This window comes from Ruegeria sp. AB11, from assembly GCF_056536325.1.
The window spans coordinates 1,278,262-1,475,000 of the sequence record NZ_JBQFJO010000001.1; the positions used below are offsets into that span (position 1 = coordinate 1,278,262).

Consider the following 196,739-nt stretch of genomic DNA (forward strand, 5'->3'; position numbering starts at 1 on the left):
CTCGGCTGAGCCAACTTGTTTTCCACTGGCTAAAGGCTTTCCATGCCCTTTCCGGGTGGCCGAGGTGGAAAGTAGAGGCCAGCAGCCCACCGATGGCCAGCGCAAAGGCGATGGCGAAGAACACGAAAGCGGTGATGCCCGAGACGTCAGGGGTGCCAAAGCCCAGAAAGTACAGCAGGCCAAAGCCGAGGCCGGACAGTGTGGTAAAGATGATAACGGAAGGGGCCGGGTGCATCAGAGCTTCTCCAGGGTCTTGTCGAGCCAGCCAAGGAAACCCTTGGGCTCTTCGGCGACCGGGGCCAGCAGAGGGGCCAGAATGTCGATCTGCTCCTCAATCTTGTCCTTGGGTCGGGGTGGCAGATATTTGTTGACGGGTTTGGTGCCCATTTCGGGCATCAGGTCCATACCATCACGTTCGGCGACCAGCTTGCTGACATCGCTGTCAGGATCCCCGAGGTCTCCAAAATGACGCGCGCCCGCCGGGCAGGTGCGCACGCAAGAGGGTACACGATCCACTTCGGGCAGGTTTTCGTTGTAGATTCGATCGACGCAAAGGGTGCATTTCTTCATCACACCTTCGGCCTGATCCAATTCGCGTGCACCATAGGGGCATGACCAGGCGCAAAGGCCACAGCCGATACAGTCGCTTTCGTTAACGAGAACGATACCGTCCTCAGCCCGCTTATAGCTGGCGCCGGTTGGGCAGACCGTGACGCAGGGCGCGTCTTCGCAATGCAGGCATGATTTGGGGAAGTGGATCAGTTGGGCGTGCCCTTCCGCTGGCTGCACCTCGTAGGAATGCACGCGGTTGAGGAAAGTACCCGAGGGGTTTGCGCCATAGGCATCCTGATCTGAAAGAGGTGCACCATAGTTTTCGGTGTTCCAGCCTTTGCAAGAGATCACACAGGCATGGCATCCGACGCAGGTGTCCAAATCGATGACCAGACCCATTTTGCGGTCGGTAGATGTGGGGAGTTGGGTCATTTTCCTACCTTCCACGCCAGATTTTTGGGACCGGTGCCAACCGGGGATTTAATCGGATCGAACTCGGGTTGGCTTTCGGCGTCGCTTGGTGCGGCGGCTTTTTCGATCTTTACCTTCAGATCGAACCAGGCGGCCTGACCGGTGATCGGATCAGAGTTTGCCCAGCGCAGACCGTCACCTTTGGGGGGCAGCAGCTCGTGGATCAGGTGGTTGAGCAGGAAACCCTTGGTGGCCTCGGGGGCGTCTTCCTGCAAGGCCCAAGCTCCTTTGCGCTTTCCGATGGCGTTCCAAGTCCACACTGTATTGTCGTTCAGCGCGGCCATCTCCATGACGGGAACCGTGATCTCGCCATGTGGAGAGCTGACTTTGGCCCAGTCGCCGTCTTGCAGCCCGTGTTCACGCATCAGCTTGGTCGGGACGTAAAGCGGGTTGCGCCCATGTAGTTGCCGCAGCCAGGCGTTTTGAGTGCCCCAGCTGTGGTACATCGCCATGGGGCGCTGGGTCAGAGCGTTGACGGTGAAGCCTTCGTTGCCGGTTTGATCGGTTTCGTACCAGATGGGCAGAGGGTCCATAGTCTCTTGGATCCGCGCGCGCAGGTGATCTGGGGGTTGGCGTTCCCCGTGGCCTTCGGCGGCTAGTTGGAATTTGCGCATCGGCTCGGAATAGAGCTGGAAGAGGTAGGGCTGCGGGCTGTCATAGATACCCATGCCAACAGCCCAATCCTGATAGGCGTTGTTCCAGGGCTTATAATAGTCGGCCCCTTCGGGGATATGGGCCACGTAGAAACCGCCGTTTTCGATATAGCGGTCCAACTGGTCCGGGTTGACCTCGCCACGGCCTTCCTTGTCGCCGTTTTCGCCCCGGAAACCAGCCAATGGCCCGATGCCGGGTTTGCGTTCGTGATTCACAATGTAATCGGCGTAATCCACCCACTTGGCGCTGCCGTCTTCGTTGGTAAAGCCAGGTAGGCCCATGCGGTTGGCGAGATCAATCAAAACCGACTGGAAGCCGCGTACGTCGCGGTCGGGTTCGATCACCGGCCAGCGGATCGCGTCTGCGGCGGCCTCGGCCTCGCAGATCGGGCGGTCCAGCAGCGAGATACAGTCGTGGCGTTCCAGATAGGTGGTGTCGGGCAGGATCAGGTCAGCGTAAGCCACCATTTCCGAGCTGTAGGCGTCGGAATAGATGATATGCGGGATCACATATTCGCCGTTCTCATCCTTGTCCGTCAGCATCTCCATGACACCTTTGGTGTTCATGGTCGAATTCCAAGACATGTTGGCCATGTACATGAACAACGTATCGATCTTGTAGGGATCGCCTGCATGGGCGTTCGAGATCACCATATGCATCAGCCCGTGGCTGGACATCGGGTTTTCCCATGTAAACGCTTTGTCGATCCGCGCCGGGCTGCCGTCTTCTTTAAGCGCGAGATGCTCGGGGCCGCGGACAAATCCCAGATGCGGCCCGTCCAGGGGTGTATTCGGCGTCACCTTACAATGCGGGGTCGGATGCGCTTCGACCGGCTTGGGGTAGGGTGGCTTGAAGCGGAAACCGCCGGGGACTTCGACGGTCCCAAGCAGGATCTGCAACACATGCAGGGCGCGGCAGGTCTGGAAGCCGTTCGCGTGGGCCGAGACGCCGCGCATCGAGTGCATCGCGACGGGGCGACCGATCATCTTCGAGTGTTTCTCGCCCCGGAAATCGATCCATTCATGGTCCAGTTCGAAGGCTTCATCAAAGGCCACACGGGCCAGTTCGGCTGCGATCGCTCGAATACGGGTCGCAGGTACGCCGCATTTACCGGCGATTGCCTCGGGTGCGTATTCGTCGGCCAGATAGCGTTCGGCCATCTGGTGGAAAACCGGACGGTGCGTGACCCCATCTTTCTCGTAGGTTGCCGAGAGATCAGGCCGCACGCCCGGTTTGTCGAACGCAGTTAACTCGCCGGTTTTGCGATCAATGACCAGCGGTTTGCCGTCGTCGTCTTTCAGGAACAGACCTTTTTCCGGGCCTTCGGATGCGTTGATCAAGACCGGTGCGTTGGTGTAGCGGCTGAGGTAATCCAGGTCAATTTTACCGGCCTTCATGAGCACATGGATCAGCGACATGATGAACAGGCCGTCGGTTCCGGGGGTGATGCCGACCCAATCATCAGCCACCGCGTTGTATCCCGAGCGGATCGGGTTGACCCCGATCACACGCGCGCCGCGGGCCTTGATTTTGCCGATGCCCATCTTAATGGGGTTTGAATCGTGGTCCTCTGCCACACCAAACAGCATGAACAGCTTGGTGTGATCCCAGTCGGGCTGACCGAACTCCCAGAATGCGCCGCCCATCGTGTAGATGCCACCGGCTGCCATGTTCACCGAGCAGAACCCGCCATGCGCCGCGTAATTGCATGTTCCGAAATTCTGCGCCCAGAAGCTGGTGAAACTCTGACTTTGGTCACGGCCTGTAAAAAAGGCCAGTTTCTCGGGATTGTCTTCGCGGACCGGTTTCAGCCAACCGACTGCTATGTCTAAGGCCTCATCCCAGCTGATTTCCTCGAACTCACCCGAACCGCGCGGTCCAACCCGTTTGAGCGGTGCGCGCAGCCGCGACGGTGCGTTCACCTGCATGATCCCCGCGCTGCCTTTGGCGCAAAGCACCCCTTTGTTCACCGGATGATCCCGGTTGCCTTCAATATAGGCGACCTTTCCATCCTTCATGTGCACGTTGATACCGCAGCGGCAGGCGCACATGTAGCAGGTGGTGCGGCGAATCTCATCTGACACAGGCGGGGATAGGTTGAGGTTTGGTTGTTGGTTCACGTTATCTCTCTCCCTGTGGCGAATCGCCTTGGTGCCTGCGCGTGTTGAACGCTCTGGAGCGTAGGAACGCGGGGCTTAACCACTCAGAGGAAGAGAGCGCGAAAGCCTCTTCCTCTGCTTTTGTTTGACGGACCGGTTGAACCCGGTCCGGACTTTGATTTTACAGCGATCAAACCTGCTGTGGTCGCATGTCAGCCGCGTCGATACCGGCAACTTCAACTGGCTTCTTCATCGCGTCACGGCGGAAGGGTTCACCCAGTTCCTGGTTGATCATTGCTTCGATCAGTGTGGTGATGCCGTTCTTCTGGTCTTCGATCGCCTGGCTCAGCGCAGCGGTTAACTCGTCCTGAGTGCGTGCGATGACGCCTTTCAGGCCGCACGCATTGGCGATGCCAGCATAAGACACTTTGGTGTCCAGCTCTGTGCCGACGAAGTTGTCATCGAACCACAGGGTTGAGTTACGTTTTTCCGCACCCCACTGATAGTTGCGGAACACAACCTGCGTGATGGCAGGCCATTCTTCGCGACCGATGGCGGTCAGTTCGGTGACTGCGATGCCGAAGGCACCATCACCCGAGAAACCGACAACAGGTACATCCGGGCAGCCGATCTTGGCGCCGATGACCGAAGGCAGACCATAGCCACAGGGGCCGAACAGGCCGGGGGCCAGATATTTGCGGCCTTCTTCGAACGAAGGGTAGGCGTTGCCGATGGCGCAGTTGTTGCCGATGTCGGACGAGATGATCGCCTCTTTTGGCAGAGCGGACTGGATCGCGCGCCATGCTTTACGGGGGCTCAGCCAATCCGGCTTGGCAGCGCGTGCGCGTTCGTTCCAGGTGGTACCCGGATCGTCCTGCTCGTGATCCATCGAGGTCAGTTCTTGCGCCCAGCGCGACTTGGTTTCAGCGATCTTCGATTTGCGCGCATCACGACCTTCGTCACCGGCTGTATCAGACAGCTGGTTCAGAATGTTGGTGGCAACAGTTGCCGCATCGCCCACGATACCAACCGAAACCTTCTTGGTCAGGCCGATACGGTCAGGATTGATGTCGACCTGAATGATCTTTGCATCCGCAGGCCAGTACTCCATGCCGTAGCCCGGCAAGGTCGAGAACGGGTTCAAACGGGTGCCGAGACACAGAACAACGTCTGCTTCCTTGATCAGCTGCATCCCTGCTTTCGAACCGTTATAGCCCAGCGGGCCAGCGAACAGCGGGTGCGAGCCGGGGAAGGCGTCGTTGTGCTGGTAACCAACGCAAACCGGAGCGTCCAGACGCTCGGCCAGTGCTTTCGACGCTTCGATGCCACCATTGGACAGAACCGTGCCTGCACCGTTCAGGATGACAGGGTTCTTTGCGTTCGACAGCAGCGCGGCAGCTTCGGACACAGCCGTTGCGCCACCCGAAGGCAGCTCGAATTCAACAACAGCAGGCAGATCGATGTCGATGACCTGAGTGAAGAAGTCGCGCGGGACGTTTATCTGCGCAGGGGCCGACGCGCGTTTGGCGTTCATGATGACGCGGCTCAGCACTTCGGCCATACGGCTGGGGTCACGCACTTCTTCCTGGTAGCAAACGCAGTCTGCGAACATGCGCATCTGCTCCATCTCTTGGAAACCGCCCTGACCCATGGTCTTGTTGGCAGCTTGCGGGGTGACCAGCAGCAGCGGGGTGTGGTTCCAGTAAGCAGTCTTAACAGCGGTGACAAAGTTGGTGATGCCGGGGCCGTTCTGGGCGATCATCATCGACATCTTGCCGGTCGCGCGGGTGTAGCCATCAGCCATCATTCCGCCCGAACCTTCGTGCGCGCAATCCCAAAAAGTGATACCAGCTTTCTCAAAAATGTCAGAAATTGGCATCATCGCAGAGCCGATGATTCCGAACGCATGTTCGATGCCATGCATCTGCAGGGTTTTTACAAAGGCTTCTTCGGTGGTCATCTTCATCTGCGTAATCTCCGATCATAGATGGCGGGACCAGGGTTAGGGACCCGGTTTTCTGGTCGGTTTTGGCGTACGGGTGTCTGTGGCGTTAGGGCCAGAACTGGTGGTGACTTAGGTCCAGTACGCCTCAAGACTGACGAATAGTCTCAGCGATTTGCTGGATGCCGGGTCCGATGCGCGCTGACGAAATTGCGGAATACCCCAATCGATAGTAGTTCTGCGGTCGGTTCGGGCCGGAAAAGAAGGGCTCGCCAGGTTCAATGTGGACGCTTTGACGCTGCAGATCGCTTGCCAGTTTTGTCGTGTCGATACGTTCTGGTGCCTGCATCCAGATCGAAGAGCCGCCAAGCATGCCGCGACCTGCCACCGTCAGGCCATACTGCTTGATCGCTTCTTCAATTGCTTCTCGTCGGCGTTGCAGTGTTTTGGACATACGCCTGATCTGAGCGTCGTAGTGACCGAGCGACAGAAAATAGGCTGCTGTGCGCTGCATGTGGCCAGGAGGGTGGCGCAGTACGAGTGACCGGAGTGCTCGGGCTTCGCGGATAAAGGGCTCGGAACCGACCATGTAACCCAGACGAAGCCCCGGAAACAGAGATTTTGAGAAGCTGCCTACATAGATTACCCGCCCGTCCCGATCCATCGATCGCAGCGCTGGCGACGGGGCACCCAGAAATGACATCTCGAACTCATAGTCATCCTCGACAATCATCGCGTCCAATTCCCGGGCGCGGCTCAACAGGGCATTGCGGCGATCAACCGGCATCGTTGCGGTGGTAGGGCACTGGTGGCTGGGAGTGGTGAAAATTACGTCAGTATCGTCCGGTATCGTATCTGGGAGCAAACCCTCACGATCAACCTTCAGATAGGATAGCTGGCAGTCTGAGTGGATCAGAAGATCACGCAAGGCGTAATAGCAGGGATCCTCAATCGCGGCTCTTCGATTACGGTTAAGCAAAATGCGCGAGGCCAGCCAAAGTGCGTTCTGAGCACCCAGAGTGATCAGGATTTCCTCGGGCCGAGCCACGATGCCTCTGCGTGGCAGAGTGTGCCTTGCAATGAATTCAAGCAGCAGAGGATCATCCTGGTCGACATAGTCCCCGGTCAATGAATGGAAATCTTTGTGTCCAAGCGCCCTTACTGCACAGAGGCGCCAGTTTGCGTGGTCGAACAGTTTTCTGTCGACCTGACCATAGATGAATGGATAGCGGTAATCGCGCCAGTTGCTAGGCTTGGTCAATACATCGCCATCCGAAAAACGGCGGGCAAAGGCACGGTCCCAGTCTACATTCTCGTTATCACGCCGAACCGGGGCATAGGTTGGCGGCACCGGAGCGTTTTCCGACACATAGTATCCCGACCGGCCTTTGGCGGTCAGATAATCGTTTGCCAGAAGCTCAGTGTAGGCAAGGGTAACGGTAATCCGGCTGACACCCAGATGAGCCGCAAGTTTGCGGGACGAGGGCAGTTTCTCGCCAACATGAAAACGCCCTGAAAGAATGCCTTCGGCGATCAGCTGCTGAAGCTGCGCCTGCAACGTGCCTTGCCCGTTGCGCTCAAGAAAGAACGTGTCGACCGAAATGCCCATGGCGTCGTTATAGGCTGGACTTAAGTTGGAAGCAATCTGGACTTATAGCCGTTCTCATCTGTTTGGTTGACGTTGGTTGGTTATTAAGCTAAATAACTATAAAACTAGTTATATGGAGAATGCTTGTGTGGGAAGAAGCCGCTGCCGGTTTTTCGGCCATGGGGTCCGAAGCCCGGCTGAAAGTTCTGAAAACGTTGGTGCGCGCCGGCGAGACCGGGCTGACTGTCGGAGAAATCCAGTCTCGTACGGGCATCGCGCCGTCGACATTGGCGCATCACCTGCGGTTTCTCGCTGCTGGTGGTGTTGTTGAACAAGAAAAGATCGGGCGCACTACAATCAATCGGGCGTGCTTTGATGAGTTGAGAAATCTTGCGCAGTTCATCCTCAGCGAATGCTGTGCAGATGAGGTAGAAAAGGCCGCGAACGATGGCTGAGTTGACCCAAAACCCCAAACCCTCGGCGAGAAATCTGGTCAGTCTGATCAAAACGCCGTGGGCGCTGATCGTGGTCATCCTGGTGCTGGTGGCCGTTCTTGACCCAAGTAACTGGGCCGAAATCGTGACATTTGCCGGTAAGGCACTTGCGCATACAGGGCAATACATCCTGTTTGCCGTTTTGCTGCTGTCCTACCTTAAGGCAACCGGAGCTGAAGTGATGGTAGCCCGCGCGTTTGAAGGGCGTGAGACGCGGATGATCTTTCTTGCTGCCTTGTTTGGCGGACTGGCGCCCTTTTGTTCCTGCGAAGTCATCCCGTTCATCGCGGGATTGTTGGCCCTGGGTGCGCCCTTATCGGCAGTCATGGCATTCTGGCTCAGTTCCCCGCTTATCGACCCGCCGACATTGCTTATCACAGCTGGTGCGTTGGGCTGGCCATTTGCGATCGGCAAAGCCGTGGCCGCCGTTGCCTTGGGGCTGTTCGGCGGATTCGCAGTACGCGCCCTGATGAAGGGCGGCGCGTTCGCACAGCCGTTGCGCGAATACAAACCAGCGGGATGCTGTGGATGCGGACCAAAGAAGGATGACAAGCCCGTATGGCAGTTCTGGAAGGAGCCTGAACGCCGTACACGTTTTCGGGCTGAGTTTGTCCACAACGGTCTGTTCCTGCTGAAATGGCTGGCATTTGCATACGTGCTCGAAGCACTGTTGGTCAGCTATGTTCCAGCGGACCTGATTGCCAGAGTCGTCGGCGGTCAAGGCGTTGTTCCCATCGTTGTCGCAGCATTGGTCGGAATGCCGGCCTATTTGAACTCTTACGTAGCGCCACCGCTGCTGGCAGGCCTTATGGAACAGGGTATGAGCGCAGGTGCAGCGATGTCATTCATGGTGGCCGGAGCCGTCAGCTCAATCCCCGCAATGGCGGCGGTGTGGTCGCTGGTCAAACCTCGCGTATTCGCAACCTATCTGGGGCTGGGCATCAGCGGGGCCATCATCGCAGGCATCGCATTCCAGATGATCTGAATGAAAAACCGCCCGGTGCAGACACCGGGCGGTTTTGCTTTACTAACCTGCTTCGCAGTACCGCGGCAGCTTGAACCTGTATCTCGGCTCACCGCTCGCCACGTACACACGTTTTTCGATGCAGGCCTCAGTGCCCACTGAACGCGCAATAGGGCCTTCTGTAGACGTAATCGAAGTTGCCGAACCATCAGGCAGGCGCACCGATGCAATAACCCCGTTTTTGAGGTCTCCATTGATCGGCGTCGCTGACAAAACGGCAACGGTTAGAAACGCTTCGTGCTCGTGCTTGCCGTCGTCATTCAGCAACAATAAGCCTGCAACGATGGCAATCATCGCGATGGCGCCGGTGATCGGCAACCACCAGGATTTCAGGAACACATAGATCGATACGGCGCGGTGCGGTCCAAAAACTGCTGACAGAATGCTAAGCATCAGTTTCCCTTGGGAATGTGACCCCGATTATTGGGTACCGGGGCCGTGAGCGTCTTAGGGGCGCAGATCGTCTTCGTCTTCTTCGTCGCCGCCACCTTTGGGCAGGTTGAAGAAGCTATCGGCATCAACGATTGGCTCATCGTCTTCTTTGTCTTCAGGCTCGTCGGACAGCGAGAACGTCTCTAGGCCTTCAATCGCGGTCGGGATCTTTGGTGCAGAATCCATTTCCAGCGATTGCTCGGTCGACACCAGCTTGCGACGCTCATCATCGCTCATAACGCCGCCTTCAGCAGCTTTCTTGGCCGCCGCCTTCTGCACGATGGCATCCAGTTCGGACTGTTTGCATAAGCCCAGAGCAACCGGATCGATCGGCTGCATGTTCGAGATGTTCCAGTGCGTCCGCTCGCGGATCGACTGGATGGTCGGCTTGGTGGTGCCAACCAGCTTGGCGATCTGACCATCGCTGAGTTCCGGGTGGAACTTGACCAGCCACAGGATCGAGTTCGGACGGTCCTGCCGCTTGGAGAGCGGCGTGTAGCGCGGGCCGCGGCGTTTTTCTTCGCCTGAAGCCGCCGGGTTGAATTTGAGTTTCAGTTTGTGCAGCGGATTGTTCTGCGCGGTATCAATCTCTTCCTGAGTCAGCTGGTTGTTGGCAATCGGGTCAAATCCTTTGACACCAGCAGCCACATCACCATCCGCGATGCCCTGCACCTCCAGCTCGTGCATTCCTACGAAATCCGCGATCTGCTTGAAGCTGATCGTAGTGTTGTCCACCAGCCATACGGCGGTTGCCTTGGCCATAAGCGGTTTTGCCATCAGCCCGTCTCCTATAAATACATCTGTCCCGTCGCCGGAATGCGGCGGCCCCGAGGCTTTGGGGCAGGTTTCCGTTGTCGGGGAACTTGGGGCTTATATAGTCTCGACAGCTAAAGAAGGGAAGAGGCGAATGCGCCAAGGTATTCTGGGGCTGGTATTGTGGTTCTTCAGCGCGATGGCAGCGCTGGCCGATGGCGAGCAAGCGGGAGAATTCGACTACTATGTCCTGTCGCTCAGCTGGTCACCCAACTGGTGCGCCCGCGAGGGGGATGCGCGCGGATCGGATCAATGCGATGCCCGGCACGATCACGGATGGATCCTGCACGGGCTATGGCCGCAATATCACCAGGGCTGGCCCTCTTACTGCCGCACGGTCGAGACTCCGCCATCACGCCGTATGACGCGGGAAATGGAGGACATTCAGGGCTCAACCGGGCTGGCATGGCATCAATGGAAAAAGCACGGAACCTGCTCGGGTCTGAGTGCGCCAGACTATTTTGCGCTGTCACGAAAGGCCTATGGAGGCGTCACGCGACCCGACGTGTTTCGTAAACTCGATGCGTCGGTCAAATTGCCTGCTTCGGTGGTGGAAGAAGCATTTCTCAAGGCCAACGCCAATCTGGAACCAGACATGATCACGATCACCTGCAAGCAGGGATATATCGAAGAGGTCCGCCTGTGCCTGTCCCGCGATCTCAAACCCATTCCATGTGGCCGGGATGTTATCCGCGACTGCACCGCCAAAGACGCCGTGTTTGATCCGATTCGTTAAAGCTTTTTGTTCTGGCAATCGCGCGCATATTCCAGCGCTTTGGCCGTGCCTTTCAGATCAATTGCCATGACAGTCTGACCCTCTGGGTTGTAAACGGTCATGGTCTTGTTCTGCGCAATCGAGGTGACGAAGCTCCGGTCGGTAAAGAACACTGTCGCGCCGGGCACGCGATCCTGTTTGAACCCGATGGCGGTGGCGTCAAAGCTCTTGCCGTCCAGATCAAACCGGATCGGATAGCTCTGCCCTGGTTTGATGTCGCCCCAAGCCTTGTTGTAAACGGTGAAATACCCACGATTGTCCAGCGCGTCATAGCCCAGCCGCACCACCGAGAGATCCTGATAGATCGTCTGGATCAGGCACCCATTTCCGAGGTTGGGGTCCATCATGATGTTCCAGCCTTCGACAAAGCCCTTGTCGATGAGTTCCTGCGACAGGGCGGCGGTGGCGCTGAAGGCGGCCAGGGTCAAGGCAAAAAGTCGGGACATCAGATCATTCCAAATCGTAAGTGATACTGACCCTTAGTAACCGCAAACCATTCTCTTCCAAAGAGAATTCGAGAGATTCAAACTGCAGAGTGATTCATCCTTTTATTTTACCAGTTGATTAATTAACCATATGGTTTATTAATGGAATTATGACTGACGACAAAAAATTGGATTTTGCATTTGCCGCTCTTGCGCACCCTGCGCGTCGTGCCATGCTGGCGCGATTGGCACAAGGAGAAGCAACTGTAAAAGAACTGGCCGAGCCGTTCGATGTAAGCATGCCGGCAATCTCTAAACATCTTCGTGTTTTGGAAGAGGCCGGGCTGATTGAGCGTTCAAGAAACGCTCAATTCCGACCCTGCAGACTAAACCCGGAGCCTTTGGAATCGATTGCAAACTGGACTGACCAATATCGTCATATTTGGGAGGTTCGGTTTGAAACGATGGAAAAACTACTTAGCGAAATAAAGGATTTGAATGATGAGTGACTCAGAAAACTGGGTGCGAATTGTGCAGGAATTTCAGGCTCCGGCGAACCGGGTCTGGCGTATGTGGACCGATCCGGCGCTTTTTCAGAAATGGTATGGGCCCAAAGGGTTCTCAGTTCCAACTGCAGAGATCGATTTGCGTGTCGGAGGTATACGAAAGGTATGTATGGAAATGAAAACGCCGGATACCACCATGAGGATGTGGTTTACTGGCGTTTATAAAGAAATCTCAGAACCGTCCCGGTTGGTCTATACCGAGAGCATGTGTGACGAGGATGGGAATATTCTTTCGCCAAAAGATATGGGGATGCCCGAGGGAAGCCCAGACATAACCGAGGTGATTATTGATCTTCTCGAACAGGATGGTAGGACACGCATGACCATGGTCCATCGGGGTGTGCCTGCCGGAAGTGCAGGCGAAGGCGGATGGAAGCAAGCATTCGAGAAGCTGGGTGCTGTTCTCAATGAAAGATGATGCTTCGGCTTTGGTCTGACGGTCTAAAGTTCCTTCCTTGCCCTAAGCGCTGCTGTGATCGTCCCATCGTCCAGATAATCCAACTCACCTCCAATCGGGACGCCCTGCGCTAGGGAAGTCAGACGAACCTGTCCCTCCAACTGATCGGCGATGTAGTGTGCGGTGGTTTGGCCATCAACGGTGGCGTTTAGGGCGAGGATGATCTCGTTGATACCCTCGGCCAGAACCCGATCCTTTAGCCGAGGAATACGTAATTCATCCGGGCCAACGCCATCCAGTGCTGACAATGTGCCGCCCAAAACATGGTAGCGACCCTTGAAAACCCCGGCGCGCTCCATCGCCCAGAGGTCGGCGACGTCTTCTACGACGCACAGTCCCCCGGTTGCACGGTCTTCGCTATTGCAGATGTCGCAGATATCGGTTGTGCCCACATTGCCGCAGTTTAGGCATTCACGGGCAGTGACAGCCACCTGCTGCATGGCATCTGAAAGCGGCGTTAGAAGCAGGGCGCGTTTGCGGATCAGGTGCAGGACGGCGCGTCGGGCCGAGCGAGGGCCGAGGCCGGGCAGCTTGGCCATAAGGTCGATCAGATTGTCGATGTCGCTGTTCGAACTCACCGCGAAGCTCCTGCAAAGAGGCCGGGTAAGTAAGCCCCGGCCATTGATCCGTCAGGAGGGTGTATCAGAACGGCAGCTTGATGTCTGCGGGCAGACCCATGCTTTCGGTCAGCTTGGCCATTTCAGCCTGCGAGCGCTCCTGCGCCTTGGTCTGGGCGTCCTTGATCGCAGCGAGGATGAGATCCTCGACCACTTCCTTGTCATCGCCGTTGAAGATCGACGGGTCGATATCCAGACCTTTTAACTCACCCTTGGCAGTCGCGGTGGCTTTGACCAGCCCGGCGCCAGATTCACCGACAACCATCAGGTTGTTCAGCTCTTCCTGCATCTCGGTCATCTTGCTCTGCAAGTCCTGTGCAGATTTCATCATTTTGGCCATGTCACCCAGGCCGCCGAGTCCTTTAAGCATCGGTAATCTCCTGTCACTCGATTTGAGGCCTAGATACGAAGCGTAACCGCGCGACACAAGAGGTCAGGACACTCCCGCCCGTCGTCAAGACCTTTGACAAGACCTTTCCTCGGTTTGGCCCGGGCAGGATCGTCGGCGTCAGCCGAGGAGCCGTGGCGGCACGGGAGCACCTGGCTGAATTGAGGAGATCGCTTACAGGATCAGTCTTCCTCGAACGGATCCCATTCGTCATCTACTTCGGGCAGGGCTTCAGTTTCGACCTGAGCAGCGCGTTGATCGGCTGTTTCGATGCTTCTGATCCGCGCTTTCGGGAAATGACTCAGAACCGCTTGCACCAGTGGATGCTTTTCCGCTTCGGCTTTGAGAGCCAGATCAGCAGCATCCCGAACTTCCGCAATTGTCGGAGCGTCGCCTTCTGAGACAATCGATACTGCCCAACGGTTACCCGTCCAGCGCTGCAGCGATGCACCCAACCGTTGAGATAGATCGGTCGGGGCATTGTCGGTCGGGGTAAATTCGATCCGTCCCGGTTGGTACGACACGAGGCGTACCCCGTTTTCGACCTCGACCAGCAGTTTCACATCCCGGTTGGTACGGATTAATTCAACCACATGTTCAAAAGTGGGATACCGCGCTAGTGCTGCCTGTACGTCCTGAGCTAGAGCTGCATTCAGTCCGCCTGCATTCCCACCGATGGCCGAAGAGGTATAGGCCGGTCGGGCAGAGGCCTGTGGCGCAGCGCTCGCCTGGCCTGGCACTCCGATACCCGAACCCGACGCGGGATTGGGGGATGGAGGTGCATCCTTTAAGCGCTTGATCAGTTCTTCCGGACTTGGCAGGTCGGCCACATGGGTCAGGCGGATCACAGCCATTTCTGCAGCCATCATGGCGTTGGGTGCAGCCGAGACCTCTTCCAGAGCTTTGAGCAGCATTTGCCACATGCGGGTCAGAACACGCATTGGCAGCGCTTCGGCCATCTGTTGGCCTCGGGCACGTTCGTCGGGTGAAACGGTTGGATCTTCGGCGGCATCGGGGGTGATTTTGACCACCGAAACCCAATGGGTGATCTCAGCCAGATCGCGGAGCACAGCCAGAGGATCAGCACCTTCTGCATATTGTCCGCTAAGTTCGGTCAAAGCACTGGCCGCATCACCGCGCAGGATCATGTCCATCAGATCCAGCACTCGACCCCGATCCGCCAACCCGAGCATGGCGCGCACCTGATCTGCGCTGGTTTCACCCGCACCGTGCGAAATCGCCTGATCCAACAGCGAGGTTGCGTCACGGGCGGATCCTTCGGCGGCTCGGGTGATTAGCGCCAATGCGTCATCGGCGATCTGCGCATTCTCGGATTCAGCGATCTTGCGCAACAGGCCGATCATATCTTCGGGTTCGATCCGCCTCAGATCGAAACGTTGGCAGCGCGACAAAACCGTGACCGGGACCTTGCGGATCTCGGTCGTGGCGAAGATGAATTTCACATGCTCGGGTGGTTCCTCAAGCGTCTTGAGCAGCGCGTTGAAAGCGCTGGTCGATAGCATGTGGACCTCGTCGATAATGTAAATCTTGTAGCGTGCGCTGGCGGCACGGTAGCGGACACTGTCGATGATTTCACGGATGTCGTTCACACCAGTCCGGCTGGCGGCGTCCATCTCCATCACATCGACGTGGCGGCCTTCCATGATGGCCACGCAATGCTCGCACTGACCGCAGGGTTCGGTGGTGGGTTTACCTTCGCCATCAGGCCCGATGCAATTCATCCCCTTCGCGATGATCCGGGCTGTGGTTGTTTTACCGGTGCCACGGATGCCGGTCATGATAAAGGCCTGAGCGATCCGGTCCGCCTCGAACGCGTTTTTCAGCGTGCGTACCATCGCGTCCTGACCGACCAGATCGGCAAATGTTTCAGGACGGTATTTGCGGGCAAGAACCTGGTAGGCGGGGCTTGGCGTATCGGTCATGTCTGCTCTGTCGGATTCGAGTTATGCCGCAGCGTAGAGGGCCCCGCTGTCCGCGTCCACAGCAAGCCGCGAGGATTTTCATTTTGGATTGCCGGCCGACGCGGTTAATATCGTACAGTCTAAGACCAGCCAGAAAGATTTTCTGATCAGCGTTTCGGGGGGGAGCGTAGAATGTCTCAGATTGTTATCCATGCACTTCAAGTGGGCGGGGGCACGCTTGCGTTAACTTCAATGCCAGGGCGAGGAGGAGACTATTCCGGTGATCTTGATGCGGTTACCGGATGGAAGCCCGGCCTTATACTGTCGATGACTACCGAGGTCGAGATGATCCTTGATGGCGCCAGGAATTTTGGGGCCGATGTTCGCAGCCGTGCTTGTCGCTGGGTTCATCTGCCAGTCGAGGATTACGGTATACCTTCCGACGACATTGATATGCGCTGGGTGGATGCCAGCGAGTCCGCTCGCCACGCATTATCGGGTGGAGGCCGAGTACTAATCCACTGCAAAGGCGGATGTGGCCGCTCTGGTATGGCTGTATTGCGCTTGATGGTCGAGTGTGGAGAGCACCCGGACGAGGCATTGAAAAGATTGCGAGCGTTGCGCCCATGTGCAGTTGAAACTGACGCGCAGCTGCGCTGGGCGACTGCGCCTGCCAGTGTTTTGGTAGCCGAATAGCGATCAGGCCGACGGACGGTATTCAGCCCGCGCCCGAGTGTTTCCGCTCAGGGTTAACACTTCCAGCATTGCGCACGGCGGTCGGGACAAGGTGCCTGCAGGGATGGGGCGCGAGTCCGTGCCAAACATCAGATCTGCATAGCTGTCCAGATGGTCGATCGCGACGTCTGAATCGGCATCACAGAACACTCGGGTTTCTTCGGGACCGGAGCGAAATCGGGCGGTGCACCCACTGGCACAATGAGTCAAATCGCAGCTTCCTTCGATTCCGAATCCTGCGGTGGTCGTGGGGCCAGCTTTTCCAACCGAAGTGGCCAGTGCCCGTGCCAGTCGTGCCAAAGCGGGGCAGTTTTTCCCGGTCCGTTGGCAAATTGTTGCCGAGAATTTATGCGTGTTGGTCTTCCAGATCATTCATGCGCCCTCCGCGCAGGGCAGGGGCATCAATCAGGAGGGACAGCATGCATGCGGTCTTGCCCTGCCCGGACACCCCGCCCGAGTTTCAGTTTCGATTTGATGGCAGGTCTCCTGACTTGCGGGTCATTGCTTTGCCGACCTTCCCGACCTTCAAGGCCAGTGGCATTTCGACATCACTCTCCGCTTACAGTTGCGGGGGCAGTCTCGGACTGGGTTCGTTTCGGTTTTATCCGCGCAGAACCGCACCGTGTTCCCTTTTCATCCCGGCCCGGTTGGGCGCGAGAACCATCACGTCATCGCTAGCGGTACAATCGTTCGGGAGTCAAGAAGATTGATGATGGCATGTGACGCGCGGTCCAGCCACGTCAACCTTGACTCGGCGCGCCTTGGGTGAACTGATCGGTTCAGTTGATTTCAGAGGGCACCATGTTGGACACACAGCAAGCGGTTGTCACCGAGGACATTCAGTTTCAGTCCGGCCCGGCAATACTGTCGGCACGGCTCTATCACCCAGTCGAAGAACCGGACAAAGTTGTTGTGATCAACGGCGCAACCGGTGTGCCCAGAGATTACTACCAGCATTTCGCAAGATGGCTCGCAGAAGCGCACGGCATGGCCTGCCTTACCTATGATTACAGGGATTTTGGTCACTCTCTGACAGGCTCACAAAAGCAATCGCGTGTCACCATGGCGGATTGGGCGCTGATCGACATTCCGGCTGCACGGACCGAAATGCGGCGGAGGTTTCCACAGGCCAAGCTTTGGAGTATTGGGCATTCTTTGGGCGGGATGTTTGGTCCGGTCCAACCCGATATCGATCAGATCGACAGGATGATCTGTGTCTGTTCCGGCCTGGTAACGCTGAAGGATCATCCTTGGCCTTACCGCGCTTTGGCGACGTTGTTCTGGTACGGTCATGCGCCCCTGGCGGTGCATGCGCTCGGGTATTTGCCCGGAAAGGCTTTGGGTTTTGGAACAAATCTGCCATCCCGAGTTTACTGGCAATGGCGCAAATGGTGCACAGCGCCCCAAAGCTATGTACCCGAAATCGGAGACACGTTGCCGGCAAACCGCTGGGCCGACATGGGCAAGCAAGTTGACATATTCGCCTTTGAGGATGATCAGGTTGTGCCCCCTGAGGCGGTTTGGCGGCTTGCCGATCTCTATGGTTCAGGTGTGCGGTGCCATCTGCTTTCGGCAAGTGAATTCGGGTTATCCGAAGTCGGCCATATCGGCGCGTTTGCCCGGCGAAACGCTGCCGTCTGGCCCAGGTTGATCGCCCGAAATGCTGGGCACCGGTAACCGGTGCCCAGAAAGGTCACAGTCCCTTGCGGGATTTTTTCTCGTGCATCACGCTGCGCACCATTTTTCCAAACGCTTTATCGCGTGCGCGTGCCTGCGCCACCGAAGCCGAATTGTGCTGATCTTCGCGACGCAGCTTGCGCCATCGGTCCAGCCGTGCGGGATCAAGTGCCCCGGTTTCGATTGCAGCCTGTATCGCACAGCCGGGCTCGGTGTTGTGCTGACAATCTGAGAATCGACAGTTCATGCTCAGGTCCGAGATATCAGAGAACACCTCGTCCACACCCTCTTGCGCGTCCAACAGGCGTAACGCACGCATGCCGGGTGTATCGATCAACCAACCTCCGTTGCTCATTCGATGTAGCGCACGCGCTGTTGTTGTGTGCCTGCCACGCGCATCATCTTCGCGAATGCCTGCGGTGGCTTGATCCTGTCCAGTCATCCCGTTGGCGAGTGTCGTCTTGCCAACGCCAGAAGATCCGACCAGGGTGCTGGTCTGTCCTTTCGGGCACCACGACAGGACCTGTTCGATATCGGACTGATCCAAGGCATTTACGGCCAAAACTGTCAGAAACGGGGCCAGTGACTGGGCCTGTTCGACATAAGCAATTGCGTTGTCGCAGGTGTCCGACTTGGTCAGAACGATCACCGGATAGCTGCCTGCCTGATGGGCCAGCGCAAGATAGCGCTCTAGTCGGGGCAGATTGAAGTCGGCATTGCAGGAACTGACGATGAACAGCACATCCACATTGGCCGCGATTAACTGTGCTGCGACGCCTGTGCCCGCAGCCCGGCGCTGCAGCAGGCTGCGCCGTTCCAGAACACTGCGTATGCGTTTGTTTTCATCGGTCAGCACCCAATCTCCGACGGCAAAAGCACCAGTTGGTTGGTCTGGACAGAGTAGGGGAGTCTCGCCTTCTGGACTCAACCCGATCAACCGATCCCGGTGAACGGCTGCGATGCGAAAGGGGAGAAGAGACGGCTTAGCCGCATGCTGAGCTGCAAAGTGAGAGGACCATCCGAGGTCCGATAAGGAAAGTGACATGTGTCTGCCTGTGATAAGAAACAACAATCCTGTCGAATGGCGAACGCGCATTCGCAGGTGAGGTATTCAGGCAGTCAGCTGGAAAAAAGAATCAGAACCGGTCTGCCCGAAGGGTCATTGCTACAATCATAAACGCCCTCCTACGGCTAATGGGTTCAAAGTGAGAGGTTGGACATCGACCCAAGCGGGGCTCGTTGTGGCTGCTTCCTTCCGGACCTGACCAGGTTGGCGAGGCGCTCGCCCGCGCCAACCTCTCGAACATCGATATAGGCCTCCGGCTGTAAAATGGCAACCCGTCAGAAGGTCAGATGAATACGCATAAACCCATCGGTATCACGGGGCAGTATCTGGGGATCATAATCCGCCAATTCTTCCAGGTATTTGTCCGCGCCGGGACCGGTTGTCAGAATTGCTCCACGGCTTCGGCTCGGCACAAAAGAAAACGGTTGAGGAGCTTGTTCCAATGGGTCTACGGGCGATCTTCCCGCGATGTAATCGCACAGGATTTCGTGAATGCGCAGCGACGGCAGCTTGATCTGATCTGCTTGAAAGTCGACAGGAAAATGACCGCCCCCGCTGGCGCGATAATTGTTGAGTGCAACAACAAACTTTTGATTGGCGGCGACAGGCAGCCCTTCGAATGTAAGATCGCGAACGCGGCTATGGCCAGGATCTGTGATCCGTCCGGTTGCATCGAAACGAGCGGGTCGAGACAGGTCGAACCGGCAGGTCACGCCATGCAGTACATCAAAGTAATACCCCGCCCGCAGAGGATCGATGAGGTTGGCGGGATCATTCAGCGAAAGCTGATTGAACAGTCCGGCGGACATCTCAAGCCAGTCACGAACCTGTTCCCCGGTGATCAAAGTGGCGCGCAACTCGTTTGGAAACACGCACAGATCAGCCACATTGCGTACCGAGATACTTCCCGCCGGGACATCGGTATAAAATCGAGTGCCTGCGCGGCCTCCGAATTTGGTCGGGGCGGCGGCTGACAGGACGGGATGGTCTGCCCATTCGGTATTCAATAGGTACGGCCGAAGCGCTGCAGCTTGAGCGGTTGCGATAAGCGCCAACCCACGATCAGGGGCGCAGAACGAAAAATAGCTGTGTAAAGGGTGTGGGACATTGCCGACGGACTTGGCTGCGCGGGCGCGTGTTGCTGTGTGGCCTTGGGCAAACAACTGTGCCAACTCGGGACAATCGGTCACCGGCGATTTTGCGGGATTGACTGCGCGTAATTCGGCTTCGCTCTTAACGATGTGCCAGCCGTCAATGTCTCGACCCAGTGTCAAATCAATGAGGCCGAGGTGTGAGCCTGCCCAACCCGGCATCACCACCGGTTTGCCATTTACAAGTCCGCGATTGCTGTCGACATGTTTCAAACCGATATGCGCCGCGCCCGGCAGAGTCAGGTGTGTATGGCCAGCAACGATTGCATCAATGCCTGTCAGGGCCGCAAGCGGAATAACGGCATTTTCCAGTTCTGGCTGTGCCTCTGCCGAACCGAGGCCTGAATGAGCCAGCGCGACGACCAAATCGCATCCATCTTTGCGCAGTTCTGCTGCTGTACGTTGTGCTGCGGTTAGGATGTCGGCAATTTGTACGTCATCCCGCAGCATATGCGCCTCCCACCGGGCGGTCTGAGGTGGCAGGACAGAAAGGACACCTATGCTAATAGGAACATCTTCTCCTCCGATACTGATTGTGCGCTGCAGAATTGCTTGGGACACCCAGCCCTGTTCGGGGGTATTGCTTTTCATGTTGCTGCAAACAACCGGACACTCGAACTGACCTGCGATGCGATTGATGAACTTTAGTCCAAATCCAAAATCGTGGTTGCCCAATCCGACTGCATCATACCCCAGGATATTGAACGCCTTGGGCAAAGGGTGTTGGGCTGGCATGGCTTCGGCCGCCCAGTCGCCAAACGGGGTACCTTGCAGGCTATCGCCATTGTCGAATAGCAAAACCAGCGCCCCGTTGCGTTCCGCCTGTTCTTGGGCGACCCGGATCATGCTTGCGGTGCGGGCGAGGCCGACATCAGGATCGGGGTGATCGGCATAATAGTCGTATGACGTCATGTGCATATGAAGATCAGAGGTCGCCAGGATCCGAAGGTGCGCGCGACCTTTGAAATCTCGATTTTGAGGCGGGAAAACTTCGGCTTTCAATATTTTTACTTCTGGATGATTGTGTAACGCAAACTTCACTATGAGTTGTATTTAGTGCAAATTCCGAGGCATTGCTGCGGTCTTTCGACGGCGCAAGAAATATTGATCTGTGAATACCCCGTTGCACCGGTGGTCAAGACATGGCAGCCCTTTGCGCAAATACAGGAATGACAGGCATGAAACGCGCAGAACAGGTAACTTTTGGCGGCTCTGGGCTGGACCGGGCAGGATTGCTGCGAGGCGATGCGGACAAATTGGCGCAGGCCCATGCTGACCCGTCAGCAGCATGTGTTCTGCTGTGGCGCGGCAAAATTTTGGCTAAGGGTGACGCTGTGGATCAGTTGGCGCTGCTCCCCATGTCCCACGATATTCTCAAAAATGGTCCAGGTGGTGTGATCGAGGTGCCCGTCCTGCTCGGGTGTATGGACGACGGATCGCCTATGTTTGCCTTGGATATATCTGATTGGGCTGCCGAGGGGCTAGACCTCTCTGCTGTCGGGAAGTTTGTGGATGGTAGCGAACAACAACACCCCGACTTGCCCAAAGGGCATGTGTTTGTCGAGCTACGCCGGATCATGGCACGGCTGAATCCACGTGATGCAGAGTTGGCAGCAACCGCCAAGGCGGTGATCGGCTGGCATGAAACGCATCAGTTTTGCGCCCAGTGCGGTGCACATAGTGAGATGGTTCAAGCTGGATGGCAACGCAGCTGCCCAGCCTGTGGCGGGCAGCATTTCCCGCGCACAGATCCGGTTGTTATCATGCTGATAACGAACGGAAATTCAGTTCTGATGGGCCGTTCTCCTGGCTGGCCCGAGGGGATGTATTCACTTTTGGCGGGCTTCGTTGAACCCGGCGAAACGCTCGAAGCCGCAGTACGGCGCGAGGTGATGGAAGAAGCCGGAGTACCCGTGGGCGAAGTGCGCTATCTTTCCAGCCAGCCTTGGCCCTTTCCTGCATCCCTGATGTTTGGCTGTGCAGGCCAAGCCCTTTCGCGCGATATTCAGATCGACCCAGTTGAAATCGAAGATGCGATGTGGGTCACCCGGACCGAGATGATGCAGGCCTTTGCCGGGGACCACCCCAAGCTCCTGCCAGCCCGAAAGGGCGCGATTGCACATTTTTTGTTGCAACACTGGCTTGCAGACACACTGGACTGACGAGAAACTGGACTCAATCAAGGGCAGAGTAAAACGAACATGCAGTTTTCAGCGCAGGAAGATATCGAAGTTCCGATTGATACGGTCTTCACCATGATTTCTGATTTCGAGCGCTTTGAACGCATGGCCTTGCGGCGCGGGATTGAAGTGAGGAGAATCGCAGATTCTGCGGTGCCACAGACCGGAACCGCATGGGAGACCGAGTTCAAGATACGCGGTAAACCACGTCAGATTGCCATAGAGATGACGGAATATGACAGCCCGTCTCTGATGCGCTTTATATCCAGTAGCAAGGGAATGAACGGTGATACGGTTGTCGAGCTTTTGGCACTGTCTCAACGTCGGACACGTTTGCGGATTGAGACATCGCTGGGCGCAAAAACCCTTCCCGCACGGCTATTGCTACAGTCTTTGAAGCTCGGGCAATCCAGGTTCCGCCGACAGTTTCATACGCGGCTCAGCGAATTTGCACGGGACATGGAAGAACGGCACCTGCATGGTGCCTGAATATGAGGGAGTAGATGAGTAGATTGGATCAACCGATCATCCGCGAAGCTGTTGAGGCTGATGCTGATGGAATTGCCAAGGTGCTGACCGAGCTCGTGGCTGCCGGTAAGCGAAGCAAAGACAGCAACGCTGCTTTTGCTTTGGGGCATTACATCAGCGATCCCGAACGTATTCGGTGTAGTGTTGCTGTCACGCCAAACGGAGAAATTTTGGGTTTCCAATCGCTGAAACTTGCCACCGAAAACAACCCCTATGAGGTTGCGGTCGGCTTGGGTATCATCGGCACACATATTCGGCCGTCTGCTGCGCGACGCGGTGTGGGGCGGGCACTATTTGAATCGACGCTTGAGGCCGCTCGACATAAGGGTTTACCTGCTATCGACGCGACGATTGGGGCCGCCAATCCCGAGGGGCTTGGGTACTATGAAGCCATGGGATTTCGAGAATATCGCCGGATGGAAGGTGCAGTATGCAAGATCTTTCATGTTCCCAAAGTCTGAGCCTGGCAACACCCAAATGATAAGCCCGCCCTAAAACATGTCGCAGATCATCTTTCTTCACGGTGCATCCAGCAGTGGGAAAACGACACTGGCACGGGCATTGCAAAGGGCGGCAGAGGTGCCATTCTGGTACATCTCGATTGATCATCTTCGGGACTCTGGCGTTCTGCCCATGCGGCGCTTTCAAAGCAGAGAATTCGATTGGTCGATCGAGCGTGGCAAGTTCTTTGATGGTTTCCATGCGTCTTTGGCGGCCTATGCAAATGCAGGAAACAATCTGATCATCGAACATATTCTGGATACGCCTGAATGGGCAGAAATGCTAAAGCGGCATCTGGCAGGTCATGATGTATTGTTTGTGGCTGTGCATTGCCCCACCGACCTCCTAATCGAAAGAGAAATGGCGCGCGGTGACCGCGAACAAGGCAGCGCGGTGAGTGACCAACAGGTCATTCACATAGGCAGGGTCTATGATCTGGAAGTCAATTCGATGGATGACATCGATGGGAATGTCGATCTCATCCTCGATGCTTGGCGCAATGGGACGCGGAGCTCTGAGTTTGCCCCGCAGGAGGGGTAGCGACAGCGAAATGTTACCCGCGGGGCTGCGCCGCCGGGTAGACGCCAAGCACCTCAACATTGGTGGTGAAATGCTCTAGTTCATCCATCGCCAATTTTACATTGCGATCATCCGGGTGGCCTACGATATCCGCATAGAACTGCGTCGCAGTGAATGAGCCGTCGACCATGTAGCTTTCCAGCTTGGTCATGTTGATGCCATTGGTGGCAAATCCACCCATTGCCTTGTATAGCGCGGCCGGGATGTTTCGGACCTGAAAGACGAAACTGGTGATCATCCCATGTTCGCCACGACGCGAATCGTCGACCTCTCGTGACATCACTAGAAACCGGGTCGTATTATCTCCCTGATCTTCAATATGTCGCGCCAATACGTTGAGGCCGTAGATTTCGCCTGCAAGTTCACTGGCCAAAGCTGCGGAATGCTTGTTACCAGCCTCAGCAACTTCTCGCGCGGCGCGGGCATTATCTGGGCTGACCCGTCCGCGAATTCCGTGCTCTCGCAGAAATCCTGCGCATTGTGGCAGCAAAACAAGGTGTGAATGCGCTTCGGTGATGTCTTCCAACTTGGCGCCGGGTACGGAAAGCAAATTGATATGCACCCTCACAAATGCCTCATCGATAATATGCAGCCCGCTATGGGGAAGCAGGCGGTGGATATCCGCGACGCGGCCATAGGTGGTGTTTTCAACCGGCAACATTGCCAGATCAGCTTCGCCCGAACGCACCGATTCGATCACATCTTCGAATGTACGGCAGGGCAGTGCGTCCATATCCGGGCGCGCGTTGCGGCAAGCCTCGTGGCTATAGGCGCCGGGTTCTCCCTGAAATGCGATGCGATTGGTCATTTGGTCGTTTCCGTGCAACAAGTTCTTGAATTGGGCGTTTAGTCGCGGTGTCTATACCTTGCCTCTTGTCAGGGGAAGCCTTAGACACCCGGAAGACAGCTAAAGTGGACTCGCGATCAATGTTCGACACGATGACAGTTACCAAGGCCGCAGCAGGCCTGTTTGGCACCTTCCTGGTGCTGCTTCTGGCAAAATGGGGGGCGGATGTCCTCTATAGCAGTGATAGCCATCATGCCGAGGCTGCCTACGTTATCGAATCCGAAAGCTCGGGCGAAAGTGCCGACGGTGAAGAGGTGGTCTTCGAAGAGATTCTGGCAGCAGCCGATCCTGAAAAAGGAGCAAGAGTGTTCCGTAAATGCACCGCTTGCCACAAATTGGAAGACGGCGCGAACGGCACTGGCCCGTACCTTTATGCCATCGTAGATCGCCCTGTAGCTTCGGCAAAAGGGTTTACCGGCTATTCTGCAGCTATGCAGGCACATGGCGGCAACTGGACGCCTGAAGCGCTTGATGCCTTCCTGACCCGACCCAGCAGCTATATCTCGGGCACCTCGATGAGCTTTGCGGGCCTGAAAAAACCACAGGATCGCGCCGACTTGATTGCTTACCTGCAGACCATCGGCAACTGATCTTTTGATCATTACGCAAGAATTCAAAGCCGCTGCGCCAAGCAGCGGCTTTTATTTTTTACGTGAGAAAAACTTCACAAAGCGCTCACGCATTCTAAACTTGCAACTGACAGTGCTGGACCTTTAGCTGGCTGGCACAACAATGAAGATGACAGATATTCAGAGGACGAGCCCAATGAAACCCCTTCTGCCTGCGATGCGCTTTACTGGAATTCATTCTTGGACTGCGGCGTTAGGAATTTCGGCAGCGGTTGTTTTCGGGGGTATTCAAGCCAGCGCGAGCGAGGATGGTATCACTCGAACCCACGGCTATTCTTACTTTGGAAACCTGGATTACCCGGCGGATTATCCGCACCTGAATTATGTCAATCCCGATGCGCCAAAAGGTGGAGAGCTGTCGCTGGCGGGATCAGGTACGTTTGATTCCCTGAACCCCTACTCGCGAAAAGGTCGCGCGGGCGCGTTGACGACGATTCAATATGACCCGCTGATCGAAAGCACATCAGACAGTGTTGGCCAATACTACGGTGTTGTCGCCGAAAGCATGGAGTATGACGAAGGCCGCAACTACGTGATATTCCATTTGCGCCCCGAGGCGATGTTCTGGGATGGAACCCCAGTGACGGCCGAGGATGTAGTCTATAGCCACCGCCTGTTTATCGAGCAGGGCTTGCCATCTTATGCACAGGCAGTCGGCCGGATGGTCACGGGTGCCGAAGCGCTGGATGATCACACCGTCAAATTTACCTTCAGCCCGGATGTAACACGTCGTGGGCTAATCGAAACAGTTGGTTCAACTCCGGTCTTCTCGAAGGCTTGGTTTGAAGCTGATGAAAACCGCCGCCTTGATGAACCTCGCCTTGAGGTCGCCGTAGGGTCCGGCCCGTACAAGCTGGACAGCTACGACATCAATCGCCGCATCGTTTACAAGCGTCGTGATGACTATTGGGGCAAGGACTTGCCGATCAATGTGGGTCGCAACAATTACGACATCATTCGGATCGAGTATTTCGCTGATCAAACTGCCGCATTTGAGGGTTTCAAGGCTGGTGAGTACACCATGCGTGTTGAAAGTGATCCGAAGCAGTGGGCCTCGAGTTACGATTTCCCGAAGCTCGACGAAGGGTATGTTGTGCAGGATGAGATCGTTGATGGAAGTCCTCCGACACCATCTGGGTTTGTATTCAATCTGGGAAAACCGCAGTTTGCCGACAAGAATGTGCGCAAAGCACTAGCGCTGGCGTTTAATTTCGAATGGGCAAATGAGTCGCTGATGTTCGGACTGAACACGCCGCGGAATTCGTTTGTGCAAGGCACTCATCTTGAGGCGACAGGTGCGCCAGAAGGCGCGGAACTGGCGTTCTTGGAAACACTGGGCGATATCGTCCCGGCCGAAGTCTTGAGCGAGCCCGCGCTTGTTGTTCATGAATCCAACCCGGCCCGGCTGAACGACCGTCGCAATCTGCGGAAAGCGTCGAAACTGTTGGATGAAGCCGGATGGCCGGTCGGTGAAGGCAATCTGCGCCGCAATTCCGAAGGGCAGACGCTGAAAGTGAATATTCCTTACGCGTCCAGTATTCCCACCTCGACTTCGACGATGATCGAGACCTACGTCCAGAACCTGCAGTCAATTGGTGTGGATGCTTCTGCAGAGAAAGTTGACCCCTCTCAGTTCACGCTGAGGCGTCGTGAGCGGGATTACGACATGGTGTATTCGAACCGATATGGCTCATTCCTATCCACCGGTGGCGGCCTGAGCCAGATGTATGGATCGGAAGAGGCTGCATTCAGCCTGTTCAACCCGGCGGGTCTTGCCAGCCCTCTTGTGGACGCGGTGATCGAAGCGTCCTTTGATACAACAAATCAGGCAGAGCAGGATGCCGCATTGATGGCGTTGGACCGTGTGCTGCGCTATGAGTTCTTTGTCATACCCGATGGGTATGTGGCGGACTACTGGACGGCTTACTACGACATGTATGAATACCCTGAAAATCTACCTCCATTCTCGCTGGGGTATCTCGATTTTTGGTGGATTAACCCTGAGAAAGAGGCTGACCTGAAAGCCAAAGGCGCACTGCGGTAACATGGGCGCTTATATTATAAGACGCCTATTGCTGGTCATACCGACCCTTCTGGGCATCATGATCGTCAATTTCACGCTGGTGCAATTTGTGCCTGGCGGACCTATCGAACAGATCATCGCGCAGATCGAAGGTCAGGGCGATGTCTTTGCAGGATTCGCCGGTGGTGGCGATGCCGGGGCAGGCGCCGAACCTGCTGGAGGTGCCTTTGACGACAAATACGTCGGTGCGCGTGGGTTACCGCCTGAGTTCATCGCTGAACTGGAAAAAGAGTTTGGATTCGACAAACCGCCACTCGAACGTTTTCTAGGCATGATGGGCAATTACCTGACGTTGGATTTTGGTGAGAGTTACTTCCGCTCGATCAGCGTGATCGATCTGGTGCTGGAAAAAATGCCCGTGTCGATATCACTGGGTCTTTGGTCGACCCTGATCGCCTATCTGGTTTCGATCCCACTGGGTATCCGCAAGGCGATCAAGGACGGTTCAAGTTTCGACACTTGGACCAGTGGTGCGATCATTGTGGCATATGCGATCCCCGGGTTCCTGTTTGCCATTCTGCTGTTGGTGTTGTTTGCCGGTGGGTCGTATTGGCAGATATTCCCGCTGCGTGGGCTGACCTCGGACAACTGGGAAAGCCTCAGCCTGTTTGGCAAGATCGCCGACTATTTCTGGCACATCGCGCTTCCGATCATCGCACTGACGATCTCGGCCTTTGCGACGCTGACACTGCTGACCAAGAACTCGTTCCTGGATGAGATCAAAAAGCAATACGTCATGACCGCCCGCGCCAAAGGGCTGAGTGAGCGCAAAGTGCTGTACGGCCATGTCTTCCGCAACGCGATGCTGATCGTGATTGCAGGGTTTCCGGCAGTGTTCATCGGCGTGTTCTTTGGTGGCTCGATCATCATCGAGACCATTTTCTCGCTCGATGGTCTTGGGCGACTGGGCTTTGAGGCCGCAGTGGCGCGCGACTATCCGGTGATTTTCGGCACGCTCTTCATATTTGGCCTGATGGGCCTGGTTGTCGGCATCATCAGCGACCTGATGTACGTGCTGGTCGACCCGCGCATCGACTTTGAGAAACGGGAGGGATAATTGGCACTTTCCCCTCTTAACCAGCGCCGCTGGCGCAATTTCCGGCGTAACGGCCGTGCCTTCTGGTCGCTGATCATCTTCTCGATCCTGTTTGGCCTGTCGCTGTTTGCCGAGTTCATCGCCAACGACAAGCCGATCCTGGTGAAGTACCGGGGCGAATTCTACACGCCGGTCTTCAACTTCTACGCCGAGACCGAATTCGGCGGCGATTTCCAGACCGAGGCGATTTATCGCGACCCCGAGGTCATGTGCCTGATCGACAGCGGAGGGCTAGATCAGTGTTTCGATGATCCTGAAGGGATTATCGAAGAGATTCAGGCTGGTACATTCGAGGCCGACGGCTTCGAGCGCGGCTGGGCTATCTGGCCACTGATCCCTTATTCCTTCAACACCAGCGTGGACCGACCGGGTGCTGCACCGCTGCCGCCCAATAGTCAAAACCTTCTGGGCACGGATGACACCAAGCGAGATGTGCTGGCCCGCGTAATATATGGCTTTCGCCTGTCGATCCTGTTCACGCTAATTGTGACCGGGGCTGCCAGTTTGATCGGCATCTTCGCAGGGGCCATTCAGGGCTTTTTTGGTGGCTGGCTCGATCTGATCTTTCAACGGATTATCGAAATCTGGTCATCAACTCCCTCGCTCTATGTGATTATCATCATGTTTGCGATTCTCGGCCGAAGTTTTTGGTTGTTGGTGGCTCTGATGATTCTGTTCGGTTGGACCGGGTTGGTTGGCGTTGTACGGGCTGAGTTCCTGCGGGCTCGAAATCTGGAATATGTTCGTGCCGCGCGCGCGCTAGGTGTGGGTAACATGACGATCATGTTCCGCCACATGCTGCCCAATGCGATGGTTGCCACGCTGACCTTCATGCCGTTCATCGTGACCGGCACGATTGGCGGACTGGCGTCGCTAGACTTCCTTGGTTTCGGCCTTCCGTCCTCGGCCCCATCGCTCGGAGAGCTAACATTACAGGCAAAACAAAACCTGCAGGCTCCGTGGCTGGCCTTCACTGCCTTTTTCACCTTTGCCATCATGCTGTCGCTGCTGGTCTTCATTTTCGAAGGCGTGCGTGATGCGTTTGATCCCAGAAAGACCTTTTCATGAGCCTGCTGGATGTGAACAACCTCAAAGTCTCCTTCCGGCAGGACGGGCAGGTTTCTGCGGCGGTGAAAGGTGTGTCCTTTACCGTGGACCGGGGTGAAACGGTTGCTCTGGTAGGGGAATCGGGCTCAGGCAAGTCCGTGACCGCTCTCAGCACCGTATCGCTGCTGGGCGATAGTGCGATCGTTGAAGGCTCGGTCACCTATGACGGCCAAGAGATGATTGGCGCGTCCGAGAACAAGCTGATGGAAGTGCGCGGCAACGACATCAGCTTTATTTTCCAAGAGCCGATGACCTCGTTAAACCCGCTTCATACGATCCAGAAGCAGATGGCCGAGTCTCTAGCATTGCACCAGGGGCTGGCTGGTGATGCGGCGCGAAATCGGATTATTGAACTGCTGAACAAAGTTGGCATCCGCGACCCGGAAGAGCGTTTGGACAGTTATCCGCATCAGCTGTCGGGTGGGCAGCGTCAGCGCGTGATGATCGCCATGGCATTGGCCAACAAGCCGGATATTTTGATCGCAGATGAACCAACGACCGCGCTGGATGTGACCATTCAGGCGCAAATTCTGGAACTGCTGGCTGAACTGCAAAAGTCTGAAAACATGGGAATGCTGTTCATCACCCATGACCTTGGCATCGTTCGGCGTATCGCAGACCGGGTCTGCGTAATGAAGGATGGTGAGATCGTTGAAACCGGCGTGACCTCCGAGATTTTCGATAACCCGCAGCATCCTTATACGCGCAAGCTGCTGGCGGCTGAGCCGTCAGGACACCCCGATCCGGTGGCAGCTGATGCCGAAGAGGTCGCGCGCACCGATCACCTGAAGGTCTGGTTTCCGATCCAACGGGGGTTTCTGAAACGTACAGTCGGGCATGTGAAAGCCGTCAATGACGCGACGCTCAGCGTCCGCGCCGGGGAAACGCTAGGGATCGTAGGCGAGAGCGGGTCGGGCAAGACAACGCTGGCCCTGGCCATGATGCGTTTGATCGCCTCCGAGGGCGGGATCACTTTCCGCGATCAGGACGTTCGCCGCTGGTCAACGCGTGAACTCAGACGGCTGCGCAAAGATATGCAGATCGTGTTTCAGGACCCGTTTGGCAGCCTCAGCCCCCGTATGACCTGTATGCAGATCATCGCCGAAGGGTTGGCTATCCACAATGTCGACCCCCATCGTGCCCCGCGTGAATTGGTGGCCGAAGTGATGACCGAGGTCGGGCTGGACCCCGCCGCGATGGACCGTTATCCACATGAGTTTTCAGGTGGGCAACGCCAGCGGATCGCCATCGCGCGCGCCATGGTTTTGCGGCCCAAGCTGCTGGTTCTGGATGAACCGACCAGTGCGCTAGACATGACCGTGCAGGTGCAGATTGTTGATCTGTTGCGGGACCTGCAAAGGAAGTACGGGCTGGCTTATCTGTTCATCAGCCACGACCTGAAGGTCGTGCGCGCGATGTCCCATAACGTCATCGTCATGCGCAACGGGGATGTGGTCGAGATGGGCGCAGCTGAGGATTTGTTCGAACACGCCCAAACCGACTACACGCGTGAATTGATCGCGGCAGCGGGCTGACGAGCAGCCCGCCCCCCTAGTCTCAGGCCATTTCCTTGTTCTTTGCAGAGGCAGGAACAGGGCCGCGCAGTTCTTCATAATGATCGAACTGCAGTTTGACCCAACCGGTGCCACGGGTGGCGCTGGCAAGGGTTCGGTGCAGTTCATCCTCGGCAACGGCCGGAAGCTGCGCGTTGAATATCTCCCAACCCGAAGCGTTCGGATTACCCTCGAAACCTAGCACCTGACCCTGCAAAGAACTGATCGTGGGGACTAGATCACCGACGAAGGTTGATGGCAGATGGATCTCGGCATTCAGGATCGGTTGCAGGACGACGGGTTTGGCCTCGGGTAGCGCTTCACGCACGGCGTTCTTGCCAGCGGTGCGGAAGGCATAGTCCGAACTGTCCACGTTATGGTGCTTGCCGTCGCTGAGCGTCACCTTGACGTCCACGACAGGGAAACCTTCAGGGCCTTCGACCAGTGCGTCCTTGGCCCCGTGTTCAACCGAAGGAATGTAGTTCCGGGGTACGGCCCCGCCTTTGACTACTTCTTCGAACTGGAACCCCGATCCGCGCGGTAGTGGCGCGATTGAGATCACCACATCAGCAAATTGACCTGCGCCACCGGATTGCTTGCGGTGGCGGTGACGATGATCGACTTTGGTGCGGATGGTTTCGCGATAGGCTGTTCCGGCGGCCTCGGCTTCAATCTCGATCCCAAAATCTTCGTCTAGTTTAGCTGTCACGCGGCGCATGTGTTGTGGGCCTTGCGAACTTAGAATGGAATGACCGCTTAATTCGTCCTGTTCCAGATGCAGTCCGGGATCGATTTCAACCAAACGGGTCAGCGCGTTCGACAGACGCACATCGTCGCGTTCATGCGCGGGTGAGACAACCTGACGATGCGCAGCGGGATGCGAGGAGGCCCATTCCGGCAGCGGCGTAGCAGCAGCGCTATCATATATGAAACCAGGGTTGAGATGATCGGATTTAACGGCCAGACCAATCTGTCCAGCCTCAAGCGCTCCGATCTGGGTTTTGGCGTCGAGTGTGGTCAGGTTCCCAACAGTTTCACCGCCCAGAGGCTCGTGCGCTTTGACGCCATCGCCCAGTCCGCGCAATACGGTGATCTTACCAATATGCTTCTTCACATCCGCAAAGCCTGCGATGGCGCGCGCTGAATCTTCGGCCTCGTCCCTGTCTGCTGCGATGTTGAATTCCGGCGCCTCATGGCGCAGTGCTTTCATCAGGCGCGTCAGGCCATTGCCATGGCTGGCAGCACCCAGGCAGGCGGGGATCAGCTGATGGTTCTGCAAAACCTGCGCGGCCAACTCGTAGACTTCCTTGCTGGGTGGCTGCTTGTCTTCGATCAGTTGCTCCAGCAAATGGTCATCAAAATCTGACAGGGTCTCGAGCAACTCGGTGCGCGCTTCCTGTTCGCGATCCTCCACCGATTGCGGCAGTTCGATCAAGGCTGAGGGCTGGCCTTCTTGATACTTCCACGCGCGTTCCGAGATCAGGTCGACGGCCCCGATGATGTCTTCTCCTTCGCGAATCGGAACTTGACGCAAAGCGATGTGGTGACTGCAATAGGTCTGAAGCGCTGCTACGATGTCGCGTATGCGGCCATTGGGGCTGTCCATGCGATTGATGAAGAGGAAACTGGGAATACCTGCTTCCTCAACCAGTCTCAGATAAGGGGCACAAAGGACTGCGGCGTCCGGATCGGGGGGGACCACAACCACTGCTGCGTCTGAAATGGCCATCGCCGGGCCGACATAGGCCAGCGCATCGCCGCCTCCGTCCACGTCCACCGCGCACCACGGTTCGTCTAAATAAGAAAAACCGTGCAAATGCACGGTTCCGGAAACATCGAATGTTGTAGGCCGCCCGTCGAGGCGGCTGATCGCTTCGACCAAGGTGGATTTGCCCGATTGACTGGGGCCGAGGACGGTGAAAACGCGCATGAGTGCTGTCCCTGTTTCAGTTGCAACTTGGCTGCACGAAAAGGGCTGTCGAACGCATGCGCGTCGGCAAGAACTGTCTGCGTTTGCCTGCCTCAGGCTGTGAAGAGGCGGTCCTCTCCACCCCTTGAGTGTGGAGAAAACCAACGGCATGCGTCAAGCCCCCGTGCCGGTTTGGTAGGGTGGGTCGTGAAAAACGACCTACCAAAGAGTTTTCAGATCGCCGAACTGTGCCCAGCTTTGCTCAGGTCGTAGGCATCAAAGCTGCGCGCGATCATGCGGGTAAGTGCGCGCGCTTCGAGCGGGATGAACAAGCCGTTTTCATCAACGCGCAGCAGTCCGTCAAAGGCTGCATTCGCCTTGGCGTACATCTGCTGCAGCTCAGCGGCCGAGATGTCGTAGTCGCGTAGAATCTCGTTCGAATTGATTTGGAAATCACACATCAGCGCCTCGATCAGGCGCGACCGCAGGATATCTTGACCTTTGAACAAGTGCCCACGCGACGTCGAGAACCGCCCTTCGCGAATGGCCTTCGTGTGGGCTGATGTTGCCGGAGCATTCTGCGCGTAGCCTTGCGGGAAACGTGAAATTGAGCTTGCGCCTAGGCCAATCAGGATCGGGGCCTGATCGTCCGTGTAACCCTGAAAATTCCGTTTCAGTCGGCCAGCGCGCAGCGCATGGGTTAGACCATCATCCTGTGTCGCAAAGTGGTCGATCCCAATTTCAGCGTAATTGTCCCACAGAAACAGTCGCCGGGCAGTTTCGAACAATTCCAGTCGCTGCTCTGGCGTGGGGAGCGCATCTGATGGAATCAGTTGCTGGCGCTTGGCCATCCAGGGCACGTGCGCATAGCCATAAAGTGCGACTCGATCCGGGTTCAGGGAAAGTAGCTTTTGCACGCTTTCGGTCATGCGCGCTTTGGTCTGGTGGGGCAGACCATATAGGATATCCGCGTTCAGGCTGGCAATTCCACGTGCGCGGATCATCTCGGCCGCTTTGCGAGTGGTATCGTAGCTTTGAATGCGGCCGATGGTTTTCTGGATTTCATCATCGAAATCCTGCACGCCGATCGAGGCGCGGTTCATCCCGGCCTCGGCCAGCGCATCCAATCTGGCTTCGTCGATCTCATTCGGATCTATTTCAACCGAGAATTCCGCATCTGGACCCAGCGGGACGACCTCAAGAATCCGTCCTGCCAACTCGCGCATCAGGTCCGCATTCAACAGAGTCGGCGTGCCGCCACCCCAATGTAGCCGAGACAGCGTAACACCCTCGGGCAAACGCGCGGCCAGCAGGTCCAATTCGGCTTTCAGAACGTCCACATAGGCAATAACAGGGTTATCCGTCTGGGTGCCCTGGGTCCGGCAGGCGCAAAACCAGCACAGCCTGCGGCAGAAGGGTACGTGGATATAAAGCGAGATCGAACTGCCGGGGGCAATCCCGGAAATCCAGTCGGCAAACAAGTCAGCCCCTACGTCATTGCTAAAGTGGGGGGCGGTGGGATAGCTTGTGTAACGCGGTACTTTCGCGTCAAAAAGTCCAAGCCGTGCCAATTGAGGTTTCAGTGTCATGGCGATATGACTATAGCGGGAGGGCCCAGGGTACTTTGACCGAAATCAAATGGAAACGCGAATGACACTCAAGGCCCAATTCGACCACACAAATTGCGCAGAATGCCCGATACGGCATCGCGCGGTGTGCGCGCATTGCGAAAAGGATGAGCTGGAGGAACTTGAGAGCATCAAGTACTACCGCAGCTTCGAGGCCGGGCAGACAGTCATCTGGTCCGGAGATCCGATGAACTTTGTCGGTTCTGTCGTATCCGGAATTGCGTCTCTGACACAGACGATGGAAGACGGGCGTACACAGATGGTGGGCTTGCTCTTGCCTAGTGATTTCGTTGGGCGACCCGGGCGTGAAAACGCGCCGTATGACGTGGTTGCGACGACCGATTTGGTGATGTGCTGTTTTCGGAAAAAACCTTTTGAAGAACTGATGGTGACGACACCGCATATCGCGCAGCGTCTGTTGCAGATGACTCTCGACGAGTTGGATGCCGCGCGTGAATGGATGCTGGTGCTTGGGCGCAAAACGGCGCGGGAAAAGATTGCCAGCCTTCTCTCGATCATTGCGCGTAGGGACGCGTCACTTCATTCGTCCGGCACTGTCGGCCCGATTGTATTCGACCTTCCTCTGACACGAGAGGCGATGGCAGACTACCTAGGCCTGACGCTTGAGACTGTCAGCAGACAAATCTCGGCCCTGAAGAACGATAAGGTCATCTTGCTGGAAAGCAAACGCCATGTCACGATCCCAGATATGGGGCGTTTGATGGAAGAGGCGGGTGACGATTCGGATGGCGGATTTCTGGTCTGATATCCAATGATCTGACTAAGGTCCCAAAACAAACAGGAGCCAACAATGGAATTCAGCGGTGTATTGGCCATGTTGTTCATCGGCGCGATTGCCGGGTGGCTGTCCGGAAAGATCATGGAAGGCCGCGGGTTCGGCCTGATTGGCAACATCATCGTCGGAGTCGTCGGCGCATTTTTGGCCGGCACGATTTTTCCCGCTTTGGGCTTTGGCGTCGGTGGTGGGCTGCTCTCTTCGATTTTCTTTGCGACGGCCGGCGCAGTGATTCTTCTGTTCCTAATCGGCCTGATCCGCAAGGCTTGAGAAAAAACCGCCCCGATAGGGCGGTTTTTGCAATTTGATCAATGCGCCAGAAAGACCGGCACTTCGGATTGTTCAAGCATGTTCCGAGTCGCACCGCCCAGAATGGCCTCGCGAAAGCGCGAGTGCCCGTAGGCGCCCATTACGATCATGTCGGCCTCGGTATCGGCGGCGTGACGATTAAGAATATCCGAAACGCGTGTCATGGTTTTGCTCAGCACATCAATCTCGCATTTCACGCCGTGCCGCGCCAACATTTGAGACAACAGCCCACCCGGGTCCGAGCGATCGGGCCCATGACGTGGCGGGTCAATGACGACGATCCGTGTAAGCTCGGCCTGCTTCAGGAAGGGAAGGGCGCAGCGGATGGCGCGCATCGCTTCGATGCTTTCATTCCAGCCTACCATTATGGTTTTGGGTGAGGAGATCGGCTCAATTTCGTCCGGTACCAGTAATACCGGAGCGTGGCCCTCGAACATGGCGGCCTCAACAATCGGTTCGGCCTCGGCGTCGCGATCCTTTCCGTATGGGCGCGGCAATATCACTAGATCTGAAAAACGCGCGCGGCGGGCGACGTGTCGGCCAATATCGGCAATCTGTGCTACCCCATTTTCAGCCGACCAACGCACCCCCGATTTGCCAAGATAGTCCTGAGCAAATTTGAGGATTTCATCCGCCTCGGCGTTTGCGCGACTCAGGGTTTCCTGCAGGATCAGTGCATTGGCCCCGGCGTAGTAATATCCGGTCTGACTGCGGTCGACCCCAAGGCACAGCGCTTCGGCATGGGCATCTTGCCCGTCGGCCAAGGCGATCATCTGTGCCAGAGCCGTTTGGGAAATCTTGGTTTCTGTCATGACCGTAAGCAGGGATTTATATGCCATGTCGACCTCATTATTCCGACGCTCCTTAAAGCGGAACGTGTGTTTGTCTCTGGAAAATACCTCTCACAGAAAACAGGGGGTTGTCTTGACACAGATCAAAGCAGCACAATTGGCATCACTGCATTACGACACGCAGTCAAAAGGGTTCCGTGTGGCATGAAGAATCGCGCGGGGCATGGCAAAGGGACGCAATATGTCAAATTACATCAAGCTGATCGTGCTTGGGCTGGTTGTGCTGTTCGCAGCCATTGGGTCCAATTATGCACGGGATTTGGCGTATCAGGTGCACGCAATTCTGGTGATGATCATCGCTGCCGGATTGTTCATTTGGACGCTTAGAAACACCGATGAGCCAGATATTCTTGTAGATCGCTCGGCGGAATATATGGATGGCGTGATCCGCTATGGCGTGATCGCAACCGCCTTTTGGGGTGTGGTCGGGTTCCTTGCGGGGACATTCATTGCGTTCCAGCTGGCCTTTCCGTCGCTGAACTTCGAATGGGCGCAAGGGTATATGAACTTTGGACGTTTGCGGCCATTACACACGTCGGCGGTTATCTTCGCCTTTGGTGGTAACGCGCTGATCGCAACCTCGTTCTATGTCGTACAGCGCACAAGTGCCGCTCGTCTGTGGGGCGGAAACCTGGCCTGGTTCGTGTTCTGGGGCTATCAGCTGTTTATCGTTCTGGCGGCGACCGGTTACCTGCTGGGTGGAACCCAGTCGAAAGAATATGCGGAACCTGAATGGTATGTCGACCTATGGCTGACCGTTGTCTGGGTTGCTTATCTGGCTGTCTATCTGGGCACGATCATCAAACGGAAGGAACCCCACATCTACGTGGCCAACTGGTTCTATCTGGCATTCATCGTGACCGTCGCCATGCTGCATCTGGTCAATAACATGACCATTCCAGTCAGCATCTGGGGTTCGAAATCGGTCATCGTCTGGTCAGGTGTCCAAGACGCCATGATCCAATGGTGGTATGGCCACAACGCCGTGGGCTTCTTCCTGACCGCAGGCTTCCTGGGCATGATGTACTACTTCATCCCGAAACAAGCCGAGCGTCCGGTGTTCAGCTACAAACTGTCGATCATCCACTTCTGGGCGCTGATCTTCCTGTATATCTGGGCCGGTCCGCACCACCTGCACTATACCGCGCTACCGGATTGGGCCTCGACGCTGGGCATGGTTTTCTCGGTGATCCTGTGGATGCCTTCGTGGGGTGGTATGATCAACGGTCTGATGACCCTGTCCGGCGCATGGGACAAGCTGCGTACAGACCCTGTGATCCGGATGATGGTCATCTCAGTCGGCTTCTACGGCATGTCCACTTTCGAAGGTCCGATGATGTCGATCCGTGCGGTGAACAGCCTGTCTCACTACACCGACTGGACTATTGGTCACGTGCACTCGGGTGCGCTGGGCTGGAACGGAATGATCACCTTCGGTGCGCTGTACTATCTGGTGCCCGTCCTGTGGAAACGGGACCGCCTGTATTCGCTGCAGATGGTCAGCTGGCATTTCTGGCTCGCCACAATCGGTATCGTGCTCTACGCCGCGTCGATGTGGGTCACTGGTATCATGGAAGGCCTGATGTGGCGTGAAGTGGATGCCAACGGCTTCCTGGTGAATTCGTTTGCTGACACCGTGGCTGCCAAGTTCCCAATGTACGTCGTCCGTGGTTTGGGTGGGGTGATGTTCCTCGCTGGCTCGCTGATCATGTGCTACAACCTGTGGATGACTGTGCGGAAGGCACCGGCCAAAGAGGCCAGCCTGACCGTCGTGGTCCCGGCTGAATAAGGAGGGCCGGAGCAATGGCAATTCTCGACAAACACAAGATCCTCGAGACCAACGCGACCCTCCTGCTGATCTTCAGCTTCTTGGTCGTAACCATCGGTGGCATCGTTCAAATCGCGCCTCTGTTCTATCTTGAGAACACCATCGAGAAGGTGGAGGGCATGCGCCCTTACACCCCTCTGGAATTGGCTGGGCGTGACATCTACATCCGCGAAGGGTGCTATGTCTGCCACAGCCAAATGATCCGCCCGATGCGGGACGAGGTCGAACGCTATGGCCACTATTCTCTGGCAGCCGAGTCGATGTATGACCATCCGTTCCAGTGGGGATCGAAGCGTACCGGACCTGATCTGGCACGTGTCGGCGGCCGATACTCGGATCAATGGCAAGTCGATCACCTGCGTGATCCGCAGTCGGTGGTCCCGGAATCGGTGATGCCCAAGTATGGTTATCTCGAGCGTCGCAAGATCGACGGTAAGTACATCGGTGATGTCATGGCCGCGAACGCAATGGTCGGCACGCCTTACACTGATGAGATGCTGGAGAACGCGCTGGCAGACTTCCGTGCTCAGGCGGATCCGGACAGCGACTACGACGGTCTTTTGGAGCGCTATGGTGACAAGGTGAACGTGCGCAACTTTGATGGTCAGCCCGAACTGACGGAAACTGACGCGTTGGTCGCCTATCTGCAGATGCTGGGTACATTGGTCGACTTCTCGACGTTTACGCCAGATGCAAGCCGCTAAGGAGGGATAAGATGGAAGAATACACTCTCCTAAGACAGTTTGCGGATAGCTGGATGCTGTTGCTGCTGTTTACGTTCTTTCTGGGCATCGTAATCTGGGTTTTCCGCCCCGGTGCCAGCAAGGAATACAAGGACACGGCCAATATCCCGTTCCGACATGTGGATGCCCCTGCACCTCAGCAAGACAAACCCGCCACATCCAAGGAGGCGCGGCAATGAGCAAGACACCTGAAAAACAGCCGGGCGATCCAAACACCACGGGTCACAGCTGGGACGGTATCGAAGAGTTCGACAACCCGATGCCGCGTTGGTGGCTGTGGACTTTCTATGCGACCATTCTCTGGGGCGTGATCTATACGATCATGTATCCAGCGTGGCCTCTGGTCCAATCGGCAACCGCCGGTGTATTGGGCTGGTCTTCGCGCGAGCTGGTGCAGCAGGAAATGGTCGCTTTTGAAGAAGCGAACGCGCCGTGGAATGCCAAGCTGGTGGAGACACCGCTGGAAGAGATTTCGGCGGATGCAGAGCTTCAGCAATACGCTGTTAACTCTGGCGGTGCCGTGTTCCGGACCTGGTGCGCGCAGTGCCATGGCTCAGGTGCGCAAGGCGCGCCGGGCTTCCCGAACCTGCTGGATGACGCCTGGCTGTGGGGCGGTACGCTCGAAGATATCGAGTATACCATTGCCCATGGTATCCGGAACGAGGAAAGCGACGATGCGCGCTATTCTGAGATGCCAGCCTTTGGTGAGATCCTCGAGCGAGACGATATCACTCAGGTAGTCCAATACGTCATGTCTCTGACAAATGCGCAGACCGATGATGCGGCGGCGCAGGCGGGCAAGGTTGTGTTCGAGGATAACTGTGCATCGTGCCACGGTGAGGATGGTAAAGGAGACGTCACGCAAGGTGCACCAAACCTGACGGATGCGATCTGGCTTTATGGTGGCAATGAAGAGGCTCTGACTGAAACGGTCACCTACAGCCGCTTTGGTGTGATGCCCCCATGGGAAAATCGTTTGACTGACGCGCAAATCCGCGCCGTTACGTCCTATGTCCACCAGTTGGGTGGTGGTCAGTAGAGGCTAAAAGAACACCTCCGGGCGGTTTTCCGCCCGAAGGCTGAGGCACCGGCTGTTCAATCTGTTCGCGCGTTTCCAGAACAGCCGGTGCCGATTTTCCAAACAATAGGGCCGCGTCAGGCTGCGGTCTAGTGTGGGGATCTAAGACGCCATCAGAGGTTGTTCAGATCCACCCCGCGCGGGCTTTCTCTCCACCAATGACTCTCGGGCAGCCACCGGCGCTTACGGAGACCCGGCTTAGGAGCCTCTCGAATGTGCGGAGCGTCGATGCGGGTCGCGTTCATGAAAGATCGGGCAAATACAGTCAACATGGCTTGCCTCCTATGGGGCGTTGTTTCTGCCAAATAGATTGACCTTTGATGCCGAAAATGCGACTCAATAACCATTCCAACATGTAAGCATGGATTACATATGGATTGGCTCAAACTTCCTCCACTTGCCGCGTTGCGCGCCTTTGCTGCCTTTGCTGAGAAGCGCAATGTTGTCGAAGCCGGGGCCGCGCTGAACGTCAGTCATGCCGCCATTAGCCAGCAGTTGCGCGTGCTGGAAAAGTATCTTGGCGCAGCCCTGTTGGATCGCAGCGGCAAAGCATTGACGCTGACAGCGGACGGAGAGCATCTGGCCCGCGCCTTGCAACTTGGCTTTGGTGCAATCGAGGCTGCAGTCGGCGATCTGGCCAGATCCGGCCTGGATCGCCCAGTTCATGTATCACTGACTTCCTCTTTCGCGGCCTCATGGCTGATGCCACGCCTTCCGGCGTTTCGCGAATCCCACCCCGAGGTGAATCTGATCCTCGACCCGTCCGCCGAAGTGGTTGATTTGCGCCCAGGCGGAGTGGACATTGCGATCCGCTACGGCCCCGGAGGTTGGTCGGGGGTTCATTCAGAAATGCTGTTGCAATCGCCGGTGGTGATTGTCGCCGCGCCGAAACTTCTGGGGGGCAAGACGTCATTGACCCCGTCGGAGCTGGCCCAGTTGCCGTGGTTGGAAGAGGTTGGCACCACCGAGGCAACGTCTTGGCTTGCCGAGCACGGCGTCGGTCCAGAACGCGGTGCAGGTCGGACTCAGCTGCCTGGCAATCTGGTTCTGGAAGGATTGCGCGCCGGGCAGGGGGTCACGGTGACCGTGCGACATTTCGTCGAGCAAGACATCAAAGCTGGGCGCATTGTGGAACTCTACGCTGAGCCCGATGCGCGCGGATACCATATTGTGACGGCAAATTCGGCACTTAGGCCTGCTGTCAGAACTTTTGCTGGCTGGCTTAGACGTCAGGCACGTGAAACGTGATAAAAGGTATCTGTACGATGCGCGTTTTGACCCATGTCAAAGTCCCTATGCTTGTGATCTGGAAGAACGCACACTCAGAAGAGCCAGTCCCGGAGCCAGCCTGTGAGCGATTCCAATCCGACCCCTAGCCTTTACGCCGCCAGAGAACCAATTTTCCCAAGACGGGTATCCGGTCCATTCCGGAACCTTAAGTGGATCATTATGGCGGTGACACTGGGCATCTACTATGTAACGCCGTGGATCAGATGGGATCGAGGGCCAAGCCTTCCTGATCAGGCTGTTTTACTGGATCTGGCGAACCGACGTTTTTATTTCTTCTGGATCGAAATCTGGCCGCACGAATTCTATTTCGTTGCGGGGCTTTTGATCATGGCAGGATTGGGGTTGTTTCTTTTTACCTCAGCGCTGGGCCGGGTTTGGTGCGGATATGCTTGCCCTCAGACTGTGTGGACCGACCTCTATATTCTTGTTGAACGTTGGATCGAAGGCGACCGCAATGCGCGTCTGCGCCTGCATCGCCAAAAGAAGCTGGATTTCCGCAAAGCGCGCCTGCGACTGACCAAATGGGTAGTTTGGTTCTTTATCGGGCTGGCAACCGGTGGCGCGTGGGTGTTCTATTTTGCGGATGCGCCAACGCTGGCGCGTGATCTGGTCACCGGCAATGCGCATCCCGTCGCTTACACGACAATGCTGATCCTGACAGGTACAACCTTCTTCTTTGGAGGCTTCGCGCGCGAACAAATCTGTATCTATGCCTGCCCATGGCCACGCATTCAGGCCGCGATGATGGACGAGGATACCCTGGTCGTCGGCTACCGTGAATGGCGGGGTGAACCGCGTGGCAAGGGCAAACGCACTGCTGACAGCGAGCTGGGCGATTGCATCGATTGTATGGCTTGCGTCAATGTCTGTCCGGTAGGGATCGATATCCGCGACGGTCAGCAGCTGGAATGCATCACCTGCGCGCTTTGCATCGATGCCTGCGACGATATGATGGCCAAGATCGGCAAGCCTCGTGGCCTGATCGATTACATGGCGCTGAGTGACGAAACGCGTGAACGCGAAGGTCATCCGCCCAAGAATGTTTGGAAACACATCCTGCGTCCGCGCACGATCCTTTATACTTCTTTGTGGTCGCTGGTCGGTTTCGCCTTGCTCTTTGCCCTGTTCATCCGGTCGGACATCGACTTGACTGTGGCTCCGGTACGGAACCCGACTTTCGTAACCCTTTCCGATGGTACGATCCGCAATACCTATGACGTACGCCTGCGTAACAAGCATGGCGAGGAACGGGCTTTTAAATTGTCGCTTGCCGGTGATCCGTCGCTGCAGATCGAAATTGAGGGCGTCGAAGGTGACACTGTAAATGTCACGGCAGATACGGCACAATTAACGCGCGTTTATATTACAGCAGCGAAAGACACCGGGCCCGCAGCGGTTGACAGCACATCGGTTCGCATCTGGGTCGAAGATCTGGAAAGTGGTGAGCGCGCATACAAAGACACCACGTTCAATGGGCGAGGAAACTGACAATGGCAGAGCGTCAATTCACTGGCAAACACGCACTGGCGGTATTTGTCGCGGCCTTTGGCGTGATCATCGCGGTAAACCTCGTCCTCGCCTATAGCGCGGTAAAGACGTTCCCGGGTTTGGAAGTCAAGAACTCCTACGTTGCCAGCCAGGAGTTCAACGAACGCTTGCAGGAACAGCAGGCGCTGGGCTGGGATATCAAGGCTGAGTTGACCGGTGGTTTGCTGGTATTGCGCATCACCGATCAGACTGGTTCACCAGTTGAGGTGGCAGAATTGCAAGCCGTCGTCGGGCGCGCCACCCACGTCAAAGATGACTTCTCACCTGACTTCACCTTTGACGGCATCACCTATGCCGCCCCAGCTGCGCTGGGTAAAGGTAACTGGAACATTCGCCTTGTGGCCAAAGCGAAAGATGGTGCCGAGTTTGCGCAACGCGTGCCGCTTTATGTGAAGGGTTAGAGGGATGACAGCGCAAGTCACCCCAGCTCGGGCAGCTTGTCCCGGTTGTGTCGCGACCGCGGCGGAACCGGCCCGGCCAGTCCCCGAGGACGTGCAAATCGCGCTGTCGCTGCCGGGTATCCATTGCTCGGCCTGTATCTCCACTGTCGAGCGCGAGTTGAATGCTCATCCCGGTGTGGAGGGTGCGAGGGTCAATCTGACGCTGAAACGCGCGATGATTAAAGCGACACCCGATACACGTGCGGTTGATCTGATACCAGTGCTGGAACGTGCCGGTTTTGAAGCACACGAACTGGATCCGGGTGCCCTGTCGGCTACGCAATCGGATAAAGCCGGGCGCGATCTTCTGATGCGGCTCGCGGTTGCGGGTTTTGCCTCGATGAATGTGATGCTGTTGTCGGTTTCGGTCTGGTCTGGTGCCACCGATGCGACGCGCGACATGTTCCACTGGATATCGGCAGCGATTGCCTTGCCTGCGATTGCATTTTCGGCCCAACCATTCTTTGCCAACGCCTGGAGCGCGCTGCGCGTGCGCCGGTTGAATATGGATGTGCCGATTGTTTTGGCGATCCTGCTGGCGCTGGTCACCTCACTTTGGGAAACCGCGCTCAGCGGTGAACATGCCTATTTTGATGCGGCCTTGACGCTGACATTCTTCCTGCTGGCGGGCCGGTATCTTGATTATCGCACTCGTGCCGCTGCGCGATCGGCTGCCGAAGAGCTTACAGCGCTGGAAGTCCCCCGCGCCATTCGTCTGGTGGATGGTTCAGAACAGGAGGTCGCCGTCGCTAACCTGCGCGTGGGTGATCTGATCTTGGTTCGTCCCGGCGGGCGTATGCCGGTGGATGGCGAAATTACCTCGGGCCGGTCCGAGCTGGACCGTTCGCTGCTGACCGGGGAAACCCTTCCTGTCTTTGCCGAAGCTGGGCTGCGTGTCAGCGCAGGCGAGGTCAACCTGACCGGCCCCTTGACCATCCGTGCGACCGCGGTCGGCGAGGATACTTCGCTGCACCGTATGGCTGATCTGGTTGCCATCGCAGAGTCGGGCCGGTCACGCTATACCTCGCTGGCAGACAAGGCGGCCAAGCTTTATGCGCCAGGGGTGCACATCCTTTCGGCGCTCAGCTTTTTAGGATGGTATATCTATTCCGGCGATATTCGCACCGCGCTGAACATCGCAGCGGCGGTTTTGATCATCACTTGCCCCTGCGCATTGGGGCTGGCGGTGCCAGCAGTAACCACAGCGGCCTCGGGCCGGTTATTTCGGAACGGGATGCTGATCAAACACGCCACCGCCCTTGAACGCCTTGCCGAGGTGGACACGGTGGTGTTCGACAAGACCGGTACGCTCACTTCAGGGGCGCCCGAGCTGACCAATCTCGGCGATCATTCCCGCGCTGATCTGGAAGTCGCGCTGGCATTGGCTGAGGCCTCTTCCCATCCGCTGTCGATTGCTCTTGCAAAGGCGGCGCGTGGGGCCGGGATAAAGCCTGCGACATTGCGTGATGTGGTTGAGGTGCCGGGCTATGGCACCGAAGGCATGTATCATGAACAGCGCGTCCGGCTGGGTCGTGCAACCTGGGTCGGAGGCAAAGATTGTGAGCAGACCGCAGCTTGGCTGGCGATAGGGTCGCAAACCCCCTCACGCTTTACATTTACGGACAGCCTGCGCGCGGGTGCCGCCGAAGCCATCGCCGCGTTTCGGAAGGCGGGAAAAGACGTCATCCTGATATCCGGCGACACGCACCCCGCAGTTCAGGCCTTGGCTGACAAGCTTGGCATCCAGAACTGGATTGCCCAAGCCTTGCCTCAGGACAAAGCCACCAAGGTGCAGGAACTGAGTGATCAGGGTCGACATGTTCTGATGGTCGGCGACGGTTTGAACGATACGGGCGCACTGGCGGCAGCGCATGTATCGATCTCTCCGGCCAGCGCCTTGGATGCCGCGCGGGTGGCGTCGGATATCGTGCTTCTGGGCAACGATCTGTCCCCGATTGCCGAGGCCTGCGAAACTGCCGTCAAGTCGACGCGCCGGATTCGCGAGAACTTCCGCATTGCCACCGTCTATAACGTGATCGCTGTTCCGCTGGCCGTCGCCGGATTGGCAACCCCTCTGATCGCAGCCTTGGCGATGTCGACCTCGTCGATTACGGTGTCACTGAACGCCTTGCGGCTGAGGTAACCCCGATGGAAGTGCTTGCTTATCTGATCCCGATTTCGCTGCTTTTGGGCGCAGTTGGTCTTATCGCCTTTATCTACACCGTGCGCTCGAACCAGTATGAAGATCCCGAAGGTGATGCGCGTCGCATCCTCAGCGACGAATGGGATGACAAGCCCAAGCCCTGACGCGGTGCCAACAGCCCTTGAAATTGCCGCAATGCCCGGCTATGTCCGGCCCATCCGCAAGCAGAGAGATTGTAGCCTCATGGCAACCACAAACCCGATCCAGTTCATTCAGCAGGTCCGAGCCGAAGTTGCAAAGGTTGTCTGGCCGACCCGTCGCGAGGTGCTGTTGACCACGGTCATGGTGTTCATCATGGCAGCGCTGACTGCCGTGTTTTTTGCACTGGTCGATCTGGGCATTCGCGGTGGTCTGCAGCTGGTCCTGGGCGCGTTCAGCTAAGCCCGTTCGGGGCGGGTTGAAACGCCATTGCCCCTTGCACAGCGCGCCGTGTCAGAGTAGGTGACACGGAACTATTCGGAATGGGCGTGCGGCGATTCGAGCTGCGCGCCGCTTTTTATTCCGGGTGACGTGATAGAATTTCAATGACGGTGCTTCGCCTGGTTCGAACGCGCCAAAGGCAAACAAGGACGACAGGTTCATGGCGAAACGGTGGTACTCGGTCAGCGTTCTTTCGAATTTCGAAAAGAAGATCGCAGAGCAGATCCGCACGTCGGTGGCTGAACAGGGCCTTGAGGACGATATCGACGAAGTTCTGGTGCCCACCGAAGAGGTGATCGAAGTGCGCCGGGGCAAGAAGGTCACCACCGAACGCCGGTTCATGCCCGGCTACGTGTTGGTGCATATGGAAATGTCGGATCAGGGCTATCATCTGGTCAACTCGATCAACCGTGTCACCGGATTCCTGGGCCCGCAGGGCCGCCCAATGCCGATGCGCGATGCCGAGGTGAACCAGATCCTCAACCGCGTTCAGGAAGGCGAAGAAGCGCCCAAGCTGATGATCACCTTCGAGGTTGGCGAGAAGGTTAAGGTCAACGACGGCCCGTTCGAGGATTTCGACGGTATGGTCGAAGGTGTGGACGACGAGGCGCAGAAGCTGAAAGTCTCGGTCTCGATCTTTGGCCGCGAAACCCCGGTCGAGCTGGACTTTACACAGGTTACCAAGCAGAGCTGATTGGTTTCTTTGAACCACTGGATGGGGTGCCTTATCGGCACCCTTTTTTGCGTTTACGGGCCACTCACCTGCCAAACGGTTTGATCTTCGCCAAACCCCTTAAGTGACACGGTCCCGACCGGTTCGCAGAGTTTTGGCAAAAACGCTGCGGCGGTTTCGGATAGGACGTGATCACAATTCAGTTCTGTCGCCGCCGACACAAGTCTGGCTGTTAAATTGACATCGGGGCCGATGGCCGTGAAGTCCAGCCGATCACCGCCACCTATATTGCCATAGTGGAAACGACCGTGATGGATTGCAGTCCGTACGCCAAGCTTGTGCTGGAAGTCGGCATTGGTCAGCGACGCCAAACCCTCGCGGACTGCTGTAATGGCAGCTGTGATCTGTGTGCTCGGGGTAAGGTCCGAGTTGGTTGGGAATATGGCAAAAAAGCCGTCGCCCATGAATTTCAGAATCTCTCCTCCGTGATCCATTACCGAAGGAACAAGGCAGTCAAAGCTGTCATTCAGCAGCCTAACCAGTGCATCGCCGGATACAGAATTTGAAAGATGTGTGAATCCCTTGAGGTCTGCAAACAGAATAACGGCATCGATTGTGCCGCCATCACCGCGATGCACCTTGCCATCGAGTATCTGCGCGCCGCTGTTACGGCCAACATAGGTCGACAGCAGGTAAGTCGCGTCGAGCCGCAGCATATAGGTCTCGGTCAGGCGCGCGAGCGGACCGCGAACCCGGTTCAGGACTGCCAGATCTCGCTCTGAAAACCCTCCGGGTGTAGCACTTGACCAAGTGCAGACATGGGTATCGCCATTGAGGTAGATCAGCGGCTGCGCCAGGTAGTCCGTGAATCCCTGCTCGCGCAGTTCGCTGACGATAATGTAGTCCTGAGGGCAGTTTGGATCTTCCAGATGGCGACGGATGGATTGCTGGCGCTCGATCACGTGCGGCAAGGGGTTGTCGGTATAAATAGCCGTAGTAAACAGTTGTGACGGCGCATCGACCCTGTCGACGCCAGCGCCCGCTTTCCACAGGAAACGCCGGCCCATCAGATTGGGGTGCAGCGTCCAAATGAACAAACCGAACCGATCAATGGCCACATCAGCTTCCAGCAGACGCGTGCAGATTCCCTCAATAATCTCGACCGCATTTCCAGCTGGTCGGGCTCCGTCAACCATCCACTCGATCAGAGCATCAACCTTGTTCTGTTGCTGGTTCGCTTCGGATGCTGGGTGCAACATGAGCCTCTCGCGATAGAATGCTGGGTCAGGTTCGTTCCGCGTTAGATAAAATTGTGGCGGTCTTAGTCCGAGACCGCAAGTAGCACGCGAAGATAGTGCTGTGACTAATGGAGTAGACTATCAGGGACTGGTACGTGATCGAACGGGTCTCAAAATCGATCTTTGACCAAATATCCCAAACATATTTGGGTCTCCGTAGGCTGCCGCGCCTGTTCGGGCTCTGCCTGAAAAAATCAAAAGCGGTGCCCGAGGGCGCCGCCTGTTTCTGCTATCGGTTCAGCCATTCGTTCAGACTGGCAAAAAAGGCATCCTGCTGTTCTATGAATGGGTAATGGGCAGATTCTTCGAAAACCACGACAGTGGCGTTGGGCATCAATGCGCCAATTCTTTCGGCTCCAGGACCGGGAGGCGTAACGCCATCATGCTGACCAGCCATGGCAAGAGTAGGCACAGTCACATCAGGCAGTTTATCCAGCATGTTGAATGTGCCCAGAAGAGGGCCAGCGGTATTCCAGGCCTGATATTCATAGACAGTTCGATCATCCAGATCCGCGCCAGTATCTTCTTGGTATTGCTTGAAGTAGAGCTTCACGACTTCGCCCCAAGTTGACCGCCAATCGTCGTTGTCGGCCATGGGCTGGCTGAACAACTTCCCAAAAGCCGCCATTTGCTCGTCTGGCCCGGAAATCGTGGGCGCATAGTCAAACGCGGGGACCGTATTGATCAATACAAGCCCCTCCAGCCGATCCGGATGTCGAGTGACAAAATCCTGAGCGACAAATCCACCATAGGAATGACCAATCAGCGTGAAATTATCGTGCCCCAGATGATCCATCAGCCCGGCGGCATCTGATACCAGGCGGTCAAAGGTCATTTCAGAATAATCGTCGGGTCTGCCCGAGCGACCATTGCCAAAATGGTCATAGTAAATAACCGTATGCGTATCAGACAAGGCATCGAAATAGGGTCTCAGGTAATCATGGCTCAGGCCAAGGCCGCCGTGCATCATCAGAATTGGCGGCCCGTCTCCGACGGTTTCATAATAGATATCAGACCCATTGATCTCGGCGGTTTCTCCGTGCGCGGTGCCGACCGAGGCTGCCAGCACGGCAATTGCCATTGCTCTGCCTGTCGTATTCATCATTGATTTCCCCTTTTCGGGCTGTTGTCGGCTCAGCACTTTGGATGGACAATCGATAGCACAATATTCCACAAAAGACGCTTGGCTATTTGAAAAGCGGGTGAATGTATCAAAACTCCGCCCCAAGGTACTCCGCGTTAAGCGTGGTTGCGGTCACAATAATTGTGGAGAGGCTCTCATCCCAGATTGAAAGGCGCGCGATCACGAGTTGGGCCATGCTACGCGACCGGAATAAACGCCGCAACGCAGCTAGCGACGCGGCGCTTTTTGAACCCTTCAGGGCCAGATATCGTATTGCATATCGTCTTATTGCGACTGGATCATAGCCGCGCGCAAAAGTTGTGGACGGTCGGTCTGGGACGGCAGGAAGACAGCCTGCGAACCGGCATCCAGTGCCGAAAGGCTCGCATCATACCACTGCATCGCAAGATCGCGACGCTCCTGCACGCCAAAGCCCTCGCGCAAGTGATGGCCCACCAACTCTCCATAGGCGGGTTCACCCATCGCAACCAGCATGAGCGCAGAGCCAACGGCAGTATCCATGTTGTCCTGACGGTAGCCCATCGCCAGACAGACCTTGCTCGTCGCAGCGAGATCTGCGGGGCTCAATCCAGAATCCAGCGCCATTTTGCGAACTTGCGTTTCAGCTTCTGTTTTTGAGCTGATAGACAGAGCGTCAACTTGAGGTGCCAGCATCTCACCATACGAGGCACATTGGGCAGATACCTGATCGGGTGTCAGGCCCTGGATATCCTGCATCAGATCCTCACCGCGCGCCATCGCATAGCTGCGGGCAAGGCAAAACTGCTCGCTGAGTGCAAAGTCGGCATCCGTCATGTTCGAAAGCGTTGTGTAGCCTCCGTTGGTCGAGGTTTGCAGCATGACCCCGCTGCAACGATTTGCCAGCGATGGACCTCCGGTGCCGCCGGAAAACAGAGTCGGCAAGCTCGCAGATGCTGTTTCAGTGGTGTTCGCTGCGGGTTCGGTATCTTGGGGCTTGATAACCGGAATAGCCTGAGCTGGAGCCTGAGGTGCCGCAGCCAGAGAAGATCCTGATTGAACCTGTCGGCGGTACTCCATCAACAGCGGTTGACCCGAGAGCTGCGTGGCTGCCTGTCCACCGCTTGTCGCCCAGTAATAAGCCTGCTGCAGGAAGTCATATTGATAAGGCTGAAAGTCATGCCCATTTACGGGATAACCCATTGAGGCCTGATAACGTTCGATGGCGGAGCGCGTGCCACGCCCGACCTGACCGTCAACACGACCGGCATTGTAGCCAAAGTAATTCAGTGCCGTTTGGGTTTGCGCCCCTTGAGTGGTGGATGGGATACCTTGCCGGTAGGTTCGGGTCGCTGTCGATGACTGTGTCTTCTTTTTTTGCTGATCTTTGCCAATAAGATATCCAGCGACCCCTCCGACGACAGCACCGCCGATGAAATCCCCAGCGTCAGCGCGCGCATTCTGAGGGGCTATTGCTGCAATAGATATAGCGATACCCAACGATAGAATAAAACGAACGATCATAATTAACCTCCACTCAAAAATCACTAATTTCGCTGAGTATATCACAGCTAAGCACGCGCGGGTGAAACCGGCGACAATTGGCTGATTGTGCGCGGAGTATCTGGAATTTCTGTCGAGCTATGGGATAGTTAGCTGTTCACGCGACGTTGGTGGCGAGGCCGCTCATCCATGGAACTCACTCTCGATGCTGCGAAGCGCGATTCGATATGGCCCAATTGGTCGTCTGCCACTTGCCAACGTCTTCGTTCCACTGTAAACGCCGCCACTATCGTCTTCGGGCGAGATTCTCTCGTGGGAGGTTACTGAGATCGCGATCTTGGACCGGACCACGCAACATAATCTGGGTGGGACGCGTCCTGCCTAAGTTGAAAGGAAAACCAAATGGCCAAAAAGCTTGCTGGTACAATGAAACTGCAGGTTCCTGCAGGTCAGGCGAACCCGTCGCCGCCAGTTGGTCCGGCGTTGGGTCAGCGCGGCATCAACATCATGGAATTCTGCAAGGCGTTCAACGCCAAGACCGCAGACATGGAGCCCGGCGCTCCGTGCCCGACCGTGATCACCTACTATCAGGACAAGTCCTTCACCATGGACATCAAGACGCCGCCTGCGTCTTATTACCTGAAAAAAGCGGCTGGTCTGAAGCCGGTTGGCAAGCGTAACCGCCCCCGCGGTGCGGAAAACCCAGGTCGCGAGACCGTGGCAACCGTGACCTCGAAGCAGGTTCGCGAAATCGCCGAAGCCAAAATGAAAGATCTGAACGCCAACGACGTGGAAGGCGCAATGCAGATCATCCTGGGCTCGGCCCGCTCTATGGGCATCGAGGTGAAGTAAGATGGCAAAACTCGGTAAACGTACCCGCGCTGCGCGCGAAGCTGTCGCTGGCAAGGAAAACCTGTCGGTTGAAGAAGCTGTTTCCCTGGTCAAAGGCAACGCAACTTCGAAATTCGATGAGACCATCGAAATCGCTCTGAACCTGGGCGTTGACACCCGTCACGCAGACCAGATGGTTCGCGGCGTTGTCGGCCTGCCGAACGGCACAGGCAAAGCGATGCGCGTTGCTGTATTTGCACGTGGCCCCAAGGCTGACGAAGCAAAAGAAGCAGGCGCAGATATCGTCGGCGCAGAGGACCTGATGGAAACCATTCAAGGCGGCACCATCGAATTCGATCGCTGCATCGCGACCCCCGACATGATGCCGATCGTTGGCCGTCTGGGTAAAGTACTGGGCCCCCGCAACCTGATGCCGAACCCCAAAGTTGGCACCGTGACCATGGACGTGAAAGCGGCCGTGGAAGCAGCCAAAGGTGGTGAAGTTCAGTTCAAGGCGGAAAAAGGCGGCGTTGTGCATGCTGGTGTTGGCAAAGCGTCGTTCGACGAAGCCAAGCTGGTCGAAAACGTTCGTGCCTTCATCTCGGCTGTGGCCAAAGCCAAGCCGTCGGGCGCTAAAGGTACATACATGAAGAAAATCGCACTGAGCTCGACGATGGGCCCGGGTGTAACTTTGGACGTGGCTGCTGCTGCGGGCGAATAAGTTCTTCGAAATACTCTCAGAAAACCCGGCCAACAGGTGTTGGTCGGGTTTTTTTGTTCCGCGTTGCCGCTGCATTGATGTCACAAATAATGCCGGCAAGTCGGGAGATGGTTTCGCTATTAGACATTTGCGCTAGAAAAGGTCCAAATTTCGGTTCTATCAAGAGCGTTCCATGCGTCCGAGCAAATCTCCAAAAGAATTGCGGCAGTTAAAGCGTCAGATCGTCCAGTATCGGAGGGACATAGGTAACCAACTATTTAAGGAACGTGGTGGATACGTCATGGGCGGTTGCCTTCGCGATTTCCGGTTGCTTGAAGAAAGCAGTTGGGGGCAAGCAGATTTGTTCACGAAATTGCTGGGGATCTACGAACAACAAAATCAACCTATTTTCGTGGAAGGCACAAAGCCGATACTCGTCGATCTTGGGGCGGCAGATGGCTATTGGGGCGTTGGTTTGGTGCAAGCGGGCCATTTCGAGCGAAGCCTATGTTTCGAACAAAGACGCAAAGCTCGACAGATCATCCGAAAGACCCTGCACGCGAATGGTGTTCGCGACAGGGTCGAGATTGCTGCCACCGCTACGGACACTTCAATTCGCGAACTGGTGTCTAGTAGGTATCAGCCTCAGGATTTGTTTTTCTTGATTGATATCGAAGGCGGTGAGTTCGAACTTTTAACCTTCGAGTTTCTTAGTGAATTCAAGTCTTCAGAGTTTCTGATCGAGTTGCACTCCACACGCAGATATTTTCAGATATCATTTGATCAATAAGACCGGCATGATCTGACTTGATACTGATATGTACATGGTCGCTTCGGCCGAGAGGCTCATGGCTTCGGCTGAAACTCGTGCTGGTTTTTGTGTTGGATGTGTTTTGCCGGATCTTCCACGGCATCAAACGTATCATTCACTCGTGAACAATGCGGTTTTTGGGCTTCCGGCGCATAGTAAATCGCTCGCCCTATTGGGAGAGGTGTTTGAGGAGGACCAATTGGCCTCTGAGGCCTGGAAGGATTCACTTGCACTTTTGGGATTGAACGCGGCGGTTGAGGCGCAACGCGAGAAACCTTTTGGGCGCTTGCGTTGGGGGTCAACTGGCCCAAGAGCTTTGACGACTGCATTGAATATGTCTGGCGAACGCAAATACGCTCATGACAGCGCAGCATTTTACCATATTACCAGTCGAGAAATACCAGCGTTGTTTCAAGCAGGAACCCGGCTTTCAGATTTTGTGACACCCACCACATTTGGGTTCCATTTGTGGGGTCGAGATTTCCGCGCTGCTTTGGCCGAGCTTGATCCAAATGCTCAACAGTGCGCTGCCCGCGACATACTGGAGTCAGCTGTTTGACGGAACGATTAGCGACCATCCACGCTATTCTACAAAATGGCGATCTGTCTTTGGCGCTAATTGCGGGATGTTTGTTATGTTTAGATCTTTCGATATGGAGGCGGGTACAACCTGATAATGGTTTTGATTTTGCACCACGATCACAAAAACCATGACAGACACCGGGCAATTGCCTAGAAATGCTAATTAAGTTTACGATTGAAGCCCGGTGACCCCTGTGGAGCAATTGGCATTTACCTATGAGATGGCCGTGGTGTCGGGGCTTTTGGCGTTCACGGTTTTCCTGTTTGTGTCTGAAATCGTCCGGATCGATCTTTCCGCTATTCTCGTTTTGGTCATTGTTGGTCTGCTGAGTTATGCGCCCGGCCTTGAGAATCTGGCAGATGTACCTCATCTGTTTGACGGATTTGCGTCGAATGCGGTCATTTCGATCATTGCAGTAATGATCGTTGGTGCGGGGCTGGACAAGACAGGGCTGATGAACAAAGTCGCCTCTGTTATCCTGAAATATGGTGGCAAGTCGGAAGGACGGGTTCTACCCATCATTTCAGGCACCGTCGGTGTCATCTCGTCATTCATGCAGAATGTCGGTGCCGCGGCTTTGTTCCTTCCTGTGGTTAGCCGGATCTCATCTCGATCAGGGATCCCGCTGTCGCGATTGCTAATGCCGATGGGGTTTTGCGCCATATTGGGTGGCACAATGACTATGGTGGGCTCTTCTCCGCTGATCCTTCTGAATGATCTGATTCAAACTGCGAATGAAGGTTTGCCTGAAGCACAGCGTATGGAGCCTTTTGGGTTGTTCTCGGTCACGCCCATAGGTGCGGTGCTGATTTTGACGGGTATCGCGTATTTCCTGTTGCTTGGGCGATGGGTTTTGCCGGGTGATTCAGGTTCTGAAAGCACCGGTACCGGGCGCGGGACGCAGGAATATCTTCAGCGGGTTTATGGGCTGAAAGCCGACGTGTTTGAGGTTGTTGTACCGGCCGACAGCCCGCTGGTCGGGCAGATACTGGCCGACATCAACTTTGAAAATCACCTCTATATCATCTCGACCTTTTATCGCGGCAAGACTTCGATGGTTCAAGTGCTGACAGCCGAGATCGCCGCGCCATGCCGATTGGCGATTGTGGGGCGGCGTTGGGTTGTCGAAGAATTTGCTGAAAAGTACGGGCTGACCGTTCTGCCGGATCTGGATGTGTTTGTCGAAGAGTTTGCACCCACAAATGCCGGGGTCGCAGAGGTGGTCGTGACGCCCGAGAGCAAGCTGATCGGCAAATGCCCGAGGGAGTTGCTGTTTCGAAAAACTTACGGAATGTCTCTGCTCGCCATCCATCGGGGGGAGGAAACGCTAAGCCATGTCGAAACAGAGACACACGAATCCACGCAAATCGGTCTTGAGAAGTTCAAGGCCGGTGACATGTTGGTTGCCCATACCCGTTGGGACAACCTGATGCGGATCAAGCGTGACCCGGATTTTGTTGTGGTCACGTCTGATTTCCCGCAAGACGAATTACGCCCGCAAAAGGTTGGCTGGGCGCTTTTGTTTTTCGTGATTTCTTTGTCGCTAATTCTATTCACAGATGTCCGGTTGTCACTTTGCCTGCTGACGGGTGCTGCGGGTATGATGCTGACCCGCGTGTTGAGCGTGGACGAGGCCTACCGCGCGGTCGGGTGGAACACGGTCTTTCTCTTGGCCTGCCTGATCCCATTGGGGCAAGCGGTGCAGAATACGGGAACTGCAGCATGGATTGCGCAACAGATCATGATCATTCTGGACGGATGGCCGATCTGGGCGCTCCAGGCCGGTGTAGCCATTCTGGCGACAGCGTTTTCGCTGGTGATGTCGAATGTCGGGGCCACAGTTCTGCTGGTGCCCCTTGCGGTTTCAATCGCGGTTGCCGCCGGTGGCAACCCCGCTGTCTTTGCGCTGACCGTCGCGATTTCGACCTCGAACAGTTTCATTATCCCGACCCATCAGGTCAACGCGCTGATCATGGGGCCCGCAGGGTACAAGGTTATGGATTTCGTGCGTTCCGGCGGCGTCATGACGATCATATTTCTGATCGTCTCGCTGTTGATGCTGAACGTGATCTTCTAACCCTGATGACTATCCAGACAGGTTGATTGTTTGGCCCTGTTCGGATGCTTGCTGCGCCGCAAGACCGATGCGTACGGCCCAAATCCCATCACCCAGAGAGACCTCGGGTTTGGCGCGCTCACCCCGGATCAACTCCAGAAAACCTTTGTGCTGATAATAAGTGGAGCCATTGTGGTCGCCAGCCGCCAATAACTCGGGATCAACCGGGATCTCTCTCTGGATTGGACCTTTAGGTGCGCGGGGGCTGATGATCAGCTGTGGTACCGGCGCGTCGCCCAGATGTTCGGGCCAGAACCGGGCCGGGCCGGGCACAAGCGCTTCGATCTTGGCTTTGGGTCCAATGGCCGAGATTTCTTCCTGATACCGCGACCCCTCGGCGAACATGCAAAGCTCGAGCATCGCGCGCGCGCCTGAGGCGAAATCGACAATGACGTAACCGTGGTCCAGAATATCCGGCGTATTGCCGTTGTAGTCCTCATCCAAATGATTGACAGCTTGGCCGCCGCTCGCCGAAACCCGAACTGGGTCGGATTGCAGGATCAGGCGCATGAGGTCGAAGAAGTGGCAACACTTCTCAACGAACGTACCGCCGGTGTTGCGGTTGAACCGGTTCCAGTTGTCGACCTTTTCAAGAAACGGGAAACGGTGTTCGCGGATCGAGAGCATTTTGATCCCACCACTGGCGGTTGCTGCTTCATCGATCAGCGCCGCAATAGGGGGCATATAGCGATATTCCATCGCAACCCAGATCGGGTGAGGGTAAATGCGTTCCAGTTCCTCAAGCCGGGCAAGATCGGCGGGGTCGGTGAATAACGGTTTCTCGATCAACAGGGGCAGGGGGCGGGTTTCCGCAATCTCGGCCAGTTGATCGACATGCAGGTGGTTGGGGCTGGCGATGACCAGACAGTCTAGGTCACTGACCGCCAGAAGGTCCTGAATGGAAGACAACATCTTCGCATCGGGCGCAATCGCCTGCGCCTTTTGCGCCATCTCCGGGTCAGGTTCGAAGATTGCGGCGACGCGTGTGCCCTCAAGCAGAGCAATGTTGTGCAGGTGTTCCTGCCCCATCATGCCGCATCCGATCAGCCCGTAGTTGGTGGTCCGGGTCATGCGCAGTTCCTTTTACTTCAGGCGTTGAACGTATTTGGCCCGATCCGGATCGAACCATGTTTTTGAAAACTCGACAGGTTCGGCTTTCTCAGACCAGCTGAACCGTTCGATGTAACCGACCGTGTGTCCGGCAGATTTGGTGAAGCCTTCAGGCGTCCAGTCGGGCAATGAACCGATGGAAACGCGATCCTCAGCCCGTGTAATCCAGAAGCCAAGCTGTTGCTGGTAATAGCGATAAAGTGAGTCGGACAGCAGGTTCTGGTCGATGGTCCCAGCCGATTCGTCCAGCCAGATTTCCTCGACCGCGATGATTGTGTCATTCAAATAGCGCATCCGGCGCACCCGCGAACCGTGATCAGACAGGCCGAATTCCGGCAGGTCTGCGGGCTTTTGCAGATGATCAACCGATAGGATATCAGCGCGCGGCAACCCGCCGCCTTCGGGTAATTCCAGCCGGAACATCGCATAGACGCTGTTCTGCGTTCCAGTCTCGCGGATGTAGTTGCCCGAACCCTGAATACGCTCCAACATGCCTTTTTTCTCAAGCTCGGCGAGGGATTTTCGCAAGGTCCCGACCGAGACATTCAGGTTCGAAGCCATGTCTCGTTCGGGCGGAAGACGTTCACCATCAATCAGGCGACCCGCCGCGATATCGCGGATCAGCAGCTCTGAGATCTGGACATAGATCGGCAGGGCATTTGGGTTGCGGCTGTTGGAGGACATTGAGGGCGCTTCACTCGGTCGCAGGAAAAATTGATACACTATTGATCTACATCAATGCGCTTGCTACGCAAGAGGAAAGTCAAAGATGTACGGAGCGTGAATCAAATGACCATCGTCCCCATCACATCCCCCGACCTGGATGCGGCCGAGGTTTCGTGGTTTGCAGCGCTCTGCTCGGATGACTACCAGTTTCTGGGTGTGCCCGATGGTGATCTGCGATCCAGTTGGGAGCATTGCTCGGGCATCGTGAAAGAGGCCGAGGCGCAAGGGTTTCGCAACATCCTTTGCCCATCGTCATATCAGGTCGGACAGGACACCCTGAGCTTTGTCGCAGGGTGCGCGCCGATCACCGAAAAAATCAACCTACTGGCCGCCGTGCGCTGTGGTGAGATGCAGCCCATCATGCTGGCCCGCACCATCGCGACGCTGGACCACATGCTTAAGGGGCGGTTGACGGTCAATATCATCTCGTCCGATTTTCCCGGTGAAAAAGCCGATAGCGCTTTCCGATATCAACGCTCGCGCGAAGTGGTGGAAATCCTGAAACAGGCCTGGACGCAGGATGAGATTAACCATGCGGGCGAGGTCTACAATTTTTCGAGCCTGACTACGGACCCGGCCCGGCCTTACCAGGCTGGTGGCCCGCTTCTGTATTTTGGCGGCTACTCCCCGTCTGCTTTGGACCTGTGCGGCGAGCATTGCGATGTCTATCTGATGTGGCCGGAAACCAAAGATCAGTTGGCAGAGCGAATGAAAGCCGTTCATGCCGTTGCCGAGAATTACAATCGTACTCTGGATTACGGTCTGCGCGTCCACATGATTGTTCGCGATACCGAGGTTGAGGCACAGGAATACGCTGACTACATCGTTTCGAAACTGGATGACGAATACGGTCGCGCGATCCGCGAGAGGGCGTTGGACGCGACATCGTTGGGTGTGGCGCATCAATCCAAGAACCGTGATCTGGCGGATGAATATGGCTATGTCGAACCCGGCCTGTGGACCGGCGTCGGTCGCGCGCGTTCGGGCTGTGGTGCTGCGCTGGTCGGTTCGACCGATCAAGTTATGTCTAAGATTGAAGAGTATCAGAAGATGGGCATCCGCGCCTTCATCTTCTCGGGCTATCCGCACATGGACGAGGCCAAGCATTTTGGCGCCCGCGTGATGCCCAACCTGAAAACCTGCTCGCTTCCCGAAGCCTACGGACGCGTGCCAGCAACCACCCCGGCTACCCCGCTGGGCAACGGAGTTCGTCGCTAATGCAACGCGTGAAACTATCTGACACGCTGGAAATGAGCCGCCTTGTCTATGGCATGTGGCGCTTGGGTGATGACAGTGACACCTCGACAGCGCATGTCGAGGCCAAGATACAGGCTTGTCTGGATCAAGGGATCACCACCTTCGACCAGGCAGATATCTACGGTGGGTACGCGGCCGAAGCTGTTCTGGGCAACGCTTTGCGCGCCAATCCCAACCTGCGTCAGAAGATGGAGATCGTCACCAAATGTGACATCGTCGCGCCAATGGGTCGCTATGCGGAGGCCAAGGTCAAATACTACGACACGTCGCGCGCGCATATTCTGAAATCGGTGGATACGTCTCTGTCGGAGATGGCGATTGACCACATCGACCTGCTATTGATCCACCGCCCTGATCCAATGATGGACCACACTGAAACCGGTGCAGCGCTGGACGAGGTGGTTGCGAGTGGCAAGGTCGGGGCTGTAGGCGTGTCAAACTTCCGCCCTTGGGATTGGTCTCTGCTGCAGTCGGCAATGAAAACCCAGTTGGTCACCAATCAGATTGAAATCTCGCTTGGAGAGATCGGCCCGTTCACTAACGGCGATCTGGCGTTCCATCAACAGCATGGACATCCGCTGATGGCGTGGTCCCCGCTTGGCGGCGGCCTTTTGATGGCCGGAAACCCTCCGGTCGGTGTTGTTGCAGATGAGATCGCCGCAGAATTTGGTGTGGACCGAGCCGCAGTGGCCGTTGCCTTCCTGCTCGCGCATCCAGCAAACATCCTGCCGGTTCTGGGCACAAATAATCTGGGCCGCATCAAGCGCGTCTCGGATGCTTTGAAGGTCAAGCTGGATCGTGAAAGCTGGTACCGCCTGTATGAGGCGGCGCTGGGACATGAGGTGCCATGATGAATGCAATCTCACGCGATATGAACCATACATTCGTCCCGCATAAAGACGACACGCGAACCCTGCGTGATGCCTTCGGCCGCTTTGCCACCGGTGTAACCGTCGTGACCTGCGACAGTGAGGATGGGCCGATCTGTATTACTGCCAACAGCTTTTCGTCCCTGTCGCTGGACCCACCACTGGTGATGTGGGCGGGCGATCGTAATTCGCGCCGGTTCCGTTATTTTCACGCGGCACGCCATTTCAGCGTGCATGTCCTGTCTGCCGAACAGGCCGAGCTATGCTTTGGGTGTTCGAAAGACGCCCATGCGCTGCGTGATATCGAACATGACCGGTGTGAAAACGGCACCCCGTTGTTGCCGGGCAGTCTTGCCCGGTTCGAATGCGAGCAGCACGCTTATCACGATGCGGGCGATCATGTGATCGTGGTGGGCAAAGTTCTGAAGGTCAGCATGGCGGATGGAGACGCGCTGACCTTCTTTGCCGGAAAACTCGGCCAATTTGCGCAGAACTAAGCGTGATATGACGATTGCGGGGCAAACCCGCGGCTGACCAAGGGAGGATCCGCATGGGCGGACTGGCATCGGCGTTAGCGCCGATTGCATTCGTGAACGAAACCGTGCTGCGATTGGGCCGCGCGGTTGGCGTCGTTGCGATTGCAGTTATGGTGATCGCAATCCTGATTCAGGTGTTCTTTCGATACGTTCTGGGCAACGCCCTGCCGTGGCCGGATGAGGCTGCGCGGTTCTGCATGCTCTGGATGACGGGGCTGATGGCCCCCACCGCTTTCCGCCGCGGAGGGTTCGTTGCCATCGACATGCTTGCGCGTCTCCTGCCGCGTGCGCTTGGCCTTTCGCTCAATCTGTTCCTGCTGCTGATATCGCTGGTCGTGCTGTTGGTTGCTGTCAATATTGGCTGGTCCGAGGTCACAGGTTTTGGCGGCAAGTTTGCCACCGCGGCCCTGTATCTGCCCACGTCTTTTGGATTCGATGAATGGTACCGCATCCCGCGCAGTTGGATGATGGCTTCGCTGCTGGTGGGGATCATCCTGCTGATCTCGGTGAATATCGAACTGATCTTGCGATCCATAGTGACCATGCTGGGTGGAGCGCATCTTCTGCCCGAAATTCCCGAAGCTGCGGTGGGGGCTGAATAGATGCTGATTTGGTTCCTGCCTACATTCCTTGTCTTCCTGCTGATCGGCCTGCCGGTCTTTTTCGCGCTACTGGCTGCACCCGGTATCTTGCTGTGGCTGAGTGGCCAAACCAACGACATCACCCTGCTCTATCGCAATGTCTATAACGGCATGGACAGCTTCCCGCTGATGGCCATTCCGTTTTTCATGCTTGCCGGAGAGCTGATGAATCGCGGCGGTATCACCATCCGCCTCGTCGAGTTCAGCCAGGCCCTGATGGGCCACCTGCGGGGCGGCCTTGCGCATGTGAATGTGCTTAGCTCGATCCTGTTCGCGGGTCTGTCCGGCTCTGCCGTCGCCGACACATCGGCGCTTGGATCTATGCTGATCCCGGCGATGGAGAAGCAGGGCTATACTCGCAAGTTTGCTGCCGCGATCACAGCGGCCAGTTCGGTGATCGGACCGATCATTCCGCCCTCAGGCATCATGATCATCTATGCCTATGTCATGGGCGAAAGCGTAGCGGCCCTGTTCCTAGCAGGTATCGTGCCCGGTGTGATGGTTGGCGTTGGACTGATGCTGATGATCAAAGTCATGGCTGATCGTTATGACTTCCCCGTCGCGAGCCGCAAATACACTTGGCCCGAACGCCGTCAGGCCAGCCTTAAGGCCTTCTTTCCGCTGATGACACCGGTGATCATTTTGGGTGGTATTCTTGGCGGTATCTTCACCCCTACCGAGGCCGCCGCCGTTGCCGTGGGATACGCTTTCATTATCGGTTTCTTTGTTCTGCGCACTCTTACCTTGAAGGAAGTTCCCGAAATACTTAGCAACGCGGGTATGACCTCGGCGGTCGTCTTGCTGTTGGTGGGCGCGGCAATGGCGTTTAAGACGGTGGTCAGCCTCAGCCATGCGCCGGAGCAGTTGGCCTCGCTAATCCTCAGCCTATCGGAAAACCCGCTGATCCTGCTGTTCCTGATCAACCTGCTTTTGTTCATCGTGGGTATGTTTCTGGACGCAGGTCCGGCGATCATCATCCTTGGCCCGATCCTTGGTCCGATCTTCACCAGTCTTGGTGTCGACCCGATCCATTTTGCCATCATCATGAGCGTCAACCTGACCGTTGGTCTGGCCACACCGCCAATGGGCCTGGTTCTGTTCGTAGCCGCCGCAGTGTCGCGGGAGCGGGTAGAAACCATCGCCAAAGCCATCCTGCCGTTTCTGGCAGTCGAAATCATTGTGATCTTCCTGATCACATACATCCCCGCACTATCCATGACGATCCCGAGGATAACGGGATTTGCAAACTGAGTTTCACAGGGAGGAAACGTATGCTCAGAAGAATTATCAAAACCGCAGCGGTGGCCACATCGTTGGTGGCTGCATCCGCGATTGCCGCGACAGCCGCCGATTACACGCTACGCGCCACAGCAAACTCGAATGAAAACGATGAAGACTATGACGGTCTGGTCGTTTTCAAAAACTATGTCGAGGCGGCCTCGAACGGAGCCATTGAGGTTGAGCTGTTCATCGGAACGCAGCTTTGCTCGAACGGTGCCGAGTGTCTGCAGGGCGTGGCGGATGGCACCATCGACATCTACATCTCCACCTCTGGCGGCGCGTCGGGCATCTTTCCTTACGTGCAGGTTCTGGACCTGCCATATCTGATGGCCGATGACCGCATTGCCGAACACGTGTTGTCAGGCGATTTCACCCGCAAAATGCGCGACATGGCGCTAGAAGATTCCGGTGGCGCGATCCGCTTGATGACCATTGGCAACACCGGTGGCTGGCGCAACTTCGCCAATACGCAGCGTCGTGTTGCCGAGCCTGGCGATATGGAAGGTCTGAAAATCCGCACAGTCGTGGCCGACCTGCCACAAGAACTGGTTAAGGCTCTTGGTGCCTCGCCGACCCCAATCCCGTGGCCGGAACTGTTCACCAGCTTCCAGACCGGTGTGGTTGAAGGATCCAAAAACGGCATCACCGACATCATGGGCATGAAATTCCCAGATGCGGGTCTGCAATACGTCACGCTTGATGGTCACGCTTATATGGGTGCGCTGTGGTGGATGAACAACGCCAAATTCCAGGAAATGCCCGAGGACATGCGTCGCGTTGTCGTGGATGGTTTCTATGCGTTGCAGCAGGCCACCTTTGCCTCGCCCAAGCGCAAATCGATCCAAGCATACGAAGATTTTGTTGCTGGCGGAGGTGATCTCTACGTACCTACACCCGAGCAGAAAGCCGCGTTCAAAGAGGCTGCAACGCCGGTCTATGCCTGGTTCCAGTCCAACGTGGCACGCGGAGATGAAGTGTTTAACGCTTTGACCGAGGCCGTTGCCGCGGCTGAGGCGGATGTAAACGCCTCGCGTGATGCGGACCTGAACTAAATTGTTGGGTCGGGCCTTTGAGCCCGGCCCTCACCGAAACGGGTACATCCACCCTTTGTAGTCGTTGATCAGAACATGCGCCCTTTCGATCTGCTCCGGCGACATCTTCTTGACCACTTCCTCAAGGCTGATCGCCGCATCGGGGTCGCCGCCAATCGCGCTGAGCGTGTACCACATGTAGGCTCGCACCAGATCAGGCGCAGGCATGCCCAAACCCAGCTCATAATACCAGCCGATGCCGGATTGTGCCCCCGGATGCCCCTTCATCGAGGCGCGCAGATACCATTCGAACGCGCGCTCATAGTCTTGCTCGACCCCAAGACCCAGCCCGTACATCACACCGATCAACTCTTCGGCTTCGGCATTGCCGGATCGCGCCGCTGGCAACAGTTCTTCGCGCGCGGCCTTAAACTCCCCGGCTTCCATCAAATCACGCGCCTGTTCCAACTCGGCCAGCGCCGGAGTCGCAAGCAGATAAAGGGCAAATACAAACTGACGCATGGGGTTGCTTTCCTCTTGGCCGGGGCCGCGGCGGCTCAGGATTTGCCGCGCCCGCTGACGGATTCTGATTTCATTCCCTTTGATATGGAACAGGCCGCTATCGGTCATCAACTGTTTTACGATCCTATCCTGTCGGGTAACCAAAACATTGCTTGCGCTCATTGCCATCACCCGGATTTTGGCACCTCGGACGGGCTGTCTCTGGGCATCGGCGAAGGCGGGCAAGGGCTAGGCCCGGACCGCACGCCCGGCATCGGGGCGGATAAGATCCGCAAGCGAATTCCGCGGAACTCGCCGGGCTTGTGGAATCTGGGGGCCAAGGAGATCCATACGGTCTTTCACGACGGCCGCCTGAGTATCTCGGACGTTTACGGCAACGGCTTCAATTCACCTGCACAGGAGTGGCTGCCGGAAGGATTGAACTCCCTATTGGCCGCACAAGCATTGTTCCCGCTGACCTCGCAGTTCGAGATGGCTGGCAATGTCGCCGAAAATCAGGTGACGGGCGCGGTGCATGACCGCATCGACAAAGGTTGGCCGATCCTCGCGAAGCGCGTCCGCACCGACCCTCTCTATGGCCCAGCCATGGTCAGTGCGTTTGATGAAATCGACACGACCGAAGACATCACGATTACCCAGATCGCCAACGCGCTGGCCGCGTTTATGGCGCTGGAGTGGCGCAGCACAGACAGTCCGTTTGATCAATTCCTGGCCGGCGATCGGTTGGCCCTGACGCCACAACAAAAAGAAGGGATGTCTCTGTTCTTTGGCGACGCGGGCTGTTCTTCCTGCCACTCTGGCCCATTACTTTCGGATCAAAGTTTCCATGCATTGGGGTTGCCTCCCTTTGGTCCGGGGAAAACCCGTCTGTGGGATCCTTATGCGCGCGACGTGGGCCGTGTGGGTGAAAGCAATCGCCTGGAAGACGCCTATCGGTTCCGCACGCCAATGCTGCGGAACGTCGCCAAAACGGCGCCCTATGGTCACAACGGTGCGTTTCCCGATCTTGAAGGTATTGTGCGCCATCACCTGAACCCGCAGGAAAGCCTTGCGACATGGACCTCAGATATGGCTGCCCTTCCCGAAGTGCCGTGGCTGGAACGTGTCGACTTCATCGTCTGGGAAGACAGTTTGGAGATGGCTCGCCAGCGCCGCAAAATCGATATTACCCCGCAAAATCTGACGGATGATCAGATCGCCGACCTAGTTGCCTTTCTTCATGCTCTGACGGGAACGACGCTTGATACGCCGCTCTTTGGTGTGCCCGAGGGCTTTGAACCCTAGAAGAGCTTGGCCATGTCATTGGACATTTGCTTGAAATCTCATAATGCTCCGGTCAAATCCACCGCCGAGAGATTCAATGCATTGCCACTACAATCCAAATGATCAGTTACAGAATTGCGATACTGCAGATCTGACGCGGCGCTTCACAATACAGGATGCAGCTGCCTTGGATGCGACTCTGCAACGGGAACGTATATTGGGTAGATTCTGATGGACCATATCATTACTCTGAATTCGGGTTCGTCTTCGCTCAAGTTTGGGTTGTTCACAACCACCGGAGAAGATCCGGTGCTGATCTGCTCGGGTGAAGTTGAGAGTATTGGCAGTGCGGCGGCACAGATCAGCGCAAAGACCACGGATCGCCGGGTACTTGTCGATACCACTTCCGAGGCTCTTCACGATCAGGCCAGCGCACTGGATTACATTCTGGATTTTCTAGAGCGAGAATTCCCGGCTGCACGTGTGGCAGCCGTTGGGCACCGCATTGTGCACGGCGGGCCGGACAATGATCGACCGATATTGCTGACCCCCGATAGTTTGCAGGTGCTTGAAAAGCTAGAGCCTTTTGCGCCGTTGCACCAGCCTTACAATCTGCATGGTGCACGCGCGGCGATGGAAAGGTTCCCAGATGCCAAGCAGGTTGCCTGTTTCGATACGGCCTTTCACCGCCATCACCCCTGGGTCAATGACACATTCGCATTGCCGACTGAGTATTACGACATGGGCGTTCGGCGTTATGGTTTTCACGGGTTGAGCTATGATTACATCTCGGACCATTTGGCCAACACCGCCCCACTAATTCACGGCGGGCGTGTGGTTGTAGCCCATCTTGGGAACGGTGCTTCGATGTGCGCCATGATCGCAGGCCGCTCGGTCGGGTCGAGCATGGGATTTTCGGCCATGGATGGTTTGCCTATGGGCACGCGCTGCGGTCAGTTGGATCCTGGGGTTGTGCTGTATCTCATGGATCAACAGGGCATGAATGCGGACGAGATATCGGATCTTCTTTATCGCAAATCCGGTTTGCTGGGACTTTCGGGTATGACCAATGACATGCGCACACTCGAGGCGTCGAATACGCCGGGTGCGCGTAATGCAATCAACTATTACACCTTCCGGATACGCCGCGAACTAGGTGCATTGGCCGCCGTGCTGGGTGGGCTGGACGCGGTCGTGTTTACCGGTGGGATCGGAGAGAACTCGACCTACATCCGTGATCGCATCTGCACTGATATGGGATGGTTGGGCATCGAGCTGGACCATGATGCAAACGCTGATAACAGGCGGGTTATTTCCACCGATTTGTCGCGCGTGAAATTGATGGTCATTCCGACAAATGAGGAATTGGTAATAGCGCGTGCGGCGGCTGCGCAGATCGGCTGAATCTTTCCTTTCGAAGCGCGCTGGTTTGAAGTTTTTTTCTGGGATCAGACAAAAATGTTTCGACACTACGGGAATCCCCCAATTTCGCGATTCCCATGGATGCGTTAACTTTTGATTAACTACCGGGCCAGTGTGCCCAACCACTTTCACTAATTTCCCCCGATGAGGGGCTGGCTTCCTACCCCCTTGGCCGGCCCCTCTACTTTTTTGGGACTAGGCTCACACCGTATCGTTTTGAAGGATTTGGCGAACGAGTGCAGGCAGCTTGGCGCTGTCTTGATAGCTGAGCGTGTGCGGCAGGTCCGAAATAGGTGATTTGCGATAGCCTTGTTCAAATAGCAAAAACGGTACCCCTGCACGCTGGGCTGTTTCGGCATCAACCTCGCTGTCACCGACAAAGATGGGCGGGCCAGCAGCCTGCAGTGCCTCAAAGCTGGCGTTCAGATGCGCTGGGTCGGGCTTGCGGATATCCAAGGTGTCGCCGCCAAATACGGTGTCGAAATAAGGCTGCAGCTTCAATTCGCTCAATACATGCCTGGCCGGCGCTTCGGGTTTGTTGGTACAGACCCCAAGAGCACAACCCATTTCACGCAGTTCTTCCAATGCCTCAAAGACTCCGGGGTAAACGACGGTCTGGTCGCACGCGCCCGCATTGTAGTGCTTTAAGGTAAGCTGCGTCAGTTCCGCGTGCCGATCCGGCTCTATCCCGCAATGGGTCATTACACGCTCGACCAATTTAGGCAGACCGTTTCCGACGAATCTACGGATTGTGTCATTAGGCAATGCCGGATGCCCTTGATCATCAAGCATTCGATTTGCTGCAGTAGCGATGTCGGCAAGGCTGTCCACCAAGGTGCCGTCCAGGTCAAATACAACGACTGCCGTCATCTGCGAATCCACCTTTAACTATTGATGATTAGTGCCTAGGTCGCAATTCGTGACGACGCAATGGAGAGCCGAATAATTGGCTTTAAAACTGTGGCTTGACAAACCTTACTATTTTTATCAGATTAATCTTACGAACAGATAGCCAACCCTATTCAGGGTCAGCCAGATCAAGCGAAACAAACCGACAGGCCACGTGCCAAAGACGCTCTGGAGATGCCCCGATGAACATGCAAACCCCCTCCTCGACGCAAAGTTATGCTGTTTCAATGCTGCCGGCTCATAAAGCAGAAGACCTGACAAACGGTGGCAATCTGGCCCATATCGAGCTGGGCGATCAGCTTTATACACTGCGCATCACCCGCGCGGGCAAACTGATCCTGACCAAATGAGCGCACCTTCTTCGCGCGGCGGGGCGGCCGTCGGTCGTCTGACCGACCTGAGCCCCATTGAGGCCGGTGCCGTCATGTACCTGCGCCTCTGGGGTGATGGTGACAAAGGCCGCGCCAACGCTGCTAGTGATTTCGACATCGCGCTGGGCGCAGATCAGGGCCATGCCACGATGCTGACTTTGGATCGGCTGTGTTCACTGTGTACGCATCATGGTCGCCGCCCGCTGGTGCGCCATGGCTTGGGTTGCGCCTGTCTGGGGGCTGATGAGAACTGCTTTGCCCAGATGATCGGCGCCGCGTCCGAGGGCGCGCGCGAGGACGCGATGATGATGGCCTCGCTGATTGTGCGACCTGATTTTGCCCCAGCATTGGCCTCATTGTCCGAGGAACTGGGGCTGGCTCTACGCCGGATGATTTTAGCGGCACCTTGGCCGACGACAGGGCACCAACCCCCAAATGCGGTGCTCCACTGATCGGTGGTAGCAAAACCCCGGCCATTTTGCCGGGGTTTTGTTTTACTCAGCAACAGCTACAGCCTGCATGGTGATGGTCGTGATCGCATTCGAGGGCGGGGCTATAGTCCCCAACCTCCGCAAGTACTTCCCGCAACGCCCAAAGGATCATGTCCACATCTTCCGCTTCGATGGTTAGCGGCGGCCGTATTTTCAGGATATTGTCCTTCGGCCCCTCGCTGCCAATCAGGATGCGGTGATCGCGCATCCGGTTTTTAACGTAGCTACAGATCTCGCCACTTTCCGAGCCATCTGGGTTGATCAGTTCTACGCCCAGAAAAAGGCCCATACCACGCACATCGCCAACGCAGGCAAAGTCTGCTTCAATTTGCCTGAGGCCGTCCATCAGGCGAGCCCCCATGAATTGGGCATTTTCTTGCAATCCTTCGTCGTCGACAATGTCCAGCACCTCTTTCCCGATCCTGCAGGACAGGGTTGAGCCGCCAAAAGTAGAAAAGAACTCGATCCCGTTGTCGAAGCTTTGGGCAATTTCTTTGGTGGTGACCAGCACGCCCAGGGGGTGGCCGTTGCCGATGGGTTTTCCCATGACCACGATGTCAGGCAGCGCGCCCTGATGTTCAAAGCCGAAGTAATGTTCACCCAATCGCCCAAGACCAGTCTGAACCTCATCCGCGATACAGACCCCGCCGGCAGCGCGGATTTTCTCGTAGACGGCAGGCAGATAGCCCTTTGGCGGGATGATCTGCCCGCCGACCGAAGGGAAGGTTTCTGCGATAAAGCCCGCAAGGCCTTGGCCTTTCGCCTTTAATGCCTCAATCGCCGGATCAACCAGATTCGCGAACCTCCGGGCACGGTCGGGATCGTCACGGCGGAACGAACCGCGATAGTCATCTGCGACCTCAACCAGTTCCACCCAATCGGCTTGCCCAACCCCTCGGGGTTTGTTGAACTTGTAGGCCGAGATCGCCACCGCTGCGTTTGTGTTTCCGTGATAGCCGTGATCCGGCGTCACGATACCCTTCGCCCCGGTATGCGCGCGCGCCAGCCGCAAGGCCAGTTCGTTGGCTTCGGTCCCCGAGTTGACAAAGAAACAGACCTCAAGGTGATCTGGCAGTTTCGACAAAATCTTGTCAGCAAATGCGGTCTGCGCAGGATGCAGATAGCGAGTGTTAGAGTTCATCCTCTTCAGCTGATCCGCCGCGACCGCTTGAATGTGCGGATGTGCATGGCCCACATGTGGTACGTTATTGTACGCGTCCAGATAAGGCCGCCCCCATTCGTCGAACAGGTGATGCTTCCAACCGCGCACCAGCATGATCGGATCGTCATATGTTAGGCTGAGGTTGCCGCCAAAGTGATCGCGTCGATCTTGTAGGATAGCTTGCTTGTCGGTTGGGCGATAGAAAACCTTCTCATCCGGTAGGTTCAACAAAGCCGCCGGGTTGGGACACACCGCGTTCCACAGTTCCATCTCATCCGGGTCGGCAACTCCGGGCCAGTCGGCCTGCATCCCGTCGGTCGTCAGTGCTAGTTGGAAATGCACATGCGGGGCCCAGCCACCATTCTGGCTGGCATTGCCCAGCCGGGCAAAGGCCGCACCCTGAGCCACCGGATCACCGGGTTTCAAACGCTCGCTTACTTCGGGGTCCAGATGGCCGTAGAGCGTATAGAACGTGTCCCCCTCGGGTGTTTCGTGATGCAGGATCACCACCCCACCGTAATCGAGATGAGCGTCCCGGTTCTCAACCACCTCGACCCGACCACTCAGCGGCGCATGAAGCACCGTTCCGGCGGGTGCAAACACATCCACCGCCAGATGCACGGTGCGCCGATCCGAGGCCTTCCACGGACCCTTGCGGAACCCTGGCTCTGCATAGATCAGGCGGGGTTCATTGTAATAGCCAAGCCAGAGGCCCTCTCCGAATTCCTCTCCGACTCGTGCCGCCTCAGCAAGCGGCATGTGGAACGGATTTTGTGGCCATGTCGAATTTTCCACCGACAACGAGCCCATCGGTGCATCGCTTAAATCCTGCCCGAACATCTGTGCAAAATGCCCGCGATGGCTGGATAGGTAGGTGTGGACACGCTCGGCTCCGTCAACTACCGGAAGGCCACAAGCGGCCCGCAGGCGGGCTGGCATGAGCGCGCCATTGATCTTCGCGTCTTCCAGGAATCGCCACGCCGGAGCCTGGCTGATTGTCACATAAGGGTCGTCAGGGTTCTCGGCCGCCATCAGAGTCGAGTTCACCACCGACACTGCCAGCCGCATCTGCAGAAGGGGCCAGATCAGATCGATTTCATCAGGTCGCAAACGGTTGGCGGCGTGATAGCCACGCACCAAAGCGGCCAATGCGCGTTCGGGTTTTGGGTGGTCCAGAACGACATAGGCCCCGGCAATGGCCAGTTCGCATACACGCGGTGCTGCGCACATATCACCAAGGTCGATCAGGCCCGAGACGCTTCGACGTTCGCTCAACTCACCTTCAACAAGGATATTGTAGTCATTGGCATCATTGTGGATCGCCTGTTTAGGTAAGCCGTTCAGATGATCACCGATGGCATCAAATTCTAAGGCTATCTGTCGCAGTCGCGCGCGCCGTGCCGGATCAGAAATTGCCCCCAGTTGATCAACAATCCAACTAGCTTGGGTCAGGTCCCATTTGAAATCTGCACGACTTAAGCCCTTGTGCTTGAACGCCTCCAGCGCCCGGTCCGTTGCGCCTAGAACACGCCCCAGCTTGAGGATCAGGTCCTCGTTTTTTGGCACACTGCGGGCAAAGCACTGCCCCGGCATTCGTTCAAGCAGCCAGACCAGCCGCGGCTGCCCGTCCGCGTCAGCAATTTCAGGCAACATGGTTCCGTTCAAATCAGAAACAACGTCAGGAAACGGCAAGCCCGGAGCCTCGGTATCGAGATGCTTTAGTGTTTTGATTTGCAAATCCACCAGATCGGCGTCGCAGCCGGCCCGCATTACTTTGAGCACATAGTCCTGCCCATTCGTGGCCTCGACTAGAAAGTTGAGGTCATATTCCCCATCCAACCGCGTTAGACGGGCTTCCAGCCCCCAGTTCTGACGCAGCTTTCCAGCCCAATATGCATTCAGATCGCCCATGCATTACCCCATGACATTCCCAACTTGATCCCCTTCATCTGGCCAAAAATACTCTCGGGGGGATCGCGCCCCGGTGCGATGGGGGGCAGATAGCCCCCCTACCGTCAGCTCAATGCACGCAGGCGTTTGAACAGCGAGGACGTATCCCACCGGCCGCCACCCAGTTTCTGCACATCCTTGTAGAACTGATCGACTAGCGCGGTAACGGGCAGCGATGCGCCGGTCTCATTTGCTGTATTCAAGCAGATCTCCAAATCCTTGCGCATCCAATCCACGGCGAAGCCATGTTCGAAGTGGTCATCCAACATGGTCTCGTACCGGTTTGCCATTTGCCAACTGCCCGCAGCGCCCTGGCTGATTACCTCGACGACAGCACGGCCATCTAGACCGGCCTTCTCAGCAAAATGCAGCGCTTCGCTGAGACCTTGCACCAGCCCGGCAATGGCGATCTGATTGCACATCTTCGTCATCTGGCCTGCACCGTTGTCGCCAATGCGGCGGCAGATCTTGGAATAGACCTGCATCACCGGTTCAGCTGCGTCATAGGCCTCCTGATCGCCACCACACATGATCGACAATACACCATTCTCGGCCCCGGCCTGACCGCCCGAGATCGGGGCATCCACAAAAGCGATCCCATCAGCTTTGCCAGCCTCGTACAACTCGCGCGTCACTTTGGCGGATACCGTAGTGTGGTCCACAAAGATTGAACCTTTGGCCATTCCGTGAAAGGCCCCATCCTCACCTGTGCACACCATGCGCAGATCGTCGTCGTTGCCGACACAGGCCATCACGAATTCTGCCCCTGCCGCGGCTTCACGCGGAGTAAGCGCCATGGTTCCGCCATGCTGGGCAACCCAGGCCTCTGCTTTGGATGCGGTGCGGTTATAGACTGTGACGTCGTGACCGGCGGCCTGAAGGTGCCCGGCCATCGGGTAGCCCATGACGCCCAGACCAAGGAAAGCGATTTTTGCCATGTGATGATCCTCTTTGTAATCCGTCCCAGGCCTCGACGGCACAACAGGGCGAGATGTTCAGCAGAGACAAATCAAAGGTTGGGCTAAAGGGCAACCCTGCGTCACAGTTTGCCGCCCAAGTCTTTCAGAATCGGGCAATCAGGACGGTCGTCCCCGGCACACGCATCGACGAGATGGCTAAGCGTTTCGCGCATACCTTTGAGATCAGCAATTTTGGCGTCAATCTGCGCCAGATGATCCCGCGCAACGCGTTTTACGTCAGAGCTGGCCCGGGTCTCATCCTCGTAAAGGGCCAGCAATGTGCGGCAGTCTTCGATGGTGAACCCGAGCGTTCGGGCGCGACCCAGGAAATTCAGTTTGTGAATGTCCTTATCGCGGAACCGACGATACCCATTGTTGTCGCGCAGCGGTTTGATCAGGTTGATATCTTCATAATAGCGGATGGTTTTGACGGGCAGGCCCGTATGGGTCGAGACCTCTCCGATGTTCATGCTACAGCCTCCCGCCGAAGTGAATTGTCGCTGGCCCCCGGTATGCTGGTCCGGATGCGCCGCAGCCGCAGAGCATTGGATACGACAAAGACGCTGGACAAGGCCATGGCCCCGGCGGCTAGAGCGGGTGACAGTAGATAACCGCCAAACGGATATAGCGCTCCGGCTGCGACCGGGATCAGCAGCGTGTTGTATCCGAAAGCCCAACCGAGATTCTGGCGAATATTGCGCATCGTGCGTTGACTGATTTCGACCGCGTTTGCGACACCGCGCAGATCGCCCGACATCAGCACGACATCCGCGGTTTCGATTGCCACGTCAGTGCCGGTTCCGATTGCCACACCTATATCAGCCCTTGCCAGAGCAGGCGCGTCGTTGATGCCATCACCAACAAAGGCGAGTGTTCCAAACCTGGTTTGCAACTTTTCGATTGCGTCAACCTTCCCCTCCGGCAGAACCTCGGCGGTGACGTGGTCAATGCCCAGCTTATCGGCCAGCGCCTGTGCGGTTTGCGCGTTATCGCCGGTGACCATGGCGAGGGTCACACCCATCTCATGCAGTCGGGTCAGTGCCTCGGGCGTGCCCGGTTTGATTGGGTCTGAAACTGTCAGCGCAGCAGCGGCTTGTCCGTCAATTGCAACATAGATCGGTGTAGCCCCTTGGGCTGCACGTATCTGCGCATCAGGCCGCAGGCTACCAAGGTCGATGCCGGTCTGTACCATAAGGCGGTCAGACCCAATCAATACAGAATGCCCCTCGACCTGCGCGCGCAAGCCCAACCCTGTCAGGGAGCTGAATTCCTTCACGTCAGGCAAAATGTCAGGACCTGCGCGAGTGATTGCGGTAGCTATAGGGTGTTCCGATCGCGCTTCAGCCGCCGCGGCCAGGCGCAGGACTTCGGCGCAGTCAAAGCCGTTTGTTGTCGCAACCTCTTCCAGTTCGGGCCGACCCAGAGTCAGCGTGCCTGTTTTATCCAGGGCGATGACTTTGGCTTGTTGTAACTGCTGCAATGCATCGCCCTTGCGGAACAACACGCCCAATTCAGCTGCACGCCCGGTACCCACCATGATCGAGGTCGGCGTAGCCAGACCCATCGCACAAGGGCAGGCGATGATCAGCACCGAGACCCCGGCTACCAGTGCCAGCGGTAAAGCCGGGGCGGGTCCAAAAATCAGCCACGCAACAACCGTCAATAAGGCCACGCCTATCACCGCAGGTACAAAATAGTAGGTGATTCGATCCACCAACGTTTGAATGGGCAGCTTTGCCCCCTGTGCCTGTTCGACGAGTCTGACAACCTGCGCCAGCACGGTATCCGAACCTACATGCGTGGCCCGAATGCGAAGGGCACCAGTTCCATTCACCGTTCCTCCGACCACCGGATCGTTCTTGGCTTTGCCGATGGGTATGGGCTCACCGGTAATCATGCTCTCATCTACATACGAGGTTCCGTCCAAAACGTTGCCGTCCACAGGAACGCGCTCACCCGGGCGGATCTGAATGATGTCACCCACAATGATCTCGGCAATAGGCTGGTCTTGGGTTGTTCCATCCCTCTCGACCCGAGCTGTTTTAGGTTGGAGTCCGGCCAGTTTGCGAATTGCTGCACCTGTTCGCCCTTTTGCGCGGGCCTCCATCAGACGGCCTAGCAGAATCAGTACAACGATGACTGCCGCAGCCTCGAAATAAACGTTGGCTGTGCCTTGCGGCAGAACCTGCGGCGCAAATGTCGCGAGGACCGAGTACAGATATGCCGCGCCTGTCCCCAAAGCGACCAGCGCGTTCATATCGGGGGCGCCCCTCAGCAGTGATGGGATACCTTTGGCGTAGAACACCCGGCCAGGACCGACAAGCAGCGCTGAAGCTAGCGCAAACTGGATCAGATAGCTTGCTTGAAGGCCGATAGTAGAATGAACCCAATGGTGAAATGCAGGGATCATATGCCCGCCCATTTCCAAAACAAATACCGGCAAGGCCAACATGGCGGCAAACACTGTTGCGCGCCGCATTTCCGCAAACTCATCTATTTTGCAATTATGATCGGCTCCGTCCTCGGCCTCCGGGCGCGCCGGATACCCCGCTTCGGTCAAAGTCTTCGCAAGCATTGCCGCTTCGGTTACACCCTCGGCATAGGTCACTGTGGCGCTTTTCGTGGCAAGATTGACTGCCACATCTGACACACCCGGGCTTGCCTGCAAAATACGCTCTATCCGGTTCACGCACGTGGCGCAGGTAATGCCATCGATGTCCAGACGTATCTGTCTTGTCGCCGCGGGAAAGCCCGCTGTGTTGAGCGCGTCTAGAATCTCGTCGAATGAGGCCTCATAGGTGATATCGGCCGTCTTGGTCGCGAAGTTGACTTCGGCGGAGCACACCCCGGGTGTCGCACGCAATGCGCCCTCGACCCGGCCAACGCACGAGGCGCATCCCATGCCCGTAATCCTGATCTGTGTATGCAGTAGCTCGGCCATTCGTGGCGTCCTGGTAATGTACTTTGGCCTCGATATAGAGGCTCCAGTCACTGGAAGGTCAAGACACTGTTCTCAACTGCGCGCCACCGTCGCACCTGGATTGAAGTTGATCTACGCGCCGGAAGCCTTGAGCTCGGCCAACTCGCGTTGCAGCCGCTGATTTTCTGTATGTAGATCAGCCAGTTGCTTACCCAGTGTGTTTAGGTGGGGCCGTAGCTCGGCCTCGGTGAAGCGAGGCGTGATATGGCGCGGGCAGTTCCAATCGAGCGCCTCAACTTTGATGATGGCAGCACGCTCTGCCTCGGTCTCCGAGCCGTCGACATAGAGATTGGTTGCGGCCTCAACACCCTCGGAAAATGTCATCCGCCCCAGGATCTTGAGGCGACGCTGGTTCGCGTAATCCATCAGAATCAACGCCACGCGGTCATTTCCATCAAGATTTCCGCGCGAGATGTACTGCTTGTTTCCCGACAGGTCAGCGTAACCGATAGTTTGCGGGTCCAGCACTTTCAGGAACCCGACCGGTCCACCCCGAAACTGAACATAGGGCCACCCTGATTCTGATACAGTGGCTTGATAAAATCCGTCGCGTGCGTGAATGAATGCCTCTTCTGCCGGTCCGATTTGATGGCCTTGCCGCGGCCCGGATTCGAGGAATTTTGAGTAGGTTTTGGCTGATCCCATCCGCTCTTGATGGGCGCGCACTGCGGGCGTGAAGGTCAGTTCAGAAAAGGCGCGGGGCATTTTTGCTGTCTCCTGAGTCTTTCGCGGATCGTCTTCAATATGGATGACAATTGCGTGGGCTGTCAGATGTGGGAACGCAGAAGTGAACAGGGCCGGAAACTGGACCAAAGACGTTGCGTAGCAACGCTTTTCGACGCCACGTCACATGGATTGGAAGGAATCGCACACGCAGGTAGCCTTGGGTCAAACACCTGATCTGGAGAGCTTATTGATGTCGCTTTTTACCAGCACCGCCGCCTGGGTTACTGACGAACACCGGATGTTTGCCGAGATGGCCGGTCGTTTCATGGACGATGCTTTGGTTCCTAACACAGAGAAATGGGCCGAAAACGGCGTGGTTGATCGGGACTTTTGGCTGCAGGCGGGTCAGACGGGTCTGATGGCTGGTTCGATTGCCGAGGAGTATGGCGGTGTTGGCGGTGGAATGGGCTTCGATTCTGTCACCCTGTACGAACAGACCGCACGCGGTGATGCTGGATGGGGATACGGCATTCAGTCCATCGTGACCCATTACATCACCACCTATGGCAGTGAGGATCAGAAACACAAATGGCTGCCAAAGCTTGCCTCTGGCGAGATGATCGGAGCGCTTGCGATGACCGAGCCGGGTACTGGATCGGATGTGCAGGCAGTGAAGACTACGGCTGAGAAGGATGGCAATTCGTATCGGCTTAATGGCTCCAAGATATTTATCACCAACGGGCAATCGGCTGATCTGGTCATCGTGGCGGCGAAGACCGACAAGTCCCTTGGGGCAAAGGGTGTCTCGCTGATCGCCGTCGAAACCGAAGGAACCGAGGGATTCCGCCGGGGACGGAACCTTGAAAAGCTTGGAATGAAGGGCAACGACACGGCAGAATTGTTCTTTGAGGATGTCAAAGTTCCAATGACTAACCTGCTGGGCCCAGAGGAGGGGCAAGGGTTCTATCAGCTGATGAAACAGCTGCCGTGGGAAAGGCTGACCATCGGGATCATGGCGCTGGGCGCGATCGACTTTGCAATATCTGAAACTGTGAAATATGTGCAGGAACGCAAAGCCTTTGGCCAGCGGGTGATGGATTTCCAGAATACCCGTTTCAAGTTGGCCGAGTGTAAGACCAAGGCCGAGGTCCTGCGCAGTTTTGTCAATGACTGCATCGGCAAGCTGGAGGCCGGCGAGCTGGACGCAGCGACAGCGTCAATGGTGAAATACTGGGGTTCAGAGGTGCAGAACGAAATCATGCATGAATGCCTGCAACTGTTCGGCGGCTATGGCTTCATGATGGAGTATCCGATTGCGCGGCTCTACGCGGATGCGCGGGTGCAAATGATCTACGGTGGCACCAATGAGGTGATGAAAGAGCTTATCGCCCGTTCGCTGGACGTCTAACGCGAGGCACTCCCGCCCGTCGTCGGCATTCCTTGCAGAACGTCTCCTCCAATTGGGCCAGGCAGGCGCGGGCGCAGTCCGCACCTGCCCGGCCCCTGCTGTCCGCAGGACGCAAGGCCTGAGGCCGCGTAGGTTTGCGGCACTCGTTGCCATTGAAGCACTGCATTCCGCCTGCCATTGTGATTGAGGGATATTCTATCCGAGAGGAACCTCGACATGGTTGCGTCTAACAAAGATCGCATATGCGCCCTGCTCAAGAGTATTGAGACGGGCGATCCGGGCCTGATTTCAGTGGTGAACGAAGCGCGGTATATCCAGCACAATCCACAAACTCATGAAGGCAGTGAGGGCTTGGCGGCGTTGTTCAAGCGGCTGTCTGATACCTCTCCACGCGTGAACATTGTGCGCGCGTTTGAAGATGGAGACTTTGTCTTTGCGCATACCGAATATGATTTCTCGCGCCGAAACATTGGTTTTGAAGTGTTCCGCTTTGAAGACGGGCGAGCGGTCGAGCATTGGGACAATATTCAGAAACGATTGGGTCCAAATGGTTCGGGGCGCAGTATGGTGGATGGCCCCACAGAAAGCCGGGACATCGAGAATACAGAAAAGAACCGGACGCTTGTCCGTTCTTTCGTTGAAAATGCCCTGATCGCAGGAGATCCAGATCAGATAGAAGCTTTTGTTAACACCACTGCCTTTGCGGAACACAGCCCGGGTTTCTCAGACGAGTTAACAGCGTTGCGCGCCGCATTGTCCGACATAGAGGCCATAAACTATCAGCATCTTCACCGGGTTCTGGCGGAAGGCGATTTTGTTTTGACCGTTTGTGAGGGCGAGCGAGCAGGCAAGCATAGCTCTTTCTATGATCTGTTCCGCGTATCTGATGGCAAGATCACTGAACATTGGGATACGGTTGAGACCATTGCACCGCGCAGCGAATGGAAGAATGACAACGGCAAATTCTAAGGGAGTTCTAAAGGCTGGTATCAGGCTCCAATTGTTCACTGATCCAGCCTTGGAAAGATCGCAGCGGCTCGGGGGTAGACCGGTCATTCGGCCATACGAGATAATAGCTGCCAAGACTCACATACGGACCGTCCCACGCCTTAACAAGTCTCCCTGAGCGCAGATCATCCTGAACCAGATATGAAGGCACCAAAGCTACGCCCAATCCATGGATCGTGGCTTGGATCATGGTCGAGAACTGATCGAACATCATACCCCGCAGGCCGGTGACTGATTGGCCCTGCATCTCGAACCAGCGCTCCCAGGCATCTGGTCGGGAATCCAGGTGCAACAGCGGCGCGGCGCAGAGGGTATCCAAGGTGTCGAAATTGGCGTTGGTAAGTGCAGGGGCACAAACGGGCAGGACCTCTTCCCTCATGATCGGCAGATACTGAACACCCGCCCAATCCTGCTGACCAAAATGGATCGCTGCATCAAATGGTTCAGAGGCAAAATCAAATGGCTTGAGGCGGGTCCCCAGATTGACTGTGACCTCAGGATGGCGGCGGGCAAAATCCTGCAGGCGCGGTGCAAGCCAGTGCATCCCGAACGCGGGAAGGATCGACAGGTCAAGCGACCCGCCAGCCGGGTTGGCTTTGAGCTTCAATGCCGCACGCGCCAGTTCCTGCACTGCAGACCTTGCGGTCTGGACATAATCTTTGGCGGCGGGCGTGAGGTGCAGCCGCATTTGGCTGCGCTCGATCAGTTGCACGCCCAACTGGTCCTCCATTGTCTTCAGTTGGCGACTGATTGCGCTTTGGGTCAGGGACAGTTCAGCTGCCGCAGCCGAAGCGCTGCCCAACCTGTCAACAGCCTCGAGCGCGAGCAGAGATGAGATGGAGGGAAGAAACCGCCTGGGCGTAATCATATGACTTATCCTCATACCTTCTGAACGCAATAACACTGGTTTTTTCCAACCACCAGAGCGATGAAAGCTGGAACGCATCGCCAATTGTGATCTTGAAACGCGTGCCCGGGCGCGGGAAAATCGAGAGGCTGGGCGAACCCGCGCCGAGATCGGTCAAAGCCGATGATACAGACCAAACAAAAGCGAGAACCATGGACCGCGCCCAGATCGTACATGAGAATTTTCTGACCCGCGTTGCAGATCGCGATTTTCCCGACGGTGTGCCGCCGTGCTCCGGGTTGAGCGATGCAGATGCGGTTTCGCTGTTCCGGTCACAGGTTCTGAGCCGTGCATTGGACAGGACCAGCCGAGCGATGCAAAAGGCTGGGCAGGGGTTCTATACGATTGGCTCGTCCGGGCATGAGGGGATGGCAGCCGTTGCGCATGCCCTGCGCCCGACCGATATTGCGTTCCTCCATTATCGGGACGCGGCCTTCCAGATCGCGCGGGCGGAACAGGTACCGGGTCAACAGATCACATGGGACATGCTGCTCAGCTTTGCGTGCTCAAGTGATGACCCGATCTCGGGCGGACGGCATAAGGTTCTGGGGTCGAAAGCACTGATGATCCCGCCACAAACCTCGACCATCGCCAGCCATTTACCCAAAGCTGTCGGTGCGGCTTATGCGCTGGGGGCTGCGCGCCGAAACACGCCTGAACATCGCGTGCTGCCGAAAGACGGAATTGCAATGTGTTCTTTTGGGGATGCTTCAGCCAATCACTCGACGGCTCAGGGGGCGATCAACACTGCAGGGTGGACAAGCGTGCAGTCGACACCGCTGCCCTTGCTGTTCGTGTGTGAAGACAACGGAATCGGGATTTCCGTCAAAACGCCCAAAGGCTGGATTCAGGCGTCGATGGAGCACCGTCCGGGGATCAGGTATTTTCAGGCAAACGGGTTGGATATCTATGAAACTCACGCCGTCGCAAAAGAGGCCGCTGACTATGTCCGCAGGCGTCGGAAACCAGCTTTCCTGCATTTGAAAACAGTGCGCCTGTATGGCCACGCTGGTGCGGATGTGCCGACAACTTATCTGCCAAAGTCTGAAGTTGAAGCAGATGAGGCAAACGACCCGCTATTGCACACCGTACGGCTGCTGGATCAGGCAGGTGCGTTGTCGACGGAACAGGCGCTGAGTATTTACCGCGACACTTGCGCAAGAACCGACCGCGTGTCGACCGAGGCTGCCAGTCGTCCTCATCTGGCAAATGCGGCCGAGGTTATGGCAAGCCTGATCCCGCCCAAACGTCCCTGCAAGCCGACAAATGGCCCGAGTGCCAAAGCGCGGACTGAAACTTTTGGCGGCGATACGCGTGCGATGGATGAGCCCCAGCCGATGAGTCGGCTGATCAGCTGGGCGCTGACCGATCTGATGCTGGCGCATGATGAGATCGTGTGTATGGGCGAAGATGTAGGACGCAAAGGTGGCGTTTATGGCGTGACACAGAAGCTACAGCAGCGTTTTGGCCCGGACCGGGTGATTGATACACTTCTGGACGAGCAATCTATTTTGGGGCTCGCTATCGGCATGGGTCATAACGGCTTCGTGCCGATCCCCGAAATCCAGTTTCTGGCTTATCTGCACAATGCCGAGGATCAGATCAGGGGGGAGGCAGCAACTTTGCCGTTCTTCTCGAGTGGACAATTCACTAATCCGATGGTCCTGCGGATCGCTGGTCTGGGGTATCAGAAGGGATTCGGCGGGCATTTTCACAACGACAATTCTCTGGCCGTTTTGCGGGACATACCGGGCGTGATCATCGCCTGCCCCTCTACTGGTACGGATGCGGCACAAATGCTGCGCGAATGTGTGCGCTTGGCTCGAGAGGAGCAACGAGTTGTGGTGTTTCTTGAACCGATCGCGCTCTATCCCATGCGCGATCTGCACGGGGCGCAGGATGGAGGGTGGATGACCACCTATCCGTCACCGGATCAAAAGATTGCGCTGGGTGAGGTTGGCGTACATGGTGGCGGCACAGATTTGGCGATCGTGACCTACGGCAATGGGCACTATCTTTCGAAACAGGCTTTGCCCGAGCTTGAGGCGGCAGGGCTGAAAACCCGGATCATTGATATGCGCTGGCTGGCTCCGCTACCGACTGACGCCTTGCGCGAGGCCACCAACACATGCGCACATGTATTGATCGTTGACGAATGCCGCCGCACCGGCAGCCAGTCTGAAGCGCTGATGACTTTCTTCGCGGAAGACAGCCCCGCGATACCAACCGCCCGTGTTGTGGCCGAGGATTGCTTTATCGCGACCGGTCCGGCCTACGCTGCGCCTCTCCCCTCGAAAGACGGAATTGTTGACGCTGCTTTGGCGCTGACCGGAGGAAAATCATGACCCGCACTGCTGTTGTGATCTGTCCTGGTCGGGGTACTTATAACAAGCCTGAATTGGGCTACCTGCATCAACATCACGCGGGTCGGATGAGCCAATTTCACAGTTTCGATGAGATCCGTGCTGAAGCGGGGCAGGAGACGGTAACGGCGCTGGATGGTGCTGGCCGTTTCAGCGTTGGTAAATATTCGCGTGGCGATGTGGCCTCACCCTTGATCTATGCGGCGTCATTGGCGGATGCGCAGGCACTTGCCAAGGATATTGATGTGGTCGCCGTCACCGGCAATTCGATGGGATGGTATATCGCGCTGGCCGTCGCTGGTGCATTGACCCCAGAGAACGGCTTTCGTGTGGTCAATACGATGGGTGCGCTAATGCAAAAGCAACTGATCGGTGGCCAATTGGTGTACCCGTTCGTTGACGAAGAATGGTCGAATGATGTTGAACGCAAATCAGCGTTGTTAGACACGGTTGCGCGGATCAACACATTGAAAGACCATACTCTGGCGCTTTCGATTGATCTGGGCGGGATGCTGGTACTTGCAGGGAATGAGGCAGGGCTAACTGCGTTTGAAACCGCCAATCCCGTTGTGCAGGATAGGTTTCCTTTGCGACTGGCGAACCATGCTGCCTTCCACACTGCGCTACAGGCACCAGTGGCGGCGGAAGGTCGAGCGCTACTGGGCGCTGATCTGTTTGGCCAACCAGAGCGCCCGATGATCGACGGCCGTGGTAAAATCTGGTGGCCCGGAGCGACAGATACCGGGGCACTGAGGGAGTATACACTTGGCCATCAGGTGACCGAGACCTATGATTTCACCCATGCCATCCAGACGGCCGCGCGCGAGTTCGCTCCGGACCTCTTTATTGTGACAGGCCCCGGTGCAACGCTAGGCGGTGCCGTCGCGCAATCTCTGACTTTGGGGAACTGGCGCGGTATGACGGACAAGATGTCGTTCCAGTCGCTGCAGGAAGCTGACCCGTTCCTGATTGCCATGGGGCGGACCGATCAACGCGCCCTTGCAACTGGCTAGATCCGGCCTGATGATCGACGAAAATTTGGCGAGGCTTGGGAATGCCTGACTATGATCAATCGTTATGGCGGCAGACCTGCGGCGAGAGTATCAAAACGCAAAAACTCTCTGGTGACGTAACCGTAGACATTGCGGTTATAGGAGGGGGGTACACGGGGTGCTCTGCCGCCTTGACCGCAGCAAAGGCTGGGGCTTCGGTTTGCCTACTCGAAGCACATCGGATTGGGCATGGCGGCTCGGGTCGAAATGTAGGGTTGGTCAATGCCGGGCTTTGGCTGCCACCTGATCAAATTCGGTCGCATCTGGGGCAGGTGCCAGGTAATCGTCTGATAGATCTGCTGGCGAATGCACCATCTGAAGTCTTTGGGTTGATCGATGCGCATGAGATTGCATGCGAGCCGGTGAGGCATGGCACGTTACATTGTGCCCATTCGGCCAAGGGCTTTGAGGATTTGCATACACGCCATAGCCAGTTGAGCGTTTCTGGGGCGCCGGTCGAGCTACTTGATGCAAACACCTCACGCAAGCGCACAGGTAGCCCCGCTGTCCATGGCGCTTTGTTCGACCCCCGTGCTGGCACAATTCAACCGCTGGCCTTTGTAGTCGGCTTGGCACGCGCCGCGCAGGATGTGGGGGCGCTGATCTATACCGAAAGCCCAATCCAATCCCTGCGACAGGAGGCGGGGATGTGGGTTTTGCACGGAGAAAACGGCGCCGTGCGTGCCAAATCGATCATTCAGGCGACCAACGCCTATCATCAAGGCATCGCCGATACCGCGCCCGCCTACGTACCTGTGTACTATTTCCAATACGCCACTGCTCCGCTGTCACATAACCTACGAGCCAGCATACTGCCCGAGGGTGAAGGGTGTTGGGATACAGGGCTGATCATGACATCGTTCCGGCTGGATCAGGAGGGACGATTTATCATCGGCGGAATGGGTGATCTGAACAGCGTCGGAGGCTTTGCGCACAAAGCTTGGGTCAGTCGCAAGTTGGTGGCGGTCTACCCGCAACTGGCGGATCAACCGCTGGTCAAAGGTTGGCACGGACGCATTGCGATGACTTCAGACCACATCCCCAAGATCATTCAGATCGGCCCGCATGCGCTGGCCGCGCATGGGTTCTCGGGGCGTGGGATCGGACCGGGCACCGTGTTCGGTCGCTTGATGGCCGAAAGCCTACTTAACGATGATCCGTCGCTGCTGCCTGTGCCGCCGATAACGGAGTACCGTGAGAGCTGGACGGGACTGCGCCGGGCTTTTTTCGAAACCGGAGCTGCCCTGACGCACCTCGTCAAAACCCGATTTTGAAGTTTAGACAGACCGGGTAATACCGCCGTCCACACGGATATTCTGGCCGGTGATATATCCGCCACCCTCAGAGGCCAGCAGCGAGACGACCGAGGCGATCTCATCATAGCTGCGCCCATAACGGCCCATCGGAATGCGTGCGCGGAACTCTTCCTTCTCGGGAAGGCTGTCGATGAACCCCGGCAAGACGTTGTTCATGCGGATATTGTCGGCGGCATATTTGTCCGAGAACAGTTTTGCAAAGGCCGCCAGCCCCGCGCGGAATACGCCTGAGGTCGGAAACACCGGGTCAGGTTCGAAGGCGGCAAAGGTCGAGATGTTGATGATCGATCCACCACCCTGCGCCTGCATAATTGGGGTAACCAGACGTGTGGGCCGCACCGCGTTCATGAAATAGACATCCATACCAGTGTGCCAGTCCTCATCCGTAAGCTCGAGCACCGGTGCGCGTGGGCCATGACCAGCCGAGTTGACCAGTACATCGATGCGCCCCCAATTGGTCATCACCGCATCCACAAGTTTTTGCAGGTCATCATTTGACTGGTTCGAACCCGTAATACCGACGCCGCCCAATTCATGCGCCAGCGCCTCACCCTTACCCGAAGAGGATAGGATGCCAACCTTGAACCCGTCCGCCGCCAACCGGCGCGCGCTGTCCGCGCCCATACCGCTGCCGCCTGCAGTGATCAATGCAACTTTTTCCATCTTCGCGCTCCTCTGCGATATCTGATGCGAAGATGGCTGACCCGCATCAATTCGACCAATCAGTTCTGTTGCGCAGTAGCAGTAGAAAATCTACAGTCTATGAATGCCTGCTCTTCCACCTCTCAACGCGATGCGCGCCTTCGAGGCCTCGGCGCGTCACTTGAACTTTCGCCTTGCAGCGGAAGAAATTGGGGTCACTCAAGGGGCCGTTGCTCAGCAAGTGCGTGGACTTGAGGCGCGATTGGGGACTGCTCTGTTTGAACGCCTTCCGCGCGGGTTGCGGCTGACAGAAGCGGGACGCAGGTTACAAGCGCCACTAAGTCGGGCGTTTCGTCTGATCGAAGATGCCTTCGATGACCTATCCAATAATAGGCAGATCGCAATATCGGTCACGCCCAGTTTTGCATCTAAATGGCTGGTGCCGCGTTTGAATGATTTTCTGACCAGCTATCCCGATATTTCAGTTCAGGTTGATGCACGCGAGCGGTTGGCGGATTTCAGATCGGATGGGATCGACATCGCAGTACGTCAAAGCCGTTCGCCGATTGCGCAGGACCTGAATGCCATACCGCTATTCTCGACCGAGTTCGTTGTTGTCAGCTCTCCAAAATTGGCGTCACAAATCTCCAGCCCAGATGATCTGATGGAGTACGTTCTACTCAGCGATTCCCACGGACTTTGGCCTCTGTATCTGGAACGTGCAGGGGTAGAGGGGAAACCCCGGACGATAAGCTTCAGTCAGACAAGCCTGGCGATTGACGCCGCAATCTCCGGTCAGGGGTTTGCGCTGGCCAATGCCCCGCTTGTTTCGGATGAACTGGCCTCGGGGCGCCTATCGCAACCATTATCCGAGGTGCTGGTTGATGATCTGAGCTTTTTTGTCGTCATCCCTAAGAAGCCACGTCAACCAGAATTAGTAGGACACATGCGCGACTGGCTTCTATCTCAGGTCTGAAGATTGGCGGCAATGCTCTCGATCCGTGTGCGTAACCAGCGATGCGCGGGATCGTTGGTCGAGCGCTGGTGCCAGACCATGTAGATCGACACTGGGTCACACCCAAATGGTAAGGGCGCACAGTCCAGTGTCGCCAGCGGGCCGCGTTGCATCAAAGCTGTATCGGTCGAGATCAGGTCGCTGCCTTTCACGAAGGGCGGGATTGCGTTGAAATGCGGCAAGGTAACAACGGGTGGTCTGATCTGGCTTTGGTCCACGCCACGCATTACGGCACGGGCATTTCGTCCGTCGGCGAAACGCACCTCGACATGATCGCTATCGCAATATGCCTGCCAGTCCTTGGGCGGGTCGTGGTGGGCGGCATCGTAGAAAATCATTAGCGGGCTGGTGATCAGCCGTTTCTGAATGATATCCGGCCCATCTGGCGGCAATGGGGTCAGCATCAACTGGCACCGGTCACTGCGTAGTAGGTCCGGGTCCGGAACCCCCGAAGGGATGAATTCCAGTCGCAACCGGACGCCTTCCTTGCGCGTTTTACGCAGCAATTCGGGAAAGATCAGCTCGCGCGGCATATCATTGGTGGCGATCTGGATGGCCATCTGTTCAGACACAGGATCAAATGGACGGCCGACGGTCAGGGCACGCATGTTGTCCAGCACCTGTTGCACCGGCTCTTTGAGGGCAAGCGCGCGTTCAGTCGGGGTCAGCCCTTGACCGGATCGAACGAACAGCGGATCACCAAGCACTTGCCGCAACTTTCCCAGCGTATGGCTGATGGCCGATTGCGTCACCCCGAGCCGGTCGGCTGCCTTCGAGACTGAACTTTCTTCGAGTATTGTCAGAAATACCCGAAGGACTTTGCCATCAAGATCAGTGAAATCAATTTTATTCATACTGTATATGATTATTCATGAATGGATTTGGTGTCCATGCCGGGATAGGGGGAAGGGCAGCACGCAGGAGGCACGCGATGGGGATCCGCTTTTTCTCGGACAAGAACCGACCCGTTCATATGGGCTCGTACCCGTTGGAACGGCTGGCACGGCAAAACCGGATGCCTGACTTGACACAAGTCCCACCAATGCGCGCGCTCAGCTTTCACCGTTCTGATCGGCCCGAAAGCATCGTCAATGCAATGGGAGAATTCCAGGCAATGCTGGATGCGATCCGGGACGGTTTCGTAAATCCAGTCGCGTCTGAAATTCCAGCCGATCCCGTTGATCGCGTCAACCACCTGAAAGCGTTCGGCTATTTTAACGACGCGTCGATGATGGGCTGCGGACCTCTGCTGCCGGATGCAATGTTGGCCGAACCCCGGCGCAACCCGGATATCGATCGGTTGGCCCATGCCCTTCGAACCCGCCAGACCAAGACGCTGGCCTCGGGCATCGACGTGATCATGGCTGATCTGAAAGAAAGTATGGAGGCCGAACCCAAGCCCATCGACAGCCATCGCCATGCACTTGTGTTTCTTTATGAATTCAACCGTGATCCTGATCCTTCGGAGCCGGGGGCCGAATGGATCGCGGAGGCGCAGGATCACCGCGCCTGCCTCTTGGCCACCGAAAATGCCGTTGTGATAGCCAACTATATTCGTTTGTTGGGTTTTGATGCACGGGCACACTCGGCAATGTCATCCGAGGTTGATCTGGGCAAACTCGCCGTGACTGCAGGCCTGGCTTCACTGGAGGACGGTGAAGTCGTAGTGCCGTGGCTTGGCAAACGCTTTGGTCTGGCTGCGGTAACCACCGAAATGGAAATTGCTCATGATCTCCCGCTTTGCCCCATGGCGGAACAACCCTGGTTCCGGACCCAGGGTCCGGCGTGGTGGTTGGGTGCGGGCTTTGCGAAGAACGCCATGAACCGTGATCCGTATGCTAAGCGTCGATATGTCGATGGTGCGCATCCGTTCGAAAACCTCAAACGCGTGGACAACCCCACCACATATATCGACGAAGAGAATGTCGCCCGTGTTCCCAAACGGGCGGATATGTTCGCGCGCGCACAGTTCGGCGACATGGGCAAAAACCTGCAGGACGCAGCCAAAGGCGGCTATTATGTCCGCAAAGCGGCCCCAAGCTTTGCACAGCGCCGTGCGCTGGGCGCGTTTGTTCTGCTGCAGGATGGCGACAGCGCCATGGTCGAAGGACCTGCAGATGCCGACCGAAATGGCGCGAACATCAAGGCTGCGACTTACTTCCTTGGAGTCGACGCGGTGGGCCTCAGCCGGTGTCCCGAATGGAGTTGGTATTCCCACGACGCCACTGGCGAAGAGATAAACCCGTCACATGATCAGGCGATCAGCATGATCATTGACCAGGGTTACGAGACGATGGAAGGTGCCAGCGGTGATGACTGGATCAGCGTGGCCCAGTCGATGCGCGCATATCTGCGGTTTTCGCTTTTGGGCGGCGTAATCGCGCAGCAAATCCGCAACCTCGGCTACAAAGCCAAGGCCCATACGGTGATGGATGGAGAGGTGCTGCAACCCCCTCTGTTGCTACTGTCGGGAATGGGCGAGGTCAGTCGGATCGGAGAAGTTATTCTGAACCCATATCTCGGCCCCCGATTGAAATCGGGTGTCGTGACAACCGACATGCCGATGACGCATGACAAGCCGATCGATTTTGGCCTGCAGACTTTCTGTGAGAACTGCAACAAATGCGCGCGTGAGTGCCCATCGGGTGCGATCACCGCCGGGCCGAAGCTGATGTTCAATGGCTACGAAATCTGGAAGTCCGATAGCCAGAAATGCGCGACCTACCGGGTCACCACTCCGGGCGGCGCCATGTGTGGGCGTTGCATGAAAACCTGCCCCTGGAACCTGGAAGGTATATTTAAGGAACGCCCTTTCCGATGGGCCGCGATGAATATCCCTCAGGCTGCGCCTGCCTTAGCAAAACTGGATGATGCCGTCGGCAATGGCGGTCTGAATGACACCAAGAAATGGTGGTGGGATATTGAGCTGGAAGCTGACGGTGCCTATCGCCCAACGCAACATCCCCTGAACCGGCGCGATCTGCAAAAGGACCTCGACCTGAAATACGAGGATCAGACGCTTGCGGTTTATCCGGCCTATCTTGCGCCGCATCCGTGGCCCTATCCGTTTGCGATGGACCGCGAGGCCGGGATCGCAGCGTATGAAGCGATGCTGGCCGCCGATGAATACAAGGCGCGCAAGGCAGCGGGCGATATGTCGGTCATTCATCGTTATCAGATCGCAGGCGATGCTCCGGTCATGAGGGTGGAGCTGACTAAGGTCGACAAGATGACCGCGGATGTCACGAAGTATGAATTCTCGACGCTCAATGGTGCCCCGCTGCCTGAATGGACCGCTGGTGCGCATCTGGACGTGCTGGTCGCGCCAGAATTTTTGCGGCAATATTCCATGTCCGGCGACCCGTCAGATCGCTCGACCTATCAGATCGGCGTTCTACGTGAAGACGAGGGGCGGGGTGGATCCGCCCTCTTGCATCGGATTTTCAACGAAGGTCGTAAGGTTTTCATTTCCAAACCGATCAACCACTTTGAGCTGAATGAAGATGCATCAAAAACCTTCCTGATGGGGGGCGGCATCGGGATTACTCCGATGATTGCATTCGCGCATCGATTGCATGCGTTAGGCAGGCCATTTGAACTGCACTACTCCGCCAGCACGCGCGCCGGGGCGGGATATCTGGACGACTTGGCCACGATGCCCTGGGCGGATCACGTCCACTATCATTTCTCAGATGAGGGCACGCGTGCCGATCTGGATGCGATCCTTCGCGGTTATCAGGAGGGTTGGCATGTCTATACCTGCGGTCCGGATCGTTTCATGGATGGCGTCATGCAAGCCGCCGAAGCGCAGGGTTTCCCAGAAGAAGCACGGCATCTGGAGTATTTTTCGGTCCCCGAACAGCCGGAGTATGAGAACCACGAATTCACCCTTAGGTTGGCCAAATCGGGTCGGGAATTGAGTGTACCTGCTGACAAAGATGCTGCTCAGGTCCTGAATGAATCGGGAATACACGTTGATGTGAAATGCTCTGATGGCATCTGTGGTGTCTGCAAATGCGGAGTGATTTCGGGCGAAATCGAACATCGTGATTTTGTGTTGTCAAACAAACAACGAGAAGGGGCGATCATTCTTTGCCAAAGCCGCGCAGCGGAAAAAGACGGTGTGATCGAAATCGATCTCTGAGCGCAGTCTGAATGCGACATATTTAGATCAAAAAATAGGTCGTACAGGCCATGGACGAACTGGGGTCGCTGCACTAACGTCCCCGCAAAACCCAGTGAACCCTGATCAACAGGTGCGAGGTACCTTCATGGACTATCACAGCCCTGCCAGTTTTGCCGAAGCGTCGGCGCTGGCACAAAATGCAACGGGCATCACGCGGTTTCTGGCGGGGGGCACCGACGTTCTGGTGCAACTGCGCTCGGAACTGGTGACACCGGATACGCTGATCGATATCAAGAAGATCAACGGCGTACATGACATCACCCGTAGTTCCGACGGCAGTTGGACATTGGGTGTAGCCGCAACCGGCGCAGAGATGAGCGAGCACCCTGAGCTTGGCCACGACTGGCCCGGTGTGGTCGAGGCAATGGACCTGATCGGATCGACTCAGGTACAGGGGCGCGCGACGTTGACCGGCAACCTTTGCAATGGCTCTCCGGCGGCTGATTCCGTTCCCGCCATGGTCGCGGCAGGTGTAACGGTCACAGTCACTGGCCCAGAGGGTGTGCGGGACGTAGCGGTTGAAAACATCCAGACCGGCCCCGGTAGAACTTCACTGGCGAAGGGTGAGGTAATCTCGTCTGTCAACATTCCGGCGCGTGGCGAAAACGGTGGGGATGCCTATCTGCGGTTCATCCCGCGTACCGAAATGGATATCGCCGTGGTCGGAGTGGGTGTAAACCTGCGACTGGACGGCGACATCATCACGGAGGCGCGCGTATCACTTGGGGCTGTCGCTCCGACTGTTCTTCTGGTCGAAGAAGCAGCCCGCGCGATCATTGGCACCACGCTGGATGACGTCGCTCTCGATGCCCTCGCCGCTGCCGCATCGGCCGCGTGCAACCCAATTGATGACAAACGTGGCACCATCGCGTTTCGGACCGAAGTTGCCGGAGTTCTTGCCAAGCGTACCGCCAAGATCGCCTATGCCCGCGCCAAGGGAGAGCAAGCATGAGTAAGCTGCACGTAACGACCACCGTAAACGGTGATGAAGTTGAATATCTCTGCGATTCGCGCGAAACGCTGCTGGATTGTTTGCGCGACAAGCTGAACTTGACCGGCGCGAAAGAAGGCTGCGGCACGGGTGATTGTGGCGCTTGCTCTGTGACCGTCGATGGTCGTTTGGTGTGTTCGTGCCTGATGCTGGGCATCGAGGCTGAGGGCAAGCAGATCGAAACCGTTGAAGGGATCGCAGATGGCGATGTCCTTCATCCGTTGCAGAAGAAATTCATTGAATACGCCGCTCTGCAGTGCGGTGTTTGCACGCCGGGCATATTGGTTGCGGCCAAATCCCTGTTGGAAAAGAACCCGAATCCAACCGAGGAAGAGGCGCGCTATTGGCTGGCCGGCAATCTGTGCCGCTGCACCGGTTATGACAAGATCATCCGCGCCGTGATGGATACGGCTGCTGAGCTGCGGGAGGCTTCGTAATGGCACTCGACGATCGTAAGTCCATCTTCAACTTTGTGGGCACGCGCCCCGACCGCCCTGATGGGCTCGACAAAGTGACAGGTCGCGCCAGGTTCGGGGCTGATGCCTACGCGCCGGGTATGTTGCACGGGGCAATCCTGCGCTCACCCCACGCCCATGCACGGATCGTCAGGATCGACACCTCAAAAGCCGAGGCGCTCAAGGACGTTAAGGCTATCGTCACCCGTGCAGATTTTGCCGTGCTCCCGTTCAAGCCGGGTCTGGAAGGCGAGTTCTGGAATGTCCTGGAAAACGTCATGGCGGGCGAGAAGGCGCTGTATGACGGCCATGCGATTGCTGCGGTTGCCGCGACTTCAGCGTTGGCTGCACGTGATGCGCTGAAACTGATTGAGGTGGAATATGAAGTGTTGCCTCATGTCACCGATGTAGACAAGGCGATGGCTGCGGATGCACCGGTGATCCGCGAAGGTGCGGCCGACTATTCGGTGCCTGAAGGCATGCATCCAAATGTCGTACGCTATCATGAAAGCGGTCACGGAGATGTAGAGGCCGGGTTCGCCGAGGCTGATCTGGTCATCGAAGACAGCTTTGTGACCGAGGCGACCCATCAGGGCTATATCGAGCCTCATGCCTGTCTTGCGTCGTTGGGCGCGGACGGTAAGGGAGAATTGTGGTGCACCACTCAGGGTCATTGGTACGCCCAGAAATACTGTGCCACATTGCTGGGCATCGAAACCGCGCAGTTGCGCGTGACAGCTTCCGAAATCGGAGGAGGTTTCGGCGGCAAGACCACTGTTTTCATTGAACCGGTGGCCTTGGCGTTAAGCCGCAAAGCCAATCGCCCGGTCAAGTTGGTGATGAACCGATCCGAGGTATTCCGGTCCACCGGCCCCACTTCATCCGCGTCGATGGATATTAAGATCGGGATGAAGAAAGACGGCACGATCACAGCGGCCCAAGGTATTTTTCGTCTGCAGGGCGGCGCGTTTCCCGGTGCACCGGGCGATTTGACTGCGATGTGTGCTTTTGCGCCCTATGACCTGACCAACGTGCGGCAGGTGGGGTATGACGTCATAGCTAACCGCCCCAAACAGGCCGCCTATCGCGCGCCGGGCGCACCAATGGGTGCTTTTGCGGTTGAATCCGTGCTGGATGAGCTGTGCAATCAGCTGGGTCTCGACCCTGTGGATGTGCGCCTAAAGAACGCGGCGGCTGAAGGTTCAAAAGCCAGCTATGGACCGACATATGAGCGCATCGGCCTTGTCGAAACACTTGAAGCCGCCAAGGCGCATCCGCATTATTCGGCACCGCTGAAACCGGGGCAGGGGCGCGGAATTTCCTGTGGCTTCTGGTTCAACCATGGTGGCGAGACCTCTGTTTCGTTGGCCTTGTCCGAGGATGGCTCGGCGCAAGTTATGGTTGGAACGCCTGACATAGGCGGTTCGCGTGCATCAATGGCCCTGATGGCGGCCGAGGTTCTGGGTATTCCCTATGAAAACATTCGGGTGACCGTCGCGGACACCGCTTCACTTGGTTACAATGATGTCTCTCACGGCAGCCGCGTGACCTATGCCAGTGGTCTGGCGACGATCAAAGCCGCAAACCACGCGGTTGAGAAACTGTGCGAACGCGCAGCAGCCAAATGGGGCATTCCGGTTGATGCGGTGAAATGGGAAGGTGGTTGCGCAGTACCGTCGGGCCCGAATGCGGGCGATTTCGACCCGCTGCCGTTGGCTGACATCACCGCAGATATGGGCGCGACCGGAGGTCCGATCTCAGGTCATTTCGAAGCCACCCCTGAAGGCGCGGGTGTGTCCTTTGGCACTCATATAGTGGATGCCGAGGTGGATTCGGAAACCGGCAAAACAAGCATCGTCCGCTACACGGTCATTCAGGATGCCGGCAAGGCGATCCACCCGACCTATGTGGAAGGCCAATACCAAGGCGGCGCCGCGCAGGGCATCGGCTGGGCGCTGAATGAGGAATATATCTATGGCGAGGATGGTAGATTGCAGAACTCGATCTTCCTTGACTACCGCATCCCGGTCGCAAGCGATTTGCCGATGATTGATACGGTGATTGTCGAAGTGCCCAACCCCGGCCACCCCTTTGGCGTGCGCGGCGTGGGTGAAACCGGGATCGTGCCGCCTCTGGCCGCCATCGCCAACGCGGTATCCAACGCAGCTGGTGTGCGGATGAAGCAACTGCCAATGTCACCGCCGCGCATTCTGGCGGCGCTTAAGGAAAAATGATCCAGGTTCACCTCTGGTCCAGCCTCCGGTCTCTGACCGGAGGCCAGCAGGTGGTCGAAGTTGAGGCGGCTACCACGGGGGAGTTGTTGAAAGAACTGGTGCGCCATCATCCCAGATTACAGGCCCCAATTGACGCGGGCGTATCGGTTGCGGTTGACGGTCGCATCATCGCTACGGGTCTGTCCGAGCCGATCCCGGAAGGTGCCGAAGTTTATCTGATGCAGCGCCTGCGCGGAGGCTGAATTTGGGAATCCTATTTCTTGGCGAAATCGCATGACAATATGAAAGTGCTGCACTTTTCGGTCAGGTTCTGAAACCGCGACCGTTCGCGGGCATACAGATAAACCTGCCTCTTGTCGTCAAGATCCACGATAGGGCGGAAAGCGACCGCCTCTGGCAGGAATTCCGCCACGGTTTGGGGCAAAACAGTGATCCAATTACCGGATCGAACCAGAGTGATCAGTGAATGTGTATTGTGGATTGTGATCGCGGCATTTTCGGTGGCTGACAGGAACGCTGGCGATTGAATGAGATCGCAAAGCCTATTTCGCACAAATGGCGCGGTTGGGATATCAGCGATGCTCAGCGGATTTGCACTTGTGATCAGGTCATGATCTGAGGCGGCGACAAGTCCAAATGGATCCTGAAATAGTGGAAGAGCGCGAACACCATTCAATGGATGATATCCCGATGCAATGCCGATATCGGCCTGATCCTGCGCAATCGCGTCGAGCACCTGTTGCGTATCCGAGTCGCGCAGTTCGATCTTAACACCTGGGAATTGGCTGGTCATGTATTCCAGCAGGGGCGGAAATATCAACGCCCCGACCGAAGGGACGGATACGATCCTGATCAGACCTTGTTGAGCCTGTGCCGCCGCATCGATGTTCTGGACGGCCTGGTCAAATTGGCGGATCTGTTTCAGGGCAAGTTCGAATACCTGCTCACCCAGCGGCGATAGCTGGTTTTTTCGCTCGCCTTCAAACAGTTTCTTACCCAGATGGTCTTCGAGCTGTTTCAGCGTCATTGAGATGGCTGATTGCGTTCGGCCAAGGCGATCGGCTGCCTCGACCAGATTGCCGGTCTGCGCGACGGTGCAAAAGCATCGCAACATTTCGATTTTGATGGCCAAGCTTCAGTTTCCTTGAAATTTATTTAAGTTATTTGAGTTTGACTGATGCGCCCCCGAAAATCCATCCTGTGACAAACGAATTCTGACTCTGGGGCGCATTGTGACCAAACTGAACCTAATCGCCGGCGAATGGCTGGCAGGCGAAAGCGAAATCGAAAACCGCAATCCTTCTGACCTGACCGATCTGGTTGGCATGTTCGCGCAGGCCAGCGGCGACCAGCTTGAGGCGACACTGAATCAGGCACGCGTGGCGCAGGCGGAATGGGCCGCCTACGGGCTGGAGCGCAAGCAAGCAGTTCTTAACGCAATCGGCAATGAATTGATGGCGCGCGCCGAGGAACTGGGCACGCTGCTCAGCCGGGAAGAGGGCAAACCGCTGGCCGAAGGCAAGGGCGAAGTTTATCGCGCCGGTCAGTTCTTCACCTACTACGCTGCAGAATGCCTGCGTCAGATCGGTGAGAACGCAGATTCTGTGCGCCCGGATATCGAAGTGGATGTGCGTCGCGAAGCCGTTGGCGTTGTTGCGATCATCAGCCCGTGGAACTTCCCCACTGCGACGGCCTCGTGGAAGATCGCCCCGGCGCTGTGCTATGGCAACGCTGTCGTCTGGAAGCCTGCCAACATCACCCCGGCCTCGGCAGTGGCCTTGACCGAGATCATCGAGCGTCAGGATATTCCCAAAGGATTGTTCAGCCTCGTTATGGGGTCAGGGCGCTCAATCGGGCAGCGTCTTGTTGAAAGCCCCAAGGTCAATGCAATCTCGTTCACCGGATCGGTCCCGGTGGGCAAGGGCATTGCTGCCGCTGCCATTCAGAATCTTACTAAGGTTCAGATGGAAATGGGATCCAAGAACGCGCTGGCGGTTATGGACGATGCCGATCTGGATCTGGCGGTCTCGCTGGCCTTGGGCGGCGCATTCGGTGGCACCGGTCAGAAATGCACGGCCTCGTCGCGGCTGGTGGTTCATGCAGGCATTCACGATGCATTTGTCGAGAAACTGGTTGCAGGTGCGCAGGCGATGAAGGTCGGCCATGCACTGGAAGAGGGCGTTCAGATGGGCCCCGTCGTCAGCCAACAACAACTAGGCGAGAACCTCGCTTATGTTGATCTGGGCAAATCCGAAGGCGCGGAACTGGCCTGCGGTGGTCAGCGCCTTGAGATGCCGCACGATGGCTTCTACATGTCGCCGGGGGTGTTCCTGAACACCAATAATGACATGCGTATCAACCGCGAGGAAATGTTCGCGCCTTTGACCAGCGTCATCAAGGTCAGCAGCTATGACGAGGCGCTGAGCGTGGTCAATGACACCAATTTCGGTCTGACTTCGGGCATCGTTACTAAATCTCTGGCACGTGCCACTCACTTCCGCCGCAATGCCCGCACGGGTGTTGTTACTGTCAACCTGCCGACCGCAGGCACCGATTACCATGTGCCTTTCGGTGGGCGGGGTGACAGTTCTTACGGTCCGCGTGAACAGGGCAAGGCAGCGGTGGAGTTCTACACCACCGTCAAAACCGCCTATATCAGCGCAGGCCCTGTCTGATGCTGATCGACGGCCTGCAATATGCCAACTGGTCGGAGAAGATCTTCCGGCAACTGCGTGAAGGAGGCGTGGACGCCATCCACGTCACCATCGCCTATCATGAAAACTTTCGCGAAACCGTTCTGAACTTTGAAAAGTGGAATCGTTGGTTCGAGCAATATCCGGACCTGATCATGAAAGGCCGCTGGGCCAGCGATATCGACACAGCCCGCGAAATCGGGCGGACGGCAGTGTTCTTCGGTTTCCAGAACCCCAGCCCCATCGAAGACGATATCGGGCTGGTCGAAATCCTGCACGATCTGGGCGCGCGGTTCATGCAATTGACCTATAACAACCAGTCCCTTCTGGCGACTGGGTGTTATGAGGCCGAAGACACCGGCATCACCCGCATGGGCAAGCAGGTGATCAAAGAGATGAACCGTGTGGGGTTGGTGGTTGATATGAGCCATTCGGCGGACCGTTCGACCATCGAAGCGGCAGAACTGTCCGAGCGTCCCATCGCGATCACCCACGCAAACCCCCATGAATGGTCTCCAGCGCTTCGCAACAAGCGGGATGACGTGATCCGGGCGGTGACGGAAAAAGGTGGGATGCTGGGCTTTTCGGTCTATCCTCATCACCTGAGAGACAAGTCCGACTGCACATTGGAAAGCTTTTGCGAGATGATCGCCCGCACCGCTGACAAGTACGGGGCTCAGCATCTGGGGATTGGTACCGACCTGTGTCAGGACCAACCCGATAGCGTGGTCGAATGGATGCGGGTTGGGCGCTGGACAAAAGAGATCGACTATGGCGAAGGCTCGGCTTCTAACGCCGGGTTCCCGCCGATGCCAAACTGGTTCCGCGACAATCGAGATTTTGGCAATATCGAAGCTGGATTGCGTGCCGTTGGCATGAATGCCGAGGAAGTCGCCGGAATCATGGGTGGCAACTGGTATCGATTCTTTGCAGAAAACTTTGGACCTTTTAAACCATGAGTACCGTGAACCCAAATATCGAACGCCGCGATCCCGCCACGGTGATGCGCCTTTCGCGTCTGGGCTCGCTTCATCAATGTCGGCTCAGTTTTATGCGCCAGCTCACCCGTCGCATGGCGGTCGAGCAGTGGGTTTTTAGCCGCCCCGTATTCGATATCGATGACAACGGGGTTGGCCACGCGGTCTATTCCGCACAAGGACCAGATCGTACCTATTCACTGGTCGCATTCGCCCATGACCTGCCGCCCGAGCAACGCTCGGACCGTGTGATCGCCGAGGCCTGGGATGCCACCTTCACCTTGTTTGATGGTGTTCCCACCAAGGACGATATCCAACGTTTGTCTCGGAATGTACCACTGCAAGAGGCCGGGCGTGTCAGTGAAAACGAGTTGTCGCTGTCGCGTGCCAACCGTTCTGTTCGGTTGTGGGCTCATGTGGTCGACCAGTTGGCTGCAGGCCAGCAACCGGATCTCGCGCAGATCTACAAGGTTGGCTATCTGATGCGCACAACTGCGGTTTACGGATCGGGCAAGTTCGGCGCGGCGGATCGGGAAAAGATCTCTGATCGCCCCGAGGTCAGCGGCCCGTTTCAGGCCGAGATGCTGTCGGTATATCTGACGCGAATATTCGTCCGTGATCTGGTGCAGCATATGGCAAATGCCAAGGGTGGTACGCAGACCGCGCAGCTTGATCCCGATATCGCCCGCTGGCTGGGGATCGGCAACTCGACCGGATTGGGCATGGCGCCCTTCATCGTCAATCACCCAATCCTGTTCAATAACTGGATCATGGTCCGTGAAGAGGCCATCGCGCGCGTTCGGTCCCTTGATGCCGCGACAGAGGCCGAAGTGGCCATGTTCCGCGAGATTTTCGAGCGCAGTAAATTGTCGATCTCGTGGTGGCGGTCCGAACACCCGATCCAGATCGAAAAACTCACCGCACTGAATGCCGATCTGGGCGCGATAGCCGCGCATCTCGATCAGACCGATCTGACGGAAAATCAGCCTTGGGATCGCCTGATCCTGTGGTCCCGGACCGCGCTTAGCGAAGAAGGGCAAGAGTTGCTGGCTTCTTTGATTCTAGAACCATATGGCGAGTTGGTGGACGGGCTGGCCTGCTGCATGGCGGATGGCAATAGCGCGGCCTTTACAATTGACGGCGCGATGCCAGTCGCACAGGTGCGCGACCTGATCCGCTCCAGTTTTGGCTGGGCGCTCGATCTTGACTGGTCGGCGCCTGAACACTGCGCGCGCGCCTGGTATGTGTCGGAAGAAAAGCTTGAGCCTCGTTTGGGGGAACGGTTTGAAGAACCAATAGAGGAGTATGAGCAACCGCTTGCTCCGGCACGTGATTCCGCGCTTGCCCATAAGGCTTTGGCGGACTGGTCGGGCGAAAGTCCGATCGCCGAATTCCTGCTGCGCCACCCTGAACACCGCCACACCGTACGTCGTGCGCAGATGAGCCGTCTGGCACCATATGGCGAAATCAGCGACAATACGATCAGCGCGGAGGTCCTGCCGATCGACATGTTGCGCGCCAAATTGTCGTTCTTTGGTGCCACGCATTTCGACCCACGCTCGGATCGTTGGGTGCGTATTTGCATGTATTCGGGGGCACCTTACCCCGAGGAACTGAGTCCGAAAAACGCGGATTTGTGGGTGTATCCGGAGCGCGCCCAATGAGTTTTTCCCTTAATGAAATCGAAGCCACGGCCAAGCGTGCAACGCGGGGTGCGGGCTATGCCTGGGGCATCTCTGAAGAGGCCGCAAAAGCGACGCGATGGCTCTGTGCGCAGGGGCTGGACGGAACGGTCGAATTGTCGCGCGTGCTGGAAGGCGAGTTTGCCGGTTCACTGGAAGATCATGTTCCCGCAGGGCTGGACGGAGACTGGGTTGGTCGCAAAGACCTATGCCCACTGATGGTCGGTGCTCTGCTTTCCGACTGTGCGCACATGCTGTCGGCAGGCCCGATCCGGATCAGACAGGTTTCTTCGCCAATGATGCTACTGCCATTTGCGGCCTATGCTGCGCGCATACACAACACGGTGGTTTCAATCACGGCGGGCGATTTCAAGGCTTTGACGGATGGTGCGAGATTGATGCCGAGAGACGACTGCCCGATTCGCGCGGATCATGTCGAGGTTGCATTTAGCGACCTACTGATCCAACCGTGTTCACGACAGACGCGTGCAACGCCTGATCCGGCGGCATGGACGATACTCAACCGTTTTGCCCATCTTACCTATGCTCCTGCGACTGAAGAATCCCGTTTGCTCGGCGCAGGGGCCGGGCTTTCTGACAATGACTGAAAAGAGACAGACATGATTGAAACCCGCACCCTTTCACTTGCTGAAGTTGAAGACCTGTCCTTTCGCGCGCTGGTGGCTGCGGGGACGAGCGAAGAAAACGCGCGTCCTTTAGCGGTTGCGACCGCGGCAACCGAGGCTGACGGGGTTGCCAGCCATGGTCTGGCCTATATCCCGATCTACTGTGAGCATGTTCAATGCGGCAAGGTTGATGGGCTTGCACAGCCGGTTCTGGCGCAGCCACTCCCTGGCGTCGTTACAGTCGATGCTGCCACCGGATTTGCGCATTCCGCCATTGAAGCCGGGTTCGACGCCTTGATCCCCGCTGCCCGCGCGCAGGGGATTGCGGCGCTGGCGATCAGAAACAGCTATAACTGCGGCGTTCTTGGATATCACACTTATCGTCTGGCGCAGGCCGGCCTGGTTGGTCTGGGTTTCACCAACGCTCCGGCCTCAATTGCGCCCTCCGGCGGGGCCAAGCCGGTGGTCGGCACCAATCCGTTTTCAATCGCCGCTCCGGGCACGGACGGCCAGCCCGCCCTATTGATTGACCAGAGCGCCAGCACCATCGCCAAAAGCGAAGTCATGAAACACGCGCGTGAAGGCAGGCCGATCCCTGTTGGTTGGGCACTGGACGATGAAGGAAATCCAACCACTGATCCGAATGTGGGCCTCAAGGGTTCGATGGCGCCGTCGGGTGGTTATAAAGGTGTTGGCATCGCGCTGTTGACCGAAGTTCTGGCTGCTGCTCTGACCGGCGCGACTTTGGGAATCCACGCCTCTCCGTTTTCTGGCACGGCCGGTGGTCCGCCGAAGACGGGGCAGTTCTTTATTGCGATTGACGCAAATGCGACGGCGAATGACGCATTTTCAACAGGAATTGTCGATCTTGTCGAAGCGATCCGGTCGCAAGAGGGCGCACATTTGCCCGGAGATGGCCGCCGTGCAAAGCGACTGGCAGCTAAATCTGATGGCGTTGCGGTGAACGTAGCGACACTTAGCAAAATTGAGGCCCTGCTGACTTAGGGCTTTGTGGTGCAAATCCGGGGTGCCAGAAGAGAATGACCTGGAAATCGGGACACGTGCGAACAGGGAGGAATCACATGTCTATGAAGGATCCTTTTACCGATCTGGAGATCAAGCGATCTTCGGGTGGGTTTTACGAAGGCCACAGCGTCGAAATTGCCTTGCTCAGCAAGTCAATCATGGTCGCGCTGGTGATCTGGGCATTGGTCTGGCCCGCGAATGCAAACGGTGTTCTTGGCAGCCTGAACTCTCGCCTGCTGGAAGACTTTAACGCCTTCTATATCATCATCGTCGGCTTCTTTGCCTTTTTCCTGTTTGTTGTGGCTGCGCTGCCGCAAACTGGTAAACGACTCATGGGGCCGGAAGGTGAAAAACCGGAATTTTCGGATTTCTCGTGGTTTTCTATGATGTTCGGTGCCGGTCTGGGCGTCGGTCTGATGGTATTTGCCACCGCTGAGCCTCTGGGGCTTTGGGGGTCAAATCCGGTTGTGATCGCCGAACAGGTAGTTGGTAATACCGAAGAGGCACTGCAGTCCGGGTATCGTTACACCTTCCTGCACTACGGGTTTCATGCCTGGGCGATCTATGTCGTGACGGGCTTGTCGCTGGCCTACTATGCCTACACGCGCAACATGCCGCTAACGATCCGCACTGCGCTGACACCTTTGTTCGGCAAGCTGATGAACGGTTTTCTTGGCCACGTCGTGGACGTTCTGGGTGTTGTTGCAACAATCCTGGGTGTCTCGGTAACGATCGGTTTTGGCGTTTCACAGTTTATCGACGGTCTTTATGCCATCACCGGTATGGGATGGATCATGGATCTGAACGGAGAAGTGCCGACGCCAAGTACAGTAGGTCTGTTGGCGGGTCTGATCGTCATCATGGGCCTGTCGATCGTATCGGCTGTATCGGGCGTTGGTCGTGGCGTTAAGTATCTGTCTAACCTAAATCTGGTGTTGTCTCTGATCCTGCTGCTGGTCTTCGTCGTATTCGGGTCGTTCCTGTTTGCAATGACCACCTATGCAACGGCGTTCATCGACTACATCCTGCATTTCATCTCGCTCAGCTTTGGCGCGTTCAACCCGCAGTCAGCGGCAGCATTTGATGCAGCGTTGCCAAGCGAAGCTGCACCATTTGCCGATGCCCTGTACAGCGGTGCAACCAACCCCTGGGGTTCGTTTGACGGGTTTAAATCAGGACTTGAAGGCGACGCCGCAGCCCTGCCTGAATCCGTTCTCGCTTCGGTATACGCCGCAGGTGATCCGGGTCGCCAGTTTGGTTGGCAGGCAGGTTGGACCACGTTCTACTGGGCCTGGTGGATCGCGTTCTCGCCCTTCGTGGGCCTGTTTCTGGCGCGCATCTCCAAAGGGCGTTCGGTTCGTGAGTTCATCATCGGCTGTGTATTCGCACCAGCGCTGGTCTGCTTTGCATGGATGACCATTCTGGGTGGCACCGCGATCGATCTGGAACTGAACGGCACGGCCGAAGGCGCCATCATCGGTGCATCGAACACCGCCAAGCTGTTCGTGACCCTGCAAGAGATGATCTCGGGTGGGTTGCTGTCCGGTATCACAGTGATGTGCGTCGTATTGATCATGACGTTCCTGGTCACATCGGCAGACTCGGGCATTCTGGTGATGAACACCATCATGTCGGGTGGCGATCAGAATATCGGCAACAAGCACAAGATCATCTGGGGTCTCATCCTGACCGCTGTGATCGGCGCGCTTATACTTGCTGCGGGTGAGAACAACCCGATGGACGCGTTGCGAAACGCGATGATCATCGGCGCATTGCCCTTTACGATGGTGATGGGGCTGATGTGCGTGGCGCTTGCCAAGGCGCTGTATCGCGACGGATTGCGGCAAAAGCACGCTGCACCGGCTGAATAAGCTGTTGTGCCGGGCGGTCGCGATGCGGTCGCCCGGCATCATTTCGGTATTTGGCATCGCCCATCTCCGACTACCCCTCTGCATCAAATCACGCACTTAAGCTACGCCACGTACCGGAAGATACGCAGACAGGAAAATGGCTGCCTGGCTCGCCGGCAGCATCTGATCTCCTGATTGCATGGTAGGTCATGCCGCCGGTCATTCCCGCGCAAGAAACTGGTGTGGAATTTGGGCAGTTTATCAACAGCCCAAATCAGATCGAAATGGCATTCATCTTCGAACAGTATGCGCGGGACAAGGCTGGTTTAGGCGTTGATCCATCGTGCCACTATAGCGGCGAGTTGCGAAGAGGGACTGATCGTATCTCTCATACCAACACCGTCGCGTCGACGACTCAAAAAATGTTTTGAAAAATACGGCTTTCGAAAGCGCGGTTCGTTTCGAAGCGTGTCATGGCATAACCTTTTCCGAAATCTTCCATTTCTGAAGTTCTCCGGTGGTTTAAGCCAAGCCGGGGCGGCCAAAAAGACATAGTCAGCTTTGTCCCGCATGGCAGTCGTTAGAGCCATGATCGCTATGCGGTTGCTTTTGCCCAAAGCGATCGATGCTGCTGCAAAAACTACAAAGCACCGACCAAGTGTGTTGTTGCCACTTATTGAAGTGCCACGAGGCTTCTTGCTCTGTTTGGAGAAAGATCCAGCGTCGCCTGATAAGCGACCGCAGCTTCATTGGGTTTTCCAAGCTCCATCAGCATGTCCCCGAGAAGTTCTCGTGCCGGAAGGACGTGGCCGGGTGTAACCGGGCTTTTGCCAATCTTATCCTCGAGATCAGCCGCGGCTGCCTGCTTAGCAACTGCGATCTCAGAGCCCCCACCGGCCAGTTCAATCCAGGCTTCCACCGACATGATCTGTGCTTCGGTCAACTGCGCCCAATAGCCCTGCCCACGCTCCTTCATCACAGCGTGCAAAGACTTGAGCTCGGCAAGCGCGCTCTGCGCTGTATCGACATCACCGCTACGGGCCGCGCCGATACCGATCGCGAACCACCGCATGGCAACAGTTTGTGGAAATTTCTCCCATGGAATGACCGGATGCATCTCAGGCGACAGTGCCGCCGCGACGTCCCATTGTCCCTGCTCAAGAGGCAGCCGAACAGGCGCAGCCGCCAGTGCATAAGCGCTGCCGAAACTGACCTGATGATTTTGAATTGCGAGCATTTCGCCGACCAGCCCTGCAGCTTCGTCTGCATTCCCAAGTTGTAGGTGGCCGTAAACCATGTAGTCGATCGCGTGCGCATAGTGGCTTTGTACCACGTCTTTTGATTGCTCAAGAGCGGCTTCAGCGGACCGGCTATTCAGATCAATTGATTTTTCCCACTCTCCTGTTCGTGTAAAGATATGAGCGGGCATATGCAGCGCATGTGGAGCGCTTGGAGCCGTTTTATCGTATATCTCGGCGTACGGCCTGCCTCGCTCCTTGAGTGGCGGATTGTCATAGGCGTGGATCGCGTAGTGTATGACACCGGGATGTTCTGGTGCCTTTTGATGAAGCGCGTCGAGCGTATCTCCCACCTGCGACTTTACTTTGATTCCGTCGGAGCCCCGCGGCGCGGTTGCAAGGCGCGCCAGCGATGCGAAAGCCGCAGCGTCTACGTCGTCCGAATGTTGGTCCGCAGCAGCGATTTGTGTCTCTGCCCAAGAAGTAAGCTGAGCGCGGTAGCCTTCTTGGTTCGGGGCGTAGAAAGCAGCAGCAGCATCCATCATCGCTTGTTCAAGGGCGCTTTCGGTGGACATTGACGCGAGTTTTTCGGCTGCAGCAGACCCTCTCTCTGTTTCGGCTTCACTTGGAGTGCCTGGCCAAAGAGGATGAAAGTTCGACATCGCGATACCCTATTGCGCCATAGCACATGCTGGATCTGCCGCCGCTGCCATATTGAACGCTTCTTCGGCTTGAATATACATCATGTTGTGAATGAGATTCAGACCTTCGTTGAAAGCCTGGTCCGCTTTTGGGTTGCATGTCGTCTGGAAAATAGCCTCCGCTGAGACTGCGGGCACGAAAATAAAAAACGAGCTAATACAGGCGACAAAAGTATTGCGGGCTTTGGTATGCAAATGCTGCATCTATCATCTCCACATTAAATATTGTCCGAAATTGTTTGAGCGTATGGCTCGGCGGCATCATACACAAAATTGCGTGATATGTCCGAACTGTCATCTGAGCGGCGATGCGCTCTGTTCGATCGAATATTTTCTTACGCGGCGTGTCCGTGTTATCCGCTGAGCAGTCGTTCAAGCAAAGCAAACGTGCCGCCGCGCAGCTAAGGGCAGGTTTGTCCACTTACAGCAGACGCTCGCCCAAACTCTACGAGCGACCGCTTCGAGCCCAAAGTGGTCATTTCGGCATTGCATCAGCGATATCCGCTTAGTCGTCTAAACCGAGTGCAGCGAACGGCCGCTTCGAGCTCCAAAAGCGGTCAGTGGGATTGCCGATCCGCGCCACCTTCCATCAGGAGTATTTGGAGAACCGAGACTGGCCGAACATCTTGCGATGTTCGCTAGGGGTCAGCCCGGTCTTTCGCTTGAACAACCTCCTAAACGACGGCGTATCAACATAGCCGACTGCTTCTCCAATCTCTGCAACCGAGTCCTCGGTGGTTTCCAAAATTTGCCGGGCTTCTTCAATGCGAAGCGCCAAAACGTAGTCTTGCGGTGGCTTGCTGGTGGCTTTGCGAAAGCGGCGCGCAAACGTAGTTGGCGGCAAGCCGGAACGTTCCGCCATTTCGGCAACCGGGTTATCGATGGCGTAATTCTCAGCAATCCATTCCTGAGCCTGTGCTATAGCCGCGTCTGCATGGGGTGCCGTGGTAATCATTGAGCTGAAAGGCGACTGAAGCTCTCCCCGGTTGGCCATAAGCCAGACTTTTGCTGCCCGTGCCGCCCTTTGCGCGCTGCCATAGTGCGCGATCAGGAATGTTGCGAGTTCCTGCCATCCGGTTGTACCGCCCGACGTAACAGGTCCGCGAGACGCATCAGCAAAGCAAAGGCCGCGTTCGGTCCGAAGCCGCACATTTGGATAAAACTTTCGGAAGAGACCTTCCCAAGCCCAATGAGTCGTCGCTTCAACCCCGTCCAGAATACCAATTTCCGCTAGATAGACCGCCCCCGTACACGCTGAAACTATTCGCGTTTTGGACAAGTCGCGTTTAGCAAGCCACGCCAAACAAGGGTGTTGTTCGGGGTCAAGTCTGTCATGAGGTGAAAGCGTCAACCCAGGTACGACAACAATATCAGCGTCGTCTTCTTGGTCGAATGTCTGGTCTGGCACGACCCAAACGCCACTTCCGCAACGAAACCCTTCAATGTCCGGGCCAACGAGGCTGACGTCAAACACTGGCGCAGGCTCTTCGCCGCTGACCAAATGTTCCCAGTCCCGCCCCGCGGCTACCAATGTGTCATATAGACCAAAAACGCTGGAAGCGCTCGTTTCTGGAGTGGTCACGATCTGAACTGAAAATGGCATCGTCAAAATTCCAAAAGTGGTGAATTTGCCCCCTTTTTAGCCGTTCTGCCGCTCACGCCCAACAGTAAATGTCCAACAGTCTACCACCACTCGAAATTCGTAGGAGGGTTTGGGTATGGTGAACACGCTTTGGGAACAAATTTCATTCAGGATTTGGCCAACGTCCTTGCAGAGGTCAGCAGCTGCAGAAATCGGCAGAGCCGATGATAAGGAAAAAGGAGCCTGCAACTGCAAGGTTGCCAAAGGGGTATGGGAATCGGCGGTCTATATTGGACCAGGCGGTCCGCTTTTGAGAAATCGCTAGTTTGAACGACTCGATGTCCGCAGAGCGGCCAGTCGCCCACATATCCGAAGACTTCTTGCCTCGGGCAGGTAATGAGAATCCCCTACTGACCCATGGCATCGCATATCGCGGGTAAATCGACCAGAAGTTCCATCTCCAAAGCCTGGGCATGGACTTTCGAAATGAGGTCATCGTTTTTAACTGCATTCCTCGCCGCGATTATCGCTTTGGCTCTATTGATGACATATTCGGGAAGCCCCACAGGTTCGTCGCCCATGGATTTACTGAAGGCATCACAAAGCTTTTCGGCCCTCGGCCAGTCTTGGCTGTCCAGCGCGGCTTCGATGGCTGGACGGAAAAATTCAAACGTGAAATAACCTCCATGGCCAGCTGCGAGAAGTTCCATCCCTTTGTCGAGAGACTGGTTGCGCCCTTTGCCTGGTCCAAGCGCCATAGCCCGTTCGCCGTAAACCCACGGCATCGACCAAATGACGTTCAACTCTTTGGCCAGAGATTCAGCGTCATCTAGATGGCTCAACGCAATTTTTGGAGACCCGTTCACACGGTGGGCCATGGCTAGTAGGCAGTATGTGTTCATAAGAAAGCGTCGAATGTCGATGCTTTCGATCAGTTCCTCTGCGCGTCTGGCGTGTTCCATCGCCGCCTCTGCGCGTCCGGCGAGATTGTCGAGATACGAAAGCATATTGCGAGCCAGAGCTTCGGATCGAACGTCGCGCAATTCTGTCGAGTTTTCGACGACACGCTCGAAGTTGGCGCGGGCTTCCATCAGCTCGCCCCGGTAGAACGCGTTGTCGCCCAACATCTTTTCATTGACGATCGCAAAGCGGCGAAGGTCATTTGCGCGGCAAATGTCGATGCATCGGGTGTAATACGCACGAGCGCTCACAAACTTTCCGGCTGCAGCCTCGGCATCGGCAAGGCAGCTCAGCGCCTCGGCCTCTAGCTCGACAAGACCCAACTCCTCCGCAAGGTCAAGTGCCGCCTGGCTTTCGGAAAAAGTGGCCCTGTTATTGCCGCGCGCAAACTCGATTGTCGCTCGCCGTCGATGGATTAGCGCCTGCTCTTTCTTCAGATTCAGATCCGACGCGATGGCGGCTGCTTCGTTGAGCAGGTTGTCGGCTTCAGAGTGTCGGTCCGACCTAAGCAACGCAAGCGCATGTCCGGTCAGGCAATGGCACGCATCAATTCTTGTCGGCGCGATCGAAGTCGCTGCTTCCCATACGGACGCAGACTCATCGAACTGGTTCAGGATCTCTAGGATCTCTCCATCAAACTTCAAAAGCTGAAATCGAAGCCTGTCCTCATCCACAATTTCCAATCCCCGACGCAGCAATTCGAGCGCCTTCTCCGGTCGGAAGTCTGCGGCTACGGCAGTTGCGGCGGCGAGATAGGCATTGGCCGCATCTGGATCCTCAGCCCGATCCAAATGTTCCGACCAAAGCACCGGGTCCCTGTCCTGAAACCACTCAGCTGCGCGCAGATGAAGCTGCCGTCTCCGACTGCCAAGTAGCGAGGCATAAACCCCGTCCCTGATCAGAGCGTGTTCGAATAGAAAATCCTCACCCTCTGGTTTCAGAAGCCGGTGTTCGACAAGGCCCTGGGCGTCATAGCCAGGTTCGCACGCCATGTGACGCAGCAATTCGAGTGTCATTTTCTGCCCGATCGCAGAGCCTGCCTGCAGCACCGCTTTGTCGACCGGAGAAAGCCGGTCTATCCGGGATAGGACAAGACCCTGAATTGTACTCGGAAGGGTTTCCTCTGTGATCTCGTCAAGGTTTCGCATCAGGAGTTCCAGGTAAAGCGGGTTGCCGCCTGACCTTTCAACAAATGCGCCAAGATCTTGTTTGGCGTTCGGCACAAGGCTTTCCGCAAGTGCACGGGATTCTCGCCCTGACAGCGGTTGGAGCTCCATAACGCTGTGTGAGGCCCCGCTCATCTTGCCAAACCAGTCTCCTTGCGTTGAGGCCCCCTCAATTCGCGACGTCATGACGAGCAGGACCGGCGTGTCCGCAATCTCGCGGGCAAGATCCGAAAGGTAAGCTTGGGTTTGAGCATCGGCCCAGTGAATGTCTTCAACGATTACCAACAGTGGATTCTCTTCAGACTGGGCAAGAACGAGTTTCGTAAGCGTCTCGCGACACCCCGCTTCGCGCGCCGCATAGTCCATGTTGTTGTATATCGCCTTAGATTCAGGGCTCCGCGGCACAGCCAAAAGGTTCGCTGCAAAGACTCTCAGATCTTCAGGCAACCAGCCCTTCGCAATCGCCCTCTGCAGCGCAATTTCCTGATCTTCCGCATCGCTACTTTGCGGAATGGCGAGCAAACCGAGAAGCAGAGCATTGATGGTGTCGTTTCCGTGCGACGTACCGAAGTCGAGCACAAGGCCCCTAATCGACTTGAAGCCTTGAGACTCTGCATCCTCGATGAATGCTTCGACCAACCTGGTCTTTCCGATCCCCGGATCGCCTCGCACGAGAAGGCAACACCCTTCGCCTGCGAAGACGCATTCCTCGCGCAACGCCCGGAATTGGCTGAGTTCCATACGCCGCCCAAGAAGTTTGCCGACAGGTCGCTTGGCAGTTTCGGCCAATGGCCCCTCGACGCTCCATGCCCGCACGGGTTCTGCAATACCCTTCACCGTCAGGCTTCCACGATCCACGCACAAAAACCTGCGGGAAACAGCCTCATACACATCGTCTGAAACAAGCGTTTCGCCGGACTCCGCGAGGTCGTCGAGGCGGGACGCAAGGTTAACAGTCATCCCGATCACTGTGTATTCGCTGAATGCGTTACTTCCCGTCCCGCTTGCCACAACTTCACCACTGGCGATGCCAACATGGGCCGAGAGTTCGCGTCCTATTGAATGGCTGAGTTCGCCCATCGCCCGATGGATATCCAGCGCTGCCCTGACCGCGCGTTCTGGATCGTCGGTATGTGCAATCGGAGCGCCGAAAACTGCCATTACACCGTCCCCGATGTGCTTATCGATCTGCCCGCCGTAGCGCTGGATGACCGCGTCGGTGGTGTCGAAATAGCGATTGAGAATGGCGTGCAGCTCTTCCGCGTCGAGCTCTCCGGATAACGTGGTGAAACCAGCAAGATCGGCGAACAAAACTGTCACTTGCCGTCTTTCCCCATCAAATTCCACCGAACGGCGACGGCATTCAACCGCGGGACTATCCGGGTCAGACAGCAATTTCGTAGCAGCCTGAAGCCTGCGCCGTGGTCCAAGTGGAATTCCCAGGTCCCTGAGATCTTCATCTGTCAAAAATCGAAGGTCGTTGAGTTCGACCCTATTCTCGTCAAAAATGTCCTCGAATTCGCCGAGCCCGTTCTTGTTCAGCCAATCACCGAGATCGCTCATAGACTTCGCCCCTTATGCGCTCAGTCTATACACTAGTCTGATGATTCACCATCGTTGCGCATGCGGCGTTGAAGTAACTATGCTGCAGCTAATCAATTGTCTGCTCTGTCCGCAAAGCAGGCATTCAGGTGAAATCCGCGAATGGCTGCATCGAGCCCGAAGCGGACGTGCATCATGTCGGCGCTGCTTTGCGGATTATTCCAACTGAGACGCGACACAAAAACAAAGTAAGGACGCCGATCATTAGAACGACGCCCTCCAAAAATGATAACTTGTACTCAACTATGTTCGGTACATGAAGGTGGTTTATTAATTCTTTCCGCGCGAGACTTGCTGTCCCGAAACCACACGACTGCCGGCGTTGCCCCAACCGCTATCACTCGTGTCACCATCGATAGCGTTTTTACCACTGACCGACGGTGCAGCAGCTCCAATTCCCGGCGAACTGGAAAGAGTGTCCGCCATATTTTTCGCGGCATCGGAATTACCGTTAGCCATGGCAGGTGCAGTGAACGCGATGAGCGCGGTAGTGGAAAGTACGAAAAGCTTTTTCATTTTTAGCCCCCATTTGTTTCGATATAGGACTTACGTTTGACGTCGTTAACCGGATCAAATTTGACAATTAATATACTCGAAACAAACTGTTTCTGAAAAATCAACAACGCACGCAGCCGCGATGCAAAATGCCAGGCACCCAGAACATGAAAAAGAGCAGATTGCCCGAAATGCCAGTAGCTGCAGTTGAATTCGCAAAGTAGGCAAGTGTTGCGTCTCGGGAAGGGATGGAAATAGCCTCACCCCCGCAAACAATAGTAATTGGGCGCTGGTGTTGCACGGAACGCCACATGGATGACAGCTTAACAACGCTCGTATGGACGGTAAATGACGGCTTTGTCCGGCAACTCTGCCGTTCAGCAGATTTCAGCGAACGTCCGCTGCCGTTCAATGCAGACCTTCAAGCGAAAATTCTCGGAATGACCACCAACAATAACCGATATCCGTTCTCAAACCGTCATCTGACTGAAAGACCCAGATGACTGCCTCGAGCCCGGAGCGGACGGTTTGTTCAGTCATTGCAAATGTCCAATCCCAAGCGGAAAGCAGACAATCGCGCCAGCCGTCCCGTTCCCATTACAAGTTAATCCTGAACCTAAGGCCGAACACTAGCGGGTCGCGATCATTGAAGCCGGGATTGCTGAGGTATTGCACGTCCGCTGTCAGGGCCATGTTGTCCGCGAGATCAAGCCGATAAAAGACTTCGGTCGTGGTCTGCGTCGGAAGCGTTGGGTCAACCAGTTCGGCGAACGTTACCGCAATGCCGAAGAGGTCGTCGTAAAACCCCGGCCTCCACATCAGGCCTATTGTGCCTGCTTCCCGGGCTATAGGAGTGTCTCCATCGGATTGCCCATAGCGACCGAAGATCATCAGATCATTGTCGAAGGTGTGGTTCGCGGAAACGACCCAGCCCGAGCTTGAGGGAACCCCGGCCTGTATTCGCTCGTCGACATGATAGTAGCCGAGGTGGACGTTGGTCAGGTAGCGTTGGTCCCGGGCCGGGGTCCATCCGATCTCAGCATATTTGAAGAACTCCGAACCGCCCGGAAACCACTCGACATCCGTCAATGATCCATTGGCGTCTGATGCAATGGCCAAGGCGTAGATCTGGTCGGTGAGATAAGCACCTCCCCCAAAGCCGAAGCCTGGGTCGGGGATCGCCAGAACCGGGTTGTAGTTGATGCCAAAGTTCTGAAACCCGGTTCGCGGGTTCACATATCCAAGAATGTCGAGATAGTCCGCCGGGTCGATCCGCCCGAATACAAGCCCTCCGGCACCATTGAGGATCGTCTGCGACCAGTAGGCGACCGAGAGGCTGTTGCCAGTGTCTCCAAAGGTCAGGCCGGTCAGACCGGCATAGCCGACCTCTCCGGCAAGACCCGCTGGCGTCTGTTCGAGGCCCAGCTTGTGCCGGTTCTCGAGAATGAAAACCAGGCTGCCGGGGTTGCCGCCTCACTGTGGGTTGTCCGTCAGGGCTCTCCAAAGGATGCTGAAAGATCGCGGTACAAGCTTCCGGAAGCTCACTTCAGAGCTGAGAATCGAAACTGCGGCGGAATTGCTGAAAACGAGCGACCTGCCAGTTGTCGGTATTGTGCAGGAAGTTGGCTTCACGTCATCTTCCAGCCTCGCAAAGGCGTTTCGAAAGCGGATGGGTGTGTCTCCAGAAGAGTTCAGAAGCGACAGAGCAGACGTTCGCCCGCGAAGTCAGTAAAGGCAGTTATGTTGTGCGATCTGTGAGTTCGACCGCGGCGCAGCGAAAGGGCACAGTATCCCAGACCCGTCATTCGTACTTTCCGCAGCTAAGGTGTCAAATGAGCCCAAAGCAGGCACTCATTTTAGGTTTGCAGCGGCTCTCGTACTCCGCAAAGCAATCCTTGGCGCCTGATTTGACCACGTCAGCTGCATGCACCCGAGGCTAATTCTGGTTCCGTTATGAATGCCTGCACTCAGCCTGCTTCAGGCACATCGCGAAATGCGTGAAATGTTGGCCTATGCATTTTTTGAATCTCCACAGTATGTGGATAGGGAATGGAAACATCGTTTGCATCAAAGGCCAACTTGACGGCTTTAGTGATTGCGAATTTTAGTTCCCAGTAGTCCTCGGATTTACACCAAAGCCGCGCGGTAAGATCCACAGAGCTTTCGCCTAGGTTTGTCACGCGCACCCAGGGCTGCTCCGGGTCATCCAAAACGCGTCCGTCTGCCTTTGCTACTTCGAGAATTATCTCAGCTGCCTTATCAGGGTTATCCCCGTAATCGATACCAAAAACCAAATCGACCCGACGTTTATCAGAGGCTGTGGAATTCAGTATCACGTCACCCCAAACCATGGAATTCGGTATTACAATGACCTGATTGTCTGGCGTCAGGACAGTGGTTGAAACAATAGAAACGGACTTGACCGTTCCGGAAGTGTTTCCAGCTGTAATGTAGTCACCTTCATCGAACGGATTGTTGATCATTAGCATTACACCAGCTGCAAGGTTCCCAAGCGTTTCTTGCATTGCAAAGGCGAGGACAAACGAGCCACCTCCGACGATTGCGAATAACGCCGTGATGTCGACGCCCAATGAAGAAAGCACCACGAGGAATCCAATTCCCATCGTAAGCCAATAGATTACCCTTGCTAAAAACGCGGGCATCAGCTTCGGCATGCCCCGCATCCGCCTAAACACACGCAACGAGAAGGTCGACATAGCTTTGGCCACGACAAAAAGTGCAAATAACGACGCGGAAAGCGAGATCATGCTGATCGCAAACTTGCCGCCACCATCAGTTGATCTTACCCATGTGAGAGCTTTTCTACCCAGGTCTTCCCAACTGGAACTCTGCGTTTCATCTGCGATGATGGCACTTCGGTAAGCGCGGTATGTGCCCACTTCCATTTCATCACCATTCTTCTTTTCCAGACTCTCAACAACCGCCGAAAATCGCTTGAATGCCTCATTGCGATCTTCAGAAAGATGTAGGATGCGGTCGAAGTCGGCTTCTGACGTGCCATCACCCTCGTTTGCAGCCGCGATAGTCGCCTCGACCACGGCTTTGGTTTTCTCGCGCGCGATTTCTTGCCAGCGCACAGCAAGAGAAGATAGCTCATCTTTGGTCAATGGTATTAGCTGAAGCTCAAACTCCTCCAATTCGACTCGGGGATCGTCGAACCCCGAAGGATACGGCACTTCTGCCTTCTCAATTTCTGAGGTTGGACTTGCTTCCGGTACTGATTGCTCGTTCGCAAAAATAGGCGTTGGCAATCCTGCGGCCAGAGTCAGCAGAAGAGGTGCGAGGAAGCACAAGGCTAATCTTGACCAAATTGATGTACCGGAAGATTTCATTAGTACTTATCCATATTCGATTGTTTTTTCTAGCCGCGAAACAAGGGCCTGCAGCGGTGTGACACCAGATACCGCCAGTAAAGCAGTCTTTGGTCCGCCATGACGGCATAAGTTTTTTCCTAGTCGTTGTGACTATTTCGGTCGTCGCGGCGCTCCTCTGCGCGGTCCTGCGCGTCTTCGAAATTGTCCTTCTTGATCGCGCCGCTCACGGCGCCAACTGCCGCACCGGCAGCAGCCCCGCCAACGACGTTCTCGCCAGCAATGGCAGCGACGGTGGCACCAACGACCGCGCCTTTGACGGCTTGGTCCGCGACGTAGTCAGCCTGAGCCGTCGCTGCCATTGTGATGAGAATTGCCCCTGAGATAGGAGCAATAACGAACTTCTTTGTAGAGTTTTTCATTGGTTACATCCTTGTTCTACCCAAGCAACCACTGCGGTTGCCTTGTGTTATCGAATTAGGTGGGACCACCGTCTGCTGTCTTTTGCCGTCGGGACAAGGTTTTGCGGATGCTGGACACTCTCTGCTATTTGGGGATTTTCAGCTGTATCCACTAAAGTGATATTTGCACTTGCGCGCCTTCGTTTCTTAGATCTGCTGTTTCAAGAAACTGAAGATTTGACATCGCATGGTCCGTTGGTCGTGCTAGCTTAAGATTGCTCACATCATTTGGAGGAGCATTCTAGAATGCGAGTTGTCTTTACGGTTCTAAGTGTTTCAGTGCTTCTTCCTGCCCTGGCTTATTCCGTAATTTGGGGAACTCTCGCTCTATGGTTCAAACTTCCCGGACCCGAGTGGCTGAAGTGGGTCGTTTGCGGTGGTTTCGCAGTCTTCGGCATGGGAACGCTAGTCGCAATGTTTACACGGGCGCGGTGGCGCTGGCTCGTTGTTTTCGCAACAGCTCTTGTTGCACTGAATTTGTGGTGGAACACGCTGGTTCCGCCGTCCGCGGGATATTGGTCTCCGGAGGTCGCGCAACAGGTAACAGGGTCAATCGACGGGGACATCTTAACACTAGAGAATGTACGGAACTTCGATTGGCGAAGCGAAACCGACGTGACGGAGACATGGGAAGCACGCAGTTACAATCTCTCGCAGATTGAGACAGTGGATCTTTTTATGTCGTATTGGGGTGGGCCATCCATGGCGCATATGATTTTGAGCTTTGGCTTCAAAGACGGGCGGTACCTTGCTTGGTCAAATGAAGTCCGTCGAGAGAAGGGTGTTTCTTTCTCGCCAGTTGCTGACTTTTTCAAAGCGCACTCGATTGCAGTTGTGGCGAGCGAAGAAAAAGATGTTGTCGGCTTACGCTCGAACATTCAGGGCGCTCGCGTTCAGATTTTTAGACTCAGAACAGTGCCTGGGAATCGTAGAAAGCTTCTCGAAGGGTATGTTGCAGCGGCGAACGGGGTCGTAGAAAAACCGCACTGGTTTAATTCCGTGTTCACCAATTGCTCACGTACAGTGGTCCAGATCGCACGGCATATTGGCATCAAAATACCGATGGATTGGAGAATCATTGTCAACGGGTATTTCCCATATTTTCTTTATGATCATGGGGGCATGAACACTGATCTATCGATCGAAGAGATATTTCGATTGGGGGATATCACTGAGAAGGCTGAGGCCTTCGGCTTGGTGGACGGCTATTCGGAGGCCATACGAGTAGGTGTGCCCAAACCTTAAAAGATGATATTTACTAGATGCACTTACAATCACATTGGATGCGTCAAATAGGGCTGCTCACATGACCAAAAAAAGCGAAGTGTTAAAGCTCACTCTGCTCATTTTGGGGCTAATGGTTCTGGTTAGTGCGTGTTCACGACCTCCTGAACTGGTCGGGATAGAAAATCCTGAGGTTAGCATTGAAGACCAAGCTGGAGTGAAGAAGCAAAAAATCTTCATGGCGACGACTAGGGCGGCAACAGGTGTGCAGGGTGTTTTTTTCTCCGGAGACAGAGCAAAAGAAGTCGGTTTGGCGTCGGTCGATGTGACAATTCCTCCAACGCATGAGATTGGCGAATTGAAACGACCCAAGAAGTTGCCCCCTGATCCGAGCAAAGAGTTCACAATAATAGACCCTATTGTCTATTCCAGCGATGCAAGGTTTATTTCCGCGGTAAACAAGGAATTGAACTCTCGCCCACCTTCTAAACGCACAATCCTTTTCTTTGTGCACGGCTATAATAACACTACCACTGATGCACTTTTGAGGCTTGCGCAGTTCGTTGAGGACTCTGGATACGAAGGAGTGCCCGTTTTAATGTCTTGGGCGTCCTCTGCTCAGACAACTGGGTATGTCTACGACTTAAACAGCACGCTGATTGCACGCAGTAAACTTCCTGAAGTTGCGAGTGTTCTTCAACAGACCAACGCTACAAGTGTCAATATATTCGCTCATTCGATGGGTTGCCTTTTAACTATGGAAGGTATTGTCAACTCCGTCGAGACTGGTCGCGCGCGAGGCATCACGAGAGTTGAAAACATCATGCTTGCTTCGCCAGATATCGATATCGACTTATTCAGAAGCCACATGGAGGCGATCCCCCAGTCGATCACCGAGAAAATCTTCATTTTGACGTCAGAAGATGACAGTGCTTTGAAATTCTCACGCCGATTGGCAGGTGGCATCCCTAGGGTTGGGGCATCTGATGCGGAGGAACTTGAAAAAGAATTCGGAGTTCTTGTCATAGACCTATCCGACATTGAGAACTCCGATTCTGGAAGCCACAGCAAGTTCACTGGGTCGCCGGAGGTCGTGCAGTTGATTGGGTTGGGTCTAAATTCAGCGAGCAGATTTGGAACCAGTTCAGCGCCTCCAATCGAACGGATTATGGCAAACTCACCCATTAGAGTGTTTGACTGACGCTAAAATACTATTTGTTCGCCGATCTGGCGACCTGTGATCAGGTATCTATAGACTTCTTGCAAAGTTGCTCGATCGAGTCGTCCGTTGGCCTGAAGCAATTTGCGAAGCATGCCGCCTTCGATCAATGAGGCGTTCACGACAAGGCGAACCATCGGGAGCGGTGGCAGTTTGGATACTAGACTGAAACGTCATCGGGCCAATCAAAGCTCCCGCGCCGACGGAAGCTTGCACACTCGCAGCGCGGGAACGCCCGATTTGCAAAGAGGGCTGTGCATACCGGGTACTGGGAATACGGACAAATAGATAGCCCAGACCACAAAAAGCCCGTGCTTTTACTGCAAGGGATGGTAAGAGCGGGCGGCCGTAGGGCATTCAATATTTACGTTGTGTGTCGCTGATCTGATCGACGAAGCTGAGCAACTGACTAAGTGAACCTCCTGGAGGTGCGGCGTGGGCCGCCGCAACGGAGGGATAGGCCAAAGGTTGGACGAACATGGAGGCCGCGCCTGTGCCAGATGGCGGCAAGATTCAGCGATCTACGCTTCCGTACGACGGCTGGCAGGTGGGACGCGACTATGTTCCAGTTCTGCCGCAATTTGCGGGTCTTGAACCATCACGGCGTCGAACCGCCAGACCACTCCATACTGACCGAGCAGGAACTCTGTGGACCACCGGGGTACAGAAGAAACCCGCTAGCAACAGAAGCCAATTAGTCGATTTTAGTCGCTTCCGACTTTCTGAACACCAACAGTGTTACAAAGAGACCGCCTATCAGTAGCATATGCGCCGCCGCTGTTACGCCGAACACGAAGTAACTGCCGACCATAAGCGAGAAAATTGCGCTCCACATCCATGCCAACATTTGCATCAGCAAATGGGCCACGGGTAAGGACTGATTTCTTAGTGGGTTTTTGGTTTCATCCATTACTGAAGCCCATGTGGTTTTCACGTCTAAACTATTGGTCATGATTTTCCTCCCAATTCCAATTAATTCGTGATCTCAGTTCCACTGAGCGTAACTGGAGTGTTCGCTGCCAGTGGAGCAGCGGGAACAAATTACAAGACAAACCGTTCGTGATTTGTGATATTGTTAATACGTACAATTCAGACGGTTGGACCGAAAAAAACGGCGCCCGAGGGATGGGTGGTACGCGCAGGTTACAGGTTTGGGGTGCATGTGACAGCCGGCAAAGCCCGGATTGGATTCGCAACTCGCGCCATCAACTGGACCGGAGGGACGGATCGTTGGCAGCGCGGCTAATTCCGAGTGATGGATACTTTTTAGTTAAGGTGAGCCTCAATGCCGCGATTTTTCCTGATAGCTGCAAGCCAGCGTTGAAGTCACTTCCTCAACTGTAAACTCAAGGCCGGAGCGATTTCGTTGGTCAAGACAAACAGCATGGGGAAGAAGGTCAAAAGACGAGCCCGAAATTCCGCGTAGCACAGGCTATCGGCATTCCTTGATACGTCGGAAGAAAACATAAAGAAACTTAACTTTTTAACCAATTTCTTCGCGGACCCGGCCGCTGAGATCGTCGGCGCTTAACGACCAACATTCCGCTGGTTGGTCCGATTTGACTGGTCCGAATTTACCTGACAGCACCGTTTCCTAAATAGTTGGCCAGACAACAGACAATGCCCCCTTTAGGCAGCACAAGCCAGTACTTCGGAATGAAAAGTGTTCTTTGCTTCAACGACTTCAGCTATGTAAAACGGCAGAGGTGTCTAAGCATGTGTTTCTCATCACAAGCCAGTTTTGTAGCCGGTGCAGCAATCATAGCCTGCAGTGGTCTTACGATACGTTTGGCGTTGCAAATGGGCGAACGATTTCTTCCGCTAGCCAGCTTTCCACTTTTCTTTGGGATTCAGCAATTGTCCGAAGGCTTCTTGTGGGTGTCCATTGACAACCCGTCGGCAAACCCTTCTTCGGCAGCTGCGTTGACGTTTCTCTTCTTTGCCTATTTCTTTTGGCCGTTTTGGGTTCCGCTGTCCGCGGCTTCGATTGAACGTAACCGGGGTCGCAGGCTCATATTCCAAGGGATTTGCGGAATTGGTTTTTGCTTAGGCTTGTTGCTTTACTTGCCAGTGTTGTTGTCACCAGCAAACCTAGATATTGGCCTAGCTCAACACTCCATTCAGTATGAAAACATAGAAACGTTCCCGTCCGAAACTACGAGGAACTTTGCACGTGTTTTCTACGCTTTGGTGATCTGCGTTCCGCTTGTGGGATCGAGCGATAAAGGCTTACGAGGTTTCGGGTATCTAATTGTCGTTTCCGTTGCTTTGGGGTTCTTCTTTGCTTCTCATGCCTTCACGTCAATCTGGTGCTTCGTTGCGGCAGGTTTGTCTGCCTACATCTACTTCGTTCTAAAGTTTCACTATTGGGAGGCAGACCGCTTAGGTGGAGCTGCCGAAGGTTGAGGGACATTTTGAAAAATGCGTTTAAGTGCGGGCAGGGGGTTTCACTGGAAAGCCGTCATCCGACAGTTTTTATCAAATGACCGCGTTGAGCCCAAAGCGGAAGTTCACTCGCCTAAGGTGAATCGAGTGGTTTTGGACGATTTTGCATTAGCCTGATTCCAAGTAGCAAGGACAAACATCCAAACGCCAATCCCATTGCGAGGGCATTGGCAACGAAGATACCGCCAAACAGGGATATCGCTGTTTTTCCCGCCTGCTCGATAGACGTGTCTACTACGATCGATAACCAGTCTTGCAGGTATAATGCGAACAGGACCGAGAGCCCCACGGGCGAAATGATGAGCGCTGTACCGAGAGAGGCCAATCCTCGCCCGAGGACAGCCCGCAGTGTTGACCCTTTCAAAACTATTGCGGCTGTGAAAGCAAAAACAACAAATGCAGAGAGCAGGACTAGCAACATGTCCACACTTGGAGAGAGATCTTTCGTGACCGTCCCTGCTAGGGCCGAGGTGAAGGGCAATAGAACAAAGGTCGCAAGCCCTGCGGCAAGGTGCCCGGTGAACAATTTTGGCAACTTGCCAGACGAGCGTTTGTCGCTCCGGTTTTTGGGTTTAGGTGGTTTGGGTAGATCCGGATCAATCTGATCCCACCGCACGGATATTGGTTTTGGACGAGAAAGCATAACATCCCCCTTGGATTGTAAAATTTGAGACGACCTAGCCAGCCGATTGTTCTTGGGAATTTGGTAGGCCGGAACGGAGTTTCTTTCGGCGCTTGGACTAATATTTGCGTGATCTAGACATGCCGACGCGCGAACATTGGTATCCTTGCCATTTCAAGTGATGAACATCCTGATTACGTAAGCGACAGTGGTTAGGCACAAGACGCTGCCGAACCAGATTGCGCTAAACCAGAAAACTTGCTTTAGCAGTTTCAATGGTAGCTCTCCTCTGGATCGATCTTTCCGCGGAAAACCCAGTACGTGTAGGCGGTGTAGGCCAGGATCACAGGCAGCAGAATGACGGCTCCGATCAGAGCAAAGGCCAAGCTGCTGTCCGGCGCTGCGGCTTCGGCAATCGTTAGGCTTGGGGGTATTACTTATGTCATCACAACGGCTGTTCTGAGCGTGGAAAGTCCATTCCTCGCGATAAGCTCGAAAAACAGTTCGAACAGCTACTCAAAGACCTTAGCCCCACAAGCGAGACGCATGAACTAGCCTCGAAGATGTTTCAAGATGCTTGGGGCAAGCATCGTTCGAGCACCAAAGACCAAGAACGTCGGTATCGAACTCGAATAAAGGACATTTCAGATGAAATAGAGTCACTGCTTGTTCGAGTACCTCGAACTAAACATGAAGAAACGGCGATGGCGTATGAAAACAGAATTGCTGAATTGCGTTCCGAAGCCCGCCTGCTTGAGGAAAAAATATCAAATCAGCAGGCTTCCGAAGGAAACTTCGACAAAATGTTCGAACTCTCGATGTCATTTCTGTCAAACCCTTATGATATATGGAAAAAAGGCACATATGAGACAAAAAAGACTGTCCAGCGGCTGGTATTTTCAGCACCACTAGTGACATGTCGCAAAGAGGGACTTCGAACCGGAGAAACCACTATACCTTTCAAGGCGTTGAGGTTTTTCTCAACGTCGGAAAGCAAAGTGGTGCTGCTGGAGGGCATTGAAACCCAATATGTAGATGTCTCAAAAAATCTCAGATAGAGATTAACTATATGAAAAGGCTTAACTTACCTCCTTCATTCGATCTCAATTAATCTCGACTAACGGCAGCACATACCATACCTAGGGGTGGACCAATAGGTGGACTGGTAGAGAGCTGTATGGCGAAAAACAAATTGAGCGCGCGCGGCGTTCTTGCATTAGAGAGCGGAAAGCACTGCGATGGCGCTGGGCTCTGGCTTGTGAAGGCAGATTCCAAAAGCGGTAAGTGGGTTCTTAGACTGACGGTCTTCGGCAAACGACGGGAAATGGGCCTCGGGCGGTGGCCGGATGTTGGCTTGGCGGAGGCCCGGGAAGCTGCCGATGCTGCACGGCGCGAACTGCGAGAAGGCCTAGATCCGATTAGAGAGCGGCAGAAGCGGCGGGTGGAAGCCCTGCGCAATTTGCACCTGTTTAGAGACATCGCTCGGGATGCGTTTGAAGCGCGGAAGTCGGAATTGCGAGGTGGCGGAAAGGCGGGGCGTTGGTTTAGTCCGCTGGAGCTACACGTCATACCCAAACTCGGTCATGTGCCGGTTGCTGAAATTACTCAGATCGATCTCCGGGATTGCCTCGCGCCTATCTGGCATGAGAAAGCCGAGACGGCTCGAAAGGCGCTGACGCGGACATCTATTTGTCTGGAGCATGCAGCCGCGCTGGGCATTGATGTTGATTTGCAGGCACCCAAGAAGGCGCGTGCATTGCTTGGCAAACCGCGAAAGGCTACCACCAACATTCCGTCGCTTGCCTGGAGTGAAGTGCCCGAGTTCTACAAAAGCTTGGACGAAGGTACAGTCACCCATCTTGCTCTGAAACTTCTAATTTTGACCGGAGTACGGTCACGGCCAATACGGTATTTGAGGGAAGAGCAGATTGACAGTGATATCTGGACTATTCCGGCGGAACAGATGAAAGGGCGCGAGGGCGCTACCGCTGAGTTCCGTGTTCCGCTTTCGAATGAAGCGCTTCATGTTCTTGGAGGCGCGCGACGACATGCTCGCGACGGCTATCTGTTTCCGAGTATTCGGAAAGGGGTGATCTCAGATGCCACCATGTCGAGATTGATGGAGCGACGTGGCATGAGCGCCCGTCCGCACGGATTTCGTTCAAGTCTCCGCGTGTGGTTGGCAGAGGCAACCGACGCACGCCACGAAGTTGCAGAAACCATGCTTGGTCACGTTGTGGGCAGTTCTGTCGAACGCGCCTATCGGCGAACCGACTTTCTCGACCAACGTCGTGTGCTGCTGGAGCGCTGGGCATCCCATCTCACCAACAATACAGATACAATCATAAAATTGGCCACAGCATGAATCAGGATCGTCGTTATCTTCCCTTGTACAACGGAAACGGCAAATGGATCTCTCGCCCAGATCTCTTTGTTTTGGTTCGAATGGGCGCTCCAGACAACGAAAAAGAGAGCACCATTTGGGAGACCTACCGGCACATGTCAGAAATCTCGGATAACAGTAGCATTGAATTGAACCCTTTGGACACAATAATCGAAAGAAAGTTCGTAAGATCTAACATGTCCGAGCGTAGATACGCTGCAATGGTGGTGCGCGAGATCGCGCGACTCTATCTCAACGGCGTAACGCCAACTTTGGGCAAAGCGGTAAAGCTGATTACACGGCCATTGCTGGAGGAACAAAGCGCCAGATTGGAAAGCTCGGTCTCTGAACAAGTGAGAAAGGCCTTCAGCCGGTTTCGCAATACTTGCCACCTTGAAGCCGCTTATCGATCAGACGGTCCAAGGTTTCAGACCTTTGAAAATGACCCGAAGAAGTTCGACGAGTTCCTTTCGAAAGCCAAAGCCTTAGAGGAACTTTTAGACTGGGTCTCTGCGCAAGGAAGTTTGAAATGGAACCCGTGGCGCGTTCCGGAGCATTTTACTCCCACTTTTAAAGGAAAAGTCACGAAACTGAGCGTTCAAGAAAAGGCTCTGATCGGCGTAGCCTAAAAGCCAAGTTTAGGGGGGGAGAAATTTTTTCTCCCCTCCCTACACCATTTTAGATCGCCTCTAGATGACTCAACGCTCATCAAAACGAGGCATCTACTCACATGGCCACTGACACAAACTCATTTGCGACCGAAATCGACCCACTGCTGAAGGTGGCGGAGGCTGCAGAGCTTCTTGCAATCAGCGTGCCGAGCTTCTGGCGCCGCATCGCGGATGGATCGGTACCCAAGCCAATCAAGCTCGGTGGATCTTCTCGGTGGCCGCGTTCTGAAATCCTTGCCGTCATCGCTGAAGCCAAAGCCAACCGGTAACAAACACTTGCGAGCGGCTGTATGTCTCCCGCCGCTTTTCTTCTATCAACTGACCAGTACCATCATGGTGGACGCTCTTGAGCATGAGGTCAGCTAACGTTGTACGGAGCCTGCATGGCTGGACAAATGATTTTCGCCCAACTTTCAATTCAAGACATGCGCCGAACAATACAGGATTTGACGCTTGAAGAGCGCGGATTGCTATTCTCGTTTCTTGTCGAGAATTGTGAGGTGCAGGGTTCATTGGAGCATGACGAGGAAAGACTTGCGTATCGTGTCGGTCTTGGCAAATCTAAAAAGCTGCTGGCGCGTCTGCTATCGGCGCTCATCAAGACTGGAAAAGTGAAAGCGACCGATGACGGAATAATGGTCGCTCTCGCGGAAACCGCGATCAACCATTTCCAAACTAAATCCGAAAACGGCAAGTTTGCGAACTCCTGCCGAAACGACAGGGCAAAACCGAAAGCAGTCTTGGAGCAAGTAAACGATGTGCATTTTAACCTGTCTGATCAGGCTACGAGCGCACACAGCGTGGCGGAGTTGCTTAACGACGCTGAAAACAATGAACTCACCTTGGAATTTGATCGTCTGATCGCAACTCTCAGAAATCTCGTACAGAGCAAGGGTGCATATACACTCGCTGATGCACTTGATAGCGACGCGGCAAAACGCACGGTAGAACGGTGGTGTGCGCTCGAACTCAGCTCTGAACAAATCGTTTCAAACGTAAACAATGTGATAGCCAGAAAAGGCGATGGAGCAATAATGTCTTGGCAGTATTTTGATCGAGTGTTCCTGAACCTTGCTGAACAAAACGCAACTGTGCACGGAGTCACCAGCCGATAGTTAATACACGTTTAGGCAACGACGAGTGCAACTGACCTATTCGTTTTCTACCAACAAGCCCCTAGGCAAACTGTCCAATTTGATGCCGCTTTCTTCTAAGGGCGCTTTCAATGTCCATGGGGTCTTAGGCCGGTGCTTAGAATTGTTTACATCTGGAGGCGGTTTTGAGTTTGAACCAAGTGCTTCGCGAGGTTTTGCTATCACTCCAGGAAGAGTTCGCTACGGATGAGACACCGAGCTGCCAAATCTGCCCCTTTCGGGCAGTTATTGGGCGCGGCAGAGAAAAAACGTGCTCCGAATGCACTGGTGGCCAGTGTCAGGATTTGCAGAACATTGGCTTGGACAATGAGGGGCAACCGCTTCCAACGCATCTACGAGCTCGCTGTGGCGCAAAAACGCGCAAAGGATCGAGTTGTCAGCTACCCGTGGCACCAGGAAAACGCCGGTGTCGATACCATGGCGGCTTGTCAACCGGCCCGACATCCAAGCAAGGTCGAGCGCGGATCGCTGAAGCACAACGCAAAAGATGGGCAAAACAGAGAACCAATACTTGACCAAGTGTTTATAGTTGTATGGCAATGTCCACCGACACTATGCGCCGATAGCAGTCGTCGCAGAGCCATAAGCACCAAACATATTCCGAACACGCTTGTTTATGCTCGTGACAGAAACCGATAGCCGTCATCTGAGCAAAACACTAGGATGACCGCGTATGTATTCTTTTTCCGTGCACAGTATCAACGGCTGCTATCCGGCGGATTGAAGTGCTGGTTCGTCTCGTCCGCAGGGCAGTTGACCACTCAACCAGAGATCGCTTCTCATTATACCCATACAGCGACGTTCGCGGTTCGTTACTGTGCTATCAATCATCCAATGGCTGCGATATCTGTCGCTCTCCGTCGACTGCGAAGCGGACAACGCTGACCTTTTCAGCGCCTACTTCGATGCGAGGTTTCGGAAAATGATTGCGCAACGCAACAACAATGCCCGGACCTTGTACTTTACCAATCTGGAAAACGTGTCGTGACGTAGCTGGGGAGCCAGACTGAAAACAGCCGTTTCAGCGTGGATCTCAGTACAATGCCCACTGTTATTTTCGCGGGGCTTCCATCCATTGGAGAGTAGCCAATCGCTTGCCGTGTTTCGGTGATATTCCAGCGCATCCCCGGGTTATCTGACATTAGGTTCAGGGCTGCGAAGGAAATACCCTTGGCATCTATTGCGGCGCGCATTCCGCTTAGAAAGTCCCGATCACTCAACCACATTTCCTGACCCCACCGGCCCATCGCCATGTGTGTGCCGGGTTGGTTGCCGTGAGTCCATTGCGTCCAGCCGATGCGCAAGCAGATGACCGACAGTCCGTGATGCTCGGCGAAATAGGCCCCTGTCCGTTCACAGAATAGCTTTGACATGCCGTAGGCGTTTACTGGCCCTGGTGGTGTCGTGCTGTTGAGCACCTCATGCGTAAACCTTTTGTCGCCGTGGACCCAGTTGGAACTGGCAAGAACTACTCGGCTGACGCCCATGGCCACCGCATGGTGATAGAGGGAAAGCGTTGCATCCATATTGTGTTTGATCGCGGAGGCCCAGGTGGCGGCGGGCTCTCTGTCACCAGCAAGATGCACGACAATGTCCACTCCCTTTAACAAACTGACCCAACTGCTGTCGTCGGAGAGGTCTGCGGTGTGAATGTCGAGATGATCAACGGGGCAAATGTCGATGCCAGAAACGGTGTAGTCGGGGTCGCTTTCTAGAGCGTCGAAAAGTTTGCGGCCGAGATGCCCACCAGCGCCTGTAATCAGGACATGCATGACAGGAATTCCTTGTTGTTTGTGAGTCTCAATGGCATTTGGGATGCATCTTCCTCCGCCAAGACGCGGAACGTCTGCCGAAAATTCAGCGTTTCATTCGGTGCGAGGTTGCGTGCCGGAGAGTGCCATTCCGCTTCGCAATAGGCGTAATCGCCCGAGTTAAAGACCTCAAACGGATAGTCGTGTGCAAATTGATCGCCCTGTTGAGGTTCTGGTACTGAACACATCAGCAGAGGGCCATCAGGGCTGCACCGCATCATTGTACGACCGTTGGGGTTCGGTAGCCCGACCTTGAATTCCTGCTGTCTGTTGCAATTCACGGTAATGCCTTTGCCGTGCGTAGCTATCATCCCTTCGGCAGAGCCAAAAACAGGATAAAATGCAGGGTCTTCCAGCTCGACACCGATCTTGGCAGGGGTGTTAAGCATCATGACTGACCAAATGCCGGTCAGGCGCGAGGAGGTCCCATGGTTGGCAACGATGTGTTCTATATCCCAGCTCTCCGCGGAGGTCAGTATGATGCGGCGCGACACCGACAGTTGCGTGACTGGGCACGTTTGGCTGGTCAGTTCGACAAAATCCTGTCCTTGCGCTGTGATGTGGTAGGGCTCGCTGTCGAGAACAGGAAAGGGGGCACCATTTGTCCACGCCGTATCCGGCGCAATCCACGTCTTTTCACCACCCCAGAGTGGGAACTTGAACTGAGGAGACCGCGTTGGCAGTTCAGCCGGATCGATGTTGTCAATCGTCAGGTCTTCGAGGTCCGGGTTTTGGAACAGCAAGGACCGCCCCCGAAAATTCACATCCCACAAGCGGCCTCCGATCCCGGGAAGCATTACCAGCTCAAAATCACTCTTCTGCAGCTTCAATACAGACCATCTGTCTGACATGCTGGCGCCTCCCAAGGTGTCCCGGCGCACTTAACATGCGCCGGGATCACAGATCATACGTGCTTAAATTGGGCAACGTTCTCGGCGGTGATGGGCATCACACCGGTTTCGATCCGTTCCGGAAGCGGGTTGATCCCTGCGGCTTTCCAATCAGGCAAGACCTTCAGCGCGTCAGTGTTCTGCCAATGCATCATGTGGAAGGCGAGAAAGATCTCAAGATAGGATTTCTGAGCCACTGCGCCGTGAATTGTGCCGTCTTCGATGTAGGGAAGCATATCATCATTTCGGTCCATCGCGACAATCTTGATGTCCTTGCGTCCCGCCTCATTGACTGCAATTGCCGCGCCTTTGCCGCTGTCGCCGTCCGTGCCGCCAATGCCAACAATATCCGGGTTCGCCTGAATGGCCTGAAGATAGGCTGTCGGCGCATAGGACGGGTCAGCCTTATCGTTGACTACGTCGACGACCTCGACATCCGGGTATTTCTCGGCAAAGATTTGTTTGTACCCTTCGACACGCTCCAATGTGGAAGGGGCAGGGAAAGTGCCGAGGATAACCTTGCCTTTCCCGCCGATCGCTTGCGCCAACATTTCGCCGCCGACACGTCCTGCCTGAACGCCGTTGATACCAAGGAATGTGGACCGGGGACTGTCGGGAATATCGCCAATACAACATGTGACTGGAATGCCCGCCTCGACCGCACGTTCGACGCCGGGGGCCAGAGTGGCTGGATCACCGGGGAAGATAAGGATGCCTGCGGGACGTCTTGCGATCAGCTCATCCAATTGGCGTGCTTGTGCGGCCGTGTCGAAATCCAACGGGCCCGTGAATGTGGCCTTGATGCCCATCAATTCTTCAAGGTCTTCCATCGCATTTCGATAGTCCACCCAGAACGGCACCTGCGTGACGATGGACAGGAACACATACTCCTTGCCGGCCGCTTGCGCCATGGCTTCTTTGGACAGCATGGGCAGTCCGAACGCTGCGGCCAATCCAGCAGTGGTGCCCGCTGTCAGCAGCCTGCGCCGATTCACATTCAATTCAGTCATCGTAGTCTCCCTATTTTGGATCTTTGGTTGTTGTTAAGTTTTGGAAAGCTTGAGGATTAGCCCCGTTTGCTTCGGATCAGCATATCCAAGGCGACCGCTGTAACGAGTACCCCGCCGATGACGATCATCTGCCAGTAGATCGATACAGCCAGCATCGTCATAGTGTTGTTAATCAACGCAACGAAAACGACGCCGAGGAAAGCACCAAGAATAGTACCTTCGCCGCCGCGTAGGGATGCGCCACCGATTACAGCCGCCGCCAAAACCTGAAGTTCGATACCGTTACCTGCCGTGGGCGTACCGCTCATCAGGCGGGAGGCCAGCAATACACCCGCCAAAGCAGCCAGAATACCGGTCAGTGCATACAGAATGATACGCACGCGTGTGACATGGATGCCTGACAGCATCGCGGCCTTTTCATTGGCGCCGATGAAATAGACCTGACGGAAAAAGCGTGTATGGCGGACGGCCAGGTCAAACAGAACGACGAGCAGAATGGTGAACAAGACGATTACCGGAAAGCCGCCTATGTCAGCTTTGCCGATCCAGGCAAATGATGCCGGCAAGCTTGAGACAGAAAAACCTTCGGTCAGGACAAGAGCGATGCCTCGCGCGATCGACATCGTGCCAAGGGTCGCGATAAGCGGATTGATCCCGAGGCCGGTCACCAGCAAACCGTTCACTACACCAACAATTCCACCCAGCGCTAATCCGCATACCACTGCGAGCGGAATTGGCATGCCAGTCAAAAGCAGCATGGCTACGACGGTAGAGGACAAGGCCATAACCGACCCAACGGAAAGATCGAACCCGCCGGATGCAAGTAGGATCGCCATACCGATCACGATGATCGCGGTGGGGGCCATGCCCACGGCCACGGCTCGAAAGTTCGAGAAGCTGAGGAAGTAGGGATTAACGTTTGACATCACGATGATGATGGCGGCGATCAGAACGATCAGAGTCAGTTCACGAATATCGATAAAAGCTTGCAAAACACGGCGCAGCAGCGGACGCTTCATGGGCAAGTTGGCTTGAGCGGTCATGGTCACGTCGCGACTCCTGATTGATTGGTTTGGGGTGCGTCCACAATTGGAACGGAATTTCCAGCGGCCATTTGAAGAAGCGTGGTTTCGGTTGCCTCAGCGGCTGCGATGTCTCCCATGAGGCGACCGTCGTGGACGACAAGGATGCGGGTTGAGAGAGAGACAAGTTCGGGAAAATCGGATGACACGACGAGGATGGCCATTCCCTCGGCTGCTCGACGCAAAAGTTCCGTGTGGATTTGGAATTTGGCTCCGACATCGACCCCTTTTGTGGGCTCCTCAATGATCAGAAGAGCTGGCGCGCGTTTGAGCCACTTGGCCAACATAATCTTTTGCTGATTGCCCCCTGAGAGATCACCAACAAGTTCGTTAATCCCGCTGGTTTTGACACTGAAGGCGTCAATGGCTGTTTGGCTGGCTGCTTTGATCGAGCCCGAACGCATGAACCCAGCAGACGCATGATCGGAAAGACTGGCCGCGATCAGGTTGTCGCTGAGTGATTGTTCCAGAAAGAGGCCTTCAGTCTTGCGTTCTTCGGGAACAAACCCGACCCCAGCACGCATCGCCTGCCGCAAGGACGCAAAGTTAACAGGCTTGCCGTGAAGTCTGATCTCCCCGGTCGCGCCATGCATCAGCCCGACAATCGATCGAACAATCTCGCTGCGGCGAGCGCCCATCAACCCCGCCATGCCTACAATCTCTCCGGCTTTAATGGAGAAGGAAATGTCGTCGAATTCACCTGGATGGGTTAGGTGTTGGACATGCAAAACCTCTTCGCCGTTAACCTTACCTGACCGCGTGACATCACCGGGGTGAGCGCCGCCGATCATCTCGGCGACGACTTGTTCCTGAGAAGTTTCCGAAACCGGCAAAGTGCTGATGTGGCGCCCATCTCGCAAAACGGTAATGCGATCCGAGATCTGGAAAATCTCGGCCATATGGTGGCTGACATAGACGATGCCAATCCCTTTTTTTGTCAGGGACTTTAGGACTTCAAATAGCGCGTCTACTTCGTCGGGTGCCAATGCCGATGTCGGTTCATCCAGCAAAAGGACGCGGGAATTCAACGACAGAGCCTTGGCGATTTCAACAATCTGGCGGGAGCTGATCGGCAAGTTTTCCACGGGTGTTGAGACGTCGATATCCAGACCGAATTCCGCCAGCAACGCCTCCGCTCGGCGGCGCAGTTCGGGCCAGTCAACTACGCCGAACCGGGTGGGTACGCGGCCCGCGTAGATGTTCTCCGCAACAGAGAGAGCGCCAGCAAGGCTGAGTTCCTGAAAAACACAGCCGATGCCCAGGGATTGTGCGTGCGACGGGCTTTCCACCCGCTGTTCCTTGCCGTCGCACAGGATACGCCCAGCAGAGGGTTGGTGAAGCCCATAAAACAGGCCGAGACAGGTGGATTTTCCGGCGCCGTTTTCCCCACAAAGCGCGTGAACTTCACCGGGTCTCAATTCAAAGTCGACGCCATCCAAAACAATGTTCGTGCCGAAGCTTTTGCCAACCCGATCCAGCTGGATCAGTGGCTGTAGCCCCGGTGAATCAGGCTTCATTACTGGCGTCATACAAGCTTCCTCCCGCCTTTTGATTGGCATCTGATATCTCAGATGTCAACTGAAAAAGAAAAGACCGGGAGGTGCCCAAGAGAAAGGGGCGGCGCTGTTTTGGCCCGCCCCCGTCACAACGAAGCTACGTTTTTGCTAGGATGCGGTCGCTCCTTCGAGGACGATGGCGGCGCTTTTGTAGGCTTGTCTGGTGCGGTCAATATGCGCAGTGAGAAGAGATTTGATTTTGGCCATGTCGCCTTCGCGAACGGCAATAGCGATTTTCGAATGCTCATCGAAGGAGAGCTCAGTATGCTGTGGCAGCTTCGCCAAATGGGTTCGCAATGCGGCAATCTTACCGATGTAGCGTGTATAGCTGGCCGTCAGGTAGTCGTTACCTGCATGTTCAAAAATCAATTGATGAAATGCGGTATCCAGTGAAAGGTAGCCCTTTTCATTACCTCGCCTGCGTTCTTTCTCCATGTCCTTCACGACACGCTGCATGTCGCCGGCAAGACCTTCCGGGTTCCGCAACAACGCAAGTTCAAAGGCGGCAGTTTCGATAGCCTGTCTGAAATCGCAGATCTGAGTCACTTCCGGCTCAGACAGCGAAAAAACGCGTGCGCCTTTTTGAGGCTCGATACTGACCAACCCTTCGTCACGTAATTGAGCGAGTGCTTCGCGGACTGGCGATTTCGATACGCCCAGCTCTTCGGAGATTTTTCGCTCCGACAAAACCTGACCCATTTTCAGGGAGCCATCGATAATACTATTCCGCAAATGTTCCAGTGCGAGTTCACGCAAAGACTTGGGTCTCTCAAGCGCCATCTGAGGATATCTCCAAAAAAAGGTGTTGCCAGATGCAAGATATCTGATACACCAGATTAGGCAAGCTGGTATATCAGATATCAGAATGTACTTAGGAGATCAAAAAGTGCGCGCAGAGTTGGTCGTCGATTGTAAGAACCAGCACGGGGAAGGGATTTTCTGGAATCCCGCCGATGGTCTTGTCTGGTGGACCGACATTGAAGGTTGTGCGCTTTGGTCATTTGATGCTGCAACGTCAGAAACTGCCTCTCATGAGATGCCGGAGCGTGTGTGTTGCTTCGCGCCGCGCGCGTCTGGCGGTCTGATTGTTGCTTATGCTGATCGAGTTATCTTGTTCGATTCGCCCAATAGCGAGGAAACCCTCGTGGCACGATTCGAGCCGAACAATCCGGAGACACGGCTGAACGACGGGCGAACCGATCGCCAGGGGCGATTGATTGTCGGAGGCATGAACGAAGTTTCTGGCAACGCCGACTCGTCGGTCATCTGCGTGGATAAGGATTTGAGTGTACGGACGATTATCGAAGGAGTGTCTTGCGCCAATTCGACTTGCTTTACGTCCGACGGTGAGACGATGTTCTTCGCCGATACCCCGGATCGGGAAATCGTCGCATTTGATTACGACACCCGCAGTGGAACCGTTTCGAACCGTCGGCAGCACGCTTCTTTTAATAATGAACCTGGCTTGCCTGATGGGTCCTGTGTTGATGCCGAAGGGGGTGTCTGGAACGCCGAATGGGAAGGCCATCGCATTGTTCGCGTCGCACCTGACGGCACGATAGATCGCGTGATCGAGGTGCCTGTCTGGAAGCCCACCTGTTGCGCTTTTGGTGGCCCTGATCTCGACACGCTGTTCATCACGACCTCAAGGCTGATGAGTGACGAAGCAGCTTTAACAAAAGAACCGGAATCCGGCGGCCTCTTTGCTGTGAAACCCGGCGTTCGTGGCGTGATCGACGCGCCATTCAAAGGATAACCAACGAAATTCTGGAGGAGAAAACTATGTTGAAAACGCTAATGACCACTACGCTTGCCGCAGGGTTCGCCACGCTGGTAACGGTCGCTCTGGCGGAAAATTATCCAGCGCCGGTTCCACTTGAGGACGGGGCACAAGCGCCGATCGATGCGATAGAACCCAAGAACGAAACGTTCCGGATCGCGTATATGCCGCCGGCGACCGAGTTCAACTACTACATCGCCATCGGTGAAGGCATCAAAGCGGTTGCTGCTGAGGCCGGGGTCGAAGTGTTCATGCTTGCGCCCCAGTCCGGTGCGGACATCAACGGCCAAATGGGCATGATCCAGGATGTGCTGACGCAGGACGTGGATGCGATAATCTTTGGAACACACGATGAATTTGCTGCGGCACCACTGCTGAAGCAGGCCGTCGACAAGGGCATGGCAGTTCTGATGATCAACTCGGACATTCCGAACTTCCCAACACCCATTCATGGCGTTGTCGGGTACTCTCAGCGCAACGGCACGCATGCTATCGCTGACTGGGCCATTGAGACTTATGGCGATAAACCGTTGAAGGTCGGCATTATCGAAGGGCAGCCTGGCTATCACTCAACCGAGCGTGTGGGTGGCTTCCTCGACGGTATCGAGGGCAACGAAAACTTCGACGTTGTGGTGTCTATCGACGGTAAATGGAACGTTGAGGGCGGCAACACTGCTGGTATGGACATCCTGCAGTCGAACCCCGATCTCGACATGATCTTCGCGGCGAACGACTACATGATCATCGGGGCATCCTTTGCTGCGAAGGCACTTGGCCGCAATGACATCGTTCTTTTGGGTAACGATGGCGACACGTCCGGCCTTGAAGAAATTGCGGCTGGCAACATCACGGCAACCGTCAACACCTCACCGTTTTTGATGGGTAAAGCGGCTATGCACGCAACCATTGATGCGCTCAACGGGTCCTATCCCGGCGGCTGGATCGAAACGCCCACATCAATTGAAGACAAAGACGGTGCGATCAACGTGCTGCAAGAGCCAGAAAAGCTCTTCCCGCAGCCGTCCAAAGAGTACTGAGCTTTCTCCCCGCTTCCCGGTGGCGCGTGCGCGTGCTGCCGGGTCGCAAACCGACCGAGTTTCACTTTTGTCGAGGCAATCGCAATGACACCCGCAACGCCACTTTGGGAGTTTGTCGATATCACCAAGGCCTATCCTGGGGTACTGGCGAATGACAAGGTCAGTATCCGGCTTATGCCCGGTTCCATTCATGGGCTGCTGGGTGAAAACGGCTGTGGCAAGTCGACTATGATCAAGACACTGTCCGGCGTGCAGCAACCCGATAGCGGCCAAATCCTGCACAATGGCAAGCCGGTCACGATCAGCGACCCGCAGGCGGCACGTGAACTGGGCGTCGCAACAGTTTTTCAGGAATTCTCTATCGTGCCCACCTTGTCGGTTGGCGAAAACATCTTCCTTGGCAATATGCCTCGGTCCCGCTTTGGCGTGATCGACTGGGCCAAGGTCCACAACGAAGCCGCGCGCGTTTTGGCGGAAATGGATGTCGATGTTTCTCCCGAAACGATCACCGGCTCGCTATCGGTAGGCGAGCAACAACTGGTCGAGATCGCGAAAGCCGTCGCGATGGACGCCCGCATGATCATCCTGGATGAGCCAACGGCGGCATTGGGTGAAGATGAAATTGAACGCCTGCACCAGTTACTGCGCAATATGCGTGAACGCGGAACCGCTATTCTCTATGTGTCGCACAGGCTGGATGAGGTTGAACGGATCGTTGATGAAGTGACGATCTTGCGCAACGGCTGTGTTGTGCGAGCGAGTGGCGAGACCAAGATCAACGTCTCTGAGATTGTCAGCGCAATGGTCGGTGAGGACATAGGTGAGCACTATCCCAAGGAGCAGAACGCGACCAAGGATGTTGTGCTGGAAGCGGCAGTTCTGGGCACCAATTCGGGCGTGAAAGATGTATCGTTTTCGTTACACCAGGGTGAAGTTCTTGGCTTGGGTGGCGTATTGGGCAGTGGCCGCACGGAGATCGCTCGTGCCCTGTTCGGAACAGACGAGCTAACAGGCGGACAGATAACACTAAATGGCAAACCGGTTCGCTTTCGTCGGGAAATTGATGCGATCCGTGCGGGCTTGGCTCTTGTCCCAGAGAATCGAAAGTTTGACGGGTTGTTCTTCAATTTCCGCGCAAGTGGGAACGTCACCGCAGCGTCCCTTGGCGGGCTAAGCCGGTTCGGTGTGTTGAATCTTAAGGTGGAAGAACAAGCTACCCATGACCTGATCCGCGATCTGGAAATCTCAACCCAGGCTGAGGAAAAGACGGTCAACTTTTTGTCTGGTGGCAATCAACAGAAGATTGTTATTGCGCGTTGGCTGTTCTCAGCCTCGGACATTCTGATCCTTGATGAGCCGACGCAGGGGATCGATATCGGCGCGAAAATCGCTGTTTACAAGCTGATTAACAGGCTCACGCGGGCGGGAAAATCGATCATTCTGATCAGTTCAGACCATGATGAGTTGCTTGCGATGAGCGATCGGATTGCCGTCGTGCAGCACGGAACGATCGTGCGCACGGTCGATGCATCCGACCTTACTCATGACGACCTTGTGCGCGCGTCCGCCGACACTCCTCAATCCAAGCCTAAGGAGGCTTTCGCATGAAGCGGATCTTTGACACCCAGTTGATCGGACCATTTGCAGCAATGGTGATCGTCGCACTGATCGTGGCACTTACGACGGAACGCTTCCTGAACCCGGGTAACCTTTCAAACCTGTCCCTTCAGGTAAGCATCGTGGCCTTGATCGCAATCGGGTCTACTATCGTGATCTTCGCTGCGGGCATCGATCTGAGCTCCGGGTCTATGGTGGCTTTGCTGACCATGATCCTTGCGCAGATGTTGAAATTTGTTGGCATTCCACTGGTTCTGGCGTTGCCACTCATTCTCCTCATGGGCGGATTGCTTGGTCTGTTCATTGGGCTGATAACAGCCTACGGGCGTATTCCGTCTTTCATCACAACATTGGCGGCGTTGATTGCCTTCAGGGGCCTTGCGCTGACTTTCAACAATGGATCGCCGATCTTTTCGCTGGATCCGGCTCTGGAGCCAATCTTTTACGGCAAGCTGTTCGGCGTTCCGATGCCTTTCTTCTACCTCGTGTTCTTCTACGTCCTTGCCGCGTTCACTATGAACTTCACGAAACTCGGCCGTGAGATCTATGCCGTGGGTGGTAACCCAGCCGCTGCCGTTCTGACGGGTATTAACGTACGTAAAGTTCAGACGACGACATTTGTCATCGCGGGTTTTATGACTGCGGTTGGTGCGATCCTGATGTCAGCGCGCCTCAACTCTGGTTCGCCCAACTATGGCCAGACGCTGGAACTGCAGGCCATTGCCGCTGCTGTTGTCGGCGGAGCCAGCCTTGCAGGCGGACGCGGCAACATCCTCGCCACGCTGATGGGGGCGATGACAATCGTTATCGTCCAGAATGGTTTGAACCTAAACGCTGCGCCATCTTCGGTTCAGAATATCGTGCTGGGCCTGATCATTCTGTTGGCCGTCGGCATAGACATGTGGCGTGCGGAAATTTCGGGCTTGATGGGTCGAATGTTCGGCCGCCCTTCATCGCAGCAGTCATCTAACGTTAAGAAGGAGGCCTGAGATGGATCTGGGGCTCAAGAATAAACTGGTCCTGGTGACTGGCTCAGGTTCCGGCATCGGCAAAGCCACTGCCCGGGTCTATCTGGAAGAAGGCGCGCGGGTCATCGTGCATGGCCTGACCGAGGCGGAAGTGTCCGACTGCGTCGACGACCTGTCATCTCTGGGCAAGGTCGAAGGCATTGCGGCCGACTTAACCAAAACCACTGATGCGGAAACTCTGGCAGAGTTTGCTCGTGCGCGCGGTGCGGTGGACGTTCTTGTGAATAATGTTGGCATCTTTTCGGTCAAACCGTTCGAGGATCTCACGGATGACGACTGGATGCATTACTTCAACATCAATGTCCTGTCCGCCGTTCGGATGAGCCGGATTTTCCTGCCTGACATGCTCGGCCGGGATAAGGGATCCATCATCAACATGGCCAGCGAAGCGGCAGTGAAACCACTACCTCAGATGGTGCATTATTCTGTCACTAAAACTGCCATGTTAGGTCTGACACGTGGCATGGCAGAATTGACAAAGGGGACAAAAGTCCGGGTTAACTCGATCCTGCCTGGTCCAACCTGGACCGAAGGTGTCGAGGCCTATTTTGACGGCCTCGCCGATCAAAAGGGTGAGCCGCTCGACACGATCGTCGACAATTACTTCAAATCAGATGAGCCCACATCGCTCATACAGCGCTTTGTACAACCAGACGAAGTCGCCCGCATGATCGTCACGATCTCTGCAAGCACAGCCTCCAATGGTTCTGCGCATCGGATCGAAGGCGGCATCGTTCGCAATATTCTTTAACTGCTAACTGGAGGAGCCCTACATGGCCGCTCTCACTTTCTCTCACATCGGCATCACAGTTCCCGACCTGGAAAAAGCCGTGGAGTTTTATTCCAAGGCATTCGGCCTCTACGTGCTGATGGAACCAACTGAAATCCTGCATGACGAAAGCGCCATCGGTCAGATGTGCGACGATGTATTTGGGGAAGGTTGGGGAAGCTTCCGCATCGCGCATTTGTCGATGGGCGACGGTGTTGGCATCGAATTGTTTGAGTTCCCGAAGACCGTCGAAGAAGAACGCCCGTTTGAATATTGGCGGCGTGGCTTGTTTCATTTCTGCGTACAGGACGAGGATCTGGAAGGCCGCGTCAAGGTTATCGAAGACCTGGGCGGGCGCCAGCGCATGAGCCAAGTGCGCAAGTATTACCCAGGTGAAAAGCCCTATCGCATGGTCTATATGGAAGACCCTTTTGGCAACATTTTCGAGCTCTACAGCCACTCGTACGAATTGACCTATTCGGCGGGTGCTTATGACTGATCGCGCCGCCTTTCCCCCCAGAACGGACAAACCCAAGGTCGTGATCACCGATTACGACTTTGGTGATGTTGCCGTTGAGACGGAAATCCTGGAAGCCGCAGGAGCCGAGGTGATTGCGCTTCAGGCCAAGCGCCAGGAAGACCTGTTCGATGTCGCGCCGCATTGCGCAGCGATGATGAACCAATATGCCCGGATCGGGAAAGAAACGATCACGCGGATGCGAAACTGCGAGGTCATCGCGCGCTATGGCGTAGGCGTGGATATCGTGGATGTCGGCACGGCGACGGAAAAAGGTATCCTCGTCACCAATGTGCAAAACTATTGCACCGAGGAGGTCGCCGATCATGCGATTGCCCTTTGGCTGACCCTGGCGCGCAAGTTGCCTGACTATGATCGGGCCACTCATGCAGGGATCTGGAAATGGCAAAGCGGGCAGCCGGTCTACCGTTTGCGCGGGCGGACGATGGGTGTCGTCTCGCTGGGTAAAATCGGGCAAGCCATCGTGGCGCGGGCGCAATCTTTCGGGGTTACGGTCATCGCCTACGACCCGTATTTGCCAAGAGAAGTCGCGGCAAAGATTGGGGTCGAGCTGGTGAGCAAGCCCGAATTGCTGGCAAGGTCCGACTATATCCTGATGCAGGCACCGATGACGCCGAACACGCATCACTTTTTGTCGGATGCCGAATTCTCGGTCATGAAACCCGGTGCGATACTCGTGAACACCGGACGCGGACCAACGGTCGACAACAAAGCCCTGTTCCGGGCGCTGACCGAAGGCCATTTGGCCGCTGCAGGGCTCGACGACCCCGAAGAAGAGCCGGCCAAGCGCGCCAACTGGACGCCTGATGACAACCCGTTGTTCACGCTGCCCAACGTCCTCGTAACGCCACATGCGGCCTACTATTCCGAGGAATCCATACACGCAGCGCGGGTCACCGCGGCCACTCAGGTGGCCAAGGTCCTGACAGGGCAAAACCCCGACTATACCGTCAATGCCGACGCATTGGCCGTATCTACCGCATAACAGGAGACAAGAATGCCAGACGTCAGCACGGACCTCAGGGTTTTCAATGATTTTGAAAGAAACCCGGAACTTCTCAAAAAATTCGACAAGGTGTTGGAGGCGTACTCTGCCGCTGCCATTTTTGCGGATGTGCAGTACCGAACAGGCGTGATGGACAGCGCCATCAAACCCGCCTTCCGCGCCAAGGTGACAGGCCAGGCCGTGACGGTTCAGCTTTCAAAAGGCGACCTGGTCGACCCATTGCGAGCGCTTGAAATGGGACAACCCGGGGACGTGATCGTTGTGGACGCGGGTGGAGATCGTCAAACGTCGGTCTGCGGCGGTTTGATGGGTGGTCTGGCCAAGAACCGTGGCATTCGCGGTATGATCGTCGATGGTACCGGGCGTGACACAGATGAGTTGGAAGACATCAACTGGCCGATTTGGACGCGCGCGATCACGCCGCGCGGAACGCACACGATGTTCTCGGAACGTAAAGAAGAACTTTCGATCAATGTACCAATCGCCTGTGGGGGCGTCGTGGTAAACCCCGGAGATTTCATTGTAGCTGATCTTATGGGCGTCGTCGTGGTTCCACAGGAAATTGCCGAAGAAACCGTGCGCCTTGCTCAAGAGCAAGCTGACCGTGAGGAGGAAACCCGTAAATGGGTGGCCCAAGGCAAAACCGTTGAGGATCTGCTAAATGAATTCGGTCGCATCTGAGCCAGCGCTGATCGGCGTAGATTGGGGCACTTCATCGTTTCGTGCATTTCTAATTGGTGCGGAGGGCGACGTGATCGATGGGGTCTCGTCGCCTGAAGGTATCATGCAGGTTGCGGGACAAACCTTTGAGGCGGTCCTTGATCGTCTCATCGGCCCTTGGGTCGCCAAGGCTAACCTGCCGATCCTGGCATCTGGCATGATCACCAGCCGCAATGGCTGGGTAGAAACGCAATATGCTGAAATGCCGCTGGGTGCTGGCGGTCTTGCGCGAGCGTTGGTCCCGCATGAAGCGGCCAACGGAGCGCGTATTCATTTTGTGACAGGTGCTTCGACAGAACATGCTGGAGGACCGGACGTGATGCGCGGCGAGGAAACTCAGATCATCGGGGCATCTTCGCTAGGCTTGAGCGAAGGTATGTTCGTGATGCCGGGAACGCACAGCAAATGGGTTCAGGTTGCCGACGGGAAGATCGTGGATTTCTCGACTTACATGACAGGTGAGATCTTTTCGGCGCTGAAAGAACACACGATCCTTGGCACCTTGATGAAGGAGGACGCCTTCAGCGAAGGCGCATTCGTGATGGGCGTCAAGGCGGGTCTCAGTGGCGAGTCGAACCTGCTGCACAGCCTGTTTCATGTTCGGACGCTTCCTCTCATGGGCAAAATCCCAAAGGTTGCCACGGCCGACTATTTGTCGGGCTTGTTGATCGGGACCGAGGTTGCTGCCGCGACCGGCGAAGTAAAAGACGTCGGCACGATCACTGTTGTTGGACGTAGCGACTTGTCCGACCGATACGAAATAGCGCTTCGAACTGCTGGTTTCGACAGCCGTCGCGCGCCAGATGATATCGTTGCGAAAGGGCATTTTCTGATTGCTCGCGCTGCGGGGTTGGTTGGATGATTGACCTCACCGCAGCTCTTGCCGAGAACCCGCTGATTGCGATTTTGCGGGGGCTGGCACCAGAAAATGCGCGCTCGGTGTCTGATGTACTCTTCGATGCCGGGTTTCGGATAATCGAAGTGCCACTCAACTCACCGGACCCGCTGGAATCGATAGGGCAGATCGCCGTAAATCATGGCGCTCAGACCATCGTCGGCGCTGGCACAGTGTTGACTACGGATCAGGTCGCGGCGGTCGCAGATGCAGGCGGGCGGATCATCGTGTCGCCCAATATGAACCCGGACGTCGGGCGCGCGGCCGTCGCGCGGGATCTGTATTGGTGTCCAGGTGTCATGACCCCCTCCGAGGCCTTTACGGCGTTGGATATCGGAGCATCGGTCCTCAAATTCTTTCCGGCAGAAATGGTGCCACCAGCTGCCATTGCTGCCATGCGCGCCGTATTGCCTGCAGAAGCAGTCATCGCTGCGGTAGGGGGCATAACGCCGGAAACGATGGCGTCGTATCATGCCGCTGGTGCAGATGGATATGGGCTGGGATCCGCGCTGTTCAAACCGAGCTATACATTCGATGATATCGGCAGGCGCGCGCGCGCCTTCACCAGTGTATTGGAGGAACTTGGATGAAACAGGCCCTTGTTACGGGCGGGACGCGAGGAATCGGTGCTGGTGTTGCACGGTCATTAGCAGACGCAGGTTGGTCCGTCATTGCCGCATCCGCCTCCCAATCCGAATTGGATGCATTCGAGCCTCAGGACGGGTTAAAGGTGCAGCTCTTGGATGTCACCGACCAGACGTCCATCGATGATGTATTCGGCGAACTCATGGGTCTCAATGCCTTGGTGAACTGCGCAGGTATTCTTTTGCGTGGCGAAGAATATGACATCGACGTCTTCGCCAAGGTGCTCGATGTGAATCTGACAGGCACCATGCGCTGCTGTCTTGCCGCGCATCCTTTCTTAGCGGAAACAGGTGGAGCTATCGTCAATACAGCCTCCATGCTCAGCACTTTTGGTGGACCTTTGGTGCCGGCCTATTCCGCTTCCAAGGGCGGCGTGGCACAGTTGACGAAAGCGCTGGCTGGTCGCTGGGCCGAAGACGGTATCCGGGTCAATGCGATCGCGCCGGGCTGGATCGAGACAGAGATGACTCAGGGCCTTCGGGAAGACCCTGAACGAACAGCGGGGATTATGGCGCGTACGCCGATGAAACGCTGGGGGAAACCCGAAGAAGTCGGAGCGCTTGTGCAATGGCTTTTGAGTGAAAATGCCAGCTTTGTGACCGGATCGATCTATCCGGTCGATGGCGGCTATCTCGCTATGTGAGGAAAATCTATGAATGACGATGACACCGCCCGAATGCCATATCAATTGCCATTCCCCAAGGATGCGCAAGACGAGATCGTGATCCCGAATGCCATGAGTGAGGACGACAGACTGTGGGTTCAGCAGGCAGAGAACGTCTGGTTCCGACCGCTCTGCCTGAACCGCTCGCAAGGTTATTGGATGAACCTTCTCAAAGTACGCAAAGCTGGTGTTCTTTCGCGGCACCGCCATCCACAGCCAGTCCACGGTTTTGTCCTGAAAGGGCGCTGGCATTATCTGGAACATGATTGGGTTGCGGAAGAGGGGGGATATGTCTTTGAGCCGCCGGGTGAGACTCATACTTTGGTCGTTCCCGACGATGTTGAAGAGATGGTCACCTATTTCCAGGTCAATGGCGTGATGTGCTATGTTGATCCGTGGGGCAAGGTCACTGGCTACGAAGATGTCTTTACCAAGATTGATCTGTGCCGAAAACATTTCGGGGAAGTCGGTCTTGGGGAAGATTACGTTGAACAATTCATCCGGTGATGCGCCGCGTTTCGCGCTTGTAGCGCATGATGCGCGAAAGGACGAAATCGTTGAGTGGGTGGGTCTGCAATTGGCCCGCCTGTCCAGAGTACAAATCTTTTCGACTGGGACTACCGGTAGTCGCATTAAGCAAGCCTATCCAGAACTGGATGTGACCTGCCTGAAAAGCGGACCGCTCGGAGGCGACCAACAGATCGGCGCCATGATCTGCGAAGAGAAACTGGATGTATTGATTTTCTTTGTCGACCCTCTCTCACCCATGCCACATGACGTCGACGTTAAGGCTCTGACCCGTCTCGCAACGGTATATAATCTGCCAATGGCATGTTCGCGCTCAACCGCGGATCTGATCGTCAAGGGGCTGATTGACGAGGATGACAACGCGTCTGCGTGATACGCCACGCGCCGCAAGCGCCGATCAGCCAGTTCTCAGAAGGTGCTCTGCCAGACTGCCGAGGTTTTCGCTGCCAAGCTGGCTCATGTTGGCCTCAATGTCAGCTTTCAGGACGTGAACGAGATGGTCGATCCCTCGTGCTCCGAACGCTGCAACAGCATATTGAAAGGCACGCCCGACCATGACGAAATCTGCACCTTTCGCCAGGGCACGCATGATGTCCAATCCCCAGGCAACACCAGAGTCGTAGATCAGTGGCACATCTATTCCGACCGCCTCGCGGATGTTCGGGAGTTGGTCAATCACGGCGGGCCCGGCTTCGAATTGACGCCCGGAGTGGTTTGAGACCCAGATGCAATCCACGCCTTCGGCCACCATTTTTTGCGCGTCCTCCGGCCGCAGGACACCCTTGACGATCAGGTGACCCTCCCATTCCCGCCGCAGTTCGCGCAGGTAGTGCCAATCTGGAATCCCACGGATCAGAGCGCCTGCATGGGTAAAGCTTTCTCGCCCGCGGGTCGGGACGTAATCGTCAAAGAACCGCATACGTGGCATGATGCCCTCGCGCAGATGTGCAAGGCACCAGGCGGGTCGTGATGCCATTTCAGTCAGCGTGCGCAGGTCAGCTTTTGGAGGCACCGTCAGATTGGCGCGGCGCTGTCGTTCGCGCCGGCTCTCTTCTGGAACGTCCACCGTGATAATCAGCGTATGAAATCCCGCTGCCTTAATCCTCGGCAGCATCGCGCGGCGCAGATCGCCGGAGTTCACCGGGTAGTGCTGAAACCATCCGTTTTTGCCAATATGAGGCGCCACATCTTCAGGTGAAGCAACAGCCACACTGGACAACGAAAACGGAATGTTGTGAGCAACTGCTGCTTTAGCAAGCATCCGCTCAGCTCCCGCCCACATCAGGCCGGACATGCCTACCGGTGCTATCCCGAAAGGCAGATCGTATTTTTGACCCATCAATGTAGTCTGCAGGTCGGCCTTTGTTCGGCCGCATAGCACACGCGGCATGAAACCGATGGCATCAAGTGCATCACGGTTGACCTTCAACCCCAGCTCCCGGCCGGTCGCGCTGTCGAGATATTCGAAGGCAAACTTCGGAATGCGCTTTTGTGCGGTTTTTCGAAGGTCTTCTATCGACGGGTGGGAAAGATCCAGATCCATCCGGGTCCTCTGTTCGTTGTCTAACGTTTGAAGCTCCTCAGTCGGTCACCAAAGGGATGGCAAGGCCAAGGATATTGCGGGCACATAGGTGATGAACATCAACAAGATCAGCATGCCGACAAAGAATGGTAGGATCGCCCGGCTCAGGCTTTCGATGGAAACCTTGGAAATGCTGCTGGCCACGAACAGGTTCACACCCAATGGCGGTGTGCAGAACCCAATCGCCAGGTTGACCGTCAAGATGACACCAAAAACGATCGGATCGACACCCAGCGCGGTTGCAACCGGCAGCAGGATCGGTGTCATGATGATGATCGACGAAATCGTCTCCATGAACATTCCGATCACCAACAACAGCAGATTGATCAGCAACAGGATGATGATGGGGTTGTCGGACAGACTAGTGATAGTTGTTGCGAGTTCTGTCGGGATTCTTGCGAGCGTGATCAACCTGCCAAAGGCGGTCGCCATGATCACCAATATCAGAATCGTCCCGCTGGTTTTTGCACTGCCCGCCAAAACCTCTGGCAGGTCCTTGAGGGTGATGTCGCCATACACGAAGATGCCGATGAAAGCGGCATAGACTACGGCCACGGCACCGGCTTCGGTTGGGGTAAAGATGCCGCTATAGATACCCCCAAGAATAATCACGGGCACGAGAAGCGCCCAGATGGAAGACCGGAAACTCTGCCAGACGCCAGGGCCTGAGAACGTGGTTGTCGATTGCTGAACAACCTCGTCCTTTCGCAGCAGAACACGAGCGACCAACATGAACATGAGCGCAAAAAGGATGCCAGGAACAACACCTGCAAGAAACAGTTTGCCGATCGAAACCTCGGCAGTAACACCATAGATGATGAAGGGAATACTTGGCGGTATCATAACGCCAATCATTCCTGAGGATGCCGTCAATGCGCCGCTGAACTTGCGTGTATAGCCGACCTTTTCCATCTCGGGGATCATGTTCGACCCGATGGCGGCTACAGTTGCAGGAGACGAGCCGGATATGGCTGCAAAAAACACACAGGCGAGCACGTTCACATAAGCCAACCCACCCCGGATATGACCGATCAGTGCATTGGCAAACCCAACCAGTCGGCGAGACATTCCGCCGTGCTGCATAAGGTCTCCTGCCAATATGAACAGAGGGACGGCAATTAGAGGAAAGGAGTCCGCGCCTGTTACCACCGACCGTGCCAGAAGAACCATGGGTGGCGTGCCATCTACAAAGACCATCACGATCATAGTGGCCAAGCCCAGACAGATGCCAATAGGCACGCTGAAGAGCAACAGGGCAAAGAGCGTCAAGAAAAGCGTTGTTGCAAGCATGCAGGGTTCCTCACGCTTTGGTTCCTGCGATCAGACGCAGGGTTCGGATCAGATGTTGAGTGACGCGGATCGCGGACAGGCCCGCGCCAATCGGCGCCGAAGCATAAAGGATCGGAATCGGTAGTCCCAAAACGACCGAAGTCTGGCTGGCGACAAAAGGCTGTCGGATAAGCTTGATGCATTCAATTGTCAGAACGATCAGAAATCCAAGGACAAGAAGCGCGATCACAACATCCGCGTAAAGCCTTGCGCGCTCGCTTAGGACATCACGCAGGACCGTGATACGCACATGATCGCCTGTGTGGAATGCATAGCTGACACCAAGCCAGACAAACCATACAAACAGCCAAAGCGTTAGCTCTTCGCCCCATGAAAGAGAGGCATTCAGAATGTAGCGCATGAACACATTGCCAAAGATCAACAAGACAATCGCGGCCAATAGTGCACTGGCTAAGACCTTTTCGGCATTCATATCGATCCATTTGATAACCGACACCGTTCACCTCCCCTTGAACGAAAGGGGCACCCGAACCTTAATGGCACGGGTGCCCGTATTGGCTGAGTAGTCCGAGGGTCAGCTTCCGCTCGCTGCGGAAACCGCTGCTACCCAGTCGTCATAGGCTTCGGCGCCAACCTCGTCGCGATACTGCAGACGGACGCTTTCGGTTTTGTCTGCAAAGGCCTGTCGCTGCTCGGCAGTCAGTTCCAGAATCTCGACACCAGCAGCACGGATCTGTTCCAGCTGTTCCGCATCTTCGCTTGCGACCAGTTCCGCCTGATAGTCACGTGCGGCGGCCATCGAGTCCCGCACCAGTTGCTGATGCTCTGCGGACAGCGAGTCAAAGAACGGTTTGGAGATGACGGGCATATAGACCGCAAAGACATGGCCCGTGGTCGAAAGGTATTTCTGCACCTCGTAGAAACGCTGTGATGTAATGATCGCCAGGGGGTTTTCCTGGCCGTCGATCACGCCTTGCTGGAGAGCAGAATAGACCTCACCAAAGTTCATTGGCGTCGGGTTGGCCCCGAGCGTCTCGAAAGTCGCCACATGCGCCGGAACCTTCATAGTACGCAGCTTAACACCCTCAAGATCTGCGGGGGTTGCAACCGGACGGACATTGTTGGTCACATTGCGTACACCCAATTCAAGCCAGCCAAGACCTACCAATCCCTGGTTTTCGACCCGTGCAAGCATGCCATCACCAGCATCACCATCAAGAACATCAAAGGCGATGTCCTTGGAGGAATACATGTAGGGCAGTTCAATTACTGCAAAAGCCGGATCCCAGCCCGCGAAGAAAGAGGAAGGAGGAATGGCCATTTCCAGAACGCCGGTTTGAACACCTTCGATCATTTCGCGATCAGGACCCATCTGCGACGAAGGGAATATCTGTACGTCGATCTCACCATTCGAGCCAGCTTCGACCAGTTCTTCAAATTTCAGTAGCGCGCGATGCATATGAAACGCTTCTGCTGCGCCATGCCCAACCTTAATGACTGTTTCAGCGGATGCTGCAAAAGCAAGCCCGGCTGACATGACGACGCCAAGCGCCAATGTTGATTTCTTGAACAAGGTATCCTCCCACGGATTTAGTAAATTTTCGATCTATTATCTGAGATATCAGATATAATATAGAAATCAAGCTTACATGTGCTATTGTATTAAAGAGACGAAATAGGACGAAGTGAAAATGACCGAGATTTTGCAGATTAAGCGCCCGGATTCGTTGAGTAAAACTGCTGAAGAGCACATACGAAAAGGCATTATCAATGGCACGTTTCAATTGGGTGAATCGTTGCCGGAAGTGAAGCTGTCAAATGCCATGGGCATCAGCAAAACTCCGATTCGCGAAGCGCTATCGGCTTTGAATCTTCAGGGGCTCGTTCAGATCTTTCCTCATCGAGGAGCCTTTGTATTCTCTCTTTCTCAAGAGGACGTGGTGCAGCTTTGCCAGTATCGGCTCATCCTAGAATCTGCGGCTTTGGAGCAGGCGCTTGAAAAGAACCCGTCGGTTCTGATCAATGAGCTGGCTTCAATTGTTTCTAAGATGTCAGAAGCGCAGGAAGCGGATGAATTCGAGCAGTACTTGGAACTTGACGCCGAGTTTCACGACGCGTTTTTCAGGTCCTGCGGAAACAGTTACCTGCGGGATGGATATCAAAAAGTCAGTGATATCGTCCAAACTATGCGGACACATCTGTCCAAGCGTTCCAATCGAACGAAGAAATCTTACAAGGAACATCAAGCGATCACATCGCTATTGGGCGAGGGTAAAGTAAAAGCAGCAACGAACACCCTCAAACGTCAAATCACTCGCGGTGAGCGTTCTTATTCCGATTTGGTTGGTCTGAAGCAAGTATAGTTGTTCTGCCATCTGGGTCTTGTCAGAAGAACTTTGCTTGAGCGGGGCAGGGCGGTTGCGTAGCTTTTGCCCATGATCAGGCCTGCCTCTTTTAAGTACTTCAAAACCAGTCCCGAGATCATCCGCCTTGCGGTGATGCTGAACATCCCGTTCCCGCTCTCGCTTCGGAATGTGAATGCTCTAAAAGATGACTAGGTGGATGCCCTTACCCAGTTCGCTGAATATATGCGTCGAAGCCAAGGAACATATCTCGATACAGATCCTTACTCCGACCGCCGCCAAGGCAACTATCGACCCGAACGACCAAGAAGGGAAGATCGCATGCGGTTCTGACGCTGCGCGAGGGCGCTTTCGACCGAGCTGTGCGTGGGTATCAAATCTTCGACCTCAAACGTCTACGATGAAGCGCAAAGCTGCCATTTGAGCTAATTGCAGCTAATGTCTGCGCAGAGCCCAAATTGACTAATTCTGTCGTCAGGATCAATTGGCGCATACTGTCAAGAAGCTGCCACTCAAATTCGCGGATCAACGCAAAGCGAGTGAGAGTTTGCGGTCCGCACGTTCCCCCAAATGCTTCAATCGGTGGCAGTTAACTTCGGGTCAGACGAAGATCGCTTCAGACGCCATATGTGCAAGATCGAACCCAGATGAATGCTGCACCAATGCGCGAATTGCGAGATTTTCCAGGCTCTGATGCTCAGGAAACGGGAGTGTGAATCCTACGGGGCAAAAGAATCCTTGACCAATTCCAACATCAGCTCTAGTAAAAATGAAATGACGTTTTGCTAGATGAAACGATTGCGAATGATTATGTGGAGCCGCGCATGTCGCGAAGCCACAAACCAACCAACAGTTCGGGAGGAGCCTGACATGATGAAAGATAACCAAAAACTGAAGCTCACCACGGCGCTAGTGGCAGGTGGCCTGGCCATTGCTTCGCCTGCCTTTGCCGAGGGAGAGGTCGTGTTTGCGTCCTGGGGAGGCTCGTTTCAGGATGCCTTGCGCTCAGCCATGCTGGAACCTGCCGCCGGTGCGCTGAATATCACTGTCAAGGAAGATACGACAAACGGCATTCAGGACGTGCGCGCGCAGATCACGGCGGGTGCCGTTGCATGGGACGTTACAGAACAGGATTTGCCTTCGTGTGAAACCCTGAGCCGGGAAGGCAGCCTTGAGCCGATCGACTATTCGATTGTTGACACCACAGGCATTCCGAAAGAGCTGATCCATGACAATTACATCGGCTTCATCAACTTCACCAAGGTGATTGCCTATCGCAAGGATGCATTTGGCGACAATGGCCCGTCCAATTGGGCAGAGTTCTGGGATCTGGAAAGCTTCCCCGGCAAGCGCGGTATGCACGGCAAGGTGAACTATAACCTCGAAGCCGCGCTCATGGCGGATGGTGTGCCGATGGCCGAGATCTATGACACGTTGGCCACGAATGAGGGCAAGGCGCGCGCATGGGACAAGCTGGGTGAGATTGCCCCCGAAGTTACCGTTTGGTATCGCGGCGGGTCGCAATCGGCGCAGTTGCTGCGTGACGGCGAAGTGGACGTGATCCATATGGGCCATAACCGCGTAGAAAGCGTGATCGCGTCGGGCATTGATGTGGCCTATGCCTTTGATGGCGGCACGATGGACGTGGACTGCTTGTTGGTTCCCAAGGGGGCTCCGAATAAAGACAACGCGATGCGCCTTATCAACGAATTGCTGAGCGCCGAAGCACAGGCGCGGCTGGCGGTGACCATGCCGTTGGGTCCGGTGAATTCGGGTGCCTTCGGCACCGGGATAATCTCGGATGAGATGGCGGTGAAGGTCAACACACATCCCGACAACTATGGCAAGCAGCTTCTGGTCGATCCGAACTTTTACATCGGCCAGCTGGGCGAGTTGACCGAAGAGTTTGACACGCTGATCCAACAGTAAAAAATATCTGGGCGCGGCACATCTTGTGCTGCGCCCATTTTTGTCAGGTTAGGAGCCCCCATGTCACCTGCAGCCCACTCCCTTCCCATCGATATATCCAACCTGTGCAAGGCCTACGGATCGGTCAAAGCGCTGAATGACGTGTCTTTGAACATCGCCGCGGGCGAGTTCCTGACATTGCTGGGGCCATCAGGCTCCGGCAAGACGACGCTTTTGATGGCGCTGGCCGGATTTGTGCGTCCTGATGGCGGGTCGATCCGGTTTGGCGAACAGGAAATGATTGCAACGCCGCCCCACAAGCGCGGCCTTGGCATGGTGTTCCAAAGCTATGCGTTGTTTCCGTTCATGACGGTCGCAGAAAACGTGGCTTATCCGTTGAAAATTCGCGGGGTGTCCAAAAGCGATCAGAAGGCCCGCGCCGAGCGCGCGCTGGAGACCGTGCAGCTGGGCGGTTATGGCGACCGGCGCATCACGCAATTATCCGGGGGACAAAGACAGCGCGTGGCCCTTGCCCGCGCCATGGTTTTTGAGCCGCAGATCATTCTGATGGATGAGCCGTTGTCAGCGCTCGACAAGAAGTTGCGCGAACATATGCAAATCGAATTGAAGGCGCTGCATGAAAAGCTGGATGCAACTGTCGTTTACGTGACCCATGACCAGCGCGAAGCCCTGACGATGTCGGACCGGATTGCAGTGGTCAATCATGGGCGGATCGAACAGATCGCGACGCCTGAGCGGCTCTATCGCCAGCCGCATAGTTTCTTTGTGGCGGATTTTATCGGGGAATCCATTTCCCTGCCGGTTAGTGTAGCGAATGACACGGCGCAGCTTGGCGAGCGCGTTCTGAAATCCAATACGCCTATTGCGCTGGGCAGCGGAGGCCATCGTCTGATCATCCGGCCCGAGTTGCTGGAAGTCACAGCAGGCGCGGTGCCAGACGCCGCCAATGACCTGTCCGGCCAAGTGCATGACATCATTTATCAGGGCGACAGCGTTCTAGTGATCGTTCAGCACGACAGCGCTGGTCAGATCAATGTGCGTGTGCCTGCCAATCGCGCGGGCCAAACCGGGTTGCCGTCGAAGGGAGAGCAAATCGGCCTTGCCCTGCATCCCGAAGATACGATCATCGTACCGGAACATGTGGCATGAGTATCGCCGAGACGTATGAAGGTGCTGGGACTCTTCAGAATGCCAGCACGCTCAAATCCGAAGAACGCCGCGAAAAACTGACGTTTCTTGGGCTTTCGATGCCTGCGGTTTTGACGATCTTGATCGTCGTCTTCCTGCCGATTTTCTGGCTGTCTTCGCTGTCGTTTTTCAATGCGGCAGGCGAACTGAGCACGGAAAATTACGCGCGCATCTTTAGTAGTGCTCTCTATCGGCGAACCTTTGTCGTCACGTTTCAGATCAGCATTGCCGTGACGGTGATTTGCGTCCTTCTCGGCTACCCGCTGTGCTACTGGCTGACAAAGATGCCGAACAAAACAGCGGCCATTCTGATGGTGTTTGTGCTGGTCCCCTTCTGGACCTCGGTTCTGGTGCGGACCTATGCGTGGCTGGTGCTTTTGCAGCGCAATGGGATCATCAATTCGTCGCTGATGTCACTTGGCATTATCGAAGAACCGCTGCAACTGGCGCACAATCTGACCGGCTCCATCATTGGCATGGTGCATATCATGCTGCCTTTTTTGGTTCTGCCGCTCTACGCCACTATGCGCAATATTGACGGCGACCTGGTCCGAGCCGCCGTGGGCCTTGGTTCCAGCCCGCGCGGGGCCTTTTGGCGGGTATTTTTCCCAATGTCCCTGCCGGGCCTTTTTGCCGGCATCGTGCTGGTTTTCATCCTGTCGCTTGGGTTCTTTGTCACACCGGCTTTGCTGGGCGGTGGCCGGGTTCAGATGCTGGCGCAGCGTATCGAAAGCACCATCACAGTCTATTCGAACTGGGGGGCCGCATCAGCCCTGGGCGTGGTCCTGCTGTTGCTGGCGCTGGCGATGATCTGGCTGATGAACCGTGTCTTTGGGCTCGACAAACTGTTTATGCGCTGAGGATCTGAAAATGGAACAAGTCGGACAACGTAAAATCGACGGCCTGTGGCTGACAGTGGTCGGCATTGCTGTGCTGTTCTTTCTCATCCTGCCCACGCTGATCGTTATCCCGATGTCGTTTTCGGGGGCATCCTATCTGGAATTCCCGCCGACATCGCTCTCGTTTCGCTGGTACGTGGCCTATGTCACGTCGCCGGAATGGATGAGCGCAACAAAGACCTCGCTGATCGCGGCGGCGCTGACCACGGCAATCGCGACGCCCCTGGGCTCACTTTGTGCCTATGGTCTGCATTGCTCTGCGCCTCGTATCAGGAGCGCGGCTCAAATCCTTGTGATCATGCCGATTGTCGTGCCCGTGATCCTGATCGCTGTTGGAGTGTTCAGCCTTTATGCCAAGCTGGGGCTCAATTACACACTGACCGGGATCGTGATCGCCCATACTGCGCTGGCGCTGCCATTCGTGATCGTGACGGTGATGTCGGGATTGCAGAATTATGATTTCGATCAGGAGCTTGCAGCGCGCAGCTTAGGGGCGTCCCGTGCATACGCATTGTGGACAATCACCGTACCGCAGGTGAAATTCTCGATCCAGACAGGGGCTTTTCTGGCATTTATCACGTCGCTGGACGAGGTTGTGATCTCGATGCTGGTCTCGGGCGGGGAAAACGCCACAATCACCCGGCGCATGTTCAATTCACTGCGTGATCAGCTTGATCCGACAATCGCGGCGATCTCGACCTGTCTGATTGTCGTGTCCATCACGGCGCTTATCGGTGTGCAGATGATCGGGCGTCGGAAAGACAAGGCACAATGATGCGGGTCTTATTTTTCGCCAAACTCCACCCGAATCCGGCGGGCGGCATCAAGGACCGCCGCGCGATACTTTTCGACGGCTGTGTCATTGAAGCGGACGCGCAGGCCGGACAAGCTGATCGCGCCCAGCAATTCATCTTCGAACCCAAGAACAGGAACCGACAGTCCGGCGACGTCAGGATCGCGTTCACCAAGGCTGAGATAATACCCGGCCTTTCGGATGCTGGCCGCCTGTTTTCCCTGCCGGATGGAATAAGCATCCAGCACCTGACCCGAAGAGCCCATGCTCAGCGGAATGATCTCGCCCTCCTGAACGTGATCCCGCGCAAGCCTTGGCGAATTGACCCGGTAGAGGCACACGCCAGAATTGCCGCGTTGCACATAAAACGACGCACTTTCGCCGGTCGCATTCACCAAATTCGCAAGCACCGGTCGCACAATTGGCCCCATCCGCAGGTTTTGGCGAAACACGGATCCAAGACGCCACAAAGACGGCCCGAGGTGAAACAGACCCTCGGCGTCTCGCGTAATATGACCAAACTTTTCAAGCGACACGCTCAGACGCAGAATTGTCGCCTTGTTGACCCCGCTGCGTTCCGCAACCTCCTTCAAAGAGAGGCCTGCATCGCCCGGCTCAAAGATGTCCAGCACACGCAATGCGCGCTCTACCGCTTCGACACCACCATTGGCGTCAGGGGATCGGGGCTTGTCGGGCATAGGCAGACCTTTCGACGCAAATCCGTCGCTTTTTATAGCCGGTTTGAGCGCAATTGGAAATCGCAAATAACGAAGGCGTCTGGCAATGAATAGCGCGCGGAAACAAATGATAACAACTGGTTATGCGGACCTTCCTTTTGGCATTCATTCGCAATGTAAGGCTGATTGTGTTGGGGTTATGGGCGTTCCGAGCGAAGTTAACACCGGGCCCCGATCCGGCACCTCTCTGGCACCCGATGCGCTGCGCAAAATGACTGCCCAACTTGGGATCGGACTGCCTGTAGATGGTCGGGATCTTGGCAATCTGGACCTGTCAGGGGATTGGCCTGCCGCGTTGGAACAACTTGTGACGCAAATGGTGGATCACGGTGTTGTACCCGTTGTCTTGGGTGGCGCGTCTGATGTCGCCTCGGGTGTGCTGGGGGCCTTGCCTGATCTGCCAGTTGTCGCGGCCATGCCGTTGGCCCGGCGTGATATCGCGACGCGAACAGCCAACACGATCTGGGTAGGATTGAACGGCGATCAGCCTGCTGGTGTCTGGGATCTGATCAGCCAGCGCAAGATGGATTGGCGCACCGCGCGGCAGTTGGATGAAGGGCACGGCGACTATTCTGACACGCCCGAGCGCGCTGTCTTGTGGATCGACATATCGGTCATTGATCTGGGGCATGCAGCTGGCAGCGTCGGCCTAAATCCCGGCGGGATGAAACCTGAAACGCTGGTTTCCGTCATTGGTGCCATGTCCTGTAAATGGCAGGCGATTGTGATCACCGGCCTTGCGCCTGCGCGCGACACCCGGGGAATGTCGGAACTGGCGGCGATCGAAACCCTGAACGCGGCGTTGCACAATGAGTGAAGCGGCGCAAATACAGTTTGACGCGATCCCCAGTTTTCTGGGCGCATCCATTGGCGATCTGGAAGATCTCGTGCCCGGTCAGGTCGCGATTGCAGGCTATTTTTGTGACAATCTCGCCCGACCATCGGCAGGGCAACGCTATCTCGCGCGCCAGCTTCGGTATGCGTCCTGCCCCACAGTAACACCCGCGAATGCAATTGACCTTGGGGACGTGAATGTCTTTCCGCTAGAACCTGACAAGCATTTTCTCGCAGTTGCCTCGCAATGTGAATCGGTTCTTGAAACCGGTGCCCGCATGGTGTTGGTAGGCGGCGATTCCAGCGGTTTGGAAGCGCTTGACGTCGCCGCAAGACAGGTCACAGGTGCGGATGTTCCCATCATTGGGGTCAATGGCGGCGCAGTGAGCCATTTGCCCCGCACCCAACCGGTCATCCTGTCTGTGGATTTACAAGAGCTTGCGGGCAAATGGGTATCGCACCCGCATCGCCTGACGGGAATGTCACCAGCACAAATGATCGCGCAAATTGACGCCACCCCGGGCGATACCATCGCGGCTGCGGTTTTTGGGCTTGCCCCGGAACTGGACAACCGTGGCAAGGCTGAAACCCGCGCTGCACTGGCGATCCTGCAAGCGGTCACAGCTCGTCTTGAGAAAGGAGCAGGCTGATGCCTCTACGTTCGGCCCCGTTGCCGCGCATGGCAGGGCATCTGTCGTTCATGCGCTCTCAGACCAAAGCAATCGGCGACGTCCGGTCTGGAGATCTGGCCGTACTGGGCATCCCGTTTGAAGATACAAACGCACCTCATGCAGGGCAATCTCTGGCGCCGCGTGCATTACGCGAAACCTCGGTCTATTTCGGTTGGCACGCAAATCCACAATTCAGTCACCCCGTAGATATCGATGCGCGTCAGGATATCAGTACCGATGGCCTGCACGAGCGGCTTTGTGATCTCGGAGATATTGCACCGGGGTGCGAAGATGCGATCCACGCGGCCTTGAAGGCGGCCATGCGTCAGATCAGCGACAATGGCGCCTGTGCAATCTTTTTGGGCGGATCAGATCGGATGTCCGAGACGGCGCGGAGCGCGCTCCCTCATTGTCAGACAGTGCAGCTTGGCGGTACACCAGCCGATGCGCGCGATTTTCATATTGCGCCCTTGCCGAATGGAACGACCACGCCGGTAAATAGAGATACTGCCGCGCAGCGTGCCGCGTTTTCAGAGTGGCGGGATCCATCAAAGCCGTTGTTTGTTCGGTTTGATCTCTCGGTGTTTGAAACATCGCTCAGTGCGCTTTGTGATCGGCCCCGTTTGGGGGGCTGCGATCTTGCGACGGTGGTGCAATGGCTTGAGCTTTTGGGACGGCACGAGGTCAGCGCCATTATGTTGACCGGTCTGAATCCGAACCGTCCCGGAATGGGTGTCGTGAAGGTTGGCCAACGCCTGATGGTCACGGCTCTTCTGGCGTTTATCTATGCGCGCCTCGGCTTTGGGATTGATCTTCCGCGCCGCCAAACTTCCAAGGAAAAAGTACTGACATGACTGCAGCGATAACGACATTTCTCCCGCCTCTGGCGCAACCGGGGTATCGGCTGTTTGATGGGCCTCTGCTCGATGCCGCCGACGTCCGTCCGGGCCAAATCGGTGTGGTGGGTATGCCCAGCGATTGGACACATTCAAGCCGGCTCGGAACCAGGTTTGGTCCCGAGGCGCTGCGTAAGGCAACGACGGTATTTCAATTCATGCGACCGCAGGGGGTCAGTTTTGATCCAGATACGGGCCAAAGAAGCGCAACGGCCAGCGACTGGCTCGTGGATTGCGGGGATGCAGTGATCACCCCTGAGGATGTAGACGCAACCACCGAGGCCATTGCCGCAATGACCGAGGCGCTGAGCGTTGGAGGGGCGATCCCTCTGGCACTGGGCGGTGATCACTATAATAGCTTCCCGGCCTGCCTTGGCTATTCCCGTGGGTTGGCCAAACGCGCACCAAATGCACGTTTTGGGTATATCCAGATCGACGGTCATCTGGATTTCTCTGACCGGCTTGGCGCGTGGGGCAGCCATAACCACGCAACCAATGCCCGTCGGATTTCCGAACTGCCCAATGTCGACGTGTCCAATATGGTTTGGGTCGGGATCACCGGTTGGGTCGACAGCGGTGAACTCGCCTTGATCGAAGAGCAGGGCGGTCGGGTGTTTTCGGCTGGCGACGTACATAAATTGGGGACGGCAGAGGCAATTCGTCAGGCGTTGGAGCATGCCATGAAGGGATGTGACGAACTGTATCTGTCAATCGACATCGATGCGATGGACGCTGGCTACCTCCCCGGCACCGGCTCAATCGTTCATAGCGGTATTACACCGCGTCAGTATTACGATCTGCTGGATGGGCTGGCCGAGGCCCCGTTGGGTGGACTGGATATTGTTGAGGTGTCCCCTCCTCTTGATCCGTCGGAGCGTACCGAATTTCTGGCTGCAGAAATGTTGTTCCGGATCCTGCGTCGCTTCCGCACACAACCTGTGACCGGGGCGGTGACAGAGCAATGATGGACTACAAAGGAACAGAGCAGCTGGGTGGGTTTTCCCATGCAGGAAAAACACTTGCGCCCGCGACACGGCCCTGGATCACAGACCTGTCAGCGCTTTGCCCTTACGAGGGCCTGCAACCCGGGAACCTACCGGAATTTGAACGCGACCCGAATTGGGACAACTGGGCGCTCACCGACAGTCCCAAAGACCCGAACCTGCGCCTGAACTGGCATCTATTTGAGGACGGTGGAAGAAGATTGATGGTCGCCGACCGGATGCTTATGAGCCGCGTCAGCTGGCAGGATCTGGATGATGCGGGGTATGTCCATGGCACAGAGCTGTCGATCGATGGACGCCTGTTTCGCTGCCGGTTGCTTACGGGGGGGGATACGCCCTGTAGTGACCCCTTTCAGGGGGCGACGCGCCCCAATGAATGGGATGCGCTGGTGGGGGGCAGCGGGGCGTTGAACGCTCCGCAACCGGACCCGGCCAATAGTACAGCACCGCTTTGCCCGGATCATCTGACCTCGCCTCATAACCGTTTGTGGAACTGGTTCGGCGCGGTCAGCTGGACCGCCGAACCGGTTGCCAGACGGGCCGATGGGCGGGTGTGCAGGGGCTATCATGGCCCGACCTATTTTTACGTGAATACTGTGGACCACCGGCATGAAGATATCGGGTGGCGACCAGTTCTTGAGGAAGCGCTATGACTGCAAACCCCTTTGCCAACTTTATCGCCGGATCATGGGTTGCTGGCAGCGACGCGGCCCCCAATGTCAACCCGTCCGACCTGAACGACACGATCGGCGAGTATGCCCGGGCAAGCGCCGATCAAACGGTTGACGCAATCGAGGCCGCGGCCGCGGCCCTGCCGAATTGGCGCAAGACATCGCCTCTGGTCCGGTTCGAAGCGCTCGACCGGATCGGGTCGGAAATCCTCGCCCGTGTAGACGAGCTGGGCGATATGCTGGCCCGCGAAGAGGGCAAAACCTTGCCCGAAGCCAAGGCCGAAGCGCATCGCGCCGGGCATTTGTTCAAATATTTCGCGGCTGAGGCGTATCGTGCGACCGGCGACACCTACCAATCTCTGCGCGAAGGTGTGTCGCTAAATGTTGTACGCGAGCCAATCGGCGTTGTGGGCGTAATCACGCCCTGGAATTTCCCACTGGCGATCCCCGCATGGAAAATCACGCCCGCTCTGGCCTATGGCAATACGGTTGTGTTCAAACCTGCCGAACTGGTGCCCGGATCGGCATGGATGTTGTCCGATATTATTGCCCGTGCGGGCCTGCCTGAGGGGGTGTTCAACCTTGTGATGGGAAAAGGCCGTGAGGTTGGGGAGGCAATCGTTACGCACCCCAAGGTGTCCGGGGTCACATTCACCGGTTCCACACCCGTCGGTCGCCATATGGGGGCGGCGCTGTTTGCGCGAGGAGCGAAAATGCAGCTGGAGATGGGGGGGAAGAACCCCTTGATCGTGCTGGATGACGCCGATCTGGATCTGGCGGTGCACTGCGCCGTTCAGGGCAGCTTTTTCTCAACCGGACAACGCTGCACAGCGTCTTCCCGCCTGATTGTGACCGAGGGCATTCACGACGCATTTGTTGACCGTCTTTGCGCGGCAATGAAAGACCTTCGGATCGGTGATGCGCGCGCTCCGGAAACCCAGATTGGTCCGGTCGCCAGTGAAGCGCAGCTCGCCATCGACAAACGATACGTGTCTCAGGCTGTGGATGACGGTGCAACGCTTGCCGCAGGTGGTGGCGAGGTCAAATCCAAAACAACCGGCCATTACTTTGCGCCTGCGTTGTTTACGGATGTGTCACCCGACGCAGCCGTGGCACGAGACGAAATCTTTGGGCCCATCGCCGCCGTGTTACGCGTGCCGGATTACGACGCCGCCCTGGCCACGTCCAACGACTGCGAATTTGGATTGTCCGCAGGAATTGTCACGCGGGATCCTGCCAAAATCGATCACTTCTCGCAGAATGCCGAAGCAGGCATGATACAAGTCAATCTCCCCACCGCCGGCATGGACTTTCACGCCCCATTTACGGGCCGAAAAGGATCATCCTATGGCGCGCCGGAAAAAGGCAGCTATTGCCGCGAGTTTTTCACGGCGGCCAAGGTTGTACACGCGGGGCGCGGATAATGTCGCAGACACCTTTGAAGGGCATTCGTGTTCTTGATCTGACCAATGTCCTTGCCGGTCCGTTCTGTTGTCATCATCTGGCGCATCTGGGCGGCGAGGTTATCAAGGTCGAAGCCGTCGGTCGGGGCGATCTCGCCCGCCAACTGGGGGCCGACCCAGAGCTGAACAAGGTCAACATGGGCGTGTCCTTTCTCGCCCAAAACGCGGGCAAGAAATCGGTCACGGTCAACCTCAAGAACCCACGGGGTCGAGAGCTTTTTCTGAGACTCGTCGAAACCGCAGATGTCGTGGTGGAAAACTTCCGACCCGGCGTCATGACGCGCCTTGGCGTGGGCTACGAGACCCTGAAAGAGACCAAGCCGACCCTCATCTATTGTGCCATCTCCGGCTTTGGCCAAGAGGGTCCGTGGATTCACCGCCCGGCCTATGACCAGATCATACAGGGCACCTCGGGTGTGATGTCGATCACCGGGGATAGCGAAAGCGCGCCGCTGCGCGTTGGATATCCGGTGGCGGACACTGTCGGCGGCATCACCGCGGCCTTTGCGATTTCATCTGCCTTAAACGCCAACCCGCGCGGCACCTTCATTGATGTGTCGATGCTGGAATCGGTGCTGGCGACAATGGGCTGGGTGGTGTCGAACTATCTGATCGCGGGCGTCAATCCGACCGCCAATGGCAATGAAAACCCCACATCGGCGCCTTCTGGCGCGTTTGAGGCCAAGGGCGGATTGATCAACATCGCCGCAAACAAAGATCAGCAATGGGAGCTTCTGACGGACCACCTGGGATTGGCCGCGCTGCGCGAACGCCCTGAATATGCCACGCGTGAGGATCGCAAACGCAACAGGATGGCTCTGAAAACAGAGCTTGAGACCGTGTTGAAAACCCGATCGCCGCGCGACTGGGCCAAAGAACTCAATAGTATCGGCGTACCATCAGGAGCAGTTTTGACGGTGCCGGAAGTCCTGGAAATGCCGCAGGTTGCAGACCGCGGTTTCCTCGACCAATTTGAAAACGTCCCCGGCGTCGGACGGGACATTCAGGTTGCCACGACCGGGATCAAACTGGACGGAAGCGCGCCTACAGTCGACGCACCACCGCCCACATTGGGGCAGCACAACTCTGAAATCTGGAGCGAGTTAGGGTTGTCACCGGAAGACATTGAAAAACTGGCAAAGGATGGCGCGATATGACGGACCCCACAGGACGCAATGACGCCGATGTCATTTGCCACTGGTGGCGCACCGAAATTATCGACATGGCTCCGGGGCGGATCGCCTTTCGCGGCCACCCGATCCAGGACCTGATCGGAAACGTCAGCTTTGCTCAGATGATCTGGCTCATGGTGCGGGGCGATTTGCCCACGCCAGAACAGTCGGCGCTTTTTGAATGCGCGCTGGTGGCGGGCGTGGATCATGGTCCGCAGGCGCCATCGATAGCCGCAGCCCGTATGGCCGCGACCTGTGGGCTGGGGCTCAACAACGTCATGGCCACCGGGGTCAACATGTTGGGTGACGTGCATGGCGGCGCCGGTGAACAATGCGCCGAGCTTTATTTCGACGTCGCCAAACGGATGGATGACGGCGCTGAACAGGAAGTTGCCGTCCGCGACGGTATCGCCGCCTGGTGTGAGGAAAATGGCAAGATCGTCTCGGGTTTTGGCCACCGTTTCCACAAGCCCGTCGATCCCCGCGCACCGCGGTTGATGGCGTTGGTACGCGAGGCCGCGATGTCAGGCACTGTAGATGGGCGATTTGCCGATATCGGTGAAGCTATACAGACGGAAATCGGACGTAAGCGCGGTGCCGATATCGCGATGAATATCGATGGGGCCACGGCTGTTATCTTTTGCGAATTGGGGTTCCCGGCACCGCTTTCCCGGGGATTGTTCTGTCTTTCCCGCTCGGTTGGCGTCTTGTCTCATGGCTGGGAACAGATTCAACAGGGCGGGCGGAACAAGGGGCCAATGCCGCCGCGTTATCTGCCGGAATATATTGGTGTCAAATCGGAGCGCTAACCCGATGACCATTGATGGTGCGAACGCCTAAATTCACACCGAACTTGGCATTGAAGCGCCACTGGCGTGTGGACTGTTTTGCCGGTCTCGGTCATTGGGCATCCCCCCCTAGAAGCAGACCCAACATGTTAGTCTGAACAAAGATTCACTTCTTTGGTGTTGTCTTTGAAGGTATTTCAATCCAGGCGAGAATCGATACATTTTCACGCTTGTTCTGACGTCAGCGAAACGCACCGAGCTGCCATCGGGACAAGCGCGGCGAATTCACACTTGGTCCCGCAGAGCAGACATTCGCCGCGATTGAGTGAATGACTGCACCGAGCCCAGAGCCGCCATTGAAATGCCTATCGAGGATTCGGGTGCATTCGGTCGGTCGCAGTCGCAACTGGACGTTGACAAAATCTATTGATCTCTTGTTTGACCGGACATGAAAGTACAGTGGGCTATTCTGCAAATTCGATCACGACTTGTTAGGGACTTCGATCACTACCGACATATGAATAGATGGGGTATCCCCCCATTCAGGCGAAGGGGCATCTTTGCGAGGGTTGGCAAAGTTTGCCAAGTCTTGGTTGCCGCGCCAATTGGTCGGGGAACCGGGTGCCCAGTTGGCATAGATTGGTGGTTCCCCATTCAGCCAATACCAACCGCCAGCAGGTTCAGGTGCTCCCTCTTCTTGAACGAGACCAATCATCGGGCCTTCATACGCCTTACGGTTGTCGGGCACATCATAGACAGCCCAGTGCCCTTCATCGAGTAGCGTTAGATTGAAGACGAAGTCATTCTCAGCCTGCGACCCAATTGCGACGGGATACCCTCCTAGTGCATGAGCAAGTTCTTCGAAATCAGCCCAGTATCCACCCCACGTTCGAATTACGTGGTAAGTATGACCCTCGAAAGTACCTGTGGTAACTAGATCAAATGCAGATAGGATTTCCTCTGGGCTGGAAGAGCTCTCAATCAATTGAGCAATTTCAGGTCGGTCCTCATCGACAGCCTTCAGTTTCAGAACGTAATAAAAGACCGTCGCGGTCATTACTGCGACACACGCAGATATACCCAAGGGCACAGCAGGGCTGCGCATTAACTGTGAGATACGCCTTCGGAGTCGGGGGACAAGCGTGCCGGAATCACCTACGGAATAGACGGATATCGGCTTCGTCACATTCTTTACCCGATGTTCTCCCACTTTAGAAAAAGCCAATTCGATCTTGCCACCGACTTGATCCATTACGTTTTGTGAAACACAGATTCCACCGGGGTCTGCAAGCGCTTCCAGACGAGCGGCCACATTTACGCCATGACCTAATATGTCACCGTTAGGCTGTACCGTTACATCACCAATATTGATGCCCACGCGAAAGACCAATCGTGCGGCAGGCAGAACTGGGTCGTTGTATTCCTTATGCGCCTGCTGCAGCGCAATGGCTGCTCGCACCGCCTCTACGGGACTCTCAAACCATGCAAGAACTGAATCTCCGGCTGTATTTGCGATTTTCCCGGAGTGAGCTTCAATAATCGGGTCCATAAGACCACGAAGAGCGGCAAGGTGAGCTAGAGCCGTCTCTTCATCGGCCTCCACATGGCGCGTGTAGTCTGCGACGTCGGCTGCAAGGATAGTCAACAGACGACGGTTCATAGGTAACACGCCCTACGCAAGCAAACCCTCACTGCTTGCTTTCGTTGCCCTCCGCCCATTCTCAGAAACTCGGCCATTTTACTATTATTGACGTTATCCAACTAAACCTAGGACCCAAAGAAACCCTAAGAACCGTATGCCTGTCAAATATGGTAGTAGACTGACAATTCATTACATCGAGTTCGATGATAGCCCACACGTGTTCCTAAATGCCCAAGCCTGACAGTCGGTCAACCTCGCGTGTACGTCACCTAGGTCGTCCATAGTAAATATTTCTAACTTGAATTTTCACCCCGCGTTTTGGAAAGGGCGCAAATGGGCTTGGCTTGCCAAGTTGCCCAAAATCCCGACCGTACCCACTAAAGTTTGGCCCGATAGCCCAGATTATGTCTGCTCTAGGTTTCTGTTTGCTTGGGTCGCACTGAAGTTTGTATTCCGCAGCGCAATCAGGGGGAATAACCGTCTGAGTATTTGACCTCCTTAGGACCACACGGCCATTGCATTGCGCCTCCAAAAAGCCATCTGGTTTTGCTGACCACTTTATCTTGAGGCGGAAATTATTCCATTTCCCAAACTCACTCGGTTTGACGCAAACTTGACGCTCAAAAGTCGCACCTCTAACGCCATCGAGTAGAATCTCATAGACGTGGTTCTTGATACCTTTGTTTCTTTTCCATTCCGCAATGAGCAGCCTGCTATATGCAGGGTACCGTTTGTCTCCGTCATAGTTGAAAGATTTCGGAACAAAAAAGTCGAAGCTGTACTCCACGGTTTGCCCAACGCGGGCCAGCTTTTTTGTTCTGATTTGAGAACGAAGCCGCCCACCTCCGCAGTCGCTTTCTCCTCGCCCATCACCGTACTTTTTTGCTCCACACTCACCAGGGCGAAGCTCAAAGATATGTGAGCCATTGGAGAATATAGGCTTTGTGCCATTCCACTTCACTTCTCGGAAAGCAGAACGATTGGTCTGAGCGTTTGCGGCGCTGAAGTTCAAATTTGTGAGCACCAATATTGTGGTAACTAGAGCCAACATCCTCAAAGTCATGCTCTCCCGCAGCGCCTGAGACAGACTGCTTTCGTAACATGTTATTTAGAAAAATCATAATTCCTACAGTTCTGTTGTTGCCAAAAGGAACCAATCACTTTTATCGGTGTCCGCTTTGTCCGCATTGTGTGAGTTCAGCCAGCCGATGAATTTGCGCTTGCAGCGAACGGCAGGTTCGGCGGGCCGCGTCGCAGCACCAGTTGACGACGGTCAATGGCCGGTTAGGGCCATTGGAACTCCCGGATGAATACAAGGTTGGAAAAAACGCACCGGTTTCAGTAGCAATCAGTGATCGTTAAAACCGAAAGGATTTGAGTTTTTGTAATGAAATCAATGTGCGGTTTCTACGAAAGCGACGCGAACGTACTTCCATCAAGACATAGACAAAGAACAAGAAAAAGAAATTGATACAGAGCATTCCATCCGCTTGTGTTACGCAAATCACGGTCGCTGTGTTTGCTGCACAATGCCGAAAAACGAAGGCGCGGGTTAGCGAACCTGACGATGGTCGGGGCAGATCTAGCGCTGACGCACGAAGGACGCTTAATCAGAAAGCGGCAACCAGATTGTTTTGCCGGTCCTTCTGTCTCGCCCAGCTTCGCGTTCCTTTTGTCCGTCACGGATCCGGGTGCGGGGATTTTCAATCGGGTCTAGGCTGTTCAGATAGGGTGTCAGGCAATAGAAATCTTGCGGATGCTTACGCGATGGTTTCCAAGTGATCATCGCCCACATCCGCTTTAACATTTTAGCACCTGAACGTTTGTATTAGCTGGGTTTTTCACCTGAATAGCATTGCATGGATTGGGTTGTAGCGACCAGCGATTTCTCTGGGAATTGGGTATTCACCGAAAAACCTCATCTCCTTATTGTGACCTTTGGCTGTAATGTGCCAGCTGCCTACTTTTTTGCTGCAGCCAACGCTCCTTATGCCCGCAACCCGACCCCTTTGTTGTGCAACTCGATCACTGTAGCGACTCAAGTGACTAATCGGTGTGGGAGAAATTGTAGCGGTTAAAGTGAAGCTCGGATTTTGGATGCTCAATAAAGCACCACCTACATTTTTTCAGAATGCTTAGGTTTCGGACGAAAGTGAGAATTAAAGAAAAGTCCTTTAGCTTGAGGTATAGAACCCCGAGAATCAGCTTACTTTTCTGTCAGTTAAGGCCTGCCAATTCTGAGGTGGAAGTGTCGCAAGACTTCGAGAAAACAAATTTCGTATACCACAGTTGGCACTCGCGCCGATTTTTCGGATAGCAAACAAGGAAGTTGAGAATGGTATTTTCAAAAGGTGGGCCAAGGGGTGGGCTGTGAATAGAAACAAGGACACAACGCATTGATAATTATATGAATTTTTTGGGAATATGGTGCTGCTGGAGAGAATTGAACTCTCGACCTCTCCCTTACCAAGGGAACGATTAACTGCCATTTTTTCTAATTAAAACAGCATCTTAAGTGGTTTCCCTTAATGCCGTGCACGTATTTTGCACACTTTCTGTTAACCTTTTGAGGTTAAACGATAAAATAAACGGTGAAATTCACCTCTCTGTACTTTGGCTCGAACACCCTCCCGAATTACGTTAGGTGGTCTAGTTCGTTTTGGGATGCTGCCGATGACCGGTTTTTCCTAGGCGCGTGTGAAATCGCTTTTTGCGCAGAATTGTTACAAGCCCAAAGTGGACCTCACTCACTGTTAGATTGTGAAGCATGTAGTGCACGCCTCATCTGGTCCGGTGATAATCCAAACCAACGGCGACACGTTCGTGTAAACGCACTTGGGTTTTTGTAGCCCAAGGCTTTTCCGATATCTGTTATTGAGATGCGCCCCTCGGTCAGCCATTGATCCGCCTGACGCATTTTCGCGCGGTCTATGAGTTCTGCACCTGTAGTGCCATGTCTTGTAAGTTCTCTTTGTAGCGTTTTGGGGTGCAAACCGATGAATTGAGCAAAGCCGTCCAAGCCGGGCCATCCCGAGTAATCAATAACAGAGAACAAGTCAGCTAAGTCGAATACGTGTTGAATGGGACTTCCCGCTTTCTTTGTCTCGTGTCGTTCAAACTTAGATTGCTGCATCAACCAAGACGCAGGGAACGACATGCTGAGGCCCCAAGCATCGCTTTTCTGAACCTGAATTTTGGGAATCGATGTGGGCGGGATCGCTTTCGGATCAAAGACAGCTATTTTAACCTGCGCGCTGTTCCACAAAGGACCCAATCTCGCCTTCAGCATTTCAGACCATGCTACAATGTCCCACGCGTCTGCTTGGCCGGGAGGTTGGGAAGCCTGAAGTAGACGGCGACCCACCAAAATGGCTCTCCCCCCTTTAACCGTCATGGTGTATTTCATTGAAACTTGAACGGCCTCCACAAAGTGGAGCCAAGCAACGAGCAGGTCTCCCAAGCTAGGAGTGTCACTCATGGTTTCAGGTGGTACGAAGCCGTCGCGCCAATTGAATTGACCGGCAATCTCTGCGCAAAGGTACGGATTGTTTGAAAGTCTGGCGGCACGGGTGGACGCGAGGTATACACTTGCGCTTGGGATCGGCTGGGTTGGTCCATCCAAAACTTCTGACCTGAGTAAACAGCCTTCTAAGATCTTTCCTCTGTCTGCGCCCAGTTCGCATGATCGATCTACCACCGCTGACAAAAATTTTGACTGCATTACTGGGATCACAACTTTTGAGGTTTGGGCGCACATAGGTTGTCCTAGTTATCTTTACTGGACTGAGAAAAATTAGATTGTCCTAAATTGGCAAGAAGTATTTCCAAAAATCCTTGTTAGCATGATCGCCATCATGGATATCTTTTAGCGGGAGACTGGAAAATGAACTTCCCTTCTAAGCTATGCGTCGGGCGAGCGCTGTCGAAGAGTGTAGCCTCACTTCTCTTTGCGGGACTTCTATCCACTACGGTATTCGCAGAAGAGGAAAGCTTTCCGATACTCTTTACTAATGTGCATGTTTTTGACGGGGTGAACGCAGAGAGAATTGAAAATGCGAATGTCTTGGTGGTCGAAAATTTGATCACAGAGGTATCCGCTGAACCTCTTGCCGTCGCCAACGCCAAGATAATCGATGGTGGAGGCAGAACCCTGATGCCGGGCCTGATCGATGCCCATGTACATATGGCAATAACGGAGCCTGTGGCCGATCTAAGAGATAACTTTGATTGGATGTATTGGGGCGCTGTTTCCACCTCAGAAGCAGAGAAAATGTTGCTGCGTGGCTTCACAACTGTCCGGGATGCTGGAGGCCCTGCAATTGGGCTGCAAAAGGCAATTGATCGAGGAAAGGCGGTCGGACCTAGAATTTATCCATCTGGACCCGTGATCTCTCAAACCTCGGGTCATGGCGAACATCGCGTTTACACTGAACCGCACCCCAACTTTATGGGAGCGCAACCTTCTTTCTTCAATCAGCACGTTGAGTTTCTGGCAGATGGCGTACCAGAAGTATTGCGTGCAACGCGAGAAGCGCTTCGGCTTGGCGCTACGCAAATAAAAGTTATGGCAGGCGGCGGAGTATCATCTTCAGTTGATCCGCTGCACACTGTGCAGGGCCTGCCTGAGGAGCTTGAGGCCTCTGTTAAGGCCGCGGCAGACTGGGACACCTATGTCATGGTCCATGCGTATAATGATGACTCGATCCTGCGTTCATTAGATGCCGGCGTGATGAGCATCGAACATGGGCAACTAATGACCGAAGTCTCTGCACAAGCGATTAAAGACGCAGACGCGTGGATTGTTCCCTTTTACTCGTTGCTTGGGCTGGATGAAGAAACAGTGGCAAAGGCGCTAGGACCCACCGCTGGGGCAAAGTTTCTCAGTGTCCAAGCCGGTGCTAGAAATCAGATGAAGCTCATAAAGGATTTCGGAATAGAAAAAGTCGCATTCTCAACGGACATCATCGGAGATCCGGTTGCGCTAGCGAAGCAGAACGATGAATTCAAATATCGAACAGAAGTCTGGTCATCACATGAAATTCTGGTTCAGGCAACGTCCAAGACTGCCGAATTGCTCGCGCTTTCTGGAAAACTCAATCCGTACGTTGATGGCCCGTTGGGCGTCATATCGGAGGGAGCTTATGCCGATATTCTACTGGTGGACGGCAATCCAGTTGAGGACGTGACTATACTCGTCGACTACGACAAAAACATCGATTTAATCATGAAGGATGGGGTGATTTACAAGAACGCACTCGAATGAGTGTCGCGCGGGGTGAACTTACCTCGGCACTCCGCGCACCTGACTGATAGAAAAAACTTTTTAGTTTGAACGCGCGCAATTGACCGCTTTGAACGAAACTCGATCGTCGATGCACCACGTGACCATGGGGCGCTTCTGATCCTTCCGCAGGTTCAGGCTTTCACTCTGTTTCAAACACACTGGAATTGAATATGCGAGTATTGGATCCCTGATTATTGAGCACTCCCCATTTTTTCAGGACTGCCGTAAGCTATTGATTCTTCTTTCGAAACAACGTGAGTTGACTGCACCATTTTTGCACACATTTTGTACGCTCAGGAGACAATTGTGTCGAAAAATACAGTGATCTGCAGCGTTTTGCAGCACTTTCCCGCGGTTTGATTTTCGAAGATTCCGTCCAATTGTCGTTTATTATCAATTGGTTATGGTGCTGCTGGAGAGAATTGAACTCTCGACCTCTCCCTTACCAAGGGAGTGCTCTACCTCTGAGCTACAGCAGCGCTGTGGGCGCGTGATTAGACGCAAACGAAACCCGGCGCAAGGGTGTCTGGACGGTTTTTTTCCACTGCTATAGAGAAAGACAATGGCAGACAAAAATTCACCCAAAAAGCACGGCAAATCCGGGGAAACGCGCGAGGACCGTTTGAAGGCGGCTCTGAAGGCGAATATGGCGCGGCGTAAGGCACAGGCGAAAGCGCGGGCAGCTTCCGGGCACAAGGCCGACAAGGACGAGGGATAAGAGCAGATGGATTCGATTCTGGTGACGGGCAACGGCCCACTGAGTGGGCAGATTCCCATTGCAGGGGCGAAGAATGCGTGCCTGACGCTGATGCCTGCGACGTTGCTCAGCGAAGAACCGCTGACGCTGACCAATGCGCCGCGCCTTAGTGACATCAAGACAATGACCGCATTGCTTCAATCTCTTGGGGCTGAAGTGTCCGCATTGCAGGATGGGCAGGTGATTGCGATGTCGAGCCACAGCCTGACCAGCCATGTTGCTGATTATGACATCGTTCGTAAGATGCGCGCTTCGAATCTGGTGCTCGGACCCTTGCTTGCGCGGTTTGGGCAGGCGGTTGTATCGCTGCCCGGTGGCTGTGCGATCGGCGCGCGCCCGATGGATTTGCATGTCGAAGGGTTAGAGGCGCTGGGGGCCGAGATCGAACTGAAAGACGGCTATCTACACGCCCAGGCGCCCGGTGGTCTGAAAGGTGCCGTGCACGAAATGCGATTTGCCTCGGTTGGTGCGACTGAGAATATCGTCATGGCCGCCACGCTGGCCAAGGGTACGACTGTACTTAAGAACGCTGCGCGCGAGCCTGAGATTGTCGATCTGGTGGAATGCCTGCGCAAGATGGGCGCTCAAATTTCCGGTGAGGGTAGTTCGACCATCGAAATTCAGGGTGTCGACCGGCTGCATGGCGCGACCCATCAGGTGGTGACCGACCGGATTGAGCTGGGCACCTATATGCTGGCCCCAGCCATCTGCGGGGGCGAGGTCGAATTGCTGGGCGGGCGCATGTCGCTGGTTGAAAGCTTTGCCGCCAAGCTGGATGCGGCGGGGATCAGTGTTTCCGAAACCGACAAGGGTCTGAAAGTGTCTCGCAAGAACGGGCGTGTGACCTCGGTCGATGTGGTAACTGAACCTTTCCCCGGATTCCCGACCGATCTACAGGCACAGATGATGGCGTTGATGTGCACTGCCGAAGGTGTGTCCGTACTTGAAGAGCGTATTTTCGAGAATCGCTTTATGCATGCGCCCGAACTGGTCCGCATGGGCGCGAATATCGAGGTGCATGGCGGCACGGCCACCGTGACCGGGGTGGAGCGTCTGAAAGGCGCGCCGGTGATGGCGACCGATCTGCGCGCCTCGGTCTCGCTGATCCTTGCCGGAATGGCGGCGGAGGGTGAAACGGTTGTCAGCCGGGTCTATCATCTGGACCGGGGATATGAACATGTGGTGCGCAAGCTGGAAGGCGTGGGCGCAAGGATCGAACGGATTAAGGGTTAATGACAGACGCGAGTTTCAAAGATAGCCGCGAGGCACCGCTGAACCTTGGAGCCGAGGACGCAGATGACCTGCAGGTCATCGCGACCCTGACGCAGGACGCGATTTTCCCGGTGACCGAGATGACATGGCAACCCAGCCAGCGCCGCTTTGCGCTGCTGCTCAATCGCTTTCGTTGGGAAGATAAGGATGCCGCTGCCCGGCGTGGTCGTGCCTATGAGAGGGTGCAGGCCGTTTTGATGTTCGACTCGGTGCTATCTGTTGCAAGTCAGGGCATTGATCGCAGCGACAAGGACATGATCCTGTCGCTGTTGTCGGTCGAGTTCGAACCTTCGGAAGATGGCGCTGGCCAGATTCTGCTGACGCTGGCGGGCGATGGCGCAATCCGTCTGTCGGTTGAGGCCATCGATGCAACGCTCAAGGACGTCACGCGCCCTTACAAGGCACCTTCCGGTCACGCGCCCAGTCACCCTGAGTGAAGAATAAACGCGGCATAGCACAGGCTTTCCCGAACCCGCCGCAGGGTACTGTATTGCGTCGGGCGACTGTGTTTGATGTTTTCGACATCAGCCGCGTTCTGATCAGTTCGATCCGCGGTCTGTGCCAGGCGGATCATCTGAATGATCCCAAAAAGCTTGAACAGTGGACCGCCAACAAGGACCCGGCCTCAGTCCGGGGCTGGATCGAGTCGGGTGCCGTCCTTTGGGTCACCACACAGGGGGATGAGGTCGTAGCAGTCGGGGGGCTGCGAGCAGAAGGTGAAATCTCGCTGGTCTATGTTGATAGTGGTCAATCTGGACGCGGGTATGGCTCTGCGCTGCTTCGCCTTTTGGAAAATGAACTGCGCGTGCAGGGCTGCCCTGAGGCGCGCTTGCAGGCGACGAAGACCGCCCATGGGTTCTATTGCAGACAGGGTTGGCTGGATGATGGCGCACCAACCGAATGGCACGGTATCCCGCAATTCCCGATGCGCAAATCGTTGCACCCCAGTGGCTATGGGTTGAGGCCGCCCGGTCGCGGCGATAAGACCCGTGGGAACGCTTTCGGAGTCCCTTATATGCCCGTTTTCCTCGACACGACCTCAGCCGATTTCGAGCCTGCGTTTCAGGCGCTGCTATCCGCCAAGCGCGAGGATAGCCCCGATGTGGATGCGGTCGTGGCGCAGATCATCGATGATGTGCGTACCCGGGGCGACGCGGCGGTGATCGAGCTGACCGCGAAATTTGATCGGCTGGAGCTGACGCCCGAGACCATGGCCTTCTCTGCAGATGAGATCGCTGAAGCTGTTGCGCAGGTTACACCCGAGGACCGCGCCGCGTTGGAATTGGCCGCAGAACGCATTCGGGCCTACCACGAAAAACAGATGCCCGAGGACCATCGGTGGACTGATGAGGCCGGGGCGACGCTCGGCTGGCGCTGGTCCGCGGTGTCGGCTGCGGGGCTCTATGTGCCGGGAGGACTGGCGTCATACCCCTCATCGGTTCTGATGAACGCAATTCCCGCGAAAGTGGCGGGCGTGGGCCGGCTGGCGATCGTCGTTCCAACACCTGACGGTCAGGCGAACCCGTTGGTCCTGCTGGCGGCACAACTGTCGGGCGTGGATGAAATTTATCGTATAGGAGGTGCACAGGCCGTGGCCGCGCTGGCATATGGCACCGAGACTATTGCGCCGGTCGACAAGATCACCGGGCCGGGCAACGCCTTTGTTGCGGCTGCCAAACGCCGGGTGTTCGGCAAAGTTGGCATCGACATGATCGCCGGTCCCTCGGAAATTCTGGTCATTGCCGACAGGGACAACGACCCCGACTGGATCGCTTTGGACCTGCTCAGCCAGGCCGAGCATGACGAAAGTGCGCAATCGATACTTATTACTGACGACGCCGATTTCGGTGAGGCCGTTGCCCAAGCCGTCGAGAAACGCCTTGGGACCCTTCAGCGCCGTACTATCGCAGGTGCCAGTTGGCGTGATTTCGGCGCGGTGATTACCGTGCGTGATCTGAATGAGGCCGCCGCATTGTCCAATCGTATCGCCCCCGAGCATCTGGAACTCTGCGTGTCCGACCCAGAGGCTCTGAGCCAGAAAACCATCCACGCAGGTGCGATCTTCCTCGGCCAGTATACGCCCGAAGCCATCGGCGACTATGTCGGCGGCCCTAATCATGTGCTGCCAACCGCGCGTTCGGCGCGATTCTCGTCCGGACTCAGCGTGATGGATTTCCTCAAACGAACCACGCTCAGCCAAATGACGCCCGAGGCTCTCCGCATCATTGGTCCGGCGGCTGAAATGCTTGCGAAGTCGGAAAGCCTTGAGGCGCACGGATTATCGGTTACGGCACGCCTGAACCGGTTGAACGGTTGATGTGACGCAATGACTTGAGGCGATGCCACTTCTGTGCGTTGCCCATTGAAATACGTTGTTATAGGTCTGTGCAGACGTAAGGATTGTGAATGTTAAGATGACCCGTATCTCGCATATCGAACTGGATGACCGGAACCTACCCCCGCCGACCCCCGAAATCGAGCAGGAGCGCAAGGTCGCCATCTATGATCTGCTTGAAGAGAATTCGTTCACCCTTCCTTCACGCGACGACCGGGCAACCCCGGACGGGCCATACCACGTGCAACTGTCAATCCGCGACAAACGTCTGGTATTCGACATTGAAACCGAGGCGAGCGAGAAGGCGGCTGAGTTTCATCTGTCGCTGGGGCCGTTCCGCCAAGTGGTCAAAGACTACTTCCAGATTTGCGAGAGCTATTTCAACGCGGTGAAGAACCTGCCGCCCAGCCAGATCGAAACCATCGATATGGCCCGGCGCGGAATCCACAATGAAGGTAGCCGCGTGCTCCAGGAACGGCTGGAAGGCAAAGCCGATATCGACACCGACACCGCCCGCCGCCTGTTCACGCTAATCTGCGTGCTGCATTTCGGAGGCTGACGGGTGACGTCTCTGCCGCAGTCCATTCTGTTCTGTTGCGACCACAATTCGGTTCGGTCCCCCATGGCCGAAGGCATCATGAAAAAGTTCTACGGCACCGGCACCTATGTGCAATCCGCCGGAGTGCATAGCGATCTGGATATCGACGGGTTCTGCATTGCCGTTTGTCAGGAAATCGACGTTGAACTGTCCCGCCACCGATCGCGTTCGTTCGACGAGATGGAGGAATGGGGCGACGACCTCAGCTCGTTTGATCTGATTGTGGCCCTGTCGCCCGCCAGCCAGCGAAAAGCGCTGGAACTGACCCGTTTTTTCCACCTCGATGTCGATTATTGGCCAATTATGGACCCTACCGGATTAGGCGAAAGCCGCGAGGACAAGCTACGTCACTACCGACAGACCCGCGATCAGATCATCTCGCATCTGAAAGACCGCTGGGGCGAACCAACGGAGCGACCATGAACTCGACCGTCAAAACCTATTTCGACGCTTTCAACGCCGGTGATGTCGAGGCGATGCTGGCCTGCCTGTCCGACGACGTGGCCCATCACGTCAACGAAGGCCAGATCCGTGTCGGCAAAGAGAAATTTGCCGCCTTCTGCGCCCATATGAATCGTTGCTACCGCGAGAACCTGACCGATATCGTGATCTTCGAGGCTGAGCACGGCGCCCGCGCCGCCGCCGAGTTTATCGTCAACGGCACCTATCTGGAAACCGATGAGGGGTTGCCTGAGGCGCATGGCCAGACCTATCGCCTGCCTGCGGGTTCGTTCTTCGACCTCAGGGATGGTAAGATCTCACGCGTGACGACCTACTACAATCTTGCTGACTGGACCAAACAGGTTTCAAATGGCTGAGATCACGGATGTCCGCCCCTTGACCGGAGCGGCACTTGAGGCTGCGCTGGACGATGTGGCGCGCCTGCGGATCGAGGTGTTCCGGGTTTGGCCATATCTCTATGATGGCGATTTGGCCTATGAACGGGAATACCTGCGATCCTATCGGAACAGTGACAGGGCTATCGTTGTCGGTGCCTTTGATAGCGACAGGTTGGTCGGCGCCTCGACCGGGGCCCCCCTGACCGATCATGCTGACGACTTCGCCGCAGCCTTTGCAGAGACGGATCTGGACCTTTCAAACATCTTCTATTGCGCAGAGTCCGTGTTGTTGCCGCGCTACCGAGGACAAGGCGTAGGGCATAAGTTCTTTGACCTGCGCGAGCAACATGCGCGTGCGTTGGGCTTCACCAAATGCACCTTCTGCAGCGTCCAGCGCCCCGATAACCACCCGATGCGACCCGCCGATTACCGTCCGCTTGATACCTTCTGGCGCGCGCGGGGATACACGCCGTTACCGGGGGTGGTAGCGCAGTTCTCGTGGAAGGATGTGGGCGAGGAGTTTAAAAACCAAAAAGCACTGCAGTTTTGGATTCGTGATCCGTAAAATGCTTGAGGGAAAGCTGCCCACTTGCCCCGATTATCGCCACCCAATACCATCGTACCATGTGTGGTAAGTTTGCAGCCGGTCACCTGACGCAGCGCGAGATGTTGGCGATACTCGAGAATTTTCTCTACGGGAAAGTTTCGCCTCATTTGCCCGACCAGTTGCCGACAGGCGGTTATAATGTTTCCCCGACCAATCAGATCGGTATGATCCGGTGGGCGAATGGCACCGCAGAACTGACAACCGCACGCTGGCAGTTGAAGGACCCGCGTAGCGCGAAGCCCGTCATAAACTCGAAGATTGAAAATGTAGGTTTCTGGCAAGATTATTGGGACAACGGCCGCTGCTTGATCCCGGCGTTGGGGTACTATGAGTGGCCAAAAGACCAGGGCCATGATTGCCCGGTCTTTATTACGGTCAAGCGCAACGCACCTACCATGTTCTTCGCCGGTTTTGTTCGAACACAAGACGGAAGTCACAATTGTTCGATTCTAACCCGTCAGCCAAGCCCGCAGATTGCCCATATTCACAGTCGTATGCCGGTCATCCTGACGCCTGATGAGATTGAAAGCTGGTTGTCGGGGGTAACGACACCTCAGGACGCTCAGAAATCGCTTGGAGCAGGTTACGAGGGCCGCTTCGAGTTTCACACTGTAAGACCGATTAAGCGCGATAGCGAAGGCGAAGAAATGATCGAGCCATATTCCCCGCCGGTTCAGACGGCGTTCGATTTTTAATTGAACCAAAGCGTAAGTGGCCGTCCGGTGAACCTGGCCGGTTATTATGGAGTGGATTGTACTGTGTGGGGCCACGGTATAGAGCCTTGCGATCCGACGAGTGTCTCGCTCGTGCCATCCATGATAAGCAAGCAAACGCGCGCTGAATTCCCAGCCGAACACAATGTCGGGCACCTCTACGCCGCCAAACCCGATTTGGCTACGTTCTACAAGTGGATTGATCCTACAAACAGCATGTATCCGGGAATCGGAAAATGTCGCGAAACAAGCATTATTCGTGTACCAAGCCGAACCGCTCCCGCATAACCTTACTTGAAGCTGCGGCTGTCCTTGATCTGGTCCCAAGCCCAGACGACCTCTTGCAACTGCTCTTCCTGCGACCGGTCACCACCGTTCATGTCGGGGTGTAGCACCTTGATCAGTTTCTTATAAGCCTTCCGGATTTCAGCCTTGGACCAGCTGTCCTGAGCTTCGAGAATCTCGATCGCGCGGCGTTCGGTGGGGGGTAGGCGGCGGCCGCCAGAGTTGGCACGGCCGGGGTTCTTGGTGGCGTTTTCGCCCAGAACCTGATGCGGGTCCTCGATGCCCAGGCGTGCCCATGCTCGTGCTTCGGGGTCACCCATAGGTTTGGTCTCACGCTCCCACACTTTGTCCTTCGAGCGCTGGGCATTCAACTCGGCCTCGGTGGTGCCGTCGAAGAAATTCCATTTCTGGTTATATTCGCGCACGTGTTGCTGGCAGAACCAGAAAAAATCATCCAGAACATCAGGTGCCTTGGGCGCGCGGAACTTGCCGGCCTCTTCGCAACCCTCATGATCGCAGATTCGCACCGAAGTTTCGGACGCACCCGACATGCCTCGGCGCCCGCGCGGCTTCTTTTTCTTAGCGCTGGACACGGACATATCGAACCCGAAGGGATCTGACTTTACCATCTGCACAACCTCACGAAGGCATCTTTTCGACTCGGAGGCAGCAGTTTAATCTAAGCAGCCGAAAGTAGAAGAGGGGAACGGCAATTTATTTGCCGTTGAGCAAAAAAATGAGCGTAACCGACGAAATCCGTAACCGATTGCAGGCAGCATTTGATCCGACTGAGCTTGATGTAGTAGATGATAGCGAAAGCCACCGCGGCCATGCAGGCTATCAAGAGGGTGGAGAGAGCCATTTCAACGTTCGCATCCGGTCGGAAGCCTTTACTGGCCAGACTCGTGTTGCCCGCCATCGCGCGGTTCATAAAGCGTTGGGAGACATCGTGCCGCGTATCCATGCGCTGGCGTTGGATATTGATGTATAGCGGTCAAAACCTCGGGCGTAGTCAAATTTGCGCGTGTCCGAATTTGATTGACCCGCCAGAATCGCCAACTGCAGAGTTAGAATGATTGGGTTGGCTTGGCACACAGCCCACTTTCAGAGGGAAAATAGCTGATCTCGAATTTATTGCAGATTTAACCTCGATCAAAGAACCTCAATTCATCGCTCTATAAATTCGCCACGTCGATCTCTGGCCTGCCAGAGCGATCGGAGTAATGGATTAAGAGGGCTCAAAATGGCTGATGGGTGTGATTGTGACCGTAACGCTCTCATATATCAAACCGTGGATGCGGCCTTAACCCTTGGCCTGTCGATCGCGCACCCAGTTGATAACACTGAATCCTTACCGCTGCAGCAAGCGATCGGGCGTGTTCTGGCCGAGGAGTGTTACAGTAAGGTCGACATGCCAGCCTTCGACAATTCGGCCATGGATGGATACGCCATTCGGACTGGTGATCTGGACGAAGGGACTGAGTTTGAATTGCCGATAGGCGGGCGAATGGCCGCCGGTGATAGCGGAATGCACAACGCACCAGTGGACAGCGCTTTGCGTATTTTTACCGGCGCTCCGGTTCCAACGGAGTTTGATGCCGTTCTTATGCAAGAGGACTGCAGTGTAATCGCAGACCGCATCCGATTTTCTCGTCGGCCCAAGCCCGGTCAACACATACGCCGCACGGGCGAGGATTTACAGGTCGGGGCCCAGATTCTGTCCCGCGGATGTGAGATTACTGCGCGCGAAGCTGCCGTACTGGCGTCTTCTGGTCACGGGCGCGTCAAGGTATATCGCAAACTGAGGGTGACAATTTTTTCGACTGGCAGTGAGTTGCGCGAGCCGGATGAAGTGCTGGGCCCCGGCCAGATTTACAACTCCAATCGGTATATGCTGTTGGCTTTGTTGAACAAGCCATGGATTGATTTAACGGATTGCGGCCAGATCGAAGATGCCCCCAAACTTCTGAAGCGCGTGTTGGAGGAGGCTTGTGAAACGTCTGATCTAATCGTCACAACAGGTGGCGTTTCGGTGGGGGATGAAGATCATATGCCTCGCCTGTTCAAGGAAATTGGCGGTGAGACTGATGTGATGAAGGTGGCAATGAAGCCGGGCAAGCCAATCATGTTCGGGCGCCGTGGGGATGCGCTATATGTTGGGCTACCGGGCAATCCAGTATCTGCTTATGTCACATGGCAGATCATCGGGTCGCATATGATGGCGCGGAAGGCAGGATTGAGCCACACTCAGCCGGAAAGCGAGCAAGCTGTTCTGGCAGAGCCATTGCAACGTCACGCAGGTAGGCAGGAATTCCGGCCGGTGCGGATTGAAGGCAAATCGTCAGACGGAACTCCGCAGTTGCGATGTCTGGCGGCATCCTACAGCGGGCGGGTGGCATTGCTGGCACAGTCCGACGGGTTGGCGGTAATCCCGGCAGAGATCGCGCACCTGCCTAAAGGGCACCGGATTGAGTTTTTGAGATTTAACCGACTGTTTTGACGACCGGTAATAAGCTCAGGTCCTTAAACATATAGGTTGTGGGTTCCAGTCGATTTTCGAACGGGTTGCGGCAATAGTTTGGAATTTCGCCAGAGATTTGAAAACCCAGCGACTGGTACAATACCCGTGAAGGATCGGAGCTACGGGTATCCAGAACCAGCAAGGATTTTCCCAGTTCAACCGCCCGCGTTTCCAAAGCGGTCATCAGGGCGCGTCCCAGCCCACGGCGGCGTGCATCGGGGTGGACCAGCAGTTTGGCAACATCTGCACGATGGGGCTGGTTTGGCATTGTGGCCTGAATCAATTGCACTGTACCTTGAATGCGTCCATCACCATAGGCAACGAACAGATCGAGCGTGCCTTGGCGCACGCCGGGGCGCACCCGATCCCGCCAATATGTAAGGGCGGCTTCGTGTGAAAATGGCAGGATGAAACCTATGCTGGCACCGGTATGCACGCACCGATGAAGGATATCCGACAAATCCTCCAGTGCGGCATCGAAAAAGGCCTCGGACAAGCGCGAGATCATATTAGCACCAGCAGATAACGCGCGCCTCGTTTCGCCCCGGTTTCAAACTGCGTGGGTCCGGACAAGTGATAGCGCAGACAGTCGCCGCCGCTGAGTGCGTGGCGCACTCCGTCTACTGTCAGCGCCAATTCGCCGTCCAGAACAATCAGATGATGTTCCTGCCCCGGTTTGGGTGGTGTCTCGTAGTTTATGACTGTTTCGCGGGGCAGATGGCCCTCCATCACTTCACCGCTGAGCCCCGTCGCCGGAGGTGAGACCGACCGGCGCGTAAAACCGCTTTCGGCGTCGTGCCATTCGGGTTGCTTTTCAAAAGGCACCTTAGGGTCGAAACTGTCCTCGACCATCATCAACAAGCGCGACATCGGCAAGCTGTAAGCCGCACATAAACGTCCAAGGGTTTCGGCGGTTGGGCTAACATCACCATTTTCCATCCGCGAAAGGGTGGCTCGGCTGATACCGCTTTGGTCCGCCAGTTGTTCAAGCGACCAGCCACGGCCCTGACGCAGCTCGCTCAGACGTTTTGCAAGGCGGTTTGAGAGGTTGTCTAGCATAGATCAAATATGGGAATCAGTTTCATAATTGAGAATTATGCCAAAAATAATGTAGTGCGCAACAAAAAAGGGCGCGGAATATCCGCGCCCTTAACTGCTCGGGTTGCCAGATAACTTACTTCCAGCCAACCTCATTAAAGATTTTTTGGGCCTCGGGGATGTTCTTGGCGACTTCCGAAAGGTTCACCTCATCCGCTTTGAAATTACCCAACGCTGCAACGTTGTCGGCCAGTGCTACACCTTCGACCGCTGGAAACTCATCGTTTCCGTTTGAAAAATATACCTGGGCCTGATCGCTTGCGAGATATTCGAGGAACTTGATGGCGTTCTCTTTGTTCGGCGCATTCGCCGCGACACCTGCACCCGACAGATTCATATGAGCGCCCTCAGCGCCTTGAGCCGGGAACTGCACGCCGATCATATCGATATCTGCGCTCAGGCCTTTTACGTCTTTGCGCATGGCACGAGCAAAGTAGTAGGAGTTTGAAACAGCGATCTCACACTCGCCGGAAACGATACCGCGCAGCTGGTCGGTGTCACCGCCCTGTGGCTCGCGGGCCATATTGGCGACAACGCCTTCGGCCCATTTTTTGGCTTCTTCCGCACTGTGGTTGGTGATGATCGACGCCAAAAGTGTCTGGTTATAAGTGTTGCTTGACGACCGTATACAGATCAGTCCTTCATACTCCGGCTTGGCCAGATCCAGATAGGTGGCTGGGGGATTTGCAACGTCGGCCTTGTCGTAAAAGATGATCCGTGCGCGCTGCGAGAATCCGTACCACTGATTGTCCTGATCCTGCAGATTGGCCGGGATGCGTTCTTCCAGCACTGCACTTTCGATGGGCTGCAGAATACCAGCATTCTTGGCGCGGGCCAGACGTGACGTGTCGACTGTTAGAAGGATATCGGCAGGTGAATTCGCACCTTCAGCTTCCATCCGCGCGATCAACTCATCTGCTTTGCCTTCAATGCGGTTGATGGTGATGCCGGTGGCGTCTTCGAAGTCAGAATACAGGCGCTCATCAGTGTCATAGTGGCGCGAAGAATAAAGGTTTAGCTCACCTTCGGCTGCAGCCGAGGTGGAGATCAGAGCCGTCAAGGCGACGGCGATACATGTGGAGGATTTCAGCATGATGTGTCCCAACATTAGAATTCGGTGCGGGCGCTTACCCGACTGAAATAGTCAATTAGACGATTTGGCAGGAGATGCAAGCAATTCCGACAAAATTACTCGGTCAAATTGTCGCCGCGCTTGAAAGCTTAAGCGACAAGGCATCGGATACTGCAGTTGAGTTGCCGGTGCAGCCATTATTCGGAGTGAACCGCGTAAGCTCTGCGCGCCCCATTTTATGTCAAATGTATGGGTGATCGCGTGCCCTCTGGCCGCAGCCGAGACCAATTCAAGTGACATAGTCCTATCTGTTGGGGCTAAATCAAACTTGTAGAACCACCTAAGACCAACCGCTTTAGAGCGATGCTATCATGAACATTTTTCTAATGCAGCGTCTAAGCGTGCCTTGCTCTGATGCGTTCGCAGGCTAACAAATTGGCGTGGTCCACAATACGGCTGACCGCAGTGGAAAATTTGGCATCACTGATCGTCAGCGCGACACGTACCCAATCGTTCAAGCCGTCGCCAAATGCTGATCCGGGCATGACGGCCACGCCAGCTTGCAATAGGTCCCAGGCGTAGGCCTCTCCGTTTAGACCAGTGGCTGAGACGTTGATAAGTGCAAACATCCCTGCCTCTGGCCGGTGCACTGTCAGCTTCGTTTCGGCGCGCAGTTGCTCGGCCAACAGGGTGGCGCGCGACGCAAATCGTTCAGCCATTCCAGGAGCCACTTCAGATCCGCTTCGGATCGCCAGTTCTGTCATGTCTGCAATAAAAGGCTGGTTCCCGAACAGCATGGTTTCGGAAAAAGGCAGCAAAGCCTCACAAAATGAGACGGGTCCGACACACCAACCGCTGCGGAACCCTGGGGCCGCATGTGATTTCGAGATCGAAGAAACCGCGATAACGCGATCAGCCAGATTCGACATAGCTAATGGCGAAACAAATCTCGCGCCTTCATAGACAAGTTCTTCATAGACTTCGTCTGAGATGATCCACAAATCATGTTTGATCGCCAATTGTCCAATCTCGGCAATGTCTGCCTCGGTCAGAATTGCACCTGTGGGGTTGTGTGGTGTGGTTAGTAAAATAGCACGACTGCGCGATGTTATCCGCTGCGCGATGTCCTGCGCCTGCATGCGAAATCCGCATTCGGGTCGAAGCGGAACGGGCACCACGTCGGCGCCAGACGCGCGAATAACCCCTTCGTAAGTCGCATACATCGGATCCCCGACAAGAACCTCGTCTCCGGTCTGAGCCACCCCGGCCATTACTGCAAACAATGCGGTTTGGGTTCCGGGGAAGCACAAAACATTCTCAGGTTCAAAAACTCGCCCGCGGTTGGCTGTGTAGCGTTCGGCAATCGCTGTAAGTAAACCAGGTTCACCGTGGCCATTGGAATACCCAGTGCGCCCAGCCCTTAGCGAAGATACGGTGGCTTCAATCAGTGTATCTGGAACAGGGACGTCTGGTTCGCCAATCGTCATCTCGACGATATCCGCACCAGTTTTGATAAGCTCTCGTGCTTTCAGGTGTACACCCCATTTCGCCCCTCCCAAGTCGGCGAGCCGCTTAGTTACGTCAGTGGTTCTCAAGGCTGCCTCATTTCTTTGGTTAACGGAATTCTGATGATCGCACTGATGGCTGTCAGCCCAATCTGCGCCAGTTGCCCATCAGAGAAAGCGTCCGGGATGGCGCTACCTTCAAGCCAAAGCCCATCAAGTACCGCGTTGCAGGCGATCGCTAGTTGAGTTGCCTCGGATGCTTTGACCGAACGTCCGGATTCGTTCAATGCCGCAACGATCTGTTTCTCAAGTTGGTCGCGAAAATAGGTATAGGTCTGTTGGTGGATGCACTGCATTTTGGGGTCATGGAGCACCCGGTTCAGAAACCCGGCCCATAACGCAAGGGCAGCCGGATCAACTACCGGAGGCTGTAGCGACGCAATCACAAAATTGGTTAGCTGAGACACTGCGGTTCCATCACCTGCCGCGGCTGTAGTTTGATCGGTCAGAGCGTTCATGTGATGTTCATAAGCGGCCTGAATCAGCTCTTCTTTCGATAAAAAATAATGCCGGATCAATCCCTGCGTAACGTTTGCGCGAGCGGCAATTTCGCGGACAGTTGCGCCGTGTAAACCTATCTCCGCAATCAGGTCCAACGTCGCCTGAATCAGGGCTTCACGTCGAGATTCGGCGGATTGACGCGTGAATTTCCGACCTTGGGTTATCATTTCCAATCCATGAAATGCCATTGTTATGCAGTTGTATAATTATGAATACTATTGATTATCGCAAGGTGATTTTAACCAAGGATTAGATCAAGAATGGGCGGCTATTCTTGTAAAAATCGTTCTGCGGTACAGGGGGTTGGAAACGATGATGAACCACCCAACAAAGACCTAACCGGGTAGAACGGGCTATATCAAAGCCGTCGACAGTATTGGAGCGTAGCTCAGAAGGATCAGAACGGTGGCAACTGCGATTAGAAAGGGCCAAAGAGATTTGAGAATAGCCCCCGGGCTCGTGCCGCTCATTGAGGAAGCAATGTAGAGGCCGATTCCGACAGGTGGTGTCAGCAGGCCCAGAACCAGATTCAGGCAAACGACAACACCGAATTGATATGGGCTGATATCATAGGATCCGGTTGCGATGGGCAACAGAATGGGTGTGATCAGAATGATCGCTGCGATGCCGTCGATGACCATTCCAACCAAAAGCAGGGCGAGATTGACGATCAGCAGAAACAGAAACGGATCGGATGTAATTGAGGTGATCAAACCTGCCAGATGTTGGGGGATTTCTTCGTAGATAATAACCCAGCCGAAAACGCTGGCGGCGGCGATCATGAACAGGATCATCGACGCGTTTGAGGCAGTTCTTTTGAACATCTCGCCCAAGTTTTGAGGTTTAAGATCGCCGTAGATCAACCATCCGACCAGAAACGCGATCAGTGAGGCGATGGCGGCGGATTCGGTTGGCGTGGCGATGCCGAACAGGATGCCTCCGATGATCGAAACAGGGATCAGTAGGGCGGGCAGGGCAGCGATCAGAGCGCGCATCGCGTCGCGGCGTGACATCCAGACGCCCTTGGGAAACTGCTGCGACCACCCAATCAAAGTGATCACCAGCGCAAAGGCTCCGGCTAGAAGAAGCCCCGGAATGATTCCTGCGATGAACATGTCGCCAATCGGGATCTGAGCCAGAACTCCGAAGATGACAAACATCATTGAGGGCGGAATAACGGGCGCCAGCAGGCCTCCCGCCGCTGTGGTCGCGGCGGCAAAGCCTTTGTCATAACCTTCTTCTTCCATCGCGGGGACCATGGCGCGCGACATTACGGCAATCTGCGCGGTGGCAGAGCCAATGATGGCGGCCATGAACATGTTGGCTAACAGGTTGATATAGGCAAGCCCGCCTCGGAACCCGCCCACAAAGACACGCGCCAAAGCAACCAGGCGACGCGTCATGCCGCCTTCGTTCATCAGCTCTCCGGTTAACATGAACAGGGGAATCGCCAGCAGGCCATAATTCTCTAGCCCGCCAAACATCTTCTGGGCAAAACTGTCATAGAGAACAGTATTACCGCTCTCCCAGATGTACCAGATCGCCGTAATTGCAAGAACGATGGCGACGGGAACCGACAAAAGCAGTGCGGCCAGAAAGACAATCGGGCTCATGATTGCGCGCCCTTAGTTTGCCAAGCCAGCAGGTGCATCGTGGAATGCAATGTGGCCCCCAGCGCGAACAGCCACATGGCCAGCCAGAACAGATATTTCGGCAGCCCAAGGGTCAGGGTCGGCTCGGCATAGATAAAGTTAAATGTATTACCTTGAAACGCCACCGTATCGAATCCAGCGCGCGCGATGTCCAAAGGCAGGAACCAGCGCCAGCAGAAGTACAGCATCGCGGCTGCGAAAACGAATACAACCAGATCCACCACCTTGCCGATGATTGCCCTGATACGAGGTGGTACCAGATCAACAACGAGCGTAATCGAGACCGAATTGCGGTGATGCAGTGCTGCTGATGAGCCAAGAAACGTCATCCAGACCATCGCATAGATCGCCAACTCATCCACCCAGAAAAGCGCGTTTCCTGCTGTGCGTGTCACCACGTTCAGCAAGATCAACAGGGTCACGCAGACCGCCAAGCCTGCGGCACACCACAACTCTACTCGCGCCCAGGCGGCTGACAGCCGGTACAACATCGCAGATCCCCTATGAAAAAGGGCGCAGGATCGACCTACGCCCTTTCCTTGATGTATTCACCTTTATTTGGTTTCTGCCGCAGTCGCCCGCAATGCGTCAAGGGATGAGGTTTTTTCCGACCAGATACCGTTCCATTCCTCGATGGCATCGCCGAAGAACGAGGCATCCACTTTCTTGTAGGCCTTGCCGGTGCCCTCGATCTGATCCAGCCACTTGGCCTCATTGGCGACATAGGCATCGATGGTGCTGTCCACATGCTTGGCCATCAGATCGCCAATCATTGCGCGATCTTCATCGGATAGACCGGCCCAGACCTTGGCCGAAACCAGACCGACCATTGGGAACATCATGTGGTCCGACTGCACGATCGTATCGGCGTGATCATAGTATTTCAAAACCCAGATCAATTCGGCATCCATGTCGATGGCATCGACCTGACCATTGGCCAGTGCGTCGTAGACCGCCGGCAGGGGCATCGGAGTCGGAGCAGCCCCAACTGCGTTGTAGAAATCAAGGATCGGTGTGAAGGGCGTGATCCGAAGTTTCAGGCCTGACAAGTCGTCAGCTGATGACACTTCTCCCCGGCTGACGATCTGGCGCAGGCCAGCCATACCGTAGCCAACGCCCACGACGCCAACCTGACCGGGCAGGGGCTCCAGCATTGATTTGGCGGTATCGGAACGCAGGATACGCCCGGCATGGCCAATATCATCCGCCAGATAGGGGGCGTAAAACGCTCCCAATTCTGGTGCGCGGTTCGATACCTCGGCCACCGTCATGAACGCCATGTCCAGCGCACCGGTCTGAAGTTGCTGCAACATCTCGGCCTCGTTCCCTAACTGGCGGGCCGGGAAAACCGAAACGGAATGAGCGCCACCGCTGGCTTCATTCAACTCGGCCCCAAAGGACTCTGCTGCTTTGGTCCAGATATGCGGGGGTGGAGTAATCAGGCCCAGACGGAATTCATCTGCATGGGCGGCCAGAGATGTCACAGCCAGCGCGGCTGCAGATGCGGCGATCTTAGCAAAATGTCTCATGTGTTTCCCTGTTTTATTGTTGGTGTCAGAGTGTGACCCAGCCTTCTGGTGGCTCTTTGCCCGGATGCACGGTCTGGCACTGCGGGCATGTTCGGTCTTCTTCCGATGCATAGAATTTTTCGTAGACCGGCGGCAAGTCTTTGACGATGGACTGCAGTTGCATCTCGGCCCGATGAACGAGCGATCCGCACTCAAAACAGTACCACTCGATAGCGTCCAGTTCACCTGTCTGCCGTTTGGGTTCTATAACCAACCCGATGGAGCCTTCCTGAGGGCGCTGCGGAGAATGACGTACATGGGGCGGCAGCAGAAAAATCTCGCCCTCGTGGATCGGGACGTCGTAGAACTCATTCCCATCAAACAGTTTCAATACCATGTCACCTTCTAGCTGGTAGAAAAACTCCTCGACCGGGTCGTCATGGTAGTCGGTCCGCTTGTTCGGTCCACCAACCACAGTGACCATCAGGTCGGCATCTTCCCAGATCTGTTGATTGCCGACAGGCGGTTTCAGCAGGTGACGGTGTTCGTCGATCCATTTCTGAAAGTTGAAGGCTCTTAACTTCGACATATCCCACTCCCTGTTAGTAGAAGATTGGCCTGTTTTCCCATAACCGCAAAGAAATTATCTGCATTTAGATATCTGATTTGCTTATATCTATGAGGCTAAACCTTAAGTCCGCTTTCTTCGAACCCATTGCGAATGATCTCTCTTTCGGCCTCGGTCAGTTCTAACATCGGGGGCCGTACCCGCCCGCCAGTTTGTCCCAATAGTTCCTGCCAGTATTTGCCAAAGGCGGTGGGTTTATCCGCAGGCCGGGTACGCTTCATTGCGTCCCGCACTGGGTTCAGGCTGTCGAACACCTTGCGTGCTTTATCTGCTTTGCCTGCAAAGGCCAGCCGCGTGTATTCATTCATTCTCTGGTCGTTTTTGCTCTGCAACAGGTAGGGTGGTGACGAGCACAGGTACAGTTTCCAGTTCAGTTCGAGGATGTTATCCAGCCACTCATGTTCGGCTGAGGTAGAGACTTGAATCTTGTCGCCGACCATATGGGTCAGCTTCACGTACATCTCGCGCGGAACCGAGTATTTGATCGCAACGATATTGGGGAGATCGGCAATCCGCGCGCATTCCTCGGGTTGCATGAGATATCCGCTGTCCGGATGGCTCCACATCGCGATTCCAATATCAAGCTCGTCGCAGAACCGCTTATAATATTGGTACAGAACCTCTCCGCGGTCCTGAACAAAACTCAGAACGGGCGCATGCAGGACGACGTAGTCGGCACCGCAATTTTGCGCATGGCGTGCCAGGTCCAGCGCTGTGTCAATGTTCTGATCCGAGACTGAAACGATCACACCGGCCCTGCCCGCACATTCATCGACGGCTACCTCAAAGTTTCGTTTGCGCTCTTCAAGGCTCATCGAAAAGAACTCGCCTTGTTTGCCCGCTACAAACAGGCCCTGAATACCCAGATCGTCAATCCAGTGCCGGATATTCGACCTCAACCCCGCCTCATCCAGCGTAAGGTCGTCATTGAACGGATTCAGGGCTGCTGCCCAAATTCCTGTCATATGTTCGCGCGCATAGGCTTTTGCATCGTGCTTGGAGTATTTCATATTAGACGGGCCTTCCGGTTGACCGCATCATGAAAGCCCGATCATTCCACCTGATCCAATGCGAAAGCCGAGAATTGGGTATCGGAAAATAGAATATCCATGGATTATCAATTTAGAAATCTTTAGCGCTGGAGTAGGCTTGCCGCATGAAGATCGGATTGATCGGTAAAGGCGCAATTGCGCAATATGTTTCGAATGCGGTTCAGGCCCGGGGACATTCGGTTTGCGCGGTGCTGGTGAGATCGGGCAGCGTTTCGCAAAATCCGGAACTGTTTGTAGATTCGGTTTCGAAGCTCTCGGCGAATACGGAACTGGTGATTGATTGCGCGGGCCATCGGGCACTGGAGGAGTACGGGCCTCAGATTCTGGCTTGCGGCCTCGATCTGGTTACCGTTTCCATTGGCGCACTGGCGGATCAGCGGGTGGCAGATGCGTTGGCATCGGCCGCACGGGAAGGTGGGGCAAAGCTGCATTTGGCCAGCGGTGCGATCGGAGCGCTCGATTGCCTTAGTGCCGCCGCGACGGGCAAGCTGGAAAAAGTCACCTATGTCGGGCGGAAACCGCCGCTAGGCTGGATGGGTTCACCGGCAGCGGACAAACTGGACCTAGAGGCTCTGACAATCGCGGAAACGCATTTCAAAGGCACCGCCCGAGAGGCTGCACTGGAATATCCTAAGAACGCGAATGTTGCGGCGGCGGTCGCGCTGGCAGGGCTGGGTTTCGACCAAACGCTGGTCCGTCTGATCGCAGACCCTTCGATCACTCGCAACATCCACGAGATCGAAGCTGAAGGCGATTTCGGGCAGTTCCATTTTCAGATCAGCGGAAATTCCCTGCCCGACAATCCGCGCAGCTCCGCATTGGCCGCGATGAGCGTCATCTCGAAACTCGAACAGATTTCAAGTCTGGTCGTGCTCTGATCATGGTGGGACGTCATTCACGCATTGTCGACCGCGCCCTGACACGGCTGAAATTGCGCCAGTTGCGCTTGCTTGTTGCCGTAGGCGCACACGGCAATATCCAGAATGCCGCGCGCGAGCTGGGCATTTCGCAACCCGCCGCTACCAAGATGATTCAGGATCTGGAACTAGACTTTGAGGTCAAACTATTCAGCCGAACCAATCGCGGTGTCATCCCAACTGTGTTCGGAGAGACCCTGATCCGTCATGGCAAGCTGATCTTTGCACAAGTCTCAAACGCAGCGCAGGAACTTGATGACCTGAATGAGGGGAATTCGGGGCGTGTGGTTGTGGGTACTCTGCTCGCCGCCTCGACCAGCCTGCTGCCAACGGCAATTGAAATATTGTTGGCCGATCGCCCGAACGTGGCAATCAAGATCAATGAAGGCACGAATGAAGTTCTGATGCCCCGATTGCTGTCAGGTGAAATCGATATGGTGGTAGGACGTCTGCCCTCGCACCGACACCGTGACAAGATCAGGCAGGAGAAACTGTTCGAGGATCACATACTTGCAATTGTTGGCAATCAGCACCCCCTTGCCAGGCGTAAGAACATCTCGTTTGCTCAGACCAAGCCTTTTGGCTGGATTGTGCCCCCGTTGGAAACCACACTCAGACGACAGCTCGACCATTTCTTCGTTGGTCAGCAACAACATGTGCCGCCGGTGATGATAGAATCCGTGTCCTATCTAACCAACCGGGCTTTGCTGCAATCGCGCGATTTGATCGGGCTTATGCCGGCCGAAGTTGTCTCGCAGGACGTTGCCCACGGCTATTTGACACCGTTGGATTGGGATGTACCCTTTGGCCAGGGGCCCATCGGAGTTTCATTTCGTGCCGATGCCGATTTGTCCCCGGCAGGCCGGGCGTTCAAAGCCGCGCTACACCAAGCAGTGCAACAGAAATAGGATCAGGTATTCGCCAATTTGATATCAGTATTCATCCAATTCACTTGAAGTAATGTCAGCCATTGCATGAGTTGAAAGGGTCCTAATTCGGAGGCATCAATTACATGTATCCTGAGCTTAAGCTGTTCATCGCAGGAAAATGGCGCACGACCAGCCAGGATGTGCCTGTCGTGAACCCGGCGACCGAAGAAGAAATCGCACGTCTTCCCTGTGCGTCCAAAAGCGATCTGGATGATGCGCTTGATGCGGCTGTCAAAGGCCTCAAGATCTGGAGCCGCACCGCACCGCGCGAACGTGCTGATACGATCCTGCGTGCTGCTGCACTGATGCGGGAACGTCAGGAGGAGATCGCTCAATCCATCACTTTGGAACATGGCAAACCGCTGAAACAGGCCCGACTTGAGGTGATCCGAGGGGCCGAGTTCTTTGAGTGGGACGCGGGCGAAGCAATGCGCACCTATGGACGGATCATACCCGCTGCGCCGGGTCATAAATTCGCGGTACATCACCAGCCCATCGGTGTGGCCGCCGCGTTTTCACCTTGGAACTTTCCTATGAGCCAGCCGGCACGGAAAATCGCTGGTGCGCTCGCCTCAGGTTGTTCGATCATCTTGAAAGCGGCCGAAGAAACACCGGCGGGTGCGATCCATATCGCAAAGGCCTTTGACGACGCTGGATTACCTCCGGGTGTGTTGAATCTTGTGTTCGGCAACCCAGCAGAAATCTCTGGCCACTTGATCCCGCAGGAACCGATCCGGCTTGTGGCTTTTACCGGTTCGACAGCAGTGGGCCGCCATCTGACGACGCTTGCGTCTGAACATATGACGCAGGTGCTGATGGAACTGGGTGGCCATGCGCCCGTAATTGTTTGCGAAGATACCGATGTTCGGGCGGCAGGTGTATCAAGCGCGGTTCGCAAGATGCGCAACGCCGGGCAGGTCTGTACATCACCGACTCGGTTCTTTGCCCATGAAAGCATCTTCGATGCGTATTCAGACGCGTTCGTCGAACGCGCCGCTGCAACTGTTGTCGGCAACGGGATGGGACAAAATGTTGAGATGGGGCCACTGGCCAATGATCGCCGGGTACCTGCATTGACAGAACTGGTGGAAGACGCCCGCGCAAAGGGCGCGACGGTTGCGACAGGCGGAGGCAAACATGGTGACAAAGGCTACTTCTTTCAGCCCACGGTCCTACTGAATGTGCCCGACAAAGCGCGTATCATGCAGGAAGAACCTTTTGGTCCGGTCGCGGTAATCAATCCGGTCACTTCATTGGATCATGCGATTGAGCAGGCAAATTCGGTGCCTTATGGATTGGCAGGCTATGCCTTCACCAATCGTGCAGATTATATCGACCGTTTGATCGATGAGGTCGAGGTGGGCAATCTGTCGATCAACACGCTCGAAGCCTCGATGCCCGAAACGCCTTTTGGTGGTGTGAAATCCAGCGGCTATGGCCGTGAGGGCGGAACCGAAGGGTTGGAGAACTACATGACGGTCAAGCATGTCTGGCACTCGGCCAAACTCTCTTAACCCACGCGGCTCACAAATCACTTCACCCCTAAACAAAAAACCGCGCTCAAAGGCGCGGTTTCTTATTCGGATATGTGCAGTTCTTAGCCTTGACGAGCTTTGAACTTGCGCTGCGTCTTGTTGATCACGTAGACGCGGCCTTTGCGACGCACAACCCGGCAATCACGGTGCCGGTTCTTGAGCGAGCGGAGCGAGTTCTTGACCTTCATGGTCTGTCTCCAATCTGCGGCGCCTTCATCAAGGACGTGGCCAGCGCCTGGGTTAATCGGGTGCCCCGGAAATCCGAAGCAGTGAATTCATGGTGGGCGGTACAAGGATTGAACTTGTGACCCCTTCGATGTCAACGAAGTGCTCTACCGCTGAGCTAACCGCCCATGAAACCGTCGCTTGGCCTACCCCATAACGAAATGGGGCGCGGAACCCCGCGCCGGTAGCGGGGTCTATAAAAGGAGTCGTTAGGGGGATCAAGGGGTTTGGCAGAACTATTTTCCGGTCTATGTTCAATGCGAACGAACGGAGAGCCCATGCCCAACGCCGCGACCAATGCAGCCTATGTTCTGGATATGCCCGCAGAGCGCACCTCATGCGTGGTATTTGCCTCTCCGCATAGTGGTCGGGCATATCCCGCGTCGTTGCTTAAACGGTCTGTACTGAACCGTAAAATGATTCGGTCTTCCGAGGATGCCTATGTCGATCAGCTATTCGACTCGGCCCCGGAATCCGGAGCGCCATTCCTCGCCGCGGCCATGCCACGCGCCTATCTGGACCTGAATCGCAGTGCTGATGAATTGGATCCGGCGCTGATTCAGGGCGCGCGCCGTCACGGGCACAATCCGCGTGTGGCTTCGGGGCTGGGCGTGATCCCCCGCGTGGTCGCCAATGGGCGCGCGATTTACAGTGGTAAGTTGACGATGGACGAAGCGCGCCTGCGGATCGACACTTACTGGCGGCCCTATCACCAAAAACTGAAATCCCTTCTGTCCGAATCGCACGAGATGTTCGGGCAAGCGATCCTGATCGATTGCCATTCGATGCCGCATGAGGCGGTCGCAATGGCCGGCGGCTCTGGCAGTACGCGCCCCGAGATCGTTCTGGGTGATCGGTTTGGTGCTGCTGCCTCGGGGTTGATCGTCGATCAGATTGAATCTGCGTTCACAGATGCGGGCCTGAATGTGGCACGTAATGCGCCTTTCGCAGGGGCCTATGTCGCTCAGACCTATGGCCGCCCAACCCGGCAACAACACGCGATCCAGATCGAGATCGACCGCTCTATTTATATGGACGAAGATACAATTCAGCCAAACGGCAACTTTCAGTCGTTCCGTGAGGTACTGCGGCAGGTCTCCGGCAAGATTGCCTCCATAGGGTCCGAGCCGTTGTCGCTGGCTGCCGAATAGCCTTAGCGCAGCGCGCGTCCCTTAACGATCGCATCACTCCCAAATCGGCGGCGAATATCGTCTGTGGCCCGTTCAGCCTGGGATCTGCGTGTGGCACCGGGATCTAGCAAATCACCCGAAATATCGGCCTGATCCTCGGTGCACAAATCGGATAGGCCACATCCAAGCAGGCGATACGGACCCTGATCCCCGACCTGATCGAACAATCCGCGCGCCGTGCGATATATCCTGTCCGCGATCTGTGTCGCGTCGCGCAACGACACGCGCCGGGTGATGACTTTATGATCGGCTTGTTTCAGTTTCAGCGTCACAATCCGACCCGCCAATCCCTTGGCTTTGGCACGATCGGCCACTTTTTCGGACATGCGCCACAAGTGTCCGTCTAATATTTCGATGCTGGCGGTGTCTTCAAAGAACGTGGTCTCGTTGCTTATCGACTTCATCGGTTCATGCGCAGAAACGCGCCGCTTATCCTGCCCTCGGGCCAGATGCCACAAGCGATAGCCCATCGATCCGAACCGGGCGGTCAGTGCCTCCTGATCCCAGCGCAGAAGATCGGCAAATGTTCGAATTCCTGCACGATCCAGCGATTCCTGCGCAGCCGGGCCAATTCCCCAGATCAACCTCACAGGTTTATCGTGCAAAAACTCAGCTGTTTCAGCCTTGCCGATCACCGAAAACCCGCGCGGTTTGTCCAGATCTGAAGCGACCTTGGCCAAAAATTTGTTGTGGCTAAGACCGATTGAGCCGGTCAAGCCAAGTTCATCCTTCATTCGTCTGACCAGCCGTGCCAGCATTACAGCTGGCGGTGCACCATGCAGTCGTTCAGTGCCCGACAAGTCCATGAACGCCTCATCCAGTGAAAGCGGTTCCACAACAGGCGTCAATTCGTCCATCATCTCCCGGATTTGGCGTGAAACGCTGGCATAAACGGACATGCGCGGTTTGATCACGACCGCATTGGGGCACAGCTGAAGTGCCTTGAACATCGGCATCGCTGATCGCACGCCGCGTATACGCGCAACATAACACGCGGTCGATACCACCCCGCGCTTCCCACCCCCGATAATCACCGGCTTGTCTGCCAGTTCGGGATTATCGCGCTTTTCGACAGATGCGTAGAAGGCATCGCAATCCATGTGGGCGATGGTTAGATCGAACAACTCGGGGTGCGATTTCAATCGTGGGCTGCCACAGTATGTGCAGCGCTTGCTCTGCTCTATTTGATTTAAACAATCGCGACAGATAGCAGGCATCACAGGTTCTTTCGGTCCAGTTTCGACTTGGCGAAGTCTCTGGGTCGGTTAGAATCTATCTCGATTGGGCCGGAATAAAAAGGGGATTGATGGATTTCACGGGGGCCAAAACTGCGCTGTTCCTCGGGGACGAATTGCTTGTGATTTTGCGAGACCAAAAAGATGATATCCCCTTTCCCGGGCATTTCGATTTCCCCGGCGGAGGGCGAGAGGAGGGCGAATCCCCCATAGAATGTGCATTGCGTGAGACGGTCGAAGAAGTTGGGCTGAACTTGTCGGAAACTGATCTTGTATGGTCCCGTCAATACGATCGAAGCTGGTTCTTTGTTGCCCGACGCCCGGCCCAAGATGTGCATCTTGTCCAATTTGGTGACGAAGGGCAGGGATGGTGCCTGATGCACCCTCAGGATTATTTGGCCGACCCACTTGCCATACCCAATTTCGTTGCCCGTCTAAAGGATTACCTTACCGAACTTGGGTAGTGGAAAAGGGTTGGTTGTTCTCAGAAGAAAGCCCCCCGCTGGTGCGGGGGGAGGAAACGGACCTCAGGAAGAGATGGCCCGTTGGGGAGTGTCTCAAGCCCAGAATCGCGCAAATTCGCCCATTTCGATACCTTCAAGCCAATCGTGCAATAAACTCGTATTTTTCATGTGTGTTTTCGGGCACAGGGGCGATTTGGCGCGGCTGCAGTGAAAATTGACGTAAGGTCAACTGGTTGCAGGACGAACTTGTCCTCTATTCTGCATTAATCCGGTTGCTCTGACAGTGCCGCGGCTAAGAAATTAGTTCGTTCAGAACGGCTTCTGCGGCGGCTCGTGGATTCTCCGCCTCATAGATCGGACGACCCACAACAATGTGGTCCGCGCCGTCTCCAATTGCGCTGGCAGGGGTTGCGACTCGTTTCTGGTCGCCATGTGCAGCGCCAGCCGGGCGCACTCCAGGCGTGACAATCAGGCGGCCTTCGGCTTGGGGTAGGGCCCGGATCAGAGCAGCCTCATGAGGGCTGGCGATGACGCCATCGGCCCCCGCCTCAAATGCCTTGGCTGCACGTTCAACCACAATGTCCTGAACATCGCCCGCTTTCAGAAGGCTCGCATCCAAATCGTCCCTGTTCAGGGATGTCAGGACGGTGACCGCCAGAATCTTCAGGTCTTTGCCCGCTGCACCTTCCTTTGCGGCGCGCACCACATGCGGGTCGCCATGAACAGTGAGGAAGTCCAAGTCAAACTGCGCCAACCCACGTACCGCGTTTTCAACAGTATTGCCGATATCGAACAGCTTCATGTCCAAAAATATGCGCTTGCCGTGATCCTGTTTAAGTTCGTTGGCCAATGCCAGCCCGCCGCCGGTCAGCATCCCCAGCCCGATCTTGTAAAACGAAACAGCATCCCCCAGCCGCTCAGCCATGGCCAGACCCTGCAGGGCGTTTGGGACATCGAGGGCTACGATTAGGCGGTCATCGGACATAGGGCGCTCCTTTTTGGCAAACGTGTGCGTCCTAACGGGTTCGGAGCGAACTGTCTATGCGCGAAGCCTGAGGTGAAGCGGTTCACGTACTAAATTGTGCAATGTGCTAATGTGCAAACGTTCAGAACAGGGATAAAAAAGATGAAAAAAGTAATTCTACTTGGCGTGGCACTGATGCTGGCCGCATGCGAAGACGCGCCTCAGAGTGAGCCGCCCGAAACTGGTGCTGCACCGGCTCCAACCAATGACAATCTTCTGCTGGTGCGTGGGTATCGATCGGAAGACGACTGGTGCCAACTGACAGGGGAGACAGCCTATACCGGCAACTTCCTCGATCATACAGCTGATCTGGTTTCATGCCCCACAGGCAGCAGTGCAGAGCAATCTTTGGTTGAAATGTATGATGCTGAATTGATGGGCCAAACCGGCGGATATTCCGTCTATTCCATTCCGCGCGGGTGACGCCGAATTATCTGCTCTAGCCCCTTGAATGGGAAAAGACATTTCCCAAATTGAATGTGAGGCCCAGACCGACGCGTGCCGCCAAGCGGGCGCGTCAAAACGGGGCGCTTAAGAAAAGGAGAATGCTATGGACTTGAACAAGTTCACCGAGCGGGCACGGGGATTCGTGCAAGCGGCGCAGACCATTGCGCTGCGTGAGGGGCACCAAAGGCTGGAACCCACACATATTCTGAAAGCATTGATGGATGACGATCAGGGGCTGGCGAGCAACCTGATCACACGCGCTGGCGGCGCACCGAACCGTGTGGTTGAGGTGTTGGGCGCTGCAATGGGCAAGATCCCAAAGGTCAGCGGCGACGCGAGCCAGATTTATATGGATGGCCAGACTGCCAAGGTTTTGGACGAGGCAGAGAAGATCGCCACCAAGGCGGGCGACAGCTTTGTGCCGGTCGAACGCGTTTTGATGGCGCTGTGTATGGTGAAATCCAAAGCCAAAGAGGCTTTGGAGGCCGGTGCAGTATCGGCCCAGAAACTGAATGAGGCGATCAACGACATCCGCAAGGGGCGCACCGCTGACACCGCCTCAGCGGAAGAGGGCTATGACGCGCTTAAGAAATACGCGCGCGACCTGACCGAAGCGGCCGCTGAAGGCAAGATCGACCCGATCATTGGGCGGGACGAGGAAATCCGCCGTTCGATGCAGGTTCTGTCGCGCCGCACCAAGAACAACCCGGTTCTGATCGGGGAGCCCGGCGTCGGTAAGACCGCGATTGCCGAGGGTATGGCCCTGCGCATCGTCAACGGCGACGTCCCTGAATCGCTGAAGGACAAAAAGCTGCTTGCGCTCGACATGGGGGCGCTGATCGCTGGTGCGAAGTACCGTGGAGAGTTTGAAGAGCGCCTGAAGGCTGTTCTGACCGAAGTGACCGAGGCCGCCGGTGAAATCATCCTGTTCATCGACGAGATGCACACGCTGGTCGGCGCGGGTAAGTCCGACGGCGCGATGGATGCTGCCAACCTGATCAAGCCTGCGCTTGCCCGAGGTGAGCTGCATTGTATCGGCGCGACCACGCTGGATGAGTATCGCAAGTACGTCGAAAAAGACGCGGCGCTTGCGCGGCGGTTCCAGCCTGTGATGGTCACCGAGCCAACGGTCGAGGACACGATCAGCATCCTGCGCGGCATCAAGGAAAAGTACGAGCTGCACCATGGTGTGCGTATTTCCGACTCGGCGCTGGTCTCGGCGGCGACGCTCTCGCATCGCTATATCACCGACCGTTTCCTGCCCGACAAAGCAATCGACCTGGTCGATGAGGCGGCGTCGCGTTTGCGGATGGAGGTGGATTCCAAGCCCGAGGAACTCGATCAGTTGGATCGTCAGATCCTGCAGATGCAGATCGAGGAAGAAGCGCTGAAGCTGGAAGATGACGCGGCCTCCAAGGATCGTCTAGAAACCTTGCAAAAGGATCTGGCCGACCTTCAGGAGCAATCCGCCGAGATGACCGCCCAGTGGCAGGCCGAACGGGATAAGCTGGCGGGTGCGCGTGATCTTAAAGAGCAGCTCGACAAGGCGCGCGCTGATCTGGAAATCGCCAAGCGCGAAGGCAATCTGGCCAAGGCGGGTGAGCTCTCCTACGGCGTCATTCCCGAGCTTGAGAAAAAGCTGACCGAGGCCGAAAACGCCGAAAGCAACGCCATGATGGCCGAGGAAACGGTGCGTCCCGAACAGATCGCTTCGGTGGTCGAACGCTGGACCGGTATCCCGACCTCAAAAATGCTGGAAGGTGAGCGCGAGAAATTGCTGCGCATGGAAGATGAGCTGCATTCCCGCGTGATTGGTCAGGATTCGGCGGTGACCGCCGTGGCCAACGCCGTGCGCCGTGCGCGGGCTGGTTTGAACGACGAAGGCCGCCCGCTGGGCTCGTTCCTGTTCCTCGGGCCGACCGGCGTCGGGAAAACCGAACTGACCAAAGCCGTGGCGAACTTCCTGTTCGACGACGACAACGCGATGGTGCGGATCGACATGTCCGAGTTCATGGAGAAACACGCGGTCGCCCGTCTGATCGGGGCTCCTCCGGGCTATGTCGGTTATGATGAAGGTGGTGTGCTGACGGAAGCCGTGCGGCGCAGGCCATATCAGGTCGTGCTGTTTGACGAGGTCGAAAAAGCGCACCCGGATGTGTTCAACGTTCTGCTTCAGGTTCTGGATGATGGCGTTCTGACCGATGGCCAGGGCCGCACCGTGGACTTCAAGCAGACGCTGATCATCCTGACGTCGAACCTTGGGTCGCAAGCGCTGAGCCAGTTGCCTGAAGGTGCGGACAGCGCCCAGGCACGGCGCGATGTGATGGATGCGGTCCGGGCGCATTTCCGGCCGGAATTCCTGAACCGTCTGGACGAAACCATCATCTTTGATCGGCTCAAGCGGGCCGATATGGATGGCATCGTCGATATCCAGATGGCACGCCTGCAAAAACGTCTGGCTGCCCGCAAGATCGAGCTGGCCTTGGACGATGGCGCCAAGGAATGGCTGGCGAACGAAGGCTATGATCCAGTCTTCGGTGCCCGTCCGCTCAAGCGCGTGATCCAACGTGCCTTGCAGAACCCGCTGGCCGAGGCATTGCTGGCCGGTGAGATCAAGGATGGCGAGACTGTACCTGTCACAGCAGGCACGGATGGATTGATCATCGGAGACCGGCTGGGCACATCGGAACGCCCACGCCCTGACGATGCATTGGTTCACTAAGCCTTAAGAACTGAAGAGACCCGCCAATCTGGCGGGTCTTTTTTTGGTAGTGGCTTGATTGGGGCTGAGAGCGTTCAGGCCTGTCCAGCCAAGTCCTGCGCTAGCATCATTGCATTGCCGTCCGGGTCGTAAAATGTGGCAGTGCTGACCATCCCCTCGATCGTCTCAGTTTCGCCGTCAAACCGAACTCCGGCACCTTCCAAAGCACCGCGTGCGCTTGCGATATCGGCAACACCAAAGACCGGAACGGTGTTCCCGGGTGCGGGTTCTGCCTGCTCGCCCAAGCCAAGGGTCACGCCCTCGGTTTTGGTCAACATCTCGCTCCAACCCGCCTCATCAATATGATGGACCAATTCAAACCCGAGCTTCTCATTGTACCATTGTGCGCTGGCGTGGCGGTCTTTGACCGAAATGGCAAGAGTGATGGTGTTTTCTAAGGAAACGAGGGGCATGGAACTTTCCTTTTGTCCTAAAATAAAATAAAGTAACTATACTTTATGGACATTAAGACACTTGTCAAGCTTACCTCTCGGGCCTGGTCGCTGAACATTCTTGCGCAGTTGCACAGCGGAGTTCCGGGCAGGCAGGCCCCATTGCTCGCTGCGACCGGGGCAAGCCGGACGGCATTTGCAGCAAGTCTGGAGCATCTGGTAAGCCTTGGCTTACTTGAACGGAACCCGGGGCACGGCCACCCTTTGCGACCTGAATTCCGATTGACAAAAGCCGGGGTTCAGGCGGCGGCTGTGGCGGCAGAAATCGTGGCTTTGGTGCCGGATGATACTGAATTGAAGTTACTGCGCCGCAGCTGGACGGTTCCTATTCT

At 55.7% G+C, this 196,739-nt stretch carries 193 protein-coding genes, 3 tRNA genes, 1 other RNA gene, 3 pseudogenes and 1 riboswitch (2 of these 201 only partly in view); of the genes and pseudogenes, 121 read left to right on the forward strand and 79 right to left on the reverse strand.

Annotated elements, in window-relative coordinates; all coding sequences use genetic code 11:
• From ACR3EJ_RS06540 to pdxR, 5 genes are all read right to left on the reverse strand, one after another.
• On the reverse strand, positions 1–235 hold the beginning of the coding sequence (locus tag ACR3EJ_RS06540; protein ID WP_010440886.1) for a dimethyl sulfoxide reductase anchor subunit family protein. The gene continues 653 nt to the left of window position 1, outside the view; the window shows 235 of its 888 coding nt (coding positions 1–235); it begins with the start codon at positions 233–235; its stop codon lies beyond the left edge, outside the window.
• On the reverse strand, positions 235–984 hold the full coding sequence (locus ACR3EJ_RS06545) for a 4Fe-4S dicluster domain-containing protein (RefSeq protein ID WP_170545147.1): 750 nt from the start codon (positions 982–984) through the stop codon (positions 235–237). The genes ACR3EJ_RS06540 and ACR3EJ_RS06545 overlap by 1 nt, the downstream gene beginning before the upstream one ends.
• Positions 981–3,797, reverse strand: a complete 2,817-nt coding sequence (locus ACR3EJ_RS06550) for a molybdopterin oxidoreductase family protein (RefSeq protein ID WP_170545144.1) — start codon at positions 3,795–3,797, stop codon at positions 981–983. The genes ACR3EJ_RS06545 and ACR3EJ_RS06550 overlap by 4 nt, the downstream gene beginning before the upstream one ends.
• A 169-nt stretch (positions 3,798–3,966) precedes the next feature.
• Positions 3,967–5,742: a sulfoacetaldehyde acetyltransferase gene (xsc, locus tag ACR3EJ_RS06555; protein WP_170545141.1), complete on the reverse strand. Its 1,776-nt coding sequence runs from the start codon at positions 5,740–5,742 to the stop codon at positions 3,967–3,969.
• Between the two features lie 124 nt (positions 5,743–5,866).
• Positions 5,867–7,327, reverse strand: a complete 1,461-nt coding sequence (gene pdxR / locus ACR3EJ_RS06560) for a MocR-like pyridoxine biosynthesis transcription factor PdxR (RefSeq protein WP_170476169.1) — start codon at positions 7,325–7,327, stop codon at positions 5,867–5,869.
• A gap of 125 nt (positions 7,328–7,452) precedes the next feature.
• On the opposite strand from pdxR, the gene ACR3EJ_RS06565 reads away from it, so the two are divergent.
• Positions 7,453–7,761, forward strand: a complete 309-nt coding sequence (locus ACR3EJ_RS06565; RefSeq protein ID WP_170476167.1) for an ArsR/SmtB family transcription factor — start codon at positions 7,453–7,455, stop codon at positions 7,759–7,761.
• Positions 7,754–8,785 (forward strand): permease, encoded by a 1,032-nt coding sequence (locus ACR3EJ_RS06570; protein ID WP_170545138.1) that lies wholly within the window; start codon positions 7,754–7,756, stop codon positions 8,783–8,785. The genes ACR3EJ_RS06565 and ACR3EJ_RS06570 overlap by 8 nt, the downstream gene beginning before the upstream one ends.
• 42 nt (positions 8,786–8,827) lie before the next feature.
• On the opposite strand, the gene ACR3EJ_RS06575 is transcribed toward ACR3EJ_RS06570, so the two are convergent.
• Both ACR3EJ_RS06575 and ACR3EJ_RS06580 read right to left on the reverse strand, forming a co-directional pair.
• Positions 8,828–9,217, reverse strand: coding sequence for a hypothetical protein (locus tag ACR3EJ_RS06575; RefSeq protein WP_170545135.1), 390 nt, complete (start codon positions 9,215–9,217; stop codon positions 8,828–8,830).
• Positions 9,218–9,271: 54 nt separating this feature from the next.
• Entirely contained in the window at positions 9,272–10,033 is a 762-nt protein-coding gene (locus ACR3EJ_RS06580; RefSeq protein WP_170476161.1) for a DUF1013 domain-containing protein, read from the reverse strand.
• Positions 10,034–10,163: 130 nt separating this feature from the next.
• Between ACR3EJ_RS06580 and ACR3EJ_RS06585 the strand changes: the two genes are divergently transcribed.
• Positions 10,164–10,805, forward strand: a complete 642-nt coding sequence (locus ACR3EJ_RS06585; protein ID WP_170545132.1) for a ribonuclease T2 — start codon at positions 10,164–10,166, stop codon at positions 10,803–10,805.
• On the opposite strand, the gene ACR3EJ_RS06590 is transcribed toward ACR3EJ_RS06585, so the two are convergent.
• On the reverse strand, positions 10,802–11,290 hold the full coding sequence (locus ACR3EJ_RS06590; protein ID WP_170545130.1) for a hypothetical protein: 489 nt from the start codon (positions 11,288–11,290) through the stop codon (positions 10,802–10,804). The two genes, ACR3EJ_RS06585 and ACR3EJ_RS06590, sit on opposite strands and share 4 nt — an antisense overlap.
• Positions 11,291–11,439: 149 nt before the next feature.
• Between ACR3EJ_RS06590 and ACR3EJ_RS06595 the strand changes: the two genes are divergently transcribed.
• Together ACR3EJ_RS06595 and ACR3EJ_RS06600 are read left to right on the forward strand one after the other, a co-directional pair.
• Positions 11,440–11,778, forward strand: a complete 339-nt coding sequence (locus tag ACR3EJ_RS06595) for a metalloregulator ArsR/SmtB family transcription factor (protein ID WP_170545127.1) — start codon at positions 11,440–11,442, stop codon at positions 11,776–11,778.
• A complete protein-coding gene (locus ACR3EJ_RS06600; RefSeq protein ID WP_480422890.1) occupies positions 11,771–12,253 on the forward strand; it encodes an SRPBCC family protein in 483 nt (160 codons plus the stop codon). Before ACR3EJ_RS06595 ends, ACR3EJ_RS06600 begins: the two co-directional genes overlap by 8 nt.
• A 23-nt stretch (positions 12,254–12,276) precedes the next feature.
• On the opposite strand, the gene recR is transcribed toward ACR3EJ_RS06600, so the two are convergent.
• The 3 genes from recR to ACR3EJ_RS06615 form a co-directional block, all read right to left on the reverse strand.
• A complete protein-coding gene (recR, locus tag ACR3EJ_RS06605) occupies positions 12,277–12,870 on the reverse strand; it encodes a recombination mediator RecR (protein WP_170545121.1) in 594 nt (197 codons plus the stop codon).
• A 64-nt stretch (positions 12,871–12,934) separates the two neighbouring features.
• Positions 12,935–13,279, reverse strand: coding sequence for a YbaB/EbfC family nucleoid-associated protein (locus ACR3EJ_RS06610; protein ID WP_170545118.1), 345 nt, complete (start codon positions 13,277–13,279; stop codon positions 12,935–12,937).
• Between the two features lie 200 nt (positions 13,280–13,479).
• Positions 13,480–15,240, reverse strand: a complete 1,761-nt coding sequence (locus ACR3EJ_RS06615; protein ID WP_170545115.1) for a DNA polymerase III subunit gamma/tau — start codon at positions 15,238–15,240, stop codon at positions 13,480–13,482.
• A gap of 171 nt (positions 15,241–15,411) precedes the next feature.
• On the opposite strand from ACR3EJ_RS06615, the gene ACR3EJ_RS06620 reads away from it, so the two are divergent.
• Positions 15,412–15,915 (forward strand): protein-tyrosine phosphatase family protein, encoded by a 504-nt coding sequence (locus tag ACR3EJ_RS06620; RefSeq protein ID WP_170545111.1) that lies wholly within the window; start codon positions 15,412–15,414, stop codon positions 15,913–15,915.
• Between the two features lie 3 nt (positions 15,916–15,918).
• On the opposite strand, the gene ACR3EJ_RS06625 is transcribed toward ACR3EJ_RS06620, so the two are convergent.
• Positions 15,919–16,326, reverse strand: coding sequence for a hypothetical protein (locus ACR3EJ_RS06625; RefSeq protein ID WP_170545107.1), 408 nt, complete (start codon positions 16,324–16,326; stop codon positions 15,919–15,921).
• An 87-nt stretch (positions 16,327–16,413) separates the two neighbouring features.
• A riboswitch (cobalamin riboswitch) is annotated at positions 16,414–16,634 on the reverse strand.
• A 121-nt stretch (positions 16,635–16,755) separates the two neighbouring features.
• Between ACR3EJ_RS06625 and ACR3EJ_RS06630 the strand changes: the two genes are divergently transcribed.
• Positions 16,756–17,631: an alpha/beta hydrolase family protein gene (locus ACR3EJ_RS06630; protein ID WP_480422892.1), complete on the forward strand. Its 876-nt coding sequence runs from the start codon at positions 16,756–16,758 to the stop codon at positions 17,629–17,631.
• A gap of 16 nt (positions 17,632–17,647) precedes the next feature.
• On the opposite strand, the gene rsgA is transcribed toward ACR3EJ_RS06630, so the two are convergent.
• The 3 genes from rsgA to ACR3EJ_RS06645 form a co-directional block, all read right to left on the reverse strand.
• Positions 17,648–18,676: a ribosome small subunit-dependent GTPase A gene (gene rsgA, locus ACR3EJ_RS06635; protein ID WP_170545102.1), complete on the reverse strand. Its 1,029-nt coding sequence runs from the start codon at positions 18,674–18,676 to the stop codon at positions 17,648–17,650.
• Between the two features lie 158 nt (positions 18,677–18,834).
• Positions 18,835–18,933: signal recognition particle sRNA small type (ffs, locus tag ACR3EJ_RS06640), an RNA gene on the reverse strand.
• Positions 18,934–18,972: 39 nt separating this feature from the next.
• A complete protein-coding gene (locus tag ACR3EJ_RS06645; RefSeq protein WP_480422893.1) occupies positions 18,973–20,889 on the reverse strand; it encodes a bifunctional 2',3'-cyclic-nucleotide 2'-phosphodiesterase/3'-nucleotidase in 1,917 nt (638 codons plus the stop codon).
• A gap of 137 nt (positions 20,890–21,026) precedes the next feature.
• On the opposite strand from ACR3EJ_RS06645, the gene nudC reads away from it, so the two are divergent.
• Genes nudC through ACR3EJ_RS06665 form a run of 4 tightly spaced genes read left to right on the forward strand, consistent with a single transcriptional unit; the run spans position 21,027 to position 23,597 of the window.
• Complete coding sequence (nudC, locus tag ACR3EJ_RS06650) at positions 21,027–22,010, forward strand: NAD(+) diphosphatase (RefSeq protein ID WP_170545097.1); 984 nt, start codon at positions 21,027–21,029, stop codon at positions 22,008–22,010.
• A gap of 39 nt (positions 22,011–22,049) precedes the next feature.
• Positions 22,050–22,517, forward strand: coding sequence for an SRPBCC family protein (locus ACR3EJ_RS06655; protein WP_170545094.1), 468 nt, complete (start codon positions 22,050–22,052; stop codon positions 22,515–22,517).
• Between the two features lie 14 nt (positions 22,518–22,531).
• A complete protein-coding gene (locus ACR3EJ_RS06660) occupies positions 22,532–23,017 on the forward strand; it encodes a GNAT family N-acetyltransferase (RefSeq protein ID WP_170545092.1) in 486 nt (161 codons plus the stop codon).
• Between the two features lie 37 nt (positions 23,018–23,054).
• Entirely contained in the window at positions 23,055–23,597 is a 543-nt protein-coding gene (locus ACR3EJ_RS06665; protein WP_170545089.1) for a phosphotransferase-like protein, read from the forward strand.
• A gap of 13 nt (positions 23,598–23,610) precedes the next feature.
• Here the strand turns inward: ACR3EJ_RS06665 and ACR3EJ_RS06670 are convergent, their stop codons facing one another.
• On the reverse strand, positions 23,611–24,444 hold the full coding sequence (locus ACR3EJ_RS06670; RefSeq protein ID WP_170476131.1) for a prephenate dehydratase: 834 nt from the start codon (positions 24,442–24,444) through the stop codon (positions 23,611–23,613).
• 119 nt (positions 24,445–24,563) lie between these two features.
• On the opposite strand from ACR3EJ_RS06670, the gene ACR3EJ_RS06675 reads away from it, so the two are divergent.
• The 5 genes from ACR3EJ_RS06675 to ACR3EJ_RS06695 all read left to right on the forward strand — a co-directional run bounded on the left by ACR3EJ_RS06675 (position 24,564) and on the right by ACR3EJ_RS06695 (position 30,933).
• Positions 24,564–25,073: a c-type cytochrome gene (locus ACR3EJ_RS06675; RefSeq protein WP_029621890.1), complete on the forward strand. Its 510-nt coding sequence runs from the start codon at positions 24,564–24,566 to the stop codon at positions 25,071–25,073.
• A gap of 175 nt (positions 25,074–25,248) precedes the next feature.
• Positions 25,249–27,156, forward strand: a complete 1,908-nt coding sequence (locus ACR3EJ_RS06680) for an extracellular solute-binding protein (RefSeq protein ID WP_170545086.1) — start codon at positions 25,249–25,251, stop codon at positions 27,154–27,156.
• A 1-nt stretch (position 27,157) separates the two neighbouring features.
• Positions 27,158–28,252, forward strand: coding sequence for a microcin C ABC transporter permease YejB (locus ACR3EJ_RS06685; RefSeq protein ID WP_170545083.1), 1,095 nt, complete (start codon positions 27,158–27,160; stop codon positions 28,250–28,252).
• Positions 28,253–29,359 (forward strand): ABC transporter permease, encoded by a 1,107-nt coding sequence (locus ACR3EJ_RS06690; protein WP_170476125.1) that lies wholly within the window; start codon positions 28,253–28,255, stop codon positions 29,357–29,359. It abuts the gene before it with no gap.
• The gene (locus ACR3EJ_RS06695) at positions 29,356–30,933 is read left to right on the forward strand and encodes an ABC transporter ATP-binding protein (protein ID WP_170545080.1); all 1,578 of its coding nucleotides are present in this window, start codon (positions 29,356–29,358) and stop codon (positions 30,931–30,933) included. Before ACR3EJ_RS06690 ends, ACR3EJ_RS06695 begins: the two co-directional genes overlap by 4 nt.
• A 22-nt stretch (positions 30,934–30,955) precedes the next feature.
• Here ACR3EJ_RS06695 and ACR3EJ_RS06700 read toward each other — a convergent pair whose 3' ends face one another.
• Both ACR3EJ_RS06700 and hemN read right to left on the reverse strand, forming a co-directional pair.
• Positions 30,956–32,881 carry an elongation factor G gene (locus tag ACR3EJ_RS06700; protein ID WP_170545077.1) on the reverse strand — a complete coding sequence of 642 codons (1,926 nt, stop codon included), beginning with the start codon at positions 32,879–32,881 and terminating at the stop codon, positions 30,956–30,958.
• Between the two features lie 212 nt (positions 32,882–33,093).
• Positions 33,094–34,449 carry an oxygen-independent coproporphyrinogen III oxidase gene (hemN, locus tag ACR3EJ_RS06705; RefSeq protein ID WP_170545074.1) on the reverse strand — a complete coding sequence of 452 codons (1,356 nt, stop codon included), beginning with the start codon at positions 34,447–34,449 and terminating at the stop codon, positions 33,094–33,096.
• A 61-nt stretch (positions 34,450–34,510) separates the two neighbouring features.
• On the opposite strand from hemN, the gene fnrL reads away from it, so the two are divergent.
• Both fnrL and ACR3EJ_RS06715 read left to right on the forward strand, forming a co-directional pair.
• Positions 34,511–35,254, forward strand: a complete 744-nt coding sequence (fnrL, locus tag ACR3EJ_RS06710; protein ID WP_170545071.1) for a transcriptional regulator FnrL — start codon at positions 34,511–34,513, stop codon at positions 35,252–35,254.
• A 45-nt stretch (positions 35,255–35,299) separates the two neighbouring features.
• Positions 35,300–35,554: a GlsB/YeaQ/YmgE family stress response membrane protein gene (locus ACR3EJ_RS06715; protein WP_010440953.1), complete on the forward strand. Its 255-nt coding sequence runs from the start codon at positions 35,300–35,302 to the stop codon at positions 35,552–35,554.
• A 38-nt stretch (positions 35,555–35,592) separates the two neighbouring features.
• On the opposite strand, the gene ACR3EJ_RS06720 is transcribed toward ACR3EJ_RS06715, so the two are convergent.
• On the reverse strand, positions 35,593–36,432 hold the full coding sequence (locus ACR3EJ_RS06720; protein WP_170545068.1) for a universal stress protein: 840 nt from the start codon (positions 36,430–36,432) through the stop codon (positions 35,593–35,595).
• A gap of 193 nt (positions 36,433–36,625) precedes the next feature.
• On the opposite strand from ACR3EJ_RS06720, the gene ccoN reads away from it, so the two are divergent.
• Genes ccoN through ccoP form a run of 4 tightly spaced genes read left to right on the forward strand, consistent with a single transcriptional unit; the run spans position 36,626 to position 40,054 of the window.
• Positions 36,626–38,233: a cytochrome-c oxidase, cbb3-type subunit I gene (gene ccoN / locus ACR3EJ_RS06725; protein WP_170545066.1), complete on the forward strand. Its 1,608-nt coding sequence runs from the start codon at positions 36,626–36,628 to the stop codon at positions 38,231–38,233.
• 14 nt (positions 38,234–38,247) lie between these two features.
• Complete coding sequence (gene ccoO / locus ACR3EJ_RS06730; protein WP_170476112.1) at positions 38,248–38,976, forward strand: cytochrome-c oxidase, cbb3-type subunit II; 729 nt, start codon at positions 38,248–38,250, stop codon at positions 38,974–38,976.
• A gap of 11 nt (positions 38,977–38,987) precedes the next feature.
• The gene (locus tag ACR3EJ_RS06735) at positions 38,988–39,194 is read left to right on the forward strand and encodes a CcoQ/FixQ family Cbb3-type cytochrome c oxidase assembly chaperone (protein WP_010440962.1); all 207 of its coding nucleotides are present in this window, start codon (positions 38,988–38,990) and stop codon (positions 39,192–39,194) included.
• A complete protein-coding gene (gene ccoP, locus ACR3EJ_RS06740; RefSeq protein ID WP_170545064.1) occupies positions 39,191–40,054 on the forward strand; it encodes a cytochrome-c oxidase, cbb3-type subunit III in 864 nt (287 codons plus the stop codon). Before ACR3EJ_RS06735 ends, ccoP begins: the two co-directional genes overlap by 4 nt.
• 152 nt (positions 40,055–40,206) lie before the next feature.
• On the opposite strand, the gene ACR3EJ_RS06745 is transcribed toward ccoP, so the two are convergent.
• Complete coding sequence (locus tag ACR3EJ_RS06745; RefSeq protein WP_158005269.1) at positions 40,207–40,365, reverse strand: hypothetical protein; 159 nt, start codon at positions 40,363–40,365, stop codon at positions 40,207–40,209.
• A gap of 100 nt (positions 40,366–40,465) precedes the next feature.
• Between ACR3EJ_RS06745 and ACR3EJ_RS06750 the strand changes: the two genes are divergently transcribed.
• The 7 genes from ACR3EJ_RS06750 to nusG all read left to right on the forward strand — a co-directional run bounded on the left by ACR3EJ_RS06750 (position 40,466) and on the right by nusG (position 46,688).
• Positions 40,466–41,341 (forward strand): LysR family transcriptional regulator, encoded by an 876-nt coding sequence (locus tag ACR3EJ_RS06750; RefSeq protein ID WP_170545062.1) that lies wholly within the window; start codon positions 40,466–40,468, stop codon positions 41,339–41,341.
• A 102-nt stretch (positions 41,342–41,443) separates the two neighbouring features.
• On the forward strand, positions 41,444–42,871 hold the full coding sequence (gene ccoG / locus ACR3EJ_RS06755) for a cytochrome c oxidase accessory protein CcoG (RefSeq protein ID WP_170545058.1): 1,428 nt from the start codon (positions 41,444–41,446) through the stop codon (positions 42,869–42,871).
• 2 nt (positions 42,872–42,873) lie between these two features.
• Positions 42,874–43,332, forward strand: coding sequence for a FixH family protein (locus tag ACR3EJ_RS06760; protein WP_170476102.1), 459 nt, complete (start codon positions 42,874–42,876; stop codon positions 43,330–43,332).
• A 4-nt stretch (positions 43,333–43,336) separates the two neighbouring features.
• On the forward strand, positions 43,337–45,514 hold the full coding sequence (locus ACR3EJ_RS06765) for a heavy metal translocating P-type ATPase (protein WP_170545055.1): 2,178 nt from the start codon (positions 43,337–43,339) through the stop codon (positions 45,512–45,514).
• A gap of 5 nt (positions 45,515–45,519) precedes the next feature.
• Complete coding sequence (gene ccoS / locus ACR3EJ_RS06770) at positions 45,520–45,678, forward strand: cbb3-type cytochrome oxidase assembly protein CcoS (protein WP_010440972.1); 159 nt, start codon at positions 45,520–45,522, stop codon at positions 45,676–45,678.
• A 79-nt stretch (positions 45,679–45,757) separates the two neighbouring features.
• Complete coding sequence (secE, locus tag ACR3EJ_RS06775) at positions 45,758–45,955, forward strand: preprotein translocase subunit SecE (RefSeq protein WP_010440974.1); 198 nt, start codon at positions 45,758–45,760, stop codon at positions 45,953–45,955.
• Between the two features lie 199 nt (positions 45,956–46,154).
• Positions 46,155–46,688 carry a transcription termination/antitermination protein NusG gene (gene nusG, locus ACR3EJ_RS06780; protein ID WP_010440977.1) on the forward strand — a complete coding sequence of 178 codons (534 nt, stop codon included), beginning with the start codon at positions 46,155–46,157 and terminating at the stop codon, positions 46,686–46,688.
• 53 nt (positions 46,689–46,741) lie between these two features.
• On the opposite strand, the gene ACR3EJ_RS06785 is transcribed toward nusG, so the two are convergent.
• From ACR3EJ_RS06785 to ACR3EJ_RS06795, 3 genes are all read right to left on the reverse strand, one after another.
• Positions 46,742–47,926 (reverse strand): adenylate/guanylate cyclase domain-containing protein, encoded by a 1,185-nt coding sequence (locus ACR3EJ_RS06785; protein ID WP_170545053.1) that lies wholly within the window; start codon positions 47,924–47,926, stop codon positions 46,742–46,744.
• 268 nt (positions 47,927–48,194) lie between these two features.
• Positions 48,195–49,070 carry an alpha/beta fold hydrolase gene (locus ACR3EJ_RS06790; protein ID WP_480422894.1) on the reverse strand — a complete coding sequence of 292 codons (876 nt, stop codon included), beginning with the start codon at positions 49,068–49,070 and terminating at the stop codon, positions 48,195–48,197.
• Between the two features lie 303 nt (positions 49,071–49,373).
• Positions 49,374–50,591 (reverse strand): peptidoglycan-binding domain-containing protein, encoded by a 1,218-nt coding sequence (locus ACR3EJ_RS06795; RefSeq protein WP_170545047.1) that lies wholly within the window; start codon positions 50,589–50,591, stop codon positions 49,374–49,376.
• Positions 50,592–50,972: 381 nt separating this feature from the next.
• Here ACR3EJ_RS06795 and rplK point away from each other — a divergent pair, with 381 nt between their 5' ends.
• The 5 genes from rplK (at position 50,973) to ACR3EJ_RS06820 (ending at position 55,572) form a co-directional block, all read left to right on the forward strand.
• The gene (gene rplK, locus ACR3EJ_RS06800; RefSeq protein WP_010440985.1) at positions 50,973–51,422 is read left to right on the forward strand and encodes a 50S ribosomal protein L11; all 450 of its coding nucleotides are present in this window, start codon (positions 50,973–50,975) and stop codon (positions 51,420–51,422) included.
• Between the two features lies 1 nt (position 51,423).
• On the forward strand, positions 51,424–52,122 hold the full coding sequence (rplA, locus tag ACR3EJ_RS06805; protein ID WP_010440987.1) for a 50S ribosomal protein L1: 699 nt from the start codon (positions 51,424–51,426) through the stop codon (positions 52,120–52,122).
• 172 nt (positions 52,123–52,294) lie between these two features.
• Entirely contained in the window at positions 52,295–52,891 is a 597-nt protein-coding gene (locus tag ACR3EJ_RS06810) for a hypothetical protein (RefSeq protein ID WP_170545044.1), read from the forward strand.
• Positions 52,892–53,111: 220 nt separating this feature from the next.
• Entirely contained in the window at positions 53,112–53,471 is a 360-nt protein-coding gene (locus ACR3EJ_RS06815) for a hypothetical protein (protein WP_170545041.1), read from the forward strand.
• 244 nt (positions 53,472–53,715) lie between these two features.
• Complete coding sequence (locus ACR3EJ_RS06820) at positions 53,716–55,572, forward strand: SLC13 family permease (protein WP_037321196.1); 1,857 nt, start codon at positions 53,716–53,718, stop codon at positions 55,570–55,572.
• 9 nt (positions 55,573–55,581) lie between these two features.
• Here ACR3EJ_RS06820 and ACR3EJ_RS06825 read toward each other — a convergent pair whose 3' ends face one another.
• On the reverse strand, positions 55,582–56,682 hold the full coding sequence (locus ACR3EJ_RS06825) for a Gfo/Idh/MocA family protein (RefSeq protein ID WP_170545038.1): 1,101 nt from the start codon (positions 56,680–56,682) through the stop codon (positions 55,582–55,584).
• Positions 56,683–56,694: 12 nt separating this feature from the next.
• Complete coding sequence (locus ACR3EJ_RS06830) at positions 56,695–57,405, reverse strand: GntR family transcriptional regulator (RefSeq protein WP_010440994.1); 711 nt, start codon at positions 57,403–57,405, stop codon at positions 56,695–56,697.
• Positions 57,406–57,510: 105 nt separating this feature from the next.
• Between ACR3EJ_RS06830 and ACR3EJ_RS06835 the strand changes: the two genes are divergently transcribed.
• The 6 genes from ACR3EJ_RS06835 to ACR3EJ_RS06860 are packed head-to-tail and all read left to right on the forward strand — an operon-like array spanning position 57,511 to position 63,083.
• On the forward strand, positions 57,511–58,665 hold the full coding sequence (locus tag ACR3EJ_RS06835) for an LLM class flavin-dependent oxidoreductase (protein WP_170545035.1): 1,155 nt from the start codon (positions 57,511–57,513) through the stop codon (positions 58,663–58,665).
• Positions 58,665–59,555 carry an aldo/keto reductase gene (locus tag ACR3EJ_RS06840; RefSeq protein WP_170545032.1) on the forward strand — a complete coding sequence of 297 codons (891 nt, stop codon included), beginning with the start codon at positions 58,665–58,667 and terminating at the stop codon, positions 59,553–59,555. The genes ACR3EJ_RS06835 and ACR3EJ_RS06840 overlap by 1 nt, the downstream gene beginning before the upstream one ends.
• Positions 59,555–60,070, forward strand: coding sequence for a flavin reductase family protein (locus ACR3EJ_RS06845; protein WP_170545029.1), 516 nt, complete (start codon positions 59,555–59,557; stop codon positions 60,068–60,070). The genes ACR3EJ_RS06840 and ACR3EJ_RS06845 overlap by 1 nt, the downstream gene beginning before the upstream one ends.
• Before the next feature lie 53 nt (positions 60,071–60,123).
• Positions 60,124–60,711 carry a TRAP transporter small permease gene (locus ACR3EJ_RS06850; protein WP_170545026.1) on the forward strand — a complete coding sequence of 196 codons (588 nt, stop codon included), beginning with the start codon at positions 60,124–60,126 and terminating at the stop codon, positions 60,709–60,711.
• Complete coding sequence (locus ACR3EJ_RS06855) at positions 60,712–62,001, forward strand: TRAP transporter large permease (RefSeq protein ID WP_170476074.1); 1,290 nt, start codon at positions 60,712–60,714, stop codon at positions 61,999–62,001.
• A 20-nt stretch (positions 62,002–62,021) separates the two neighbouring features.
• Positions 62,022–63,083, forward strand: coding sequence for a TRAP transporter substrate-binding protein (locus ACR3EJ_RS06860; RefSeq protein WP_170545023.1), 1,062 nt, complete (start codon positions 62,022–62,024; stop codon positions 63,081–63,083).
• 30 nt (positions 63,084–63,113) lie between these two features.
• Here the strand turns inward: ACR3EJ_RS06860 and ACR3EJ_RS06865 are convergent, their stop codons facing one another.
• Entirely contained in the window at positions 63,114–63,584 is a 471-nt protein-coding gene (locus tag ACR3EJ_RS06865; RefSeq protein ID WP_170545020.1) for a tetratricopeptide repeat protein, read from the reverse strand.
• A gap of 15 nt (positions 63,585–63,599) precedes the next feature.
• Here ACR3EJ_RS06865 and ACR3EJ_RS06870 point away from each other — a divergent pair, with 15 nt between their 5' ends.
• Positions 63,600–64,868 (forward strand): cytochrome-c peroxidase, encoded by a 1,269-nt coding sequence (locus ACR3EJ_RS06870; RefSeq protein WP_170545017.1) that lies wholly within the window; start codon positions 63,600–63,602, stop codon positions 64,866–64,868.
• A 210-nt stretch (positions 64,869–65,078) separates the two neighbouring features.
• On the forward strand, positions 65,079–66,251 hold the full coding sequence (locus ACR3EJ_RS06875) for an acetate/propionate family kinase (protein WP_170545014.1): 1,173 nt from the start codon (positions 65,079–65,081) through the stop codon (positions 66,249–66,251).
• 219 nt (positions 66,252–66,470) lie between these two features.
• On the opposite strand, the gene gph is transcribed toward ACR3EJ_RS06875, so the two are convergent.
• Positions 66,471–67,139, reverse strand: coding sequence for a phosphoglycolate phosphatase (gene gph, locus ACR3EJ_RS06880; RefSeq protein ID WP_170545011.1), 669 nt, complete (start codon positions 67,137–67,139; stop codon positions 66,471–66,473).
• A gap of 221 nt (positions 67,140–67,360) precedes the next feature.
• Here gph and hemP point away from each other — a divergent pair, with 221 nt between their 5' ends.
• Together hemP and ACR3EJ_RS06890 are read left to right on the forward strand one after the other, a co-directional pair.
• Positions 67,361–67,528: a hemin uptake protein HemP gene (gene hemP, locus ACR3EJ_RS06885; RefSeq protein WP_010441016.1), complete on the forward strand. Its 168-nt coding sequence runs from the start codon at positions 67,361–67,363 to the stop codon at positions 67,526–67,528.
• A complete protein-coding gene (locus tag ACR3EJ_RS06890; RefSeq protein ID WP_170545008.1) occupies positions 67,525–68,001 on the forward strand; it encodes a hypothetical protein in 477 nt (158 codons plus the stop codon). The genes hemP and ACR3EJ_RS06890 overlap by 4 nt, the downstream gene beginning before the upstream one ends.
• 46 nt (positions 68,002–68,047) lie before the next feature.
• On the opposite strand, the gene ACR3EJ_RS06895 is transcribed toward ACR3EJ_RS06890, so the two are convergent.
• The 5 genes from ACR3EJ_RS06895 to ACR3EJ_RS06915 all read right to left on the reverse strand — a co-directional run bounded on the left by ACR3EJ_RS06895 (position 68,048) and on the right by ACR3EJ_RS06915 (position 75,796).
• On the reverse strand, positions 68,048–71,113 hold the full coding sequence (locus ACR3EJ_RS06895) for an aminotransferase class III-fold pyridoxal phosphate-dependent enzyme (RefSeq protein WP_170545005.1): 3,066 nt from the start codon (positions 71,111–71,113) through the stop codon (positions 68,048–68,050).
• A 104-nt stretch (positions 71,114–71,217) separates the two neighbouring features.
• Entirely contained in the window at positions 71,218–72,090 is an 873-nt protein-coding gene (locus ACR3EJ_RS06900; protein ID WP_170545003.1) for an NAD(P)-dependent oxidoreductase, read from the reverse strand.
• A 101-nt stretch (positions 72,091–72,191) separates the two neighbouring features.
• Positions 72,192–72,581, reverse strand: a complete 390-nt coding sequence (gene cueR, locus ACR3EJ_RS06905) for a Cu(I)-responsive transcriptional regulator (RefSeq protein ID WP_170545000.1) — start codon at positions 72,579–72,581, stop codon at positions 72,192–72,194.
• Positions 72,578–75,052 (reverse strand): heavy metal translocating P-type ATPase, encoded by a 2,475-nt coding sequence (locus ACR3EJ_RS06910; protein WP_480422895.1) that lies wholly within the window; start codon positions 75,050–75,052, stop codon positions 72,578–72,580. The genes cueR and ACR3EJ_RS06910 overlap by 4 nt, the downstream gene beginning before the upstream one ends.
• A gap of 111 nt (positions 75,053–75,163) precedes the next feature.
• The gene (locus ACR3EJ_RS06915) at positions 75,164–75,796 is read right to left on the reverse strand and encodes a pyridoxamine 5'-phosphate oxidase family protein (RefSeq protein ID WP_170544996.1); all 633 of its coding nucleotides are present in this window, start codon (positions 75,794–75,796) and stop codon (positions 75,164–75,166) included.
• A gap of 211 nt (positions 75,797–76,007) precedes the next feature.
• On the opposite strand from ACR3EJ_RS06915, the gene ACR3EJ_RS06920 reads away from it, so the two are divergent.
• Together ACR3EJ_RS06920 and ACR3EJ_RS06925 are read left to right on the forward strand one after the other, a co-directional pair.
• The gene (locus ACR3EJ_RS06920; protein WP_170544993.1) at positions 76,008–77,165 is read left to right on the forward strand and encodes an acyl-CoA dehydrogenase family protein; all 1,158 of its coding nucleotides are present in this window, start codon (positions 76,008–76,010) and stop codon (positions 77,163–77,165) included.
• A 216-nt stretch (positions 77,166–77,381) separates the two neighbouring features.
• The gene (locus ACR3EJ_RS06925) at positions 77,382–78,134 is read left to right on the forward strand and encodes a nuclear transport factor 2 family protein (protein ID WP_170544991.1); all 753 of its coding nucleotides are present in this window, start codon (positions 77,382–77,384) and stop codon (positions 78,132–78,134) included.
• Positions 78,135–78,141: 7 nt separating this feature from the next.
• Here ACR3EJ_RS06925 and ACR3EJ_RS06930 read toward each other — a convergent pair whose 3' ends face one another.
• Complete coding sequence (locus ACR3EJ_RS06930; protein WP_170544988.1) at positions 78,142–79,041, reverse strand: LysR substrate-binding domain-containing protein; 900 nt, start codon at positions 79,039–79,041, stop codon at positions 78,142–78,144.
• Between the two features lie 191 nt (positions 79,042–79,232).
• Here ACR3EJ_RS06930 and ACR3EJ_RS06935 point away from each other — a divergent pair, with 191 nt between their 5' ends.
• The 3 genes from ACR3EJ_RS06935 to ACR3EJ_RS06945 are packed head-to-tail and all read left to right on the forward strand — an operon-like array spanning position 79,233 to position 83,769.
• A complete protein-coding gene (locus ACR3EJ_RS06935; protein ID WP_170544986.1) occupies positions 79,233–81,425 on the forward strand; it encodes a thiamine pyrophosphate-dependent enzyme in 2,193 nt (730 codons plus the stop codon).
• The gene (locus tag ACR3EJ_RS06940) at positions 81,422–82,456 is read left to right on the forward strand and encodes an ACP S-malonyltransferase (protein ID WP_170544983.1); all 1,035 of its coding nucleotides are present in this window, start codon (positions 81,422–81,424) and stop codon (positions 82,454–82,456) included. Before ACR3EJ_RS06935 ends, ACR3EJ_RS06940 begins: the two co-directional genes overlap by 4 nt.
• Positions 82,457–82,497: 41 nt before the next feature.
• Positions 82,498–83,769, forward strand: coding sequence for an NAD(P)/FAD-dependent oxidoreductase (locus tag ACR3EJ_RS06945; RefSeq protein ID WP_170544980.1), 1,272 nt, complete (start codon positions 82,498–82,500; stop codon positions 83,767–83,769).
• 3 nt (positions 83,770–83,772) lie between these two features.
• Here the strand turns inward: ACR3EJ_RS06945 and ACR3EJ_RS06950 are convergent, their stop codons facing one another.
• Positions 83,773–84,474, reverse strand: a complete 702-nt coding sequence (locus ACR3EJ_RS06950) for an SDR family oxidoreductase (RefSeq protein ID WP_170544978.1) — start codon at positions 84,472–84,474, stop codon at positions 83,773–83,775.
• A gap of 103 nt (positions 84,475–84,577) precedes the next feature.
• Here ACR3EJ_RS06950 and ACR3EJ_RS06955 point away from each other — a divergent pair, with 103 nt between their 5' ends.
• A complete protein-coding gene (locus tag ACR3EJ_RS06955; protein ID WP_170703610.1) occupies positions 84,578–85,429 on the forward strand; it encodes a LysR substrate-binding domain-containing protein in 852 nt (283 codons plus the stop codon).
• On the opposite strand, the gene ACR3EJ_RS06960 is transcribed toward ACR3EJ_RS06955, so the two are convergent.
• Positions 85,420–86,322 carry a LysR family transcriptional regulator gene (locus ACR3EJ_RS06960; RefSeq protein WP_170544972.1) on the reverse strand — a complete coding sequence of 301 codons (903 nt, stop codon included), beginning with the start codon at positions 86,320–86,322 and terminating at the stop codon, positions 85,420–85,422. The genes ACR3EJ_RS06955 and ACR3EJ_RS06960 overlap by 10 nt on opposite strands.
• Positions 86,323–86,399: 77 nt before the next feature.
• Here ACR3EJ_RS06960 and ACR3EJ_RS06965 point away from each other — a divergent pair, with 77 nt between their 5' ends.
• The 5 genes from ACR3EJ_RS06965 to ACR3EJ_RS06985 all read left to right on the forward strand — a co-directional run bounded on the left by ACR3EJ_RS06965 (position 86,400) and on the right by ACR3EJ_RS06985 (position 93,576).
• A complete protein-coding gene (locus ACR3EJ_RS06965; protein ID WP_170544969.1) occupies positions 86,400–89,612 on the forward strand; it encodes a reductive dehalogenase in 3,213 nt (1,070 codons plus the stop codon).
• A 127-nt stretch (positions 89,613–89,739) separates the two neighbouring features.
• Positions 89,740–90,606, forward strand: coding sequence for an FAD binding domain-containing protein (locus tag ACR3EJ_RS06970; protein ID WP_170544966.1), 867 nt, complete (start codon positions 89,740–89,742; stop codon positions 90,604–90,606).
• Positions 90,603–91,082, forward strand: coding sequence for a (2Fe-2S)-binding protein (locus tag ACR3EJ_RS06975; protein ID WP_170544963.1), 480 nt, complete (start codon positions 90,603–90,605; stop codon positions 91,080–91,082). Before ACR3EJ_RS06970 ends, ACR3EJ_RS06975 begins: the two co-directional genes overlap by 4 nt.
• A complete protein-coding gene (locus ACR3EJ_RS06980) occupies positions 91,082–93,334 on the forward strand; it encodes a xanthine dehydrogenase family protein molybdopterin-binding subunit (RefSeq protein WP_170544959.1) in 2,253 nt (750 codons plus the stop codon). The genes ACR3EJ_RS06975 and ACR3EJ_RS06980 overlap by 1 nt, the downstream gene beginning before the upstream one ends.
• Complete coding sequence (locus ACR3EJ_RS06985) at positions 93,331–93,576, forward strand: MoaD/ThiS family protein (RefSeq protein ID WP_010441051.1); 246 nt, start codon at positions 93,331–93,333, stop codon at positions 93,574–93,576. The genes ACR3EJ_RS06980 and ACR3EJ_RS06985 overlap by 4 nt, the downstream gene beginning before the upstream one ends.
• A gap of 11 nt (positions 93,577–93,587) precedes the next feature.
• Here ACR3EJ_RS06985 and ACR3EJ_RS06990 read toward each other — a convergent pair whose 3' ends face one another.
• The gene (locus tag ACR3EJ_RS06990) at positions 93,588–94,466 is read right to left on the reverse strand and encodes a LysR family transcriptional regulator (RefSeq protein ID WP_170544955.1); all 879 of its coding nucleotides are present in this window, start codon (positions 94,464–94,466) and stop codon (positions 93,588–93,590) included.
• Positions 94,467–94,566: 100 nt separating this feature from the next.
• Between ACR3EJ_RS06990 and ACR3EJ_RS06995 the strand changes: the two genes are divergently transcribed.
• The 6 genes from ACR3EJ_RS06995 (at position 94,567) to ACR3EJ_RS07020 (ending at position 102,209) form a co-directional block, all read left to right on the forward strand.
• On the forward strand, positions 94,567–96,009 hold the full coding sequence (locus ACR3EJ_RS06995; protein WP_170544953.1) for an aldehyde dehydrogenase family protein: 1,443 nt from the start codon (positions 94,567–94,569) through the stop codon (positions 96,007–96,009).
• On the forward strand, positions 96,009–96,986 hold the full coding sequence (locus ACR3EJ_RS07000) for a membrane dipeptidase (protein ID WP_170544950.1): 978 nt from the start codon (positions 96,009–96,011) through the stop codon (positions 96,984–96,986). Before ACR3EJ_RS06995 ends, ACR3EJ_RS07000 begins: the two co-directional genes overlap by 1 nt.
• Positions 96,983–98,668: a hypothetical protein gene (locus ACR3EJ_RS07005; RefSeq protein ID WP_170544947.1), complete on the forward strand. Its 1,686-nt coding sequence runs from the start codon at positions 96,983–96,985 to the stop codon at positions 98,666–98,668. The genes ACR3EJ_RS07000 and ACR3EJ_RS07005 overlap by 4 nt, the downstream gene beginning before the upstream one ends.
• Positions 98,665–99,294 (forward strand): DUF3726 domain-containing protein, encoded by a 630-nt coding sequence (locus tag ACR3EJ_RS07010; RefSeq protein WP_170544944.1) that lies wholly within the window; start codon positions 98,665–98,667, stop codon positions 99,292–99,294. The genes ACR3EJ_RS07005 and ACR3EJ_RS07010 overlap by 4 nt, the downstream gene beginning before the upstream one ends.
• Before the next feature lie 12 nt (positions 99,295–99,306).
• Positions 99,307–100,317, forward strand: a complete 1,011-nt coding sequence (locus ACR3EJ_RS07015) for an Ldh family oxidoreductase (RefSeq protein WP_170544940.1) — start codon at positions 99,307–99,309, stop codon at positions 100,315–100,317.
• Positions 100,318–100,394: 77 nt separating this feature from the next.
• Complete coding sequence (locus tag ACR3EJ_RS07020) at positions 100,395–102,209, forward strand: BCCT family transporter (protein WP_170544937.1); 1,815 nt, start codon at positions 100,395–100,397, stop codon at positions 102,207–102,209.
• 652 nt (positions 102,210–102,861) lie between these two features.
• Here the strand turns inward: ACR3EJ_RS07020 and ACR3EJ_RS07025 are convergent.
• From ACR3EJ_RS07025 to ACR3EJ_RS07045, 5 genes are all read right to left on the reverse strand, one after another.
• Positions 102,862–104,088, reverse strand: coding sequence for a hypothetical protein (locus ACR3EJ_RS07025; RefSeq protein ID WP_480422896.1), 1,227 nt, complete (start codon positions 104,086–104,088; stop codon positions 102,862–102,864).
• Between the two features lie 9 nt (positions 104,089–104,097).
• On the reverse strand, positions 104,098–104,331 hold the full coding sequence (locus ACR3EJ_RS07030; protein WP_480422897.1) for a hypothetical protein: 234 nt from the start codon (positions 104,329–104,331) through the stop codon (positions 104,098–104,100).
• A gap of 385 nt (positions 104,332–104,716) precedes the next feature.
• Positions 104,717–105,730 carry a GlxA family transcriptional regulator gene (locus tag ACR3EJ_RS07035; protein ID WP_170546663.1) on the reverse strand — a complete coding sequence of 338 codons (1,014 nt, stop codon included), beginning with the start codon at positions 105,728–105,730 and terminating at the stop codon, positions 104,717–104,719.
• Positions 105,731–106,116: 386 nt separating this feature from the next.
• Positions 106,117–109,398: an adenylate/guanylate cyclase domain-containing protein gene (locus ACR3EJ_RS07040; RefSeq protein WP_170546660.1), complete on the reverse strand. Its 3,282-nt coding sequence runs from the start codon at positions 109,396–109,398 to the stop codon at positions 106,117–106,119.
• 309 nt (positions 109,399–109,707) lie between these two features.
• Positions 109,708–109,953 carry a hypothetical protein gene (locus tag ACR3EJ_RS07045; protein ID WP_170546657.1) on the reverse strand — a complete coding sequence of 82 codons (246 nt, stop codon included), beginning with the start codon at positions 109,951–109,953 and terminating at the stop codon, positions 109,708–109,710.
• 290 nt (positions 109,954–110,243) lie between these two features.
• Between ACR3EJ_RS07045 and ACR3EJ_RS07050 the strand changes: the two genes are divergently transcribed.
• The gene (locus tag ACR3EJ_RS07050; RefSeq protein WP_480422898.1) at positions 110,244–110,435 is read left to right on the forward strand and encodes a hypothetical protein; all 192 of its coding nucleotides are present in this window, start codon (positions 110,244–110,246) and stop codon (positions 110,433–110,435) included.
• A 94-nt stretch (positions 110,436–110,529) separates the two neighbouring features.
• Here ACR3EJ_RS07050 and ACR3EJ_RS07055 read toward each other — a convergent pair whose 3' ends face one another.
• Positions 110,530–111,168 (reverse strand): carbohydrate porin, encoded by a 639-nt coding sequence (locus ACR3EJ_RS07055; protein ID WP_170546650.1) that lies wholly within the window; start codon positions 111,166–111,168, stop codon positions 110,530–110,532.
• Between the two features lie 208 nt (positions 111,169–111,376).
• Here ACR3EJ_RS07055 and ACR3EJ_RS07060 point away from each other — a divergent pair, with 208 nt between their 5' ends.
• Entirely contained in the window at positions 111,377–111,664 is a 288-nt protein-coding gene (locus ACR3EJ_RS07060; RefSeq protein ID WP_480422899.1) for a helix-turn-helix transcriptional regulator, read from the forward strand.
• A 235-nt stretch (positions 111,665–111,899) separates the two neighbouring features.
• On the opposite strand, the gene ACR3EJ_RS07065 is transcribed toward ACR3EJ_RS07060, so the two are convergent.
• Both ACR3EJ_RS07065 and ACR3EJ_RS07070 read right to left on the reverse strand, forming a co-directional pair.
• Entirely contained in the window at positions 111,900–113,285 is a 1,386-nt protein-coding gene (locus ACR3EJ_RS07065) for a mechanosensitive ion channel family protein (protein WP_170546644.1), read from the reverse strand.
• Positions 113,286–113,404: 119 nt separating this feature from the next.
• Complete coding sequence (locus ACR3EJ_RS07070; RefSeq protein WP_170475532.1) at positions 113,405–113,686, reverse strand: glycine zipper domain-containing protein; 282 nt, start codon at positions 113,684–113,686, stop codon at positions 113,405–113,407.
• 285 nt (positions 113,687–113,971) lie between these two features.
• On the opposite strand from ACR3EJ_RS07070, the gene ACR3EJ_RS07075 reads away from it, so the two are divergent.
• A complete protein-coding gene (locus tag ACR3EJ_RS07075) occupies positions 113,972–114,970 on the forward strand; it encodes a lipoprotein N-acyltransferase Lnb domain-containing protein (RefSeq protein ID WP_170546641.1) in 999 nt (332 codons plus the stop codon).
• Positions 114,971–115,031: 61 nt separating this feature from the next.
• On the forward strand, positions 115,032–116,150 hold the full coding sequence (locus tag ACR3EJ_RS07080; RefSeq protein WP_480422900.1) for an alpha/beta hydrolase: 1,119 nt from the start codon (positions 115,032–115,034) through the stop codon (positions 116,148–116,150).
• 712 nt (positions 116,151–116,862) lie between these two features.
• Here ACR3EJ_RS07080 and ACR3EJ_RS07085 read toward each other — a convergent pair.
• Complete coding sequence (locus ACR3EJ_RS07085) at positions 116,863–117,120, reverse strand: hypothetical protein (RefSeq protein ID WP_170546638.1); 258 nt, start codon at positions 117,118–117,120, stop codon at positions 116,863–116,865.
• Positions 117,121–117,884: 764 nt separating this feature from the next.
• On the opposite strand from ACR3EJ_RS07085, the gene ACR3EJ_RS07090 reads away from it, so the two are divergent.
• Complete coding sequence (locus tag ACR3EJ_RS07090) at positions 117,885–118,574, forward strand: DUF6629 family protein (RefSeq protein ID WP_170703687.1); 690 nt, start codon at positions 117,885–117,887, stop codon at positions 118,572–118,574.
• Between the two features lie 835 nt (positions 118,575–119,409).
• Here ACR3EJ_RS07090 and ACR3EJ_RS07095 read toward each other — a convergent pair.
• Positions 119,410–119,511, reverse strand: a complete 102-nt coding sequence (locus tag ACR3EJ_RS07095; protein ID WP_170546632.1) for a DUF2474 family protein — start codon at positions 119,509–119,511, stop codon at positions 119,410–119,412.
• A pseudogene (locus tag ACR3EJ_RS07100) lies at positions 119,508–119,672 on the reverse strand (cytochrome d ubiquinol oxidase subunit II); the annotation flags it as partial. The pseudogene ACR3EJ_RS07100 and the gene ACR3EJ_RS07095, both read right to left, overlap by 4 nt.
• Positions 119,673–119,798: 126 nt before the next feature.
• On the opposite strand from ACR3EJ_RS07100, the gene ACR3EJ_RS07105 reads away from it, so the two are divergent.
• From ACR3EJ_RS07105 to ACR3EJ_RS07130, 6 genes are all read left to right on the forward strand, one after another.
• A complete protein-coding gene (locus tag ACR3EJ_RS07105; protein ID WP_170546629.1) occupies positions 119,799–120,293 on the forward strand; it encodes a hypothetical protein in 495 nt (164 codons plus the stop codon).
• Between the two features lie 119 nt (positions 120,294–120,412).
• Positions 120,413–121,600: a tyrosine-type recombinase/integrase gene (locus ACR3EJ_RS07110; RefSeq protein WP_480422901.1), complete on the forward strand. Its 1,188-nt coding sequence runs from the start codon at positions 120,413–120,415 to the stop codon at positions 121,598–121,600.
• Entirely contained in the window at positions 121,597–122,247 is a 651-nt protein-coding gene (locus ACR3EJ_RS07115; protein ID WP_170546623.1) for a hypothetical protein, read from the forward strand. Before ACR3EJ_RS07110 ends, ACR3EJ_RS07115 begins: the two co-directional genes overlap by 4 nt.
• A 101-nt stretch (positions 122,248–122,348) precedes the next feature.
• On the forward strand, positions 122,349–122,558 hold the full coding sequence (locus tag ACR3EJ_RS07120) for a helix-turn-helix transcriptional regulator (RefSeq protein ID WP_170546620.1): 210 nt from the start codon (positions 122,349–122,351) through the stop codon (positions 122,556–122,558).
• Positions 122,559–122,672: 114 nt separating this feature from the next.
• Positions 122,673–123,404, forward strand: a complete 732-nt coding sequence (locus tag ACR3EJ_RS07125; protein WP_170546617.1) for a hypothetical protein — start codon at positions 122,673–122,675, stop codon at positions 123,402–123,404.
• Positions 123,405–123,583: 179 nt separating this feature from the next.
• Positions 123,584–123,958: an HGGxSTG domain-containing protein gene (locus ACR3EJ_RS07130; RefSeq protein ID WP_480423326.1), complete on the forward strand. Its 375-nt coding sequence runs from the start codon at positions 123,584–123,586 to the stop codon at positions 123,956–123,958.
• Between the two features lie 447 nt (positions 123,959–124,405).
• On the opposite strand, the gene ACR3EJ_RS07135 is transcribed toward ACR3EJ_RS07130, so the two are convergent.
• The 6 genes from ACR3EJ_RS07135 to ACR3EJ_RS07160 all read right to left on the reverse strand — a co-directional run bounded on the left by ACR3EJ_RS07135 (position 124,406) and on the right by ACR3EJ_RS07160 (position 130,572).
• Complete coding sequence (locus ACR3EJ_RS07135) at positions 124,406–125,215, reverse strand: NAD-dependent epimerase/dehydratase family protein (RefSeq protein ID WP_170546613.1); 810 nt, start codon at positions 125,213–125,215, stop codon at positions 124,406–124,408.
• Complete coding sequence (locus tag ACR3EJ_RS07140; RefSeq protein WP_170546610.1) at positions 125,203–126,105, reverse strand: hypothetical protein; 903 nt, start codon at positions 126,103–126,105, stop codon at positions 125,203–125,205. The genes ACR3EJ_RS07135 and ACR3EJ_RS07140 overlap by 13 nt, the downstream gene beginning before the upstream one ends.
• Positions 126,106–126,158: 53 nt before the next feature.
• Positions 126,159–127,154, reverse strand: a complete 996-nt coding sequence (locus ACR3EJ_RS07145) for a substrate-binding domain-containing protein (RefSeq protein ID WP_170546606.1) — start codon at positions 127,152–127,154, stop codon at positions 126,159–126,161.
• A gap of 56 nt (positions 127,155–127,210) precedes the next feature.
• Entirely contained in the window at positions 127,211–128,197 is a 987-nt protein-coding gene (locus tag ACR3EJ_RS07150; protein WP_480423328.1) for an ABC transporter permease, read from the reverse strand.
• A gap of 2 nt (positions 128,198–128,199) precedes the next feature.
• Positions 128,200–129,765, reverse strand: coding sequence for a sugar ABC transporter ATP-binding protein (locus ACR3EJ_RS07155; RefSeq protein WP_170546598.1), 1,566 nt, complete (start codon positions 129,763–129,765; stop codon positions 128,200–128,202).
• Positions 129,766–129,900: 135 nt separating this feature from the next.
• Positions 129,901–130,572 carry a GntR family transcriptional regulator gene (locus ACR3EJ_RS07160; RefSeq protein ID WP_170546594.1) on the reverse strand — a complete coding sequence of 224 codons (672 nt, stop codon included), beginning with the start codon at positions 130,570–130,572 and terminating at the stop codon, positions 129,901–129,903.
• Positions 130,573–130,678: 106 nt separating this feature from the next.
• Here ACR3EJ_RS07160 and ACR3EJ_RS07165 point away from each other — a divergent pair, with 106 nt between their 5' ends.
• The 13 genes from ACR3EJ_RS07165 to ACR3EJ_RS07225 all read left to right on the forward strand — a co-directional run bounded on the left by ACR3EJ_RS07165 (position 130,679) and on the right by ACR3EJ_RS07225 (position 141,392).
• Positions 130,679–131,548: an SMP-30/gluconolactonase/LRE family protein gene (locus ACR3EJ_RS07165; RefSeq protein WP_170546592.1), complete on the forward strand. Its 870-nt coding sequence runs from the start codon at positions 130,679–130,681 to the stop codon at positions 131,546–131,548.
• Positions 131,549–131,574: 26 nt separating this feature from the next.
• Positions 131,575–132,609: a sugar ABC transporter substrate-binding protein gene (locus tag ACR3EJ_RS07170; RefSeq protein ID WP_170546589.1), complete on the forward strand. Its 1,035-nt coding sequence runs from the start codon at positions 131,575–131,577 to the stop codon at positions 132,607–132,609.
• Between the two features lie 84 nt (positions 132,610–132,693).
• Positions 132,694–134,217: a sugar ABC transporter ATP-binding protein gene (locus ACR3EJ_RS07175; RefSeq protein WP_480422902.1), complete on the forward strand. Its 1,524-nt coding sequence runs from the start codon at positions 132,694–132,696 to the stop codon at positions 134,215–134,217.
• On the forward strand, positions 134,214–135,215 hold the full coding sequence (locus tag ACR3EJ_RS07180) for an ABC transporter permease (protein WP_050606102.1): 1,002 nt from the start codon (positions 134,214–134,216) through the stop codon (positions 135,213–135,215). The genes ACR3EJ_RS07175 and ACR3EJ_RS07180 overlap by 4 nt, the downstream gene beginning before the upstream one ends.
• 1 nt (position 135,216) lies before the next feature.
• Positions 135,217–136,005 carry an SDR family NAD(P)-dependent oxidoreductase gene (locus tag ACR3EJ_RS07185; RefSeq protein WP_050606103.1) on the forward strand — a complete coding sequence of 263 codons (789 nt, stop codon included), beginning with the start codon at positions 135,217–135,219 and terminating at the stop codon, positions 136,003–136,005.
• A gap of 22 nt (positions 136,006–136,027) precedes the next feature.
• A complete protein-coding gene (locus ACR3EJ_RS07190; RefSeq protein ID WP_010437254.1) occupies positions 136,028–136,522 on the forward strand; it encodes a lactoylglutathione lyase family protein in 495 nt (164 codons plus the stop codon).
• Positions 136,515–137,546 carry a C-terminal binding protein gene (locus ACR3EJ_RS07195; RefSeq protein ID WP_010437255.1) on the forward strand — a complete coding sequence of 344 codons (1,032 nt, stop codon included), beginning with the start codon at positions 136,515–136,517 and terminating at the stop codon, positions 137,544–137,546. Before ACR3EJ_RS07190 ends, ACR3EJ_RS07195 begins: the two co-directional genes overlap by 8 nt.
• A 12-nt stretch (positions 137,547–137,558) precedes the next feature.
• Positions 137,559–138,248, forward strand: a complete 690-nt coding sequence (locus tag ACR3EJ_RS07200; protein WP_108861947.1) for an RraA family protein — start codon at positions 137,559–137,561, stop codon at positions 138,246–138,248.
• Complete coding sequence (locus tag ACR3EJ_RS07205) at positions 138,229–139,149, forward strand: 2-dehydro-3-deoxygalactonokinase (protein WP_170546583.1); 921 nt, start codon at positions 138,229–138,231, stop codon at positions 139,147–139,149. The genes ACR3EJ_RS07200 and ACR3EJ_RS07205 overlap by 20 nt, the downstream gene beginning before the upstream one ends.
• Complete coding sequence (locus ACR3EJ_RS07210; RefSeq protein ID WP_170546580.1) at positions 139,146–139,772, forward strand: 2-dehydro-3-deoxy-6-phosphogalactonate aldolase; 627 nt, start codon at positions 139,146–139,148, stop codon at positions 139,770–139,772. Before ACR3EJ_RS07205 ends, ACR3EJ_RS07210 begins: the two co-directional genes overlap by 4 nt.
• The gene (locus tag ACR3EJ_RS07215) at positions 139,769–140,470 is read left to right on the forward strand and encodes an SDR family oxidoreductase (protein ID WP_170546577.1); all 702 of its coding nucleotides are present in this window, start codon (positions 139,769–139,771) and stop codon (positions 140,468–140,470) included. Before ACR3EJ_RS07210 ends, ACR3EJ_RS07215 begins: the two co-directional genes overlap by 4 nt.
• A gap of 9 nt (positions 140,471–140,479) precedes the next feature.
• The gene (locus ACR3EJ_RS07220) at positions 140,480–140,998 is read left to right on the forward strand and encodes a 2,4'-dihydroxyacetophenone dioxygenase family protein (protein ID WP_170546574.1); all 519 of its coding nucleotides are present in this window, start codon (positions 140,480–140,482) and stop codon (positions 140,996–140,998) included.
• On the forward strand, positions 140,979–141,392 hold the full coding sequence (locus tag ACR3EJ_RS07225; protein WP_170546570.1) for a methylglyoxal synthase: 414 nt from the start codon (positions 140,979–140,981) through the stop codon (positions 141,390–141,392). Before ACR3EJ_RS07220 ends, ACR3EJ_RS07225 begins: the two co-directional genes overlap by 20 nt.
• Before the next feature lie 24 nt (positions 141,393–141,416).
• Here ACR3EJ_RS07225 and ACR3EJ_RS07230 read toward each other — a convergent pair whose 3' ends face one another.
• From ACR3EJ_RS07230 to ACR3EJ_RS07245, 4 genes are all read right to left on the reverse strand, one after another.
• Positions 141,417–142,562, reverse strand: a complete 1,146-nt coding sequence (locus tag ACR3EJ_RS07230; RefSeq protein ID WP_170546568.1) for an alpha-hydroxy acid oxidase — start codon at positions 142,560–142,562, stop codon at positions 141,417–141,419.
• Positions 142,563–142,607: 45 nt separating this feature from the next.
• The gene (locus ACR3EJ_RS07235; protein ID WP_010437263.1) at positions 142,608–143,891 is read right to left on the reverse strand and encodes a TRAP transporter large permease; all 1,284 of its coding nucleotides are present in this window, start codon (positions 143,889–143,891) and stop codon (positions 142,608–142,610) included.
• A gap of 10 nt (positions 143,892–143,901) precedes the next feature.
• Positions 143,902–144,387, reverse strand: a complete 486-nt coding sequence (locus ACR3EJ_RS07240) for a TRAP transporter small permease (RefSeq protein ID WP_170357713.1) — start codon at positions 144,385–144,387, stop codon at positions 143,902–143,904.
• 78 nt (positions 144,388–144,465) lie between these two features.
• Positions 144,466–145,464, reverse strand: a complete 999-nt coding sequence (locus tag ACR3EJ_RS07245) for a TRAP transporter substrate-binding protein (protein WP_170546565.1) — start codon at positions 145,462–145,464, stop codon at positions 144,466–144,468.
• Positions 145,465–145,582: 118 nt separating this feature from the next.
• On the opposite strand from ACR3EJ_RS07245, the gene ACR3EJ_RS07250 reads away from it, so the two are divergent.
• The 6 genes and pseudogenes from ACR3EJ_RS07250 to ACR3EJ_RS07275 all read left to right on the forward strand — a co-directional run bounded on the left by ACR3EJ_RS07250 (position 145,583) and on the right by ACR3EJ_RS07275 (position 151,045).
• Positions 145,583–146,254 carry a GntR family transcriptional regulator gene (locus ACR3EJ_RS07250; protein WP_170546562.1) on the forward strand — a complete coding sequence of 224 codons (672 nt, stop codon included), beginning with the start codon at positions 145,583–145,585 and terminating at the stop codon, positions 146,252–146,254.
• A 72-nt stretch (positions 146,255–146,326) separates the two neighbouring features.
• Positions 146,327–146,437 (forward strand): annotated as a pseudogene (locus ACR3EJ_RS07255) (IS6 family transposase); the annotation flags it as partial.
• Positions 146,438–147,124: 687 nt separating this feature from the next.
• On the forward strand, positions 147,125–148,183 hold the full coding sequence (locus ACR3EJ_RS07260; RefSeq protein ID WP_170546559.1) for an ABC transporter substrate-binding protein: 1,059 nt from the start codon (positions 147,125–147,127) through the stop codon (positions 148,181–148,183).
• 60 nt (positions 148,184–148,243) lie between these two features.
• A complete protein-coding gene (locus ACR3EJ_RS07265) occupies positions 148,244–149,332 on the forward strand; it encodes an ABC transporter ATP-binding protein (protein ID WP_170417835.1) in 1,089 nt (362 codons plus the stop codon).
• Positions 149,329–150,231, forward strand: coding sequence for an ABC transporter permease (locus ACR3EJ_RS07270; protein ID WP_170546556.1), 903 nt, complete (start codon positions 149,329–149,331; stop codon positions 150,229–150,231). The genes ACR3EJ_RS07265 and ACR3EJ_RS07270 overlap by 4 nt, the downstream gene beginning before the upstream one ends.
• Before the next feature lie 10 nt (positions 150,232–150,241).
• Complete coding sequence (locus ACR3EJ_RS07275) at positions 150,242–151,045, forward strand: ABC transporter permease (RefSeq protein ID WP_170417829.1); 804 nt, start codon at positions 150,242–150,244, stop codon at positions 151,043–151,045.
• A gap of 8 nt (positions 151,046–151,053) precedes the next feature.
• Here the strand turns inward: ACR3EJ_RS07275 and ACR3EJ_RS07280 are convergent, their stop codons facing one another.
• The gene (locus ACR3EJ_RS07280; protein WP_170546554.1) at positions 151,054–151,761 is read right to left on the reverse strand and encodes an IclR family transcriptional regulator; all 708 of its coding nucleotides are present in this window, start codon (positions 151,759–151,761) and stop codon (positions 151,054–151,056) included.
• A 178-nt stretch (positions 151,762–151,939) separates the two neighbouring features.
• Here ACR3EJ_RS07280 and ACR3EJ_RS07285 point away from each other — a divergent pair, with 178 nt between their 5' ends.
• The 8 genes from ACR3EJ_RS07285 to ACR3EJ_RS07320 are packed head-to-tail and all read left to right on the forward strand — an operon-like array spanning position 151,940 to position 159,320.
• Positions 151,940–152,617, forward strand: coding sequence for an arginase family protein (locus tag ACR3EJ_RS07285; protein WP_170474326.1), 678 nt, complete (start codon positions 151,940–151,942; stop codon positions 152,615–152,617).
• Positions 152,610–153,284 (forward strand): hypothetical protein, encoded by a 675-nt coding sequence (locus tag ACR3EJ_RS07290; RefSeq protein WP_170417821.1) that lies wholly within the window; start codon positions 152,610–152,612, stop codon positions 153,282–153,284. The genes ACR3EJ_RS07285 and ACR3EJ_RS07290 overlap by 8 nt, the downstream gene beginning before the upstream one ends.
• Positions 153,284–154,159 (forward strand): arginase family protein, encoded by an 876-nt coding sequence (locus ACR3EJ_RS07295; protein WP_170546550.1) that lies wholly within the window; start codon positions 153,284–153,286, stop codon positions 154,157–154,159. Before ACR3EJ_RS07290 ends, ACR3EJ_RS07295 begins: the two co-directional genes overlap by 1 nt.
• Positions 154,156–155,166: an agmatinase family protein gene (locus tag ACR3EJ_RS07300; RefSeq protein WP_480422903.1), complete on the forward strand. Its 1,011-nt coding sequence runs from the start codon at positions 154,156–154,158 to the stop codon at positions 155,164–155,166. Before ACR3EJ_RS07295 ends, ACR3EJ_RS07300 begins: the two co-directional genes overlap by 4 nt.
• A complete protein-coding gene (locus tag ACR3EJ_RS07305) occupies positions 155,163–155,858 on the forward strand; it encodes a hypothetical protein (RefSeq protein ID WP_170417812.1) in 696 nt (231 codons plus the stop codon). Before ACR3EJ_RS07300 ends, ACR3EJ_RS07305 begins: the two co-directional genes overlap by 4 nt.
• Entirely contained in the window at positions 155,855–157,300 is a 1,446-nt protein-coding gene (locus tag ACR3EJ_RS07310) for an aldehyde dehydrogenase family protein (RefSeq protein ID WP_170546545.1), read from the forward strand. Before ACR3EJ_RS07305 ends, ACR3EJ_RS07310 begins: the two co-directional genes overlap by 4 nt.
• The gene (locus ACR3EJ_RS07315) at positions 157,300–158,496 is read left to right on the forward strand and encodes a CoA transferase (protein ID WP_170546542.1); all 1,197 of its coding nucleotides are present in this window, start codon (positions 157,300–157,302) and stop codon (positions 158,494–158,496) included. The genes ACR3EJ_RS07310 and ACR3EJ_RS07315 overlap by 1 nt, the downstream gene beginning before the upstream one ends.
• Complete coding sequence (locus ACR3EJ_RS07320; protein WP_480422904.1) at positions 158,493–159,320, forward strand: citryl-CoA lyase; 828 nt, start codon at positions 158,493–158,495, stop codon at positions 159,318–159,320. The genes ACR3EJ_RS07315 and ACR3EJ_RS07320 overlap by 4 nt, the downstream gene beginning before the upstream one ends.
• Before the next feature lie 460 nt (positions 159,321–159,780).
• Here ACR3EJ_RS07320 and ACR3EJ_RS07325 read toward each other — a convergent pair whose 3' ends face one another.
• The 4 genes from ACR3EJ_RS07325 to ACR3EJ_RS07340 all read right to left on the reverse strand — a co-directional run bounded on the left by ACR3EJ_RS07325 (position 159,781) and on the right by ACR3EJ_RS07340 (position 164,698).
• Complete coding sequence (locus tag ACR3EJ_RS07325; RefSeq protein WP_170546537.1) at positions 159,781–160,959, reverse strand: adenylate/guanylate cyclase domain-containing protein; 1,179 nt, start codon at positions 160,957–160,959, stop codon at positions 159,781–159,783.
• Positions 160,960–161,206: 247 nt separating this feature from the next.
• Positions 161,207–161,992, reverse strand: a complete 786-nt coding sequence (locus ACR3EJ_RS07330; RefSeq protein WP_170546534.1) for a heparin lyase I family protein — start codon at positions 161,990–161,992, stop codon at positions 161,207–161,209.
• Positions 161,993–163,366: 1,374 nt separating this feature from the next.
• Positions 163,367–163,449, reverse strand: a tRNA-Leu gene (locus ACR3EJ_RS07335).
• A gap of 235 nt (positions 163,450–163,684) precedes the next feature.
• Positions 163,685–164,698: an AraC family transcriptional regulator gene (locus tag ACR3EJ_RS07340; RefSeq protein WP_170546531.1), complete on the reverse strand. Its 1,014-nt coding sequence runs from the start codon at positions 164,696–164,698 to the stop codon at positions 163,685–163,687.
• Between the two features lie 126 nt (positions 164,699–164,824).
• Between ACR3EJ_RS07340 and ACR3EJ_RS07345 the strand changes: the two genes are divergently transcribed.
• Entirely contained in the window at positions 164,825–166,204 is a 1,380-nt protein-coding gene (locus ACR3EJ_RS07345; protein WP_170546528.1) for an amidohydrolase family protein, read from the forward strand.
• A 425-nt stretch (positions 166,205–166,629) separates the two neighbouring features.
• Here ACR3EJ_RS07345 and ACR3EJ_RS07350 read toward each other — a convergent pair.
• Positions 166,630–166,704 (reverse strand) — tRNA-Thr (locus ACR3EJ_RS07350).
• Positions 166,705–166,787: 83 nt separating this feature from the next.
• Here ACR3EJ_RS07350 and ACR3EJ_RS07355 point away from each other — a divergent pair.
• The 11 genes and pseudogenes from ACR3EJ_RS07355 to ACR3EJ_RS07405 all read left to right on the forward strand — a co-directional run bounded on the left by ACR3EJ_RS07355 (position 166,788) and on the right by ACR3EJ_RS07405 (position 173,634).
• Positions 166,788–166,943, forward strand: a complete 156-nt coding sequence (locus ACR3EJ_RS07355; RefSeq protein WP_010441084.1) for a hypothetical protein — start codon at positions 166,788–166,790, stop codon at positions 166,941–166,943.
• A gap of 6 nt (positions 166,944–166,949) precedes the next feature.
• Complete coding sequence (murA, locus tag ACR3EJ_RS07360) at positions 166,950–168,215, forward strand: UDP-N-acetylglucosamine 1-carboxyvinyltransferase (RefSeq protein WP_170546525.1); 1,266 nt, start codon at positions 166,950–166,952, stop codon at positions 168,213–168,215.
• Positions 168,215–168,691, forward strand: a complete 477-nt coding sequence (locus ACR3EJ_RS07365) for a DUF2948 family protein (RefSeq protein ID WP_170546523.1) — start codon at positions 168,215–168,217, stop codon at positions 168,689–168,691. The genes murA and ACR3EJ_RS07365 overlap by 1 nt, the downstream gene beginning before the upstream one ends.
• A gap of 68 nt (positions 168,692–168,759) precedes the next feature.
• A pseudogene (locus tag ACR3EJ_RS07370) lies at positions 168,760–169,182 on the forward strand (GNAT family N-acetyltransferase); the annotation flags it as partial.
• Positions 169,183–169,269: 87 nt separating this feature from the next.
• Positions 169,270–170,571 carry a histidinol dehydrogenase gene (gene hisD, locus ACR3EJ_RS07375; protein WP_170546671.1) on the forward strand — a complete coding sequence of 434 codons (1,302 nt, stop codon included), beginning with the start codon at positions 169,270–169,272 and terminating at the stop codon, positions 170,569–170,571.
• A 97-nt stretch (positions 170,572–170,668) separates the two neighbouring features.
• Positions 170,669–171,148 (forward strand): UPF0262 family protein, encoded by a 480-nt coding sequence (locus ACR3EJ_RS07380; RefSeq protein WP_170546521.1) that lies wholly within the window; start codon positions 170,669–170,671, stop codon positions 171,146–171,148.
• A gap of 3 nt (positions 171,149–171,151) precedes the next feature.
• Positions 171,152–171,610 (forward strand): arsenate-mycothiol transferase ArsC, encoded by a 459-nt coding sequence (locus ACR3EJ_RS07385; RefSeq protein WP_170546519.1) that lies wholly within the window; start codon positions 171,152–171,154, stop codon positions 171,608–171,610.
• Positions 171,607–172,005, forward strand: a complete 399-nt coding sequence (locus tag ACR3EJ_RS07390) for a ketosteroid isomerase-related protein (protein WP_170546517.1) — start codon at positions 171,607–171,609, stop codon at positions 172,003–172,005. Before ACR3EJ_RS07385 ends, ACR3EJ_RS07390 begins: the two co-directional genes overlap by 4 nt.
• Positions 171,998–172,591 carry a GNAT family N-acetyltransferase gene (locus ACR3EJ_RS07395; RefSeq protein WP_170546515.1) on the forward strand — a complete coding sequence of 198 codons (594 nt, stop codon included), beginning with the start codon at positions 171,998–172,000 and terminating at the stop codon, positions 172,589–172,591. Before ACR3EJ_RS07390 ends, ACR3EJ_RS07395 begins: the two co-directional genes overlap by 8 nt.
• Before the next feature lie 59 nt (positions 172,592–172,650).
• Positions 172,651–173,328 (forward strand): SOS response-associated peptidase family protein, encoded by a 678-nt coding sequence (locus tag ACR3EJ_RS07400; RefSeq protein WP_170546513.1) that lies wholly within the window; start codon positions 172,651–172,653, stop codon positions 173,326–173,328.
• Between the two features lie 120 nt (positions 173,329–173,448).
• The gene (locus ACR3EJ_RS07405) at positions 173,449–173,634 is read left to right on the forward strand and encodes a hypothetical protein (protein ID WP_375543892.1); all 186 of its coding nucleotides are present in this window, start codon (positions 173,449–173,451) and stop codon (positions 173,632–173,634) included.
• A gap of 2 nt (positions 173,635–173,636) precedes the next feature.
• Here the strand turns inward: ACR3EJ_RS07405 and ACR3EJ_RS07410 are convergent, their stop codons facing one another.
• Entirely contained in the window at positions 173,637–174,260 is a 624-nt protein-coding gene (locus tag ACR3EJ_RS07410) for a DnaJ domain-containing protein (protein WP_010441101.1), read from the reverse strand.
• A 107-nt stretch (positions 174,261–174,367) separates the two neighbouring features.
• On the opposite strand from ACR3EJ_RS07410, the gene ACR3EJ_RS07415 reads away from it, so the two are divergent.
• Both ACR3EJ_RS07415 and ACR3EJ_RS07420 read left to right on the forward strand, forming a co-directional pair.
• On the forward strand, positions 174,368–174,622 hold the full coding sequence (locus ACR3EJ_RS07415) for a BolA family protein (protein ID WP_170546510.1): 255 nt from the start codon (positions 174,368–174,370) through the stop codon (positions 174,620–174,622).
• 252 nt (positions 174,623–174,874) lie between these two features.
• Positions 174,875–176,131: a molybdopterin molybdotransferase MoeA gene (locus ACR3EJ_RS07420; protein WP_170546507.1), complete on the forward strand. Its 1,257-nt coding sequence runs from the start codon at positions 174,875–174,877 to the stop codon at positions 176,129–176,131.
• Here ACR3EJ_RS07420 and ACR3EJ_RS07425 read toward each other — a convergent pair.
• From ACR3EJ_RS07425 to ACR3EJ_RS07470, 10 genes are all read right to left on the reverse strand, one after another.
• Entirely contained in the window at positions 176,115–176,660 is a 546-nt protein-coding gene (locus tag ACR3EJ_RS07425) for a GNAT family N-acetyltransferase (protein ID WP_170546504.1), read from the reverse strand. The two genes, ACR3EJ_RS07420 and ACR3EJ_RS07425, sit on opposite strands and share 17 nt — an antisense overlap.
• On the reverse strand, positions 176,657–177,211 hold the full coding sequence (locus ACR3EJ_RS07430) for a helix-turn-helix domain-containing protein (RefSeq protein ID WP_170475966.1): 555 nt from the start codon (positions 177,209–177,211) through the stop codon (positions 176,657–176,659). Before ACR3EJ_RS07430 ends, ACR3EJ_RS07425 begins: the two co-directional genes overlap by 4 nt.
• Positions 177,212–177,326: 115 nt before the next feature.
• On the reverse strand, positions 177,327–178,343 hold the full coding sequence (locus ACR3EJ_RS07435) for an extracellular solute-binding protein (protein WP_170546502.1): 1,017 nt from the start codon (positions 178,341–178,343) through the stop codon (positions 177,327–177,329).
• 374 nt (positions 178,344–178,717) lie between these two features.
• Entirely contained in the window at positions 178,718–179,917 is a 1,200-nt protein-coding gene (locus ACR3EJ_RS07440; RefSeq protein WP_170546499.1) for a pyridoxal phosphate-dependent aminotransferase, read from the reverse strand.
• Positions 179,914–180,555, reverse strand: a complete 642-nt coding sequence (locus ACR3EJ_RS07445) for a TetR/AcrR family transcriptional regulator (RefSeq protein ID WP_480422905.1) — start codon at positions 180,553–180,555, stop codon at positions 179,914–179,916. The genes ACR3EJ_RS07440 and ACR3EJ_RS07445 overlap by 4 nt, the downstream gene beginning before the upstream one ends.
• A 186-nt stretch (positions 180,556–180,741) precedes the next feature.
• On the reverse strand, positions 180,742–182,001 hold the full coding sequence (locus ACR3EJ_RS07450; RefSeq protein ID WP_170546496.1) for a TRAP transporter large permease: 1,260 nt from the start codon (positions 181,999–182,001) through the stop codon (positions 180,742–180,744).
• Positions 181,998–182,531, reverse strand: coding sequence for a TRAP transporter small permease subunit (locus ACR3EJ_RS07455; RefSeq protein WP_170546494.1), 534 nt, complete (start codon positions 182,529–182,531; stop codon positions 181,998–182,000). Before ACR3EJ_RS07455 ends, ACR3EJ_RS07450 begins: the two co-directional genes overlap by 4 nt.
• 63 nt (positions 182,532–182,594) lie before the next feature.
• On the reverse strand, positions 182,595–183,569 hold the full coding sequence (locus ACR3EJ_RS07460) for a TRAP transporter substrate-binding protein (RefSeq protein ID WP_170546491.1): 975 nt from the start codon (positions 183,567–183,569) through the stop codon (positions 182,595–182,597).
• A gap of 25 nt (positions 183,570–183,594) precedes the next feature.
• Positions 183,595–184,137, reverse strand: coding sequence for a 3-hydroxyanthranilate 3,4-dioxygenase (locus ACR3EJ_RS07465; protein ID WP_170546489.1), 543 nt, complete (start codon positions 184,135–184,137; stop codon positions 183,595–183,597).
• Between the two features lie 95 nt (positions 184,138–184,232).
• Entirely contained in the window at positions 184,233–185,186 is a 954-nt protein-coding gene (locus ACR3EJ_RS07470; protein ID WP_170546486.1) for a dihydrodipicolinate synthase family protein, read from the reverse strand.
• Between the two features lie 146 nt (positions 185,187–185,332).
• On the opposite strand from ACR3EJ_RS07470, the gene ACR3EJ_RS07475 reads away from it, so the two are divergent.
• From ACR3EJ_RS07475 to ACR3EJ_RS07485, 3 genes are all read left to right on the forward strand, one after another.
• The gene (locus ACR3EJ_RS07475) at positions 185,333–186,106 is read left to right on the forward strand and encodes an aspartate dehydrogenase (protein ID WP_170546483.1); all 774 of its coding nucleotides are present in this window, start codon (positions 185,333–185,335) and stop codon (positions 186,104–186,106) included.
• Between the two features lie 2 nt (positions 186,107–186,108).
• The gene (locus ACR3EJ_RS07480; protein ID WP_170703686.1) at positions 186,109–187,053 is read left to right on the forward strand and encodes a LysR family transcriptional regulator; all 945 of its coding nucleotides are present in this window, start codon (positions 186,109–186,111) and stop codon (positions 187,051–187,053) included.
• A 104-nt stretch (positions 187,054–187,157) separates the two neighbouring features.
• Positions 187,158–188,588 carry an NAD-dependent succinate-semialdehyde dehydrogenase gene (locus ACR3EJ_RS07485; RefSeq protein WP_170546478.1) on the forward strand — a complete coding sequence of 477 codons (1,431 nt, stop codon included), beginning with the start codon at positions 187,158–187,160 and terminating at the stop codon, positions 188,586–188,588.
• 83 nt (positions 188,589–188,671) lie between these two features.
• Here the strand turns inward: ACR3EJ_RS07485 and ykgO are convergent, their stop codons facing one another.
• Together ykgO and ACR3EJ_RS07495 are read right to left on the reverse strand one after the other, a co-directional pair.
• Positions 188,672–188,797, reverse strand: coding sequence for a type B 50S ribosomal protein L36 (gene ykgO, locus ACR3EJ_RS07490; protein ID WP_005648635.1), 126 nt, complete (start codon positions 188,795–188,797; stop codon positions 188,672–188,674).
• Between the two features lie 90 nt (positions 188,798–188,887).
• Positions 188,888–188,962, reverse strand: a tRNA-Val gene (locus ACR3EJ_RS07495).
• A gap of 150 nt (positions 188,963–189,112) precedes the next feature.
• Between ACR3EJ_RS07495 and ACR3EJ_RS07500 the strand changes: the two genes are divergently transcribed.
• Positions 189,113–189,985, forward strand: coding sequence for an N-formylglutamate amidohydrolase (locus ACR3EJ_RS07500; RefSeq protein WP_170546475.1), 873 nt, complete (start codon positions 189,113–189,115; stop codon positions 189,983–189,985).
• 2 nt (positions 189,986–189,987) lie between these two features.
• Here ACR3EJ_RS07500 and ACR3EJ_RS07505 read toward each other — a convergent pair whose 3' ends face one another.
• Complete coding sequence (locus tag ACR3EJ_RS07505; RefSeq protein ID WP_170546472.1) at positions 189,988–191,241, reverse strand: DNA polymerase IV; 1,254 nt, start codon at positions 191,239–191,241, stop codon at positions 189,988–189,990.
• A gap of 89 nt (positions 191,242–191,330) precedes the next feature.
• On the opposite strand from ACR3EJ_RS07505, the gene ACR3EJ_RS07510 reads away from it, so the two are divergent.
• Entirely contained in the window at positions 191,331–191,723 is a 393-nt protein-coding gene (locus ACR3EJ_RS07510; RefSeq protein WP_170546468.1) for an NUDIX hydrolase, read from the forward strand.
• 292 nt (positions 191,724–192,015) lie between these two features.
• On the opposite strand, the gene pyrF is transcribed toward ACR3EJ_RS07510, so the two are convergent.
• Positions 192,016–192,708, reverse strand: coding sequence for an orotidine-5'-phosphate decarboxylase (pyrF, locus tag ACR3EJ_RS07515; RefSeq protein ID WP_170546465.1), 693 nt, complete (start codon positions 192,706–192,708; stop codon positions 192,016–192,018).
• A 141-nt stretch (positions 192,709–192,849) separates the two neighbouring features.
• Here pyrF and ACR3EJ_RS07520 point away from each other — a divergent pair, with 141 nt between their 5' ends.
• Positions 192,850–193,170, forward strand: coding sequence for a hypothetical protein (locus tag ACR3EJ_RS07520; RefSeq protein ID WP_170546462.1), 321 nt, complete (start codon positions 192,850–192,852; stop codon positions 193,168–193,170).
• 127 nt (positions 193,171–193,297) lie between these two features.
• A complete protein-coding gene (clpB, locus tag ACR3EJ_RS07525) occupies positions 193,298–195,916 on the forward strand; it encodes an ATP-dependent chaperone ClpB (protein ID WP_170546459.1) in 2,619 nt (872 codons plus the stop codon).
• 74 nt (positions 195,917–195,990) lie between these two features.
• Here clpB and ACR3EJ_RS07530 read toward each other — a convergent pair whose 3' ends face one another.
• Positions 195,991–196,368, reverse strand: coding sequence for a VOC family protein (locus tag ACR3EJ_RS07530; protein WP_170546456.1), 378 nt, complete (start codon positions 196,366–196,368; stop codon positions 195,991–195,993).
• Positions 196,369–196,413: 45 nt separating this feature from the next.
• Between ACR3EJ_RS07530 and ACR3EJ_RS07535 the strand changes: the two genes are divergently transcribed.
• Positions 196,414–196,739, forward strand: the 5' portion of a protein-coding gene (locus ACR3EJ_RS07535; RefSeq protein ID WP_170546453.1) for a winged helix-turn-helix transcriptional regulator. Its footprint extends 214 nt past the window's final position; only the first 326 of its 540 coding nucleotides appear in the window; the start codon lies at positions 196,414–196,416; its stop codon lies off the right edge, out of view.

Coding starts and splice junctions, on each gene's coding strand:
- ACR3EJ_RS06945 (WP_170544980.1), top strand. CDS start 82,498: ATGCCTGACTATGATCAATCGTTATGGCGGCAGACCTGCGGCGAGAGT.
- ccoS (WP_010440972.1), top strand. CDS start 45,520: ATGGAAGTGCTTGCTTATCTGATCCCGATTTCGCTGCTTTTGGGCGCA.
- ACR3EJ_RS06695 (WP_170545080.1), top strand. CDS start 29,356: ATGAGCCTGCTGGATGTGAACAACCTCAAAGTCTCCTTCCGGCAGGAC.
- ACR3EJ_RS07280 (WP_170546554.1), bottom strand. CDS start 151,761: ATGCCCGACAAGCCCCGATCCCCTGACGCCAATGGTGGTGTCGAAGCG.
- ACR3EJ_RS07015 (WP_170544940.1), top strand. CDS start 99,307: ATGATTGAAACCCGCACCCTTTCACTTGCTGAAGTTGAAGACCTGTCC.
- ACR3EJ_RS07435 (WP_170546502.1), bottom strand. CDS start 178,343: ATGCTGAAATCCTCCACATGTATCGCCGTCGCCTTGACGGCTCTGATC.
- ACR3EJ_RS06920 (WP_170544993.1), top strand. CDS start 76,008: ATGTCGCTTTTTACCAGCACCGCCGCCTGGGTTACTGACGAACACCGG.
- xsc (WP_170545141.1), bottom strand. CDS start 5,742: ATGAAGATGACCACCGAAGAAGCCTTTGTAAAAACCCTGCAGATGCAT.
- ACR3EJ_RS07400 (WP_170546513.1), top strand. CDS start 172,651: ATGTGTGGTAAGTTTGCAGCCGGTCACCTGACGCAGCGCGAGATGTTG.
- ACR3EJ_RS07420 (WP_170546507.1), top strand. CDS start 174,875: ATGGCTGATGGGTGTGATTGTGACCGTAACGCTCTCATATATCAAACC.
- ACR3EJ_RS06865 (WP_170545020.1), bottom strand. CDS start 63,584: ATGCGTCAGTTTGTATTTGCCCTTTATCTGCTTGCGACTCCGGCGCTG.
- ACR3EJ_RS06670 (WP_170476131.1), bottom strand. CDS start 24,444: ATGACCAATCGCATCGCATTTCAGGGAGAACCCGGCGCCTATAGCCAC.
- ACR3EJ_RS07345 (WP_170546528.1), top strand. CDS start 164,825: ATGAACTTCCCTTCTAAGCTATGCGTCGGGCGAGCGCTGTCGAAGAGT.
- ACR3EJ_RS07390 (WP_170546517.1), top strand. CDS start 171,607: ATGAACTCGACCGTCAAAACCTATTTCGACGCTTTCAACGCCGGTGAT.
- ACR3EJ_RS06545 (WP_170545147.1), bottom strand. CDS start 984: ATGACCCAACTCCCCACATCTACCGACCGCAAAATGGGTCTGGTCATC.
- gph (WP_170545011.1), bottom strand. CDS start 67,139: ATGACGGCAGTCGTTGTATTTGACCTGGACGGCACCTTGGTGGACAGC.
- rplK (WP_010440985.1), top strand. CDS start 50,973: ATGGCCAAAAAGCTTGCTGGTACAATGAAACTGCAGGTTCCTGCAGGT.
- ACR3EJ_RS06610 (WP_170545118.1), bottom strand. CDS start 13,279: ATGCTTAAAGGACTCGGCGGCCTGGGTGACATGGCCAAAATGATGAAA.
- ACR3EJ_RS07430 (WP_170475966.1), bottom strand. CDS start 177,211: ATGCTAGACAACCTCTCAAACCGCCTTGCAAAACGTCTGAGCGAGCTG.
- ACR3EJ_RS07040 (WP_170546660.1), bottom strand. CDS start 109,398: ATGAGCGATCTCGGTGATTGGCTGAACAAGAACGGGCTCGGCGAATTC.
- ACR3EJ_RS07110 (WP_480422901.1), top strand. CDS start 120,413: ATGGCGAAAAACAAATTGAGCGCGCGCGGCGTTCTTGCATTAGAGAGC.
- ACR3EJ_RS06660 (WP_170545092.1), top strand. CDS start 22,532: ATGAGTAGATTGGATCAACCGATCATCCGCGAAGCTGTTGAGGCTGAT.
- ACR3EJ_RS07470 (WP_170546486.1), bottom strand. CDS start 185,186: ATGAAATACTCCAAGCACGATGCAAAAGCCTATGCGCGCGAACATATG.
- ccoN (WP_170545066.1), top strand. CDS start 36,626: ATGTCAAATTACATCAAGCTGATCGTGCTTGGGCTGGTTGTGCTGTTC.
- ACR3EJ_RS07305 (WP_170417812.1), top strand. CDS start 155,163: ATGATGGACTACAAAGGAACAGAGCAGCTGGGTGGGTTTTCCCATGCA.
- ACR3EJ_RS06890 (WP_170545008.1), top strand. CDS start 67,525: ATGAGCGCACCTTCTTCGCGCGGCGGGGCGGCCGTCGGTCGTCTGACC.
- ACR3EJ_RS07145 (WP_170546606.1), bottom strand. CDS start 127,154: ATGACTGAATTGAATGTGAATCGGCGCAGGCTGCTGACAGCGGGCACC.
- hemN (WP_170545074.1), bottom strand. CDS start 34,449: ATGACACTGAAACCTCAATTGGCACGGCTTGGACTTTTTGACGCGAAA.
- ACR3EJ_RS06910 (WP_480422895.1), bottom strand. CDS start 75,052: ATGGCCGAGCTACTGCATACACAGATCAGGATTACGGGCATGGGATGC.
- ACR3EJ_RS07060 (WP_480422899.1), top strand. CDS start 111,377: ATGAAAACCAGGCTGCCGGGGTTGCCGCCTCACTGTGGGTTGTCCGTC.
- ACR3EJ_RS07250 (WP_170546562.1), top strand. CDS start 145,583: ATGACCGAGATTTTGCAGATTAAGCGCCCGGATTCGTTGAGTAAAACT.
- ACR3EJ_RS07295 (WP_170546550.1), top strand. CDS start 153,284: ATGCCTCTACGTTCGGCCCCGTTGCCGCGCATGGCAGGGCATCTGTCG.
- ACR3EJ_RS06570 (WP_170545138.1), top strand. CDS start 7,754: ATGGCTGAGTTGACCCAAAACCCCAAACCCTCGGCGAGAAATCTGGTC.
- ACR3EJ_RS06955 (WP_170703610.1), top strand. CDS start 84,578: ATGCCTGCTCTTCCACCTCTCAACGCGATGCGCGCCTTCGAGGCCTCG.
- ACR3EJ_RS07090 (WP_170703687.1), top strand. CDS start 117,885: ATGTGTTTCTCATCACAAGCCAGTTTTGTAGCCGGTGCAGCAATCATA.
- ACR3EJ_RS07320 (WP_480422904.1), top strand. CDS start 158,493: ATGACGGACCCCACAGGACGCAATGACGCCGATGTCATTTGCCACTGG.
- ACR3EJ_RS06860 (WP_170545023.1), top strand. CDS start 62,022: ATGCTCAGAAGAATTATCAAAACCGCAGCGGTGGCCACATCGTTGGTG.
- ACR3EJ_RS07080 (WP_480422900.1), top strand. CDS start 115,032: ATGACCAAAAAAAGCGAAGTGTTAAAGCTCACTCTGCTCATTTTGGGG.
- ACR3EJ_RS07275 (WP_170417829.1), top strand. CDS start 150,242: ATGGAACAAGTCGGACAACGTAAAATCGACGGCCTGTGGCTGACAGTG.
- secE (WP_010440974.1), top strand. CDS start 45,758: ATGGCAACCACAAACCCGATCCAGTTCATTCAGCAGGTCCGAGCCGAA.
- ACR3EJ_RS07215 (WP_170546577.1), top strand. CDS start 139,769: ATGAAACAGGCCCTTGTTACGGGCGGGACGCGAGGAATCGGTGCTGGT.
- ACR3EJ_RS06950 (WP_170544978.1), bottom strand. CDS start 84,474: ATGGAAAAAGTTGCATTGATCACTGCAGGCGGCAGCGGTATGGGCGCG.
- ACR3EJ_RS07120 (WP_170546620.1), top strand. CDS start 122,349: ATGGCCACTGACACAAACTCATTTGCGACCGAAATCGACCCACTGCTG.
- ACR3EJ_RS07325 (WP_170546537.1), bottom strand. CDS start 160,959: ATGAACCGTCGTCTGTTGACTATCCTTGCAGCCGACGTCGCAGACTAC.
- nudC (WP_170545097.1), top strand. CDS start 21,027: ATGAAACGCGCAGAACAGGTAACTTTTGGCGGCTCTGGGCTGGACCGG.
- nusG (WP_010440977.1), top strand. CDS start 46,155: ATGGCGAAACGGTGGTACTCGGTCAGCGTTCTTTCGAATTTCGAAAAG.
- ACR3EJ_RS07140 (WP_170546610.1), bottom strand. CDS start 126,105: ATGTCAGACAGATGGTCTGTATTGAAGCTGCAGAAGAGTGATTTTGAG.
- ACR3EJ_RS07170 (WP_170546589.1), top strand. CDS start 131,575: ATGTTGAAAACGCTAATGACCACTACGCTTGCCGCAGGGTTCGCCACG.
- ACR3EJ_RS07505 (WP_170546472.1), bottom strand. CDS start 191,241: ATGCCTGCTATCTGTCGCGATTGTTTAAATCAAATAGAGCAGAGCAAG.
- ACR3EJ_RS07020 (WP_170544937.1), top strand. CDS start 100,395: ATGTCTATGAAGGATCCTTTTACCGATCTGGAGATCAAGCGATCTTCG.
- ACR3EJ_RS06675 (WP_029621890.1), top strand. CDS start 24,564: ATGTTCGACACGATGACAGTTACCAAGGCCGCAGCAGGCCTGTTTGGC.
- ACR3EJ_RS07035 (WP_170546663.1), bottom strand. CDS start 105,730: ATGCCATTTTCAGTTCAGATCGTGACCACTCCAGAAACGAGCGCTTCC.
- ACR3EJ_RS07150 (WP_480423328.1), bottom strand. CDS start 128,197: ATGACCGCTCAAGCCAACTTGCCCATGAAGCGTCCGCTGCTGCGCCGT.
- ACR3EJ_RS06750 (WP_170545062.1), top strand. CDS start 40,466: ATGGATTGGCTCAAACTTCCTCCACTTGCCGCGTTGCGCGCCTTTGCT.
- ACR3EJ_RS07070 (WP_170475532.1), bottom strand. CDS start 113,686: ATGAAAAACTCTACAAAGAAGTTCGTTATTGCTCCTATCTCAGGGGCA.
- ACR3EJ_RS06930 (WP_170544988.1), bottom strand. CDS start 79,041: ATGATTACGCCCAGGCGGTTTCTTCCCTCCATCTCATCTCTGCTCGCG.
- ACR3EJ_RS07290 (WP_170417821.1), top strand. CDS start 152,610: ATGAGTGAAGCGGCGCAAATACAGTTTGACGCGATCCCCAGTTTTCTG.
- ACR3EJ_RS06810 (WP_170545044.1), top strand. CDS start 52,295: ATGCGTCCGAGCAAATCTCCAAAAGAATTGCGGCAGTTAAAGCGTCAG.
- ACR3EJ_RS07005 (WP_170544947.1), top strand. CDS start 96,983: ATGAGTACCGTGAACCCAAATATCGAACGCCGCGATCCCGCCACGGTG.
- ACR3EJ_RS07315 (WP_170546542.1), top strand. CDS start 157,300: ATGTCGCAGACACCTTTGAAGGGCATTCGTGTTCTTGATCTGACCAAT.
- ACR3EJ_RS07030 (WP_480422897.1), bottom strand. CDS start 104,331: ATGCAGCATTTGCATACCAAAGCCCGCAATACTTTTGTCGCCTGTATT.
- hemP (WP_010441016.1), top strand. CDS start 67,361: ATGAACATGCAAACCCCCTCCTCGACGCAAAGTTATGCTGTTTCAATG.
- ACR3EJ_RS07510 (WP_170546468.1), top strand. CDS start 191,331: ATGGATTTCACGGGGGCCAAAACTGCGCTGTTCCTCGGGGACGAATTG.
- ACR3EJ_RS07050 (WP_480422898.1), top strand. CDS start 110,244: ATGGATGACAGCTTAACAACGCTCGTATGGACGGTAAATGACGGCTTT.
- ACR3EJ_RS07450 (WP_170546496.1), bottom strand. CDS start 182,001: ATGAGCCCGATTGTCTTTCTGGCCGCACTGCTTTTGTCGGTTCCCGTC.
- ACR3EJ_RS06925 (WP_170544991.1), top strand. CDS start 77,382: ATGGTTGCGTCTAACAAAGATCGCATATGCGCCCTGCTCAAGAGTATT.
- ACR3EJ_RS07410 (WP_010441101.1), bottom strand. CDS start 174,260: ATGGTAAAGTCAGATCCCTTCGGGTTCGATATGTCCGTGTCCAGCGCT.
- ACR3EJ_RS06940 (WP_170544983.1), top strand. CDS start 81,422: ATGACCCGCACTGCTGTTGTGATCTGTCCTGGTCGGGGTACTTATAAC.
- ACR3EJ_RS06915 (WP_170544996.1), bottom strand. CDS start 75,796: ATGCCCCGCGCCTTTTCTGAACTGACCTTCACGCCCGCAGTGCGCGCC.
- ACR3EJ_RS06795 (WP_170545047.1), bottom strand. CDS start 50,591: ATGATCGTTCGTTTTATTCTATCGTTGGGTATCGCTATATCTATTGCA.
- ACR3EJ_RS06785 (WP_170545053.1), bottom strand. CDS start 47,926: ATGTTGCACCCAGCATCCGAAGCGAACCAGCAACAGAACAAGGTTGAT.
- ACR3EJ_RS07260 (WP_170546559.1), top strand. CDS start 147,125: ATGATGAAAGATAACCAAAAACTGAAGCTCACCACGGCGCTAGTGGCA.
- ACR3EJ_RS07065 (WP_170546644.1), bottom strand. CDS start 113,285: ATGAAATCTTCCGGTACATCAATTTGGTCAAGATTAGCCTTGTGCTTC.
- ACR3EJ_RS07025 (WP_480422896.1), bottom strand. CDS start 104,088: ATGTCGAACTTTCATCCTCTTTGGCCAGGCACTCCAAGTGAAGCCGAA.
- ACR3EJ_RS06825 (WP_170545038.1), bottom strand. CDS start 56,682: ATGACCCGGACCACCAACTACGGGCTGATCGGATGCGGCATGATGGGG.
- ACR3EJ_RS07365 (WP_170546523.1), top strand. CDS start 168,215: ATGACAGACGCGAGTTTCAAAGATAGCCGCGAGGCACCGCTGAACCTT.
- ACR3EJ_RS06620 (WP_170545111.1), top strand. CDS start 15,412: ATGTCTCAGATTGTTATCCATGCACTTCAAGTGGGCGGGGGCACGCTT.
- ACR3EJ_RS06985 (WP_010441051.1), top strand. CDS start 93,331: ATGATCCAGGTTCACCTCTGGTCCAGCCTCCGGTCTCTGACCGGAGGC.
- cueR (WP_170545000.1), bottom strand. CDS start 72,581: ATGAACATCGGAGAGGTCTCGACCCATACGGGCCTGCCCGTCAAAACC.
- ccoP (WP_170545064.1), top strand. CDS start 39,191: ATGAGCAAGACACCTGAAAAACAGCCGGGCGATCCAAACACCACGGGT.
- ACR3EJ_RS07220 (WP_170546574.1), top strand. CDS start 140,480: ATGAATGACGATGACACCGCCCGAATGCCATATCAATTGCCATTCCCC.
- ACR3EJ_RS07285 (WP_170474326.1), top strand. CDS start 151,940: ATGGGCGTTCCGAGCGAAGTTAACACCGGGCCCCGATCCGGCACCTCT.
- pdxR (WP_170476169.1), bottom strand. CDS start 7,327: ATGGGCATTTCGGTCGACACGTTCTTTCTTGAGCGCAACGGGCAAGGC.
- clpB (WP_170546459.1), top strand. CDS start 193,298: ATGGACTTGAACAAGTTCACCGAGCGGGCACGGGGATTCGTGCAAGCG.
- ACR3EJ_RS06820 (WP_037321196.1), top strand. CDS start 53,716: ATGGCCGTGGTGTCGGGGCTTTTGGCGTTCACGGTTTTCCTGTTTGTG.
- ACR3EJ_RS06760 (WP_170476102.1), top strand. CDS start 42,874: ATGGCAGAGCGTCAATTCACTGGCAAACACGCACTGGCGGTATTTGTC.
- ACR3EJ_RS07415 (WP_170546510.1), top strand. CDS start 174,368: ATGAGCGTAACCGACGAAATCCGTAACCGATTGCAGGCAGCATTTGAT.
- hisD (WP_170546671.1), top strand. CDS start 169,270: ATGCCCGTTTTCCTCGACACGACCTCAGCCGATTTCGAGCCTGCGTTT.
- ACR3EJ_RS06845 (WP_170545029.1), top strand. CDS start 59,555: ATGAATGCAATCTCACGCGATATGAACCATACATTCGTCCCGCATAAA.
- ACR3EJ_RS06900 (WP_170545003.1), bottom strand. CDS start 72,090: ATGGCAAAAATCGCTTTCCTTGGTCTGGGCGTCATGGGCTACCCGATG.
- ACR3EJ_RS06735 (WP_010440962.1), top strand. CDS start 38,988: ATGGAAGAATACACTCTCCTAAGACAGTTTGCGGATAGCTGGATGCTG.
- ACR3EJ_RS07380 (WP_170546521.1), top strand. CDS start 170,669: ATGACCCGTATCTCGCATATCGAACTGGATGACCGGAACCTACCCCCG.
- ACR3EJ_RS06745 (WP_158005269.1), bottom strand. CDS start 40,365: ATGTTGACTGTATTTGCCCGATCTTTCATGAACGCGACCCGCATCGAC.
- ACR3EJ_RS06875 (WP_170545014.1), top strand. CDS start 65,079: ATGGACCATATCATTACTCTGAATTCGGGTTCGTCTTCGCTCAAGTTT.
- ACR3EJ_RS06615 (WP_170545115.1), bottom strand. CDS start 15,240: ATGACCGATACGCCAAGCCCCGCCTACCAGGTTCTTGCCCGCAAATAC.
- ACR3EJ_RS06625 (WP_170545107.1), bottom strand. CDS start 16,326: ATGATCTGGAAGACCAACACGCATAAATTCTCGGCAACAATTTGCCAA.
- ACR3EJ_RS06630 (WP_480422892.1), top strand. CDS start 16,756: ATGTTGGACACACAGCAAGCGGTTGTCACCGAGGACATTCAGTTTCAG.
- ACR3EJ_RS07125 (WP_170546617.1), top strand. CDS start 122,673: ATGGCTGGACAAATGATTTTCGCCCAACTTTCAATTCAAGACATGCGC.
- ykgO (WP_005648635.1), bottom strand. CDS start 188,797: ATGAAGGTCAAGAACTCGCTCCGCTCGCTCAAGAACCGGCACCGTGAT.
- ACR3EJ_RS07190 (WP_010437254.1), top strand. CDS start 136,028: ATGGCCGCTCTCACTTTCTCTCACATCGGCATCACAGTTCCCGACCTG.
- ACR3EJ_RS07270 (WP_170546556.1), top strand. CDS start 149,329: ATGAGTATCGCCGAGACGTATGAAGGTGCTGGGACTCTTCAGAATGCC.
- ACR3EJ_RS06680 (WP_170545086.1), top strand. CDS start 25,249: ATGAAACCCCTTCTGCCTGCGATGCGCTTTACTGGAATTCATTCTTGG.
- ACR3EJ_RS06720 (WP_170545068.1), bottom strand. CDS start 36,432: ATGGCATATAAATCCCTGCTTACGGTCATGACAGAAACCAAGATTTCC.
- ACR3EJ_RS06700 (WP_170545077.1), bottom strand. CDS start 32,881: ATGCGCGTTTTCACCGTCCTCGGCCCCAGTCAATCGGGCAAATCCACC.
- ACR3EJ_RS06575 (WP_170545135.1), bottom strand. CDS start 9,217: ATGCTTAGCATTCTGTCAGCAGTTTTTGGACCGCACCGCGCCGTATCG.
- ACR3EJ_RS06855 (WP_170476074.1), top strand. CDS start 60,712: ATGCTGATTTGGTTCCTGCCTACATTCCTTGTCTTCCTGCTGATCGGC.
- pyrF (WP_170546465.1), bottom strand. CDS start 192,708: ATGTCCGATGACCGCCTAATCGTAGCCCTCGATGTCCCAAACGCCCTG.
- ACR3EJ_RS07010 (WP_170544944.1), top strand. CDS start 98,665: ATGAGTTTTTCCCTTAATGAAATCGAAGCCACGGCCAAGCGTGCAACG.
- ACR3EJ_RS07395 (WP_170546515.1), top strand. CDS start 171,998: ATGGCTGAGATCACGGATGTCCGCCCCTTGACCGGAGCGGCACTTGAG.
- ACR3EJ_RS06960 (WP_170544972.1), bottom strand. CDS start 86,322: ATGAATAAAATTGATTTCACTGATCTTGATGGCAAAGTCCTTCGGGTA.
- ACR3EJ_RS07340 (WP_170546531.1), bottom strand. CDS start 164,698: ATGTGCGCCCAAACCTCAAAAGTTGTGATCCCAGTAATGCAGTCAAAA.
- ACR3EJ_RS07085 (WP_170546638.1), bottom strand. CDS start 117,120: ATGACCAATAGTTTAGACGTGAAAACCACATGGGCTTCAGTAATGGAT.
- ACR3EJ_RS06835 (WP_170545035.1), top strand. CDS start 57,511: ATGACCATCGTCCCCATCACATCCCCCGACCTGGATGCGGCCGAGGTT.
- ACR3EJ_RS06585 (WP_170545132.1), top strand. CDS start 10,164: ATGCGCCAAGGTATTCTGGGGCTGGTATTGTGGTTCTTCAGCGCGATG.
- ACR3EJ_RS07500 (WP_170546475.1), top strand. CDS start 189,113: ATGCCCAACGCCGCGACCAATGCAGCCTATGTTCTGGATATGCCCGCA.
- ACR3EJ_RS07460 (WP_170546491.1), bottom strand. CDS start 183,569: ATGAGACATTTTGCTAAGATCGCCGCATCTGCAGCCGCGCTGGCTGTG.
- ACR3EJ_RS07230 (WP_170546568.1), bottom strand. CDS start 142,562: ATGGATCTGGATCTTTCCCACCCGTCGATAGAAGACCTTCGAAAAACC.
- ACR3EJ_RS06685 (WP_170545083.1), top strand. CDS start 27,158: ATGGGCGCTTATATTATAAGACGCCTATTGCTGGTCATACCGACCCTT.
- ACR3EJ_RS06895 (WP_170545005.1), bottom strand. CDS start 71,113: ATGGGCGATCTGAATGCATATTGGGCTGGAAAGCTGCGTCAGAACTGG.
- ACR3EJ_RS07210 (WP_170546580.1), top strand. CDS start 139,146: ATGATTGACCTCACCGCAGCTCTTGCCGAGAACCCGCTGATTGCGATT.
- ACR3EJ_RS07175 (WP_480422902.1), top strand. CDS start 132,694: ATGACACCCGCAACGCCACTTTGGGAGTTTGTCGATATCACCAAGGCC.
- ACR3EJ_RS07455 (WP_170546494.1), bottom strand. CDS start 182,531: ATGTTGTACCGGCTGTCAGCCGCCTGGGCGCGAGTAGAGTTGTGGTGT.
- ACR3EJ_RS07180 (WP_050606102.1), top strand. CDS start 134,214: ATGAAGCGGATCTTTGACACCCAGTTGATCGGACCATTTGCAGCAATG.
- ACR3EJ_RS07465 (WP_170546489.1), bottom strand. CDS start 184,137: ATGTCGAAGTTAAGAGCCTTCAACTTTCAGAAATGGATCGACGAACAC.
- ACR3EJ_RS07155 (WP_170546598.1), bottom strand. CDS start 129,765: ATGACGCCAGTAATGAAGCCTGATTCACCGGGGCTACAGCCACTGATC.
- ACR3EJ_RS07485 (WP_170546478.1), top strand. CDS start 187,158: ATGTATCCTGAGCTTAAGCTGTTCATCGCAGGAAAATGGCGCACGACC.
- ACR3EJ_RS07135 (WP_170546613.1), bottom strand. CDS start 125,215: ATGCATGTCCTGATTACAGGCGCTGGTGGGCATCTCGGCCGCAAACTT.
- ACR3EJ_RS07300 (WP_480422903.1), top strand. CDS start 154,156: ATGACTGCAGCGATAACGACATTTCTCCCGCCTCTGGCGCAACCGGGG.
- ACR3EJ_RS07445 (WP_480422905.1), bottom strand. CDS start 180,555: ATGATAACCCAAGGTCGGAAATTCACGCGTCAATCCGCCGAATCTCGA.
- ACR3EJ_RS06965 (WP_170544969.1), top strand. CDS start 86,400: ATGGGGATCCGCTTTTTCTCGGACAAGAACCGACCCGTTCATATGGGC.
- ccoO (WP_170476112.1), top strand. CDS start 38,248: ATGGCAATTCTCGACAAACACAAGATCCTCGAGACCAACGCGACCCTC.
- ACR3EJ_RS07530 (WP_170546456.1), bottom strand. CDS start 196,368: ATGCCCCTCGTTTCCTTAGAAAACACCATCACTCTTGCCATTTCGGTC.
- rplA (WP_010440987.1), top strand. CDS start 51,424: ATGGCAAAACTCGGTAAACGTACCCGCGCTGCGCGCGAAGCTGTCGCT.
- ACR3EJ_RS07425 (WP_170546504.1), bottom strand. CDS start 176,660: ATGATCTCGCGCTTGTCCGAGGCCTTTTTCGATGCCGCACTGGAGGAT.
- ACR3EJ_RS07310 (WP_170546545.1), top strand. CDS start 155,855: ATGACTGCAAACCCCTTTGCCAACTTTATCGCCGGATCATGGGTTGCT.
- ACR3EJ_RS07405 (WP_375543892.1), top strand. CDS start 173,449: ATGATAAGCAAGCAAACGCGCGCTGAATTCCCAGCCGAACACAATGTC.
- ACR3EJ_RS07160 (WP_170546594.1), bottom strand. CDS start 130,572: ATGGCGCTTGAGAGACCCAAGTCTTTGCGTGAACTCGCACTGGAACAT.
- ACR3EJ_RS06830 (WP_010440994.1), bottom strand. CDS start 57,405: ATGTCCTCCAACAGCCGCAACCCAAATGCCCTGCCGATCTATGTCCAG.
- ACR3EJ_RS07075 (WP_170546641.1), top strand. CDS start 113,972: ATGCGAGTTGTCTTTACGGTTCTAAGTGTTTCAGTGCTTCTTCCTGCC.
- fnrL (WP_170545071.1), top strand. CDS start 34,511: ATGACACTCAAGGCCCAATTCGACCACACAAATTGCGCAGAATGCCCG.
- rsgA (WP_170545102.1), bottom strand. CDS start 18,676: ATGTCACTTTCCTTATCGGACCTCGGATGGTCCTCTCACTTTGCAGCT.
- ACR3EJ_RS07265 (WP_170417835.1), top strand. CDS start 148,244: ATGTCACCTGCAGCCCACTCCCTTCCCATCGATATATCCAACCTGTGC.
- ACR3EJ_RS06970 (WP_170544966.1), top strand. CDS start 89,740: ATGGACTATCACAGCCCTGCCAGTTTTGCCGAAGCGTCGGCGCTGGCA.
- ACR3EJ_RS06665 (WP_170545089.1), top strand. CDS start 23,055: ATGTCGCAGATCATCTTTCTTCACGGTGCATCCAGCAGTGGGAAAACG.
- ACR3EJ_RS06840 (WP_170545032.1), top strand. CDS start 58,665: ATGCAACGCGTGAAACTATCTGACACGCTGGAAATGAGCCGCCTTGTC.
- ACR3EJ_RS06590 (WP_170545130.1), bottom strand. CDS start 11,290: ATGTCCCGACTTTTTGCCTTGACCCTGGCCGCCTTCAGCGCCACCGCC.
- ACR3EJ_RS07480 (WP_170703686.1), top strand. CDS start 186,109: ATGGTGGGACGTCATTCACGCATTGTCGACCGCGCCCTGACACGGCTG.
- murA (WP_170546525.1), top strand. CDS start 166,950: ATGGATTCGATTCTGGTGACGGGCAACGGCCCACTGAGTGGGCAGATT.
- ACR3EJ_RS06600 (WP_480422890.1), top strand. CDS start 11,771: ATGAGTGACTCAGAAAACTGGGTGCGAATTGTGCAGGAATTTCAGGCT.
- ACR3EJ_RS07185 (WP_050606103.1), top strand. CDS start 135,217: ATGGATCTGGGGCTCAAGAATAAACTGGTCCTGGTGACTGGCTCAGGT.
- ACR3EJ_RS07105 (WP_170546629.1), top strand. CDS start 119,799: ATGTTTCAAGATGCTTGGGGCAAGCATCGTTCGAGCACCAAAGACCAA.
- ACR3EJ_RS07475 (WP_170546483.1), top strand. CDS start 185,333: ATGAAGATCGGATTGATCGGTAAAGGCGCAATTGCGCAATATGTTTCG.
- ACR3EJ_RS06980 (WP_170544959.1), top strand. CDS start 91,082: ATGGCACTCGACGATCGTAAGTCCATCTTCAACTTTGTGGGCACGCGC.
- ACR3EJ_RS06765 (WP_170545055.1), top strand. CDS start 43,337: ATGACAGCGCAAGTCACCCCAGCTCGGGCAGCTTGTCCCGGTTGTGTC.
- ACR3EJ_RS06655 (WP_170545094.1), top strand. CDS start 22,050: ATGCAGTTTTCAGCGCAGGAAGATATCGAAGTTCCGATTGATACGGTC.
- ACR3EJ_RS07205 (WP_170546583.1), top strand. CDS start 138,229: ATGAATTCGGTCGCATCTGAGCCAGCGCTGATCGGCGTAGATTGGGGC.
- ACR3EJ_RS07200 (WP_108861947.1), top strand. CDS start 137,559: ATGCCAGACGTCAGCACGGACCTCAGGGTTTTCAATGATTTTGAAAGA.
- ACR3EJ_RS06580 (WP_170476161.1), bottom strand. CDS start 10,033: ATGGCAAAACCGCTTATGGCCAAGGCAACCGCCGTATGGCTGGTGGAC.
- ACR3EJ_RS07520 (WP_170546462.1), top strand. CDS start 192,850: ATGAAAAAAGTAATTCTACTTGGCGTGGCACTGATGCTGGCCGCATGC.
- ACR3EJ_RS07195 (WP_010437255.1), top strand. CDS start 136,515: ATGACTGATCGCGCCGCCTTTCCCCCCAGAACGGACAAACCCAAGGTC.
- ACR3EJ_RS07235 (WP_010437263.1), bottom strand. CDS start 143,891: ATGCTTGCAACAACGCTTTTCTTGACGCTCTTTGCCCTGTTGCTCTTC.
- ACR3EJ_RS07045 (WP_170546657.1), bottom strand. CDS start 109,953: ATGAAAAAGCTTTTCGTACTTTCCACTACCGCGCTCATCGCGTTCACT.
- ACR3EJ_RS07000 (WP_170544950.1), top strand. CDS start 96,009: ATGCTGATCGACGGCCTGCAATATGCCAACTGGTCGGAGAAGATCTTC.
- ACR3EJ_RS06715 (WP_010440953.1), top strand. CDS start 35,300: ATGGAATTCAGCGGTGTATTGGCCATGTTGTTCATCGGCGCGATTGCC.
- ACR3EJ_RS07330 (WP_170546534.1), bottom strand. CDS start 161,992: ATGTTGGCTCTAGTTACCACAATATTGGTGCTCACAAATTTGAACTTC.
- ACR3EJ_RS06790 (WP_480422894.1), bottom strand. CDS start 49,070: ATGATGAATACGACAGGCAGAGCAATGGCAATTGCCGTGCTGGCAGCC.
- ACR3EJ_RS06850 (WP_170545026.1), top strand. CDS start 60,124: ATGGGCGGACTGGCATCGGCGTTAGCGCCGATTGCATTCGTGAACGAA.
- ACR3EJ_RS06935 (WP_170544986.1), top strand. CDS start 79,233: ATGGACCGCGCCCAGATCGTACATGAGAATTTTCTGACCCGCGTTGCA.
- ACR3EJ_RS07115 (WP_170546623.1), top strand. CDS start 121,597: ATGAATCAGGATCGTCGTTATCTTCCCTTGTACAACGGAAACGGCAAA.
- ACR3EJ_RS06595 (WP_170545127.1), top strand. CDS start 11,440: ATGACTGACGACAAAAAATTGGATTTTGCATTTGCCGCTCTTGCGCAC.
- ACR3EJ_RS06975 (WP_170544963.1), top strand. CDS start 90,603: ATGAGTAAGCTGCACGTAACGACCACCGTAAACGGTGATGAAGTTGAA.
- ACR3EJ_RS07355 (WP_010441084.1), top strand. CDS start 166,788: ATGGCAGACAAAAATTCACCCAAAAAGCACGGCAAATCCGGGGAAACG.